200 protein-coding genes, 6 tRNA genes and 1 pseudogene (2 of these 207 cut by a window edge) are annotated in these 230,686 nt (G+C 56.9%); 131 read left to right on the plus strand and 76 right to left on the minus strand.

Annotated elements, in window-relative coordinates:
- On the minus strand, window positions 1-372 hold the 5' end (the start) of the coding sequence (locus tag FDP08_RS01075) for an adenosylcobalamin-dependent ribonucleoside-diphosphate reductase (RefSeq protein WP_137434200.1). It extends 1,767 nt beyond the left edge of the window; only the first 372 of its 2,139 coding nucleotides appear in the window; the start codon lies at window positions 370-372; its stop codon lies off the left edge, out of view.
- A 595-nt stretch (window positions 373-967) separates the two neighbouring features.
- Between FDP08_RS01075 and FDP08_RS01080 the strand changes: the two genes are divergently transcribed.
- Entirely contained in the window at window positions 968-1,777 is an 810-nt protein-coding gene (locus FDP08_RS01080; protein ID WP_137434201.1) for a DUF6160 family protein, read from the plus strand.
- A gap of 59 nt (window positions 1,778-1,836) precedes the next feature.
- Here the strand turns inward: FDP08_RS01080 and FDP08_RS01085 are convergent, their stop codons facing one another.
- The 3 genes from FDP08_RS01085 to FDP08_RS01095 form a co-directional block, all read right to left on the minus strand.
- Complete coding sequence (locus FDP08_RS01085; RefSeq protein ID WP_137434202.1) at window positions 1,837-2,631, minus strand: ABC transporter ATP-binding protein; 795 nt, start codon at window positions 2,629-2,631, stop codon at window positions 1,837-1,839.
- Between the two features lie 10 nt (window positions 2,632-2,641).
- Complete coding sequence (locus FDP08_RS01090; protein WP_137434203.1) at window positions 2,642-3,544, minus strand: ABC transporter permease; 903 nt, start codon at window positions 3,542-3,544, stop codon at window positions 2,642-2,644.
- Between the two features lie 61 nt (window positions 3,545-3,605).
- Entirely contained in the window at window positions 3,606-4,580 is a 975-nt protein-coding gene (locus FDP08_RS01095; RefSeq protein WP_137434204.1) for an ABC transporter substrate-binding protein, read from the minus strand.
- Window positions 4,581-4,887: 307 nt separating this feature from the next.
- On the opposite strand from FDP08_RS01095, the gene FDP08_RS01100 reads away from it, so the two are divergent.
- Together FDP08_RS01100 and FDP08_RS01105 are read left to right on the plus strand one after the other, a co-directional pair.
- Window positions 4,888-6,555, plus strand: a complete 1,668-nt coding sequence (locus FDP08_RS01100) for an AMP-binding protein (RefSeq protein WP_137434205.1) — start codon at window positions 4,888-4,890, stop codon at window positions 6,553-6,555.
- Between the two features lie 67 nt (window positions 6,556-6,622).
- The gene (locus FDP08_RS01105) at window positions 6,623-7,108 is read left to right on the plus strand and encodes a thioesterase domain-containing protein (RefSeq protein ID WP_137434206.1); all 486 of its coding nucleotides are present in this window, start codon (window positions 6,623-6,625) and stop codon (window positions 7,106-7,108) included.
- A 25-nt stretch (window positions 7,109-7,133) separates the two neighbouring features.
- On the opposite strand, the gene FDP08_RS01110 is transcribed toward FDP08_RS01105, so the two are convergent.
- Both FDP08_RS01110 and FDP08_RS01115 read right to left on the minus strand, forming a co-directional pair.
- Entirely contained in the window at window positions 7,134-8,822 is a 1,689-nt protein-coding gene (locus tag FDP08_RS01110; RefSeq protein ID WP_137434207.1) for an ABC transporter permease, read from the minus strand.
- Between the two features lie 104 nt (window positions 8,823-8,926).
- Entirely contained in the window at window positions 8,927-9,940 is a 1,014-nt protein-coding gene (locus FDP08_RS01115; protein ID WP_137434208.1) for a Fe(3+) ABC transporter substrate-binding protein, read from the minus strand.
- A 195-nt stretch (window positions 9,941-10,135) separates the two neighbouring features.
- On the opposite strand from FDP08_RS01115, the gene FDP08_RS01120 reads away from it, so the two are divergent.
- The 3 genes from FDP08_RS01120 to FDP08_RS01130 all read left to right on the plus strand — a co-directional run bounded on the left by FDP08_RS01120 (window position 10,136) and on the right by FDP08_RS01130 (window position 12,517).
- Window positions 10,136-10,408, plus strand: a complete 273-nt coding sequence (locus FDP08_RS01120; protein ID WP_137434209.1) for a PilZ domain-containing protein — start codon at window positions 10,136-10,138, stop codon at window positions 10,406-10,408.
- Window positions 10,409-10,424: 16 nt separating this feature from the next.
- Window positions 10,425-11,030: a hypothetical protein gene (locus FDP08_RS01125; protein ID WP_137434210.1), complete on the plus strand. Its 606-nt coding sequence runs from the start codon at window positions 10,425-10,427 to the stop codon at window positions 11,028-11,030.
- A 179-nt stretch (window positions 11,031-11,209) separates the two neighbouring features.
- Window positions 11,210-12,517: a cyclic di-GMP phosphodiesterase gene (locus FDP08_RS01130; protein WP_137434211.1), complete on the plus strand. Its 1,308-nt coding sequence runs from the start codon at window positions 11,210-11,212 to the stop codon at window positions 12,515-12,517.
- Between the two features lie 21 nt (window positions 12,518-12,538).
- Here FDP08_RS01130 and FDP08_RS01135 read toward each other — a convergent pair whose 3' ends face one another.
- Window positions 12,539-13,660 (minus strand): organic solvent ABC transporter permease, encoded by a 1,122-nt coding sequence (locus FDP08_RS01135; RefSeq protein WP_170978944.1) that lies wholly within the window; start codon window positions 13,658-13,660, stop codon window positions 12,539-12,541.
- A gap of 215 nt (window positions 13,661-13,875) precedes the next feature.
- Here FDP08_RS01135 and FDP08_RS01140 point away from each other — a divergent pair, with 215 nt between their 5' ends.
- Genes FDP08_RS01140 through queF form a run of 3 tightly spaced genes read left to right on the plus strand, consistent with a single transcriptional unit; the run spans window position 13,876 to window position 16,433 of the window.
- Window positions 13,876-14,823 carry an ABC transporter ATP-binding protein gene (locus tag FDP08_RS01140; RefSeq protein ID WP_137434212.1) on the plus strand — a complete coding sequence of 316 codons (948 nt, stop codon included), beginning with the start codon at window positions 13,876-13,878 and terminating at the stop codon, window positions 14,821-14,823.
- Window positions 14,820-15,593, plus strand: coding sequence for an ABC transporter permease (locus tag FDP08_RS01145; RefSeq protein ID WP_137434213.1), 774 nt, complete (start codon window positions 14,820-14,822; stop codon window positions 15,591-15,593). Before FDP08_RS01140 ends, FDP08_RS01145 begins: the two co-directional genes overlap by 4 nt.
- A gap of 21 nt (window positions 15,594-15,614) precedes the next feature.
- A complete protein-coding gene (queF, locus tag FDP08_RS01150; RefSeq protein WP_137434214.1) occupies window positions 15,615-16,433 on the plus strand; it encodes an NADPH-dependent 7-cyano-7-deazaguanine reductase QueF in 819 nt (272 codons plus the stop codon).
- Between the two features lie 12 nt (window positions 16,434-16,445).
- Here the strand turns inward: queF and FDP08_RS01155 are convergent, their stop codons facing one another.
- Window positions 16,446-17,882, minus strand: coding sequence for an adenylate/guanylate cyclase domain-containing protein (locus tag FDP08_RS01155; protein WP_137434215.1), 1,437 nt, complete (start codon window positions 17,880-17,882; stop codon window positions 16,446-16,448).
- 205 nt (window positions 17,883-18,087) lie between these two features.
- Between FDP08_RS01155 and FDP08_RS01160 the strand changes: the two genes are divergently transcribed.
- The 14 genes from FDP08_RS01160 (at window position 18,088) to FDP08_RS01225 (ending at window position 32,258) form a co-directional block, all read left to right on the plus strand.
- Window positions 18,088-18,645, plus strand: coding sequence for a nitroreductase family protein (locus FDP08_RS01160; RefSeq protein WP_137434216.1), 558 nt, complete (start codon window positions 18,088-18,090; stop codon window positions 18,643-18,645).
- A gap of 215 nt (window positions 18,646-18,860) precedes the next feature.
- Window positions 18,861-19,259, plus strand: a complete 399-nt coding sequence (gene flgB / locus FDP08_RS01165) for a flagellar basal body rod protein FlgB (RefSeq protein WP_137434217.1) — start codon at window positions 18,861-18,863, stop codon at window positions 19,257-19,259.
- A gap of 34 nt (window positions 19,260-19,293) precedes the next feature.
- Window positions 19,294-19,743, plus strand: a complete 450-nt coding sequence (flgC, locus tag FDP08_RS01170; protein WP_137434218.1) for a flagellar basal body rod protein FlgC — start codon at window positions 19,294-19,296, stop codon at window positions 19,741-19,743.
- Between the two features lie 18 nt (window positions 19,744-19,761).
- Entirely contained in the window at window positions 19,762-20,436 is a 675-nt protein-coding gene (locus tag FDP08_RS01175) for a flagellar hook assembly protein FlgD (RefSeq protein ID WP_137434219.1), read from the plus strand.
- A gap of 26 nt (window positions 20,437-20,462) precedes the next feature.
- Window positions 20,463-22,367, plus strand: a complete 1,905-nt coding sequence (locus tag FDP08_RS01180) for a flagellar hook protein FlgE (protein WP_137434220.1) — start codon at window positions 20,463-20,465, stop codon at window positions 22,365-22,367.
- Between the two features lie 82 nt (window positions 22,368-22,449).
- On the plus strand, window positions 22,450-23,202 hold the full coding sequence (locus FDP08_RS01185) for a flagellar basal body rod protein FlgF (protein ID WP_137434221.1): 753 nt from the start codon (window positions 22,450-22,452) through the stop codon (window positions 23,200-23,202).
- An 84-nt stretch (window positions 23,203-23,286) separates the two neighbouring features.
- Entirely contained in the window at window positions 23,287-24,075 is a 789-nt protein-coding gene (gene flgG, locus FDP08_RS01190) for a flagellar basal-body rod protein FlgG (protein ID WP_137434222.1), read from the plus strand.
- 28 nt (window positions 24,076-24,103) lie between these two features.
- Complete coding sequence (flgH, locus tag FDP08_RS01195) at window positions 24,104-24,808, plus strand: flagellar basal body L-ring protein FlgH (protein ID WP_137434223.1); 705 nt, start codon at window positions 24,104-24,106, stop codon at window positions 24,806-24,808.
- Window positions 24,805-25,902 (plus strand): flagellar basal body P-ring protein FlgI, encoded by a 1,098-nt coding sequence (locus tag FDP08_RS01200; protein WP_137434224.1) that lies wholly within the window; start codon window positions 24,805-24,807, stop codon window positions 25,900-25,902. Before flgH ends, FDP08_RS01200 begins: the two co-directional genes overlap by 4 nt.
- Window positions 25,903-25,910: 8 nt before the next feature.
- A complete protein-coding gene (gene flgJ / locus FDP08_RS01205) occupies window positions 25,911-26,900 on the plus strand; it encodes a flagellar assembly peptidoglycan hydrolase FlgJ (RefSeq protein ID WP_137434225.1) in 990 nt (329 codons plus the stop codon).
- A gap of 5 nt (window positions 26,901-26,905) precedes the next feature.
- Window positions 26,906-28,969, plus strand: coding sequence for a flagellar hook-associated protein FlgK (gene flgK, locus FDP08_RS01210; RefSeq protein WP_137434226.1), 2,064 nt, complete (start codon window positions 26,906-26,908; stop codon window positions 28,967-28,969).
- Window positions 28,970-28,988: 19 nt separating this feature from the next.
- Complete coding sequence (gene flgL / locus FDP08_RS01215; protein ID WP_137434227.1) at window positions 28,989-30,206, plus strand: flagellar hook-associated protein FlgL; 1,218 nt, start codon at window positions 28,989-28,991, stop codon at window positions 30,204-30,206.
- 83 nt (window positions 30,207-30,289) lie between these two features.
- Window positions 30,290-30,376: transfer RNA gene (locus tag FDP08_RS01220), tRNA-Leu, on the plus strand.
- 295 nt (window positions 30,377-30,671) lie between these two features.
- Complete coding sequence (locus FDP08_RS01225; RefSeq protein WP_228263202.1) at window positions 30,672-32,258, plus strand: arylsulfatase; 1,587 nt, start codon at window positions 30,672-30,674, stop codon at window positions 32,256-32,258.
- A 12-nt stretch (window positions 32,259-32,270) separates the two neighbouring features.
- Here FDP08_RS01225 and FDP08_RS20270 read toward each other — a convergent pair whose 3' ends face one another.
- Window positions 32,271-32,423 carry a hypothetical protein gene (locus FDP08_RS20270; protein ID WP_170978946.1) on the minus strand — a complete coding sequence of 51 codons (153 nt, stop codon included), beginning with the start codon at window positions 32,421-32,423 and terminating at the stop codon, window positions 32,271-32,273.
- A gap of 254 nt (window positions 32,424-32,677) precedes the next feature.
- Between FDP08_RS20270 and queA the strand changes: the two genes are divergently transcribed.
- From queA to secF, 5 genes are all read left to right on the plus strand, one after another.
- Complete coding sequence (queA, locus tag FDP08_RS01230) at window positions 32,678-33,769, plus strand: tRNA preQ1(34) S-adenosylmethionine ribosyltransferase-isomerase QueA (RefSeq protein ID WP_137434229.1); 1,092 nt, start codon at window positions 32,678-32,680, stop codon at window positions 33,767-33,769.
- A gap of 14 nt (window positions 33,770-33,783) precedes the next feature.
- Window positions 33,784-34,902, plus strand: coding sequence for a tRNA guanosine(34) transglycosylase Tgt (gene tgt, locus FDP08_RS01235; protein WP_137437183.1), 1,119 nt, complete (start codon window positions 33,784-33,786; stop codon window positions 34,900-34,902).
- A 59-nt stretch (window positions 34,903-34,961) separates the two neighbouring features.
- The gene (gene yajC / locus FDP08_RS01240) at window positions 34,962-35,324 is read left to right on the plus strand and encodes a preprotein translocase subunit YajC (protein ID WP_137434230.1); all 363 of its coding nucleotides are present in this window, start codon (window positions 34,962-34,964) and stop codon (window positions 35,322-35,324) included.
- A 77-nt stretch (window positions 35,325-35,401) separates the two neighbouring features.
- Window positions 35,402-37,276 carry a protein translocase subunit SecD gene (gene secD / locus FDP08_RS01245; RefSeq protein WP_137434231.1) on the plus strand — a complete coding sequence of 625 codons (1,875 nt, stop codon included), beginning with the start codon at window positions 35,402-35,404 and terminating at the stop codon, window positions 37,274-37,276.
- Complete coding sequence (secF, locus tag FDP08_RS01250; RefSeq protein ID WP_137434232.1) at window positions 37,269-38,225, plus strand: protein translocase subunit SecF; 957 nt, start codon at window positions 37,269-37,271, stop codon at window positions 38,223-38,225. Before secD ends, secF begins: the two co-directional genes overlap by 8 nt.
- A 65-nt stretch (window positions 38,226-38,290) precedes the next feature.
- Here secF and FDP08_RS01255 read toward each other — a convergent pair whose 3' ends face one another.
- Window positions 38,291-39,088: an inositol monophosphatase family protein gene (locus FDP08_RS01255; RefSeq protein WP_137434233.1), complete on the minus strand. Its 798-nt coding sequence runs from the start codon at window positions 39,086-39,088 to the stop codon at window positions 38,291-38,293.
- 199 nt (window positions 39,089-39,287) lie between these two features.
- Between FDP08_RS01255 and trmJ the strand changes: the two genes are divergently transcribed.
- The 13 genes from trmJ (at window position 39,288) to der (ending at window position 52,029) form a co-directional block, all read left to right on the plus strand.
- The gene (gene trmJ, locus FDP08_RS01260; protein WP_137434234.1) at window positions 39,288-40,142 is read left to right on the plus strand and encodes a tRNA (cytosine(32)/uridine(32)-2'-O)-methyltransferase TrmJ; all 855 of its coding nucleotides are present in this window, start codon (window positions 39,288-39,290) and stop codon (window positions 40,140-40,142) included.
- Window positions 40,143-40,146: 4 nt separating this feature from the next.
- A complete protein-coding gene (gene cysE, locus FDP08_RS01265) occupies window positions 40,147-40,920 on the plus strand; it encodes a serine O-acetyltransferase (protein WP_137434235.1) in 774 nt (257 codons plus the stop codon).
- Between the two features lie 77 nt (window positions 40,921-40,997).
- Window positions 40,998-41,495, plus strand: a complete 498-nt coding sequence (gene iscR, locus FDP08_RS01270) for a Fe-S cluster assembly transcriptional regulator IscR (RefSeq protein ID WP_137434236.1) — start codon at window positions 40,998-41,000, stop codon at window positions 41,493-41,495.
- Window positions 41,496-41,515: 20 nt separating this feature from the next.
- Window positions 41,516-42,664: an IscS subfamily cysteine desulfurase gene (locus FDP08_RS01275; protein ID WP_137434237.1), complete on the plus strand. Its 1,149-nt coding sequence runs from the start codon at window positions 41,516-41,518 to the stop codon at window positions 42,662-42,664.
- A gap of 67 nt (window positions 42,665-42,731) precedes the next feature.
- Window positions 42,732-43,160: a nucleoside-diphosphate kinase gene (gene ndk, locus FDP08_RS01280; RefSeq protein ID WP_137434238.1), complete on the plus strand. Its 429-nt coding sequence runs from the start codon at window positions 42,732-42,734 to the stop codon at window positions 43,158-43,160.
- A gap of 61 nt (window positions 43,161-43,221) precedes the next feature.
- Window positions 43,222-44,334: a dual-specificity RNA methyltransferase RlmN gene (gene rlmN, locus FDP08_RS01285; RefSeq protein WP_137434239.1), complete on the plus strand. Its 1,113-nt coding sequence runs from the start codon at window positions 43,222-43,224 to the stop codon at window positions 44,332-44,334.
- Window positions 44,335-44,421: 87 nt separating this feature from the next.
- A complete protein-coding gene (gene pilW / locus FDP08_RS01290; protein WP_137437184.1) occupies window positions 44,422-45,186 on the plus strand; it encodes a type IV pilus biogenesis/stability protein PilW in 765 nt (254 codons plus the stop codon).
- Window positions 45,176-46,219 (plus strand): RodZ domain-containing protein, encoded by a 1,044-nt coding sequence (locus FDP08_RS01295; RefSeq protein ID WP_137434240.1) that lies wholly within the window; start codon window positions 45,176-45,178, stop codon window positions 46,217-46,219. The genes pilW and FDP08_RS01295 overlap by 11 nt, the downstream gene beginning before the upstream one ends.
- Before the next feature lie 3 nt (window positions 46,220-46,222).
- Window positions 46,223-47,341, plus strand: a complete 1,119-nt coding sequence (gene ispG, locus FDP08_RS01300; RefSeq protein WP_137434241.1) for a flavodoxin-dependent (E)-4-hydroxy-3-methylbut-2-enyl-diphosphate synthase — start codon at window positions 46,223-46,225, stop codon at window positions 47,339-47,341.
- Between the two features lie 40 nt (window positions 47,342-47,381).
- Window positions 47,382-48,662, plus strand: coding sequence for a histidine--tRNA ligase (gene hisS, locus FDP08_RS01305; protein WP_137434242.1), 1,281 nt, complete (start codon window positions 47,382-47,384; stop codon window positions 48,660-48,662).
- A 51-nt stretch (window positions 48,663-48,713) separates the two neighbouring features.
- On the plus strand, window positions 48,714-49,370 hold the full coding sequence (locus tag FDP08_RS01310) for a YfgM family protein (RefSeq protein WP_137434243.1): 657 nt from the start codon (window positions 48,714-48,716) through the stop codon (window positions 49,368-49,370).
- Window positions 49,370-50,542: an outer membrane protein assembly factor BamB gene (gene bamB, locus FDP08_RS01315; protein WP_137434244.1), complete on the plus strand. Its 1,173-nt coding sequence runs from the start codon at window positions 49,370-49,372 to the stop codon at window positions 50,540-50,542. The genes FDP08_RS01310 and bamB overlap by 1 nt, the downstream gene beginning before the upstream one ends.
- Window positions 50,543-50,604: 62 nt before the next feature.
- Complete coding sequence (der, locus tag FDP08_RS01320; RefSeq protein WP_137434245.1) at window positions 50,605-52,029, plus strand: ribosome biogenesis GTPase Der; 1,425 nt, start codon at window positions 50,605-50,607, stop codon at window positions 52,027-52,029.
- 24 nt (window positions 52,030-52,053) lie between these two features.
- Here der and pta read toward each other — a convergent pair whose 3' ends face one another.
- From pta to FDP08_RS01335, 3 genes are read right to left on the minus strand one after another with little or no spacing between them, the layout of a single operon-like run.
- Window positions 52,054-54,207 carry a phosphate acetyltransferase gene (gene pta / locus FDP08_RS01325; RefSeq protein ID WP_137434246.1) on the minus strand — a complete coding sequence of 718 codons (2,154 nt, stop codon included), beginning with the start codon at window positions 54,205-54,207 and terminating at the stop codon, window positions 52,054-52,056.
- Window positions 54,208-54,233: 26 nt separating this feature from the next.
- Complete coding sequence (locus FDP08_RS01330; protein WP_137434247.1) at window positions 54,234-55,430, minus strand: acetate/propionate family kinase; 1,197 nt, start codon at window positions 55,428-55,430, stop codon at window positions 54,234-54,236.
- A gap of 27 nt (window positions 55,431-55,457) precedes the next feature.
- The gene (locus FDP08_RS01335; RefSeq protein WP_137434248.1) at window positions 55,458-57,872 is read right to left on the minus strand and encodes a bifunctional diguanylate cyclase/phosphodiesterase; all 2,415 of its coding nucleotides are present in this window, start codon (window positions 57,870-57,872) and stop codon (window positions 55,458-55,460) included.
- Window positions 57,873-58,114: 242 nt separating this feature from the next.
- Between FDP08_RS01335 and ccoM the strand changes: the two genes are divergently transcribed.
- Window positions 58,115-58,276, plus strand: coding sequence for a cytochrome c oxidase subunit CcoM (gene ccoM, locus FDP08_RS20660; RefSeq protein WP_170978947.1), 162 nt, complete (start codon window positions 58,115-58,117; stop codon window positions 58,274-58,276).
- Window positions 58,277-58,293: 17 nt separating this feature from the next.
- Here ccoM and FDP08_RS01340 read toward each other — a convergent pair.
- From FDP08_RS01340 to FDP08_RS01350, 3 genes are all read right to left on the minus strand, one after another.
- Window positions 58,294-58,369 (minus strand) — tRNA-Glu (locus FDP08_RS01340).
- An 86-nt stretch (window positions 58,370-58,455) separates the two neighbouring features.
- Entirely contained in the window at window positions 58,456-59,361 is a 906-nt protein-coding gene (locus FDP08_RS01345) for a TIGR01777 family oxidoreductase (protein WP_137434249.1), read from the minus strand.
- Window positions 59,362-59,386: 25 nt separating this feature from the next.
- Window positions 59,387-59,770: a sirohydrochlorin chelatase gene (locus FDP08_RS01350; protein WP_137434250.1), complete on the minus strand. Its 384-nt coding sequence runs from the start codon at window positions 59,768-59,770 to the stop codon at window positions 59,387-59,389.
- Window positions 59,771-59,867: 97 nt separating this feature from the next.
- On the opposite strand from FDP08_RS01350, the gene FDP08_RS01355 reads away from it, so the two are divergent.
- The 7 genes from FDP08_RS01355 (at window position 59,868) to FDP08_RS01385 (ending at window position 65,882) form a co-directional block, all read left to right on the plus strand.
- Entirely contained in the window at window positions 59,868-60,470 is a 603-nt protein-coding gene (locus FDP08_RS01355) for a DUF924 family protein (RefSeq protein WP_137434251.1), read from the plus strand.
- 356 nt (window positions 60,471-60,826) lie between these two features.
- Window positions 60,827-60,902 (plus strand) — tRNA-Gly (locus tag FDP08_RS01360).
- 254 nt (window positions 60,903-61,156) lie between these two features.
- Window positions 61,157-62,029, plus strand: a complete 873-nt coding sequence (gene purU, locus FDP08_RS01365; protein ID WP_137434252.1) for a formyltetrahydrofolate deformylase — start codon at window positions 61,157-61,159, stop codon at window positions 62,027-62,029.
- Between the two features lie 196 nt (window positions 62,030-62,225).
- Window positions 62,226-63,374 (plus strand): glycine cleavage T C-terminal barrel domain-containing protein, encoded by a 1,149-nt coding sequence (locus FDP08_RS01370; RefSeq protein ID WP_137434253.1) that lies wholly within the window; start codon window positions 62,226-62,228, stop codon window positions 63,372-63,374.
- Between the two features lie 49 nt (window positions 63,375-63,423).
- Complete coding sequence (locus FDP08_RS01375; RefSeq protein WP_137434254.1) at window positions 63,424-64,347, plus strand: methylenetetrahydrofolate reductase; 924 nt, start codon at window positions 63,424-63,426, stop codon at window positions 64,345-64,347.
- Between the two features lie 13 nt (window positions 64,348-64,360).
- Window positions 64,361-65,254 (plus strand): bifunctional methylenetetrahydrofolate dehydrogenase/methenyltetrahydrofolate cyclohydrolase FolD, encoded by an 894-nt coding sequence (folD, locus tag FDP08_RS01380; RefSeq protein ID WP_137434255.1) that lies wholly within the window; start codon window positions 64,361-64,363, stop codon window positions 65,252-65,254.
- Window positions 65,255-65,381: 127 nt separating this feature from the next.
- Complete coding sequence (locus FDP08_RS01385; protein ID WP_137434256.1) at window positions 65,382-65,882, plus strand: Lrp/AsnC family transcriptional regulator; 501 nt, start codon at window positions 65,382-65,384, stop codon at window positions 65,880-65,882.
- Window positions 65,883-65,888: 6 nt separating this feature from the next.
- Here FDP08_RS01385 and FDP08_RS01390 read toward each other — a convergent pair whose 3' ends face one another.
- Window positions 65,889-67,886, minus strand: a complete 1,998-nt coding sequence (locus FDP08_RS01390; protein WP_137434257.1) for a protein-L-isoaspartate(D-aspartate) O-methyltransferase — start codon at window positions 67,884-67,886, stop codon at window positions 65,889-65,891.
- Between the two features lie 90 nt (window positions 67,887-67,976).
- Here FDP08_RS01390 and FDP08_RS01395 point away from each other — a divergent pair, with 90 nt between their 5' ends.
- Genes FDP08_RS01395 through FDP08_RS01405 form a run of 3 tightly spaced genes read left to right on the plus strand, consistent with a single transcriptional unit; the run spans window position 67,977 to window position 71,381 of the window.
- Window positions 67,977-68,786 carry an MOSC domain-containing protein gene (locus tag FDP08_RS01395; protein ID WP_137434258.1) on the plus strand — a complete coding sequence of 270 codons (810 nt, stop codon included), beginning with the start codon at window positions 67,977-67,979 and terminating at the stop codon, window positions 68,784-68,786.
- A gap of 1 nt (window position 68,787) precedes the next feature.
- On the plus strand, window positions 68,788-70,713 hold the full coding sequence (locus FDP08_RS01400; protein ID WP_137434259.1) for an ATP-binding cassette domain-containing protein: 1,926 nt from the start codon (window positions 68,788-68,790) through the stop codon (window positions 70,711-70,713).
- Window positions 70,710-71,381: a DUF6901 family protein gene (locus tag FDP08_RS01405; RefSeq protein ID WP_137434260.1), complete on the plus strand. Its 672-nt coding sequence runs from the start codon at window positions 70,710-70,712 to the stop codon at window positions 71,379-71,381. Before FDP08_RS01400 ends, FDP08_RS01405 begins: the two co-directional genes overlap by 4 nt.
- A gap of 27 nt (window positions 71,382-71,408) precedes the next feature.
- Here FDP08_RS01405 and FDP08_RS01410 read toward each other — a convergent pair whose 3' ends face one another.
- Together FDP08_RS01410 and FDP08_RS01415 are read right to left on the minus strand one after the other, a co-directional pair.
- Window positions 71,409-71,840 (minus strand): universal stress protein, encoded by a 432-nt coding sequence (locus FDP08_RS01410; RefSeq protein ID WP_137434261.1) that lies wholly within the window; start codon window positions 71,838-71,840, stop codon window positions 71,409-71,411.
- A 156-nt stretch (window positions 71,841-71,996) separates the two neighbouring features.
- Window positions 71,997-72,818 carry a hypothetical protein gene (locus tag FDP08_RS01415; RefSeq protein ID WP_137434262.1) on the minus strand — a complete coding sequence of 274 codons (822 nt, stop codon included), beginning with the start codon at window positions 72,816-72,818 and terminating at the stop codon, window positions 71,997-71,999.
- Window positions 72,819-73,278: 460 nt separating this feature from the next.
- Between FDP08_RS01415 and fadB the strand changes: the two genes are divergently transcribed.
- The 3 genes from fadB (at window position 73,279) to topA (ending at window position 79,518) form a co-directional block, all read left to right on the plus strand.
- The gene (gene fadB / locus FDP08_RS01420; RefSeq protein WP_137434263.1) at window positions 73,279-75,426 is read left to right on the plus strand and encodes a fatty acid oxidation complex subunit alpha FadB; all 2,148 of its coding nucleotides are present in this window, start codon (window positions 73,279-73,281) and stop codon (window positions 75,424-75,426) included.
- 33 nt (window positions 75,427-75,459) lie between these two features.
- Window positions 75,460-76,635, plus strand: coding sequence for an acetyl-CoA C-acyltransferase FadA (gene fadA / locus FDP08_RS01425; RefSeq protein ID WP_137434264.1), 1,176 nt, complete (start codon window positions 75,460-75,462; stop codon window positions 76,633-76,635).
- 246 nt (window positions 76,636-76,881) lie between these two features.
- Window positions 76,882-79,518 carry a type I DNA topoisomerase gene (gene topA, locus FDP08_RS01430; protein ID WP_137434265.1) on the plus strand — a complete coding sequence of 879 codons (2,637 nt, stop codon included), beginning with the start codon at window positions 76,882-76,884 and terminating at the stop codon, window positions 79,516-79,518.
- A 63-nt stretch (window positions 79,519-79,581) separates the two neighbouring features.
- Here topA and FDP08_RS01435 read toward each other — a convergent pair whose 3' ends face one another.
- Both FDP08_RS01435 and gltA read right to left on the minus strand, forming a co-directional pair.
- Window positions 79,582-80,457 carry an NAD(P)-dependent oxidoreductase gene (locus FDP08_RS01435; protein ID WP_137434266.1) on the minus strand — a complete coding sequence of 292 codons (876 nt, stop codon included), beginning with the start codon at window positions 80,455-80,457 and terminating at the stop codon, window positions 79,582-79,584.
- Between the two features lie 126 nt (window positions 80,458-80,583).
- Window positions 80,584-81,858, minus strand: coding sequence for a citrate synthase (gene gltA / locus FDP08_RS01440; protein ID WP_137434267.1), 1,275 nt, complete (start codon window positions 81,856-81,858; stop codon window positions 80,584-80,586).
- Between the two features lie 455 nt (window positions 81,859-82,313).
- Between gltA and sdhC the strand changes: the two genes are divergently transcribed.
- The 13 genes from sdhC to rluB all read left to right on the plus strand — a co-directional run bounded on the left by sdhC (window position 82,314) and on the right by rluB (window position 97,475).
- Entirely contained in the window at window positions 82,314-82,688 is a 375-nt protein-coding gene (gene sdhC, locus FDP08_RS01445) for a succinate dehydrogenase, cytochrome b556 subunit (protein WP_036208076.1), read from the plus strand.
- Window positions 82,682-83,026 (plus strand): succinate dehydrogenase, hydrophobic membrane anchor protein, encoded by a 345-nt coding sequence (gene sdhD, locus FDP08_RS01450; protein ID WP_137434268.1) that lies wholly within the window; start codon window positions 82,682-82,684, stop codon window positions 83,024-83,026. The genes sdhC and sdhD overlap by 7 nt, the downstream gene beginning before the upstream one ends.
- Window positions 83,027-83,029: 3 nt before the next feature.
- The gene (gene sdhA, locus FDP08_RS01455; protein WP_137434269.1) at window positions 83,030-84,802 is read left to right on the plus strand and encodes a succinate dehydrogenase flavoprotein subunit; all 1,773 of its coding nucleotides are present in this window, start codon (window positions 83,030-83,032) and stop codon (window positions 84,800-84,802) included.
- Window positions 84,803-84,815: 13 nt separating this feature from the next.
- Window positions 84,816-85,520, plus strand: coding sequence for a succinate dehydrogenase iron-sulfur subunit (locus tag FDP08_RS01460; protein ID WP_137434270.1), 705 nt, complete (start codon window positions 84,816-84,818; stop codon window positions 85,518-85,520).
- A gap of 309 nt (window positions 85,521-85,829) precedes the next feature.
- Window positions 85,830-88,667: a 2-oxoglutarate dehydrogenase E1 component gene (locus FDP08_RS01465; RefSeq protein WP_137434271.1), complete on the plus strand. Its 2,838-nt coding sequence runs from the start codon at window positions 85,830-85,832 to the stop codon at window positions 88,665-88,667.
- Window positions 88,668-88,692: 25 nt separating this feature from the next.
- Entirely contained in the window at window positions 88,693-89,943 is a 1,251-nt protein-coding gene (odhB, locus tag FDP08_RS01470; protein WP_137434272.1) for a 2-oxoglutarate dehydrogenase complex dihydrolipoyllysine-residue succinyltransferase, read from the plus strand.
- A gap of 35 nt (window positions 89,944-89,978) precedes the next feature.
- Window positions 89,979-91,418, plus strand: coding sequence for a dihydrolipoyl dehydrogenase (gene lpdA, locus FDP08_RS01475; protein ID WP_137434273.1), 1,440 nt, complete (start codon window positions 89,979-89,981; stop codon window positions 91,416-91,418).
- A 35-nt stretch (window positions 91,419-91,453) separates the two neighbouring features.
- Window positions 91,454-92,620, plus strand: coding sequence for an ADP-forming succinate--CoA ligase subunit beta (gene sucC / locus FDP08_RS01480; RefSeq protein WP_137434274.1), 1,167 nt, complete (start codon window positions 91,454-91,456; stop codon window positions 92,618-92,620).
- A complete protein-coding gene (gene sucD, locus FDP08_RS01485; RefSeq protein WP_137434275.1) occupies window positions 92,620-93,492 on the plus strand; it encodes a succinate--CoA ligase subunit alpha in 873 nt (290 codons plus the stop codon). Before sucC ends, sucD begins: the two co-directional genes overlap by 1 nt.
- A 182-nt stretch (window positions 93,493-93,674) precedes the next feature.
- On the plus strand, window positions 93,675-94,889 hold the full coding sequence (locus FDP08_RS01490) for a tryptophan--tRNA ligase (RefSeq protein ID WP_170978948.1): 1,215 nt from the start codon (window positions 93,675-93,677) through the stop codon (window positions 94,887-94,889).
- Window positions 94,890-94,918: 29 nt separating this feature from the next.
- Window positions 94,919-95,764 (plus strand): segregation and condensation protein A, encoded by an 846-nt coding sequence (locus FDP08_RS01495; protein ID WP_228263204.1) that lies wholly within the window; start codon window positions 94,919-94,921, stop codon window positions 95,762-95,764.
- A gap of 40 nt (window positions 95,765-95,804) precedes the next feature.
- Entirely contained in the window at window positions 95,805-96,467 is a 663-nt protein-coding gene (gene scpB, locus FDP08_RS01500; protein ID WP_137434276.1) for an SMC-Scp complex subunit ScpB, read from the plus strand.
- Between the two features lie 36 nt (window positions 96,468-96,503).
- Complete coding sequence (rluB, locus tag FDP08_RS01505) at window positions 96,504-97,475, plus strand: 23S rRNA pseudouridine(2605) synthase RluB (protein ID WP_137434277.1); 972 nt, start codon at window positions 96,504-96,506, stop codon at window positions 97,473-97,475.
- Here the strand turns inward: rluB and FDP08_RS01510 are convergent, their stop codons facing one another.
- On the minus strand, window positions 97,476-98,405 hold the full coding sequence (locus tag FDP08_RS01510) for a GGDEF domain-containing protein (protein WP_137434278.1): 930 nt from the start codon (window positions 98,403-98,405) through the stop codon (window positions 97,476-97,478).
- A 274-nt stretch (window positions 98,406-98,679) separates the two neighbouring features.
- On the opposite strand from FDP08_RS01510, the gene FDP08_RS01515 reads away from it, so the two are divergent.
- The 5 genes from FDP08_RS01515 (at window position 98,680) to FDP08_RS01535 (ending at window position 108,969) form a co-directional block, all read left to right on the plus strand.
- Window positions 98,680-99,363: a GntR family transcriptional regulator gene (locus FDP08_RS01515; protein ID WP_137434279.1), complete on the plus strand. Its 684-nt coding sequence runs from the start codon at window positions 98,680-98,682 to the stop codon at window positions 99,361-99,363.
- A gap of 1 nt (window position 99,364) precedes the next feature.
- Window positions 99,365-102,859, plus strand: a complete 3,495-nt coding sequence (gene smc / locus FDP08_RS01520; RefSeq protein ID WP_137434280.1) for a chromosome segregation protein SMC — start codon at window positions 99,365-99,367, stop codon at window positions 102,857-102,859.
- 131 nt (window positions 102,860-102,990) lie between these two features.
- Entirely contained in the window at window positions 102,991-104,043 is a 1,053-nt protein-coding gene (zipA, locus tag FDP08_RS01525; protein WP_137434281.1) for a cell division protein ZipA, read from the plus strand.
- On the plus strand, window positions 104,040-106,073 hold the full coding sequence (gene ligA / locus FDP08_RS01530; RefSeq protein ID WP_137434282.1) for an NAD-dependent DNA ligase LigA: 2,034 nt from the start codon (window positions 104,040-104,042) through the stop codon (window positions 106,071-106,073). Before zipA ends, ligA begins: the two co-directional genes overlap by 4 nt.
- 145 nt (window positions 106,074-106,218) lie before the next feature.
- Entirely contained in the window at window positions 106,219-108,969 is a 2,751-nt protein-coding gene (locus FDP08_RS01535; RefSeq protein WP_137434283.1) for a hypothetical protein, read from the plus strand.
- Between the two features lie 20 nt (window positions 108,970-108,989).
- Here FDP08_RS01535 and FDP08_RS01540 read toward each other — a convergent pair whose 3' ends face one another.
- The 3 genes from FDP08_RS01540 to FDP08_RS01550 form a co-directional block, all read right to left on the minus strand.
- Window positions 108,990-109,622, minus strand: coding sequence for a CBS domain-containing protein (locus FDP08_RS01540; RefSeq protein ID WP_137434284.1), 633 nt, complete (start codon window positions 109,620-109,622; stop codon window positions 108,990-108,992).
- A gap of 60 nt (window positions 109,623-109,682) precedes the next feature.
- Window positions 109,683-111,596: a bifunctional tRNA (5-methylaminomethyl-2-thiouridine)(34)-methyltransferase MnmC2/FAD-dependent 5-carboxymethylaminomethyl-2-thiouridine(34) oxidoreductase MnmC1 gene (mnmC, locus tag FDP08_RS01545; protein ID WP_170978949.1), complete on the minus strand. Its 1,914-nt coding sequence runs from the start codon at window positions 111,594-111,596 to the stop codon at window positions 109,683-109,685.
- Window positions 111,597-111,663: 67 nt separating this feature from the next.
- Window positions 111,664-112,281, minus strand: coding sequence for a peptidylprolyl isomerase (locus FDP08_RS01550; RefSeq protein ID WP_137434286.1), 618 nt, complete (start codon window positions 112,279-112,281; stop codon window positions 111,664-111,666).
- A 217-nt stretch (window positions 112,282-112,498) separates the two neighbouring features.
- Between FDP08_RS01550 and FDP08_RS01555 the strand changes: the two genes are divergently transcribed.
- The gene (locus FDP08_RS01555) at window positions 112,499-113,245 is read left to right on the plus strand and encodes a cyclic di-GMP-binding domain-containing protein, MshE-related (RefSeq protein WP_137434287.1); all 747 of its coding nucleotides are present in this window, start codon (window positions 112,499-112,501) and stop codon (window positions 113,243-113,245) included.
- Window positions 113,246-113,273: 28 nt separating this feature from the next.
- On the opposite strand, the gene FDP08_RS01560 is transcribed toward FDP08_RS01555, so the two are convergent.
- The 3 genes from FDP08_RS01560 to flgA all read right to left on the minus strand — a co-directional run bounded on the left by FDP08_RS01560 (window position 113,274) and on the right by flgA (window position 114,967).
- A complete protein-coding gene (locus FDP08_RS01560; protein WP_137434288.1) occupies window positions 113,274-113,744 on the minus strand; it encodes a flagella synthesis protein FlgN in 471 nt (156 codons plus the stop codon).
- A 7-nt stretch (window positions 113,745-113,751) separates the two neighbouring features.
- Window positions 113,752-114,078, minus strand: coding sequence for a flagellar biosynthesis anti-sigma factor FlgM (gene flgM / locus FDP08_RS01565; RefSeq protein ID WP_137434289.1), 327 nt, complete (start codon window positions 114,076-114,078; stop codon window positions 113,752-113,754).
- Between the two features lie 184 nt (window positions 114,079-114,262).
- A complete protein-coding gene (flgA, locus tag FDP08_RS01570) occupies window positions 114,263-114,967 on the minus strand; it encodes a flagellar basal body P-ring formation chaperone FlgA (RefSeq protein WP_137434290.1) in 705 nt (234 codons plus the stop codon).
- Window positions 114,968-115,164: 197 nt separating this feature from the next.
- Between flgA and FDP08_RS01575 the strand changes: the two genes are divergently transcribed.
- From FDP08_RS01575 to FDP08_RS01585, 3 genes are read left to right on the plus strand one after another with little or no spacing between them, the layout of a single operon-like run.
- Window positions 115,165-116,097, plus strand: a complete 933-nt coding sequence (locus FDP08_RS01575; protein ID WP_137434291.1) for a chemotaxis protein CheV — start codon at window positions 115,165-115,167, stop codon at window positions 116,095-116,097.
- A 39-nt stretch (window positions 116,098-116,136) separates the two neighbouring features.
- Complete coding sequence (locus tag FDP08_RS01580; protein ID WP_137434292.1) at window positions 116,137-116,964, plus strand: CheR family methyltransferase; 828 nt, start codon at window positions 116,137-116,139, stop codon at window positions 116,962-116,964.
- A 9-nt stretch (window positions 116,965-116,973) separates the two neighbouring features.
- On the plus strand, window positions 116,974-118,161 hold the full coding sequence (locus FDP08_RS01585) for an MFS transporter (protein ID WP_137434293.1): 1,188 nt from the start codon (window positions 116,974-116,976) through the stop codon (window positions 118,159-118,161).
- Window positions 118,162-118,211: 50 nt separating this feature from the next.
- Here FDP08_RS01585 and FDP08_RS01590 read toward each other — a convergent pair whose 3' ends face one another.
- Complete coding sequence (locus FDP08_RS01590; protein ID WP_137434294.1) at window positions 118,212-119,618, minus strand: sodium-dependent transporter; 1,407 nt, start codon at window positions 119,616-119,618, stop codon at window positions 118,212-118,214.
- A gap of 64 nt (window positions 119,619-119,682) precedes the next feature.
- Window positions 119,683-120,744: a Glu/Leu/Phe/Val family dehydrogenase gene (locus tag FDP08_RS01595; protein WP_137434295.1), complete on the minus strand. Its 1,062-nt coding sequence runs from the start codon at window positions 120,742-120,744 to the stop codon at window positions 119,683-119,685.
- Between the two features lie 654 nt (window positions 120,745-121,398).
- On the opposite strand from FDP08_RS01595, the gene FDP08_RS01600 reads away from it, so the two are divergent.
- The gene (locus FDP08_RS01600) at window positions 121,399-121,845 is read left to right on the plus strand and encodes a lipocalin family protein (protein ID WP_345789439.1); all 447 of its coding nucleotides are present in this window, start codon (window positions 121,399-121,401) and stop codon (window positions 121,843-121,845) included.
- A 22-nt stretch (window positions 121,846-121,867) separates the two neighbouring features.
- Here FDP08_RS01600 and FDP08_RS01605 read toward each other — a convergent pair whose 3' ends face one another.
- From FDP08_RS01605 to FDP08_RS01615, 3 genes are all read right to left on the minus strand, one after another.
- Entirely contained in the window at window positions 121,868-122,518 is a 651-nt protein-coding gene (locus tag FDP08_RS01605) for a cupin domain-containing protein (RefSeq protein ID WP_137434297.1), read from the minus strand.
- 14 nt (window positions 122,519-122,532) lie between these two features.
- On the minus strand, window positions 122,533-123,063 hold the full coding sequence (locus FDP08_RS01610) for an isochorismatase family protein (protein ID WP_137434298.1): 531 nt from the start codon (window positions 123,061-123,063) through the stop codon (window positions 122,533-122,535).
- Between the two features lie 83 nt (window positions 123,064-123,146).
- Window positions 123,147-126,425, minus strand: a complete 3,279-nt coding sequence (locus tag FDP08_RS01615) for a carboxyl transferase domain-containing protein (protein ID WP_137434299.1) — start codon at window positions 126,423-126,425, stop codon at window positions 123,147-123,149.
- A gap of 283 nt (window positions 126,426-126,708) precedes the next feature.
- Between FDP08_RS01615 and FDP08_RS01620 the strand changes: the two genes are divergently transcribed.
- Window positions 126,709-126,799 (plus strand) — tRNA-Ser (locus FDP08_RS01620).
- Between the two features lie 168 nt (window positions 126,800-126,967).
- Here FDP08_RS01620 and FDP08_RS01625 read toward each other — a convergent pair.
- The 6 genes from FDP08_RS01625 to FDP08_RS01650 form a co-directional block, all read right to left on the minus strand.
- Window positions 126,968-127,984, minus strand: a complete 1,017-nt coding sequence (locus tag FDP08_RS01625) for a sensor domain-containing diguanylate cyclase (RefSeq protein ID WP_137434300.1) — start codon at window positions 127,982-127,984, stop codon at window positions 126,968-126,970.
- Window positions 127,985-128,101: 117 nt separating this feature from the next.
- A complete protein-coding gene (locus FDP08_RS01630; RefSeq protein ID WP_137434301.1) occupies window positions 128,102-129,049 on the minus strand; it encodes an AEC family transporter in 948 nt (315 codons plus the stop codon).
- An 11-nt stretch (window positions 129,050-129,060) separates the two neighbouring features.
- The gene (locus tag FDP08_RS01635) at window positions 129,061-129,336 is read right to left on the minus strand and encodes an acylphosphatase (RefSeq protein ID WP_137434302.1); all 276 of its coding nucleotides are present in this window, start codon (window positions 129,334-129,336) and stop codon (window positions 129,061-129,063) included.
- Between the two features lie 30 nt (window positions 129,337-129,366).
- Window positions 129,367-129,966: a DUF938 domain-containing protein gene (locus FDP08_RS01640; protein WP_137434303.1), complete on the minus strand. Its 600-nt coding sequence runs from the start codon at window positions 129,964-129,966 to the stop codon at window positions 129,367-129,369.
- Window positions 129,967-129,969: 3 nt separating this feature from the next.
- Window positions 129,970-130,308: a branched-chain amino acid transporter permease gene (locus tag FDP08_RS01645; RefSeq protein WP_137434304.1), complete on the minus strand. Its 339-nt coding sequence runs from the start codon at window positions 130,306-130,308 to the stop codon at window positions 129,970-129,972.
- Window positions 130,301-131,005: an AzlC family ABC transporter permease gene (locus tag FDP08_RS01650; protein ID WP_137434305.1), complete on the minus strand. Its 705-nt coding sequence runs from the start codon at window positions 131,003-131,005 to the stop codon at window positions 130,301-130,303. Before FDP08_RS01650 ends, FDP08_RS01645 begins: the two co-directional genes overlap by 8 nt.
- 118 nt (window positions 131,006-131,123) lie before the next feature.
- Here FDP08_RS01650 and FDP08_RS01655 point away from each other — a divergent pair, with 118 nt between their 5' ends.
- From FDP08_RS01655 to pgsA, 4 genes are all read left to right on the plus strand, one after another.
- A complete protein-coding gene (locus FDP08_RS01655) occupies window positions 131,124-131,384 on the plus strand; it encodes a YheU family protein (RefSeq protein ID WP_137434306.1) in 261 nt (86 codons plus the stop codon).
- A 94-nt stretch (window positions 131,385-131,478) separates the two neighbouring features.
- A complete protein-coding gene (uvrY, locus tag FDP08_RS01660; protein WP_137434307.1) occupies window positions 131,479-132,144 on the plus strand; it encodes a UvrY/SirA/GacA family response regulator transcription factor in 666 nt (221 codons plus the stop codon).
- Window positions 132,128-134,005 (plus strand): excinuclease ABC subunit UvrC, encoded by a 1,878-nt coding sequence (uvrC, locus tag FDP08_RS01665; protein ID WP_137434308.1) that lies wholly within the window; start codon window positions 132,128-132,130, stop codon window positions 134,003-134,005. Before uvrY ends, uvrC begins: the two co-directional genes overlap by 17 nt.
- A gap of 7 nt (window positions 134,006-134,012) precedes the next feature.
- Window positions 134,013-134,570 carry a CDP-diacylglycerol--glycerol-3-phosphate 3-phosphatidyltransferase gene (pgsA, locus tag FDP08_RS01670; protein WP_137434309.1) on the plus strand — a complete coding sequence of 186 codons (558 nt, stop codon included), beginning with the start codon at window positions 134,013-134,015 and terminating at the stop codon, window positions 134,568-134,570.
- A 6-nt stretch (window positions 134,571-134,576) separates the two neighbouring features.
- On the opposite strand, the gene FDP08_RS01675 is transcribed toward pgsA, so the two are convergent.
- From FDP08_RS01675 to FDP08_RS01690, 4 genes are read right to left on the minus strand one after another with little or no spacing between them, the layout of a single operon-like run.
- Window positions 134,577-135,179 carry an ABC-type transport auxiliary lipoprotein family protein gene (locus tag FDP08_RS01675; RefSeq protein ID WP_137434310.1) on the minus strand — a complete coding sequence of 201 codons (603 nt, stop codon included), beginning with the start codon at window positions 135,177-135,179 and terminating at the stop codon, window positions 134,577-134,579.
- Entirely contained in the window at window positions 135,176-136,114 is a 939-nt protein-coding gene (locus tag FDP08_RS01680) for an MlaD family protein (protein WP_137434311.1), read from the minus strand. The genes FDP08_RS01675 and FDP08_RS01680 overlap by 4 nt, the downstream gene beginning before the upstream one ends.
- An 18-nt stretch (window positions 136,115-136,132) precedes the next feature.
- Window positions 136,133-136,939: an ABC transporter ATP-binding protein gene (locus tag FDP08_RS01685; RefSeq protein ID WP_137434312.1), complete on the minus strand. Its 807-nt coding sequence runs from the start codon at window positions 136,937-136,939 to the stop codon at window positions 136,133-136,135.
- The gene (locus FDP08_RS01690) at window positions 136,936-138,060 is read right to left on the minus strand and encodes an MlaE family ABC transporter permease (protein ID WP_137434313.1); all 1,125 of its coding nucleotides are present in this window, start codon (window positions 138,058-138,060) and stop codon (window positions 136,936-136,938) included. The genes FDP08_RS01685 and FDP08_RS01690 overlap by 4 nt, the downstream gene beginning before the upstream one ends.
- Before the next feature lie 183 nt (window positions 138,061-138,243).
- On the opposite strand from FDP08_RS01690, the gene FDP08_RS01695 reads away from it, so the two are divergent.
- The 5 genes and pseudogenes from FDP08_RS01695 to FDP08_RS01715 all read left to right on the plus strand — a co-directional run bounded on the left by FDP08_RS01695 (window position 138,244) and on the right by FDP08_RS01715 (window position 144,164).
- A tRNA-Gly gene (locus FDP08_RS01695) sits at window positions 138,244-138,319 on the plus strand.
- A gap of 66 nt (window positions 138,320-138,385) precedes the next feature.
- A tRNA-Cys gene (locus tag FDP08_RS01700) sits at window positions 138,386-138,459 on the plus strand.
- A gap of 91 nt (window positions 138,460-138,550) precedes the next feature.
- Window positions 138,551-138,968: pseudogene (locus FDP08_RS01705) on the plus strand (ATP-binding protein); the annotation flags it as partial.
- Between the two features lie 106 nt (window positions 138,969-139,074).
- Complete coding sequence (locus FDP08_RS01710) at window positions 139,075-142,917, plus strand: DUF3427 domain-containing protein (RefSeq protein WP_137434314.1); 3,843 nt, start codon at window positions 139,075-139,077, stop codon at window positions 142,915-142,917.
- A 149-nt stretch (window positions 142,918-143,066) separates the two neighbouring features.
- Window positions 143,067-144,164 carry a flavin monoamine oxidase family protein gene (locus tag FDP08_RS01715; protein ID WP_137434315.1) on the plus strand — a complete coding sequence of 366 codons (1,098 nt, stop codon included), beginning with the start codon at window positions 143,067-143,069 and terminating at the stop codon, window positions 144,162-144,164.
- A 79-nt stretch (window positions 144,165-144,243) separates the two neighbouring features.
- Here the strand turns inward: FDP08_RS01715 and FDP08_RS01720 are convergent, their stop codons facing one another.
- A complete protein-coding gene (locus tag FDP08_RS01720; RefSeq protein ID WP_137434316.1) occupies window positions 144,244-144,501 on the minus strand; it encodes an HP1242/YdcH family protein in 258 nt (85 codons plus the stop codon).
- Window positions 144,502-144,681: 180 nt separating this feature from the next.
- Here FDP08_RS01720 and FDP08_RS01725 point away from each other — a divergent pair, with 180 nt between their 5' ends.
- Window positions 144,682-144,843, plus strand: a complete 162-nt coding sequence (locus tag FDP08_RS01725) for a hypothetical protein (protein WP_228263205.1) — start codon at window positions 144,682-144,684, stop codon at window positions 144,841-144,843.
- On the opposite strand, the gene FDP08_RS01730 is transcribed toward FDP08_RS01725, so the two are convergent.
- The 3 genes from FDP08_RS01730 to FDP08_RS01735 form a co-directional block, all read right to left on the minus strand.
- Window positions 144,830-145,648 carry an SDR family NAD(P)-dependent oxidoreductase gene (locus FDP08_RS01730; protein WP_137434317.1) on the minus strand — a complete coding sequence of 273 codons (819 nt, stop codon included), beginning with the start codon at window positions 145,646-145,648 and terminating at the stop codon, window positions 144,830-144,832. The two genes, FDP08_RS01725 and FDP08_RS01730, sit on opposite strands and share 14 nt — an antisense overlap.
- Window positions 145,599-145,826 (minus strand): hypothetical protein, encoded by a 228-nt coding sequence (locus tag FDP08_RS20280; protein ID WP_170978950.1) that lies wholly within the window; start codon window positions 145,824-145,826, stop codon window positions 145,599-145,601. Before FDP08_RS20280 ends, FDP08_RS01730 begins: the two co-directional genes overlap by 50 nt.
- Before the next feature lie 97 nt (window positions 145,827-145,923).
- On the minus strand, window positions 145,924-146,484 hold the full coding sequence (locus FDP08_RS01735) for a GGDEF domain-containing protein (protein ID WP_228263333.1): 561 nt from the start codon (window positions 146,482-146,484) through the stop codon (window positions 145,924-145,926).
- On the opposite strand from FDP08_RS01735, the gene FDP08_RS20400 reads away from it, so the two are divergent.
- Complete coding sequence (locus FDP08_RS20400) at window positions 146,428-146,664, plus strand: hypothetical protein (RefSeq protein ID WP_228263373.1); 237 nt, start codon at window positions 146,428-146,430, stop codon at window positions 146,662-146,664. The two genes, FDP08_RS01735 and FDP08_RS20400, sit on opposite strands and share 57 nt — an antisense overlap.
- A 63-nt stretch (window positions 146,665-146,727) precedes the next feature.
- Here FDP08_RS20400 and FDP08_RS01740 read toward each other — a convergent pair whose 3' ends face one another.
- Complete coding sequence (locus FDP08_RS01740) at window positions 146,728-147,705, minus strand: PAS domain-containing protein (protein ID WP_137434319.1); 978 nt, start codon at window positions 147,703-147,705, stop codon at window positions 146,728-146,730.
- A gap of 268 nt (window positions 147,706-147,973) precedes the next feature.
- Here FDP08_RS01740 and FDP08_RS01745 point away from each other — a divergent pair, with 268 nt between their 5' ends.
- From FDP08_RS01745 to fdhF, 5 genes are all read left to right on the plus strand, one after another.
- Window positions 147,974-150,931, plus strand: coding sequence for a CheR family methyltransferase (locus tag FDP08_RS01745; RefSeq protein ID WP_137434320.1), 2,958 nt, complete (start codon window positions 147,974-147,976; stop codon window positions 150,929-150,931).
- Complete coding sequence (locus tag FDP08_RS01750) at window positions 150,928-152,583, plus strand: PAS domain-containing sensor histidine kinase (RefSeq protein ID WP_170978951.1); 1,656 nt, start codon at window positions 150,928-150,930, stop codon at window positions 152,581-152,583. Before FDP08_RS01745 ends, FDP08_RS01750 begins: the two co-directional genes overlap by 4 nt.
- Window positions 152,584-152,593: 10 nt before the next feature.
- A complete protein-coding gene (locus FDP08_RS01755; protein ID WP_170978952.1) occupies window positions 152,594-153,277 on the plus strand; it encodes a response regulator in 684 nt (227 codons plus the stop codon).
- 137 nt (window positions 153,278-153,414) lie between these two features.
- Window positions 153,415-155,130: an NADH-ubiquinone oxidoreductase-F iron-sulfur binding region domain-containing protein gene (locus FDP08_RS01760; RefSeq protein ID WP_137434323.1), complete on the plus strand. Its 1,716-nt coding sequence runs from the start codon at window positions 153,415-153,417 to the stop codon at window positions 155,128-155,130.
- A gap of 12 nt (window positions 155,131-155,142) precedes the next feature.
- A complete protein-coding gene (gene fdhF / locus FDP08_RS01765) occupies window positions 155,143-158,025 on the plus strand; it encodes a formate dehydrogenase subunit alpha (RefSeq protein ID WP_137434324.1) in 2,883 nt (960 codons plus the stop codon).
- Window positions 158,026-158,042: 17 nt separating this feature from the next.
- Here the strand turns inward: fdhF and FDP08_RS01770 are convergent, their stop codons facing one another.
- Window positions 158,043-158,579, minus strand: a complete 537-nt coding sequence (locus tag FDP08_RS01770; protein ID WP_137434325.1) for a CIA30 family protein — start codon at window positions 158,577-158,579, stop codon at window positions 158,043-158,045.
- A 570-nt stretch (window positions 158,580-159,149) separates the two neighbouring features.
- On the opposite strand from FDP08_RS01770, the gene FDP08_RS01780 reads away from it, so the two are divergent.
- From FDP08_RS01780 to FDP08_RS01795, 4 genes are read left to right on the plus strand one after another with little or no spacing between them, the layout of a single operon-like run.
- Window positions 159,150-160,124: a TRAP transporter substrate-binding protein gene (locus FDP08_RS01780; protein WP_170978953.1), complete on the plus strand. Its 975-nt coding sequence runs from the start codon at window positions 159,150-159,152 to the stop codon at window positions 160,122-160,124.
- Between the two features lie 38 nt (window positions 160,125-160,162).
- Window positions 160,163-160,702 (plus strand): TRAP transporter small permease, encoded by a 540-nt coding sequence (locus tag FDP08_RS01785; protein WP_137434327.1) that lies wholly within the window; start codon window positions 160,163-160,165, stop codon window positions 160,700-160,702.
- 4 nt (window positions 160,703-160,706) lie between these two features.
- Window positions 160,707-162,011, plus strand: a complete 1,305-nt coding sequence (locus FDP08_RS01790) for a TRAP transporter large permease (protein WP_137434328.1) — start codon at window positions 160,707-160,709, stop codon at window positions 162,009-162,011.
- A gap of 59 nt (window positions 162,012-162,070) precedes the next feature.
- On the plus strand, window positions 162,071-163,558 hold the full coding sequence (locus FDP08_RS01795; RefSeq protein ID WP_137434329.1) for a M17 family metallopeptidase: 1,488 nt from the start codon (window positions 162,071-162,073) through the stop codon (window positions 163,556-163,558).
- Between the two features lie 26 nt (window positions 163,559-163,584).
- Here FDP08_RS01795 and FDP08_RS01800 read toward each other — a convergent pair whose 3' ends face one another.
- From FDP08_RS01800 to FDP08_RS01830, 7 genes are all read right to left on the minus strand, one after another.
- The gene (locus FDP08_RS01800) at window positions 163,585-164,208 is read right to left on the minus strand and encodes an SCO family protein (RefSeq protein ID WP_137434330.1); all 624 of its coding nucleotides are present in this window, start codon (window positions 164,206-164,208) and stop codon (window positions 163,585-163,587) included.
- Entirely contained in the window at window positions 164,205-165,047 is an 843-nt protein-coding gene (locus FDP08_RS01805) for a cytochrome c oxidase assembly protein (RefSeq protein ID WP_137434331.1), read from the minus strand. Before FDP08_RS01805 ends, FDP08_RS01800 begins: the two co-directional genes overlap by 4 nt.
- Window positions 165,048-165,155: 108 nt before the next feature.
- Window positions 165,156-166,718, minus strand: coding sequence for an FGGY-family carbohydrate kinase (locus tag FDP08_RS01810; protein WP_137434332.1), 1,563 nt, complete (start codon window positions 166,716-166,718; stop codon window positions 165,156-165,158).
- Window positions 166,715-168,322 (minus strand): glycerol-3-phosphate dehydrogenase/oxidase, encoded by a 1,608-nt coding sequence (locus FDP08_RS01815; protein ID WP_137434333.1) that lies wholly within the window; start codon window positions 168,320-168,322, stop codon window positions 166,715-166,717. The genes FDP08_RS01810 and FDP08_RS01815 overlap by 4 nt, the downstream gene beginning before the upstream one ends.
- Before the next feature lie 2 nt (window positions 168,323-168,324).
- The gene (locus FDP08_RS01820) at window positions 168,325-169,917 is read right to left on the minus strand and encodes an FAD-binding oxidoreductase (protein ID WP_137434334.1); all 1,593 of its coding nucleotides are present in this window, start codon (window positions 169,915-169,917) and stop codon (window positions 168,325-168,327) included.
- A 100-nt stretch (window positions 169,918-170,017) separates the two neighbouring features.
- Window positions 170,018-170,689, minus strand: a complete 672-nt coding sequence (locus tag FDP08_RS01825) for a transglutaminase-like cysteine peptidase (protein WP_137434335.1) — start codon at window positions 170,687-170,689, stop codon at window positions 170,018-170,020.
- 7 nt (window positions 170,690-170,696) lie between these two features.
- Window positions 170,697-171,341, minus strand: a complete 645-nt coding sequence (locus FDP08_RS01830; protein ID WP_137434336.1) for a type II secretion system protein N — start codon at window positions 171,339-171,341, stop codon at window positions 170,697-170,699.
- 194 nt (window positions 171,342-171,535) lie between these two features.
- On the opposite strand from FDP08_RS01830, the gene gspE reads away from it, so the two are divergent.
- From gspE to gorA, 11 genes are all read left to right on the plus strand, one after another.
- On the plus strand, window positions 171,536-173,044 hold the full coding sequence (gene gspE / locus FDP08_RS01835; protein ID WP_137434337.1) for a type II secretion system ATPase GspE: 1,509 nt from the start codon (window positions 171,536-171,538) through the stop codon (window positions 173,042-173,044).
- Window positions 173,045-173,048: 4 nt separating this feature from the next.
- Window positions 173,049-174,260: a type II secretion system inner membrane protein GspF gene (gene gspF, locus FDP08_RS01840; protein ID WP_137434338.1), complete on the plus strand. Its 1,212-nt coding sequence runs from the start codon at window positions 173,049-173,051 to the stop codon at window positions 174,258-174,260.
- Between the two features lie 70 nt (window positions 174,261-174,330).
- On the plus strand, window positions 174,331-174,768 hold the full coding sequence (gene gspG / locus FDP08_RS01845) for a type II secretion system major pseudopilin GspG (protein ID WP_228263206.1): 438 nt from the start codon (window positions 174,331-174,333) through the stop codon (window positions 174,766-174,768).
- Window positions 174,765-175,304 (plus strand): type II secretion system minor pseudopilin GspH, encoded by a 540-nt coding sequence (gene gspH / locus FDP08_RS01850; RefSeq protein ID WP_282562643.1) that lies wholly within the window; start codon window positions 174,765-174,767, stop codon window positions 175,302-175,304. Before gspG ends, gspH begins: the two co-directional genes overlap by 4 nt.
- Window positions 175,301-175,675, plus strand: a complete 375-nt coding sequence (gene gspI, locus FDP08_RS01855; RefSeq protein ID WP_137434341.1) for a type II secretion system minor pseudopilin GspI — start codon at window positions 175,301-175,303, stop codon at window positions 175,673-175,675. Before gspH ends, gspI begins: the two co-directional genes overlap by 4 nt.
- Window positions 175,675-176,457, plus strand: coding sequence for a type II secretion system minor pseudopilin GspJ (gene gspJ / locus FDP08_RS01860; protein WP_137434342.1), 783 nt, complete (start codon window positions 175,675-175,677; stop codon window positions 176,455-176,457). Before gspI ends, gspJ begins: the two co-directional genes overlap by 1 nt.
- The gene (gspK, locus tag FDP08_RS01865; protein WP_228263208.1) at window positions 176,457-177,476 is read left to right on the plus strand and encodes a type II secretion system minor pseudopilin GspK; all 1,020 of its coding nucleotides are present in this window, start codon (window positions 176,457-176,459) and stop codon (window positions 177,474-177,476) included. The genes gspJ and gspK overlap by 1 nt, the downstream gene beginning before the upstream one ends.
- A 92-nt stretch (window positions 177,477-177,568) precedes the next feature.
- Window positions 177,569-178,885: a type II secretion system protein GspL gene (gspL, locus tag FDP08_RS01870; protein ID WP_137434343.1), complete on the plus strand. Its 1,317-nt coding sequence runs from the start codon at window positions 177,569-177,571 to the stop codon at window positions 178,883-178,885.
- A 4-nt stretch (window positions 178,886-178,889) separates the two neighbouring features.
- Window positions 178,890-179,420: a type II secretion system protein GspM gene (gspM, locus tag FDP08_RS01875; RefSeq protein WP_137434344.1), complete on the plus strand. Its 531-nt coding sequence runs from the start codon at window positions 178,890-178,892 to the stop codon at window positions 179,418-179,420.
- A gap of 22 nt (window positions 179,421-179,442) precedes the next feature.
- Complete coding sequence (locus FDP08_RS01880; RefSeq protein ID WP_137434345.1) at window positions 179,443-180,108, plus strand: GNAT family N-acetyltransferase; 666 nt, start codon at window positions 179,443-179,445, stop codon at window positions 180,106-180,108.
- Between the two features lie 33 nt (window positions 180,109-180,141).
- Window positions 180,142-181,503, plus strand: coding sequence for a glutathione-disulfide reductase (gene gorA, locus FDP08_RS01885; protein WP_137434346.1), 1,362 nt, complete (start codon window positions 180,142-180,144; stop codon window positions 181,501-181,503).
- 18 nt (window positions 181,504-181,521) lie between these two features.
- On the opposite strand, the gene FDP08_RS01890 is transcribed toward gorA, so the two are convergent.
- From FDP08_RS01890 to FDP08_RS01900, 3 genes are read right to left on the minus strand one after another with little or no spacing between them, the layout of a single operon-like run.
- Entirely contained in the window at window positions 181,522-183,468 is a 1,947-nt protein-coding gene (locus FDP08_RS01890; RefSeq protein WP_137434347.1) for a HAMP domain-containing hybrid sensor histidine kinase/response regulator, read from the minus strand.
- On the minus strand, window positions 183,461-184,438 hold the full coding sequence (locus tag FDP08_RS01895) for an ABC transporter substrate-binding protein (protein ID WP_228263209.1): 978 nt from the start codon (window positions 184,436-184,438) through the stop codon (window positions 183,461-183,463). Before FDP08_RS01895 ends, FDP08_RS01890 begins: the two co-directional genes overlap by 8 nt.
- 32 nt (window positions 184,439-184,470) lie before the next feature.
- Window positions 184,471-186,609, minus strand: coding sequence for a TonB-dependent receptor plug domain-containing protein (locus FDP08_RS01900; RefSeq protein WP_137434348.1), 2,139 nt, complete (start codon window positions 186,607-186,609; stop codon window positions 184,471-184,473).
- A gap of 183 nt (window positions 186,610-186,792) precedes the next feature.
- On the opposite strand from FDP08_RS01900, the gene FDP08_RS01905 reads away from it, so the two are divergent.
- Window positions 186,793-187,443 carry a J domain-containing protein gene (locus FDP08_RS01905; RefSeq protein WP_137434349.1) on the plus strand — a complete coding sequence of 217 codons (651 nt, stop codon included), beginning with the start codon at window positions 186,793-186,795 and terminating at the stop codon, window positions 187,441-187,443.
- Here the strand turns inward: FDP08_RS01905 and FDP08_RS01910 are convergent.
- The 4 genes from FDP08_RS01910 to FDP08_RS01925 form a co-directional block, all read right to left on the minus strand.
- A complete protein-coding gene (locus tag FDP08_RS01910; RefSeq protein ID WP_137434350.1) occupies window positions 187,414-188,418 on the minus strand; it encodes a bile acid:sodium symporter family protein in 1,005 nt (334 codons plus the stop codon). The two genes, FDP08_RS01905 and FDP08_RS01910, sit on opposite strands and share 30 nt — an antisense overlap.
- The gene (locus FDP08_RS01915) at window positions 188,415-189,095 is read right to left on the minus strand and encodes a FadR/GntR family transcriptional regulator (RefSeq protein WP_137434351.1); all 681 of its coding nucleotides are present in this window, start codon (window positions 189,093-189,095) and stop codon (window positions 188,415-188,417) included. The genes FDP08_RS01910 and FDP08_RS01915 overlap by 4 nt, the downstream gene beginning before the upstream one ends.
- Before the next feature lie 79 nt (window positions 189,096-189,174).
- Window positions 189,175-190,656, minus strand: coding sequence for a flavin-containing monooxygenase (locus FDP08_RS01920; RefSeq protein ID WP_137434352.1), 1,482 nt, complete (start codon window positions 190,654-190,656; stop codon window positions 189,175-189,177).
- Window positions 190,657-190,762: 106 nt separating this feature from the next.
- A complete protein-coding gene (locus FDP08_RS01925) occupies window positions 190,763-191,731 on the minus strand; it encodes a beta-ketoacyl-ACP synthase III (protein ID WP_137434353.1) in 969 nt (322 codons plus the stop codon).
- 187 nt (window positions 191,732-191,918) lie between these two features.
- Between FDP08_RS01925 and FDP08_RS01930 the strand changes: the two genes are divergently transcribed.
- From FDP08_RS01930 to FDP08_RS20570, 3 genes are all read left to right on the plus strand, one after another.
- Window positions 191,919-192,701, plus strand: coding sequence for a hypothetical protein (locus FDP08_RS01930; protein ID WP_137434354.1), 783 nt, complete (start codon window positions 191,919-191,921; stop codon window positions 192,699-192,701).
- A 92-nt stretch (window positions 192,702-192,793) separates the two neighbouring features.
- Window positions 192,794-193,048 (plus strand): HP1242/YdcH family protein, encoded by a 255-nt coding sequence (locus FDP08_RS01935; protein ID WP_137434355.1) that lies wholly within the window; start codon window positions 192,794-192,796, stop codon window positions 193,046-193,048.
- Window positions 193,049-193,235: 187 nt separating this feature from the next.
- A complete protein-coding gene (locus tag FDP08_RS20570) occupies window positions 193,236-193,358 on the plus strand; it encodes a hypothetical protein (protein ID WP_257791946.1) in 123 nt (40 codons plus the stop codon).
- Between the two features lie 61 nt (window positions 193,359-193,419).
- On the opposite strand, the gene FDP08_RS01940 is transcribed toward FDP08_RS20570, so the two are convergent.
- The 3 genes from FDP08_RS01940 to FDP08_RS01950 all read right to left on the minus strand — a co-directional run bounded on the left by FDP08_RS01940 (window position 193,420) and on the right by FDP08_RS01950 (window position 197,446).
- The gene (locus tag FDP08_RS01940) at window positions 193,420-194,283 is read right to left on the minus strand and encodes a peptidoglycan-binding domain-containing protein (protein WP_137434356.1); all 864 of its coding nucleotides are present in this window, start codon (window positions 194,281-194,283) and stop codon (window positions 193,420-193,422) included.
- A 106-nt stretch (window positions 194,284-194,389) separates the two neighbouring features.
- Entirely contained in the window at window positions 194,390-196,393 is a 2,004-nt protein-coding gene (locus FDP08_RS01945) for a methyl-accepting chemotaxis protein (RefSeq protein ID WP_228263210.1), read from the minus strand.
- A gap of 87 nt (window positions 196,394-196,480) precedes the next feature.
- Window positions 196,481-197,446, minus strand: a complete 966-nt coding sequence (locus FDP08_RS01950; protein WP_137434357.1) for an ABC transporter substrate-binding protein — start codon at window positions 197,444-197,446, stop codon at window positions 196,481-196,483.
- Window positions 197,447-197,834: 388 nt separating this feature from the next.
- Between FDP08_RS01950 and FDP08_RS01955 the strand changes: the two genes are divergently transcribed.
- On the plus strand, window positions 197,835-199,289 hold the full coding sequence (locus FDP08_RS01955; RefSeq protein ID WP_137434358.1) for a malate:quinone oxidoreductase: 1,455 nt from the start codon (window positions 197,835-197,837) through the stop codon (window positions 199,287-199,289).
- Window positions 199,290-199,313: 24 nt separating this feature from the next.
- Here FDP08_RS01955 and FDP08_RS01960 read toward each other — a convergent pair whose 3' ends face one another.
- Window positions 199,314-201,767 carry a sensor domain-containing protein gene (locus FDP08_RS01960; protein ID WP_206077260.1) on the minus strand — a complete coding sequence of 818 codons (2,454 nt, stop codon included), beginning with the start codon at window positions 201,765-201,767 and terminating at the stop codon, window positions 199,314-199,316.
- Between the two features lie 324 nt (window positions 201,768-202,091).
- On the opposite strand from FDP08_RS01960, the gene FDP08_RS01965 reads away from it, so the two are divergent.
- From FDP08_RS01965 to egtD, 5 genes are all read left to right on the plus strand, one after another.
- Complete coding sequence (locus tag FDP08_RS01965) at window positions 202,092-202,640, plus strand: methanogen output domain 1-containing protein (RefSeq protein WP_137434360.1); 549 nt, start codon at window positions 202,092-202,094, stop codon at window positions 202,638-202,640.
- A gap of 14 nt (window positions 202,641-202,654) precedes the next feature.
- Window positions 202,655-204,796 (plus strand): EAL domain-containing protein, encoded by a 2,142-nt coding sequence (locus tag FDP08_RS01970; RefSeq protein WP_170978954.1) that lies wholly within the window; start codon window positions 202,655-202,657, stop codon window positions 204,794-204,796.
- A gap of 26 nt (window positions 204,797-204,822) precedes the next feature.
- Complete coding sequence (locus FDP08_RS01975; protein WP_137434362.1) at window positions 204,823-206,559, plus strand: isocitrate/isopropylmalate family dehydrogenase; 1,737 nt, start codon at window positions 204,823-204,825, stop codon at window positions 206,557-206,559.
- Between the two features lie 154 nt (window positions 206,560-206,713).
- Window positions 206,714-208,042 (plus strand): ergothioneine biosynthesis protein EgtB, encoded by a 1,329-nt coding sequence (gene egtB / locus FDP08_RS01980; protein WP_137434363.1) that lies wholly within the window; start codon window positions 206,714-206,716, stop codon window positions 208,040-208,042.
- Complete coding sequence (gene egtD, locus FDP08_RS01985) at window positions 208,039-209,013, plus strand: L-histidine N(alpha)-methyltransferase (RefSeq protein WP_137434364.1); 975 nt, start codon at window positions 208,039-208,041, stop codon at window positions 209,011-209,013. The genes egtB and egtD overlap by 4 nt, the downstream gene beginning before the upstream one ends.
- Before the next feature lie 2 nt (window positions 209,014-209,015).
- Here the strand turns inward: egtD and FDP08_RS01990 are convergent, their stop codons facing one another.
- The 4 genes from FDP08_RS01990 to FDP08_RS02005 form a co-directional block, all read right to left on the minus strand.
- Window positions 209,016-209,600, minus strand: a complete 585-nt coding sequence (locus FDP08_RS01990) for a DUF6448 family protein (protein WP_137434365.1) — start codon at window positions 209,598-209,600, stop codon at window positions 209,016-209,018.
- Window positions 209,601-209,804: 204 nt separating this feature from the next.
- Window positions 209,805-210,956 carry a helix-turn-helix domain-containing protein gene (locus FDP08_RS01995; RefSeq protein WP_137434366.1) on the minus strand — a complete coding sequence of 384 codons (1,152 nt, stop codon included), beginning with the start codon at window positions 210,954-210,956 and terminating at the stop codon, window positions 209,805-209,807.
- Window positions 210,947-212,272 carry a sensor histidine kinase gene (locus tag FDP08_RS02000; protein WP_137434367.1) on the minus strand — a complete coding sequence of 442 codons (1,326 nt, stop codon included), beginning with the start codon at window positions 212,270-212,272 and terminating at the stop codon, window positions 210,947-210,949. The genes FDP08_RS01995 and FDP08_RS02000 overlap by 10 nt, the downstream gene beginning before the upstream one ends.
- Window positions 212,262-212,927 (minus strand): response regulator, encoded by a 666-nt coding sequence (locus FDP08_RS02005; RefSeq protein ID WP_137434368.1) that lies wholly within the window; start codon window positions 212,925-212,927, stop codon window positions 212,262-212,264. Before FDP08_RS02005 ends, FDP08_RS02000 begins: the two co-directional genes overlap by 11 nt.
- A gap of 142 nt (window positions 212,928-213,069) precedes the next feature.
- Between FDP08_RS02005 and FDP08_RS02010 the strand changes: the two genes are divergently transcribed.
- The 5 genes from FDP08_RS02010 to FDP08_RS02030 all read left to right on the plus strand — a co-directional run bounded on the left by FDP08_RS02010 (window position 213,070) and on the right by FDP08_RS02030 (window position 218,072).
- Window positions 213,070-213,708 (plus strand): ferric reductase-like transmembrane domain-containing protein, encoded by a 639-nt coding sequence (locus tag FDP08_RS02010; protein ID WP_228263211.1) that lies wholly within the window; start codon window positions 213,070-213,072, stop codon window positions 213,706-213,708.
- A gap of 109 nt (window positions 213,709-213,817) precedes the next feature.
- A complete protein-coding gene (locus tag FDP08_RS02015; protein ID WP_137434369.1) occupies window positions 213,818-214,222 on the plus strand; it encodes a PepSY domain-containing protein in 405 nt (134 codons plus the stop codon).
- A gap of 30 nt (window positions 214,223-214,252) precedes the next feature.
- Window positions 214,253-214,723 carry a DUF2271 domain-containing protein gene (locus tag FDP08_RS02020; protein WP_137434370.1) on the plus strand — a complete coding sequence of 157 codons (471 nt, stop codon included), beginning with the start codon at window positions 214,253-214,255 and terminating at the stop codon, window positions 214,721-214,723.
- Window positions 214,724-214,746: 23 nt separating this feature from the next.
- Window positions 214,747-216,966, plus strand: coding sequence for a PepSY domain-containing protein (locus FDP08_RS02025; RefSeq protein WP_137434371.1), 2,220 nt, complete (start codon window positions 214,747-214,749; stop codon window positions 216,964-216,966).
- A 44-nt stretch (window positions 216,967-217,010) separates the two neighbouring features.
- Window positions 217,011-218,072 carry an NAD(P)H-dependent flavin oxidoreductase gene (locus FDP08_RS02030; RefSeq protein WP_228263212.1) on the plus strand — a complete coding sequence of 354 codons (1,062 nt, stop codon included), beginning with the start codon at window positions 217,011-217,013 and terminating at the stop codon, window positions 218,070-218,072.
- A gap of 56 nt (window positions 218,073-218,128) precedes the next feature.
- Here FDP08_RS02030 and FDP08_RS02035 read toward each other — a convergent pair whose 3' ends face one another.
- Window positions 218,129-220,237, minus strand: coding sequence for a putative bifunctional diguanylate cyclase/phosphodiesterase (locus FDP08_RS02035; protein ID WP_137434373.1), 2,109 nt, complete (start codon window positions 220,235-220,237; stop codon window positions 218,129-218,131).
- Between the two features lie 411 nt (window positions 220,238-220,648).
- Between FDP08_RS02035 and FDP08_RS02040 the strand changes: the two genes are divergently transcribed.
- Window positions 220,649-221,059, plus strand: a complete 411-nt coding sequence (locus tag FDP08_RS02040; protein ID WP_137434374.1) for an ACT domain-containing protein — start codon at window positions 220,649-220,651, stop codon at window positions 221,057-221,059.
- Between the two features lie 124 nt (window positions 221,060-221,183).
- Here FDP08_RS02040 and FDP08_RS02045 read toward each other — a convergent pair whose 3' ends face one another.
- On the minus strand, window positions 221,184-222,176 hold the full coding sequence (locus FDP08_RS02045; protein ID WP_170978955.1) for a DNA replication terminus site-binding protein: 993 nt from the start codon (window positions 222,174-222,176) through the stop codon (window positions 221,184-221,186).
- Window positions 222,177-222,645: 469 nt separating this feature from the next.
- Between FDP08_RS02045 and FDP08_RS02050 the strand changes: the two genes are divergently transcribed.
- Window positions 222,646-224,577 carry an LVIVD repeat-containing protein gene (locus FDP08_RS02050; protein ID WP_170978956.1) on the plus strand — a complete coding sequence of 644 codons (1,932 nt, stop codon included), beginning with the start codon at window positions 222,646-222,648 and terminating at the stop codon, window positions 224,575-224,577.
- Window positions 224,578-224,823: 246 nt separating this feature from the next.
- Window positions 224,824-225,135 carry a hypothetical protein gene (locus tag FDP08_RS02055; protein ID WP_137434377.1) on the plus strand — a complete coding sequence of 104 codons (312 nt, stop codon included), beginning with the start codon at window positions 224,824-224,826 and terminating at the stop codon, window positions 225,133-225,135.
- Window positions 225,136-225,214: 79 nt separating this feature from the next.
- Here the strand turns inward: FDP08_RS02055 and FDP08_RS02060 are convergent, their stop codons facing one another.
- Complete coding sequence (locus FDP08_RS02060; protein ID WP_137434378.1) at window positions 225,215-225,574, minus strand: nuclear transport factor 2 family protein; 360 nt, start codon at window positions 225,572-225,574, stop codon at window positions 225,215-225,217.
- A 277-nt stretch (window positions 225,575-225,851) separates the two neighbouring features.
- On the opposite strand from FDP08_RS02060, the gene FDP08_RS02065 reads away from it, so the two are divergent.
- The 3 genes from FDP08_RS02065 to FDP08_RS02075 are packed head-to-tail and all read left to right on the plus strand — an operon-like array spanning window position 225,852 to window position 228,767.
- Complete coding sequence (locus FDP08_RS02065; RefSeq protein WP_137434379.1) at window positions 225,852-227,324, plus strand: YVTN family beta-propeller repeat protein; 1,473 nt, start codon at window positions 225,852-225,854, stop codon at window positions 227,322-227,324.
- A 52-nt stretch (window positions 227,325-227,376) separates the two neighbouring features.
- Entirely contained in the window at window positions 227,377-227,955 is a 579-nt protein-coding gene (locus FDP08_RS02070; protein ID WP_137434380.1) for an RNA polymerase sigma factor, read from the plus strand.
- The gene (locus FDP08_RS02075) at window positions 227,952-228,767 is read left to right on the plus strand and encodes an anti-sigma factor family protein (RefSeq protein WP_137434381.1); all 816 of its coding nucleotides are present in this window, start codon (window positions 227,952-227,954) and stop codon (window positions 228,765-228,767) included. The genes FDP08_RS02070 and FDP08_RS02075 overlap by 4 nt, the downstream gene beginning before the upstream one ends.
- A 45-nt stretch (window positions 228,768-228,812) precedes the next feature.
- Here FDP08_RS02075 and FDP08_RS02080 read toward each other — a convergent pair whose 3' ends face one another.
- Window positions 228,813-229,940 carry a hypothetical protein gene (locus tag FDP08_RS02080; RefSeq protein WP_137434382.1) on the minus strand — a complete coding sequence of 376 codons (1,128 nt, stop codon included), beginning with the start codon at window positions 229,938-229,940 and terminating at the stop codon, window positions 228,813-228,815.
- A protein-coding gene (locus tag FDP08_RS02085) for an ABC transporter permease (protein WP_137434383.1) crosses the window boundary here: on the minus strand, window positions 229,933-230,686 show its end. 1,751 nt of this gene lie beyond the right edge of the window; only the last 754 of its 2,505 coding nucleotides appear in the window; its start codon lies beyond the right edge, outside the window — the gene reads right to left on this strand; it ends in the stop codon at window positions 229,933-229,935. The genes FDP08_RS02080 and FDP08_RS02085 overlap by 8 nt, the downstream gene beginning before the upstream one ends.

Raw genomic sequence — 230,686 nt, forward strand, 5'->3', positions numbered from 1 at the left:
TTTCAGGGTCAGGCCCGCTTCGTGGTTTTTCTCCAGGATGTCGTTCATGGAATCCTGAACGGAGCCGGACACGGTGCAGTTAATGGTGGAGGTGGCCGGTTTGTGGGCCTCTGCGCCGGCGTTGGAGGTAATGCGGCCAGCCGGGATGGCACCGTGGCGAAGGGCCCAGGCAAAATCCTTCATGTGCTTGGCGCGGTCGGCCTTGTTTTCTACCTGGGCGAGGGCGGTAGCAACACGGGTATAGGTTGCATCGATGTCCTTGTCGACCGGCTCACCGGTCTTGGTTTTGAGTTGGTACTTGCTGTTCCAGATGTCCAGCGAAGCTTCCTGCATTGGAATTTTTGTTATCACTGCCTGTGCTTTAGCGTTCATTACTGCCCTCGAATGTCCGTTATGTCTTTCGGTGGCCGCTGCGAGCCGCAGCCGGCCATACCCCATGTGTGTCGCTAAAATGTGCGCAGCCTGGAAGGCTGTTGTGCTTCAGATCCGTTCAAACACTAGATCTGGTGTTTTTCTTGCCCGCTATCCGCACCGGAAAGGGCGTAATAGCGGGGTTTCAGGAAAGAGGGTCACCCGGTTTTCGTGGTCTCTCCGCTTACGGTTCTCTTGTGAGCGGTACTCGAGAGAAACCCTATATATGGGTGATTATGGATCGAGTATAACAGGATATAGTGTTCTGTGAATAAGAAGACAACTATAGAACGTGGCTGATAGCGTAAGAAAATCAATGAAGGAATGCTTGAAAATCGGGAAAGGCCTGTCAAAACGCGATATTGAAGGGGGTTGCGAGAAACCACTAGATGTTGTGGTTAAAAACTGTGCAGGGAAAACCTGAAAAAAAGTTCATGAAGTCAGTTAAATGTGACCGGTGCACGTACCCGTTTTATACCTGTCGTTAAAGTAGTGATGTGGAGTCGTGTGTGGTAGTGGCCCACAGGAAGGACAACTACTAAAAAGGAACATAATAATGAAAGGCCTGAAACGAACACTGCTAGCGCTGGGCGTCGCAGGGTTGCCTGCTGCCGCAATGGCAGACATAGTCATGCTGGATGACAGCACGATGGGGAATATTACCGGTCAATCCGGTGTGTCCATTGAGCTGGAAACCAAAATCAATATTGACCGCTTCATCTATACCGATGAAGGGTCGCTGACTGTCAGTGATATCAGTATTGGTGGTGCCGAGCGCACTGACTTCTTTGGCTTCAATGGCCTGGGTGGGCCGGATGCAAACGACCTGCTGGATAATATACGCATCGACATTGACGTTCTTGCCGACGGTGATGCCGCGATCAATATCCAGCCCCAATACTTTAATGCTGTCGATTTCCGCATCACCTCCGGTGCGTGGGAGTTGTGGGGCCAGAGTGGCCAGAACACTGCCCTGATGGACAACCTGTTCATTGAAGGTGTTATGGGCCGTGGTTCAATTCATGTAGACACAGACACCGACGTTATGCGGCTGCGTTCGGCGTTCGCCATTGAAGTGATGGACTTCGATGTGCCCTTTGCGGCGATTGGCGTTCGTGGACTCTCTCTGACCGGCGCGGACTACGACAAAACCTTCCCGAGTGTGCTGGACCTGTTTGCCGAGGTGGATCTTTATATCTACCACGGGATGAGTGCAGACGGCGGCTCGTCGCTGGCGATCGATATGCCCAGCTTTGCGGCGGATATCGGGATGCAGGAGGTGATTGTGGGGCAGGCTTCCATCGGCCAGATCTTCATTGATGACCTGGCGATCACTAATACTCAGATGCGGATATACGGCCACTAATGGCCAGTTATCTGCGGGGCAGATGGTATGCCCCGCAGATCCTGTGACAGATTGCGGGATCAGCCCAGCAGTAGGCTGTCGTCAGTAATTTCAAGCCCGCGCTGCTTCTCGAACAGCTCCAGCAGATCTTTCACTTCCAGCCCTTCGCGGTCTTTGCCGGCAATATCGAACACCACCTGGCCCTGATGCAGCATTACCGTGCGGTCGCCGACTTCCAGCGCCTGTTTCATGCTGTGGGTGACCATCAGTGCGGTGAGCTTCTGCTCCTTGATGATCTGGGTGGTCAGTGCCAGCACGAAGGCCGCGGTTTTCGGGTCCAGCGCGGCGGTGTGTTCGTCCAGCAGCAGGATGGCGGAGGGCGTCAGGCTGGCCATCAGCAGGCTTACGGCCTGGCGCTGGCCGCCGGAGAGCAGGCCCATCTTGTCGCCCAGGCGGTTTTCCAGGCCCAGGTTGAGTGAGGCCAGGCTGGTTTTGAACTGGTCCAGGTAGCGGGCTTTGACCGCGGCACTCAACCCGCGCCGTTGGCCACGTTTGATGGCCAGTGACAGGTTTTCCTCGATGGTCAGGCCTTCGCAGGTACCGGCGAGGGGATCCTGAAAGACCCGCGCCACACTGCCCGCCCGTTTATAGGTGGGCAGCTTGGTGACGTCCTGGTTGTCGACGATGATCTTGCCGCTGTCGACCATCACTTCGCCGGCGAGGGCGTTAAGGAATGTGGATTTGCCAGCGCCATTGCTGCCAATAACGGTGACAAATTCACCCTGGTGAACCGTCAGGCTCATGCCGCGCAGGGCGGGGTTTTCAAGGGGCGTTCCCTTGCCGAAGGTCAGTTTCAGATCGGTTGCTGTAATCATGAGTCCCCCTTCAGGCCTTGTTGCGGGTAAACCGCGCGACAACGGACGAGCGAACACCGGGTAGCACAATGGCCAGGGTGACCAGTACCGCGGTAATGAGGTTCAGGTCCTGGGCCTGCAGGCCCAGGAAGTCCGCATTAAGTGCCAGGGCAATGGCCAGCCGGTAAATGATGGCGCCGATCACGCAGGCGATCAGGGCCCGGACAACGCTGGAGGGTGTCAGTACGGCTTCACCACCGATCAGCGAGGCCAGGCCAATCACGATCACCCCCACCCCCATGGTGACGTCTGCCGCGCCCTGGCTCTGGGCGAACAGAGCCCCTGCCAGGCCGACGAGGCCGTTGGACAGGGCCACACCCAGCACGATCATGGCGCCGGTGGCGATACCCTGGGCCCGGGCCATTCTCGGGTTGGCACCGGTGGCGCGCATGGCCAGGCCGGTCTCGGATTTCATGAAGCGCCACAGTAATACCAGGCCCACCAGAACCACCAGGGTAAACAGCAGCACAGGCACCTGGTGGTATTCCAGGTCCAGGTTGTACCAGGGGGTGAGCACCGTTTCTTCGGTCAACAGGGCAATGTTGGGCCGGCCCATAATCCGCAGGTTCACCGAATAGAGCGCAATCATGGTGAGGATAGAGGCCAACAGGTTGAGGATGTTGAGCTTGACGTTGAGTAGTGCCGTCACGGCACCGGCGCCCATGCCGGCAATCACTGCAGCGCCGGTGGCCAGCCAGGGGTTCACGCCCTCGATGATAAGGACTGCAGCAACAGCAGCACCCAGGGGAAAGCTGCCGTCCACCGTCAGGTCCGGGAAATCGAGCACGCGAAAGGAGATGTAGATACCGAAGGCGACCAGGCCGTAGATAAGGCCGGTTTCAATGGCGCCGTAGAACGCAATATTGCTAAGCATGGGGAAGGTTCACCGTAAATGAAAACGGGCAGCCCTTGTGAGGCCGCCCGTGAACAGTGTGTTATTGGTCGCTGTTTACGACTTCTTTCGCGTCGCTGATCAGGTCGTCGGACAGGGTAATGCCCATACGTTCTGCAGCAGCGGGATTCACGAACAGTTCCAGAGTGTCGACCGATTCCACGTCCATGTCGCCGGGGTTGGCGCCTTCAAGGATGCGGGCAACCATGGCGCCGGTCTGGCGGCCGTGGTCGTAGTAGTCGAACCCGAGGGCGGCAACGGCACCGCGGCCAACGGTCGCCGTGTCTGCAGCGAATACCGGGATGCTGGCGCGCTCGCCGACTGAAATCACCGCTTCTACGGCGCTGATCACGGTGTTGTCGGTGGTCAGGTAGATGGCGTCTGCCTTGCCGACCAGGGAGCGGGCGGCACCAAGCACTTCGGAGGTCTTGGTAGCGGCGGCTTTCACCAGTTCCATGCCGCGGGCGGCCAGGCGTTCTTCCAGCAGCTCCACCAGTGCTACGGCGTTGGCTTCACCGGGGTTGTAGACAGTACCGATGCGCTTGGCATCCGGAACCACCCGTTCGAGCAGGTCCAGGTGGCTTTCGATAGGCAGCATGTCGGTTACGCCGGTAATGTTGGCGCCGGGGGCCTTCAGGCTTTTGACCAGTTTCGCGCCTACGGGGTCGGTGACTGCCGAGAACACCACCGGGGTCTTGCGGGCAGCAGCGGCCATGGTCTGCGCGGACGGGGTGGCAATGGCAACGATCACGTCGGGGCCTTCCCCTACAAACTTGCGGGCAATCTGTGAGGCGATCGCGGAGTTGCCCTGGGCGCTTTCGTGCATGATGCGCAGATTGTCGCCGTCTTTGTATCCCTTCTCTTCCAGCTCGTCCCTGACTCCCTGGTACACCGCGTCCAGCGCCGGGTGCTCTACAATCTGGGTGATGGCAACCACACGTTGGTCATCCGCCTGGGCCATAGTAGCCAGTGCCAGCAGGGCCGTACCCAGCAGCGTGCGCAGAATTCTGTTGGCCATAAGCCGGTCTCTCGAGTCAGTTCAAAATGTGTGGCGCGACCTGAGTGTTATCCGAGTGTCGAACGCCCGTTTAATAACGGGGCGGGAGTTTATCACAGGCTATTGGCTTGCGGGGTAAGGGAAGGTACCTTATTGGTCAATTTCAGGGGGATAACCTGAAGTTAGAATAGGTTTGATGGGGAATAGTTTTATTTACATCACGTTTTGACGGGTAATGTTGTGTTGAAATAGGCTACTAAAGTCGAATACGCAAAATCCCTTACAAGAATAACCCGATAATTCGAATAACACACTGCAAGGAAGGTTCATGGACACCACTAACAAACTCCCCCTGGATATGCTCTATCACTGGGAAACCGCCAAGGCGGACACCCTTTACATGACACAGCCAATCGGCGACGGCAAAGTTGTTGAATACACCTGGAAACGCGCCGTGGACGAAGCCCGCCGAATGGCGTCGTACCTCAAATCCCTGAACCTGCCGGAGAAGAGCCGGGTGGGGATTATCTCCAAGAACTGTGCCCAGTGGATTATGTCGGACTGGGCCATCTGGATGGCCGGCCATATTTCCGTACCGCTGTATCCCACGCTGAACGCGGATACCGTGAACTACATTCTCAATCACAGTGAATGTGAGGTTCTGTTCGTCGGCAAGCTGGACGACTGGGACATGATGAAGTCCGGCGTGCCGGAGAGCGTGCGTTGCGTGTCTTACCCGCTGAGCCCGCCCAATGATTTTGAAACCTGGGACGACATTGTAGGCAAGTTCCCGCCGCTGGAAGAAAACACCCGCCGTGATGCTGATGAGCTGGCCACCATTGTGTACACCTCCGGCAGCACGGGGCGCCCGAAGGGTGTCATGCTGAGTTTCGGCAACATGGCCTTTGCTGCCGAAGGCGGCATGGAAGTGCTGAAGGTTGGTTCTGACGAGCGCATGCTTTCCTATCTGCCGCTCGCTCACGTCTTTGAGCGTACCTTTGTGGAACTGGCTTCCCTGTATGCCGGGTTCCAGCTCTACTTCGCCGAGTCTCTCGATACCTTTGTGCAGGACCTGCAGCGAGCACAGCCCACGCTGTTCCTCTCTGTTCCGCGCCTGTGGGTGAAGTTCCAGCATGGGGTGCTGCAGAAGCTGCCCAAAGAGAAGCTGGACAAGCTGCTCAAGGTGCCCCTGCTGAACAGGCTGATCAAGAAGAAGGTGCTCAAGGGCCTTGGCCTGAGCAAGGTCAAGCTGGCCGGCAGTGGTTCCGCGCCGTTGTCCCATGATGTGCTGGACTGGTACCGCAACCTGGGCCTGGAGTTGCTGGAAGGCTACGGCATGTCCGAGAACTTTGCCTATTCCCACATGAACAAGCCGGGCCGTTCGCGCACCGGTTATGTGGGTGAAGCCCTGCCCGGGGTGGAGGTGAAGATCAGCGATGAAGGCGAAATTCTGGTCAAGAGCCCGGCGACCATGATGGGTTATTACAAGGATGAAGAAAAAACCCGCGAAGCGTTTACCGAGGATGGCTTCCTGAAAACCGGTGACAAAGGCGAACTGGACGAGATGGGCCGCCTGAAAATAACCGGACGCATCAAGGAAATCTTCAAGACCAGCAAGGGCAAGTACATCGCCCCGGCGCCGATCGAGAACCGCCTGATGTCCCACGAAGCTATCGAGATGGTGTGTGTCTCCGGTGCCAACCAGACCCAGCCCCACGCGCTGGTGATGCTGGGCGAGGAAATTCGCCCGAAGATGGCTGACGAGGCGTTCCGCCGGGAAATCGAGGAAAGCTTCAAGAAGCTGATCACCGATGTGAACAAGACGGTGGACCCCCACGAGCAGCTGGCGTTTATTACGGTGGTCAGTGACGAGTGGTCCATCGAGAACAGCTTCCTGACTCCGACGTTGAAGCTCAAGCGTAATGTGGTTGAGGATGCCTACGGGGAAAAGGTCGATAGCTGGTACGCCAAGCGCCAACCTGTTATCTGGCAGTAAACCGACGTAAGTCGCATAGGGAAAGCGCTGAAACGGGCATAAAATGAGGTCATATTCAGGAGGGAATATGACTCAGCTAGCCCGGTTTCAGAAACGCATTCACAGCATGATTCCGCTCTCGGAAGCCCTGGGTGTGGAATTGCTTTCCTATGACGGCCGCGCCTTGCTGGTCCGTGCTCCCCTGGAACCCAATCATAATCACCAGGGGACCGGATTTGGCGGCAGCGTCTATTCGGTCGCGGTGATTTCAGCCTGGGGCCTGGTTGAGCTTGTTTTGGCTGACCTGGGATTGGCCGGCAATGTGGTGATACAGGTTGGCGAAATCGAGCACATCGAACCGGTTGACGGTGACTTCTATGCCCTCTGCCGCCTTCCCGGCGGCGAAATTCCCGACCGATTCCGCAAGAGCCTGGCACGACACGGCAAGGGGCGGTTGTCTCTGATTGCGGAAGTCTATTGTGGCGAACCTTCAAGAGAGCCCGTCAGCGAGCCGGTAGCCGTGTTCCAGGGCCGATTTGTAGTTCAGGGCGCCCATTCCAGGGCGGTCATCTAGCAAGGGGTCAGCCTGCTAGGCAGCATCAGCTGATGCTGCGGGTGCCGGAGATGGACTTGCTCATCAGAATAATCGGTACGATACCGGCCAGCACAATAATCAGCGCCGGCAGGGCGCTGTGCGCCAGTTGTTCGTCCGAGGCGAACTGGTACACGTAGGTGGCCAGTGTCTCAAAGTTGAACGGCCGCAGAATCAACGTCGCCGGCAGCTCCTTCATGACATCCACAAACACCACCAGAGCAGCGGTAATCAGGGTGCCCCTGAGCATGGGCAGGTGCACCTTTACCAGGGTTTGCCCGGGGGTGTGCCCCAGCGACCTGGACGCCATGTCCATGCTGGGAGTGATCTTCTGCAGGGCGCTTTCCACACTGCCTGCCGATACCGCCAGGAAACGCACGGTGTAGGCAAACACCAGGGCAAAGGCGGAACCACTGAGCAGCAGCCCGCTGCTGAAGCCAAAAGTGTCCCTCATAACGCTGTCGACCTGGTTATCAAACGCCGCCAGGGGCACGATCACCCCCACCGCAAGTACGGCGCCAGGCATGGCATAACCCAGGCTGGAGAGCCGCATCATGATCTGCATGCCACGGGTATTGTGGAGCCGGCGGCTGTAGGCCAGGGTGACGCCGATAACCAGCGTTGTCAGCGCAGCGGTGCCGGACAGGAACAGGCTGTTCAGGGTATTGCGAATGAAATCCGGGTTCCAGCTTTCATCGAAGTACTCCCAGGCGTACTGGCCAAGGGTGATGGCCGGCAACAGAAAGCCGAAGATGACCGGCAGGGCGCAGACTGCTACGCAGATCAGCTGGCGCGGAAACGACATGGTAAAACGGCGAATGGGGTCACGGTTGTCCCGCGCTGCAAACTGTTGCTGCTTGCGGCGGGAGTATCGTTCAAGGGTGACCAGGATGACCACAAAGGCCAACATGGTAGTGGCAATCTGTGCCGCACCGCCCAGGTTGCCCAGGTTCATCCAGGTGTCGAACAGGCCGGCGGTGAGGGTCTGGACGGCGAAGAAATCAACGGTACCGAAATCGTTCAGTGTTTCCATCAGTACCAGCGACAGGCCGACGGCAACGGCCGGGCGTGCGATGGGCAGTACCACTCTGAAGAAGGTGCTCAGTGCCGAGTGGCCGAGGCTGCGGCTGACAGCAAACAGTGAAGGCGACTGCTCGAGAAATGCCGCCCGTGCCAGCAGGTACACGTAGGGGTACAGCACCAGGCCGATCATCAGCGTGGCGCCTTCCAGGCTGCGTATTTCCGGGAACCAGTAATCGGTGGCGTTACGCCAGCCAAACCATTCCCGCAAGCTGGTCTGAACCGGCCCGGCGTAATCCAGCAGGCTGGTGTATACATAAGCGATAACGTAAGCCGGTACTGCAAAGGGCAGCAGCATGGCCCACTCGAAGAACTTGCGCCCGGGGAACTCGCACATGGTGACCGCCCAGGCGGTGGCAAGGCCGATGGTCAGCGTAATCACGGCAACGCCGGCCATGAGCTGGAGGGTGGTGCTCAGGTAGCGGGGCAGGGTGGTATCCAGCAGGTGGGGCCAGATGTTTTCTTCGGGAAACAGGGCGAGGATAATCACTGACAGAACCGGAAGCACCACGATTGCCGTGGTGAGCGCTGCCGTAATCAGCCAGCGTTTCGAGGTCCGCCTGGCCAGCAGGGGACTGTCTGCTCCGGTCTGCTCAGCGGTAATGGCCTCGGTCATAGGTTCCCTTGGGGTTCATGTCGGGGTTCATGAAAAGCTCAGGGCCGCGATTGTACAAAAAAGCCGGGACCAACGTCCCGGCTTTTTTGGGGTAGAGCGTTTAATCAGTTGTCGTAATCAACGCGATCCACCATCTTCACCGCTGCATTGCGGTGTTCTGCAATTTCCTGCAGGGACAGGTCGTCCGGATTGATGTCGCCCCATTCGGCGACAATGCCAGACGGCTTCACGTCCGGGTTGGCCGGGTATTCGGTGTTGGCCTCGGCATAGATCTTCTGGGCCTTCGGTGTGGACAGGAACTCCATCAGGCGAACGGCGTTGTCGCGGTTGGGGGCACTGTTGGTCAGTGCGATACCGCTGATGTTGATGTGGGTGCCACGGCCGTCAGCGTTGGGGAATACCAGGCGTACCGCCTCTGCCTGTTCACGCTGGTTTTCGTCGTTCAGCATGTTGCCGTAGTAGTAGCTGTTACCGATGGCGATGTCGCACTCGCCGGCGTGGATGGCCTTGATCTGGTCACGGTCACCGCCCTGGGGCTTGCGCGCCAGGTTGTCTTTCAGGCCTGTCAGCCACTCTTCCGCTTTTTCCTCACCGTGGTGGGCGATCATGGATGAGAACAGGGCAATGTTGTAAGGGTGCTTGCCGCTGCGGGTACAGATGCGATCGTTCCACTTGTCGTCGGCCAAGCCTTCGTAGGTTGTGATCTCGCCTTCTTCAACACGCTCTTTGGAGGCGAAGATGAGACGGCCACGGGTGGTCAGTGCAAACCACTTTCCATCCGGGTGACGCAGGTTTTCCGGGATGTTCTGTTCCAGGGTGTCGTTGTCGACGCCCTGTACCAGGTCCCGCTCGACCAGCTCGTTAAGTCGGGAGATGTCCACGGTCATCACCAGGTCAGCCGGGCTGTTACGTCCTTCGCGTTCCAGACGCTCTGCCAGTCCTTTCTTGGCAAATACCACCTTGGTTTCAATGCCGGTTTCTTCTTCAAAGGCGTTCAGAAGAGGTTCAAGCAGATAGGCCTGGCGGTAGGAGTAGATGTTGACCTCTCCGTCGGCGCTGGCCTGAACAGGCAGGGCGCAGGCTGCTGCAATAGCGGTAGCGGCAAGTTTCAGACGCATGTTGTACCTTCCTTAATGGTTCCGGTAAGCGGGGGCTTGCTGAACTGTAGTGAGATTCAGCAATGTTTAAAAACAGCAACCATTCTCATTTCTGTTCAGCCAAGTGTCAATACACCTATGCCATATTCTTTCAAAAATGGTGCTATGCTTCGGAAGACTATAAAAACTATGCAAAAAGTGGTGGGAACACAGACTATGGTTGGGAATGATCGCAGAGTACACAACCGCACAGCGATGAGCGCGAAGGTCCGCGTGACTCATGAAGAACTTGGTGAATTCGTGTTCTCGACCAGAGATATATCCGACGGCGGTGTTTTTGTGGTGGTGGACACCGAGCCGTTCGAGCCATCGATTGGCGACCAGGTTCAGGTGCAGGTACAGGGCCTGCCAGTACCGGCCCCGGTGCTGGATATGGTGGTGGTCCGCAAGACCAATGATGGATTCGGTTTGCAGTTCGCAGACCAGTGATACGGATGTTATCAGTATGAAATACCCCGGATTTTTCCGTTCCCTGAGCCTTTGCGTGGCGGTTGTGCCGCTGCTTCTGAGTGGATGTGCCTCCTATTACAGCCACTATGCTGTGTTCCCGGCCGAAAACTCACAGGGGGAGGCTCGTCAGGTAAAGCTCACCTGGCAGACTGCCGAATATCCTGGCTGGTGGGTCGTCGATAACAAGTCCACGCCTATTACCATTGAAACCCAGTGCAGTGCCCGCAAGTGGCGGCTGGTGGATGACAGCCATGATGAGGCCGGCGGGGCCGATTGCGGTAATGGCATTCGCGCCTGTGGTGTTCAGGGTGAGGATGTCCTGGCCCGTAACGACACGCCGGCAGGGCCGGGTACCCGCTGTATGGCGATCAACCCCGGTGAACCGGATGCACGGATAACGGATATCGACTCGTCCCTGGGGTTGCTGGTGTCCTGTCAGCCGGCCCGCACAGTCCGTGGCAGTGGTGATGACAGTGAGCACATCGACTATATTCGCGCCTCTGCGGTGCCCTATACCATCTATAGCCGCAAGTCTCCGCGGGGAAGGCTCAATGCCCGGCCGCCGGAACTGGATGATGCTGTCTGCGAGGATAACGACTAGTTTTCTGACAATGTGTTTAATTGTGAGGGTTGTCACATTGCTACACTTTGTTTCCCGTTGATAGTTTTCGTTACCCTCTGTCGCGTTCGGGTTACCTTGCACTACAAAAATGTAATGGACTCTTTCACCGGGACCGTCACAATGGTCAGTATCGATTCGTACACGTGCAGAGGTGTCCCGTGGGAGTCCGCCAAAAGAAAGTAGCTGTCCAGGATCTTGAAATCGGCATGTTTGTGTCCGATCTCGATCGCCCGTGGCATCAGACGCCTTTCCCGATCCAGGGCTTCCATATCCGGTCCCAGGATGACATCCGTTCACTGGTTTCGTACTGCAAGTGGGTTGTTGTAGACGTTGAAGAAACCCGTGAAAACATCGAAAAGAATTTTTCCGGCAGTCGCTTCGTCGCGGGCAAGCCCCAGCGTAAGGGAAACAAGCGCGAAGAGGTGCAGTTGCCCCCGCTGAGTATCAAGGAGCCGGTCAGCTACGAAAACGTCACCACCATGAAGAAAGAGCTCAAGGTTTCCAGAAAGGTCATGATGGATGCCGAAGCTTCTCTTCACCGGGTTTTTGAGTCAGTTCAGGCAGGGGCCACACCCGACTTGCGGGAAGTGGCTGCGGTTACGCGAAGAATGGTCGAAAGTGCCGTTCGCAATCCTGATGCACTGCTCTGGCTAAGCCGGACAAGCCACCACGACGATTACACCTATCGGCATTCCCTGAATACCGCCGTCTGGGCGCTGGTCTGCGGCCGTCAGTTGGGCCTCAACGAAGGCCTGCTGAACCACCTGGGCCTCGGCTGCCTGTTATCGCAGATCGGCAAGCTGGACCTTCCGGGCCGCATTCTCCGCAATGAGGGCAAACTGAACGCTGATGATTTCGCGCTTTACCGCAGTTATGTGGAAAAAGGGGTAGCGAAACTGGCGGACACCGGAGTATCTCGGGCTGTTGTCAGTGTTGTGCAGGGGCATCGCGAGCGCCATAACGGCTCCGGCTTCCCGGAAGGTGTCCGGGGCGACAGAATTCCATTGTTGGCCAAGGTTGCCGGACTGGCAGAGTACTTCGAGACTCTGATCGGCCCCCGCGATGCGGGTGAGCCGATGACGCCCGCCCGTGCGGTGAATCTGGTGTACGACATGCGCAACATCGAGTTCCAGGAAGACCTGGCAGAGCAGTTCATTCAGGCCATTGGTATCTATCCTACCGGCAGCCTGGTTGAACTGACGGATGGTCAGCGCGGAATTGTGGTTTCCCATACCCCGGAGCGCCGCTTGTGGCCGAAGGTCATGGTGATGACTGATCGCGCCCACCATCCCCTCAAGTCTGCCCGGATTGTGGACCTGGCGAAGTATAACGAGGGTCGCAACGCCTACGAAGCCCTGTCCATTGCCGAGTGTCTGCCAGACGGCACAGAAGGGCTGCATCCGGAACATTATGACGTGACCGGGGCAGAGTCTCGCTGGAACCTGTCCCGGATTGTCGGCGCCTGAGAAGGGCGCCGGCAGGGTCATTTATTCGATAATGACGCGAAGCTGTTTTTTCACCCAACGATAGGTGTCGTCCGGGCGGAAATTGACCAGTAGTTCTGATTCCCCTCCCGATTCTCCCGCTACAAAATAGTCAACCGAAGCTGATTGCCAGCCGAAGGAATGGACGACCACGTCCTGGCTCCGGGTGCTCACGGATTCAATATCCGCCAGCTCAGGTTTCCCGCCTATTTTCTTTACCTTGACTGTTTTGATAGCGGTATCGGTAGCGGGGAATTCGACTACGTCATCGTCCAGATAGTAGCGGTTGGCGAGCCGGGTGGTGATGGTGTCCAGTTCCCGGGTCAGGTAATTCCTGGCGTCGTCGACGTCGGCATCGTCCAGGCTGCGGACCGCATTCATGATCCGGTCGCGCTTGTTTTCCAGGTCCACCCGATACTCAACGTCTTCATCGCGCTCGTCCGTGTCTTCGGGCCGTTCCGGAGCGGCAGCGATTTCTTCATCGGTTGGTGGGGCTTCGCACAGTTCATTGCCCTCCGGGAAGAAGCAGATGCGGCTGAGCACCTGGTTGGCGGGCGAGGTATCATTGCCGGCTGATTCGAATTCGTCCTGGGGCACGTGGAAGTCTATCGGCTCGTCCAGTTCGGCCAGTGCCACATTCAGCTGGGTGATCACACGCTCGCGAATTTCGATGCCTTCCCCACTGGAGATGTTCAGCTTCCAGTTCAGTGCCAGCAGGAAGCGGGTGAGGTTGATCAACGGTACATCAAGAAGAAGCTGCTGCTCGGTAATGCGGTGGCTCTGAAGCCCCTCGGCGGTGGTTCCGGGGATTTGTAATGCGGTCCGCAGGTCCGGAAAGAATTCCAGGGGTGTGACCACGGGTTGAACGGGTACACCTTCTGCCAGTTCCAGGTTGCCGACTTTCAGGGTCAGGGTTTCGCCAGGGAAATAACGATAGCGGCCCTCGCTGTCAGTGGTGTCACTACGGCTCGCTGTGGAGTAAGACAACCCGGAAATGCCCGCGGGCATGATCTGGCCGGTGCGGGAACCGTCACCACTATCACCTCCGTCATCGTCGAGGCAGCCGGCCAGAAGCAGGACAGAGACCAGAGGCAGTAAAGCGGACTTGAAGTGAGCGGATCTCATGGCAGCGCGTACATTCCTGACGTTTTGGCCTGCGTAGCAGAGCCTTTGTAAATTGTTGTAACCGGCATTATAAGGACGCCGCTTCTGCCATATCGGGAAACCTGTCGCAGTTTGGGGTTTTTATGATTTTGGCCCGGCAGTGCGCTGCCTACTTGAATTTCTCTTTCCGGGCCACAACTTATAGCTACCTGTTTTTTTGTTCTACTGGACTCATTATGACCAACGCACTCGAAATTGAAGGTCTGGTCAAGACCTATGGCGACGGCTTCCAGGCCCTCAAGGGCATTGATATGCATGTGGCCGAAGGTGATTTCTTCGCGCTGCTGGGCCCCAACGGCGCTGGCAAGTCCACCACCCTTGGTATCGTCTGTTCGCTGGTGAACAAGAGTGCAGGCAAGGTCCGTGTGTTCGGCTCCGACATCGACACCCATCTCTCGGACGCCAAGCTGAACCTGGGCGTTGTGCCTCAGGAGTTCAACTTTAACCAGTTCGAGAAGGTGTTCGACATTGTCACCACCCAGGCGGGCTACTACGGCATTCCTCTTAAAAAGGCATCGGTATCCGCGGAAAAGTATCTGCGCCAGCTCGGGTTGTGGGACAAGCGCAACACCCCGGCGATGATGCTGTCGGGTGGTATGAAGCGGCGGCTGATGATTGCCCGGGCACTGGTGCATGAGCCAAAGCTGCTGATCCTCGATGAGCCCACCGCAGGTGTGGATATCGAATTGCGCCGCTCGATGTGGACCTTCCTCGAGGAAATGAACCGCCAGGGCACCACCATTATCCTCACCACACATTACCTGGAAGAGGCGGAAGCCCTGTGCCGCAACATCGCGATTATTGATCACGGCCGGATCCTGCGGAACACCAGCAAGCGGGAACTGTTGCAGCAGCTGAGTTCAGAAACCTTTGTGCTGGATACTGCCGAACCGCTCGAGAAAGCGCCGGACCTTGATGGCTTCTACGGCCATCTGGACGGTGAGGGCGCGCTGGTGGTGGACGTGGAGAAGGGCCAGAGCCTGAACGGCATGTTCATTCAGCTTGAACGGCAGGGTATCCGTGTGGTCAGCATGCGCACCAAGGCCAATCGCCTGGAAGAGTTGTTTATTCGCATGGTGGAGGACAACAACACCAGCACTGCGAAACAGGGAGAAACCGCATGAGAACGGATGCAATGCTGACGGCCTACAAGACCATCGTGACCCGGGAAATTCGCCGGTTTACGCGGATATGGCCGCAAACGCTGCTGCCGCCGGCGGTCACCATGACGCTGTACTTCATTATTTTCGGCAACCTCATCGGCTCCCGAATCGGGGTGATGGGCGGGTTCGATTATATGTCGTTCATCGTTCCGGGGCTGATCATGATGGCGGTGATCACCAGTTCCTATTCCAACGTGGTATCTTCGTTCTTCTCCATGAAGTTCCAGCGCAGCATCGAGGAACTGCTGGTGTCGCCGGTGCCCAACTGGATCATTCTGGCGGGTTATGTCACCGGCGGCATGTCCCGGGGACTGGGCATTGGTCTTATCGTGACGCTGCTGTCGCTGGGCTTTACCGAGCTGTCGATTCATCACCTGCCCATGGTGATCCTCACGGTGTTCCTGACCTCGGCACTGTTTTCACTGGGTGGCTTCATCAACGCCATGCTGGCTACCAAGTTCGATGACATTTCCATTGTGCCGACCTTCGTGCTGACGCCGCTGACGTACCTCGGCGGGGTGTTCTACTCCATCGATATGCTGCCGGGCTTCTGGCAGGGGGTGTCGATGATCAATCCGATTCTGTACATGGTAAATGCCTTCCGCTATGGCATTCTCGGGGTGTCGGATGTCAATCCATACATTGCTCTTGGTATGATTCTGTTGTTTATTGCCATCCTGTCTGCCATTTCCCTGCGTATGCTGGCGCGCGGCAAGGGCATTCGTCACTGATGTCTGGTTCCAGGATTTCTCATGGCCCTTATTGATGCCCCGCTGGGCAAGTCCAGCGATTACCCGGATTCCTACGATCCGCAACTGCTGTTCCCTGTCGCCCGGGATGAAAACCGCCGCCGCATTGGTCTGGAGGATGGTCGCTGGCCCTGGTTCGGTGAAGATCTCTGGCAGGCCTGGGAAATTTCCTGGCTGCGGCCGGGTGGTGTACCCGCGGTGGCATGGGGGGAAATCCGCGTGCCTGCGGCATCGCCGGCCATCATTGAGTCCAAGTCCCTCAAGCTGTACCTGAATTCCCTCAACCAGACGGTGTTTTCCTCCGCCGACCAGGTCAGGGATGTGATTGTGCGCGACTTGTCCAGCGCCAGCGGAGCGTCGGTGGCGGTGGACCTGCACAGCGTTGATGAGGGCGCGAGAGCGATCGGTCGACCGGAAGGTTTCGTTCTGATTGACGATGAGGAACCGGAATCCGTGGGTTACGACTATAACCCGGACAGCCTGACGGCCAGTGGCGATGTGGTTTCTGAAAAACTGTGCTCACATCTGCTGAAGAGCAACTGCCCGGTAACTGGCCAGCCGGACTGGGCCACGGTGATGATCGACTACACCGGCCCGGCAATCGACCGGGCGGGGCTGCTGCAGTACATCGTGAGCTTTCGTCAGAAGCAGGACTTCCACGAGCACTGTGTGGAAACCCTGTTCACGGACCTGATGGCTCGCTGCAAACCGGAACGCCTGTCGGTCTGCGCACGGTATACCCGAAGGGGAGGGCTGGATATCAACCCCTGGCGTAGCACTGAGCCGGAAGACGCAGCAGGGCCGAGGCTGATCCGGCAGTAACGGGCGGGCGCGTCAGGAATCCTCCTCCTGGCGCAGGCGCTCGGCGGCGTCTTCCAGGGCGCAAAGGATAGACTCGCGTTCCCGCTCGGTGATCTTTTCCGAGTCCAGGTACATTGCGAAGCCGCTGTGTTCGTGCTCCAGGAAGCTGCGGTTGGGGCCCATGTCCCGGCGGAAGTCCACCACCTCGTAGATGGATACCGGGCGGCCGAAGCCTTTCACCGTGATCTCGCCCTTGTCCCGGCACATGATGCGGTCCTTGATCAGCGAGAAGGTCTCGTAGGAGATCAGGATCTCACCGGGCTCGGCGAGGGATTCGAGGCGGCTGGCCAGGTTCACTTCCTTGCCGATGATGGTGTAGTCCATACGATTCTCGGCGCCGAAGTTGCCCACTGTGGTATAGCCGGTACTGATGCCCATGCGGATTTCCAGCGGTGTCTTGATGCCCTGGCTGCGCCATTTCTGGCGCATGATTTTCATGTGCTTGCGCATTTCCACGGCCATGGACACACAGGCGAAGGCATCCTCTTTCTGGCCACGGCTGGTGGGGTCGCCGAAGAAGATCATGATGGAGTCGCCGACAAACTTGTCGATCGTGCCACCGTACTTGAGGGCCACCTCGGACATTTCATTGAAGTAGTGGTTGAGCAGTTCGGTCAGTGCTTCCGGTTCCATTTCTTCGGACAGTTCGGTAAAGCCCTTGATGTCGGAAAAGAACACCGCCAGTTTCTTGCGCTGGGTTTCCAGCCGCACATCCCGCTCACCGGTAAAGATGGACTGCCACACCTGGGGTGACAGGTACTTGGACAGTTTGTGGGACAGTGCGATGGACTGTTCCCGTTGATTCTGGATCTGGGTCTTTGCCATCATCAGGGCACGGGCCTGTTGGTGGGAATAGAAGGCAGTAACGCAGATGTAGAGCCCTGTGGCGAATATGGCAATAATGCTGGTAATCATCGGCGACTGGAACGAGGCTGCCGGCCCGACAATGGCCACGCCGATCGCAATACTCGCTGCCATGATGACCGTGCCGAGCAGCCACTGGCGAATACCGCCAATGATCAGGCAACTGAACATCAGCATCAGCACGACGGCTACCGACGGAATGGCAATAAGCCCGATGCAGCCGACGAACCCGCCCCCGATGGCGCAATCCACCAGCAGCATTTTCTGCCGGATACGGGGCGAGTTACGCAGAAAGGTTTTACGGGTAAGCTGATGGGCGATGTGGGGCCAGGTGAGAGCGCCGGCCAGCAGCCACAACATCCACAGGCCAAATACATCCTGCAGGATGCCCGAAACAATGATGCCGGCAGTTGTGGTGTATGCCAGAATCCTGCCGCTGTAATCCGGCATGGGGGGAATGGCAATCGGGTTGTTCTGCGAATCCAGTACAGTGGCCTTGCTGGCGCTGGAACTGGCGTTACGCAGGTCAATCGGGGCGCTCATCATGTCAGAAGCGAATCCGGGAAGTTGCGAAAGCGTTGCTGTTGGCTCATAAAGTGTCTACCGGCTTTTTTTCGTTGTTAGGGTAGATAGTACTTTTTATCGTGGAAAGTACTTAGACTAAAGACTAACAGTAATACATCTGCCCCACAATTCGTAAGGGCTATTGAGGCCTGAATTGACGGCTTTCAGACAACCACAGCGAGACACTATGACTGCAGTAATGGATGCTTTGTTGAACCGGTCTTCGGAGTCGCGCCTGGCTGCGCCGGCACCGGATGCAGAAACCCTGGAAAAAGCCTTCGCCTGCGCCGCGAGGGCGCCGGACCATGCGCTTTTGCGGCCCTGGCGCTATCTGGTTATTGAAGGCGAGGAAGCCCTGACAGCGCTGGGCGAACTGTTTGCATCAACCTGTGATGAGGATGCCCCGGATAAGGTGAGGGATAAGCTTCGCCAGAACCCGTTGAGGGCGCCGATGATTATCGTGGGCATCGTCTCTCACCAGACGCACCCAAAGGTACCGGAAATAGAGCAGACCATGTCAGCCGCCGTTGGTATGGGGTATTTGCTGCTGGCGCTGGAAGCTGCCGGCTATGGTGGCATGTGGCGCACCGGTGGCCTGGCATACAATCCCGATATCGCCAAAGGCCTCGGGCTGGAGGATCATGAAACGATTACCGGCTTTCTATACACCGGCAGCGTTAGCTCAGCCAAACCCCCGGTGCCCAGGCCCGATCCAAAAGAATTTGTGAGCCGCTGGCCGCGCTAGTTGCCAACGGCTTGCCCCTGCCGGCTCCGGTGGGGGAAATCCCTTGCCGCTTTCGCCATACTTCTCTCCACCTCATCGCCACCTCACTGACCCGAACCTCGCCACAGCCCGCGCCCCGCAACAACTCCTGAAAACTGGCATCGTGATTGCTTTTACTCCTGCAAAAGGCACAAACGGCAATGCGAACAACGCCGGGTGCAGGAATCGGAGGCAATATGGCTATTTCCCTGGACAAAGCATTAGGCATTCATCAGCACGCCCTGGAGGGGCGGGTGAAGCGTGCCGAAGTGCTGGCAAACAATCTCGCCAACGCTGACACGCCGGGCTACAAGGCACGGGACATCGACTTTCAGGCGATGATGGAAAAAGCCCAGGAGGGCATGAGCGGGTTCGGTATGACGCGGACTCACGAGTCCCATATGGACACGTCCCCCATGGGCCAGGACAGCGAATTGATGTACCGGGTTCCGAATCAGCCTTCAGTGGATGGCAATACCGTGGATACGCAGCAGGAGCAGACCCGCTTCATGCGCAATGCCATGGATTACCAGGCCAGTTTCCAGTTCCTGAACGGCAAAGTCACAGGCATCAAAAAGGCACTCTCGGGTCAGTGATCCGGGCGCAGTCAAATAACTGAGGAGCAACACCATGTCACTGGGTAGCATTTTCGATATCGCCGGGTCCGGCATGACAGCCCAGTCACTGCGGCTGAACACCACTGCGTCCAACATCGCCAACGCGGAGACTGCCAGTTCCAGTACCGAGCAGACCTATCGTGCCCGCAAGCCCGTGTTCGCGGCCATTCAGCAGTCCATGCTGAATCCGTCCCAACAGGGCCTGGCGTTCGGTAGCGAGGAAGGTCCGGGTGCCGGTGTCCGGGTTGAAGGCATCGTCGAGAGCGACGCCGAACTGCAGATGCGGTTCCAGCCCGATCATCCCGCAGCCAACGAAGAGGGGTATGTGTTTTATCCCAACGTGAATGTGGTTGAAGAGATGGCAGACATGATGTCGTCGTCCCGTAGCTTCCAGATGAATGTGGACATCATGAACAGCGCCAAATCCATGATGCAGCGCATCCTGACCCTGGGTCAGCAGTAACCGAGCGAGGATTGAACCATGAGCGCAATTAACCCGGCAGACGCCTCGGATGTGCTGAGCAAATACAAGCTGGATCAACAGCAGACCAAAAGCGGCAATGAGCTTGGCAAGAACGAGTTCATGGAGCTGATGATTGCCCAACTGAAGAATCAAAATCCGTTGGAGCCCCAGGATAATGGCGAGTTTATCTCGCAGCTGGCGCAGTTCAGTTCCCTGGAGGAGATGCAGAGCCTTTCCGGCAGTGTGGATGATGTGGCAAACCAGTTCCGCTCCACTCAGGCGCTGCAGGCTTCCGCCATGGTGGGCCGTACCGTTCTGGCACCGTCATCCATTGGCATTCTGGGGGCTGACGGAAAGATTTCCGGCAACGTGGAAGTGCCTGCCAGCACCTCTGGCCTGAGAATCTCCATCGAGAACCAGGCCGGCGAGCGGGTACGGCAGATTGATATGGGCTCCCAGCAGGCCGGTGTGACCGGGTTCAGCTGGGACGGTAAGGACGGCAACGGCAACAGTTTGCCTCCTGGCCCCTACAAAGTTGTGGCTGAGGCCTCCTACCCGGACGGGCCCGAGCAGCTTGGCACCATGATGAGCGCCAACGTTGACAGCGTCTCGCTGGGCAAGGGCGGAAACATTACGTTGAATCTCGCGGGCATGGGCTCCATCGCCCTGTCGGACGTTGAACAGATTAACTGATACCGGTGAAACACCAGAGGTGAAATATGGCTTTCAATACAGGTCTTAGCGGCTTAAGGGCGGCATCGGTTGACCTTGATGTCACCGGTAATAACATTGCCAACGCCAGTACCGTAGGCTTCAAGGGTAGCAAGGCCCAGTTTGGTGACTTGTACGCCAGTGGCTTTCTGAGTGCTGGTAGCAACCCTGTCGGTGATGGTGTGCGGGTGCAGGACGTGAAACAGTCCTTCGGCCAGGGCAACATCAGTTTTACCGATAACGGCCTCGATCTGGCTATTAACGGCGACGGTTTTTTTGTGCTCAATAACGGTGGGGAAGTCCGTTATTCCAGAGCCGGCCAGTTTGGCATCGACAAAGACGGCTATGTCACCAATAACCAGAATATGCGGGTTCAGGGCTTTGTGGCGGATGATGACGGCAATCTGTCCGGTATCCGCGGTGACCTTCAGGTGGAAACCGATAACCTGGCGCCGCGCCGGACCACCAACCTGCGTTCGGACCTAAACCTGGACTCGCGCGAGACGGTGCTGGAGCGCAGGGTAGCGGATATGGGGGATTTTTCCGTTGCACCCCCCGCCACCGGCTTTCCTCCTGAAACCTTTCAGATTACCTATGAAGATGGCAGCGTGGTAAGCGTGCCCATCAACGGTGAGACACCTTCCGACCCCAACTTTTCAGCGGCGGATGTGGTGGATGTTCTCAACGGCCAGGAAGGGCTTTCCGCGTCCGCTACCACCACCTACGAAGGCATGTCGGAAGCTAACTTGCAGCAGGCAATCAGTGACGGCAATTTCGCCTTCAACCTTGCTGTGGGGGGCGTAACAGTGCCAGTGGATACAACTGGTGTGTCCGACCCGCAATCTCTGGTCAATGCCATTAACGATGCCCAGGCGCCGACGATTTCCGCATCGCTGACCGGTGGAGCCCTAAGGCTGATTGATAATCGTGGTAACAATCTTACCGCCAGCTATAACAGCACCAACTATAGCCAGGGCCCGGATACAGCCGTTGGCACCGTCAGGCCACAAGCCGACCGCGAAATCACAGACATTGCCTCAACTGGCGTCGCTACCAACCTGACTGATTCGTGGGATGCCCGGACCATCGAGATCACCAACCAGTTCAGCCCACTGGATCAGCGCACCTATAATCACGCAACCTCGACGTCCATTTACGACAGCCTGGGCAATTCCCATGAAATAACCCAGTTCTATGTCAAGCAGCCTTCACCGGGTAATGGCGTGGGGGTCAGTGAGTGGTCTGTGTACTTGCAGATTGATGGCGAGTTCGTGGCCGGTACCGACCAGAATCCCTACCAGGCCCGGTTCGATCAGGACGGTAACCTGGCGTCTGTCAATGGCGATCCCAATGGTGAAATTCTGGTGGACGACTGGATACCGAAGGATGCGGACGGCACACCCAACGGGGCTGACGGCCCTCCCGCGCCGGGAGAAACGGTCACCACTCCGATTCCTGATCCACCCACCACGTCCGCCTTCGTGGTAGACCTTGGCAATACCACCCAGTACGGCAGTGAATTCGGGGTGAATGACCAGCGCCAGAACGGCTTCGCAACGGGCCGCCTCTCGGGCCTGGATGTCTCCGATCAGGGTGTCCTGTTCGCACGCTATACGAACGGGCAATCCCAGTCCCTCGGACAGGTGGCCCTGGCGTCATTCAACAACACCAACGGGCTGTCGCCGGTGGGTGAGACCACCTGGGTGGAAACCTTTGAATCCGGCCAGCCCATCATCGGCGCACCGGACTCCGGAACCCTGGGCTCGATCAAGGCCAGCTCCATTGAGGAGTCCAATGTGGACCTCTCGGCGGAACTGGTGAACCTGATCATCGCCCAGCGTAACTATCAGGCCAACGCCAAGACCATAGAAACCTCCGATGCCGTCACCCAGACAATCATCAACCTCCGCTGACCCTGAAAACTGAACATGGCACAACTCCTGCAGGAACACTGGAAAGACTGAAAACAGTCAAAATTCCGGCAGGAGTTTTCCCATGGACAAAGCCCTCTATATCGGGATGTCTGGCGCCAAGCAGAACATGCTTTCCCAGCAGGCCCACGCCAACAACCTGGCTAACGTCAGTACCACCGGCTTCAAGCGGGATTTTGCCCAGGCCCGCAGCATGCCGGTTTTCGGTGAACACCACCCCACACGAGCCTATGCCATGGCCGAAAGGCCGGGTAGCGACCTGTCTGCAGGTGCTTTGATGGATACCGGCCGCAAGCTGGATGTTGCCGTTGAAGGCGACGGCTGGCTGGCGGTGCAGAACCAGCAGGGCGAGGAAGTGTTTACCCGCTCCGGCAGCATGCAGATTGACGTGAACGGCCTGATGCGCCTCTCCAGTGGTGAGATGGTGATGGGAAATGGCGGACCGGTGGCGCTGCCCCCTTTCGATAACGTGCAGGTTGGTGCAGACGGAACCATTTCCGTGGTGCCCGTTGGCGGGCCGCCAGACCAGTTGGTCGAGGTAGACCGGCTGAAACTTGTGAACCCTCCCCGGGAAGCGCTGGAAAAAGGTGAGGATGGCTTTATCCGCCGCAGGGCCGACCAGGCGCTGGACGGTCCCGAGCCACCGGATGCCAACATGCGGGTGGCTTCCGGATTTCTGGAAAGCTCCAACGTGAATGCCGTCGAAGAGATGATTTCAAACCTGCAGCTGTCCCGTCAGTACGAGATGCAGGTAAAGATAATGACCACCGCGAATGAGAATTCCGAGGCTTCGGCACGACTGTTGCAGAACCTCTGATAAACCTGTTTAACACCGCCCGGGCGGGCACGAAAGCGGCAATAATCAGCCGCCTCATGACAGTCCCGGCAAGGAGTAGATGACATGCATCCAGCACTTTGGGTCAGCAAAACCGGGTTGAGCGCACAGGACACCAACATGTCCACCATCTCCAACAACCTGGCCAACGTGAACACCACTGGTTTCAAACGGGACCGGGCAGTGTTTCAGGATCTGCTGTACCAGATCGACCGGCAACCTGGTGGGATGAATACCCAGAACTCGGAGCTTCCGTCCGGCCTTCAGCTGGGTACCGGTGTGCGCATTGTCGGCACCACCAAGCAATTCTCCCAGGGCAACCTGGAGGTCACAGAACAGCCCCTGGACCTGGCAGTGAACGGCCGTGGCTTCATGCAGATACTGCTGCCGGACGGCCAGATAGCCTACACCCGTGACGGCCAGTTCCAGCTGAATGCCGACGGCGACATCGTTAACCCGGATGGCTACACCCTGGAGCCGAACATCAACGTGCCGGAGAATGCTACCAACGTCACTATCGGTAAGGATGGCACTGTGTCTGCAGTCACTAACGACCAGGCGGCGCCGGTGAACCTGGGCGAGATTACCCTTGTGAATTTCATTAACCCTCAGGGCCTCCAGGCGATCGGCAACAACCTTTACAAGGCTACTAATGCCAGTGGTGATCCCGCTGAGGGGGAGCCGGGTATCGGCGGCCTGGGAACCCTCGAGCAGGGCATGGTTGAGGCGTCCAACGTGGAAGTGGTGGAAGAGCTGGTCAATATGATCACGACCCAGCGCGCCTATGAAATGAACTCGAAAGTGGTCTCCGCAACGGACCAGATGCTGCAGTTCATCACCAACAATATCGGTTAACCGGTAGCAGCGTGCAGGAGGGGCTGAGATGACACCCATTATCGCTCATAGATCAAATGGACATGGCGCCGGAACCCTGGCTGTCGTACTGGCACTGGTCGTCCTTCAGGGCTGCACCGCCATGAGTCGGCCGCGCGCCATGCCGGATGATCCGCAGTATGCCCCGGTGCGTGCCGAAGCGATGATGCAGCGGGACCCGGAATCAGGTGCCATTTACCAGTCGTCCCGGAATTACAGCCTGTACGGCGATACCGTTGCATTGAACGTGGGCGATATTCTTACGGTGACCCTGGAAGAGTCCACCCGTGCCAGCAAGAACGCTGAAAGCAGCATTACCAAGGACAATGAAGTCTCCATGCTGGACCCGCAAATTCTGGGGAAAGGCAACATTGGACTGGCAACAGATTTCAATCTGGAGCGGGATTTTTCGGGTCAGGCGGAAGCAGACCAGAGTAACAGTCTGGATGGCAATATCACCGTAACGGTAACGGAAGTGTTGCCAAACGGTGTTTTGCATATCCGCGGTGAGAAATGGCTGTCGCTGACCAATGGCGATGAATACATCCGCTTGACCGGACTGGTTCGTCCCCAGGATATTTCCCCGGATAACATGGTAGCGTCCAATCGCATTGCAGACGCCCGTATCGCCTACGGCGGCACCGGCGATTTTGACCAGGCCAATCAAATGGGCTGGCTGGCCCGATTCTTTAACAGTGAGTGGTTCCCGCTATGAAAATGCTGAGGTTCGGCATAATGGTGATAGCGCTGTCGGTTATCGCGGCGCCTGTACTGGCGGACCGCCTGAAGGACCTGGCGCGTATCAAGGGTGTGCGTAACAACCAGTTGGTGGGTTACGGCCTGGTGGTGGGTCTTGATGGTACCGGTGACAAAGCACCGTTCACCAACCAGACCTTCCGCAACATGATGAACCAGTTCGGGATCACCCTGCCACAAGGCGTGAACCCCAACCTGGCCAACGTGGCCGCTGTGACAGTTACGGCTACTCTGCCGCCGTTCGCGAAGCAGGGGCAGGAGCTCGATATTACCGTGTCGTCCATCGGCAATGCCGACAGTCTTCGGGGTGGCACGCTGTTGATGGCACCCTTGAAGGGTGCCGATGATCAGGTCTACGCCATGGCCCAGGGCAGCCTGGTCGTGGGTGGATTTGGCGCCCAGGGCTCAGACGGTTCGCGCATCACGGTGAATGTGCCCAGTGTTGGTCGCATACCCAACGGTGCCACCATTGAGCGGGAGGTGATGTCCCCCTTTACCAGGGGCGATACCATCACCTTTAACCTGATGCGCCCTGATTTCACCACCGCTCGCCGGGTGGTGGAGGCCATTAATAGCAAGCTGGGGCCGGATATGGCCTATGCCCACGATGCCACGGCGGTGTCGGTGAAGGCGCCCAGGGATCCGTCCCAGCGGGTAAGCTTCCTTTCCATCCTTGAAAACATTGCCGTCGATCCGGCCCAGGAGGCCGCTAAAGTGGTCATTAACAGCCGCACCGGCACGATCGTGGTGGGGCAGAATGTGAAAGTAAGCCCGGCCGCAGTGACCCACGGCAACCTGACTGTAACGATTAAAGAGAACCCGCAAGCCAATCAGCCCAATCCCTTTACAGACGGCGAAACGGTTATCGAGCCCAACACCCAGATTGCCATTACCGAAGACCCGGCAAGAATGTTCCAGTTTGGCCCTGCCGTCACCCTCAATGAAATTGTTCAGGCGGTGAACCAGGTGGGCGCGGCCCCGGGTGACGTAATGGCAGTGCTGGAAGCGCTTAAACAGGCCGGCGCCCTGCGGGCCGAGCTGATCGTGATATAGGTGGCGTGATGCAGGATTTCAGTCTCCAGAAAGCACAGGTCTACACCGATTTCGGCGGTCTCAACGACTTGAAGACCCAGGCCCGGACCGACAAGAATGCGGCGCTGATGGAAGTGGCAAAGCAGTTCGAAGGTCTGTTCCTGTCGGAAATGGTCAAGTCCATGCGTAAGGCCGGCGATGTGTTTGCCGAGGGCAACTACCTGAACAGCCAGCAGTCAGAATTCTATCGCGAGATGTTCGACAGCCAGTTGAGTCTGACGCTCTCGCAAAAGCAGGGTACCGGCCTTTCTGAAGCCCTGGTCCGCCAGCTCAGCCGCCAGATTCCGGGCATGGATGAGCAGGGTGAGCCCATGGCGGCCCATAAGAAGGCACTGGCGGATTACGATCGCAGTCTGCCGGTACTGTCCCCGCGTTTGCCGGAGCAGGTGGAGAAGGTGAACCAGGTGGCCGAAGCTGCCGCGCCCGTAGCTGAACCGAAGACAAGTGCCGCGATGCCAGACCGGTTCGACTCGCCTGCACAGTTTGTACGGGAACTTCTGCCGGTGGCGGAGAAGGTAGCCGAGCAGAGCGGCATCAACCCCCGCCTGATGATTGCCCAGGCAGCGCTGGAAACCGGCTGGGGCCGGCACATGATTGAAGGCGATGGTGGCGCGCCCAGTTTCAACCTGTTCGGTATCAAGGCGGACACCCGCTGGCAGGGCGACTCGGTAAATATTGCTACCACCGAATTCCGGGAAGGCGTGCCGATGAACGAGCGGGCCGCCTTCCGCTCGTATCCGGACTATGAGTCGAGCTTCCGGGACTATGTGTCGTTCCTTGAATCCAATCCCCGCTACCGGGATGTCCTGGCCGCTGCGGACAACCCTGATGAGTTTGCCGACAGACTGCAGCAGGCCGGTTACGCCACCGATCCGAACTATGGCGCAAAGATTCGTCGCATCATGAACAACGACACCATGACAACGTTGTCCATGGGCTCCCGCGGGGCTGAGGAGTAAGGTTTATGGCAGGGCTCATCAATATTGGCTTGACCGGTATCCTCGGACACCAGACGGCGCTGAACACCACCGGCAACAACATTACCAATGCCAACACGCCGGGCTATAGTCGCCAGGAGGTTCAGTTCGAAACCCAGGCGGCACAGCGTACCGGCGCCGGCTCGGTGGGCACCGGGGTTAATGTTACCGATATTCGCCGGTTGGCGAATGAATTCCTGACCCAGCAGGTCCGTGAAGACACCACGCTGTTCGGAGAACAGAAAACCCTCAATTCCGAGTTGTCACGGCTGGATAATCTGCTGGGTGGCGAGTCCACCGGTCTCAGTAATGCGCTCAACAATTTCTTTGCCAGCCTGCAGAACGCCGCAGAGGACCCGGCCTCGCTGCCTCAGAGGCAACTGGTACTCAGTGAAGCGCAGCAGGTGGTCAACCGTTTTGAAGCCCTCAACCAGGAATTCGTTCAACAGCGGGAGTCGGTCAAGACCCAGATGGAGCAGGGCGTAAAAGACGCCAATACGCTGCTCAAGAGTATTGCGGAACTGAACAATGCCATTTCTGAATCGCCGGGGCTGGCCCAGGGGCGCGAACCCAATGAACTGCTCGACAAGCGGGACGAAAAACTCAGGCAGCTGTCAGAGCTGGTCAACATACGGGTGAGCCAGGCCGAGGGTAGTCAGGTGAATGTTTCCCTGAGCAACGGTCAGACTCTGGTCGTCGGCTCCCAGGCAGCGCAATTGGGCACTCGCGCGGATTCTGAAGATCCGTTGTCGCTGGAATTTACGCTGACGACCGGTGGCCGGACCCTGAACGTAGACAGCCAGATCAACGGTGGCATGCTGGGTGGTTTGCGCCGGTTTGAGTCGGAAGGCCTGCAGCCTGCATTTCAGGAGCTTGGCAGGGTCGCCATAGCGCTGTCAGATACCCTGAACCACCAGCATGAAATCGGTATGGATCTTGAAGGTGATCTGGGCGGACTGTTCTTCAGCGACATCAACTCGGAAGCCGCGCAACGGAGCCGGGTGGTTGCCAATGCCAACAACGCGGCGCCCCAGAACGCACAACTGGCCGTCGAGATTATGGACAGTGCGGCTCTGCCTGCCGGAAGCTGGTCGTTGCAGTTTGGTGGCGATGGCCGCAACTTTGAACTGGTGGACCGGGCGACCGGCAAGGTGGTTAATCAGGGCCGCCTGCCGGACCCGGTGCAGTCTGAAATCTCCATGCCGGGTTTCAATATCCGTGTGGAAGGCGGCACCTTTAATGCGGGCGACAAGTTCCTGATCGAGCCCACACGCAACGCGGCCGCCAATATCGAACTGAAACTCAGCCGCGAAGAGGACCTCGCGTTTGCCAGCCCGGTAAGGGCCGAAGGCGCTTCCGCGAATACTGGGGATGCCACCATCAACCAGGGCAAGATGTTCGATGTGAGGGACCCGTTTACCAACTCGCTGCTCGGCAACTTCCGCCAGGAAGGCCAGCTTGATCCACCACTGGAAATTCGATTCCGTGAGGATGCGATTAGTGGTGAGCTGGTTTACGACGTTTTTGACGCCAATGCGGCTCCGGGTGATCCACCGCTTATTGCCGGCGATGCTACGGGTACTCCACCAGTCAATGTGTTTCAGCCAGGCCAGTCCAACAAACTGTTCACCGAGGATCCACGATCTCCGGACTATTTCGGCTTCCAGTTCGAGATTTCAGGCAACCCGAGGCCTGGCGACGCTTTCAACATCGACTACAACACCAACGGCGTGTCGGATAACCGCAATGCGGAATTTCTGGCGGCTTTGGGAACAAAGAATACCCTCAATAACGGTAGCCAGAGTTTTGCAGAGGGCTACGCCGGCCTGGTTGAGGACATCGGCGTGAAGACCCGCCAGAGCCAGCTCGATAAAGACGCTGGCAAAACCCTGCTGGAACAGTCCAGTAACCAACGTGAATCGGTCTCCGGCGTCAACCTCGATGAGGAAGCCGGCAGACTGATCCAGTACCAGGCCGCCTATAACGCGTCCGCTCAGGTAATGAGCGTGGCCCAGGATTTGTTCAATACCCTGTTGCAGAGTTTTCGGTAACAGCGTGAGGTGATGTGACATGATCAGAATTTCATCACAACAGATATTCTCCGGCGGGATCAGCCGGCTGCAGGATCTGAACAGCAGTCTGAACCAGACCCAGGAGCAGATCTCGACGGGCAAAAGGGTCAACAAGCCATCGGACGACCCCGTTGCTGCCGCCCGTATTCTCAAGCTGGACCAGGAGCTGTCGCGGAATGAAACCTACCAGCGTAATGCCGGCCTGGCGGAGAACCGTCTGCAGCAGGAAGAGAGCACACTGGCAAGCTCGGTGGACATCGTTCAGCGGGTGCGTGAGCTTACGGTGCAGGCGGGTAACGGCTCGCTGTCTGCCAATGATCGCAAGTCGATTTCCTCGGAGATCAAGGAACGTCTGGGACAACTGGCGGAAATCACCAACACAAAGGATGCCTCCGGTGAGTACATATTCAGCGGATTCCAGGGTACAACGGCCGCGTTTGCCAAAGATGCCTCCGGGAGCTGGGTGTATCAGGGCGATGAGGGTCAGCGTGTACTGGAGATAGACGATGGTGTGACGGTGCCCATCAGCGACCATGGCAAGGGCATATACGCCTCCATTCCCAGGGCTACGTTCGGTGAAAGTGACCCCGGCAATGCCCCCGATGCGAGGATCGATGGTGTTCAGGTTGTCGATAACGGCGCATTCTCGACCGTGTCGCCGGACGACATTATCATTACAGTTGATACCGTGGCCGGGGTTAGAACGGTCAGTGCGCAAAACAGCCGTACTGGCGATCCGCTGACTGTTACGCCAGCAACCTATACCAGTGGGGAATCTTTTGAAATTGCAGGGGTTCAGGCCACCATTACCGATGCCGACGATGGTAACGAGTTCACCATCCGTGCAGGGGAAAAACAGTCGGTGTTTGCCACCATCGAAAACCTGATCGATGGCCTGGATAACATCGACAAGGGCTCACCGGCTGGCCAGGCAGCCTACGATGACCTGATTGCCAGCTCACTGCAGAATCTGGACAACGCCCAGGAAAGCATTGTGCAGAAGCAGACCGAACTGGGCGGGCGCCTGAACGCAGTGGAGTCCACCAAGTCGTTCCTGGAGGATTCGTCGGTATACAGCGAGGAGATTCGCTCTGAACTGCAGGATGTGGACTACGCCGAGGCCATCAGCAACCTGAGCTTCCAGAGCTTCGTGTTGCAGGCAGCGCAGCAGTCGTTTGCCCAGGTGTCCAGGCTTTCATTGTTTGACCGTCTGTAAGAAAAGCCTGCCGGAACAAGGAAGTCCGGCACTTGTTATTGCTTTCAGGTTCAACCTCAGTATAATTCCCAGCACTCTCCGATGGCGGCGTGGTGAAATTGGTAGACACGACGGATTCAAAATCCGTTGGGGTAAAACCCGTGGCGGTTCGAGTCCGCCCGCCGCTACCATCTTATCTTATCCTAATCATCCCAAGTTGAACAAAAAGCCCCGCGTGACGGTAGGTTAGGGGTAGACCCACTACTCGATATTGATGTGCCCCCCAGTCTTTAATCCAACCGGAAATTTGGCAAAGTAGACGGCCTAATCTAGGATTATGCTTGTGGTTTGGGAATAGGACGTTCCTGACTGAATAGTAGCCATCACGGCTTGAGGATGTCATTCGGCAGTGTCGGAGAACGGCGGCTGTTTGAAATCAGGAGATTTGTGATGGTTATTCAGTTAGAAAGATCCGCGAGATTGATAATGGGACTTGCCGCAGGTCTGGCGCTTTCGGTAAGTTCGCTGGCTCAGGGAGCTGAGGGAGAGAAACCTAACATACTCGTCATCTGGGGCGACGATATTGGTATATGGAACATCAGCCACAATAACCGTGGCATGATGGGCTACACCACCCCTAGTATCGACCGCATTGCCGACGAAGGTATCGCCTTCACGGACTATTATGGCCAGCAGTCCTGCACGGCTGGCCGTGCCGCTTTTGTTGGTGGTACAAGCCCGGTTCGCACCGGCATGACCAAGGTCGGTTTGCCTGGAGCTCAGGAGGGCTGGCAGGAATCAGATATCACCATTGCGGCGGTTATGAAGTCTCTTGGCTACGCCACCGGTCAGTTCGGTAAAAACCACTTCGGTGATCGGGATGAACACCTGCCCACCAACCATGGTTTCGACGAATTCTTCGGAAACCTTTATCACCTGAATGCGGAAGAAGAGCCGGAGCATCGCGACTACCCGAGCGACTACGTGCTCCCCAGCGGGGAAACCTTCGAAGAAAAGTGGGGGCCACGGGGTGTACTTAAAGCGACCGCTAACGACGACGGCACGCAAGACATTGAAAATACGGGTCCGCTCACCAGAAAACGGATGGAGACCGTTGATGAGGAAACGCTTGAGGCTGCCAAAGACTTCATCAAGCGCCAACACGAAGCCGGCAAGCCCTTTTTCGCCTGGTGGAACGCGACTCGCATGCACTTTCGAACCCACGTCAAAGACGAGCATACTGGCATAAGCGGGGCGAGCGGCAACGAGTACCACGACGGTATGGTTGAACACGACCGGCATGTGGGCGAACTGCTGGATCACCTCGACGAGCTGGGTATCGCCGACAATACAATCGTGTTCTATTCAACCGATAACGGTCCGCATTACAACACCTGGCCAGACGCCGGCACCACACCGTTCCGTAGTGAAAAGAACTCGAACTGGGAGGGTGCATACCGCGTTCCCGCCTTTGTACGTTGGCCAGGAGAGTTCCCTGCCGGCACTACCATTAACGGCCTCGTCGCCCACGAAGACTGGATGGCCACATTTGCCGCTGCTGCGGGCAAGGATGACTTGAAGGAAGACCTGCTTGATGGCTATGAGGCAATCGGCCGGGAGTATAAAAGCCACCTCGACGGATACGATATGACCGAGTATCTGTCCAAGGCAGGCAGCTTCGAAACCATCAATGACGATATCGCGGCCTCCCCACGCAAAGAGTTCTGGTACTTCAACGATGACGGCGAGATGGTCGCCATCCGTCTGGCCGACTGGAAGGCCGTGTTCTATGAGAACCGCGGAGAGGCCTTTGAGGTCTGGCGCGAGCCGTTTACAGAGCTGCGTGTGCCGCTGCTATTCAATCTTCGCCGTGACCCGTTCGAAAAGGCGCAGCATAACTCGAATACCTACAACGACTGGTTCCTGGATCACTCATTTGTTCTCGTGCCGATGCAGGCAGCTGCGGCCAGGTATGCGCAGACATTTATCGACTACCCGCCGAGTCAGAAGCCCGGTTCATTTAATCTTGAGGGGATTGTCGAGAAACTCAAGGAGACAAGTGGGGCGCGATGATTCGTTAGCCCCCTATGGCGCGCCTGGCACCCTTGGGGTCAGGCGCGCCTCTTGCAAATTAACTAAGGAGGCATCTTCGTCATTCTTCATGTGGGTGAAGGTGGTCTTGCAGAAGTCAATGTCACCGGCAATGATGTGGTCAATCTGCAAAGTAGTGGCCATCATGGGACACTCGTATTCATCGTTCCACCCTCGCATCAAAAGAAGTGTGGTAACATTATGCCCAAGGGTTCGACACCATTCGTGAGGATGAGGCACAGGCAAAGCTCCTGGTCAAATTTTCAGCAAGAATAACCGTGTATACCCTCTTGTACATCTGGAATCTTTGATCCCCTAAGTACTTGTTTTTGAACCGCGGTGAGGGTCCTCCCGCCACCACTTACAAGCCGCACAACGCGGTGCCGTGAACAGTCCATCCAATGAACGTCTCCGATTTCCACTTTGATCTGCCGGATGAACTCATCGCCCGGTATCCACTCAGGGAGCGCAGCGCATCACGCCTGCTGAGCCTTGACGGCCTTTCCGGCGCAGTTTTCCATCGACAGTTTTCCGGCCTTCCGGACCTCCTCCAGCCCGGCGATCTGCTGGTGTTCAACAACACCCGGGTGATACCCGCACGGTTGTTCGCAAAAAAGGAAACCGGGGGCCAGGTTGAAGTACTGGTCGAGCGGCTGCTCGGGGGGCATGAGTTACTTGCCCATGTAAAGGCCTCCAAGGCATTGAAGCCGGGACAACGGATCATTCTGGAAGACGGCACTCCCATGCTGATGAAGCAGAGGGACGAAGCGCTTTTCCACCTTGTCTGCGATAGCAGTGAACCGGTGCTGGAACTGCTGGAGCGAATCGGGCACATGCCGTTACCGCCCTATGTAGACCGTCCCGACGAATCCTCGGACCGGGAACGATACCAGACTGTCTATGCGCAAGAGTCCGGCGCCGTGGCGGCCCCGACGGCGGGCCTGCATTTTGATGACCGTATGCTGGCGGAACTGGAGGCCCGGGGTATCGAGCGCGCGTTTGTGACCCTGCACGTGGGTGCCGGTACCTTTCAGCCTGTGCGTGTCGAGCACATCGAAAACCACGTAATGCACAGCGAAGTCGCCCATGTTCCGCAGGAAACCGTTGACGCTGTCAATGCGGCCCGTGCCCGTGGTGGCCGCATCGTCGCTGTCGGGACTACCTCGGTGCGATCGCTGGAGTCCGCCAGCCGGGGCGGTGTGCTGAAGCCGTTCAAGGGTGAAACGGATATTTTTATCTACCCCGGTTATCGCTTCCAGACAGTCGACGCTATGGTGACCAATTTTCATTTGCCGGAGTCAACGCTGATCATGCTGGTCAGCGCTTTCGCAGGTTATGAGAACGTGATGTCCGCCTACCGCGATGCTGTCGCGGAACGTTACCGCTTTTTCAGCTATGGTGACGCCATGTTTATCGCGGGCCAGGCGCCAAGCCTGGGCGCCCTCAAATCCTATGCCGGGGATGCGCATCCCGAATCCGGAGAGCAATCATGACTGACCCGTGTTTTATGTCCTTTGAAAAGCTGGGAGAGGATGGCCGTGCCCGGCGCGGCCGGCTGAGCTTTCCCCGGGGCACCGTGGAAACGCCGGCGTTCATGCCGGTGGGTACCTACGGTACCGTCAAGGGTATGTTGCCCAGGGATATCAAGGATATTGGTGCAGAGATCATCCTCGGCAACACCTTTCACCTGATGTTGCGGCCAGGCACCGAGGTGGTGAAGGCCCATGGCGACCTGCATGACTTTACCCAATGGCACGGCCCGATCCTGACGGACTCCGGCGGCTTCCAGGTGTTCAGCCTCGGGGAGATGCGCAAGATTACCGAAGCAGGCGTAAACTTCCGCTCACCGATCGATGGTTCCCCTGTGGAGCTGTCACCGGAAATCGCCATGCAGGTTCAGCGGGACCTGGGCTCCGACATTGTGATGATTTTTGACGAGTGTACGCCTTACCCCGCGACCGAGAAGCAGGCCAGGGAGTCCATGGAACTGTCCCTGCGTTGGGCCGAACGGAGCAAGCAGGCCCACGCGGGCAACCCGGCGGCACTGTTCGGTATCGTCCAGGGTGGCATGTACGAGTCCCTGCGGGATCGCTCGCTGGAGGGGCTGACCGATATCGGATTTGACGGCTACGCTATTGGCGGGCTCTCGGTAGGGGAGCCCAAGGAGGATATGATCCGCATCCTGGATCATCTGCCACCGAAGATGCCGGAAGACCGCCCCCGCTACCTGATGGGCGTGGGCCGGCCGGAAGACCTTGTGGAAGCGGTTCGCCGTGGTGTGGATATGTTCGACTGCGTGATGCCCACCCGGAACGCCCGTAACGGTTACCTGTTTACCTCTACCGGTATCGTCAAGATCCGCAATGCGCGCCACCGCCATGATACGACACCGCTGGATGACCAGTGCGACTGTTATACCTGTCAGAACTTTTCGAGAAGTTATCTGCATCATCTGGATAAATGTGGGGAAATGCTCGGATCGCAGCTCAATACCATTCACAATCTGCGTTACTACCAGAACGTGATGGCCGGATTGCGTGGCGCAATTGAAGCAGGTACATTGTCGGACTTTATCAGCGACTTCTATGCTCGCCGGGGTGAAACCGTGCCACCAATGGCACAGTGACGGCGGGCATAGCCGGTTCCAAACCGCTACTGAACTTTTCTTAAAAACGGAGATAATCAATGAAATCGATCAAGTTACTTGTTGCTGCACTCTTTGCTGCTATGCCGGCACTGGCCATGGCGCAGGATCCCGGTGCCGGTGGCATGGGTGTGATGGGGCAGGTGATTTTCTTTGCCGGCTTTATCCTGATTTTCTACTTCCTGATCTGGCGCCCGCAGTCCAAGCGTGCGAAAGAGCATAAAGCGTTGATGTCCGGTCTGAACAAGGGTGATGAGGTGGTTACCTCTGGCGGCGTCGCCGGCAAGATCACCAAGGTTACCGACGACTTTATCGTGGTTGAAATTGCCGACAACGTTGAAGTCAAGGTTCAGAAAGTTGCTGTTGCAGCGGCACTTCCGAAAGGAACTCTGAAGGACATCTGAGCCGGCGTTTTACTCAGGTCTGAATTTGCCAAGCTGAAACATCACAGCCGGCCCGTTGGCCGGCTTAAAGGGACCCCATGCTGAACAAGTATCCGCTCTGGAAAAACCTCGTTATCGTCATCGCACTGGTGATCGGTTTCATCTACGCCCTGCCTAATGTTTTCCCCGATGATTACGCCGTACAGATCACCGGTGCGCGCAGTAGCACCGAGGTCAACCAGCGGATTCTGGAAAGGGCCGTTGACGCGCTTGAGGCGAAGGGGATTGCCGTCAAGGAATCCGAGCTTCAGGATCGCGATGCCCTGATCCGACTGAATGATGCCGAATCCCAGCTGCGGGCCAGGCCGGTCGTCCAGGATGCGCTCGGCAGGGACTACCTGGTAGCCCTGAACATGGCGCCGTCTACCCCGGAATGGCTGAAAAGCCTTGGTGCCGGGCCCATGAAGCTGGGTCTCGATCTTCGCGGTGGTGTTCACTTTCTGCTGGAAGTGGATATGGAAACCGCGGTTGAGCAGCGTCTTGAGGCCATCTCCAGCCAGATCAAGCGTGAATTGCGGGAAGAGCGCGTGCGCTATCGTGGCGGTGACCTGGAGGGCGACAATTCCATCGTTCTGACCTTCCGGGATGAAGAGTCCCGCAGCGAGGCCTTCTCACTCATTCGCGACCAGTACAACCAGTTTCTTCTGGACGAAGAGAGTGAGGAAGGCGAATACCGCCTGGTACTCACCATATCGGAAGCCGAGGTCAAGTCGATCCAGGATTACGCCCTGCAACAGAACCTCACCACTATCCGTAACCGGGTGAACGAACTGGGGGTTGCAGAACCTCTGGTGCAGCGCCAGGGTGCTGACCGGATTATCGTGGAGTTGCCTGGTGTCCAGGACACCGCCGCCGCAAAGCGTGTGCTTGGTGCCACCGCAAACCTGGAGTTCCGTCTTGAAGCACGCCAGGACGCACCGGCCGCAACAACCGAAACCTACGAGTTCCGGGACAACCCCAACCGCGAGGCTCGCCTGGAGCGGGATATTATCGCAACCGGCGACAACGTCTCCAACGCGCAGCAGGCGTTCGATGAGAATGGCCAGCCCCAGGTGAATATCACCATGGACTCTGTCGGCGGTGATCTGATGAACCGGGCTACCCGGAACGCCATTGGCCGTCGAATGGCGGTGCTGTTCATCGAATACCGAACGGAAACCGAAGAAGTGGTTGTGGATGGCGAAACCCGCACCGTCGACAATCGGGTTGTGGAAAAGGGCATTATCAGTCTGGCCACTGTTCAGTCCGCGCTGGGAAGCAGTTTCCGGATTACCGGTCTCGATTCCATCCCGGAAGCTTCGGAACTGGCGCTGTTGCTGCGGGCTGGGGCACTAGCGGCTCCGATGTACTTCGTGCAGGAGCGCACCATTGGCCCAAGCCTGGGCCAGAAGAACATTGATGCCGGCATGATGTCCGTGCTGCTCGGCTTTGTCCTGGTGCTCTGCTACATGGTGGTCTACTACCGTGGCTTCGGCATGATTGCCAATGTGGCACTTACGCTCAACCTGATGCTGCTCATTGCCTGCATGTCGATACTCTCCGCAACCCTGACCCTGCCGGGTATCGCCGGTATTGTGCTGACGGTGGGTATGGCTGTTGACGCCAACGTGCTTATCTTTGAACGCATAAAGGAAGAGCTGAAGGCGGGCGCTCCGCCCCAATTGGCCATAAATTCCGGTTATTCCAGGGCCTTTGTATCGATTTTCGATGCCAACATCACCACCTTGCTGGTGGCGGTGATCCTGTTCGCCATGGGTTCCGGCCCGGTGAAAGGGTTCGCGGTGACGCTGTCGATCGGTATTCTCACGTCGATGTTCTCCGGGCTGATGGTCAGTCGTAGCATCGTAAATCTTGTATACGGCGGTCGAAAGGTCGAAAAACTGTCGATCGGAGGGAAACTGGCCAATGTCTGAAGTTGAGAAAAAACCTATCGATTTTATGGGCATACGGAAGGTTGCTTCCGTGGTGTCCATTGCACTTGTCATTGCTGCAGTCGCTCTGCTGGCAATTCGTGGGCTGAATCTGGGGCTCGATTTTACCGGGGGTACCTCTGTAGAGTTTGAGTACCAGCAAGCGCCAGAACTGGATGAGGTTCGTGCAACCCTCTACGAGGCAGGTTACGAGCAGTTCGTGGTACAGAACTTCGGTTCTGATACGTCAGTCCTTGTGAGGATGGCGGAATCGGAAAATGACAAACTGGCGGTAGAGGTTACTGAAGCGCTTTCGGCCGGTGGTGCGGAGCTCCAGCTTGTCAGTTCCGAGTTTGTCGGTTCCCAGGTTGGTGAGCAGTTAAAGGAAGACAGTGGCCTCGGTATGCTGATCGCCCTTGCGGTCGTGCTGATCTACGTTGGTATGCGCTTCCAGTTCAAGTTCGGGATTGCCGCGGTCGTGCCACTTGCTCACGACGTGATCATCGTTCTTGGCGTGTTTTCACTGTTTCAGTGGACCTTTGACCTGAGTGTGCTTGCCGCATTGCTTGCCGTTATCGGTTACTCCCTGAACGATACCATCGTTGTAGCGGACCGTATCCGCGAGAACTTCCGCAAGATGCGGGAGGGGGATTCCGAGCACATTATCAATGAGTCCATCCATCAGACCATAAGCCGGACCCTGAACACCTCCGGTACCACTCTCGTGGTTCTACTGGCCCTCTATTTCCTGGGGGGCGAGGCAATCAACAACTTCGCAGTGGCACTGATCATTGGTGTGGTCGTAGGTACCTATTCTTCTATCTACGTTGCCGCCAACATGTTGGTAGCCCTGGGTGTTGCCCGCGAGGACCTGATCGTGCCTCCGAAGGAAGGGCTCGTCGGGCAGGAAGAGGAAGAAGAGCAACCGCCTGAGTGGCTGAACCGGATGTAAACCGGTCAGCCATAAAAAAAGCCGCAACCCCGTGAGGTGTTGCGGCTTTTTTGTGCCCGGCCGGTTCAGCGTGGCAGGCGGCCCCGGAAGGGGTGAAGGGTTTTCAGTACTTCCCGGAACAGCTTGGGGTTGGCAACGATAAGCTGTTTGGCTTTTTCCGTAGAAGGATTGCCGGAGAAATCGCCGGTCAGGGCGCCGGACTCCAGTGCCAGGGTTACGCCAATGGCAAGATCTGCTGGCTCCGGACGGAATATAACGGCAGCGTCCAGATGGCCGGAAGATACCCTGGCAATGTCCAGCGCAACGCAGCCGGCGGTGCGGAACATGCTGCTGTCGCGGGCCAGTAGTGATGCCATTTCGCCCCACATCAGCGGGTCATCGCCGTGTCGGGTCTGGTCCAGGAGGTTGCTGACCACTGCTGCGCGGTCAGAATGTTTGACCTCGCTGGTGCGCACGCGCCGGCTGTTGAGTGCTGCGCCGTGGCCGCGACTGGCAGAATATTCTTCGCCGGTAACGGGGTTGATCAGCAGCAGGTTCTCGGTGCGGTTGTTTTTCTTTTGCAGCAGTGCCAATGCGAAATCAGGAATGCCGCGCAGAAAGTTCTCACGCCCGAGTACCGGAAATATATGCCAGCTCTTGTCGTTACCGTCGGCATCCGCCTCATTCAGCGGTGCGATCACGTGGTCTTTGTAGGACTTTTCGAGCTGTTCGGAAAAATTGTCGTAAACCGACTGCTCGACCCGCTCCAGTTGCTTGCGGCGGTCTTCGCTGTCGCCATTGGGTTCCTGGCGCTCGAAGTGTGCTTTCAGATAGTCGGACCCCTGACGCGCGACGCGCAGGGCCATTTTAATAGCTGGTTGCATCTGAGTGTTCATTATCCGGGTGTGTGAAGGCCGCATAGCATATCAAAAACTGGCACGGCTTGTATGTTTTTCGACTCCGCAATGGCACTGACGGCGCTGTATCAGGGCTTATCCGGAGAGGCAGGGGAGGGGTGAAATCTGCTATCATGCGCGCCTTTCCGGATTTCTATCGATAGATTGCTAAAGAGATACGAGCGCCATGCACAAGTCAGCGATGCCCCAGGAGGGCACCGACACCTTTGACGACCAGATCAGGATTGTTCTGGTTGAAACCTCTCATTCCGGCAATATCGGAGCGGTTGCGAGGGCCATGAAAAACATGGCGCTGGGTAGTCTCTGGCTGGTCAACCCGACGTCGTTCCCCGATGAAACCTCCTATGCGCGGGCGGCGGGTGCATCGGATGTACTGGATAATGCCCGGGTTGTGACCTCTCTGGACGAGGCTATTGCTGACTGTGTCTGCGTTATGGGCACCAGTGCCCGTGGCCGCAAGGTGCCCTGGCCGGTTATGGCGCCGCCGGATGCCGCCGCCAAGGCTTCAGAGCATTCAGGGGCTGGCCCGGTTGCGTTGATATTCGGCCGCGAGAACCATGGCTTGAGCAATGAGGAGCTGCAGCGCTGCCACTTCCACATACATATTCCGTCGAACCCGGATTACAGTTCCCTGAATCTGTCCATGGCGGTGCAGGTGATGTGTTATGAATTACGCATGCACTACCTCAGAGGGCTTGAAGGTGGCGACGGCAGCCCCTATCTCAAACCCATGGCGGCGCCGGGGGATGCTGGCTGGGATGTGCCGCCGGCTCCGGTAAGGGACGTGGAAGGTTTTTTCGAGCATCTTGAGCAGGTGCTGGTGGATGTTGATTTCCATCGCCGCGAGAAACCCGGGCTGCTGATGACGCGGTTGCGCCGGTTGTTCCAGAGAGCGAAACTGGATCAGACGGAAATCAATATTCTCCGGGGCGTCCTGAGTGCCGTTCAGAAATCCGCCGGTACGGATAAATCCGGATCAAACACGTCAAAGGCTGGCCCGGCAGCCGGTGAACAGGAATAGGGTTATGTTTGAACGTTTAAGGGAAGATGTGAACAGTGTGTTTCATCGCGATCCCGCAGCTCGTAACACCTTTGAGGTTCTGACCAACTACCCCGGACTTCATGCGCTCCTGTGTCACCGGTTTTCGCATTGGCTCTGGAATCTGGGCCTGAAATGGCTGGCGCGTACTTTCTCGACCCTTGCCCGCTGGCTGACGGGTATCGAGATTCACCCCGGTGCGACCATTGGCCGCCGCTTCTTTATCGACCACGGTATGGGCGTTGTGATTGGTGAAACCACCGTTATTGGTGACGATGTGACACTCTACCAGGGGGTAACCCTGGGGGGGACCAGCTGGAACAAGGGGAAGCGCCATCCGACCCTGGGGGACGGCGTTGTGGTCGGCGCCGGTGCCAAGATTCTCGGCCCGTTCGAAGTGGGAGCCGGGGCGAAGATCGGCTCCAACTCTGTGGTCACCAAAGCGGTTCCCGAAGGGGCGACGGTGGTGGGTATTCCCGGCCGTGTCGTGGTCAAGCGCAAGGATGAAGACACTACTCGCCGTAAAGAAATGGAAGAGCGTATGGGGTTCGATGCGTACGGTGTAACTGAGGAGATGCCGGACCCCGTGGCCCGGGCCATGCGCAGCCTGCTGGACCACATGCATGTAGTCGATGACCGTATCGAGAACATGTGCAAGGCCCTCAGAAAGGTCAACAGTGAGTACCAGAACGGCGAAATGCCGCCGTTGCAGGAGGAGGACTTCGACTGTGTGCGGGATGATGAACCGTCACAGCGGTGAATACTTGACTGAAATAGTTGGTCAATTCATACTCGGCTCAATTAAAACCGAATCAATCCCTGACCGGGGCTGAGTTTATGAGACTGACCACCAAAGGCCGCTACGCGGTGACGGCAATGCTGGATCTGGCCCTTCACGGGGATCAGGGGCCGGTCAGTCTGGCTGATATATCTGCCCGGCAGGAGATTTCCCTCTCGTATCTCGAGCAGCTATTTTCCCGCCTTCGCCGTCACAAGCTGGTGAACAGTATCCGTGGGCCCGGCGGGGGCTACCGCCTCAGCCGTGAACCCGACGCCGTCTTTATTGCAGAAGTTGTGGACGCGGTCAGTGAGTCCCTGGATACCACCCGTTGCGGCAACAAGGGTGATTGCCAGAATGGCGAAAAATGTCTGACCCACCACCTGTGGTCTGATCTCAGCGAGCAGATCCATCAGTTCCTGAGCGATATCAGCCTCGGCGACCTGATGAGAAAACGGGAAATCCAGGTGGTTGCCAGTCGGCAAAACAGGCGTCATTCCGAAGGTGATTCACAGACGATTAACACCGAGCGCCTCAAGGATCAGGCGCCGGCCTGAACGATAATCCTGAAACCTCTATGAAAAAACCCGTCTATATGGATTATGCGGCGACCACGCCCGTAGATCCCGTTGTTGCCGAAGAAATGTGCAAATACCTCACATTTGACGGTGTCTTCGGCAACCCTGCCTCCCGCTCCCACGCCTATGGCTGGCAAGCCGAAGCGGCAGTCGAAGGTGCCCGTCGGCAGGTTGCGAACCTTATCCATGCTGACCCGCGGGAGATCGTCTGGACTTCCGGCGCCACGGAATCCGATAACCTGGCCATAAAGGGTGCGGTTGCTGGCCACGATAATCCTCACATCGTGACCTCGGAGATCGAGCACAAGGCGGTACTTGATACCTGCAAATGGCTTGAGCGCCAGGGCGTGAGCGTAACCTGGCTGACACCCGGGAAAGATGGCCGGATTGCCGTTGAGCAGGTAGAAAGCGCACTTCGGGACAATACGGTTCTGGTGAGCCTGATGATGGTGAACAACGAGCTGGGCTGCCAGACAGATATTGCGTCGATTGGCGCTATGCTTCGCGATCGCGGGGTTTTGTTTCATGTCGATGCGGCCCAGGCCGCCGGCAAAACCGAGGTGGATGTCAGCGCTTCCCCGGTAGACCTGCTTTCGCTGTCCGGGCACAAGGTATACGGCCCCAAGGGCATTGGCGCACTGTATGTTCGTCGGTCACCAGACGTGCGCATCGAGTCGCAGATTCACGGTGGCGGGCACGAGCGTGGCATGCGTTCCGGCACGTTGCCAACGCACCAGATTGTGGGCATGGGCAAGGCCTTCGAGCTGGCGAGTGAGCAGCTTGAGCAAGAGAAGGAGAGGCTGGAAGGCCTCCGCGGTCGACTCCTGGACGGGCTGCACGGCCTGGAAGGCGTGGCACTCAATGGCAGTGACGAGCACCGGGTACCGGGTATCGTGAACCTGTCGTTTGCAGGCGTGGATGCAGAGTCACTGATGCTGGGGCTGAGGGATCTGGCGGTTTCATCCGGCTCTGCCTGCGCATCAGCGACCATAGAGCCTTCGTTTGTATTGAAAGGCATTGGTCTGGACGATGAACAGGCTCATCGGGCCCTCCGGTTTTCGTTCGGACGTTTTTCCACAGCCGAGGAAATTGACTTCGCAGCGACGCAAATCGTTGACGTTGTTAGCCGTCTCCGTTCAGTGCGGTAGGCAGTTGCCTCCGGACTGCGTATAATCCCAACCCTGAAATTTTTCTGAACCTGAATGGAGACAGATCATGGCAAACGAGCGCACGCTCTCGATTATCAAGCCCGACGCAGTCGCAAAAAATGTGATCGGCGAGATTTACACACGCTTTGAAAAAGCAGGACTGGCGATCGTTGCTGCAAAAATGATGCATCTGACCCAGGAGCAGGCGGAAGGTTTCTATGCCGAGCATAAAGAGCGTCCGTTTTTTAATGATCTGGTCGCGTTCATGACGTCCGGCCCGGTTGTTGTTCAGGTTCTGGAAGGCGAAAGTGCTATCCTGAAGAATCGTGACCTGATGGGTGCTACCAACCCCAAGGAAGCGGAAGCGGGCACTATCCGCGCCGATTTTGCATCATCCATCGATGCAAACGCCGTTCACGGTTCGGATTCGGCAGCGTCTGCCGAGCGTGAAATTGCATACTTTTTCAATGACAGTGAGATCTGCCCACGGGGTTGATTGAGCTGCCCGGGCCGGGGTTTCTCCCGGCCTGGATTGGTTATCTGATCGAGGTTATGAAATGACAGCTGTTGCTGAGAAAACCAACCTTCTGGGACTGCCGAAGGCCAAAATGGAGGCTTTCTTCGAATCCCTGGGGGAGAAGAGTTTCCGGGCAACACAAGTGTTGCAGTGGATTCATCAGCGCGGTGCTGATGACTTCGATCAAATGACCAATATGAGCAAGGTGCTGCGGGAGAAGCTGAAGGAAGTGGCCGAGATTCGCGGGCCGGAAGTGGTCTACGATGAATCGTCGAAAGACGGTACCCGCAAGTGGGTCATGCGCATGGATAACGGCAACAGTGTCGAAACCGTGCTGATTCCCGATGGCGAGCGCGGCACCCTGTGTGTTTCCTCACAGATTGGCTGCAGCCTGGACTGTACCTTCTGCTCAACAGGAAAGCGTGGCTTTAACCGTAACCTGACTGCCGCAGAAATTATCGGCCAGGTCTGGGTTGCCCGCAAAGCGTTCATGCCCTTTGAGCCAGGCCCCGATCGCCCGATTACCAATGTCGTGATGATGGGAATGGGGGAGCCGCTGCTGAACTTCGATAACGTGGTTGATGCCATGAACCTGATGATGGAGGATCTGGCGTACGGAATCTCCAAGCGGCGGGTCACGGTGAGCACGTCTGGCGTGGTTCCGGCAATAGACAAGCTGGGCGAGGTTACCGATGTTTCACTGGCCATTTCGCTTCATGCCCCTAATGATGAATTGCGTAACCAATTGGTGCCGTTGAATAAAAAGTACCCGATCTCGGAATTGCTGGCAGCCACCCGCCGCTACCTGGCCCGTTTGCCCGACAAACGCAAGGCGACCATTGAGTACACGGTGATCGAAGGGGTCAATGACCAGCCTGAGCATGCAAAAGAGCTGGCTGTTGTGTTGCGTGGTCTGCCGTGCAAGATCAACCTGATTCCCTTCAACCCGTTTCCGGAGAGTGATTTCCGGCGGCCGAGCATGAACGCCACCCGTCGTTTTCAGACGGTTCTTAATGAAGCGGGGTATGTTGCAACCGTCAGAACAACCCGCGGCGATGATATTGATGCCGCTTGCGGACAGCTTGTGGGCAGGGTGGAAGATCGCACGAAAAGAAGCCAGCGTTACATACAGGTGCACCAGGTCAGTCCATGAACCCGGGTGAGATTTTACCCCTGAAAACAAGAGGAATTGCCAACTGTGACATCTGAACCAGTAAACCGGATCCGGGCCGCATTTGCCATGGTGTTGCTGGCAATGTTTGTCACAGGCTGTGTGACCAACACCGATAGCCGCTTCGCCCGTGAAGCCGACCGGGACAAGGCGGTCAGGAACTACGTTCAGCTGGCGACGGCTTATATCGGTCAAGGTAATCTGGATCGGGCCAGGAGTCACCTTGATAGGGCTCTCGAGATTTCACCCGAGAACCCGGGCGCACTGGCAGCCATGGGGCTGGTCTATCAGTCCGAGGGTGAACCGGAACTCGCAGAGCGTTCTTTCAAAAGGGCTCTGGAGAACGATCAGGACTATACACGTGGACGGGTTTACTACGGCGCCTATCTTTATGGGGAGCGTCGGTTTGAAGAGGCTCGTGATCAGTTCCTCGCAGCTTCCAGGGACACGGGTTATGGCGAGAGAGCGTCGGTATTTTTCAATCTGGGCCTGACTGAAGAGCGAATCGGCAACCTTGAGGGCGCGGTTACTGCCTATCGACGGGCTGTTGAATTGTCCCGTGGCGATGCCAGGTCGCTGCTTGCCCTTTCACGCACGCTGGTGGAGTCCGGGAACTATCAGGCGGCTTCTCGCCATTACAGCCGTCTGACGACTCTGATGCAGCGAAACAAGAACCTTCGCCACTCCCCGGAAAGTCTCTACACGGGAATTCGTATTGCTCACCAACTTGGTGACCGGAACCAGGCGTCAAGCCTGGCGCTGCAGTTGAAGAACAATTTCCCGAACTCTGTCGAATACCAACAATACAGGGTGATGATCGCAAATGGACAGTGATGACACACAACAGCCAGTGGTGAGTGAACCCGCAGGGCAGCAACTCAAGCGCGCGCGGGAGCAGAAGGGGCTGAGTGTCTCGGCTGTGGCTGATGCGCAGCATCTGCGCCCGGCGGTCATTCATGCCATCGAGGATGGTGATTACAGGCAGATCGACAGTGAACTGTTCCTGAAGGGCTATGTCAGAACCTATGCGCGCCAGGTCGATCTGGACCCGGATGCGGTGATCGCGACACTCGACAAGGAACTGGAACCGCTACGGCAGGAAAAAGCGCAGGCGGAAGAATTGAATCCGCTGGTGGATATTGAACGCCGCAGGCGTCAGAAACGCCGGATGGCAAAGCTTCTCTTTTTCCTTCTGGTGATTGCCATTGCGGTTTTCGTTGGTCTTCGTTTTCTGGACAATACGGGCATAACAACGCCTGCACCGGCAGAGCCTGACAGCTCCGATGCTGCACCAGAGACTGTCGAGCCTGAGCCCGACAGCACAGAGACCGTCGAGCCTGAGCCCGACAGCAGCGATGCGTCAGATGCCGCTACGGCTGCGGTGGATCCTGAACCGGTCATTGATGAGCCGACGGTAACGGACGAGAGTGTGCCAGCACCCTCTGAGCAACAGAGGGAGCTCACACTGGCTTCCGATAGTGAGCCCGGTGAGGCGGGCAGGCCAGTTGAGGAGCCTGTGACAGTATCGTCCGATAACATTGACGAGAGCCGGGTGGCGGTAGTCACCAGTGCCCCGGAACCTGCATTTGAGGAAAGCGCGCAACCGAACGCCGCAGTTGGAAGCGCCCGTCTGGAAATGACGTTCAGCGATGAATGCTGGGTTCAGGTGACGGATTCCGCGGGCAATCGTCTGGTGGGCTCTCTGCAGCGGAATGGCGACCGGATCGAAGTCTCCGGCAGGGTGCCTATCGAGGTGATTGTTGGCGCTGTTGATGCCATCGAATCCATACGTTTTGATGGTGAGCCGGTGGATATGTCCGGTTTCCGAGTCGTCAATAATCGTGCTGAATTCACGCTGGATATCTGATTTATGATTCACGAATCTCCGATCAAAAGACGTAAATCCCGCCAGATAATGGTGGGCGATGTTCCCGTAGGCGGGGACGCGCCGATCGCTGTTCAGAGCATGACCAACACCAATACCTGCGATGTGGCTGCAACGGTCGGCCAGATCCAGGCACTGCAGGAAGCCGGTGCTGACATCGTGCGGGTATCTGTACCATCCATGGACGCGGCCGAGGCTTTCGGCAAGATCCGCTCTTTGGTATCCGTGCCGCTGGTGGCAGACATCCATTTTGACCACAAGATTGCGCTGCGGGTGGCTGAGCTCGGTGTGGACTGCCTGCGGATCAACCCCGGCAATATTGGTCGGGATGACCGCGTCAGTGCGGTGATCAGCGCTGCTCGTGACCGTAACATTCCGATCCGGATCGGCGTGAATGCCGGTTCACTGGAGAAAGCCCTGCAGCGCAAATATGGCGAGCCGACCCCCGAGGCATTGGTGGAATCGGCGATGCGCCATATCGACATTCTGGACAAGCACGATTTCCAGGATTTCAAGGTTAGCCTCAAGGCCTCCGAAGTATTCATGACCGTGGCGGCGTATCGTCTGATTGCAAAGCAGATTGAGCAGCCCCTGCACCTTGGTATCACGGAAGCAGGTGGTTTCCGTTCCGGTACCGTGAAGTCGTCTATTGGCCTGGGCATGTTGTTGATGGACGGCATTGGCGACACGATCAGGGTGTCCCTGGCGGCCGATCCCGTGCAGGAGATCAAGGTTGGCTTCGATATTCTCAAGAGCCTGCGCCTGCGTAGCCGCGGCATAAATTTCGTTGCCTGCCCGAGCTGTTCGCGGCAGAACTTTGACGTTATCCAGACCATGAACGATCTCGAGGCCCGCCTGGAAGACGTCAACGAGTCGCTGGACGTGGCCATTATCGGCTGTATCGTCAACGGCCCGGGTGAGGCAAAAGTGGCAGATCTTGGCCTCACCGGCGGAAGCCCGAAGAACCTGTTCTACATGTCGGGCAAGCCCAACCAGAAACTTGATAACGCCAACCTGACCGACGACCTGGAGCGACTGATCCGAGAGGAAGTTGCACGTCGCAAGGAAAAAGAAGACGCGATCATTACCCGCTCGACCGACTGAGTGCAGATCGCCAAATCACTGAAACAGATAAGGTAGTAACTTGGCTAAGATCCAGGCAATTCGCGGGATGAACGATATCCTGCCAGAACAGACGCCGGTATGGCAGTTTGTGGAAAGCACAGTCAGGCGGGTACTTGCGCAATACGGCTATCAGGAAATCCGTATGCCGGTCGTGGAACAGACTGACCTGTTCAAGCGGTCTATCGGCGAAGTGACGGACATTGTCGAGAAGGAAATGTACACCTTCGAAGACCGTAACGGCGACAGTCTGACCCTGCGCCCTGAAGGCACCGCAGGCTGCGTTCGCGCTGCTGAGGAGCACGGCCTGCTTTTCAACCAGACCCGGCGCCTGTGGTATACCGGGCCAATGTTTCGTCATGAACGCCCACAAAAAGGTCGTTACCGCCAGTTCCACCAGATCGGTGTGGAATGTTTTGGCATGACCGGCCCGGATATCGACGCGGAACTGTTAGTGCTGACTGCACGGCTCTGGCGCGAACTCGGGCTGGCTGAGCATACCCGCCTGGAGATCAATTCCATTGGCACATCGGCGGCCCGTCGTGAATACCGGGAGGCCCTGGTGGTCTATCTCTCGGGTTATCGGGATCAGCTGGACGAAGACAGTTTACGCCGTCTGGAGTCCAACCCCCTGCGTATTCTTGACAGCAAAAATCCGCAGACCCAGCAGCTTCTGGCGGATGCGCCCAGGCTGGATGACTATCTCGACCAGGAGTCCGTGGAGCATTTCCGGGAGCTTCGCGCACTGCTGGATGCCTCCGGTGTCCGTTACACCGTGAATCCGCGACTGGTGCGTGGGCTGGATTACTATGGCAAAACGGTGTTCGAGTGGATCACCGACAGCCTGGGCGCACAGGGTACTGTGTGTGCCGGCGGCCGCTATGACGGACTGGTTGAGCAACTGGGCGGCAAACCCACCCATGCCGTAGGATTTGCGATGGGGCTTGAGCGCCTGATTCTGCTGCTGGAGACCCTGGACCTTGTTCCGGCCAGTGCTAACGGCAATGTGGATGTGTATGTGACCGCCATGGGTGATGCGGCGGTGGCACCAGCGCTGGCACTTTCGGAATCACTGCGGTCTGCCTTACCGGAAGCGCGAATAATGAGCCATTGTGGCGGCGGCAGCTTCAAGAGCCAGATGAAAAAGGCGGATCGCAGCGGTGCCCGTTATGCCGTTATTCTCGGGGAGAACGAACTGGCCACGGGCACGGTGGCTCTGAAGCCGCTGCGGTCGGATGAACCACAGCAGGACGTTGGCCAGGCTGAACTTGCCGGCGTACTGGAAGAATTGCTGGGCCGCTGATGGCGGGCCGAAAGGCTACAGGCACAATAACCATTTATTACAGGAGTCATCATGGCTGAAATGCGCACTGAGGAAGAAACGGTCCAGGCAATCAAGGACTGGTGGAAGAATAATGGCAGCTCGCTCCTGATTGGTATTGCTGCGGCACTGGCCATCGTATTTGGCTGGCAGGCATGGCAGAACCATCAGATGCAGCAGCGTACCGAGGCTGCCTCCCAGTTCGCGGACCTGATCAACGCGTACAGCGATGAGAGTGATGAAAACCGCGCCGAGACTGTGGCCTACGTGGCTGAGTCGTTGAGGGAAGAGTACAGCGACAGCGCCTTCGCCATCTACGGTATGTTGATGCTGGCGCGGCAACAGATGATGGAACAGGGTGACCCGCAAGCCGCTATTGAGTCGTTGTCCTGGGCACAGGAAAAAGCGGGTGACTCCGGTCCCCTGGCCCTGGTAATCCGTAACCGGCTGGCCCGCGCCCATTTTGCGGCCGAACAGTACGAAGAAGCCCTCGCCAGGATTGAGAATGTGGACGATGCCGGTACCTTCAGTGCGATTTTCACTGAACTGAAAGGCGATATCCTGTTGGCACAGGGTGACCGCGACGGTGCCCGTGATGCCTACCTGGCTGCCAGGGAGCAAAACCAGCAGGGGCGCAGCGGCATTCTTGAACTCAAGCTATCAGACCTTGGCGTAGGGGAGGGAGCCTGATGCCCCTGTTGTTTAAAGGGCAGATGCGTTCGGTTACTCTGATTGGCCTGTTGGTGGTTGCACTACTGGCCGGTTGCAGCACCACGGATACCTTTGAGCAGCCCAAGCCAGTGCCTGACATCTCCGCCACTGTCGAACTGGAAAGTGTGTGGACCATGGGTGTCGGCGAAGGTCACGACGACAAATTCCTTTATCTGGCACCGCTGAATGCTGGCGACATGCTCTACGCATCATCGGCAGAGGGCGAGATCTGGGCGGTTGATCCGGAAAACGGAGCAGTCGCCTGGTATCAGGATCTGGACGAGGATATCACTGCCGGAGTGGGCGGAGACCAGGGCAACCTTTACCTGGTCACCCGTGATGCGCAGCTGAAAGCCCTGTCGCGGCAGGATGGCACCGAGCTGTGGGAGCAGCCGTTGCCCAACGAAGCGCTGGCTTCTCCGCAGTCGAACGGGCGCCTTGTGGTGGTCCAGACCATTGACGGCAAAGTGCTTGCTTTCAATACCAACGGTGGCGAAAAGGCCTGGCAATACGACAGCAATGTGCCGGTACTGTCCATGAGGGCTGCCGCGTCACCACTGGTGGGTGCAGACCTGGTTCTGGCCTCACTGGCCAATGGCAAACTGATGGCGCTTTCTACCGAGTCCGGGCAACCGGTATGGCAGTATGAAGTAGGCCAGCCCCAGGGGCGTACCGAGCTGGAAAGGCTGGTGGATGTTGCCGGTGAGCCACTGATTCTGGAAAGTGCGGCCATGGTGGTGGGTTATCAGGGCAAGCTGGCCCTGGTTGACCTGCAAAGTGGTCAGGAGATATGGAGCCGGAAGGAATCCAGCCTGCAGTCGCCCATGATTGGTAACGGCAATATTTTTGTCGCCGGCGCCGATGGTAATATTACCGCTTATCGTGGCTCTGATCGTCGGGAATTGTGGGTTCAGGACAGGTTATCCTGGCGCCAGCCTACCCAGCCGATCGTTTATGGAGACTATCTGCTGGTCGGAGACTATGAAGGTTACATCCACATGCTGTCACTGGAGGATGGTAGCCTTCAGGGCCAGCTTGAGTTTGACGACGACGGTTTGCGAGTGCCTTTTCAGCGGCTGCAGAACGGGAACCTTCTGGTTTACGGCAATAGCGGTGAAATGTCTGTTCTTAAAATCCGGGAGCGCGACTGAGCGTTCCTTTCCGGCCATATCGCTGTGAAGCGCTGGCCCTGTTTACTGTGTAGCGAAAGATTATGACCCCTGTAATTGCACTTGTCGGGCGTCCCAACGTTGGCAAGTCGACACTGTTTAACCAGATGACGCGTTCCCGGGATGCGCTTGTAGCGGATTTTCCCGGCCTGACCCGCGACCGTAAATACGGTGAGGGCAATTACGAGGGCCAGCGGTTTATTGTCATTGATACCGGTGGTCTCACCGGCGGCGAGGAAGGCCTGGATGCGGAGATGGCCCGCCACTCCATGCAGGCAGTTGAGGAGGCCGACATCGTGCTGTTCCTAGTGGACGGCAAGGCCGGCCTGAACGGTGGTGACGAGCTTATTGCCGATCACCTTCGTAAAACCGGCAAGCAGGCGCACCTGGTGGTCAACAAGACCGACGGTCAGGACCCGGACATTGCTGCCTCTGATTTCCATGGCCTTGGTTTCCAGTCTACCTTTCTGATCGCGGCTTCCCACAATCGTGGCATCCGTTCAATGCTTGAGGAGCTGCTGCCCTCAGAAGAGGAGCGTGAAGCCCAGGACCGGGCAGATAAATACCCCGGGATCCGGATCGGGATTGTCGGTCGTCCGAATGTGGGCAAATCCACGCTGGTCAATCGTATGCTGGGTGAAGACCGGGTTGTGGTGTTCGACATGCCCGGGACCACCAGGGACAGCGTGTACATTCCGTACGAGCGGATGGATCATCAGTACACGCTCATCGATACCGCAGGTGTGCGCCGTCGCAAGAATGTCAGTGAAACGGTGGAGAAGTTTTCCATCATCAAGACGCTGCAGGCCATCGATGATGCCCACGTGGTTATTCTGGTGATCGATGCCCGGGAAGGGCTGGTGGACCAGGACCTGCACCTGATTGGCTTTGTGCTGGATGCGGGCCGCTCGCTGGTGATTGCCGTCAACAAGTGGGATGGCATGGATCCGGAAGACAAGGTGAAGGTGAAAGAGCAGGTTCAGCGTCGCCTGGATTTTCTCGACTATGCCGACAAGCATTATATTTCTGCGCTTCACGGCTCTGGCGTTGGCGTGATGTACGACTCGGTCCACGCCTGCTACGAATCCGCGATGGCCAAGTGGCCAACGAACCGCCTCACTGCGATTCTTCAGGATGCGACCGCACAGCATCAGCCGCCATTGGTGCAGGGACGCCGCATCAAGCTCCGTTATGCTCACCAGGGTGGTTCCAACCCTCCGGTTATTGTTGTGCACGGCAACCAGACAGATGCGTTACCGGGTGCCTACAAGCGCTATCTGGAGAACACCTTCCGCAAGGTCCTGAAGGTAGTCGGCTCGCCCATCCGCTTTGAGTTCCGCTCCGGTGAGAACCCGTTTGCCAACAAGGTGAGTCGGTTGACGCCCCGCCAGAAGGTCAAGCAGGATAATGACATCAAGAAAGGCCGGCCGGTAAAGAAGAAAGCGAGAATGAAGAGCAAGAAACGCTAGGCCTGCCAGGGCAGGGCTGACCCGTCAGATTAACCCAGCATCCTCTACCTGTTTGGCCTGTACCGCGGTGAGAGCAATGGTAAAGACAATGTCTTCCACCAGCGCGCCCCGGGAAAGGTCATTCACCGGTTTTCTCAGGCCCTGAAGCATGGGGCCGATACTCACCACATTGGCGCTACGCTGAACGGCCTTGTAGGTTGTGTTACCGGTGTTCAGATCCGGAAAGATAAACACCGTGGCCTTACCGGCGACCTTGCTGTTCGGCGCCTTGCTTTTGGCAACGCTCTCGATGGCCGCGGCATCGTATTGCAGGGGGCCGTCAATCAGCAGGTCAGGGCGCCTTTCCCGGGCAATCCGGGTGGCTTCGCGCACCTTTTCCACGTCCTTGCCACTGCCGGATTCTCCGGTGCTGTAACTGATCATGGCTACCACCGGCTCAATACCGAAGGCTTCCGCTGAACCGGCACTCTGGATAGCGATATCGGCCAGCTCCTCGGCGTTCGGGTCGGGGTTAATGGCGCAATCCCCATAGACGACAACCTGCTGCGGCAGCAGCATGAAGAACACCGACGAGACCACCTTGGCGTGGTCGTGGGTCTTGATCAGCTGCATGGCCGGGCGCACCGTGTTGGCGGTGGTGTGCACGGCCCCGGATACCAGGCCATCAGCCTTGTCTTCAGCCACCATCATGGTTCCGAGAACCACATTGTCTTCCAGCATTGCTTCGGCCATATCGGGGGCCAGACCCTTGTGCTGTCGAAGCTTTACCATGGGGGCGATGTAGTCTTTGCGGACCTCGGCAGGATCGATGACTTCCATGTCGTCCGGCAGTTCCAGCCCCTGGGACCGAGCGACATTGGCGATATCATTACGGTCGCCCAGCATGATGCAGTGGGCCAGTTCACGCTGGTGGCAGATAATTGCGGCCTGAACCGTACGCGGTTCATTGCCCTCAGGCAGCACGATGCGCTTGGCCGCGGCCCTGGCACGTTCCGACAGCAGGTAACGGAAAGCCGGTGGCGATAACCGGCTCTGGCGTTCGACCTTCAGGTGCTCCCTGAGCCACTCGGCGTCGATCCGGGTTGCAACGGCTTCCATGGCCTTTTCTATCCGGTCCGGGTCATCCACCGGGATCGCAGGGGAGAGGTTGGCCAGCCGGTGAGCGGTTTCATAGGTATTGGTTTCGGCTCTCATGACCGGAAGCCCGGTTTCCAGTGCACGGCGGCAGAGGTCCACCACTCTGTCGTCAGGCATCAGTCCTCCGGTGAGCATTATGCCGGCCAGGGGCACGCCATTGAGTGCAGCTACCGCCGTGGTCACTATGATGTCTTCCCGGTCTCCCGGTGTAACCATGAGTGTTCCCGGTTTCAGGGTATCCACCATATTGCGAATGGTACGGGCACTGACAGTGACCTTCTGGACCCGGCGAGTGTGCATCTCCCCTTCATGGAGCACTTCCGAATCCATTTCACGGACAATGTCTGATACCCGCGACGCCAGGAGTTCCGGCTGCCAGGGAATGACTGCAAGCAGCCGGTAGCGGCCTTCGCTGAAGACCTTGCAGGCCTTGCCGTAATCAACCGTTTCGTCGGAGGCCCGGGAATTCACCCGTGGAGTAAATTCTGACTCGTCAGGTTCCCCGACTTTGTTGAGAACGACGCCGATGACCTCCGGGTCGGAGGGGCTGGAGAACAGCCGGGCGTAAAAATCCAGTTCTTCATCCAGGGTTTTCGGATCGGTCTGCCCAGGGGTGCTTACCAGCACAACTTCGGAACCCAGATTGCGGGCGACTTCCACATTCAACCTGGCGATATAGGCTTCGGAGCGATCTGGTACCAGGCCTTCAATGATGACCACATCAACCGTCCTGGCTACTTTCTGGTACTCGCCAACGATCGTTTCCAGCAATTGGTTGGCCTTGCCGGTGTTGAGAAGGTTCTGCGCCGTCTTCAGACCCATGGGCTCGGGAGGCTCCAGATGGCTACGGGCCCGAACGAATGCGACAGACGTGTCTTCACCGCGATTATGATGGGCCTCGCCCTCGTGGACTGACTGAGAAAACGGCTTATAGAACCCCACGCTGACGCCCACCCGTTCAAGGGCGCGGAGCAGCCCCAGGCAGACGGAGGTCAGCCCGGAATTCAGGGAGGTTGGCGCAATATAGAGGTTCTTTGCCATGGAGGGCTTCCTGCGTTGATCCTTGGTTAGCCAGGGATACCGGGCCTGGCGGAGGCCAGAGCTTCCCTGGCAATTACAAGTTCTTCGTTGGTGGGAATGACCAGAACACGGAAGCGACTGTCTGCGCCCTCGATATGGCCATCGCTGATGCTGCCGTGATGGTTATTCAACTCGTCGTCAATGGTGAATCCGAACAGGCTCAGGTGCGCCAGTGTTTTTTCTCGCACCAGGCTGCTGTTTTCGCCAATGCCACCGGTGAAAACAAGAGCGTCGAGACGGTTCAGGGAGGCCATCATGGCGCCTATATAGCGGGCGAGCCGGAAGCAGAAAACGTCAATGGCTGTCTGTGACGGTTCATGGCCGTGATCGGCCAGCTCGCACAGTGAGCGCATGTCGTTGGTCTGGCCCGACAGCCCCAAAAGGCCGCTGTCGTTATTAAGAAGGCGGTGAACCTCCCGCGAGTCCACACCCTTTTGGGCCAGGAAATCAAACAGGCCCGGGTCCACATCACCACTGCGAGTGCCCATTACAAGACCTTCCAGCGGCGTCAGCCCCATACTGGTATCAACACTGTTACCGTCACGAATGGCGGTAATGCTGCAGCCATTGCCCAGGTGGGCCGAAATAATGGAGGTAGTGGCGGGTGTTTTGCCCAGAATCCGGGCGGCTTCATTCGCCATAAACTGATGGCTGGTGCCGTGGAAGCCGTAACGCCGAACGCCCCAGTCTTTGTATAACTGCAGGGGAACCGCATAGAGATAAGCTTTGCGGGGCAGGGTCTGGTGGAAGGCGGTATCGAATACTGCCACCTGGGGCGTGCTCGGGAAAAGGGCTGTAGTCGCCTCGATTCCCGTCAGGTTAACGGGGTTGTGGAGCGGTGCCAGGCTTGCACAGTCTTTGATGGCGTCCAGCACGTCTTCGTTGATGAGCGCCGCTGCGCGAAAGGTTTCGCCGCCATGGACGACGCGATGCCCGATGGCTGCCGGTGCGGCATCCAGCAGTCCACTGTCCTGCAACACGGCCACCAGAGCGTTCAGCGCGTCCTGGTGGTCGGCACCGGCTGCAAGCTCAATCCGTTCCGCACGGCCTTTCACCGTGGCGAAGCCATCGTCTGTGCCGAGCCGCTCAGCGAGACCGCTGGCTAACTTGTTCAGCTGTTCGTCAAACAGGGCAATTTTGAGCGACGAGCTGCCACAATTGACGACAAGTATCGTTCCTTCCATGATCCATCCGTTTTAATCAGTGGCTTTTCAGCGGACGCGATGGTTGGTTCTGAGCCAATCCCGGAACTCACTTTCCGGCAAGGGCCGGCTGTAGAAGTAGCCCTGGGAGAAGTCGCAGCCCTCCCGCTGGAGGAAGTGGGTCTGTGCCTCCTCCTCGACGCCTTCGGCAATCACCCTCAGGCCAAGGCTGTGGGCCATATTGATGATGGCTTTGACGAGGGCCGCATCGTCCTGCTCTTTCATGACATCCTGGACAAAGGATTTGTCTATTTTCAGGGTATCAAAGGGATAGCTCTTCAGGTAGCTGAGTGCAGAATAGCCGGTACCAAAATCATCCACTGAGAGACGGATGCCGGACTGGTCGAGCTGTCGCAGTATATCGGCGGTTTCGATGGTGTTGTCCAGAATCAGGCGTTCTGTAATCTCCAGTTCCAGCTGCTGGGGCTCCAGCCCGCTGCTGTCCAGAGCATTCATCACGGCATTGATAAAACCCGGATCCCGGAACTGACGGGGAGAAACGTTCACCGATATGCCGATGCTGGTGCCGGTGGACTCTTTCCAGCGCATGGCTGCCAGGCAGGCTTCCTGCAGTACCCACTCCCCGATGGGTGTAATCAGACCGGTTTCTTCTGCCAGGGGGATAAAACGGTCAGGCATGACCATTCCCAGGCCAGGACTGTTCCAGCGCAGAAGTGCCTCGGCCGAGCAGAGTTCGCCGGAATCGGTACGAACGATTGGCTGGTAGTAGAGTTCGAATTCGTTCTGTTCCAGCGCACGACGCATCAGCGATTCCATCTGCAACCGCTCGTGAGACACTTCGGTCATCTCCGGGGCAAAGTGTGCGTAGGCGCTCTTGCCCTTGTGCTTGGCCTGGTACATGGCGGCATCGGCATGCTGAAGCAGGGTGCCGCTGTTATCTGAGTCATTGGGGAAAATGGCGATGCCAATACTGGTGGTAACAAAGACTTCCTGTCCATTGAGCAGGTAGGGAGGGGCGAACGTCTTGAGGATACGCTCAGCCACCTGAGAGGTGGCTTCAGGCCCGGTCAGGCCTGGCAGTATCACCAGGAATTCGTCGCCGCCGAGTCTGGCAACGGTGCTGGTGCCGCGCAGGCAGCTTGAGATACGGCGGGCTGCTTCAATCAGCAGGTTATCGCCGGCGTCGTGCCCGAGGGTGTCGTTGATATGCTTGAAGTTGTCCAGATCAAGGAACATGACGCCGACGAGTGAGCTTTCCCGTCGCGCCTGTGCCAGCGCCAGCTTGAGCCGGTCAAGCGCCAGCATGCGGTTCGGAAGCCCGGTGAGGATGTCGTAGTTCGCCTGCCGCAGGAGCTGTTGTTCGTAGCGTTTACGGATGCTGATATCCTCGCCGAGGATAAGGTACCCGGTTGCCTCTGATTTGGAATTCTTGATGGGAGTGACAATCAGTTGTTCCCAGAATCGTTCACCGTTCTTGCGAACGCTGTTTATCTCACCCTGCCAGACGCCGACACGCTGAACCTGGAGGCGGATCGACTGCCACAGCTGTCGGTTCTCGCGATGGGCGTGGGCCTCCTCGGAAAGCACGCCTGGGTGTTTGCCAATGATGGCTTCGGCATCATAACCGGTAAGCTGAGTAAACTTCTGGTTCGCAAACTCGATGCGCCACTGGCGGTCGCAAATGAGCACTGACGATGGGCTTTGCTCTATGGCCTTGGAGAATTTGCGGATTTCCTCAGCATCCCGCTCCTGACGTTCGAGGTCGTCGTTGAGACGTTCCCGCATCTGGTTAATGGCTTCCGTTACCTGGGCAAGCTCGTCGTTACGGTTCAACGACGTATCCGGTCGGTCCAGTTGCAGTGGCCGGGAGAGATTGTTGAGGGAGAAGTTGCGGGCGTAGTTGGCCATGGTGCTGAGGTGCCGGGTTACAAAATACTGGAATATCCAGATGATCAGTATCGACACAAAGAAGGTTTTGAAAAACTGGGTCGTCAGTACTACGACAACCTTGCGCCGCATGTCGGAATACACCCGCCTGAGATCGGCAGTCACGGTGAGCTGCCCAAGGGTGAACATGTCATCGCCCTGATGGGTCAGGTCAAAGGTATGCGTGGTGGTTTTTGCCTCACGGGGGATCTCACCCATGACCAGTTCAGAGTCCGGTTCGATCTTCAACCGCAGATGGACGATGTCCGGAAGGCTGAGTATGCCTTCAAGCTGGGTTTGCAGCAGTTTCTGGTCCAGCGCCCAGAGGCTTCGGGCAAGACTGGAGGTATAACCGGTTTCAATCACTTTCATCCGCCGGTCAATCTGGGACAGGTCCTTGCGATAGTCGGAATAGATCTGGGCCGCTGAAGAAATCAGCGTGAACAGGGAACTGAAGAGCAGGATGTAAGCAAGCAGCCGGAAGGACAGCGGGGACCCGGTTCTAAATCGTTGCAGGCGAGTCAAAAGTTTTTGCATGTCCTATACTTCGGCCGCCCTCGGGAGGTTTGGTTACGAATGGTCAGGCTATGTTCACAGGACTATAGCAGTAGTTTCTCGCAAATGCCTTGCAAATACTGGAAAAATCGGGAGAAATGTGTCGCGGTTCAGGATTTTGACAACCTTGCCGACGGTGGTGCCATTGACTCAAATCAATATGCTGGCGGGGAGGCGAGCGTAATCTGGGCGTAATTAATCAGGATCGCCCGGAGGATATGGCTATGTATACCGATGCAGTTGTTATTGCAGGCATTGTAACCGTTCTACTGATGGTTGGTTTTTTTGTTGGTGTGGGGATTTTCGTATTCAAGGATTCCAAGCATCAGCTCGGAGACCATGGCAGGCACTCTGACGCACCAACGCAGAAGGGGCACAAGCAGTAACGGGCAAGAGAAGAAATTGGCGTCCCCTAGGGGGTTCGAACCCCTGTTGCCGCCGTGAAAGGGCGGAGTCCTAGGCCACTAGACGAAGGGGACGCATCGCTTCAAAACCTTGCCTCGTCGAGGTGGCGCGTATATTAATTAAGGAGTTGCGGGCTGTCAAACAGTTTTCTGAAAAACCTTCAGTATCTCGTCGCATCTGCAAGGGCGGGGGTGAGATCAGGAAACCTGAACCGGAACCCCTCGGCTTCGAGGCGTTCGGGAATCGCCATTTGCCCTGTCAGTAGCAACCGGGACATTTCACCCAGTACGATTTTCAGTACTGGTGCCGGGGCCGGAAAGATGGCGGGCCGGCCAAGAACGCCGGCGAGGCACCGGGTGAACTGCCGGTTGGTTACAGGGTTAGGGCTGACCACGTTGTAGGCGCCACTGGCAGTGTCGGTCTCCATCATCCATATCAGGGCCGCGACCACATCGTCACGATGTATCCAGGGCATGTATTGCTCACCGTTGCCCAGTCGACCTCCGAGCCCCAGCTTGAATGGCAGCAACATTCGTTGCAGAAAACCACCTCCGGGCCCCGCTACTATGCCTGTGCGGGACAGGCACACCCGCACTCCTGAGGGGTCGAGCCTGAGAGCGGCCTGTTCCCAGTCGCTGCACATACGATGGGTGAATTCATCGTGGGGCGGGGTGTCTTCAGTGACCCGGTGACTGCCCTGATCACCGTAAAACCCGACAGCCGAGCCGGATACCAGAACGGCGGGAAGCGTTTTCCAACTCCTTATGACATCCACAAGCTGGTTGGTAAGGGCAATACGGCTGTCCATGAGTTCCTGCTTGCGTGCTTCGGACCATCGTTTGTCCGCAATGCCTTCCCCGGCAAGGTTGATCACTGCATCGAAACCTTCAGCGCCGCGGAGCTCGTCCAGATCGTTTAACGGCTCCACGCGGCCGCACACCGCCTGGACATTGTGGGCCGGCTGCCGGCTTAGAACGGTGAGGCTGTGCCCGTCAGCAATAAGCTTCTGGCACAATACCTGGCCAATAAAGCCGGTGCCGCCGGTGATCAGAATCCGTTTTTCCATGGCCATCCGCTCCTTTCTCGAATTGTTACGCAGGCTGTTTCTGTTTTTCCAGTTCCTGGGCCACAACATCCCGTATTGCGTGGCCCAACTGCGGGTTTTCCCCGATCGGTGGAGCCAGGGTAATGGTGACATCATGAGTCACCTGGAGCTCCTCTATCATTCCCGGTACGTCTTTTCTCAGGTGACGGCCAGCGGCCAGGAACAGCGGAATGATGGTAAATGCACCAATGCCGTCTTTTTTGCCTTCGGAGATAATGGTTTCCAGCGAGGGCTCTGCCAGTTCCATGTAAGCAATGCGGGAGCCGGCTACCGATTCGAGCGTGGGTGTGGCGAGCTTTTCAAAGGTCTGGCACCAGCGCTGGTCACTGCTTCCGTGCGCAAGAAGGATGATTCTGGGGTCGTTATTCATGGTGTCTCCTGATATGACCAAAAGCCTGGTAGTTATCGTAGAGTGTAGCAGCGCCGGCACCAAAGCCGGCCTGTAACAATGCAACAGGGTAAACCATATGTTCGATTGGAAAGAGATTCTGGATTTCTGGTTTGGTGAACTTGATGAACACGGGCTGCCGGACAGCGAACACCGCACTCGCTGGTTTCGCCCTTCCCGCGCCTTTGATCAGGAGATCCGCCGGCGATTCATCTCCATGGTGCTGTTTGCTTCCGAAGACGGGTTACGGCACTGGAGAAGCGTGCCGGGTGGAGCGTTGGCCGAGATTATTCTGCTGGACCAGTTCACCCGCCAGATCCACCGGGGCGGGGCCCTGGCGTTCGATAATGACAAGCTGGCCATCAAGCTTTGCAAGAGCGCGATGCGTAGTGGGCATGACATGGCGTTGCCGGCGGTGCAGCGGGCATTTCTCTATATGCCGCTGCAGCATTCGGAAAGAGTGGAAGACCAGAAGCTTTCTGTGGATTGCTACGAGCAGCTGGCTTCTGCCACTGGTGGCATTGCTGGCGACTTCATGGAAAGTTTTCTGCAGTCTGCCAGGGATCACCGCGAGATTATCAGCAGGTTCGGCCGGTTTCCTCACCGGAACAAGGCATTGAAGCGTAGCTCCACCCCGGAAGAGGAGGTCTATCTGGAGTCGGGAAAACGTTTCGGCCAATAGCGTCGGATTGAGGTGCGGAAGGCCGAAGTGCCAATTTCATCAATGTTTCAAGGCCGGGGATACGGCAGAATTTACAAAAACCAACAATAATTCCAGCCCGGGTTGTTTTGCCCCGAGTGCATCACTCACGGGCCGTAGCGCGTGAAGCCGACGTGCCGCTGGCAGCCACCACCTACTATTTCCGTGATATCCAGGAACTGATGCCAGAGATGCGGCGCTGCTAGTGAACGTCACACTGGGTATGGGCTGCGATAGCCTGCTCAATGGCAGAGCGGCGAACAGAAAACTGAGAAATCGGTCGACAAAAACAGTTGACGGGGAAGGATGAATCCGTAGAATACGCCTCCGTTGATTAAGCGGGAATAGCTCAGTTGGTAGAGCACAACCTTGCCAAGGTTGGGGTCGCGAGTTCGAATCTCGTTTCCCGCTCCAGTTTCCGGAAACCCGGTCCTCTCAAATGAGAAGACCGGGTTTTTTCGTTATAGCGACCCCACCATTTCTGCTTTTAGCCTGAACAGTCCAAAGGGCCCAGGAAAATAGTCCTGATATCCATGTTTGTAGCCTCCGTTTAGTCCCCGTTTTCGGCAACTTCCTCATATCATTTTCCTGATGACGTATTTTGGCTGAATCCAATGTCATGACCAGAGGCAAAAGTTGGCGAATGGAATTATCAAAGGACCAGGTTTATGGATACCAATAAAAAAACCTATATTCTTACCGGAAGCTCGGGTAGCAAACTGGGTGTACTTGATTTGATAATTGGGTGCTTATATAGGCACGAGTGTTATGCCTATGAGATACACACTTTTGATGACAATGATGTTGAACGGTTCTTCTTCCGTGTAGAGTTTCACTACATCGGTGACGGCGAATTTTCTGAAGAAAGTCTGCGGAGCCAGTTTGCTGACCGGGCCAAAGCCTTTGACGCTGAGTGGGATCTGCGAGATTTATCGATTCCGGACAAGCTGGTTATTCTTGTATCAAAGTATGATCATTGTCTGGAGGATATTTTGCATCGCTACCGCACGGGTGCTTTCAATATCGAGATTCCAGCGATCATATCTAACCACCCGGACCTGAAAGCGCTGGCAGACTGGCACAACATCCCGTACTACCACCTGCCCATTACTGAGGAAACAAAGCTGCAGCAGGAAGCCGAGGTATGGGAGATTATCCAGAGAGTCGACGCCGATTTGGTGGTGCTCGCTCGTTACATGCAGGTGCTGTCCGATGATCTGTGCAGAAAGTTGCACGGACGAGCCATCAACATTCACCATTCGCTGCTACCGGGATTCAAAGGCGCAAAGCCTTACCATCAGGCCTATGAAAAAGGGGTGAAGCTGGTAGGTGCCACCGCGCATTACGTAAGTAAAGACCTGGACGAAGGGCCGATCATCACCCAGTTAGTGGAGCCGGTGGATCATACCTATACGCCGGAGGGCCTGATAGCAAAAGGACGCGATACTGAACGTCTTGCACTGGTAAGGGCGATTAAGCTGCATGTTGAGCGACGCTGCTTCCTCAATGGGAGCAAAACTGTTGTCTTCCCGGGACATTAGTGAGTGCCCTGTCTGCCTTTAGCCTGAACAGTCTAAAGGGCACAGAAAAATAGTCCGGATCTCCGTTTTTCCAGCCTCCGTTTAGGCCCCGTTTTCGGCCAGTTCCTCATATTATTTGCTTGGTGATGTGTTTTTGGTTGCGTCCGATGTCACGACCAGGGACAGGGATGCGATCGCACAATAAGAGGACGAAAAAATGGGTAAGCACGAACAAAAAGAATTTGGCTTTGGAACACAAATCCGAAAATCTCCCTACTTCGAGGCAACCGTGCGCTGGGGCGCCAACGGGTTCTCGGTGTATAACCACATGTATATCCCTCGCGATTTTGGTGATCCCGAGCAGAATTTCTGGAACCTGGTAAACGACGCGATTCTCTGCGATGTTGCGGTCGAACGTCAGGTCGAGATCACTGGCCCCGATGCGGCAAAATTTGCTCAACTGCTTACTCCCCGAGATCTTTCAAAGTGTGCTGTGGGTCAGTGTAAATATGTGCTGATTACAAACGCTGAGGGTGGAATTCTGAACGATCCTATCCTGCTGCGTCTCGAGGAAAATCGCTTCTGGATTTCCTTGGCTGACAGCGACATTTTGCTGTGGGCGCAGGGTGTGGCCATTAATGCTGATCTCGATGTGGAAATCCGCGAACCAGAAGTATCTCCGCTTCAACTGCAAGGTCCGAAGTCCGGAGAGATCATGAAAACGCTATTCGGAGAGAGCATTACTGACCTCCGTTATTTCTGGCTACGCCCCTATGACCTTGACGGAATTCCTCTGATCATTTCCCGGACCGGCTGGTCCAGCGAGTTAGGCTATGAACTCTATCTGCAGGATGCTTCTAAGGGTGAAGAACTGTGGGAGAAGATCATGGCTGCAGGTTCCCCATTTGGTCTCAAGCCAGGTCATACGTCGACAATTCGACGTATTGAAGGCGGAATGCTGTCCTACCACGCCGATATGGACAGCAGTACCAATCCATATGAGCTGGGGCTTGATCGACTGGTTGATCTGGATATGGAAGCAGACTTCATTGGCAAGGCCGCACTCAAACGGATCCGTGAAAAAGGTGTCTCTCGCAAGCACGTTGGTCTGGTGATCGACGGTCCTGCACTGTTGGGTCCCAACACCCGGTTCTGGGCGCTGGAAAAAGACGGTGAGTGCGTGGGCAAGGTTACTTCGGCGGTGTTCTCGCCACGTCTGGAGAAGAATATTGCGCTGGCCATGGTTAGTGCGGAATTTGCAGACCATGGGACGACCTTCGATGTTGATATGCCTAAAGGGAAAACAACAGCCACTGTGGTCGAAAGACCGTTCTTTGACCCTAACAAAAAAATCGCAGTGGCCTGAATTTATAGAAACAGAGCCCGGCTAACTGCCGGCAGACAGGAGAGATTTTATGGCACTGTTTTCCTTTTCTGGTAAACCCGCCGCTGCCAGCAAAGACGATCAGACATCCCGCCTATTGCAGAACTTCCTTGGTGGCTATTCGATTGAGGTCACTCCGCGGACCGCCGAAAAGGTGGCGAGTTTTCGTGACATCCTGCCTGAAGGTACCCGCGTCTATATAGCTCATATAGACGGAACACCGATTGAGGATATGGTCCGCACCGCTCGTCGCCTGGCCGATGAGGGGTTCCCGGTCATGCCACATTTTCCTGCCCGCATAATAAAGAACCATGCTGAGCTGGCTGGCTGGATCGCCCGATATCAGGGCGAGGCAGGTGTGACACAGGCATTGCTTCTGGGTGGCGGCCGCACTACTACGGTTGGTGAATTCGAAGACTCCTTGAAGCTGATCGAGACAGGACTCTTCGATGGCTTCGGGCACCTGCACGTTGCCGGGCATCCTGAGGGTAACCGCGATATCGATCCCGATGGTTCTGACAAGATGGTTATGCAAGCCCTGAACTGGAAGCAGGCTTTTTCCCGGCGGACTGATGCGCGAGTTGCGATCACTACCCAGTTCTGTTTCGAAGCCGTTCCGGTTATCGCCTGGGCCAATCGGCTAGCGGACGAGGGAATTGATCTGCCAATCCATATCGGCGTGGCTGGCCCGGCCAGACTCCAGACCCTGATGAAATACGCTTTGTCTTGTGGCGTAGGTCCCAGCATGAAGGTCTTGCAACGCCGCGCCAAGGACGTCACCAAGCTACTATTGCCCTATGAGCCAACCGAACTGTTGTCTGAGCTGGCTGAGTATAAAGAGCAGCACCCAGCCTTCGGCATTGAGCAGGTGCATTTTTTTCCGCTGGGCGGTATTGAAACAAATGCGAATTGGGTCACCGAAAATGGCGGGGCTGCAGGTCGGCCAGCAAACTGAGAAGGAAACACACATGACTGCCCGGATCATCGACGGAAAAGCGTTCGCGGCTGTACTGCTTGAAAGTGTGGCTGAGCACGTTTCGCACCTCAAGCAGACACAAGGAATAACTCCCGGGCTGGCGGTTGTGCTGGTCGGAGAGGATCCAGCATCCCAGGTCTATGTTCGCTCGAAGGGACAGCGGACCGTCGAGGTTGGCATGCACTCTTACGAATACAGATTGCCCGCAGATACGCTGGAAGCCGAACTTTTGGCACTGATTGAACAGCTCAATCTTGACCCATCGGTTAATGGTATTCTCGTCCAGCTTCCCTTGCCGCAACACCTTGACGAAGCGTTGGTTATCAATGCGATTGATCCGTCAAAGGATGTGGACGGGTTTCATATTTCCAATGCTGGCCTGCTTGCCACTGGGCAGCGGGCTATGGTGCCCTGCACCCCTTTGGGGTGCCTGATGATGCTTCGCGAGTATTGCGGTAACCTGGCAGGGTTACACGCTGTAGTGATCGGGCGTTCGAACATTGTGGGCAAACCCATGGCACAGTTGCTGCTGAACGAGAGTTGCACCGTAACCGTGGCGCATTCGCGTACGAGGAATCTGCCGGATTTCGTAAATGGTGCGGATATCGTCGTCGCCGCTGTAGGGCGGCCTCTATTCGTCAAGGGCGAATGGCTCAAAACGGGTGCCACAGTGATTGACGTGGGAATCAATCGAATTGAACAGGGGGACGGCACCACGCGGCTGGTCGGCGATGTCGATTATGACGCTGCGAAAGATATTGCAGGAGCGATCACACCGGTACCCGGCGGTGTCGGCCCGATGACCATTGCTTGTCTATTGGCCAACACAGTCGCGGCATGTTGTCGTGTGCATTTCCTTCCTGAACCCGCAGGTCTGACAGCCTGATAGACGGAACATCTAATCTGCGGCGTAACTATGACAGCGATGTTTGCTATACCGGCTTAAATATTGAAGATGTTTAACTGCGTGACTAGACTTTCGTCATCAGGATGCTATTTGTAGCGTTTAAGGTATGAAAAAAGTCGCGCTGGATGCTCTGGATGTCCGCATTTTAAGTGCTGTTCAGCAGCACGGGCAAATAAGCAAATATCGGCTTGCTGAATTGGTGAACCGATCGCCTACCCCGTGCTGGCTTCGGCTAACCAAGCTCAAAAAGGCTGGTCTTATAACCGGTTATCGGGGGCTGGTCGCTGTTGATAGAATTATCGACCTGACCAAGGTTTTTCTGACAGTTTCACTGCACGCTCATAAAAAGTCAGATTTTGACCGGTTTGAAAAACGCATTCAGAGTATTGATGAGGTTGTAGAGTGCTGCGCGACTGGCGGAGGTTTCGACTATATACTCAAGGTGACTACAAGCAGCCTGTCGGACTTTCAAACGTTTGTTGAACAGTTACTCGAAGAAGAACTCGGTATAGATCGCTATCTGATTTACGTTGTGACCAAGGAGGTAAAATCGACGTCACTCAGTTTGTCGCAACTCATGGAAATCAAGAGTCGTTCAGAAATCTAGTATCGATCAGAGCCCGAACGGGAAAGTTTCCGGTATGCCTGGCTCCACCTCCGATGCCAGGGCATCAACCGCCCGGGTTTCATCAAACCAGATATATTCGTCGAACTGCCGTGATAAGGATGCGTTGAAATAGTGGCTCGCCATCTCTGTTTCCGGGCGATAGATCACACCGATGGCACGTTCAAGTCTGGGCGGGCGCAATTGCTTGACCAGATCTTTACTGCCATGACGCAACGGCAGGAAAAAGGCGTTCAGTCCCGTGTCGTGACACAAGCGCTCGATACTGTCAGGCACTGACGGTACGATGTTCTTGATTTCCATGGGTGCCCCCCAGTCAGACGCTGCTGCCACCGTGCCCTGATGCGTGCCGAATCCGATCAGATAGGCGCTGTCCCCGAAATGCCGGCGACACAGAGAGCCCACGTTGATCTCGCCGCGCTTGCCCATTTCCGTAGCTTCTGCATTGCCCAGGTGAGAATTATGTGCCCAGACAACGGCTTTGCTGCCAGGGCCATGGAAGTCAAGCAGATGCTCCAGCGTTTCGAACATGTGCTGATCGCGCAGATTCCAGGATTTCACCGAGCCCTCGTACATCGAGCGGTAATACCGTTCTGCATCCTTCACCAGCCGCGCATTGGCGATTGCGTCGAGGAATTTGCGGCCATCGTGAATCGAATACTCCAGCCGCTTCTGCATCAGCATGTGCAGCATGGACACGACGTCCTGTTCACAGCTTTCGTGTTTCGTGGTGAGCGCCATTCGGCCATAGGTTATCGGGTCCCTTTCCCAGGGTGTCAGGCAACCATAACGCCGGCGGGCGATGTCGGCTGTGTCCTCGTCTACCTGTTCCAGGTATCCGATGATGGCATTGATTGATGAGTAAAGACTGTAAAGATCCAGGCCATAGAACCCTGCTGCCTTATCCTCGCTGCCCGCCTGGCGGTTGTGGCCGCGTAGCCATTGCACAAACTCCAGCACCTGCCGGTTTGCCCACATCCAGGTGGGGAAGCGATTGAAAGTGGGCTCTTGTGTTGGCTCGGTGCGGGTTTCACGAACAAAATGATCCACCTGTGCGGCATCAGGCCAGTCCGCCTCCACCGCAACAAACTGGAATCCTTTTTTCTCTATCAGTTCCCGGGTAATACGTGCCCGCATGTCATAGAACTCGGCGGTGCCATGGGTGGCTTCCCCCAATAAAACCAGCCGCGAATGCCCGATTCTTGCCATCAGGCCATCAAGATCAACGGTCGCTATCGAGGGAATGTGGATCGCTTCCTTTCTGATCTGCTCAGAAAGCGGGGTCACTCGGCCAGCTTCGGTGCGGGGAGGCGCAGTCACCGTGCCTTCCCTGTCTCGCCACCCCTCTTTGCCGATCAAGGGAACAAATCGGACACCACCAAGGTCTTCAGTCTCTGTTTCATCATCGCTGACACGGGTAATGCGCAGGAGTTTCTGCTGGTGAAGACTGGAGCCGGCCGGAATGACAAGGCGCCCGCCGATGGTCAGCTGCCTGACAAGGGATTGTGGAACATTTGGCGCTCCGGCAGTTACAACAATGGCATTAAACGGAGCATGCTCGGGCCAGCCCAGGGTTCCATCGCCGCAGAGGACCGTCACGTTGTCATAACCCAGCTTGGCGAGACGTTCCCGGGCCAGTCTGGCGAGCACCTGGTGCCGCTCAACCGTATAAACCTGTTTTACAATTCTGGACAGAACAGCCGCTGCGTAGCCGGACCCGCTCCCGATCTCTAACACCGTATCCTCCGGCTTGAGCTTCATCGCCTCTGTCATCAGGGCAACGATATAGGGCTGGGAAATGGTCTGGCCCTCTTCTATCGGCAAGGGATTGTCGTCATAGGCAAAATCGGCCTGGTGGAGGCCGACAAATGCCTCCCGCGGGACAGTTTCCATGGCTTCCAGCACCCGCTTATCCTTGATGCCCCTTCTTGCCAGTGTCTCGAGGAATATCTGTTTCGCTTTGTGTAGATGGAGTTCCCTGGTCATGTTGCCTTCCCCCCTGCAGCGCTAGCGCACGGTTCTCGGGTATACTCGTTGACCATATTATTGCATTTATCCAGTTTCCGGGAGCCCCCCATGCAAGTGCATTCATTGTATGTCTATCCGGTTAAATCCCTTGCCGGGATTCAGGTTTCTTCGTTTCGTATGGATGATTTTGGTCCTGCCCGTGACCGGCGCTGGATGATTGTTGATGCTGACCGGCAATTCGTCACCCAGCGCAGTAATCCTGAACTTGCCAGGATCGGGACTCGGCTGGAAGAGGGCAGGGTGATGGTCGATATTCCGGGTGAGGGGGAGTTTTCACTGGTTGCCGGAAGCGAGGAATGTCGCGTCAGAGTCTGGCGGGACTGGACCAAAGCGGTATACGGTGGCAATGAGGCTTCCGACGCACTGTCCCGTTATTGTGGCGAAACCTTCCGGTTTGTGTTCATGCCCGATGAAACCTTTCGCCGCGTTGATGCCAGCCGGGTTACCGAGTATCGTCGTGTCAGTTTTGCTGACGGCTTTCCATTGCTGATTATCAACCTTGCCTCCCTGGAAGAGCTGAACTCCCGCCTGCAGACGGCCGTAGAAATGCGTCGCTTCAGGCCCAATATTGTGGTTGAGGGGGCCGCTCCCTGGGAGGAAGACGAATGGAAGGCCCTGTCTGTCAACAATATTGTGTTCAGCCTGGTCAAACCCTGTTCACGCTGTGTCATGACCACTGTCGATCCTGACCGTGGCGTGAAAGCACCGGACTTGCAGCCTCTCAGGGAGCTTGGAACCTACCGGCGAACCGCTGATGGTGTGATTTTCGGAATGAATGCCGTTCATGAATCCGCGGGGGAGATCCGGGTGGGAAGCCCTGTCACTTTCGCAACAACTGTAACCACGGAGAATCAATAACGTGCCACTGTTAACGCTGGATGCTATATCCCTTGCTTTTGGCATGCAGCCATTGCTTGACCAGGCTTCCATGACCATGGAGCCCGGAGAACGCGTGTGCCTTCTCGGGCGAAACGGGGAGGGCAAATCCACCTTGTTGAAAATCGTCACCGGCGAGGTGGTGCCGGACGGGGGTATTGTGAGACTGGAAGACGGCGCCAAGCTGTCGGTGCTGCCCCAGAACCTGCCGGTCAACGATACGCGGACTGCTTATGAAGCCGTATCCGGTGCGTTTCCCGAAACCGGTGATTTGCTGGCGGAATTCCACAAATTGACGCAGAACGCGGATGAGGCAAGTCTGGACCGTATGATGAAGGTTCAGGAGCGCCTGGAGGCCCTCGATGGCTGGCGCCTTGACCAGAAGGTAGGTGCCATTCTTGCCCAGTACGGTATTGACCCGGACCAGACGTTGAATACGCTTTCCGGTGGCTGGCAGCGGCGTGTGCTGCTGGCCCGTGCACTGGTTACAGAGCCCGATGTACTGCTGCTGGACGAGCCTACCAACCACCTGGATGTGCCTGCGATTGCCTGGCTGGAAGAGGCTCTGGCCCAGTTCCGGGGCGCGATACTGTTTGTCAGCCACGACCGGGCTTTTATACGCAGGATGGCAACGAGAATTGTGGAGCTGGATAGGGGGCACCTGGTGAGCTTTGCGGCTACCTATGACCGCTACCTGGATCTCAAGGAAAAAGCGCTGGAAGAGGAAGAGCGTCAGAATGCGTTGTTCGACAAGCGCCTGAAGCAGGAGGAGGCCTGGATACGCCAGGGCATCAAGGCCCGCCGGACCCGCAATATGGGCCGGGTGAGGGCGCTCAAGGCCATGCGTGAGGAGCGTATGCAGCGGCGCGAACGCGGTGGTACCGCCAGTTTCTCAGTGGAAGATGCAGCCCGTTCCGGCAAGCTGGTGGTAGAAGCCACTGAGGCAGGGTTTTCCTACCCGGACGGAACTCCGGTTATCCGGGATATGAATATGACCGTCCTCAGGGGCGACAAGATCGGCCTGGTTGGCGAGAACGGAACCGGCAAAACCACATTGGTCCGCTTGTTGTTGGGAGATCTCAAACCCACTGAAGGCCGTATCCGGTTGGGTACCAATCTTCAGGTAGCCTATTTCGACCAGCTCCGCGGAGAACTGGACCTGGAGCGTAACGCCCTGGATAACCTGTCTGAGGGCCGTGAGTTCATTGAAATCAACGGCCAGAGTAAACATGTTCTGGGTTATTTGCAGGAATTTCTGTTCAGCCCGGAACGCGCACGTTCCCCCGTGCGTGTATTCTCCGGTGGTGAACGGGCAAGGTTGCTGCTGGCCAAACTGTTCAGTAAGCCCGCCAACATTCTGGTGCTGGATGAGCCAACCAACGACCTGGACGTAGAAACCCTGGAACTGCTGGAATCCAGGCTGGTCGAGTTTGCCGGTACTGTGGTGGTGATCAGTCACGACCGGGAGTTTCTCGACAATGTGGCAACCGACACCGTATTTCTGGACGGTTCTGGTAAGGTAGCAGAATTTGTTGGTGGCTATACTGACTGGCGAAGGCAGGGGGGGCGATTTCCCTCGGAAGGCGGGAATCGGAAGGCCTCCAGGCCGCCGATGAACGACAGGCCAACCGCGCCTCCGGAGCCGGTATCGTCGGGAGCCGAAACGACAAGAGCAAAACCCGCAAAGCTCAGCTACAAGCTTAAGCTGGAGTTGGAGCAGTTGCCGGGCCAGATTGAAAAACTGGAGCGTGAGCTGGAAGATCTGCGGCAGAAGATTTCGGACCCGGAGTTCTATTCTGGCCCGACGGATGACGTATCCGCGACACTTGCAGATTTGGGTGACAGGGAAGCTCGCCTGGAAAAAGTAATCGAGCGGTGGATGGAGCTGGAGGAACAGGCGAATCAATGAACGTAACGTATCGATTCAGGTTTGAAGATAATCGGTCCGTGGATTTCAAGGTCACGGACCAACCGGCAGAAGCAAAAGGCAGCTTGCCTGCGTGGACAAAACTGGAACATTGCCAGTGCTCGAACTGTCCCCTGAAAGCGTCGGATTCTCCACAATGTCCTGCAGCTGTGGAGATACTCCCGGTGGTGAACCAGTTTCAGGCTGAAGATGCCTATCAGAAAGTGGATGTCATCGTTACCGACGACCGCAGAACCTATTCCAAGTCAACAACCCTTGAAGAGGCGTTGCGTTCCCTGCTTGGGCTCAAGATGGCCACCAGTGGCTGCCCGGTGTTGTCCGAGCTGAAATCCATGGCCGTACACCATCTGCCGTTTGCCAGTAATGACGAGTTCATTATGCGAAGTGTTTCCCATTACCTGCTGCAGCAGTACCTGGCGAAACGCAATCATCAGGAGCCGGACTGGGATCTGAAAGGGCTGGTGGAGAGAAATCAACGTCTGCAACTGGTCAATCAGGCTCTGTGGCAGCGTATCCATTCTGTCTGCAAGGGTGACAGCAACCTGAAGGCGTTGCTGAACTTTTTCTCAATGGCATCCAGTGTGAGCTTTTCCCTGGAAAGTCAGCTTCGCAAGCTGGAAGCAAAAATGCGGGGAGATGGCGCTGCTTGAAGCGCCATCCCGCAGTGCCGGATGGCTCTACTGAATCCGGACGGCCAGTACGTCGCAGATGGTTCCGTGCAGCACGCCATTGGCCGTCGAGCCCAGAAGCAACTGAAAACCTTTGCGCCCGTGACTTCCCACGATGACCAGGTCTGCATTCTGTTCTTTTGACAGCCGGTGTATTTCGGACTCAGGACGGCCAACGGTCACCACCTGGTTCTCTTTCGACACTTCGTATTGCTCACCATATTTGGCAAGCTGATCTTTCGCCGCTTTGTCCAGCTGATCCTGGAGTTCGGTGAGATCCATGGGGATGTCACCGCCATAAGCGTAGCCCACCGGCTCTACCACGTGCACCAGCATGAGTTGTGCACCAAGGGCCTTGCTGACCTCCACGGCCTTGTTGAGAACCTGCGGGGCCTCTTCGGTCAGATCAATGGCCACCAGAATTTTTTGATAGATTGACATCGCATCGCTCCTTCGCGGATGAAGTCTGAATCGGGGCTTGTCCAGAATTACTGTACCTGAAAAGTGTAAACCAATACTGACAGGTATCAAAAATAGTCGATAGGTTTGATGGTAAAGGTAGGGCCAGGGCGCTGTATTGCCCTGGCTAAAGGATGATCAGGCGGCCGTTTCCTGTAACAGGCCAATGGTTGTTTCCAGGCTCCTGAGAATTCCTTTGGAATAACGGTCTATCACAAACGCGACGTTATTGTCGTTGTAGTTTATGTAGGAGCTACGGATAAATGCCCACTTCGATGTCAGGTCATTCAGAGTGGTTTTCAGCTGCCCCTGAGAGTCACCTTCCGTAACCTGCGAGAGCAGCGTATCGAACAGGCGGGCCTGTTCGTCCAGGGGAATGTCGTTGGAGGAGCCCTGGAACGTCTGGCCCGCTGAGGAGTGTGTGCGCGCGGAATACTTTGCCATCATCTGGGCCATGGTGACCGCGGCAGAACGGGCGGCCTCGATACGGCTGTTAATGTCGGTCTCGGAGCTTTCCTGCGCAACGGCGTACATTTCGGAAGCTACCTGGTTCATCAGCAAAGCCTGGTTCGCCATATCCGAGACCAGACGCAGGTCCGGGTAACCGGTATTGCGCACGTCATTGATATTGCTGCGCATCAGGTCCTTGAACTTGTCGAATTCCACGTTCAGGCTTTCAACCTGCTCCCCGGAGAGTACGCCTGCGGTGCTGTCGGCAACGGAATTCATGGATTCGTTGGCCTCGTTGATGGCGGCCACAATCTCGTTCAGTGTTTCGGTATCGCCGGTGGCGCTGAAACGGTAATAGGCATCCAGTGCCACGTAATTGCTGACGCGGAAGTTGTGAAGATCGGAAAGAAAGCCGTTTCCTTGTTCCTGGGCGCGAACAGTAAAGGAAGCAATCAACAACAGGATAAGAACTGTTACAAGTGAGTGTACCCGCAGGCGAGCGTCTTTCATCGGATGAGTCTCCGTAAGGCTACTTTATTATTGTGGACTAAAGTCGTAATCCGAAGGTAAAGTAACTGAGCCGGCCAATCAAGCAGTTTTGCGGGGCAGGAGAGGGGCAAATGTAAACAAGTTTAAAATTTACGTGATTAACCTCCTGTTTCGTCTGCATACATCGTGATAGCTGTTTGATTAACAACAATTCCATTCGCCTCCAGATGCCGTTCGGCTGTTCGTTCGGGGGCAGGCCAGGTTGATTCTTCCAGAAACAAATTGACAAACGATCCGTTTTTTTTCATCGTGTCACCCCACGATTCAAACGACTGTATGAATTATTGGATCGGTTGATCGGGGTAGTAACAGGAAATAGTGACAGAAATATAGTGACCGAAATCTCGCTGCATCAGCGTCCGCTTTGCGAGCGCTTGTGTGGCTGTTACAGCAGTTCCAAACACAGACTGGAGATCAGTTGATGATTTACGAAGGTAAAGCCATCACGGTTAAAGAGATCGAAGGCGGGATCGCTCAGTTGAACTTTGACTTGCAGGGCGAGTCAGTGAACAAGTTCAACCGTCTGACGATTGAAGAGCTCCGCGCCGCGACTGACAAGCTGGAAGCGAAAAAGGGCCTTAAAGGTCTGGTGGTTACCAGCTCCAAGGACAGCTTTATTGTTGGCGCCGACATTACAGAATTCACCGACCTGTTTGCAGGGCCGGAAGAAGACCTGGTTGCCAACAATCTCAAGGCCAATGAAGCATTCAGTGCCATTGAAGACCTGCCTTTCCCCACGGTTACCGCCATCAACGGTATTGCTCTGGGCGGCGGCTTCGAAATGTGTCTGGCCACCGATTACCGGGTTATGGACAAGAAGGCCAAGGTTGGTCTTCCGGAAGTGAAGCTGGGTATATTCCCGGGCTTCGGCGGTACCGTTCGGCTGTCCCGTTTGGTTGGTGTTGATTACGCGGTTGAATGGATCTGCGGTGGTACCGAGAACCGCGCTGACAAAGCGCTGAAAGTCGGTGCCGTGGATGCCGTGCTGGAAGGTGAAAAGCTGGTCGAAGCCGCTATCGGCATCATCAACCAGTGCAACGATGGCAAGCTGGATTATCAGGCCCGTCGCGAAGAGAAGAAGGGCAAGATCAAACTGAACGCCATGGAAAGCATGATGGCGTTCGAGATCTCCAAGGCGTTTGTTGCCGGCCAGGCTGGCAAGAACTACCCGGCACCGGTCGAGGCCATCAAGGTGATGCAGAAGCACGCCGGCCTGACCCGTGACAAGGCGATCGAGGTGGAGGCCAAGGGCTTTGCCAAGATGGCCAAGACCAATGTCGCCGCCTGCCTGGTTGGCCTCTTCCTGAACGATCAGGAACTGAAGAAAAAGGCCAAGGCCTGGGAAAAAGAAGCCAACGACGTGAAACTGGCCGCTGTACTGGGCGCCGGTATCATGGGTGGCGGTGTTGCATTCCAGTCCGCCCTTAAGGGCACGCCAATCCTGATGAAGGACATCAACCAGGATGGCATCGCTCTTGGCCTCAAAGAAGCCAAGAAGCTGCTGACCAAGCGCATCGACAAGGGCAAGATGAAGCCCGACCAGATGGCAGATGTTCTGAACAACATCACACCGACCCTGAACTATGGCGACTTCAAGAATGTCGACCTGGTGGTGGAAGCGGTTGTTGAGAACGCGAAGGTCAAGGACGCGGTATTGCGCGAAACCGAGGATGCGGTTCGTGAAGACGCCATCCTGACTTCCAACACCTCAACCATTTCCATCAACAAGCTGGCGGCTAACCTGAAGCGTCCGGAAAACTTCTGCGGCATGCACTTCTTCAACCCTGTGCACATGATGCCGCTGGTAGAAGTTATCCGTGGTGAGAAGACGTCCGACCGTGCGATTGCCACCACTGTTGCCTACGCCAAGGCCATGGGCAAGACCCCGATCGTGGTCAACGACTGCCCGGGCTTCCTGGTAAACCGTGTACTGTTCCCGTACTTCGGCGGTTTCGTGAACCTGGTACGTGACGGCGCTGACTTCCAGCACGTTGACAAGGTCATGGAAAAATTCGGCTGGCCGATGGGTCCGGCTTACCTGCTGGACGTTGTTGGCATGGACACCGGCAAGCACGCCGGCGAAGTAATGGCCGAAGGCTTCCCGGACCGGATGAAGCACGAAGGCACCACCGCCATTGACGTGATGTTCGATAACAACCGTTACGGACAGAAGAACGACAAAGGCTTTTACAAGTACGAACTGGACCGCAAGGGCAAGCAGAAGAAGGTTGTCGACGAAGAGACCTACAAGCTGCTTGAGCCGGTTGTTCAGGGTAAGAACGACTTCAGCGACGAGGACATCATCGCCCGCATGATGCTGCCCCTGTGCCTGGAGACCGTTCGCTGCCTGGAAGACGGCATTGTTGAAGACCCGGCAGACGCCGATATGGGCCTGGTCTACGGTATCGGCTTCCCGCCGTTCCGTGGTGGTGCCCTGCGCTATATCGACGACATGGGTGTGGACAAGTTCGTCGAGCTGGCAGACAAGTTTGCAGATCTTGGTGCTTTGTATCACCCGACCGAGAAGCTGCGTGAAATGGCCAAGACTGGCGAAAAGTTCTTTGGCTAACCCTGAACGAGATTTCCGAACGGAGAAAGATCTATGAGCCTTAATCCGAGAGACGTTGTCGTCGTCGATTGCGTGCGGAGTCCGATGGGTCGTGCCAAAAATGGCTGCTTCCGCAATGTACGTGCGGAAAACCTGTCGGCTGCGCTGATTGAAGCACTGTTTGAGCGCAACCCGAAGCTCGACCCGAAAGAAGTTGAAGACGTGATCTGGGGCTGTGTAAACCAGACCAAGGAGCAGGGCTTCAACGTGGCACGTCAGATTTCACTGCTGACGCGCATCCCGCACGAGTCTGCAGCACAGACCGTCAACCGCCTGTGTGGTTCTGCCATGAGCGCAATCCACACTGCGGCCCAGGCCATCCAGACCGGCAATGGCGATGTGTTTGTGATTGGTGGTGTTGAGCACATGGGTCACGTGCCCATGACTGAAGGCTTCGACCACAACCCGGCTGCATCCAAGTACTCCGCCAAAGCCTCCAACATGATGGGCCTGACTGCGGAAATGCTGGCGAAAATGCACGGCATTACCCGTGAGCAGCAGGACGAGTTTGGTGCGCGTTCACACCGCCTGGCCCAGGAAGCGACCGTCGAAGGCCGTTTCAAGAACGAAATCGTGCCTATTGAAGGTCACGACGAGAATGGCTTCAAGGTGCTGATCGAAGCGGACGAAACCATCCGTCCCGAGACCACGGTCGAGTCCCTGGGTCAGCTCAAGCCGGCCTTCGATCCGAAGAACGGCACCGTCACCGCCGGTACGTCTTCACAGCTGACTGACGGTGCCGCTGCCATGGTGCTGATGTCCGCCGAGCGTGCCGAAGCCCTGGGTCTGAAGCCAATGGCGAAGATCCGCAGCATGGCGGTTGCCGGTTGTGATCCCGCAATCATGGGTTACGGCCCGGTTCCGGCGACCAAGAAAGCCCTGAAGCGTGCAGGCCTGAAAGTCGAGGATATCGACTTCTGGGAACTGAACGAAGCGTTTGCTGGTCAGTCACTTCCAGTGCTGAAAGACCTGAAACTGCTGGGCGTGATGGAAGAGAAAGTGAACCTGAACGGCGGTGCGATTGCCCTGGGCCATCCACTGGGCTGTTCCGGTGCACGGATCTCCACAACCCTGCTGAACGTCATGCAGGCCAAAGGCGGTAAGCTTGGTGTTTCCACCATGTGTATCGGCCTTGGTCAGGGCATTGCCACAGTATGGGAGCGTCTCTGATTCGGTAAACCGAATTGGTAGCACGCTCAGGAGGCCCGGCAAATGCCGGGCTTTCCTGTCTTTGACCGTGCAAAAAAGCCGGCTATAAACAGAAGAATGGGTTGTCTTGCTTTTCTTGACCCTGTAAAACAATGCACCTATACCAATGTGGCGGCTATTGACTGTTTTCTAGCCGACTGATTTTACAGCGAGTTTACGGTTTGCTGATTTTTTAACCGATTATCGCCAAGGACACAGATCTCCGATATGGGTAAAAGTCTCGTTATTGTCGAGTCGCCAGCGAAAGCGAAGACCATCAACAAATACCTGGGCCCTGACTTCATTGTGAAGTCGAGCGTCGGGCATATTCGCGATCTGCCCGTCAGTGGCAGCGGCTCAACGTCGGATCCGAAAGAGCGCGCCAGGCAGGCCGCGCTGACCCGCAAGATGAGCCCGGACGAAAAGGCCGCTCACAAGAAGCGAAAGTCCAGGGCGCAGCTGGTTGCACGTATGGGTGTGGACCCTGACCACGACTGGAGCGCCCGCTACGAGATTCTGCCCGGCAAGGAAAAGGTCGTCAGTGAACTGAAGCGTCTGGCGAAATCCGCCGACCACATCTACCTCGCAACGGATCTGGACCGCGAAGGGGAGGCCATTGCCTGGCACCTTCAGCAAACCATCGGTGGCGAGCCTGAGAAGTATCGCCGCGTGGTCTTCAACGAAATCACCAAGCGTGCCATTCAGGAAGCGTTCAAGGACCCCGGCAATCTCGACACCGACCGCGTCAACGCCCAGCAGGCCCGTCGTTTCCTGGACCGGGTTGTGGGATACATGGTGTCGCCATTGCTTTGGGCCAAGATTGCCCGTGGTCTGTCGGCAGGGCGCGTCCAGTCGGTGGCGGTCAGGCTGATCGTCGAGCGCGAGCGGGAAATCCGCAAGTTCGTGCCCGAAGAGTTCTGGCAACTGCACGCAGATCTGATGTCGGAGCAAGCCGAAAAGCCGGTTCGCTTCGAGGTCACCCGATATAACGACAAGGCCTACCGTCCGGTCAACGAGAAAGAGAGTAGCGAACATGTTGAGCGCCTGAAGGCGGGCACGTTCAAGGTCGCCAAGCGCGAAGACAAGCCGACAAAATCGCGGCCGTCTGCTCCGTTTATTACCTCGACCCTGCAACAGGCCGCCAGTAACCGGATGGGATTCAGCGTCAAGAAGACCATGATGCTGGCCCAGCGCCTCTACGAGGCCGGTTTCATTACCTACATGCGTACCGACTCCACCAACCTGAGTCAGGACGCAGTGGCCAGCTGTCGTGAATTTGTCAAAAAGCAGTTCGGTGACAAGTACCTGCCCGAGAACCCCAGGGTGTACGGCAGCAAGGAGGGCGCTCAGGAAGCCCACGAGGCCATTCGCCCGACGGATGTGGGTCGCAGGCCGGCCGATATCAGTGGCCTGGAGAAGGACGCTGAGAAGCTGTATGACCTGATCTGGCGCCAGTTCATTGCCTGTCAGATGGCGGATGCCGAGTTCCTGAGCACGTCTATTCTGGTCGCTAACGGCGATTACGAGCTGCGTATCCGCGGCCGTATTATCAAGTTTGAGGGCTTCCTCAAGGTCGCGCCCCAGTCTGCCAAAAAAGACGAAGACATCGCGCTTCCCGATATCCAGGTCAATGAAACCCTGGACCTGAAAAAGCTTGATCCCAGCCAGCATTTCACCAAGCCGGCACCGCGTTACACCGAAGCCAGTCTGGTCAAAGAGCTGGAGAAGCAGGGCATCGGCCGGCCCTCAACTTACGCCTCAATCATTTCCACCATCCAGGACCGTGGTTACGTTCGACTGCAGAACCGCCGTTTCTATGCCGAAAAGATGGGCGAGATTGTTACCGAACGGCTGTCCGAATCCTTCCCGAATCTGATGGATTTTGACTTCACCGCCAGGATGGAAGACGAGCTGGATGAAATTGCCGGCGGTGAGGTGGACTGGAAAAAGGTCCTGAACGATTTCTACGCCCGGTTCCGCCAGCAACTGGAAACGGCCGAGGGCGGCGAAGACGGTGGTATGCGGGCCAACACGCCGACAGAAACAGACATCCCGTGCCCGACCTGCAGTCGCCCGATGCAGATCCGGGTAGCCAGTACCGGTGTATTCCTGGGTTGTTCCGGTTATTCGCTACCACCGAAGGAGCGTTGCAAGACCACCATCAACCTGGTTTCCGGCGACGAAGTGGTCAGTGCTGATGAAGATGTGGAAGGTGAGGGCGAAAGCCGCCTGTTGCGCAAGAAGCGCCGCTGTCCGAAGTGCGGAACCGCCATGGACAGCTACCTGGTGGATGAAACCCGCAAACTGCATGTGTGCGGTAATAATCCCGATTGCTCCGGTTATGAAGTGGAGAAGGGCACTTTCCGCATAAAAGGTTATGAAGGGCCGACCCTGGAGTGCGACAAGTGCGGTTCCGAAATGCAACTCAAGACCGGCCGTTTCGGTAAGTATTTCGGCTGCACCAATCCGGAGTGCAAGAATACCCGCAAGCTGCTCAAGAGCGGCGAGCCGGCGCCGCCCAAGATGGACCCGGTGCCCATGCCGGAACTGCAGTGCCAGAAGGTGGACGACACCTATGTGCTGCGTGATGGCGCCTCAGGGCTGTTCCTGGCGGCCAGCAAGTTTCCCAAGAACCGGGAAACGCGCCCGCCGCTGGTGATGGAGATCAAGCCTCATCGCAAGGAAATTGATCCCAAGTACGATTTCCTGATGGAAGCGCCGGAGCGTGATCCCGAGGGCAACCCGACGGTGATCCGTTACAGCCGCAAGACCAAGGAGCAGTACGTCATGTCGGAGAAAGAAGGCAAGGCGACGGGCTGGTCGGCGTGGTATGTGAACGGAAAGTGGCAGCCGAAAGAAAAGTGATGGCTTGAAAGAAAAACGGCAGGGTGGTTCCTCACCATCCTGCCGTTTGTTGCAAAGTGAACGTCAGGATTTCTTGCGTAGCCGCTGAATCAGCGATGAAGTATCCCAGCGTTTCCCGCCCATCTGCTGAACATCCCCATAAAACTGATCCACCAGCGCCGCAACCGGCAGCCGGGCTCCATTCTTGCGCGCTTCCTCCAGGCAGATCGCCAGGTCCTTACGCATCCAGTCAACGGCAAACCCATGCTCGAATTCGCCGTCAATCATGGTGCCGGAGCGGTTTTCCATCTGCCATGACTGGGCTGCACCCTTAGAGATAACATCCACGACTTTGCGTACATCGAGCTCTGCCTGCTCTGCAAAGTGAAGCGCCTCGGACAGTCCCTGTACCAGGCCGGCGATGGCAATCTGGTTGACCATCTTGGTCTTCTGGCCACTGCCAACCGGGCCCATCAGGTTCAGGGCCTTGGAATAATGCTCCATCAGTGGCTTCGCTTGCGAGAAGGGATCATTTTCGCCGCCGCACATGATCGTGAGCTTGCCGTTTTCAGCCCCTTGCTGGCCGCCGGAGACAGGTGCATCGATAAATTCAAGATTGCGTGCCCTGGCAAGCTGCGCCAGCTGTTCGGCAATGCCTGCAGAAGCCGTGGTGTGATCCACCAGAATGGCGCCGGGCTTGGCATTGGCGATGATGCCCTCGGGCCCCTCGAAGACTTCCACAAGGTCGTGGTCAGCGCCGACGCAGGTAAATACGAAGTCGGCTTCCATCACGGTGCTGGCGATAGAGTCGCAGGCTTTGCCCGGGTATTTACCGGCCCAGGTAGCGGATTTTTCGGCGCTACGGTTCCAGACCCTTACGTCGATTCCTGCGTTTGCGAGATGGCCGGCCATGGGATAACCCATGATGCCCAGGCCGATAAATGCTGCGGTTACGCTCATACAGTCTGTCTCCGGACTTTGGTTATTATTGGGAAATCAGCCTTAATCATTACAGAATGAGCAGACACAAAAAAGGCCGCTGTGCAGCGGCCTTTTTTGATAGCGGGTTTGATAACCCGGTTTTGCCTATTTTTCCGGATATTTCCGGGCTTCTTCGCCGGTGTACAACTGGCGCGGACGGCCAATGCGATAATCGCCGCTGACCATCTCGTTCCAGTGGGAGAACCAGCCAATGGTGCGGGACAGGGCAAAGATGACGGTGAACATGGACGTCGGGATGCCGATTGCCTTGAGAATCAGGCCGGAATAGAAGTCCACGTTCGGGTAAAGCTTACGCTGGACGAAATATTCGTCTTCCAGTGCAATTTTTTCCAGTCGCTGGGCAATTCGCAGCAATGGGTCGTTCTCCAGGCCCAGTTCGGTCAGCACTTCGTAAGCCGTTTCCGCCATGACTTTGGCGCGCGGGTCGAAGTTCTTGTAAACCCGGTGACCAAAGCCCATCAGGCGGAATGGGTCGTCCTTGTCCTTGGCCTTGGCAATGAACTTCTCGATATTGGCCTCGTCGCCGATTTCCGCGAGCATGTCCAGAACCGCTTCGTTGGCGCCACCGTGAGCCGGGCCCCAAAGGGCAGCAATGCCGGAGGCAATGCACGCGTACGGGTTGGCGCCGGTAGAGCCGGCGAGACGTACCGTGGAGGTGGACGCATTCTGCTCGTGGTCCGCGTGCAGGATGAAAATCTTGTCCATGGCTTTGGCCAGGATTGGGTTCGGCTTGTACTCCTCGCAGGGAACGCCAAACATCATCTGCAGGAAATTCTCGGCGTAGGACAGGTCGTTGCGGGGGTACACGAACGGCTGGCCAATACTGTACTTGTAACACCAGGCCGCAATGGTCGGCATTTTGGCAACCAGGCGGTGTGCAGTAATTTCACGCTGATGGGCATTGGTAACGTCCATCTGGTCGTGATAGAACGCGGAAAGCGCCCCGACTACGCCACACATGATGGCCATTGGATGCGCATCCCGGCGGAAGCCCTGGAAGAAGTTGCGCATCTGGTCATGCAGCATGGTGTGGCTTTTGATCGTTTCGTGGAATTTCCTGTTTTCTTCCGGGGTGGGCAGCTCGCCATTGAGCAGCAGGTAGCAGACTTCGAGGTAGTCCGAATTTTCAGCCAGTTCCTCGATCGGGTAGCCCCGGTGCAGGAGAACACCGTTGGCGCCGTCAATGTAGGTGATCTGTGATTCACAGGCGGCAGTGGACACAAATCCGGGGTCGTAAGTAAAGACGCCTTCCTGGACCAGGCTTCTCACGTCAATGACGTCAGGGCCGACGGTGCCCGAGTAGATCGGTAGCTCGATGGACTTGTCACCCACCGAAAGCGTGGCTTTCCTGTCGGTCATGGTGCTCTCCTATTTATCAGCATTTGGATGCGCTAGAAGGCGCGTATTATCGCAAAACTGGCGGCAAAATATAGGGCGTTGGCTTTTTTTGTCAATGGAGGGGGCAATAAAACCCATTATTTGACACTCACTGTAAATCAGGGAAACCCGGAATACGCCCTTAACGGAGGCTGAATTGAATTTGTCAATCATCTATATAGCGAGTCCGAAGCCCTGATTTAACGGGGTTTACCAAGGTTGTGCGTTTGTAATTGACAGGGGTACTCCTTATAATCCCTATCCCGGAATCGGGGATACACTAGGCCGCAGCGTCAATATCAAAAGAACGCTTGCCGGTTTTTCTCCCTCCTTAGGCAATCGTGTACCGAATTCGTTCAACACGATAATCCTTACATACCAACCATCCGCATCCGGTTCTTCCGGCCCGCGGGTCCAAAAGAGAGTGTGAGAGCGCTGTGAATAGCAAACGACCAGTAAATCTCGATCTCGGCAAGTTCCATTTTCCGCTGCCAGCCATCACGTCCATACTGCATCGCGTCAGTGGCATCATCATTTTTGTGGGTGTTGCTTTCATGCTGTACGGACTTCAGCTTTCCCTGTCCGGGGAAGAGGGCTTCAGCCGCGTTAGTGGATTGCTGGACAGTTTCCTTGCGAAGCTGATTACCTGGGGCATTCTGTCTGCCTTGCTGTACCACCTGGTTGCGGGTATCAAACACCTGCTGATGGATATGGGCATCGGCGAAGAGCTTGAAAGTGGCCGGCTCGCGGCGAAAGCCACAGTCGTGATTTCCGTTATTCTCATCCTTCTGGCAGGAGTCTGGGTATGGTAAGCAGCGTAACGAACCTCGGACGCAGCGGCGTATTCGACTGGATGATCCAGCGCGTGACCGCCTACGTACTTGCTCTGTATACAATTTTTCTGTTCGGTTTCATGTTGACCTCTGACGTCAATTACGAGACGTGGTCCGCACTCTTCGATCAGACCTGGTTCCGCATCTTTACCTTGCTCGCACTGCTGTCAATCGGTGCGCATGCCTGGGTGGGGCTCTGGACAGTAACAACGGATTACATCAAGGCGACTCTGCCCCGGTTCCTGGTTCAGGCACTGTGTGGTTTGACAATGTTCGTGTATGTAGTCTGGGGCATTCAGATTCTTTGGGGGCTTTAATTAATGGCTAATATCAAGACCATGTCTTACGACGCGATTGTTATCGGTGGTGGCGGTGCCGGTATGCGTGCCGCCCTTCAGCTGACCGAATCCGGCGTCAATACTGCGTGTATCACCAAGGTGTTTCCGACACGTTCCCACACAGTGTCTGCCCAGGGCGGTATTACCTGTGCGATAGCCAGTGCCGATCCCAATGATGACTGGCGCTGGCACATGTACGACACCGTCAAGGGCTCTGACTACATTGCCGATCAGGATGCCGTCGAGTACATGTGTTCAGTAGGCCCGCAGGCCGTTTTTGAGCTTGAGCACATGGGGCTGCCGTTCTCCCGTACCGAGCAGGGCCGTATCTATCAGCGTCCGTTCGGCGGCCAGTCCAAGGGTCCGGACAACCCCACTCAGGCGGCGCGCACCTGTGCCGCTGCTGACCGTACCGGGCACGCATTGCTGCACACCCTGTATCAGGCAAACCTGAAAGGTGGCACAACGTTCCTGAACGAGTGGTACGCGGTTGACCTGGTCAAGAACAGCAAAGACGAAGTCGTCGGTGTTGTTGCGATTGAAATCGAAACCGGTGAAGTGGCTTACATCAAAGCCAAGGCAACGGTTCTGGCCACCGGCGGTGCGGGTCGCATCTACGCCTCTACCACCAACGCCCTGATCAATACCGGCGACGGAATCGGCATGGCACTGCGTGCGGGCTTCCCGATGCAGGACATGGAGATGTGGCAGTTCCACCCCACCGGCATTCACGGTGCCGGCACGCTGGTGACCGAAGGTTGCCGGGGTGAGGGTGGTTATCTGATCAACTCCGAGGGTGAGCGTTTTATGGAGCGGTATGCTCCCAACGCGAAAGACCTGGCTGGTCGTGACGTTGTCGCGCGTTCGATGGTCATCGAGATTCTTGAAGGCCGCGGCTGTGGCCCGGAGAAAGATCACGTTCTGCTGAAGCTGGATCATTTGGGTGAAGAAACCCTGAACCTGCGTCTGCCGGGTATCTGTGAGTTGTCACGTACCTTTGCACACGTGGACCCGGTCAAAGAGCCGGTTCCGGTTGTTCCGACCTGTCATTACATGATGGGCGGCATTCCGACCAACGTCGGCGGTCAGGCTCTGAGCCAGGACGAAAACGGGAAAGACAAGCCCATTCCGGGTCTGTTCGCCTGCGGCGAAGCGGCCTGCGTATCCGTACACGGTGCCAACCGTCTGGGTGGCAACTCGCTGCTTGACCTTGTGGTGTTTGGCCGTGCGGCTGGCCTGCATATTGAAGAACAGCTCCGTGGCGGCTTCGAGGTTGACGGCGCCAGCGAGCAGGACATCAAGAATGCCATGGCTCGCCTTGACCGCCTTAACAGTGCGTCCGAAGGTGAAAGTGTTGCCGACGTTCGCAAGGACCTGCAGAGTTGCATGCAGCTGTACTTTGGCGTATTCCGTGACGGTAAGAGCATGGAAGAGGGGCTCAAGAAGCTGGAGACGATCGGTGAGCGTGTTCGTAACACCAAGCTGGCCGATACCAGTAACGCCTTCAACACCGCTCGTATCGAAGCGCTTGAACTCGATAATCTTTTCGAAGTGGCTCAGGCTACCGCCATTTCCGCGTTTGAACGTAAGGAAAGCCGCGGCGCCCACGCCCGTAACGACTTTACCGAGCGTGACGATGAGAACTGGCTCAAGCACTCTATGTATTACCCGGTAGACAAGCGTGTCGGTAAGCGTGATGTGAATTTTGCGCCGAAGACAGTTGACACGTTTGAGCCGAAGGTCCGGACTTACTGAGGGGGACGTCAAAATGTTAGTGAGCCTTTATCGTTATAACCCGGAAACCGACAACGCGCCTTACATGCAGGACGTGGAAGTCGAGGTTCCGGAAGGCAAGGACCTGATGGTCCTTGATGTGCTGAACCTCATTAAAGAGCGCGATCCTTCAATGGCCTACCGTCGTTCCTGCCGTGAGGGTGTTTGTGGCTCTGATGGCATGAACATGAATGGCAAGAACGGTCTTGCCTGCATCACTCCGATGTCGGAAGTGGTCAAGAACAACAAGCTGGTTCTGCGTCCGTTGCCCGGGCTGCCGGTCATTCGGGATCTGGTGGTCGACATGAGTCTTTTCTACAAACAGTATGAAAAGGTCATGCCGTACCTGGTTAACGACAATCCGGCACCTGCCATTGAACGTCTCCAATCTCCGGAAGATCGGGAGAAGCTGGATGGCCTGTACGAGTGTATTCTCTGTGCCTGCTGTTCCACGTCCTGTCCGTCGTTCTGGTGGAATCCGGACAAGTTCATCGGTCCTGCCGGCCTGCTCCAGGCCTACCGCTTCCTGGCGGACAGCCGCGATACGGCTCAGGAAGAACGGCTTGCCAATCTGGATGACCCCTTCAGCGTATTCCGCTGCCGCGGCATCATGAACTGTGTCAGTGTCTGTCCCAAAGGCCTGAACCCCACAAGGGCAATCGGCCATATCCGCAATCTTCTGCTTCAGCGGGCGACGTAAGCAGAATCTGGCACACGCGCTATACTGTGCTGACAAGCACGGCACCCGGGATGGCCCGCAACGAGGCGGGCCCTTCAACCAAAGGCTTATAGTCAAAAGTCTTAGCAGGGTGCACACTACGCAGGCCGTGACGGGAACTTATAAAGTTCCCCAGCGGCTTTGCTGAGTATAATAACCACCGGGGAACGGAAAACATCCTTGTTGGGTGTGGTGGCCACAGTCGATCCCGTAAAAACCCGTATTGACTCAGATTTACCCCTGGCCGACCATAGCCAGCTCCCCGCACCAGCCCAAGGTGAGCTATTCAAAATGCACGAAAGCATAATGGAGCAGTTATGGCAGACTTCCCACCTCCAAGGTGGAAATCTTGCCTATGTTGAGCAGCTTTTCGAAACCTACCTGACAGACCCCAATGCCATTCCAGAAGAGTGGCGCAGCTACTTCGATAAACTTCCCAGTGTGGATGGCTACAAAGGCCGCGATATAGATCACTCATCTATACGTCAACAGTTCGAGCACATTTCCCGTAATCAGCGTTTCCTTGCCTCCAGCGGTGTGCCTGCCAGCGCAACGGCGGATGCGGACAAGAAGCAGATTCGTGTACTCCAGCTGATCAACGCCTTTCGTTTTCGTGGCCATCAGGAAGCCAGGCTTGACCCTCTCGGGGTCTGGAATCGTCCCCAGGTGGAAGACCTCGACCCCTCGTTCCATGAGCTCTCCGAGGCGGATTACGACCTCGAGTTCCAGACCGGCTCTCTGAACTTCGGTTCCGAGACCATGAAGCTCAAAGAAATTGTGGGTGGTCTGCGTGAGACTTACTGTGGAAGTATTGGCGCCGAGTACATGCACGTTGTGGATACGCGGATCAAACGCTGGTTCCAGCAACGGATGGAACCGGTTCGTTCCAGGCCCAACTACGAGGCCGGTACCCGCAAACATCTTCTGGAGCGTCTCACGGCTGCAGAGGGCCTGGAGAAGTATCTGGGTTCCCGCTATCCGGGCGTGAAGCGTTTTGGCCTTGAAGGTGCCGAAACTCTCATCCCCTGCCTTGATGAGCTTATCCAGCGTGCGGGTAGCTATGGTGCCAAGGAAATCGTGCTGGGCATGGCACACCGTGGCCGCCTGAACGTTCTGGTAAACACCCTCGGCAAAAACCCGAAAGAACTGTTTGACGAATTCGAGGGCAAGAAGCTCGCGGATTCCGGCTCCGGTGACGTCAAATACCACCAGGGTTTTTCATCCAACGTGATGACTGAAGGTGGTGAAATCCACCTGGCGCTGGCCTTTAACCCGTCACACCTGGAAATTGTCTCGCCAGTGGTTGTGGGTTCTGTTCGTGCCCGCCAGACCCGTCGTGAAGATCCCAACGGCACCCAGTGTGTACCCATTATCATGCACGGTGACGCAGCCTTTGCAGGGCAGGGCGTGGTCATGGAAACCTTCCAGATGTCCCAGACCAGGGGCTACGGTGTTGGTGGAACCATCCATATCGTCATTAACAACCAGGTCGGTTTCACCACCAGCAAACAGGAAGATGCCCGCTCTACGGAATACTGCACCGATGTGGCCAAGATGGTTCAGGCCCCGATTCTGCACGTGAATGCGGATGATCCTGAAGCGGTCATGTTTGTGACCCAGATGGCCATGGATTATCGTCATGAATTCAAGAATGACGTGGTCATTGACCTGGTCTGCTATCGCCGCCGTGGCCACAACGAGGCGGATGAGCCGGCTGCTACCCAGCCGGTGATGTATGACAAAATTCGCAAGCTGACAACGACTCGTAACCTCTACGCTGAAAAGCTGGTGGCGGACGGAATTATTACCGAGGAAGAGTCCAAGCAGATCGAGCTGGATTACCGTGATGAGCTGGACAAGGGCGACCATGTGGTCAAGGCGCTGGTCAAGGAACCTAACAAGGAGCTGTACGTAGACTGGACCCCCTATCTGGGCCACGAATGGACAGCGAAGTGCAAATCCAGTGTTGCTCTGAAGACGATCCAGAAGCTTGGCAAAAAGCTGACCCACGTGCCCGAGGGCTTCAGCATTCAGCGCCAGGTATCCAAGATCATCACTGATCGCGAGAAGATGACAGCCGGCGCACTGCCCATCAATTGGGGCTATGGCGAGATCATGGCCTACGCCACGCTGATCAATGAAGGGCACCCGGTCCGTATTACCGGGCAGGACGTAGGGCGCGGTACCTTCTCTCACCGTCATGCGGTTCTGCACAACCAGAAGGACGGCTCGACCCATATTGCCCTGGAGCATCTGGCCGAGGATCAGCCCGATTTCGAGATCTATGACTCGCTGCTGTCCGAAGAAGCCGTGATGGCCTTCGAATACGGTTATTCAACGACCGCTCCAAAGGGCCTGGTAGTCTGGGAGGCCCAGTTCGGCGACTTTGCCAACGGTGCTCAGGTGGTGATAGACCAGTTCCTGACCAGTGGCGAGCACAAATGGGGTCGCCTGTGTGGTCTGACCCTGCTGCTGCCTCATGGTTATGAAGGTCAGGGGCCTGAGCACAGCTCAGCTCGCCTTGAACGCTTCCTTCAGCTTTCTGCCGAGCACAATATTCAGGTATGTGTGCCGACAACTCCGTCGCAGGTTTTTCACATGCTGCGCCGTCAGGTCAAGCGTCCGCTGCGCAAGCCGTTGGTCGCCATCACGCCGAAGAGTCTGTTGCGGCATAAAGAGGCAACCTCGGATCTTGACGATCTGACATCCGGCACTTTCAAGACAATTCTGCCGGAGAAAGAGCCTTCAGACCCGAAAAAAGTCAGTCGCCTGATACTGTGCAGCGGCAAGGTCTATTTTGACCTGTTGGAGCGCAAGAAAGCTGACGAGCGGAATGATGTCGCTATCGTTCGTATTGAGCAGCTGTATCCATTCCCGGGGGATGACCTGGATGAGCTCCTGAGCCAGCACACTAAGCTCAAGCATGTAGTCTGGTGTCAGGAAGAGCCCATGAACCAGGGTGCCTGGTACTGCAGTCAGCATCACATGAGAAATGCACTGCATCGCCACAATCCCAAGTTGTATCTTCAGTACGCCGGTCGTGATGCTTCTGCTGCTCCGGCTTGTGGACACATGTCAGTCCACATTGAAGAGCAGAAAAAACTGGTTAACGACGCGTTTGAAATCTGACGAGCTACCGAACTAAGGACCCGAGATGTCAACTGAAATAAAAGCCCCCGTATTCCCAGAGTCGGTCGCAGAAGGCACCGTCGCGACCTGGCACAAACAGCCTGGCGAAGCCTGTTCACGTGACGAGCTGATTGTCGATATTGAAACCGACAAGGTTGTGCTCGAAGTGGTTGCTCCGGCTGACGGCGTTATTGAGGAAATACTAAAGGGCGAAGGCGACACCGTAGAAAGCGGTGAGGTGGTCGGCAAGTTCAAGGAAGGCGCCACTGGCGAATCAAAGCCTGCCGCCAAGGATGAAGGCAAGAAAGAGGAAGGCAAGAAGGAAGAGGCGGCTGAAACATCGTCTGAAACGACTGCCGGATCCTCTGGCGAAGCCATTCTTAGCCCGGCTGCCCGCAAGCTGGCAGAAGAGAACAACATCAAGCCGGAGGCCGTTGAAGGTACCGGAAAAGATGGCCGTGTTACCAAGGAAGACGTTCAGAATCATATAGATGCTGGTAAGTCCTCAGGTACTACGTCAGCTCCTTCGGCCAAGCCTGCTGGTGATATGCCCCAGGTGGACGTGAGCTCCGGTGAGCGCCCTGAAAAGCGTGTGCCGATGACCCGTCTGCGCGCGAGCATTGCCAAGCGCCTGGTCAATGCCCAGCAAACCGCTGCCATGCTCACTACGTTTAATGAAGTGAACATGGGCCCGGTCATGGAGCTGCGCAAGCAGTACAAGGAAAGCTTCGAGAAGCGTCACGGAGTCAAGCTTGGCTTCATGTCGTTCTTCACCAAGGCTGCCACCGAGGCTCTGAAACGTTTCCCTGCCGTGAATGCCTCTATTGACGGTAACGACATGGTCTACCATGGCTACCAGGATATCGGTATTGCCGTTTCAAGCGACCGTGGCCTGGTTGTCCCTGTCTTGCGCGACACTGATGCACTTGGTCTTGCGGGTATCGAAAAGAAGATTGTTGAGTACGGTACCAAGGCCAAAGAAGGCAAGCTTGGCATCGAAGAGATGACCGGTGGCACCTTCACCATTACCAACGGTGGTATTTTTGGATCATTGATTTCCACGCCGATCCTGAATCCGCCACAGACAGCCATTCTGGGCATGCACAAGATCCAGGAGCGGCCGATGGCGGTGAACGGCAAGGTGGAAATTCAGCCGATGATGTATCTGGCTCTTTCCTATGACCACCGCATGATCGATGGCAAGGAAGCGGTACAGTTCCTGGTGGCCATCAAGGAAATGCTTGAGGATCCGGCGCGCATTCTGCTGGACGTCTGAGCCGACACTTAACGAATTGGAAAACGGGATAAAACATGTCTGACAAGTACGACGTAATCGTCATTGGCGCTGGCCCTGGCGGCTATGTTGCCGCCATCAAGGCAGCTCAACTGGGCCTGAAAACCGCGTGCATCGAATCCTGGACTGACAAGGAAGGCAAGAACCGGCTCGGCGGTACTTGCCTGAATGTGGGCTGTATTCCTTCCAAGGCGTTGCTGGAGATTTCCCACAAGTACGAGGAGGCCAGCCACGGTTTTGCGGATCAGGGCATCATTGCAAAAGATGTCAAGATGGACATCGGCAAGATGATGGAGCGCAAGGAAGGCATCGTGAACCAGCTCACCGGTGGCATTGGCGGGCTGTTCAAAGCTAATGGTGTTACACCGATCTATGGTCACGGCAAGTTGATGGCCAACCGCAAGGTTGAGGTGACGGACAAGGATGGTAAGACCAAAACCTATGAGGCTGATAACGTTATTATCGCTACGGGTTCCAAGCCGATCCAGATTCCGCCCGCGCCTTTTGATGGTGAGCACATTGTCGACTCCGAAGGCGCACTGGAATTCACCGAAGTACCCAAGCGTCTTGGTGTTATCGGTGCCGGCATCATCGGCCTGGAGCTTGGTAGCGTATGGGCCCGCCTGGGTGCAGAAGTAACGGTACTCGAAGCTGTGGACACCTTCCTTCCGACCATTGACCAGCAGATTGCCAAGGATGCGCTGAAGCAGTTCCAGAAACAGGGGCTCAACATAGTGCTGGGCGCCCGTATGACCGGTGCGGAAGTGAAGCGCAAACTGGTCAACGTCACCTATGAGGATGCCAAGGGCAAGCAGGAAGCCAAGTTCGACAAGCTGATTGTCGCCGTTGGCCGTCGCCCGTATACGGATAACCTGCTGTCTGAAGACTCTGGTGTCCAGATGGATGAGCGTGGTTTCATTTTCGTGGATGATACGTGTAAAACCGAAGCGCCGGGTGTCTGGGCCGTTGGTGATGTGGTTCGTGGCCCAATGCTGGCCCATAAGGCGTCAGAAGAGGGCGTCATGGTGGCAGAGCGGATCGCCGGCCATAAACCTCAGGTGAACTACGATTGCATCCCCAACGTGGTCTACACCTTTCCGGAAGTTGCCTGGGTCGGCAAGACCGAAGAGCAGCTCAAAGCCGAAGGCGAGGAATACAATGTTGGTACCTTCCCGTTTGCCGCCAATGGCCGCGCCATGGCAGCAAATTCGGCAACCGGTATGGTCAAGATCATCGCTGATGCGAAAACTGACCGGATTCTCGGCTTCCACGTGGTAGGTCCCCAGGCTTCTGAAATCGTTGCCCAGGGCGTTATCGCCATGGAGTTTGGTTCCAGTGCCGAAGATCTGGCCCTGACCTGTTTTGCACATCCGACTCTGTCTGAGTCAGTGCACGAAGCAGCTCTGGGCGTGGCTGGTGGTGCTATTCACATCGCCAACCGCAAGAAAAAGAAGTAACGCAAACCAGGAATTTTTAATTCGGGACATTGACTATGAATTTGCATGAATATCAGGGCAAACAGCTGTTCGCTGAATATGGCCTGCCAGTATCCAAGGGCATTGCCTGCGATACCCCCAAGGAAGCAGTGGCTGCTGCTGACGAAATCGGCGGCGACGCCTGGGTTGTAAAGGCCCAGGTACACGCTGGTGGCCGCGGCAAAGCCGGCGGCGTAAAGCTGGTCAAGAGCAAAGATGAGATCCGTGCCTTCGCCGAAAAATGGCTTGGCGAGAAACTGGTGACCTACCAGACGGACGAAAACGGCCAGCCGGTCAGCAAGATCCTTGTCGAGTCCCTTACCGACATCGACCAGGAGCTTTACCTGGGTGCCGTTGTTGACCGTGGCAGCCGTCGCATCGTGTTCATGGCGTCCACCGAGGGTGGTGTCGAGATCGAGAAAGTGGCTGAAGAAACCCCGGAGAAAATCCTGCGGGCCGAAGTTGATCCACTGGTAGGCGCACAGCCATACCAGGGCCGCGAACTGGCGTTCAAGCTGGGCCTGGAAGGCAAGCAGATTGGCCAGTTCACCAAGATTTTCCTGGGCCTGGCAAAGCTGTTTGAAGACTGCGACCTCGCGCTGCTGGAAATCAACCCGCTGGTTATCACGCCAGCCGGCGACCTGCACTGCCTGGATGCCAAGATCGGTGTTGACGGTAACGCCCTGTATCGCCAGAAGAAGATCCACGATATGCACGATCCCTCCCAGGAAGATTCCCGGGAAGCGGAAGCGGCAAAGTGGGAGCTCAACTACGTAGCGCTGGACGGCAACATTGGTTGCATGGTTAACGGCGCTGGTCTGGCCATGGGTACCATGGACATCATCAAGCTGTCCGGCGGCCAGCCTGCCAACTTCCTGGATGTTGGCGGCGGGGCTACCAAGGAACGCGTTTCCGAAGCGTTCAAGATCATTCTTTCTGACACCAACGTCAAGGCGGTTCTGGTTAACATCTTCGGCGGCATTGTGCGCTGTGACATGATTGCCGAGGGCATTATTGGTGCCGTGAAAGACGTCGGCGTCAAGGTTCCTGTGGTTGTGCGTCTGGAAGGTAACAATGCCGATAAGGGCACAAAAGTACTCGCCGACAGTGGCCTGAACATCATCGCTGCCACCAGTCTGTCCGATGCGGCAGAGCAAGTTGTTAAAGCCGCGGGGGGTAAATAATGAGCATCCTGATCAACAAAGACACCAAAGTTATCTGCCAGGGCTTTACCGGCGCACAGGGTACTTTCCATTCTGAGCAGGCCATTGAGTACGGTACCAAAATGGTAGGCGGCGTCAGCCCCGGAAAGGGCGGCACCGAGCATCTTGGTCTGCCGGTATTCAACACCGTACGTGAAGCGGTCGAGAAGACCGGTGCAGAAGCCACCGTTATTTATGTACCGGCTCCGTTCTGCAAAGACGCCATCATCGAAGCCGCAGACGCTGGCATCGAGCTGATTGTGTGCATTACCGAGGGTATCCCGACCATCGACATGCTCTACGCAAAAGAGTATGTCGATCGCAAAGGCGTTCGCATGATCGGGCCGAACTGCCCGGGTGTGATCACGCCGGGTGAGAGCAAGATCGGTATTATGCCGGGCCATATTCACAAGCCGGGCAAAGTGGGCATTGTGTCCCGTTCAGGTACCCTGACTTACGAAGCGGTCAAGCAGACCACGGACTTCGGCTACGGTCAGTCCAGCTGTGTTGGTATCGGTGGTGACCCGATTCCGGGCTCCAACTTTATCGATATCCTGCAACTGCTGCAGGACGACCCTCAGACAGAGGCCATCGTGATGATCGGCGAGATCGGCGGTACCGCCGAGGAAGAAGCCGCTGCCTTCATCAAGGAAAATGTCACCAAGCCAGTGGTTGCCTACATCGCTGGTGTGACAGCGCCTCCGGGCAAGCGTATGGGCCACGCCGGTGCGATCATCTCCGGTGGTAAGGGTACGGCAGACGAGAAGTTCGCTGCCCTGAACGATGCCGGTGTCAAGACCGTGCGTAGCCTGGCCGAAATTGGCAAGGCCCTGAAAGAAGTGACTGGCTGGTAAAATACCGCCGGTTTAAAGAGAGCCCCCGGGTCTGCCTTGCGGACTGCCGGGGGCTTTTTGTTTTCAGGCGCCAGTGGCAGGTTTTTGAAAGGTACCTTAACGCCGGGGGGCACATAAGACTATAATGCCCGGTCAGCCTGCAATATGATGGCTGTTTCCTATAAACAGAAGGAGTTCATGCTTTGAGTTCTGTCGATTCCCAGCAACGGATTTTGTCCGGCATGCGTCCCACCGGCAAGTTGCACCTTGGCCATTATCACGGTGTTCTGAAGAACTGGGTAAAACTCCAGCATGAATTCGAGTGCTTCTTCTTTGTCGCGGACTGGCACGCACTGACCACAAACTACGACGACCCCAGCGGTATCCAGGAAAGCGTCTGGGATATGGTGATTGACTGGCTGGCGGCGGGTGTTAACCCCGGCTCGTCCACCATGTTCATCCAGTCCAAGGTGCCAGAGCATGCCGAATTGCACCTGCTGCTATCGATGATTACGCCTCTGGGGTGGCTTGAGCGCATCCCCACCTACAAGGATCAGCAGGAAAAGCTGCGGGAGAAAGACCTGGCCACCTATGGCTTCCTGGGTTACCCATTGCTGCAGAGTGCGGACATTCTCATGTACCGGGCAGGGCGGGTGCCGGTAGGCGCGGACCAGGTATCCCACGTGGAGATCACCCGGGAAATTGCCCGTCGCTTCAACCACCTCTATGGTCGTGAACCGGGGTTCGAAGAGCAGGCGGAGGGCGCCATCGTCAAGATGGGCAAGAAGAATGCAAAGCTCTACCGCACTCTGAAGAAACGCTACCAGGAAGAAGGCGATATGGAGGCGCTGGAAACTGCCAGGGCCCTGCTCAAGGAACAGCAGAATATCTCCCTGGGAGATCGTGAGCGGCTGTACGGCTACATTGAAGGAGGCGGCAAGGTGATCCTTCCCGAGCCTCAGCCGTTGTTGACACCGGAATCGAAGATGCCAGGGCTGGATGGCCAGAAAATGTCCAAGTCCTACAACAACTACATTGGTCTGCGAGAGGACCCGGACAGCGTTGCCCAGAAGGTCCGTACCATGCAGACCGACCCGCAGCGTGTGCGTCGGACGGATCCGGGCGAACCGGAAAAGTGCCCGGTGTGGGGACTGCACAAAGTGTATTCCGATTCCGATACCCAGGAATGGGTGCAAACCGGGTGCCGCAGCGCGGGCATTGGCTGCCTGGAATGCAAGAAGCCACTGATTGACTCGATCATCGAGGAACAGCGCCCGCTGCATGAGCGTGCCCGGGAGTATGAGAGTAATCCGGACCTGGTCCACGCCATTATTGAAGAGGGTTGTGAGCATGCCCGGGACGCGGCACGGGATACCCTGGAGGACGTCCGGGCGGCCATGGGGTTGAGCTACCGCTGAGCATCGATGATGACGATTCTGGAGACACCATGACAGACGATACCGCAGGCAAAACAGCGGCTGAGGAGGGGGTGGAGGCACCCGTTCCGGTCGCTGAGCCGGCGCCGCTGGCACGGGTCTCCGGTAAACCGGTGGTTGACCTGCCACGTGACCTGTACATACCACCTGATGCCCTCGCGGTATTCCTGGAAGCGTTTGAAGGGCCGCTGGATCTGTTGTTGTACCTTATCCGGCGCCAGAACATGGATATTCTGGATATCGATGTCAGCGAAATCACCAAGCAGTACATGGATTACATTGGCGCCGTGGAAGCCATGCGGTTTGAGCTGGCTGCAGAATACCTGGTGATGGCGGCCACCCTGGCGGAGATCAAATCCCGGATGCTGCTGCCGCGGCAGGAAACCGAGGACGAAGAGGAGATTGATCCCAGGGCCGAGCTGATCCGCCGCTTGCAGCAGTACGAGCGCTTCAAGCAGGCGGCCGAAGACATTGACCAGATGCCGCGGCTGGAACGGGACAATTTTACGGGCTCGGCGGCATTGCCGAAAATGCCCTCCAGCCAGCCGCATCCGGATGTGGATCTGCGGGAAATTCTGCTGGCACTCCAGGGTGTACTGAAACGGGCGGACCTGTTCACCAGCCACCACGTTGAGAAAGAGCGGCTGTCCACCCGCGAGCGCATGTCGGCGATCCTGTCGGTGTTGCGGGACGACCAGTTCGTGACGTTCGAGAGCCTGTTTACACCGGAAGAGGGGCGACTGGGTGTTGTCGTCAGCTTCCTGGCGACTCTTGAGCTGGTCAAGGAGCAGCTGATCGAGGTGGTGCAGGCCGAAGTTCTCGGCCCGATTCATGTCAGGGCCAGAGCGTCCCGCTGACAGTCTGGCATCGTGCAATCCGATACCTGGTAGTGGAACCATGAACGAAGAAAACCTCAAAAAGATTCAGGCGATTACCGAAGCGGCCCTGCTGGCTGCAGGCAAACCGATGTCGGTAGAGCAGTTGCGGGAACTGTTTGAAGAAGACGAACGCCCGGCCCGCCAGATCATGGAGCATGTGCTGGTGTTGCTGGAGCAATCCTGCCAGGGGCGGGGCTTTGAGCTGAAGAAAGTGGCCAGCGGGTATCGGCTGCAAGTCAGGGAAGAATACGCGCCCTGGGTAGGGCGGTTATTCGAGGAGAAACCCCAGCGTTATTCCCGGGCATTGCTGGAAACGCTGGCTCTGGTGGCCTATCGCCAGCCCATTACCCGGGGTGAAATTGAGGATATCCGTGGCGTAACCGTCAGCAGCAACATCGTTCGCACATTGCTTGAGCGAGAATGGGTGCGGGTGGTCGGGCATCGGGATGTGCCTGGCCGGCCGGCGATGTACGCCACCACCAAACAGTTCCTGGATTATTTCAACCTGGAGGGGCTGGACCAGCTACCTCCGCTTTCCGAAATCCGGGATCTGGAAGAAATAGGTCGGGAGATTGAGAAGAACATACAGGCGGAGATCGAGTTTGAATCTCCCGCCCGCGATACTGGTGACGACGACGGGGAAACATCACCGGAGTCCTCCCCAGGGCAGACACTTCACTGATGCCGCCGGCATCAGCCACTTGTTAAGGAAAGATTCATGGCGGCAGATCGCCCCCGAAAGCCGGAAAAGAAACAGCCGGAAGAAAGCACAGCTTCCGCCCCGGAACGCATTCAGAAGTTGCTGGCCAGAGCCGGTGTGGGGTCACGCCGGGAAGTCGAGGGCTGGATTGAGGCCGGGCGTCTGGTGGTTAATGGACAGCCAGTGGCGCCAGGGCAGAAAGCGTCGGTCAGTGATCGTATTGAACTGGATGGCAAGCGCCTTGATATCACTGCCGGTGCCGAAGTGCTCCGGCGCGTGCTGATCTACAACAAGCCGGAAGGTGAAGTGACCACACGACGGGACCCGGAAGGTCGCCCGACTGTCTTCGACAGCCTCCCCAGGCTTCGTGACCATCGCTGGATTGCGATCGGCCGCCTTGATATCAATACCACCGGACTGGTGCTGTTCACCACCGACGGCGAACTCGCCAACCGGTTGATGCACCCCTCTCGCCAGATTGACCGTGAATACGCGGTGAGGGTGTTTGGTGAGGTAGACGAAGCCATGATCAAGCGGCTTTCAGAGGGTGTCTTGCTGGATGATGGCATGGCGAAATTTTCCGACATCACTGAAGCCGGCGGCAAGGGGATCAACCAATGGTTCCACGTCACCCTGCTGGAGGGACGTAACCGGGAGGTTCGGCGGCTGTGGGAGTCTCAGGGCGTTCGTGTCAGTCGTCTCAAGCGGGTACGCTACGGGCCGATTTTCCTGCCCAGCCGACTGACGGTTGGCAAATGGGAAGAACTGGACCAGAAGGCGGTAGACTCGCTCAGCAAGTCGGTGGATTTGCAGCCGGTTGAGATTCCCGCGAAAACGCCCTCTGAGCAGAAGATTCATGATCGACAGCGCCGGAAGCAGCCAAGTTCCGCACCGCGGAAATCCGGCAATCCCCGTTGGCAGGTTGATAGCTCAGGTCCTGATCAGAAACCGGCCCGCAAGCCACCAACCCGCAAATCGCCGAAGCGATAATCAGTTTCCGATAACGGCGAAAACCCGGGTGCAGTTACGACCGTGGTCTTTCGCCCGGTACAGGGCTTCGTCGGCGCGGGCCAGCCATTGATCCGCGCTTTCATCAGGAAGGCGCTGGGCGACGCCACAACTGGTGGTGACCGACACATCGACATCACCACAGTTCACGGAAATGCTCCTGATATACTCGAGAATCCGGTCGGCAACGGCCCGGGCATGGCATTCGTCTGTATGAGGCAGGAGGATGGCAAACTCCTCGCCGCCGAAGCGATAAACGCTGTCCGAATTCCGCACCGCCTTTTCCAGCTCGGCTGCTGCCAGCTTCAGGATGTGATCTCCCACTACGTGGCCATGTTGATCGTTAACGTCCTTGAAGTGGTCCAGATCACACAGAATCAGTGAATAGTTATCTCCATGGCGGTCGCCAAGGGAGCATGCGCGCGCCAGAACCTCGTCCATGGCCCGTTTGTTGGGTACTCCGGTCAGGGAGTCTGTCAGTGCGGCCTGTTCGATGGCAATGAACTGGCAGGCATTGCGAACCGGGCAGATGGCCGCAGCCAGCATCAGTTCAATCCCTTCCAGTTCCTGCTCGGTAAATTTCTGGCGCCGGCTGAGAGACAAGGTGCCGTAGAAACTACCCTCCAGGTTGAGCCGATAATCGCAACGATGAGGCCCACCCATACCGGTGGCATACACAAATTCGCGGGCGGCTATCTGGTGCCGGTAGTTCATGCAGTCGAAGGGCACCACAGAGCTGAGTTCTTCCGCCAGAATGGCCAGCTGGGTTTCCAGCTTCAGCGTTGTCGAAAGCCTGCGGGTAAGCCGGGTAAGAACGTCCGGGGACTCACTCCACTCCCGGTGAGCCTGCCTGAGCGCGGCCAGCTTCTGGGGTTGGGGGCCAGACTTGTTGATCCTCGGGATATTTTTCACTCTACGCGACCTGTTAAAGATATTTTTTCTACTTTAAGCAAATATTTGGCCAATATGGTAATAAGCCATAAAACCAACGACATGTAAATTAGTTATAAAGTGATTTATAGAAGTTTTGAGGGTGAAAGTGAACAGTGTGTCAACAAACCGGCAGTAGTTTGCCGTGCCAGCCGGATCGTTAAAATGTCGGACAAGGGCCTTGGGCTGGTCTGTGCCTGTGGTAAACTTCTGCGCTTATTCTTTGCTGCCAAGTAGCGAGTGAGCGACGAACTTTATGAGGTTTCAGGCCCCCGAAAGTCTTTCCGAGCAGATAGCCCAGCACATCGGGCAGCGCATTGTGACCGGTGATCTCAGGCCGGGCGAACGGATCCAGGAGCTCAAGGTAGCCGGAGAACTCAACGTCAGCCGCGGCTCCGTTCGCGAAGCCCTGTTGATTCTGCAGCGCCGCCATCTGGTGGAGATTTTCCCCCGCCGGGGCGCGGTGGTTTCCCGATTGACTCCGGAACTGGTGAACAGCCTCTACGATATCTATATCGACCTGCTGTGCATGCTGGGGCGCAAGGTGCTTGAGCGCTGGTCCGGCCAGCAGTTGTCCGGCGTCATGGGGCAGGTACGTGAGCTGCAGGCGGTGATCGATGCGCTGAACTCCTCTGGCGGCGACGCGGCGGAGCAGGTGATAGACGCGGGGTTCGGGGTCATGCATTACGCCTACGGCCTGGTAGAAAACCCGTTCCTGGAAGAGACCCTGGAAAACTTCCGGCCCGCCATCAGCCGTACCTATTTTGTCGCCCTCGAGAACTTCCGGGACGAACTGGAAGAAACCGGTCGCTTTTTCAGGCTGCTTGCTGACGCCGCTGTCCGCGGTGATTCCCCCGGCCTGGAACAGGCAATCTGCGAATTTGGTGAGCATCAGCGCCAACAGGTATTGAGTATTCTCAGGGAAGAGGTGAGCACCTGACATGCGCCTGAAATCCATCAAACTGTCCGGTTTCAAGTCTTTCGTGGACCCTACCACGGTACCCTTTCCCTCCAACATGACCGCGGTGGTGGGCCCCAACGGCTGTGGCAAGTCCAATATCATTGATGCCGTGCGCTGGGTCATGGGTGAAAGCTCTGCCAAGTACCTCCGTGGTGAGTCCATGTCGGACGTCATTTTCAATGGCTCCAGTGCCCGCAAGCCGGTGGGCCAGGCATCTATCGAACTGGTCTTCGATAACAGCGACGGCTCGGCGCCCGGTGAATTCGTTCGCTTCAACGAAATCTCGGTCCGACGCCGGGTCTCACGCGAAGGTCAGTCGGAATACTTCCTCAACGGCTCCAAATGCCGTCGCCGCGACATCACCGATCTGTTTCTGGGCACCGGCCTGGGTCCGCGCAGCTACGCCATCATCGAACAGGGCATGATTTCCCGGCTGATTGAAGCCAAGCCTGAGGAACTGCGGGTGTATATCGAAGAGGCGGCGGGCATCTCCAAGTACAAGGAACGCCGCAAGGAAACCGAGAGCCGCATACGCCGGACCCAGGAGAACCTTGAGCGCCTGACCGATCTACGGGAAGAGCTGGGGCGCCAGTTGCAGCACCTGGAGCGACAGGCCCAGGCGGCTGAAAAGTACAAGGCCTACAAGCAGGAAGAGCGCCAGAAGAAAGCCGAGCTGACTGTGCTGCGCTGGCAGACCCTGGACAAGGACCTGCAAACCTGGCGCTCCCGCATCCGCGATACCGAACTGGAACTGGAAAAACAGCTGTCTGAGCGTGTCGGTCTGGAAACCTCCCTGGAATCCCTGCGGGGAAGCCATCAGGAGCGGAACGAGCACTTCAACAGGGCCCAGGCCCGCTATTACGAAGCCGGTGCCGACATAGCCCGCATCGAACAGAGCCTGGAACACCAGCGTGAACGCAGCCGACAGACGGCCACAGAACTGGACCAGGCCATGGCCAACCAGCGCGAACTGGCCCGTGAGCTCGAGCAGGACCAGGAAAAGCTGTCCGGCATTCAGGCAGACCTGGATATGCTGGAGCCCGAGCAGGAGTCGTTGACGCTGAAATCCGAGGAGTCCGGCGAAAAGCTTCAAAGTGCCGAAGATGCCATGAGTGAATGGCAGCATAACTGGGAGGATTTCAGTGCCCGTTCGGCAGATTCCCGTCGGCAGGCGGAACTGGCGCAGTCCCGTATACGCTCTCTGGAAAACGCGATTGAACAACTACTGACCCGTCAGCAAAGACTCAAAGACGAGCAGGAGCTGCTTGAGAGCCAGCTTGACCGCGCCGAACTGGATGACTTCCTTGAGCAGCAGGAAACCCTGGAATTGCAGCGGGAAGAAGCCTCGGAGCGAATCGAAGCAGTTCAGGATGAGCTCCAGGAGGCGCGCCACCAGCAGCGGGATGCCGAACAGGCAACAACCGACGCCCGCCAACAGGTCCAGAGCCTGAGAGCATCACTGGAATCCCAGCAGGCATTGCTGGAAGAGCAGATGGGCGGCCACGACGATGCCCTGCAGGCGTGGCTGAATGAGCGGGGTCTGAGCAACAGCCCGCGGCTGGCCAGGCAGCTCCGGATCGAGGATGGCTGGGAATTTGCGGTAGAGCAGGTGATCGGCCGGTTCACCCAGGGGCTCAGCGTTCCGGGCCTGGGTTCGGTGCAATCGGAGATGGCCGCTGCCCCCCGTGGCTTGGCGCTGGTAAGCAGTGAATCAGGCAGTGCCGGGCCATCAGAAGGGCTTGCCGGCAAAGTAACCGGCGCCGGTGGTATGGCTTCCGTGCTCGCGCTGGTGGAGACCGCGGAGTCTATGGAGGAAGCCCTTGGTCGCCAAAGCACGCTGGAGACAGGCAAGAGCATTATTACGCGCGAGGGCGCCTGGCTGTCGGCTGACTGGATCCTGATGCCGGATTCCGATGCCGCACAGGTTGGTGTGATTGAGCGTCAGAAAAAGGTCACCGCACTGGCAGAGGAGCTGGAGCAGGCAGAGGCTGCCCTGGAAACCGCAACGGATAACCTGGACCGCTTGCTGGAACGGTCGGAACGAGCGGAAGCTGCCAGAGACGAAGCCCAGGCCCGCCTCGCGGCTGCCGACCGGGAGCTGGCCACGCTGTCATCAAAGATCAGTGGTCTGAAAGCCCGTGCGGAACAGATTGATGCCCGCCTGCAGCGCATCCGCGACGATCTGGCGGATGTGTCCATGAACCTGGAAGAGCAGCAGGAACAGCTGCAGGAAACCCGGGAAGAATGGCAGCAGGCTCTCGCTTCCACGGAAGACTCTGACGAAGAGAAAGAGCGCTTGCTTGAGCGCCGGGACCTGCTGCGCGAAAACCTGGACCGGCTGCGCCAGGAGGCCCGGCATGATCGCGACCATGCCCATCAGTTGCAGCTCCAGTTACAGTCCCTGAACAGCCAGCGAGACGGCCTGCACCAGACCATCGAGCGCACGCAGCTGCAGAAAGAGCGAATCGACGAACGTCTGGACATCCTTCGGGAAAGCCGCGAAAACGCGGAAGAGCCCATTGAAGACCTGCAGATGCAGCTGGAAGGGTTGCTGGATCGTCGTCTCGCTGAAGAGGAAAAACTGGGCGTAGCGCGGGATGCGCTTGAAGAAATCGATCAGGAAGTGCGTGAGAGGGAACAAAGGCGCAGCCGCATAGAACATACCATCCAGGACGTCAGGGCCGATCTGGAAAAGCTGAAGATGGAGTCCCAGGCACTGGAAATCCGCGCCGGCAACCACCTGGAACAGCTTGAAGAACTGGATGTCCGCCTGCAGGAAGTCCTCTCGACATTGCCGGAGGACGCCAGCGAGAAGGGTTGGGCCGATGAGCTGGAAAAGCTTGCCTCACGGATCCAGCGCCTGGGGGCCATTAACCTGGCTGCCATTGAGGAGTACCAGGTACAGAGTGAACGCAAGACCTACCTGGACAGCCAGCACGAAGACCTGATGGAAGCCCTGGAAACACTGGACACGGCTATCCGCAAGATCGACCGGGAAACCCGTCAGCGCTTCAAGGAAACCTTTGATCAGGTGAACGGAGGCCTGCAGGCGCTGTTTCCGAAAGTATTCGGGGGCGGCAATGCCTACCTGGAGCTGACCGGTGAAGATCTGCTGGAAACCGGCGTGGCGATCATGGCCCGGCCGCCGGGCAAGAAAAACAGCACGATCCATCTGCTTTCCGGTGGTGAAAAGGCTCTGACGGCGATTGCGCTGGTGTTTTCGATTTTCCAGCTCAATCCGGCTCCGTTCTGTATGCTGGACGAGGTGGACGCGCCTCTGGACGACGCCAACGTGGGACGTTATGCCAACCTGGTGAAGGAAATGTCCAAACAGGTGCAGTTCATCTACATTACCCACAACAAGATCGCCATGGAAATGGCCGATCAGTTAATGGGTGTTACCATGCATGAGCAGGGTTGTTCACGACTGGTATCGGTTGATGTGGAAGAGGCGACCGCATTGGCGGAAGCCTGACATCATGCCCGTCGGTCAATGTTCGTGCAAAGATGACAAAAACGCCATCTGGCCTGTGTTTGCGTTGTATTCATTACAGGCTTTTCTTAGAGTAGCAACGATATCTGATCTGCAAACAGGACAGCACCAATATGTCTCTTAGGGAATGGTTAATTGCCATCGGTATCCTGGTTATTCTGGGTATTGTGATTGACGGGTTACGCCGCATGCGGCGCGCCCGCAAGGAATCGATTGCCATTTCCTCCGGCATGGGGGCGGATGACCTTGACGACTCCCCGCTCGACAAGGACTTCAATCCCGAGCTCCCCAATGGCGGGGCGCGCACCATTTCCCGCGATACACTGGAAGAACGCGGCTATGTAAAGCCGGAAAAAAGCCGTTTTGCGAAGCCGCAGCCGAAGCCTACCCGCCCTATAGTTTCCAGTACCAGGGACGAGACCCAAGACGAAGCTGCGCCGGAAGAGGCCGCGGAGGATTTTGCCGCCAGTGAGACCGACAGCAGCTCGTTTCAGTCCGATACCGGGTGGGGCGCGGTTGACGATGAACCGGAAATGCCTGCAGCAGACGACGCTATTATCGGAGAACCCAGGGTTGTTGGCAGCGAAAGATCCGATGAGCCTCGGCACCCGAGCAAAGATCAGGGCGAGTCCGTGCCGCCCACGGTGACTACCGAAGTGGAAGAGGATACCGCCCGTCGCGATCAGGCGGTCCGCAGCTCAAGTCAGCCATTGGCCGGCGCAAACCGTCCTGAAGCCCGGGAAGTGGTGGTCATCAACGTACTGGCAAAGAGCGGGCAGAATTTCACTGGAACCCAACTCAAGGCACTGTTTGAGGCCTGCGGTCTTGAGTACGGTGACATGGACATCTATCACCGTCACGAGCAGACCGACACAACCAGTCCTGTCCAGTTCAGCGTTGCCAGCGCCGTGGAGCCGGGCACCTTCAAACCGGAAGACATGCCGGGGCTTTCCACGCCGGGCATCAGCTTCTTCATGAGTATGCCCGGACCAACCAACTCCATGCAGGCTTTCGAGTTCATGCTGGAGACCGCGCAGTGTGTGGTGCGCAACCTGGGTGGCGAACTGAAAGATGAGCGGCGCAGCGTGATGACTCCGCAGACCATCGAGCACTGCCGCCAGCGCATTCGTGAATTTGAACGCAAGCAACGATCCCCCCGAAAATGACCAACGCTACCCCCGACGTGATCAGCCGGGCCGAAGAACTCCGGGAGATCCTCACTGAACACAATTATCAGTATTATGTTCTGGATGATCCCCGGGTGCCGGACGCAGAGTACGATCGCCTGTTTCGCGAACTGCAGGAACTGGAAGCCCAACACCCGGAGCTTGTTACCCCGGACTCACCCACACGTCGCGTGGGCGCCCAGGGGGAAACCACCTTTGACGAGGTGGTGCACCGGATTCCGATGCTGTCCCTCGACAATGCATTCAGCGAAGAGGAACTGAGGGATTTCGACCGCCGGGTCAAAGACCGTCTGAAATCCACCGAAGACATCGAGTATGTGTGCGAGCCAAAGCTGGATGGCCTTGCGGTCAGTCTGCATTACGAATCCGGCATCCTTACCCGCGCTGCCACCCGGGGCGATGGCTACACCGGCGAAGACATTACCGCCAATATCCGTACTATCCCGTCAGTTCCACTGAAGCTCCGTGGCAAGTCGGTGCCCGAGCTTGTGGAAGTGCGCGGAGAGGTCTATATGCCCCTTGCAGGGTTTGAAACCCTGAACAAACGGCTGGCCGACCGCGGCGAGAAAACCTTCGTGAACCCCCGCAATGCTGCGGCAGGCAGCCTGCGTCAGAAAAAGCCCTCGGTGACGGCACGCCGTCCACTGGAAATGTGCGCCTACAGCGTTGCGCTGGAGGATGAGAGCCGTTTACCGCCGACACACTGGGAAGGGCTGCAACAGGTAAAAACCTGGGGGTTCCGCATAAACCCGGAGATGCGCAAGGCCACCGGGGTAGAAGCCTGTCTGAAAGCCTATGACGATCTGATGGGCAAGCGCGCCAGCCTGCCTTATGAGATCGACGGGATTGTTTTCAAGGTAAACAGTCTGGCCCTGCAACAAGAGCTGGGCTTCGTGTCCCGTGCGCCGCGTTGGGCCATTGCCCACAAGTTTCCGGCCCAGGAAGAGCTTACTGTCATAGAAGACGTGGAGTTCCAGGTGGGGCGAACCGGTGCCATTACCCCGGTTGCCCGCCTTAAACCGGTGTTTGTGGGCGGTGTTACGGTCAGCAATGCCACGCTTCACAACATGGATGAGATCCGCCGACTGGATGCCCGCATTGGCGATACCGTATTTGTTCGACGGGCCGGTGACGTGATTCCCCAGGTCGTGAAGGTGGTTCCCGAAAAGCGCCCGGACAACGCCCGGGTTGTCGAGCTGCCGCGATCCTGCCCGGTTTGCCAGTCCGATGTTGTTCAGATAGAGGGTGAGGCTGTGGCCCGCTGTTCCGGCGGACTGTTCTGTCCGGCCCAGCGCAAGGAAGCCATTCGCCACTATGCATCGCGCAAGGCACTGGATATCGAGGGCCTGGGTGACAAGTGGATCGACATTCTGGTGGATCGGGAGCTGGTGAATACTGTTGCCGATCTCTATCTGCTGAAGAAATCCGACCTGACCGGCCTGGACCGGATGGGGGAGAAGTCGGCCGGCAACCTGATCAGCGCCATCAATCGCTCCAGGCATCCGGTGTTGTGGAAGTTTGTTTATGCGCTCGGTATTCGGGAAGTCGGCGAAGCCACCGCGAAGGCTCTCGCCAGTCACTTCGGAACGCTGGAAGCCATCAGTGAGGCTGATGAGGACACCCTGCAGTCCGTTCCCGATGTGGGCCCTATTGTTGCCGGCCATATCCGCAGCTTCTTTGATCAGCCCCACAACCAGGAAACTATTCAGGCGCTCAGAGACGCCGGGGTAGAGTGGCAGAGCGAGGAAATAACCGCCACTGAGAAACCCCTGAAAGGGGAAACCTGGGTGCTGACGGGCAGCCTGTCCGGTATGACCCGGGACGAGGCCAAGGCCAGGCTCGAGTCGCTCGGAGCGAAAGTGGCCGGAAGTGTTTCCAGGAAAACCGCCTGTGTTGTCGCCGGTGAGGCGGCGGGGTCAAAGCTCACCAAGGCGGAGAGTCTGGAAGTGCCGGTGATGGACGAGCAGGCCTTTACCGACTTTCTTGCAACCCATGGCATCGAAGGCTGAAACCACCGTGCCCGCTATGACCAGACCGTGATCAGAATCTGAGAACTCGCGCAGATCCCGCCTCCGGGAAATTGATTACCATGAGATTGTTCTGTAACGGTGTGTAAAGCACCTATAAAAACAATGCTCTGAAACGGACTTTTTCATGCGCGCCGATTCGTTACCCCGCTTTTCCCCCCGGGCAGGCTGTCTGGCCCTGTTATCCCTGTTTGTTGTGGCCGCTGCCGGTTGTAAAACCGAAAGGGATGCGGACGATCCGATCATTCTCGGTGTGCCACCGGTGGATGCCTACCTGGGTGTAGAGTACGCCTATAATTTTGGCGCCTTCGACAGCGATGACATACTCGATTACTCCCTCACCAATGCACCCTCCTGGCTGGCTCTGGAAGATACCAGCAACAAGGCCCGGCAAGGTGTGATCATGCGGGGGGTTCCGGGGCTGACAGGTGGCAATCGCGAACGCGATGACCTTGGCACTACGGAGAACATCACGCTTGTTGCCAACGATGGCCGTGCTTCGGGATCACAGTCGTTTGAAATTGAAGTACAGGAAAACGTTCTCAGCCTCGCGGTGGAAGATTTTACCGAGGGTGAGGCAGCGGAGGTTCCCGAAGAAAGAGACAACCGCTGTGAAGCGCCGGAACTGGGTGAGCTTGGTAGCCATTCCTATGAGGCGAATATCTATGGCGATGATGGCTCTGTCACCGGTACCGAACAGCGCACAAGGGATACCTATCCGGTACTGGTACGTGTTCTGCTGGACCAGCCCTCGGTTACCCGCGTAGCGGTGGCTTTCGAGCTGGACTCCAGCTTCAATCCGCAACGCTGTGATGATGGCTTCGATGCGCCTCACCAGCGCTGTGAAAACGGCGCAGCCAATGATAACGAAGCCATTATCGGCAAGGATATCGTTGGCCTGGGCAGCGGCAGTGAAGGCGCATTGCCCGTACCTTCCTATCTCGAATACCAGCCCGGGGACGACGGCTTTCTGTCCAAGGGTGTCATCACCCTGGAGCCGGGTATCACCGAGTGCTACATAAGGCTGGAAGTGATCGAGGATGCCGAGGCCGAGCCCCTTGAAACCCTCAACATGAGGCTGATTGAAGTGCGTTCCGGACTGGCAGGGCTGGGCAGCTCCAATTCCGGAGTCAGAGAACTGCTGCGCATCAAGGACAACGAACCTTCTGTGCGCCTTGAAACCGTGGCCGGTGGTACCCGCGATGCTATCAATGTCGGCCAGACCCGTGAATATCGGGCGCTGATCAGTGGTGAACGCCTGGGTACCTACAGCGTAAAACTGGGCGAAGACGATGATTCGGAAGCAGTGCTCGGAGAGGATTTCTTTATCGAGGTTCGTAACACTGAGGGCCAATGGGACGACGGGGATATTCTGGCGTTCAGAGAGGGCATTGAAGAAGTCGGCTTCCGTATCAGGGTGCCGGCCACTTACACCAATGGTCAGCTCGAGAACGACCGTGCCATTCTGCTAGGCCTCGACGAGCGCTACCAGGCCGGGCGGGAAAATTTTGCGGCGTCTGCTGATGCTGACAAGTTGCGGGTCAATATCAATGAACTGACCTCGCCGCTTGCCGCCGGCACCGAAAACGGGTTTGTTCCCACCGATACAGCGATCGGGCACAACGGCCGGCTTTTCGTGGCCGGTTATCGCGCCGACGATAGCAACCGGCCGTGGGTTCGGATCTACAGCCAGAAGGGTAATATGACGGAGCAACAGCTATCGGTTGCCTCGGTGTCGGTGGAAGCTCCTCCGGTGATTGGCTTCGCGGAACGCGAGGTGGAAGAAGGCGGCGATAACGTTACCCGCTACGAGTTCGTGGTGTCTTTCGGCAGCGAGCAGACTGCCGCCGGCGACCCCGGTGGCAACGGTGTCGACTTTCATACCCTGCTGTACTTTTTCGATACGGCGCAGGATCCGGACAGCTATGTGCCGGTATGGGAAACGGTTGTTGGAACCTCAGGTAATGATTTCCCGCGGTGGACCGGGATTGATCCGGACACCGGCTTTGTTGTTAATGCCGGTGAGACCAGCGGCCAGTGGCCGGGCGAGTCCGCAGCCGGTGGCGTCGACAGCTTCCTCCAGCGCATTGATACCGAAAAAAATGGCGATTTATTGACACCGAAAGTGGCCTGGACCAGACAGGTTGGTTCGGCTCGCCATGATAAGTCCGTGGTTGGCGGCAGCGCCGAAACCAGCAGCCCGCTACTGCTGGGAAGTTCGGCCGGCGCGGTCATGGGGCAGCTTCAGAAAGGTGGCGAGGATGCATTCTTTTATATCGCCAGCAGCAAGGATAGCGATATCACTGTGAATCAACGTGGCACCACAGGCAATGAAACGCTTGCCGATGGCATCTACGGCATCAATAACGTGTGGCTGGTGGGGAACAGTGATGGCGACTACCGGGTCGACTCGGATGAGGGTGACCGTTCACTGGAGCGCAGTCAGCTTGGCAGCCAGGCCGGGTTCGTCCTGTCCTACACGGTTGTCGGGGATGTCACCCGGGGATTTACGTTCAACGACCAGGATGACGCTTCGAAGGAAGTTCTGAACGCGGTCATAACCTACGAGGAGGACATCCTGGTAGCGGGAAGCACCAACGGTGACTTCGTCGACAGTGCGGGTAATAGCCTTGTTCAGCCGATTATCGCCCGGATCTCCCTCAGTGAAGACAGCAGTGACGGAGAAGAAGACGGCGACGAGACGGACAGCAGTCGCGAGTGGCGGAAGCAGGTGTCCGTTGGCAGCGAAGACGCCGGGATTGTCCACCTTGAAAACTACCGGGACGATGAAATAATAGCGCTCGTCAAAGTATCCGGCGCTACCTCAGACCGCTGGGAAGTGCGACTGTTTACGGGGGAAGGGCGCTCACTGCACTGAGGGGATGTCAGGCTGCCTCCCTACACGCTGCCCTCGTGCCTGCCTGCGCTGGCGTAAAGCCGGAGATAATCAGTACTCGTTACAATGCCGGAAGGCTGGCCGGTTTCATCGATGACCAGCGCAGCATTGAGCTGGTGGGCGAGCATCAGCCTGGCCAGCTGATGTGCATCGGTTTCCGGAGAGGCCGTGAGGAACGCGGGTAACTCGATATTCACAAAACCGGAACCCAGAGCATTGGCGCCGGATTGGTGCAGCCAGACCAGCAGCCATCTCAGATCCACAAGCCCCGCCACGTTGCCCTCGGCGGAAATGACAATGTGATGGATACCGTTTTCTTCCATGGTATCCAGTGCGTCGGCCACAGTGGCGGTAGCGGGCAACGAAAACAGAGCCGGTGTGCAGATCTGGGAAACCGGTAGATACGCTCGCCGTTCTTTGGGCTCCCCGGCTGCGGCAGCACCGTATTCCTCAAGCGCACGATGACGGCCGGACCTGGCTGCCTGCTGAAACTCGGCATCGGTGGTGTCGCTGTGGCTGATATCGATGTTGTGGGATTCCGTCAGTTCTGTGACGTTGCCCACGCGGCGGCCCCGAAATATCTCCGGAAGGCGTGTACCGATCGGGCGGCCGGGCTCACTGACATGAATGGACATAATGCTGTGCTCCGGTAATAACAGGGCCTTTTCAGGTTATCGGCCGGATGTTGGATTCCTTCAGACGCCAATAGTTTCCGATTGCGGTATTTCCCGCTTGTGGCAGCGTTGGGTCGCCACCCGCCGGGCCAGGGAAGCTGGAAGGCACTGTGGCTGGTCGGTGATCCGGTCGGCCAGATACTCCGCCAGCAGTGGCGCGTAGCTAAGCCCTTTGCTGCCCAACCCGGTAAACAGGTCGATGCCTTCAAGGGGGCGGCCCGCCGGGTCTGTGAGGGGGCCGGCCACCGGCTGGTAATCGTGGGTTGTGCAGCGAAATCCCACTTTTCCCTCAAGCAGCGCTGGGTCTGGCTGCTCTGCCGCACTGTTGAGCGCAGCAGGCACCATGGACGTCAGCATCGAGAGATTTTCGCGGTGGCTTTCAGCAGAAAGCCCCGGCGAGTGATCGTGAAGATCGAAGCTTGCGCCTGTCAGCGCTATACCCTTGTAAGCAGGATTGATGTATCCCGGTCCGCAGAGCACAACGGCGGGGTTGTTAAGTGAGGATGCCGGTAAATGGGAAACCTGGCCACGAATGGTCCGGAAGCGGAATTCGTTGCGCAGCGGTATCAATTTCGGGCTGAGGTGTCCGGCACATATCACCACCCGGTCGGCAACCACATCCTGCTCACCGTTTCCTGCGATGTGCCACTTGCCATTGCAGGGAGTCAGCCGGTGTACATCAAAGCCGAAACAGCGATGTATCCGTGGGTGGCTTGCCAGCGAGCGGCACAGCCTGCCTGGCTCCAGCCAGCCACTGTGGGGAAACCAGAGGCCGCCGCTTTGAAGCGGGATGCCGGCTAATCGGGTGGCCTCGGTGGCATCGACGGAGCGGAGTACGGCCGACGGGTAATCGTTGCGTGCAGTGAATCGGGCCTGTCGGTCTGCTTCCACGTCGCTGTAGGCCAGTTGGATAAGGCCGGTCGGATGCCAGCAATCGCTGCCGGATTGAGCGTAATAGCGCTGACTGAACAGCAATGAACTCAGTCCAAGTTTTGCCTGATCGTTGAACTCCACGCCGAGCTTCACGTACAGGGCGCCCTGGTAGTTGCCGGATGCGGCTGTTCCCGCGTCCGATGCCTTGTCTATCAGTGTCACCTCAAGGCCACGCTCGGCGAGGTTGCGAGCCAGCAGGCTACCGGCTACGCCTGCTCCAATGATGGCGATGGAGCGGGAGGATGTGGAGCACTCCCGGGCAGGCACGTCCGGGGCCATGGGAAGTTCTCCGGCGAGCATCTCCGGCCTGCTGCCGAATCCGGGTGTTTCCCATAACGAGAATCCGGCGTTCACCAGCAGCCTGCGTACGTCGCCAGCCGAAGTGGCAGTGGCGATCGTGGTGCCAGGGCGGCTGTGCTTTCTCAGTGCTGTGATCGCCGCTTCGTCCCACATGCGGGGATTTCTGGCCGGGACAAAGCCATCGAGAAACCACGCATCCGCCTGGAAGTCGAGTTCGCGCCAGGCTTCCAGCACATCGCCGAAAAACAGTGTCAGCCGGATGCGCCCGCCGGCGAGTACCAGGCGATGAGCGCCCTGGACCGGTGGGGGATAGTGTTCCAGCAGTTCCGCTGCGTAGTTTTCGAGCTCCGGCCACAAGGAAAGGGCCTGGCTGAGATCGTTGCGGTCAAGAGGGTAACGTTCAGCGGAAATAAAGTGCAGGCAGGCGTTGTCGCCGGGGTTCGATGCTTCCCAGGTCTGCCAGGCGGCCAGAAAATTCAGCCCGGTGCCAAAACCCGTTTCGGCGATAACAAAGGCGCTGCCGGCCGGAACCCTGGAAAACCTGTCAGCCAGCCGATTGTGGCCAATAAAGCCGTGACGGGCTTCTTCAAGACCGTCATCACGGCTGAAATAGACATCGGCAAACCGTGTGGAACAGGGAACACCGTCACGCCACTCGATGTTGGCGGTTTCTATGGAGGGGGGCCTGATATCCATGGTCACTGTCTTGTCACCGTTTTGTCACTCTCTCGCAGCTTTCTCGCTTTCGCGCTTTCTCTCTGCTCTTTCACTATTCTGTAGCACTGTCGGCTTTTCTCTGGGACACGCTGTGAATAACGATGGGTTCGTTTGGCACATCGGCCATGCCACGAGACTGGCCGGTTTGTTTGCCGGCGATGGCATCTACAACGCCCATGCCGCCGGTGACCTTGCCAAACACGGCATAGCCAGGGCCGCGAACACCGGCATCCAGAAAGCTGTTGTCGGTCAGGTTAATGAAGAACTGTGACGTAGCGGAATCCGGCGAGCTGGTGCGGGCCATGGCAATGGTGCCGCGCAGGTTTTTGGCCGTTGGTCTGGCCTCGTTGCGCACCGGATCACCGGTCTCCTTGCGGCTGAGGTTTTCGTCAAAGCCGCCACCCTGGATCATGAAGCCCGGAATAACCCGGTGGAAGATGGTGCCTTCGTAGAACCCGTTCTGGACGTATGTAAGGAAATTCTCAACGGTTGCCGGTGCGATGTCCGGGCGCAGCGTTACTTCAATCACACCCTCGCTGGTTTCAATGATCACCTGCGGCAGTTCATTCTGACGCTCCTGGGCAGACAGTGATGAGGCAATGCCCAGCAACAGGGTTACACAGAGAACGATCTGCATCACATATCGAAACGGTTTAACGGGATTTGTCATTCTATAATGGCTCACGTGTTAGCTCCGGGTTCACTTGCTGCCATACTCTGATGACCGCTGTCTGAGGGCGGATATTAGCAGATATCGGCGGTCAGGTCGGCCAGAAACCATGTGGAGTTTATGAGTATAAAGTAACCTTTTACCACGTCAGCGGCGCTGATGTGTCCAGACCGGGCCGGGTTGTACGGCAATCACAGTGAGTACAGGGAGGCATACCGTGAAAATCCGTCAGGGTTTTGAAGAGAAATCCCGCCTTGGCCGGTTGCTGATCAACCGGGGCTATCTTTCCGAAAGTCAGTTGGAGGAAGGTCTGCGACTCCAGCATGAAACCGGCCAGCGATTGGGTGAAGTGTTCGTCCAGTCCGGCTGGATTACCGAACGTGAGCTGCACCGGGTTCTGAAGCACCAGTCGCGGTACCGCAACGCTGCTGCACTGGTCACCATGGCCGTTCTGCCATTCCAGCCTCTGGTGAGCTTTGCCGCAGGCAATAATGCGGGTGAATCCCGTGATCTTTCTGAAGCCGGCCAGCTTTACGAGCGGTCCGGGTTTGCGCCGATGAATGATAACGAGCTGGCCGGGGTTACGGGGCAGGGGGATCCGTCCTTACTGGACCGGGTTGCCACAGTGTCGGCCATGGCCGGGGTAAGTGATGATCAGGGTAATGCCGGAGAGGTTGAACCTGATGTGATCGAGGGGTTGAAACTGACCGCCAACCTGTTTGTGCCGGTGCTGAATTTTCTGGATTCGGATCTGACTATTACCGGTGTGCACTATCGAGACGATGAACCGCGCTATGAAGTGCTGGCAAGTGGCGGCCTGCGCATGGCCTTTCCGGAGCGGATCGAACAGATCCGCATGGACAATATTCGTGTCAGTGGAACCCAGGGACCGTCCATGGGCAATATCGCCATCGACAACATCCGTTTTCACCCGGATTCACAGATGACCATCTATACCCGCTAATGCCAGCGGGTTGGATGGTCATGCAGGATCAGGCACTTGCAAGAATGGTGCTGTAGGAAACCGCCTTCTGTTCGCCCTGGGCTCCGTAGAGCTTCTGGTGTCCGGTAACACCACGGAATATATCAGTCAGGCGGGAAAGGCGCTTCTGGAGATGGCTGATAACTCTGCCATTGGTCTGGTTCATTTCCTGACAGCTTCGCAGGCGACGGTCAGCGTCCTCCCACAGTTCGAGCAGGTCCGGCAGCCCCGCGCTGCGTATGAACCGCGACGGTTCGCCACTTTCGGGGCGAAAGCCCATGGCAACCAACAAGCGGATTTTGCGTTTTGCACTTTCCCGGATCCGTTCCAGCAACCTGTTCTTATCGCCGGTCAGCGATTCAAGCTGGCGGATGTCAGAGCCGGACAGGCAGGCTTTTTCCTGGTTGAGTACATCCGCCAGTGTTTCCAGTTGGCGGATATCGTCAGCAAGAAGATCTTTCAGTTCATCGATTGCGGCCATGATTTACTCACCCGAAAATGCTTTCATCCATCTCAAGCATTTTCTGGGCCAGTTTCTCGGCATCAATCTTGTAGGAGCCGTCTTCCAGGGCAGAGCGGATCTGTTCGATGCGATCATCGTCCATTTCCGGGTAGTTGCCCAGTTTCTGTTCAAGCTGCTTCAGGTCTTTTGCCTGGCTGCTCAAATTAACATTCTCTCCCCGGGCACCCTGTGCCTGAGCTTTCGCCTGCTCCCCTGTGGAGGGCTGGGCAGGCTGGGCACCGGAGGATTTGTCGGCCGTGGTTTTCTGGGTGTTGACCTGGCCTGGGCCTATTCCATTAAAGTCAACTGACATAACGTTACCTGCTTAGCTGATCAGCCGCAGTGGGCGGCTCCACGAGTTTCATACCTGTCTATCGGCATGCCTTTACATTTCTTTAGCAAATTTTTACACAGTGGACATTACAAGTCAGTCATCTGTCCCGTCTGCGGCAAATGTTTGCCGGCCATGCGGCCACCGAGTGCCGTGGCAGCGGGCCTTACATTGGGATTTCGACGCGGCCCGGTGCCGTCACACGGGCACGGACGGTGCGGGATGAAGACAGGTTTTCCACCAGAACCTGTTCGCCGATGCCACCACTGGCCAGGGCCTTTCCGCGGGAGTTAACCGAGAAGTTTCCGCTGCGGGCGCTGATAATAACATGATCTCCCCGCTCTATTGCCGCGGGGGTCAGCAGCAGATCGGGGGTGAATACGGTGCCAGCGTTAACCCCCCGTCGCATTTCCATCCCGATCAGTTGCTCCTCGCTGGTGATGGCGCCGCGCCGGATCGAGTTCACTACCACCGAGTCGGTGCGTAACGCGCTCTCGGTCAGTCTCTCCCCCCGGCCAAGCGTGCGGGACGCCACCAGAGCATTACCGGTGATAGTGACGGACACCGGCAGGAACATGCGCCAGGGCCGGTCGCCTTCACAGGAAACCAGCAGAGACGGTTGCGTGGTCTTCCAGGGATCGCCGCTGAAAGATACGTCCAGTGGCGTGTCGCAGGTGGCGAGGGAAAGGCGGGCGTCCGGTTTGCCGCTATCGTGGGTCACAGAGAAGCCTTCATCCGCCTGCTTTTCGGCAAATGCCTCCAGGAACTGCCCGGCCGCGGAATAGATTTGCTCCGCTGTGGTATTGGAGGCCATCACGGTCTCTGCATTGGCAGACATTAGCAGAGCGGTAACGAAAATGGTGATGCGCATACGCTGCAGATTGTCCTATGCTGTCAATAATCGGGTAAGGGCTGGAAAATCGGCAAATTCCTAATGATTTCCGATTCCGGCCGTTAAGCCCATTCAGGAGTCAATAAACCGGCACATTAGCCGTGCCGGGTGACGTATAACAGCTACGCAGCAAGATGCGTGCCGGCAGCAAATCGTTGCGAGCAGGAGAACAGACGATGGCAGGGGTATTGGACAGTGTTAATCAGCGTACGCAGCTGGTGGGACAAAACCGCCTGGAACTTCTGCTGTTCCGGCTTCGTGACCGGCAGATGTATGGCATCAACGTGTTCAAGGTCAAGGAAGTTCTTCAGTGCCCGAAACTGTCGTCCCTTCCGAACAGCCGGCCCATGGTGTGTGGTGTCGCACATATCCGGGGCGAGACTATCCCGATCATTGATCTTGCCATGTCGATACGGCTCCCGGGCATTCCCCGGGAAGAGTTGGCAAACTGCTTTGTGATCATTACCGAGTACAACCGCAAGACCCAGGGCTTCCTGGTCGGCGGTGTCGATCGCATCGTGAACATGAACTGGGAAGACATACTTCCGCCGCCCAAGGGAGCCGGTACGGACGGCTACCTTACGGCGGTGACCCGTATTGATGACAGAATTGTCGAGATCATCGATGTGGAGAAAATCCTTTCCGAGGTTTCACCGCTCGAACAGGACGTGGGCGAGGACATTCGCACCAGGAGTGCAGAACGTGCACCGGGCCACCTGCCGGTATTGGTGGTAGATGATTCGTCCGTTGCCAGACGACAGATTGAACGATGCCTGACCGCCATTGGCATGGAAGTCGTTACCAGGAACGATGGCAAGCAGGCTTACGACTACCTTAAGGAAATCACAGCCGACGGGTCCCGTGCGGCAGACCACCTGTCACTGATTATCTCGGATGTCGAAATGCCGGAAATGGATGGGTACACTCTGGTTACCAGGTGCAAGAACGACCCTGCCATCAGGGATGTGTATATCATGCTGCATACTTCGCTCAGTGGCGTCTTCAACAAGGCCATGGTGCAGAAAGTAGGTGCGGACGATTTCATGGCCAAATTCAGTCCCGATGAACTGGCGGAAAGAGTCATGGAGATTATTGACCGAGAGCAGTGACGTTGCTGTCGCTTCCGACTCACCCAATATTGAGATCCAATGAAAGCTGAAATAACGCCACAGGAATACGAGGCCTTCAAAACATTCCTGCAGGATGCGTGTGGCATTTTGCTCGGGGAGAACAAGCAGTACCTGGTCAAAAGCCGCCTGCGCCGAATCATGGAAGAGAACAAGCTGACCACCCTGGGTGAGCTGCTGGAGCGGGTGAAGCGTTCCGGCCGGAGCAGTCTGAAAGAAGTGGTTATCGATGCGATGACCACCAACGAAACCCTGTGGTTCCGTGACAATCACCCGTTCCGTATCCTGCAGGAAAAACTGCTGCCGGAATTCGGTGACCGGAAGGGGGCACAGTCCCTGCGCATCTGGTCTGCGGCCTGTTCGACCGGCCAGGAACCTTATTCCGTGGCCATGATTACCGAAGAGTTCCGGCGCCAGCGGCCGGGTAAGCTACGGGATGTGAAAATCACCGCCACCGATATCTCCAAAAGCGTGCTGGAAGTGGCTCGCCGTGGCGAATACGAGATGATTGCCATTGGCCGCGGCCTGTCGCCCGAACGGCAAAAGCAGTTCTTTACCCCGGCCATGAATGGTAGTTGGCAGATCCGGCCGCAAATCAAAAGCATGGTCGAGTTCCGGGAACTGAACCTGCTTGAGCGCTACATGCTTGGCAAGTTCGATATCGTGATGTGCCGAAACGTGCTGATCTACTTTTCGGCAGAATTGAAAAAAGACATTTTGACCCGTATTCATGCCACCCTCAATCCCGGGGGCTACCTGATACTGGGAGCGTCCGAATCGCTGAACGGGCTGCCTCACCTCTATGAAATGGTGCAGTGCCACCCCGGGATCATCTACCGGAAGAAATAGGTCCGTCCTATGCCCCTCAATGTATGGATACTGGTCGCCGCCCAGGCGCTTGCCATGTGTACAGCGCCTTTCATTGTATTTATCGGAAGTATTCACGGCCGCCTGCTGGCACCCTCACCGGAACTGGCGACTCTGCCGGTGGGGCTGGTGGTTGTGGGCACTGTGCTGGCAATCAAACCTGCTACCTGGTTGATGGAACGTATCGGACGCAAGCCGGTGATGCTGCTGGGCACCCTGGCCGGAACCCTTGCGGGCAGCCTGGGTGCACTGGCAGCCTGGACAGCCAGTTTTCCGTTGCTGTGTGTGGCGGCCGTGGTGGGCGGAACAGGGCTGGCCGTGGTGCATCAGTATCGTTTTGCGGCCATGGAATCGGTGTCCTCCGACATGGCGGGTTCCGCTGCAGCCAGAGTGCTGCTGGGCGGGTTGGTAGCGGCCTGGCTGGGACCTGAAATTGCACTGGCCGGTGGTGGCGGGCAGGCCCAGTACCCCTTCATGGGCGGATGGCTTGCCCTGGGTGCGGTTCAGGTGCTGGCCATGGTCGTACTGACGTTCGGTTATCGTGCCAGCGGAGAACACGTGCGTGGGGCCGCAGTCGGTGGCGGTCGCCCCATGACCGCCATTCTGAAACAGCCCGTCATCTGGGCTGCGATCAGTGCTGCTGCTGTCGGTTACGCGATCATGAGCTTTATCATGACGGCAACTCCCCTGAGTATGACTGAAATAGCCAGTCATCCGCTCGAGGATGCCAAACGGGTTATCCAGCTTCACATCATGGCCATGTACCTGCCATCGCTGGTCAGCGGGTGGTTGATCCGGGTTGTGGGGATTCCACGAATGATGGCGCTGGGGTTACTGGCGTATCTCGGATGTGTGGTGCTGGCCTTCAGCGGGATCACGTTCCATCATTATCTGTCGGCTTTGATCCTGCTCGGTATTGGCTGGAATTTCCTGTTTGTGGGTGGCACCACGTTACTGCCGAAGGGGTATCAGGATGAAGAGCGTTTCCGGGTACAGGGGCTGAATGACCTGATGGTGTTCGGTTCACAGGCAACGGCGGCACTGAGTGCCGGTGCGGTATTGGCGGCGTTCCACTGGACCGGGTTGTTACTGATTGCCGTGCCCTTCCTGGTGCTCCATGGTGTACTGATGGCAATATGGCTGATGGGCCGTCGGGCACCGACCGGGTTGCCAGAATAGCAGGGAAGGGGGCGCCGACGCTCGGTCAGAGCGCCAGCACCCGCTGGCGATCAAACCAGGTTGTAGATGAACACGATGGCCACGGCGATCGGTGTGAAATAACGCAGCACCCGATACCAGACGGTAAAGCCCCCCGGTGACATGGACAGCTCCTCCTCCAGGGCATTGCGAGACAGGAACCAGCCGACAAATACCGCTACCAGCAGTCCGCCAAGCGGCAACAGGATGCTGGCGGTCAGGAAGTCCAGCAGATCGAAGATGGTCTTACCTTCGAACATTGCGAACATGCCCAGTGGTGTCACATCAGACCACAGGTTCAGTGACAGTATCGAGGCGATGCCCAGCAGCCAGCAGGCGATGCCTGCGCCAAGCGTGCTGAGGGTACGGTTCATGCCTTTCTGTTCCTCGAGCCATTCCACCAGCGGTTCCAGCAACGAAATACCGGACGTCCAGGCGGCGAAAATCAGCAACACAAAGAACAGCGTGCCAAACAGGCTGCCCATGGGCATCTGGCCGAACGCCAGCGGCAGGGTCTGGAAGATCAGCCCCGGGCCCGCACCCGGCTCAAGACCGTTGGCGAAGACAATCGGGAAAATTGCCAGTCCGGCCAGCAGAGCCACCATGGTGTCCATCACCGAGACAGCGACAGAGGTTTTGGCGATGGAGATGTTTTTCGGCAGGTAAGAGCCGTAAGCCATCATGATGCCCATGCCCAGGCTGAGTGTGAAAAAGGCATGACCCAGGGCCACGAGGACACCGGAGGTGGTAAGTTTGGAGAAGTCCGGCTGGAACAGGAAGCTTACCGCCTGACCGAAATGGCCGGTAGTCATGGCGTAGCCGACAACGATGAGCAGCAGCACGAACAGTGCCGGCATCAGGATACTCACGGCCCGCTCCAGCCCGGAACGAACCCCGCGAGCAACCACGACCATGACCAGTGCCATGAACAGGGTGTGCCACATCAGCAGCTTCATGGGATCGCCCAGCAGTCCCGTGAAGATCGCACCGATGGATTCGGCACTCTGGCCCGCGAGTTGCCCGGTGGCGGCGGTGCCCACATAGGAGATGGCCCAGCCACCAATCACCGAATAAAACGACAGGATCAGGAACCCGGCCAATACGCCGATGGCGGCCACCCAGCTCCATGCCGGCTTCAGGCCTTCCTGCCTGGTGATGGCCCGCATGCTGTTGACGGGGCTATGGCCACCACGGCGGCCGATCAGGACCTCGGCCATCATGATCGGCACGCCAACGGCGGCGATGCACAGCAGGTAAACAAGAACAAAGGCGCCACCACCGTTCTCACCGGTGATGTAGGGGAACTTCCAGATATTACCAAGGCCTACCGCAGAACCGGTGGCCGCCAGAATAAAGGCAAGGCGCGAAGACCAGAGCCCACGCGCGGCTGCTGCCTTGTCCATGGCACCGCCGGAGGAGGATGAAGAAGCATTACTCATTGTATTCTCCTGGTTACTGTTTTTGTTTTCGGGGGAATGAGAGATAGCAGCGTGACCGCCGCCATCAACGGGATATATGTCTGAATCGTTCCTCTGCCAGCTGGTTGGCGATCTGTCCGGTGGGCAAACCGTCGCGGTGTGACCGCTCGAAAATTTCCTGCAGCGTGTCTCCGATGGTGTCCACGTGCTTCCGGACCGCATCCGGATCCGGGCCGGTGCGCTCGTAGTAGACGTCGATGATGCCACCGGCGTTGATCACGAAATCCGGTGCGTAGAGCACGCCATGTTTCCAAAGCACCTCGTCGTGACGCGGGCTGGCCAGCTGGTTGTTGGCAGCGCCGGCAACGATGGGGGCCTGAAGCTTTGCAATGGATTGGTCATTCAGCACTGCGCCCATGGCACAGGGCGCCACCACATCCACCGGCAGGTACAGGATTTCCTCTGCGGTGGCCGGTGTGGCGCCGAGTTCAGCCACTGCCCGGTCCATCTGATCCTGATGGGTGTCATACACCCACAGTTTTGCGCCGGCTTCAGTGAGATGCCGGGCGAGGCGATAACCCACATTGCCAATGCCCTGGACAGCGACTGTCAGACCTTCAAGGTCACTGCGACCGAGTTTGTGTTTTACTGCTGCCTGTAGGCCTACAAAGGTACCCCAGGCCGTGGCGGGAGACGGGTCACCATTGCTTGGTCGGCCATCGAACCCGGGACGCTCCTTTATTCCCGCGACATTGGAGGTCTGGCGGCCCATGATTTTCAGGTCGGCCACACTGGTGCCGGAGTCTTCCGCTGCAATGTAGAGTCCACCAAGCTGCTCCAGAAAGCGTCCCATGGATTCCAGCAGGGCTTCGGTTTTGTGCTGGCGAGGATCGCCAATGATCACTGATTTGCCACCACCCAGGTTGAGATTGGCGAGAGCGGACTTGTAAGTCATGCCCCGCGACAATCTCAATACATCACGGAGTGCCTCTTCGTCGCTGGCATAGGGGAACATGCGGCAACCGCCAAGGGCAGGGCCGCGGGCTGTGTTGTGGACGGCAATGATGGCGCGCAGGCCCGTTTCAGGGTCGCAGCAGAAAGTGAGGTGTTCGTGCTTGTCGAATTCAGGATGCGTAAATACAGTCATTGTTCAGGTTCCTTCTAACGCGTTTGCATAGGGAGCCACCCTGGTTGCGGATGCCTGCGCTGATGGCGGACACAGCCGAAACTGGATTGGTGACGGGTGACGGACCGGTCAAATGCCAGATTGAGGCTGCGCTAATCGCGCAAAGAGGGCACTTGGCAGCTGGTTCGATCGACTCGATCGTGAAGCAAAAGCAGGACGCGTAAAGAAGGATGTAATCGAGAGTTGCAGGATACGGGCAGGAAAGCCCATCATCAGGGACTGATTTACCGGTGACATACTGAAATCCTCTTCCACCAGGCCGGATCACGGCGTTCGTGGTCGTTTTGTTGTTGTGCCCCGGCGGGTTGGCCGGCAGGCATGATTTCATCGGGTGGGGCCCTTTTGAGGCCCGACGGAAAAAAGACTAGATAGCTTTTCCACCCTCGTCAATGGTTGGAAATCACACATTTTTCAGTGAATTTGAAAAGTTTAACGGTAACAATCAGATAGCTCTACTTTACGTAAACGTAAATTTTCAGGTTGGCCGGAACTGGCGGCAGAATCCGGCTTTTACCTCCTTCAGGAAACCCCTTTATGCCTGTTTCAAAATGCTTGATCATTTCGGCTGTTCTCCTGGTCGCTGGATGCACTGGAGTACCCGATGGAATTGAACCGGTGAGTCATCTGGATGTAGAGCGCTATAAGGGCACCTGGTATGAGATCGCGCGCCTGGATCATTCTTTTGAGGAAGGCTTGTCCAACGTAACGGCTGACTATTCACTTCAGGACGATGGCAGCATCCGCGTGATCAATCGGGGTTATTCGGAGGAGGACGAGCAGTGGGAGGAAGCGGAAGGCCGCGCCGTTTTTGTGGATGAGGAGAACAACGGGCACCTGAAAGTCTCGTTTTTCGGCCCCTTTTACGCATCTTACGTAGTCTTCGAGCTTGATGAGGACTACCGCTACGCCTACATCACCGGGTACGACCGGGATTATCTCTGGTTTCTGTCCAAGACGCCCAGCGTGAGCGACGAGGCCCTGGCGGAATTCAGAACGGTGGCGACAGAAAAAGGCTTCGATCTTGAAGAGCTGATTGTTGTTGATCAGAGCCGCAACCGGTAAACCTTCAGGGCACCGTCAGCAATCAGACGGGAAGGTGGCCGGTTTTCACCCAGATCACCGTTTCTTCGTCGACAAAGGGGTGGTGCTGGCTCATGTGCGGGCTTCGCATCCAGGTACCGGCGGGGTAGCGTCCGTTCTCGTCACAGAACTCGCCCGATAGCACCAGTATCTCCTCGCCACCGAAGTGCCGGTGGGGCTGGAACTTTTCCTTTGCAGGCCATTTCACCAGCGCCACGTGCTCGTGTTCGAACTCATGCAGGGGCATCACCTCGAGGCCACCAATGCCTGGCAACCACTCGGCGGTGTTGGTATCGATGCGCACGGTGGCGGTGTCGCGCTCATCGAACTGATGGAGCTTCACAAACAGAACGCAGCCTTTCTCGCTGAACGGGGCATGGCCGCTGCCGGGTGGGTTGCGCAGGTAAAACCCTTTGCCATAATCACCCGTCTCATCGGAGAACACCCCCTCAAGAACCAGAATTTCTTCACCCAGGGGGTGTTCATGGCGCTTGAAACTGGCGCCTGGCTCATACCGGACAATGCTGGTGGCGTGGCCACGTTCAGCTTCCTCACGCGCCAGGGGTTTACGGAGCACCCCACCGGCCGGGCTGGGAATCCACTCCTGGCTGGCGCTCTGAATGACGATTCTCTGGTTGAAATCCATGTTGAGCATAGGAACTCCGGCCTCTATTTGATCAGCTTCTGAATCTCACGGAAAGCAGGGTGTTCACAATGCTGCATCCACTCGAAGGCGACCATTTCCACGGTAACGATGGTGGCTCCTGCCTGCTGCAGGCGCTCCAGGGCCGCGTCGCGGTCGTTGTCATGACGGGAGCCGGTTGCGTTCTCCACCACCCATACGCCGAAACCGGCGGCCAACAGTGACAGGGCAGTTTGCAGCAGGCAGACGTGAGCCTCGCAACCACCAATGATGACCTGTTTCCGGTCATCGGGGATGGCGTCCACCAAACCGCCACCGCAGGCATCGAAGTGAATCTTGGTTACGGTCTGGTCGGCGAGGCCGGCAATTTCGTCATCGTTGTGTCCCAGTTTTTCCGGAATCTGTTCCGTGGCAATAACGGGCACGTCCATAAGTCTGGCGATACGAGCGAGCCTGGCACTTTCGAACAATACCGAGTCGCCCTGGCTGATCACAGGCATCAGTTTTTTCTGAAGGTCTATCAGCACCAGTGTTGATTGTTCGGCGTTCATCAGCATAACAGTCTCCTTCCCGAGGCAGGCGGGTTATGGTCTTTTTCCAGTATCGCACAAACCCGCAGACGGTTGCTGCGGCAGCTGGCCTACCAGGTATCAATCATCGGCCGGGCAAGGCCGCGCAAAGATTCCGGATCAACAGAGTTGAGGCCCCTGATCAGCCAGTCCCGGGTATCGGCAGGATCAATCACGGCATCGATTTCCAGGAAGCTTGCCATACTGACCCCTTTGCCACGCTCGTAGAGTTGTCCTACGAGTTTGTCGAACAGGGCTTTGCGCTCTTGTTCGTTCTCGACGGCCGCCAACTCCCTGGCAAAGCCCAGACGCACCGCTCCCTCCAGCCCCATGGCCCCGAATTCACTGCTGGGCCAGCCGATGGTAAACATCGGGGCATGGAAACTGCCAGCGGCCATGGCCTGGGCGCCCAGGCCGTAGCCTTTGCGTAACACCACGGTGAAGAAGGGCACGGTCATGCTGGCGGCGGTGACGAACATGCGTGACACATGGCGCACGGTCGCCTGTTTTTCTGCATCAGGGCCTACCATGAAGCCAGGCGTGTCGCACAGGGAGAGCAGGGGCAGGCCGTGGGCATCGCACAGCTGCATGAAATGGGCGGCCTTGTCTGCGGCGACAGCGTCAATGGCACCGCCCAGATGCATGGGGTTGTTGGCGATCAACCCGAAAGCATTGCCGTGGATGCGAACCAGTGCGGTAATCATCCCCGGTGCGAAGTGTTTGCGCAGTTCAATCACTGAACCCCGGTCTGCCAAGGTGTCGATTACTGTGTGGATGTCGTAGACACGCAGGCGGTTTTCCGGAATCAGGTGCCGCAGCTTCCGCTGATCCTTGGCTTCACCCGGGGCAATGTCACCCTGGAAACAGGCCAGGTATTGTTTGGCGATTCGGGTGGCATCTGCCTCGTCCCGGGCGACAATATCAACCACACCGTTGCGGCTTTGGGTCGAGACCGGGCCGACTTCCTCGGGCATGAATCTACCCAGTCCACCGCCTTCAATCATTGCCGGGCCTGCCATGCCGATGGTGGCATTTTCGGTGGCAATAATGACGTCGCAACACCCCAGCAGGGCCGCATTGCCCGCGAAACAGCGGCCGGAGGCAATACCGATCAGCGGCACAGTCCCGCTGAGCCGGGCCATGCGCATAAAAGTGGTGCAATCCAGCCCCGCCACGCCTACCCAGTCCACATCGCCGGGCCGCCCACCTCCGCCTTCTGTGAAAAACACCAGGGGTAGTCGCTGCTTTTCCGCCAGCTCCAGCATGCGGTCGGTTTTCTTGTGGTTCATAACACCCTGGGTGCCGGCGAATACGGTGTAGTCGTAGCTCATGGCCATGCAACGGGCTACTTCAGGGCCGAACTGTTGACCGTTGACCGTGCCGATACCGGCGACCAGTCCGTCCGCCGGGCTGAGGGCCTGCAGTTCCTCAGGGCTGCGGCGGGTGCTCTGAGCGGCAAGGGCCAGGGCACCGTATTCCATGAAACTGCCATCATCCAGCAAGTCCGCCAGGTTCTCGCGGGCGGTTCTCTGGCCGGTTTTACGGCGTTTTGCCACAGCGTGGGGCCGTTTTTCATCAGTAAGCTGGTCGTGGATTGCAAGAACCTGATGCAGGTCCTGACGGATGTGGTCGAGATCCACGGATTCTTCCGTGACAATTTCCGTCGCGGTGACCTCCTCCGGTTCGATAAACAGCAGTGGATGGTCTTCGTAAACAGCATCGCCAGCGGAAGCGGCCAGCGCAACCACGCGCCCGCTTTGCCCGGCCCTGATCACGAACTCCATTTTCATGGCTTCCAGCACGGCAACCTGTTGTCCCTCAACAACGACCTGTCCACTTTCCACGTCGATACTGACCACAATGCCCTGGGCCGGAGATGTTATCGGATCCGAACCCTCCGGCCCGGCGGGCATGGCTGATTGAGCTGCTTCGGCCGGGCCTGTTTCACGGAAGTACAGATCGGGATGAGAACCGGCTTCATCCGGGAGTAGTTCCTTCGCATGGGTGTCGATAAACCTGGTAGTCAGGTTGTTCTGCTGGACCTGATTGTGTTGAAGCAGGTTCTGCAGGAACGGGATATTGCTGGGAACGCCCTCGAGTCGGAATTCGCACAGGGCGCGATAGGCGAGGCGGAGCAGGGTCGTGTAGCTGCCTTCGGAATGGACGATCAGTTTCGCCAACAGGGAGTCATAGGCCGGGCTGGTGCTGTAACCGCTGTAGCCATAACCGTCGACCCTTATGCCCGGGCCGCTGGGTGGTTCGTAGGCTTCTATTCGCCCGCCCGCGGGCCGGGCATTGCCATCACCTGCCATGGTTTCGAGGTTGATCCGCAACTGAATCGCCTGGCCCCTGGGTACCGGTACGCTGGCAAGTCCGGCTTCAGCGAGGGTCATGCCGGCAGCAACGCGGATCTGGAGTTGCACCAGATCCAGCCCGGTAATGGCTTCGGTGATCGTGTGCTCGACCTGCACACGGGGATTCGCTTCCAGGAATACGTACTGGCCGGCTCGTGTGTCCACCAGGAACTCGATGGTACAGAGTCCGCGATAGCCGACTGCGCGGGTCAGCATTTCCGCATCGGCCAACAACTGATCGCGCAGGGCCGTTGCAAGACCGGGAGCCGGCGCCATTTCCATGACTTTCTGATTGCGCCTTTGCAGGGTGCAGTCCCGTTCCCACAGGTGCGTGACGTCCGTGCCGTCACCGATAATCTGAACTTCAATGTGTCGGGCCCCGGGAATCAGCTGCTCGACGTAAAGATCGCCATTACCAAAGGCCGCTGACGCCTCCGACCGGCAGCGGTGGAATGCTGGCTCCAGTTCCTCAGGTGAATGGACCGGCCTCATGCCCCTCCCGCCGCCACCGGCGATTGCCTTGAGCATAACGGCCCCGCCTTCGCCTAGGGATTCCATGAAGGCGCTGGCTGACTCGAGGCTGGTGGGTTCGTTCGTACCATGAATAAGTGGTACCCCGTGCTTCTTTGCCAGCTGGCGGGCGCTTGCCTTGTCGCCAAAGACATCGAGCACCGCCGGAGAAGGCCCGATAAAGAAGATGCCGGCCTTTTCACACAGCCTTGCAAATTCCGCACTCTCACTGAGAAACCCGTAACCCGGGTGGATGGCATCACAGTGATACTCTCTGGCAATGCTGAGCAGTTGCTCCCCGTTCAGGTAGGCTGCTGGTCCGGTTTGGTTGAGGGCCACCGCAACGTCCGCTTTTCGTATGTGCAGTGACTGGGCGTCATCCGTTGCGTAAACCGCCACCGTCGGTATATCCAGTTCAGCCGCAGCTTGTGCAACACGGATGGCAATTTCACCACGATTGGCAATCAGCAGGCGTTGGAAGGGCATGGATCAGGGTATCCTCTGGAAATTATTGTTCGAAGCAACACAATAGCCTAGACCGGTCCTGCCAGGGCTTGAAGTGATCTTTACTTATTGCGGAATATCAACGGTATTGATGGCTTAAGCGATTCATCATCGACGTGGTGGCAGAATGACACTCCCGCTGCCCAAAGGCTTCGACACACGATTTGAAAATTGGAGTTGCCAAACCGGGATAAAACCATTAGAGTTTGCGCCCTCAAATGAGCGACGACGTTGCTGATTTGGAACGGTTTATTTAAAGAGTATTGGAGAGGTGGCCGAGTGGCTGAAGGCGCACGCCTGGAAAGTGTGTAAACGTTAATAGCGTTTCGAGGGTTCGAATCCCTCCCTCTCCGCCAACACAAAACCCCAGCAAAATTTGCTGGGGTTTTTTATTGGCCGATTGGTAGGGTAAGAAGAACCCTCGCGGGTTTGACCGAAGCCTGCGCTGCAGGCTGAGGAACGTCGGAGCAACGCGACGACGGCCCCGAAGGGGTGAGGCACGGAGTGCCGAATAATCCCTCCCTCTATTTCCTCCCAGCAGTGTCCTTTCGCCTGGCCTTCTTCGCCAGATACATCGCCTCATCCGCTCGAGCCAACAACGCTTCTGGATTTTTCATCCCGGGGTCTGACGTCACGACTCCAATACTGGCCCCTCCATAGTCGATGCTGGTGGTGCCGAGGAAAAAGGTTCCTTTGCTCAGATCCTCAAGCCGTGCCCTAATTGCCGTTCGGCTTCCTTCGTAATCACCTGAAAAGGCGCTACCGAACACGACAAACTCATCGCCTCCGATGCGCGCCATGAAATCGCCTTCGCGAAGGCCGGCTTTGATTGTTTTCGACATCTCAATCAAGAACCGGTCACCGGCATCGTGTCCGTAATTGTCGTTAATGGATTTGAAGCCATCCAGATCAATAAAAGCCAGGTGAATGAGGCTGTTGGCACGGTCTGCGTTAGCCAGTGACCGTTTAAGCTCGGCATCCATCGCGCGACGGTTGGGAATACCGGTGAGCGGATCGGAGAGGGCGAACTCCTGGAGTGTTATATGTTCGCGCCTGAGCGTTGCAAGCAACTGATCCCTTTCCAGTTGGCGAGCGATGAGACGGCTGAACATGGCGAGCAACCGCTGTGCGTCCTTTGATACCTGCACTTTCTGTCTGCTGGCGCCGCACAGAGTGCCGTACAGTTCATTGTCGCCAATGTGCACCGGCTCACTGATGTACGTCGTGAGCCCCAGAGCTTTTGCGGCCTCTGAATCTCCCCACAGATGTCTGACATTGTCTGAGTACATCTGGCCTTCATCAAGTGCACGCTTGCAAAGGGTGTCACCCCAGGGAACCGTAAGCCCCTCGGGGATACTCAGCTCTTTGCTGTTGCGGGCAAACACGATTCTCTGGACACCGGTCGCCATATCAATATGTGTCAGAAAAGTGGATTCCAGCCCTGTAACCGTCTCAAGGAGTTCCAGTAGTGACTGGACCAGTGTCTCGAGGTCATCATCTTCAGAGACAGCGACTGCCAGTTTCTTCAAAACGTTATTCATTACTTTTACTCTGTGCCGTTCGAATTCCAGCCTATGGCCTCGATCAGTTCTCTAACCTTATTTCGCATTGTAAATGCTATTTATAAGAGATGCATTGGTAGGTGGGGCCACAGCCAGTCAGGCAACGCCTGCGGTACGCAGTACAAAGACGCCGATAGTCACCGTCACGCTGGCCATAAGAGTAGTCAGCGCGACGATATTAGCGGCCAGGCGATCATTGCCACCCAGCGCTTTGACCATGACAAAGCTGGCTGCCGCTGTGGGGCTGGCAAAGAACAGGAACATCAGCCCGAGCTCCCGACCTTCGAATCCGGCCAGCCAGGCCGCCAGTGTGCACAGCACGGGCAGGGTAATCATTTTCAGGACGCTGGCGCTGATGGCCAGTTTGCGGTCGCTGCGCATGGCGCTCAGGGACAGCGTGCCACCAATGCACATCAACGCCAGCGGCAGGGTGAGGGAGGCGAAATAGTCACCTGTCGTCATCAGCCAGTCCGGCAAGCCCAGGCCGGACCAGGCGAACGGAACGGCAACCACAACTGCAAGTATCAGGGGGTTGCGGAGGATGTCACCCAGGATGCGCCCCCAACTGGCCGCTTGCCCTGGCTGGTAGGTGGTCAGCACAATCACCGACAGAGTGTTGTAGGAAATGATCACCACACCGAGAAGGAGACCGCCGGCAGAGAGGCCGTAGTCGCCGTAGAGGCTGGCGGCCAGGGCCAGGCCGACAATGCCGCAGTTACCCCGGAACGCGCCCTGAACGTAAACGCCCCGATCTGCCGGCGGCACAGCCCGCAGGGACCAGAGCCAGCAGAAGAGGAAGCTGGCCACCGTGGCAATAGCGAAAAACCCCAGCAGGGCAGGGTTGAGTGTTGTATCAAGGTCTGCCCTTACAATGCTGAGAAATATCAGTGTAGGCAGGGTGGCGCGGAAGACCAGCGCGGAAGCGGTATTGATGAAGGTGGCGTCTATCCAGCCAAGGCGCCTGAGGCCCAGGCCGATAAACACCATGGCGAATACCGGCAGGGTGATCTCGAGGGTATGTAGAAAGGTGTCGAGGAGCGCCATCCTGTTGGTGGTTACCGGGTCTCGAAACTGGTGAATTCACCAGTAGCCGGGCTTTCGGTGGCGTCGACCCTGTCTACGTCTGCTGCGGGTGGTCCGTCGTTACACCATTGCCTGAGGGAATCCAGTGCTGGCTGCGGGCCCTCGGCTACCAGTTCCACACGCCCGTCAGGCAGGTTTTTCGCGTAGCCCGTCACGCCGAGTTCGGAGGCTTTTTCAGCTGCCGAGGCGCGGTAAAAAACACCCTGCACCTTGCCGCTGATCAGCATTGACAGTCTCTGATGGCTCATGGCCTGATCCTCCCTTTGTCCCATGACTATTTACAGTTTACGCCACACCAGCAATCGATTGTTGGCCGGCAACGGGTTATCACTTTCCAGCCGGAAACCCGTCCGATCAGCCAGTTTCAGCAGGTCATCCATATCGCGGATGCCCATGTGTGGTGCCTGGGTGCGAAGGTGCCGGTCGAACTGACGATTGCTGTCGCTGGTATGCGTTCCACCGTAGCTGAACGGGCCGTAAAGGCAAAACGGCGCCTCTGTGTCCATTCGCTTTACGAGGCCGGAGAACATCGCCTCGACTTCTTCCCATGCCATGATGTGAGCGGTGTTTGCCGAGTAGGCGCCATCGATGCTGTCTACTGGCCAGCTTCCTGACGCTACATCCAGTTCTACCGGCGGCCGGATGTTGGCTAGGTCAGAATCTCTGATCCAGCCAAGACAGTGCTGGCTCGCACCAGGGCGGTCGCTGGGCTGCCACACCAGATGGGGCAGTGCCGCCGCGAAATGGACCGCATGCTGGCCGGTACCGCTGCCGATTTCCAGTATTGTTCCCGGGCTGGTGAACGTCTCCCTGATGCAATCGAGAATAGGCTGCTTGTTGTTTTCGCAGGCCTGGGAGAAAGGCTTGTCGAGCGCCATAATTTACACCTGTATCAGGTCCAGTTGCAGTATCGCCATATAGGCTATGGTGCCAGAGGCGATGGATAAAAGCGCGTTGCGGCGCCAAAGGTGAACGACGACCACCAGAATGGCGGGTAACAACGCATCCAACCCCGGCAGAGAACTGTTCCATGTGGCGGAGCGCTGAAGAAACACAGTTGCCAGCAGGGCCATGACCGCTGCAGGCAGGTAACGGCCAAGGTGCCTGACAAGTGGGTGTTCAGTGTGCCTCTGGAAGAACAGGAACGGAATCACCCGGGTCAGGAAAGTGGCAACCGCTGCCACCGCGATAAATCCTGCCAGATAACCGGTATCAGCCATGGTCGGCACCCCCCGCACCCGCGCTGTGGCGAAGCTTGCGATACTGAATCAGCAATACCACGCTGACCACCACAATGGCTCCGATCAGTTGATGCGCCTCAGGCAGTACAAGAATCGCGAGTGCTGCAGCAGCAGCCCCGGCGATCACCGGAAAGGCATCCGCAAGCGCTTTGTACTGTTCGATGGTGAGGACGATGAACAGTGCCACCAGCGCGAATTCGATACCGCTGCTGTTGAACGCCACGTTGGCACCCAGAAGCGCCCCGAGGGCACAGCCCACTACCCAGTAGCACTGGTTAAAGAACGTGATGCGAAAATCCACCGCCTGCTCGTGATGCCGGTCCGCCGACCGTGCGCGGCTGGTCAGCAGGGAATAGGTTTCGTCAGTCAGGCCAAAAATCAGGTAGGCCTTGCGCCAGCCGGCGCCATGAAACTGGCCCAGCAGGGACAGCCCGTAGAACAGGTGGCGGGCATTCAGCACAAACATGGCAATGAACACTTCCAGCAACCCGGCCTGGGCTGCCAGCAGGCTGACCGCAAGAATCTGCCCGGCACCTGCGTAGATAAGGATGCCCATGGCCGGGGCCGCCCACCAGGGATAATCCAGCTGGGTGGTAAACAGCACACCAAAGGCCATGCCCAGAGGCAGGTAGCCGAACAGGATAGGCAGTGTCAGGCGGAAAACGGACTGATTCATAGGGCCCCGGACAACGGAAAGCAGGGCATGATAGAGAATCCCGCCGGTGTTGAGAAGTCAGGCCTTCTACATCTGCTTCAAACCCATTACCATCGGGTGTTTGAGGCAGAGCAGATAAATGACCGACGAAACAGGGCAGGAGCCCCAGCCGGATCCCCGGGAAGAGAAATTCGTGGTAGACACGGAACTGCTTTCGGACGACCAGCTTGACGGGCTCGTTGACGAGTACTGCACCCGCTATCACGGGCTCAATGATACCGAGAACCCCATGGCAGAGCGGGAGCGTGTGAAATCTGCGGTCCGGCGCCGGGACCTGGTGGTCTGGTTTGACCCGGTTGAGAACACGGCAAGCCTGGGCGGACCGGGAAAAACCGTGTGACAAGGGCCCGGTATTGGTGGATGCACCTACCGCCGGGCACCCTTAAACGGTACAATTCCACAATTCCCATACTAAGCCGCGTGCGAGGTGAGTTTTGATCAGGGTATTGGTTGTAGACGACCATGAACTGGTCAGGTCCGGTATTAGCCGGATGCTGGCCGACAACCCGGACATTGACGTCATCGGCGAAGCCTCCTCAGGTGAGGAAGCGATTGATTTTGTGCGCAAAGACAGCCCGGACATCGTTTTGATGGATATCCGTATGCCGGGTATTGGCGGGCTGGAGGCGACGCGCCGTATTCTGCGTATTGATGACGCCATTCGTGTCATTGTCGTGACTGCCTGCGCGGATGACCCTTACCCCACACGGGTTATGCAGGCCGGTGCTTCGGCTTATATCACCAAGGGTGCTGACATCAAGGAAATGGTGCGGGCGATTCGCATGGCTCATTCCGGACAGCGCTATATCAGCCCCGAGATTGCCCAGAAGATGGCGCTCAAACAGCTTGGGGGTGGTGATGCACGGGACGAGGATGGCGAGCTAACGCTCTTTGACCGGCTGTCCGAGCGGGAAATGCAGATTGCCCTGATGGTGGTGGACTGCCAGAAAGTGCAGGACATTTCCGACAAGCTTTGTCTCAGCCCCAAAACCGTAAACAGCTACCGCTATCGGATTTTCGAGAAGCTGGAAATTTCCAGTGATGTTGAGTTGGCGCTGATGGCGGTCAGGCTCGGGTTGCTTGATGCCGACAGGGCCTGACTCTCCAGCTGGTACTGCCGAGGCAGAGAATGGAAGGGAGTTCGACACCAAAAGCTTCCTGAAACAACTGACCGAAAGGCCTGGCGTATACCGCATGTACGACGCCAGCGGCAACGTGCTGTATGTGGGCAAGGCCCGCAACCTCAAAAAGCGCGTTACCAGTTACTTTCGCAAGTCCGGCCTGGCCCCGAAAACCGAGGCGCTGGTTTCCCGGATAAACTCAATCGAAGTGACCATCACCAGCAGCGAAACCGAAGCGCTGCTGCTTGAACAGAACCTGATCAAATCCCTGCGGCCGCCCTACAATATCCTGCTGCGGGATGATAAATCCTACCCCTATATCTATCTGTCATCACACGACGATTACCCGTCGCTGACGTTCCGTCGGGGGCGCACGAAAAAGGGTGGCGGCACCTGGTACGGGCCCTTTCCAAGTTCCGGGGCGGTCAAGGAAAGTCTTAACATTCTACAGAAGATATTCCGCATAAGATCCTGTAGTGAAAGCTATTTCAGAAACCGGACGCGCCCCTGCCTGCAATATCAGATCAACCGGTGCACGGCCCCCTGTGTGGAGTTCATTTCGCCGGAGGACTACCGGGAGGACATGCGTCACGCCACCATGTTCCTCGAAGGCAAGAACCCCGCGATCCTGCAGGACCTGATGGCAGCCATGGAAACAGCGTCGAAGAATCTCGAGTTCGAGAAAGCCGCTGCCTACCGGGATCAGATCAACCACCTCCGCCACGTACAGGAACAGCAGAGCGTCGACGGTGAAGGTGGTGATGCGGACGTTGTCGCCATTGCCCAGGATGCCGGGGTGGTCTGTATTGTGGTCATTATCGTGCGCGGTGGCCGGGTGCTGGGCACCAAGGATTATTTCCCCCGATACAGTATCGAGCAGTCGGAAGGCGAGCTGTTGAGCGCGTTCCTGGGGCAGTACTACTTCGGTGGCAGCACGCGGCGTGAAATCCCACCCGATATCCTGGTGCCGGTGGATGTGGAAGGGCAGGAACTGTTGTCACAGGCGCTGACGGAATCCGCCGGTCGCGATACCCGGGTCCGCAAGAATGTGCGGGGCGAACGCCGGCGCTGGCTTGAGCTGGCTATGACCAATGCCCGCCAGACCCTGCTGTCACATCTGGCCAGTAAAGAAACCGTGTACCGCCGCCTGCTGGCCCTGCGGGACCTGCTCGAGCTGGCGGAAACCCCGTCCCGCATGGAATGTTTCGATATCAGCCATAGCCATGGTGAAAACACGGTCGCATCCTGCGTGGTTTTCGACGAGAATGGGCCGCTGAAGAGCGACTACCGACTTTACAATATCGAAGGCGTTACTGCCGGGGATGACTATGGCGCCATGCGCCAGGTACTGACACGGCGATACAAGCGCATGGTGGCAGGCGAGGGCAAGCGCCCGGACCTGGTGTTCATTGACGGTGGTAAGGGCCAGTTGAACATTGCCCGGGAAGTGTTTGATGAGCTTGGTGTTACGGATATTCCCCTGATCGGTGTGGCCAAGGGTGTGACGCGGCGTGCGGGTATGGAGCAGTTGATTGATGCCCTGACCGGAGACCTGTACCGGGTGCCGGCAGACTCCCCGGCACTGCACCTTATCCAGCATATCCGGGACGAGTCACATCGCTTTGCGATTACCGGCCACCGGGCGAGGCGTGACAAGAAGCGCCGACAGTCTACCCTTGAAGGTATCGAGGGGGTCGGGCCCAAGCGGCGCCGTGACCTGATTCGTTACTTCGGTGGTATTCAGGAGCTTCGCAAGGCCAGCGTTGACGAAATGTCCAAGGTTCAGGGAATCAGCAGGAACCTTGCCGAAACCATCTACGCAGTACTGCATGACGAATAGGGACAGCATGAATCTACCCAATATCCTCACTCTTTCCCGCATCCTGATGATCCCGGTTTTCGTGATCATCTATTACCTGCCGGCCTACTGGAGCTACCTTGTCAGCGCCGGTATTTTTGGCCTGGCTGCGGCTACGGACTGGCTGGACGGGTATCTGGCGAGAAAGCTGGACCAGAGCACTCCCTTCGGAGCCTTTCTGGACCCGGTTGCGGACAAGCTGATGGTTGCGGTTGCTTTGACAGTGCTTATTGAATCCCATGCCAGTTTTATCCTTACCATCCCGGCCACGGTGATTATTGGTCGCGAGATCGTGATCTCGGCACTGCGGGAATGGATGGCGGAAATCGGTAGCCGGGGGAGTGTCGCGGTATCCTATATCGGTAAAATCAAAACCACGGCACAGATGGTGGCGATTATCATGTTGCTGGCGTTCCCGCCAGGTGTCGTCTGGAACCACGTGGGAACGGTATTGCTGTATGTGGCGGCCGTGCTGACCCTCTGGTCAATGGTTCTCTACCTCAAGGCCGCCTGGCCAGACCTGTTTCCCGAGAAGCAAGCCGACTGACACAGCTCAGATCTTAGCCACCGTCCAGTTGATTACCTGCCTGGCCAGTTCACTGCTGGCCTGCCCGAAGGCTTCCACCACACTTTCGATAGACTCACCGCCTGCCGCGTGGCTGGTCTCGAATTGTTTGCTTGCAACGGGTTTACGGCTGCGCTCGTCAATCAGCTGCAGATTCAGTTCCAGGTGGATAACCGGTTTGCCATCCTGATACTCCGCCTGGAACCGGGTCAGGTCGCCGGTCAGGGTTAGGTCACTAGGTACGGCGCTGGTATCGGTCACCACCGTTGCCACCCGCCCGTCCCGCCGGAAGGCTTCCAGCAGATAAGCGCCAACAAGCACCGGCGCCCGGTTGCTCCAGCGTGAACCCTGATAGGCACGGATTTCATGGGGCGTCGGTTTGACCAGAATACGGGGGCTGTCAATCGGCGCCACCGCCAGAGGGGTCGATATGCGCAGAGTGCGATCGATGGTTTCAGCGGTGGTCACCGGGGCTTTGGGTGCCGGTAACTGGAAAATCTGATGGGCCGGTTGGTCCGGAAACACGGTGCAGCCGGCCAGCGACATCGTCGCTACGGTGGCAATCAGTAAACGCGTCAATGCGATTGTCACGGGTTAAACTCCTGGATTGGCTCGCGGCCCAGCAACAGGCCAGACGGGTCGTCTTCGAATCGGTAGATCACACTATTGAGGCCTCGCAGGGTGTTGCGTAACTCCCGCATTGCCGGAGCAAGTTCAGCGGCGCCCTGCATACCCTGGTCCAGAGCGCCCTCATTTTTCGCCGTAAGCTCATCCAGTCGGGCGGTGGAAGCCTCCAGAGAATCCATGGCGCTTTGTGCGGTCGTGAATAGCTGGCGGCCTTCGTTATCCAGCAGGGCATTGGCCGTCGAGCCAAAACGGCGAAAGGTTTCCATCGTGGCTTCGGTCTGGCCACTGAGCTGGTCGAAACTGGTCACCAGGTTTCTCAGCGCTTCCCGCTGTTCCAGGAGGCCTGTCGAAATGGTCTCGATGTTTTCCAGGCTGCGCGTGAGGTGGCGGGCGTTCTCCGGCGACACCAACGCATTGGCGTTCGTCATTACCAGGTCAAGCTTGGCAAAGAGTTTTTCGCTGGTGGCCATCAGAGTGCTGAAGGCCGATGGCTCGGCGTGGATGGACGGCGGAGACGTACGGTTACCCTCCAGCGTGCGGCTTTCTGGATTACCACCCTGAAGCTCAATGCTCATGCTGCCAGTGATGTTGGTCAGGGCCAGACCGGCCCGGGTGTCTTCCTTGATAGGGACATCACTGTAGACCCGGATGAGCGCCCGGACATTGCGAGGGTCCTCCGGGTCCAGCCGGAGTTCGTAAACATCGCCTACCTCAATCCCACTGTATTTGACCGGGCTGCCTTCGGATAGCCCGCTCACACCACGATCAAAAATAACCTCGTACCAGGCGTACTCCCGGTCGGTGCTGGCTTTGGCCAACCACAGCGCAAACAGCAATGCGCTGGCCATAAAAAACAGCGTGAATAGCCCGATGAGGACATGATGTGCTCTGGGTTCCATCTCAGCGATTCTCCTGATTCATCCGACTTCTCTGCCGCTTGCTGACCGCGATCGTTGGGCAGCCCGGCCTCGTGGCCCGTGAAAATAGTCGCGGATCCAGGGGTCGTCGGTGTTTTCGACGATGTCCAGAGGACCTTCAACCAGAACCTGTTTGTCTGACAGCACAGCCACCCGGTCACAGGTACTGTATAGCGTATCCAGGTCGTGAGTGACCAGAAACACGCTGAAGCCCAGCGCGTCCCTCAGCGTCACAATCAGCCGGTCAAACGCTGCTGCACCGATGGGGTCAAGCCCTGCTGTGGGTTCATCGAGGAACAGAACTTCCGGGTCCAGTGCGATTGCTCGTGCCAGTGAGGCCCGTTTCACCATACCGCCGGAGAGCTGCGCGGGCACCATGGTGTAGGCGTTGGCAGGCAGGCCCACCAGTGCCAGCTTCATTCTGGCGAGATACTCTGCGTCCTCCCTGGAGAGCCTGGCGTGTTCGATCAGCGGCAGGGCAACATTTTCCTGCAGCGTCAGGGATGTGAAGAGGGCGCCACCCTGGAACAGCACACCAAAACGCCGCTCCACCCGGGACCGCTGGTCCGGGGAGAGCGCCTGCAACTCCTCTCCGAAGACCTCAATGACGCCTGAATCGGGCTGATGGAGGCCAACAATACTGCGTAACAGCACAGACTTGCCGGTGCCCGAGCCGCCAACAACACCGAGTATTTCCCGGCGGCTGAGGTCGAGATTCAGATTCGTGTGGACGTCGTTAGTGCCAAACCGGTTGCATAGCGCCCGGACCCTGATAACCACATCCTGTTGCGAGGCCCGTTGATTCACCAACCCATCTCCATGAAGAAAATTGCCGCTATGGAGTCCAGCAGGATGACCATAAAGATCGACTGTACCACGGCAGAGGTGGTGTGCTCACCGACGGATTCGGCACTGCCACTGGCCTTGAAACCTTCAAGACAGCCGATCACTGCGATAACAAAGGCGAATACAGGCGCTTTACCAAGCCCGACCAGAAAGTGAACGACGGCGACGTCGGTTTCCAGAATGTTGGTGATCTGGGGAATTGAAATGTCCAATACCAATACACAGACCAGTGAACCACCGACGATGCCACTGATCATGCCGACAAAGGTCAGTATCGGCAGGGAGATGGCCATGGCCAGAACCCGGGGGATAACCAGAAGTTCAATCGGGCTGAGCCCGAAGGTTCGCAGCGCGTCGATCTCCTCATTCGCTTTCATGGAGCCGAGCTGTGCCGTGAAGGCGCTGGCAGTTCTGCCTGCCAGCAGAATGGCCGCCAACAGCACGCCAAACTCCCGCAGGAACGAGAATGCCACCAGGTTGACGGTATAGATAGTTGCGCCGAACTCATCAAGAACGGTGGCACCCAGAAACGCGACCACCGCGCCCACCAGAAAGGTAAGCAGGGCGACAATCGGCAGCGCATTGAGCCCGGTCTGGTGGATATGGGCCACCAGTGAGGTCATACGCCAACGCCGGGGTGTGGGCAGGATGGTTGCCATCGTTGCAAGTATCTGCCCGGTGAAACCCATCAGCAGGCGTTGCTGGCCCCAGTATTCCGCAACCTGTTCACCCACCCGTGCAAGGAATGCGATAATCGCAGACCCCTGATGGGGCGGTTCTTCAACTGGCGAGGCAAGGGCCTCGCCTACGAGTCGTAAAAGATCCCGGCGCTCCGGCGGAAGCCCTGAATTATCACCGATGAGCTCCAGTAATCGTTGGGCGCCAAGAAGATCTGCCAGCAACGAGGCGCCGGCCGTATCCAATGCTTCAATGGCAGTCAGGTCCGGGGCGTGGTCCCCCGCTTTCCGTGAGGCGAGGGCGGTGCCAACTTCCTGCCTGAGCCTGGCATAGTTCGGCAGTGTCCAGTCGCCTGTGACGACGAGGCGATCGGCTTGATAGTCTAGCTGGCCGGGTGAGGGCATCCGGGGTTCCTGTGCCTGTGTTCAGGGAAATTTGTGGTGTGTCCCTGATACTAGCTGAAATTCTACCATCGGGCTGCCTCTTACTTGTGTGAATAATAATCAAGAACCTGAAGCAAAACAGAAAGTTGAAAAAAGAGGTTGACGCAAACGGCCGAATCCGTAGAATACGCCCTCGTTGACCAAGCGGGAATAGCTCAGTTGGTAGAGCACAACCTTGCCAAGGTTGGGGTCGCGAGTTCGAATCTCGTTTCCCGCTCCAATCAACACAGTCTCTCAATGCCCACCTGAGAGCATAAAAGTGTCGAATCCCCTTCGAACTTTTACCGGCGCGGTGGCAGAGTGGTTATGCAGCGGACTGCAACTCCGTTAACGCCGGTTCGATTCCGACCCGCGCCTCCATTATTTTTCCATCTACTTATTCCCCCAAGCAATTCTTCACTTGCTTGCGTCTGTCGACGCTTGATTCGACCCTGAGCTGTTTTCCTGAAATCTGATGCATCGACTCCAGGCGCCCCTGCAGAAACACCTGAATCACTACCTTTGACTGTTTTTTAGAAGCTTCGCTTGAAGTGGATGAGCAGCTACGGCCGGGAACCTTCAGCCGGGGCACCGAGCTTGGGCTGATCACCGATCTGAGCTTTGGCGCCCGGGAACAGATGGGCCTCATCAGCCATCTGGCCTATTCCGATCTGCTGCGGGAAGCAGGAAGGCCAACGCTGGTGATCCTGGACGACACCCTGGTGCGCAGTGATAGCGACCGCCTGGAAGACATGAAACGCATCCTGTTCGATGCGGCCAGTCGACATCAGATAGTGCTGTTTACTTGCCATCCAGAGAAATGGCAGGACCTGAGCGTGCCGCCTGTGGCTATTCAGGCATCGAAGGAACAGCGAACTCAGCCCCTGTAGCCGGCTTGGTGAGGTTAACACCTAAAAGTCTGTTGGCCGCGTCTTGTCCGCCTGGTAGCCTGGTCCAGATAGACTTCAGGCTAATTAGTTGCAAGGGAACCATTTAATGAAGGATACGCTGGCCTATTACAACAACAATGCCGATGCGTTTGTGGAATCAACGTTTCTGGTCAGCATGGAAGAGCTTTACCAGGAGTTCCTGCCGCAAGTTCCTAACGGTGGACACATTCTTGATGCGGGCTGTGGCTCTGGCCGGGATGCATTGTTCTTCAAGCAGAAGGGTTACCGTGTTTCTGCGTTTGATGGTTCAGACGCCATCGCCTCTCTAGCCCGCGAAAAGACCGGCTTATCGGTTCAGCATCGCTATTTCTCGGATATATACGAATCCAGTACTTACGATGGTATATGGGCCTGTGCAAGCCTCCTTCACTTGCCACTTGCCGAGGTACCCGAAGCCATTGGCCGATTGTGGCGTGCCCTGAAACCGGATGGCGTTCTCTACATGAGTTTCAAAATTGGGAAGGGGGAACGCAACCACAATGGCCGGCACTTTACCGACGCTGATGAATCGATAACCCAGCAGTGGATTCAGGACCTGACGGGATTGGAAGCCTGTCGGATGTGGCGCACTGATGACCAACGACCCGATAGGAATGAGCAGTGGTTGAACATTCTTTTGACCAAGGTGCCGGTTTCACCGGATAAGTTAACTACGGGCGGTAAAGAACATCATTTTTTGCCGAAATTGTGCCAGGCAATTAAAGCTGCTGATCAGGTAGATATGGCAGTAGCGTTTGTAAAAACCACTGGCTTGAATCTCCTGTTCCCGGATTTGGTGGGCGCGCTGCAGCGGTCCCCTGATCCGGCCCGAATCCGCATTCTCACCAGCGATTATCTGGATATTACCGACACAGAGGCCCTTCGAAAGCTTGTTCTGTTGCATGACCATGGTGCCAAAGTGCGTGTCTATCAGAGCAAGGGGAGTAGCTTTCATCTGAAAGCCTATCTCTTCGCTGGTCATGCCGAGAATCAGCAAATGTGGGGCAGGGCGTTTATCGGCTCCAGCAATATCAGCCGACAAGCGCTTCAGGCCGGGTTGGAATGGAATTATCAGGTGGATTTCCCGCCCGACTCTGGGTACCTCGAGGCTGCCAGCAGGTTCGATGAACTGTTTCAGCACCCAAACGTGGTGCCACTCACTGACAACTGGATCGATGATTACGAGAAAAGGAGGAAGCCACCAGAACAGTCACTGGAACCAGGCAGTGATGAGAAGCAGGAAGTTCCAACACCTAATGAAGTGCAACAGGAAGCGCTAGAGGCGCTGGATCTGACCCGCCAAGAGGGTTACCGAAGAGGTCTGGTCGTGTTGGCAACGGGGCTGGGTAAAACCTGGTTGTCTGCCTTTGATGCCGTGCAAATGGGCGCACGCCGAATTCTGTTTGTCGCCCACCGTGAGGAAATTCTTTATCAAGCGGCTGAGACGTACCTGCGGATCAAGCCGAATAGCCGTGTTGGTTTTTACATGGGTAAGCAGCGCGATCGAACAGTGGACATCCTTTGTGCTTCGGTGCAAACACTCGGCAAAGAAACGCATCTGGACCGATTCGACCCCCGGCATTTTGACTATATCGTGGTCGATGAATTTCACCATGCCGCAGCACCCATCTACCATCGGCTTTTAAGTTACTTTGCGCCCCAATTTCTGCTGGGATTAACGGCAACCCCAGACCGGACAGACCGCTCGGATATTCTGTCGTTGTGTGACGACAACTTGGTTTTCGAATACCCGCTGTTTGACGGTGTTAAGGGCCAATTCCTGGTGCCGTTTCATTACTACGGTATCTACGACGAGACGGTCGACTATGCTGAGATCCCCTGGCGCAACGGAAAGTTCGATCCCAATCTGCTTGCCAATAAGCTGGCTACTTATGGACGCGCCAAACACGTTCTCAAAGTATGGAGTGAAGAGAAGCAAAGCCGGACCTTGGCCTTTTGCGTTTCACGGGTTCATGCTGATTTTATGGCGAGCCAGTTTGTAAAAAAAGGAATCAGGGCGGCAGCCGTTCACGGTGAATCTGAGATGTCTCGTGGCGAAGCCTTGGAGAATTTGGAAAACGGTCAACTCGATGTGATTTTCTCTGTCGACCTGTTCAACGAGGGTGTCGACCTGCCCGCCATTGATACGGTGCTGCTCTTGCGCCCGACGGAATCCAAAATCCTGTTTCTTCAGCAAATTGGCCGGGGTCTACGGAAAAGCGTGCCCACTGGGAAAGACAAGCTCGTGATCCTGGATTTTGTGGGTAACCACCAGAGTTTCCTGCATAAACCTCAGGCCCTCATTGGCCAGGCGATGAATCACCGACAATTAGCCGAGTTTGCCAGGAAAGCTGAAAAGAATCAGTTGGACCTGCCAGACGGATGCTTTATCAATTACGATCTGGAGGTGATCGACTTCCTGAAGGGTCTTGATCATCAGGGCGCTGAAAAAGACTATCAGGTATTGAAAGATACATTGGGTCGTCGTCCAACACTCAGCGAGTACTATCGTTTCGGTGCCAGTATCGCTAAAACTCGCAAGTTGCACGGAAGCTGGTTTGGATTGGTTCGGGACATGGAAGATCTCGCCGAGATTGAGGCAGAACTATTGTCCCGCTACGAAACGTTTCTGCTGGAAGTTGAAACGACGGCCATGAGCAAATCGTTCAAAATGATATTGCTAGACGCGTTCCAGCAGTTAGGCGGATGGCGTAGTCCACCAAAGCTCTCAAAACTGGCCCAAACATCCTGGGAGACACTGAAACGCCGCCCCAGGCTTTATCAAGAAATTGCTACTTCAGTGAAGGACGCGGATGGTTCCTCGGCGCAATGGCAGCAATACTGGAAGAAGAACCCAGTCGATCATTGGACCAATAAGTCGCCAGCTGTTTTTGAGATCGAGAACGATCAATTTAAGCCTGTTATTGGGCTGGAAGGTGAGCAGATACCGCCTTTCGAGGAGATGGTGCAAGAGTTAATTGATTATCGTCTGGCTTCCTACGAAGCACGGCAATCTTCCAAGCAAGAGCAGTCTTCGTCTGAAAATGTAGTCCCGGTCACTCCTTCTGGAGCGGAGTTGCCTTACTTCCCATCCTTGAAGATCGCGTGTGGCCACTTTAGAAGCAGTAACGCTGAAGAACCGGAGTACAGGTCCGTCGGATTGGGTCATGGGCGAATAGAGCCAACTCGCCATTTCATTGCCAGAGCTTCGGGTAACTCCATGAATGGCGGAAAGCAGCCGATCCAAGACGGTGATTATCTGTTGCTTGAGCGGATCAAGCCGAATCAGGCTGGATCGATAACAGACAACACGCTTGCGATTGAACGGATGGATGAGACAGGCGACACGCAATATCTTCTTCGGACGGTTCGTAAATCCCCCGTAGGTGAATATCGGCTCGAAGCTGCTAATCCAGAGTATGAAGACATTATTGTAACTCCAGAGCTTCTAGAACAGTTTCGAACGTTCGCACGCTTTCGTGAAATTATCGATCCATTGGAAATGGCTCTCGGACAGGAAATCCCGCGAGAGGAGATTCCGGAGCTATTCGGAGTGACTTTTAATCCCGGCAATTGGCAAAGCGGTCACGTCTTTCTGAAAGATGCGAATGCGCATGTTTTGCTTGTAACGTTAAACAAGCAGGGCAAAGGGGTCCAGCACCGCTATGTCGATCATTGGATTGATGAGCAAACATTTCATTGGCAGAGTCAGAACTCAACCACGCCTCAAAACAAGCGCGGTCGGGAACTGGTCGAACACAAAAAGCTTGGACTCTCAGTGCACCTATTTGTCCGCGAGAATAAGCTGCGTAATGGCAAAGCTGCGCCCTTCACGTATTTTGGTCCAGTTGAATACCAGAGCCATGAAGGTAGCAATCCAATGAGTGTGATATTCAAGCTCAGGAGTTAGGCGTTCAATTTCAATCGTTACGGTACCGTCCGCGCTGAAGCATTTCATTATCGCGAGAAACAGCCCCAGGCTCAAAGACCGCCTTTGCGTAAACCACGGTTAGAACGGAGAATTGCCAAAGCATCACGACCATCACGGGAAGTTTATTCATGCAAAACGCTCGCATCGCCATTGTTGGCGCCGGTCTGGCGGGTTTATACGCCGCTTATTCTCTTGAGAAGAAGGGCATCAAAGACTATGTCATTCTGGAGGCCAGGGAGATTCTTGGTGGGCGGATTGCTTCTACGATCCACTATGACGGTAGATCGGATTTGTCAGGAGCGGAGGGTTTCGATCTAGGGCCCGCCTGGTTCTGGCCTGCATTCCAGACCGATATGGCACGACTGGTAGACGAACTCGAACTAGAGACTTTCGAGCAATTTGAAACCGGCGATATGCTTCTGGAGCGTTCATCGAATCAGCCGCCTGAGAGAGCACGTGGGTACATCAATTCTCCGCCATCTATGCGAATCGCCGGCGGCATGTATACCCTCATTGATGCGTTATACGGGCGGCTTGATTCAGCGCGGGTTGTGAGAGGACAGGCGGTCCGGCACCTGCGCATATCAGAACCACATGTCGAGTTAGTGAGCGAAAACGCGAGAGGAGAAACCTTTAGCCATTTTGCAGAACATGTGCTGTTGGCCATGCCGCCCCGATTAGTTGAGTCTCAGCTTACGTTTTCGCCCGCCTTGCCGAACGAGCTTGCAAGAAATTGGCAGGAGACAGATACCTGGATGGCCCCTCACGCAAAATACATTGCCGTGTTCGATCGGCCTTTCTGGCGAGATCAAGGGTTATCCGGAGAGGCTCGAAGTGCGCTCGGGCCGATGGTTGAGATCCACGATGCCTCTACTCTGGGAGGGAAGGGGGCCTTATTTGGTTTCCTGGGCGTGCCTGCTGACGTGCGCAGTCGTGTTCCTGAGGAAGAGCTTATTACTGCTTGCCGCACACAGTTCGAGCGACTGTTTGGTTCGCAAGCGGAGAATCCAGAGGCAGAATTTATCAAGGACTGGGCTAAAGAGATTTACATCGCCACCGACAGGGATCAAAGATCCTCTGGCGATCACCCTATGCCTGCCTTGTCGCCGAGCTCAGGTGCATGGGTTAACCGAGTAACCGGAATTGGCAGTGAGTGGTCACGTGAGTTTACGGGGTATCTGGCCGGCGCTATTGATGCGGTAAATCGCGGTTTAGATTCTTTTTAGGAATGTTCGCGGAAAGGGGCAGAGCCCCGGCGCGAGCTGAGCTTCCGCCCGAGCGCAGGGAATAGTTGCCGGGTTATTTCTATTTTTCAGACGAGGATTCGTACTCGCGAATCATGGCAGAAAGCTGGTCTTTCAGATTGAGGCGCTGTTTCTTGAGATCCTCCAGATGCTCGTCAGAGGTGTTCTCTCCATCACCTTCGAAATGGTGAACTGCATGATCCAGCTCATGGTACTCTTCAAACAATTTCGCGAAATGATTGTTGGTGGTTTTCAGGTGATGAATAGCTTCTTTTGAGTCTGGGAATTCATGAATCAGATCGTGTTTTTCCAATGACATAAAGACAATCCTTTTGATTGCGGGGTGTGTTTAAATTTGCGCTGCCAACGGCAAACAATACGGCAAGGTGATGACCAGTGACAAGCCGCGCAGGCGTAGGCATTTTCGCTCATGATTGGCAGACGATCAGCTGCATGCCACCCACCGCCATGAAACGCTTTATGGGCTCTAATAATAAACGTGCTGGGCGGCCAGGCCTGGTATTACCAGCAGATTTTTCGGCTTGCAGATGACGAAGAGGTGGATCCGGACCTGGGCATCCTCAAGGCCGTCGGGGCTTACGTGAAGGATGAACTGAGCCGGGCCCGGCGGGTGAAGAAGGCCCGGCTTATCGCAAGATGATTCTCTGGATCGACCGGGGAATAAACCGGGTGATAAATTCAGCAGCGTAGGTCTGTGGCGTAACCAGATATCGAGGCTTGGGACGTCCCACTTCCGCAGCCCTGTAAATCTTTTTGGCGACGTCCGACGCACTGGCTGTAAAAGGCTTGATGCTGGCGCCTGGCGAGAGCGCTGCTTCCATCGCTTTGTACTTTTCCCGGTGCACGGCGCTTGCCCGGCCAAGCAATGGCTGCAAAGCGGCCAGGGCATGTTCTCTGAACCGTGTCTTCACGGGGCCCGGAAGCACCAGCGAGACACTTTCCAGACTTGTGCTGCCCTGTTCATCAAACCAGAAGCTTTCATGGGCCGTGTTCATCGCGGATTTGGCGGCACAGTAAGCGCCTTTCATTTTCTGGGGCGTGATGGAGAGAACGGAGCTGACCGCGATGACCCGCAAGGGTATGCCGTGTTGTTCGCAGAGCCTCAGGCAGACAGCCGCCAGCTTGATGGGGCCGAACACGTGGGTGCTGAATTGCTTGCTCCACATGGATTCGGACAGGTCGCGAAGCGCCCCAAATTGCCCATAGCCAGAGTTGTTGACCAGAATTACCCGCTCGGCCCCGGCGATTTCGCTGTCCAGCTCGCCCGCAAGGCTCTCAATCTGATCAAAGGACTCAAGATCCAGTGTCATCTCGAGAGCCGCGGAGTCCACACCTGTTGGCTGCCGCGAGAGGGCGATAACCCTGTAGCCTTTTCGGAAGAAGAGGTCGCAGGCCTCACGGCCAATGCCGGCGCTGGTGCCGGTTATCAGGGCCAGTTTTGTCATCGCAATATCCGCTTCCTGATTCTATCCATTGAGAATGTCTTAAAGAGACACAACCGCGCCGTTCGATTCTGCGGATTCGAAAAGCGCCGACATTTTTCGCATCGTGCACTCCCGCCACCACCTTGGTGGCAATTTCGGCGGTACCAATGATTCCCCAGCGAATTTTGCGATTTTCCATAGTCAGTCTCCAATCCAGCTTTCCTGGTCCACGATCCGTTTGAGCTTATACCCTAGAATGGTTGGACTTATCGTCCAGCAATTCGACCGAGGTCAGGTCAGGACTGGGCTGCTTTGAGCCTGTTTTTACCCGTGCTTTTGGCCTCATAAAGTGCTCTGTCGGCAGCCGTTATGAGGGTCTCCAGGCTTGTGCCCGCTCCTGGATAGGATGCAAGCCCGATACTGAGGGTTGTGGCGCTGTGGTCACAAAAGATCGCTTCAACTTTTTCCCGGATTCTTTCCGTTATTTCTATGGCTGAGACGATGTCGGTTTCCGGCAGTCCGAAAATGAACTCATCGCCACCGTATCGCCCCGCAATGTCCATCTCTCTGAGGTTGTCGTTAAAAATCTGAGCGACTTGCCGTAATACATTGTCGCCACTCTGATGGCCTTCAGAGTCATTAACACTCTTGAAGTTGTCAAGGTCCGCCATAATAAGGACAAGAGGCTTACCACTACGCCTGGCCAGTGCCAGCTCTTTTTCCATGACACTCTTAAACGTGCACAGGTTATACAACCCGGTCATGCTATCAATGCGCGAGAATTGCAGCAGCAGGTTCAGTTGTTCACGATCAATTACCACAGGTTGGCTGTGTGTATCCGGTGCTACATTGATCATATAGTCGAGAGCGGCTACCTGAGTGCCGGGGTCTCTGCCAAGCTTTCGCTGGAGATGAGCCCGGTGGTGCTCCAGCTGTTCGTGATGAAGCTGTGCAGCCAGGCGATCGAAACACATACGAGTGAGCTCATGCATCAGCTGTTGCTGGGCATCCTGATCATGGGCGCCATCTGCCCCTGATGCAGACCTGGTCAGGGGCTCTTTGCGCTTTGGGTGATGCGGTAGTTGGTATGCCACCCTTGATCACTCTGTGGCAGCGCTTCGATCGCCCCTGATGTTACCTTCCCGATGGGAATTCAGGTCGTAAATCTGAATCGCGTTATCGCCAATTTCCTGTGCTTCGATACACAACTGACGAGCCGCCTCGACCATCAGGGTTGTATCCCGTTTACAGAAATCGGATGGCATGATCAGTATTCCGGCCGAAAGGCCAAGACGAAAGCTCCCTTTCCCAGCTAGCTGGAATTTGGCGCGAATGATGCCGATGAGTTTGAGTGTGACTTCAATGGCCGAACGCTGTGCGGTCTCCGTCATAAACATGACGGATTCGCCTTTGCTGATCTGATAGAGAGGGCCGCTTGCGGATGTCAATTGCCCGATTATTCTGGTGGCTTCTTCGAGGCAGTCGTTGAGAACGTCTGGATCAGGGTCAGATTCAGAAGCGCATCCCCTGAGAGACAGGTAGGTGAGACTGAATCGCGATGGCTCTGGCTGTTTTTTAGGTAGCTCGGGGTTAAACGGGGGCTCGTGCCGTGTGGATATTTTCACGGGCGATGCAGCCGACCGCACCCTCGGGGTCAGACGAAAATAGTCGGGGATCTCGCGGATAATAAACACCAGCTCTGTCCCATCCGCTTCCATATTACTCATTTCCGCAATCTTTATGCTCACGATGGAGGTGTTCTTGCCACGACGGAGCCTGAAAAGCCCCTCCAACATTGTGGGAATGAAATGGCCGTTCACGTGTGACTCGGCAATTGGCTCAGAGGGCGAGAGGGGCGTTAGCGCGAGAATCCGGTCAATGGGCTCCCCAAGAGCTTTGTCGAAACTGACATCGAGTATGTTTTCCGCTGCTTTATTAATGTAGGAGATGAGGCCCTTCTCATCGGTGATTGCTATACCTTCCTGTGTACGCTCGTAGAGGTTCGATGCAATCTGTGGTGATCTTTGAGAAGATTCACTGTCTGACAGTTGACGGCAATGGTTCATAATCTGGCTCATGTCCTCTCCCAATATTATGAAAGCAGGCGCTTGTTATGCCCGGACATCCTGGACAAGGGCACGAAGTATTTTCCAACCTGCGAAGGAACTATAGGTGTACCCCAGTGTTTGAGAAATGGGGCAGAGCTTTAAAGAAGTATAAGTAAAACCTTTAATTCAGGCCCTGACGAGCCGAAACATAGTCACCTGGCAGAGTGGGTAAACTTGTGTGACTGGATTCGAGCGGAGCGGGTGCCAGTCTTTTTAAGTAAGGAACGATTGAGACGCTATGCATAAGTCAGAGGCCGACACAGGCCCAAAGCCAACCGAGGAACACCTGCCAATTGTCGTGCTTGGCGCCTCCGCCGGCGGTCTGGAGGCATTGAAAGCGTTTTTTTCGGGGGCGCCGGACAAAGCCGGGTGTATCTATCTGGTTATTACCCACCATAAAAGTGAAAAACAAAGCATGTTGCCCGAATTGCTTGCCCGCAGTTCCGGTAAACGGGCAGTGGAAATTGCCGATGGTATGGCGCCGGAACCTGACTGCATTTACACGAACCCTGCGACGGAGTGTTTTATCACGCTGGAGGGGGGGAAATTCAGGCTCCTTAGTGCGCGTGAAGCGTCGACGTATACCCCGCAGCTGGACAAGTATGGCAACTCGCTAATGAAGGTTTACCACCCCATCGATTTTACCTTCCAGCAATTAGCGCAAGAGGTGGGGGGGCGGCTGACCGGTATTGTGTTGTCAGGGTCGGGTAGCGATGGCGCCATCGGGCTAAGGGCGGTAAAGGGCCAGGATGGCATGATCATGGTACAACAACCGGAGTCTGCCGAGTTCTCAGGTATGCCGGACAACGCAATAGCCACGGGTCTGGCTGATTTCATTCTATCGCCGGAAGACATGGGCGCGCAGTTGGCGAGCTACCTCCGCCATCGCAAAACGCTCAGTCTCGGTAAAGGTGGGGAAGAACTGATTTCGGCCGACCAACTCCGCCAAATATGCGAATTGTTACGGGAAAGAGTCGGCCATGATTTTTTGAGCTACAAGCCTAATACGATGAAGCGCCGGGTTGCTAAGCGCATGGCCTTGCACAGACTCCGGAAAGCCTCAGACTACCTGGAATATCTCTACCACAACGAAGATGAGGCTAACCATCTGTTTCGCGACATGCTGATTCGTGTGACAGAGTTTTTTCGGGACCCTGGACTTTGGGATTACTGTCGGAACGACCTGTTTCCTGAAGTTTTGCAACAGCACGATTACAGTGACGGCTTTCGGGTCTGGGTCGCGGGGTGTTCTACGGGAGATGAGGCCTATTCGATTGCGATTTTGCTGAATGAGGTGCTTCGCGAGAACAATCTCACCATGAGGGTTCACATATTCGCCTCAGATCTTGATGCGGAAGCCATTTCAATCGCCCGGCGAGGCGAGTACCCCGCCGGAATTGTCAATGAAGTTCCAGAGCCGTTGTTGAGCCGCTATTTTTCCTACAGCGAAGATCGGTACAAAATTCACAAATCGGTTCGCGAGCAGATTATCTTCGCGCCACACAACGTTATCAAAGATCCGCCATTCACCAACATGGATCTGATTTCCTGTCGCAATCTTCTGATTTATCTGAATCAGGATCTGCAGGCTGACCTGATCTCCCTGTTTCACATGTCGCTCCGAAATAAAGGCACTCTGGTGTTGGGGCCCTCAGAATCGGTCGGAGAAACATCCACGGCTTTTAAGACGGTTAATTCCAAGTGGAAAGTCTTCAGACGCAATCCTGACATATTCTCCGAACGGGTACCGATGCAGTACTTTCACGGCGGGCGGCGCACGGACAGGTCGCTCTATCACGCCCAGGCCACGGCGCAGCCCCGCTTAAGCGATCAGCCGCCCATTGCCGAAAAGGTATTGAAGTTGCTGGCCAAGAAATTTGCGCCGGGTGCGCTTGTCATTAGTGAGCGCGGTGATATTTTCTATCTACATGGTGATGCCGGAAAATTCCTGGAGCCGGCCGAAGGCAAGCCCCGTTACAATATTTTTGAAATGGGCAGAGGTGATTTGCCGAGAGAACTGCCCGCCATGATGCATTCAGCCGCGTCTTCGGAAGGCCGGATTGTTGAAAAAAAGTTCAAGATTGATCCTTCTGGCGATAGTCACGTGCTTGTGGGTGTGGAGAAACTGCAAGCGCCGGAGTCCATGCGCGGGCTCTTTCTGATCTTTTTCCATGACATCGAAACGACGAGCACCAGCCCGACAGTGACAGCGGAAGCTGGAGAGTCGCAGGACGAGGATGAGCCTGCCTCACAGGTTTTTGCACTGGAGAGGGACCTGGAGAAGTCGAGGGCCTCCTACCGGGCGTTGTTGGAACAGGTTGAAGACCAGAACGCAGAGCTCAGATCCGCCGTTGAAGAATTGCAGTCGACGAATGAGGAACTGCAGAGCAGTAATGAAGAGCTGGAAACTTCCAAAGAGGAAACGCAATCGCTGTACGAGGAGTTGAGCACCATCAATTCGGAGTTGGTTGAAAAAGTGAACAGCCTGTCTGATGCCAACAACGATATGGCAAATCTGTTGAATAGCACGGCGATGGCGATTCTCTACCTGGACAACGAGCTTAAACTCAAGCGGTTTACACAGAAGGCCAAGGATATCGTTGCCGTCCGGGAGTCGGACGAGGGGCGCCCCATCGGTGAGCTGGCCATTCACCTTAAAGGTGAACAATTCATTGAAGACGCGCGGTCGGTATTGTCTACACTTAGGGGTATCGAGAAAGAGGTAAGGACAAATCAGGGAGGCTGGTACCTGATGAAATTGCTGCCTTACCGCACCCGGGACAACGTCGTGGATGGTTTGATCTGTACCTTTGTGGACATCAACGAAGTAAAAAGGAGTAAACGCTCGGAGTCTCATTTTCGGGAGCTTCTGTGGCAGCTTCCTCGCCCTTTTTTGTTGGTAGACTCTACGGGTGTAGTTGTACAGATCACGGTAGCTATGGCAAAGGCCCTTCAGCTGGACGGGCAATCGGTTGAAGGCATGCGGTTAACCGATGCTGTCAGGGAGCCGCAATCCTCTGACGGTATAGAGCAGTGTTTGAAGGCTATTTTTGAAGGCAGGCAGAAGACGTTGCAGTTGGCGGTTCAGCCAATCAGAACGAATAGCTCGGCAGAGGCTTCAACCCTGCAGCTGGAAATCAGGAAGCTCCCCGTGGCCTCCTCTGAATCAGAATTAGCATGGGTGGGTCTACTATGAAAGAGTCGCGCAACGATTATGATGCCTTGAGCCGGGATCTCCGTGCGATAGCTGAAACGAAACTTCGGGAACGAAGAGCAAATGGCGAAGAAGAAGAAGAGGAAGAGGAAGAAGATCTCAAGAGCCTGGTCGAAGAACTGAGCATTCATCAGCTTGAACTCGAAGTCCAGAATGAAGAACTGAGGAAAATCCAGCACGACCTGCGGGCGGCTCACGATCGGTACGCAGTACTCTATGACAAGGCCCCTGTGGCATTTCTGACGCTTTCGACAAAGGGCCAGGTTCTCAACTGTAACCGTGCCGCTTCGACTCTGTTCGGGAGGCCGCGAACTCATATCATCGATCACTTCCTGCACGAATTCGTAGCTGCAGAGTGTCAGGATGCTCTTCATCTGCACTGCTATGCTCTGATAAATCATTCGCAGACTCAGGCAACGGCACTCAATTTGAAAACCAGTGGTGATGTGCCCCGGACTGTCCTGCTGGAAAGCGAACTTGACAGCCAGCTTATCCCGGGGGAGCTCAGTTGGTTTGCATCACTGACGGACATTTCGGACCAGAAAAAGCTGGAGGCGGAGCTATCCAGCCTCAACCGTGAGCTTGAGGAACGGGTACAGGAGCGCGCGAGGCAGTATCTGGCCAGTCGTCAGGAGACGCTGGCGGTTTTGAATGCGGCAGCGGATCCCATTATCACAATCGATTCAGAAGGCCTGATCCAATCCCTGAATCGCGCCACCTGCAGGGTTTTCGGCTACGCTGAAGATGAATTGTTGGGCATCAATTTACGTACTCTGCTCACGAATGCTGGCGTCGATGTCTTCAGGCGAGCGTTAGAGGACTGTGCGGAGGAGGAGGTAGGTAAGGCGCCGAAAGTGCGCAGGGAAGCTCTGTGGCGAATGAAAAACGGCACAAAAGTCCCTGTTGAGATGGCCCTGGCACGCATCGATGAGGCCAAGCATTTCACCATCGTTTTGCGGGACCTGCGAGATAAGAAGCGCCTCGAGTTGGAAGTGATGCAGGTGACAGAGAGTGAGCGCAGCCGGATTAGCCGAGAGCTTCACGACAGCCTTGGCCAGGAACTCGCAGCCATGTCCATAGACACCCGGTTGATCGCTGAGGACAAGGCCGGGATTGACGAGGCCACGGCGTCGAAATTCCGGCGATTCAGTGAACAGCTGCAACGATGTATTGTGCAGCTTAGAACGATCATCTTCGATCTTGCTCCGATTGACGTTTCAGATGGTGATCTGGTAGACGCTCTTGAGGCGCTGGTGCGGAGCATTCCGGAACAGGATGACCTCAAGTGCAGCTTCCACCTCTCGCACTCTGAGTCATTGATGGCGTTACCTCGCGAGACCGAAATACAGTTGCTCAGGATTGCTCAGGAGGGAGTACATAATGCCCGCAAACATTCCGGTGCCAAGCAGATCGTGGTAGCGCTTTCCGGAAAAGGTGGTGGTGTCGAACTCCAGATTATCGATGATGGCCGCGGGGTGCCTCGGAAGAAGCGATCCAGCTTCGCGGGCCAGGGGTTTCGGATCATGGAGTACCGTTGTAGCCTGATTGGAGGGGAACTGGAGATCATGAACTACCGCCCGAACGGCACCAAGGTTGTGTGCCGGATTGAGCAGGCTCCAGCCTCCGAAGAATAGGGTGATGACCATGAAAACCACCATAATGATCGTGGACGACCACCCCATAGTCAGGGAAGGACTTGCTAACCTGATTGGCCGGGACGATCGCTATCAGATTGTCGCCGAAGCGGCGGGGGCGACTGAAGCCATGAGGTTTATAGAAAAGAAGCCGCCCGACATGGTTATTGTGGATCTCACGCTCGCGGAGGGCAGTGGCCTGCAACTGATCAAACGAATCCATTCGGAAAAACCGGCCATCAGAATCCTTGTTGCCTCCATGCACGACGATATGATCTACGCTGAGCGCTCATTGAGAGCCGGTGCCAATGGCTACATCAATAAAGAGCAGGCGGCATCAAAGCTCATAAGCGCCATAGAGGAGGTGTTGCGAGGCAATATTTACCTGGATCCAGCCGTGGCATCCCATATTGTCCAGCGCCGGACGCAGAAGCAGTTTCCCGTTGGGGAACGGCCAGAAGACGTGTTGTCGGACCGCGAACTGGAAATTTTTGCATTGCTGGGCAAGGGGCTCTCCTCGAAGGAAATCGCCGGTCAGCTAAGTGTTAGTCCAAAGACCGTGGACTCTCATCGCTTTCACATAAAAAAGAAGCTGGGGGTTTCCAAACATTCGGAACTATTGCAGCGGGCACTGGCATGGAAAACAAATGCCAGCGATCCCCCGGACCAGGATAATGTTCTGATAGGAGAGTAATGGGTGCACCTCAGGGATCTTGTTATCCTGCTTCCCATCCTCTGGCGTCATCCCAGTCTTATATGATTCAATGATTAAAAGCTAGTAAGGTCAGCCAGCAAAGCTGGTTTTGATACCTCGGCGCCTGGTCAAAGACAATGAGTATAGACGATAAGAAGGTCAAACGCCGGCGCTCAGCGCTTCGAGGCCGGCAACTCGAACCAGTTTTGTTGTCGGAGTTGCGGGACCTGATCGGTGACGAACGTATTGATTCGTCGTTGCGTGACCGCGATCGTTTGATCGAGCATCTGCATACAGTGCAGGACGATTACGGTTATCTCTCCATGCCCCACCTTCGCGCCTTGGCCTCCTTCATGAATCTGCCAATGGCCGCCATCTATGAAACGGCTACCTTTTACGCCCATTTCGATGTGGTTCACGACGAGCAAACGCCACCACCGGCAATAACCCTGCGTGTATGTGATTCGCTTTCGTGCCAACTGGCCGGCGCAGAGGCGTTGCATCAAGCGTTATTTGATGGGGCTGATCCCGAAACGGTGAGGGTACTGCGCGCGCCCTGCATGGGGCGCTGCGAAACTGCGCCCGTGGTAGCCGTTGGGCATCATCATGTGCTGAATGCCAACGCCCGGAATGTTGGGGCCGCGGTAGAGCAGCGACAGGTTCAGCCAGAGGAGATCTCCTGGCAACGTCTGTCGGATTATTGTTCGTCCGGTGGTTATCAATTGCTGGCCGATTGCCGTGAAGGGCGGGTGAACATTGAAGCGCTGAAGAAGGAACTCGAGCATGCTGGCCTGCGCGGCCTAGGCGGCGCCGGATTCCCCACCTTCCGCAAATGGCAGGCCGTACGGGCTGAGCCGGGGCCACGCTACGCGGTGATCAACGCCGACGAAGGTGAACCTGGCACTTTCAAGGATCGCTATTACCTGGAACGTGAACCCCACGGATTCCTCGAGGGCGCACTGGTTAGCGCCTGGGTGGTTGAGGCGAGGGCCCTATACATTTACCTGCGGGACGAGTATCCCGGGCTGCGCAGAGTGCTGACCGAAGCCATTGCCGAACTGGAAGCGGCCGAAATCGTCGCGCCGGGTTTTATCATCCTGCGCCGTGGCGCCGGGGCCTACATCTGTGGCGAGGAATCCGCACTGATCGAGTCCCTGGAGGGCAAACCCGGCAAACCTCGTCATCGTCCGCCGTTCGTTGCCCAGAAAGGACTGTTTGGCCAGCCCACCCTGGTGAACAACGTCGAGACCGTTTACTGGATTCCGCGCATCCACGCCCAGGGCGCCGACTGGTTCGCCAGCCAGGGGCGGCATGGTCGTCGCGGCCTCCGAAGCTTCTCGGTCTCCGGTCGGGTCGCGCGACCCGGGGTGCATGTCGCGCCTGCGGGCATCACCCTCAATGAGTTGATCGAGGAATACTGCGGTGGCATGGCCGAAGGGCATCGCCTGCTGGCCTATCTGCCCGGCGGGGCGTCCGGCGGAATACTGCCAGCCAGCAAAGCAGATATCCCGCTGGACTTCGACACTCTGCAAGAACATGGCTGCTTTATCGGCTCCGCCGCGGTGATCGTTCTGTCGGATCAGGACGATTTGGCCGCCGCGGCCTCCAACCTTTTGGGTTTTTTCGCGGATGAGTCCTGCGGGCAGTGCACTCCCTGCCGTGTGGGCACAGAGAAGATGCTCACGTTACTGGAACGCGATACCTGGGATGAGGAGACGCTCCAGCAGCTGGCCAGGGTGATGGCGGATGCTTCCATCTGCGGTCTGGGCCAGGCCGCACCCAATCCGGTACTGAGTCTGCTGCGAGACTTCCGCAGCGAACTCGCCCACAGCAACCTGATCGCCAAAGGTTAGGGGGAGGCAGCCATGAGCGATGCAACCACAAGCTTTACCCTGACACTCGACGACGTTGACGTTCAGGCCTACCCCGGCGAAACCCTGTGGCAGGTCGCCAAGCGCGCCGGTGAGACTATCCCGCACCTGTGCTTCAAAGACGTCCCAGGTTACCGCGCGGATGGCAATTGCCGCGCCTGCATGGTGGAAGTGGAGGGGGAGCGGGTGCTTGCTGCCAGCTGTATTCGCGAGGCAGCGCCCGGCATGGTGGTGCGAAGCGCAGCCTCCACCCGTGCCCAGGATGCCCGCAGAGCGGTGCTGGAATTGTTGCTGGCCGATCAGCCTGAACGAGCGCAAAGCCCGGACCAGTCCAGCCACCTGTGGCATACGGCGGATCAACTGGCCATCGATGCGGGTGCCGTGCGCCAGCGCCTCCCGGCCCTTTCAGAGCGCGACGAGCCCACGGTTCACCATGTTGCCCCGCGATCGGATTCGCTGGCCCATGCCCAGGGCCATGATGCCACTCATTCTGCCATGCACGTGAATCTGGATGCCTGCATCACCTGCGGCTTATGCGAGCGCGCCTGCCGTGAAGTGCAGGGCAACGACGTTATCGGCCTGGCGCACCGTGGTGCTGCGTCCAAGGTGGTGTTCGATTTCGATGACCCTATGGGAGACAGCACCTGCGTTGCCTGCGGCGAGTGTGTGCAGGCCTGCCCAACCGGGGCACTGATGCCCGCGACCCTGATCGATGCCCAGGGCCGCGGAGACTCCGCCACGGCCGATCGCACCGTGGATTCTGTTTGTCCTTATTGCGGGGTGGGCTGCCAACTGACCTATCACGTGAAAGACGAGCCTGCCAACGCCAAAGCAGGGGCAGGCGAGCACCGGGGGCGCATCCTTTTTGTTGAAGGCAGAGATGGGCCCTCGAACCAGGGCCGGCTCTGTGTGAAGGGCCGTTTCGGCTTCGACTATCCGTCGCACCCGGCGCGGCTCAGCCGGCCGCTGATCCGCCGGGAGGGCGTGCCCAAGGGGCTCGACCCCGACTTTGATCCGGCCAATCCGTTAACTCACTTCCGAGAGGCAAGCTGGGAAGAGGCACTGGATCTTGCGGCCAGCGGATTAACCCAACTTAAAACACAACACGGACCGGATGCGCTGGCCGGCTTCGGCAGCGCCAAGTGCTCCAACGAAGAAGCCTGGTTGTTCCAGAAACTGGTGCGTACCGGTTTCGGCTCCAATCACGTTGACCACTGCACGCGGCTTTGTCACGCCAGCTCCGTGGCAGCGCTGATGGAATGCCTGGGCTCTGGCGCCGTCACCGCCTCCTTCATGCAGGCGCTCGAGGCCGATGTGGTGATCCTTACCGGCTGCAATCCGGCGGTGAACCATCCGGTGGCCGCCACCTACTTCAAGCAGGCGGCACGAAACGGCACCAAGCTGATCATCATTGATCCCCGGGGCCAGGCGCTGGATGCCTATGCCTGGCGTAGCCTGCGTTTCTCGCCGGGCGGCGACGTGTCACTGTTTAACGCGATGCTCAATGTGATTATCAGCGAAGGGCTCTATGACCAGGCCTACATTGATGCCCACACCGAGGGCTTCGAGGCACTGGCCGCCAGTGTTGTGGATATGACACCGGAGGTGATGAGCCCGGTCTGCGGCGTTGAACCAGAGGTTATTCGCGAAGTGGCCCGCGCTTACGCGGAGGCCGACAGAGCGATGATTTTCTGGGGCATGGGGATTTCCCAGCACGTGCACGGTACCGACAACGCCCGCTGCCTTATTTCCCTGGCACTGGCATGTGGCCATACCGGCCGGCCCGGCACCGGCCTGCATCCTTTGCGCGGGCAAAACAACGTGCAGGGCGCATCCGACGCTGGCTTGATCCCCATGGTACTGCCGGACTACCAACCGGTAGGAGACGCCCAGCTGCGCGCTGCCTTCGAAGAACTATGGAACACCGAACTGGACCCGGAGCCCGGGCTCACCGTTGTGGAGATTATGGACGCGATCACGGCGGGCACGATCAAGGGCATGTATATCCTCGGCGAGAACCCCGCGATGTCTGACCCGGATCTGACACACGCCCGGGCCGCGCTCGGTTCCCTGGAGCACCTGGTGGTGCAGGACCTGTTCGTCACCGAGACCGCCCAGTTTGCCGACGTTATCCTGCCTGCCGCCGCCTGGTCGGAAAAAACAGGCACCGTCACCAACACCAACCGGCAGGTGCAAATGGGCCGTGCCGCGCTGCCGCCGCCAGGAGAGGCAAAGCCCGACTGGTGGATTATCCAGGAAATTGCACGGCGTTTCGGGCTGGGTTGGAATTATGCCGGCCCCGAGCAAGTGTTTGCCGAGATGAAGCAGGGTATGCATTCACTGGATCATATCTCCTGGTCCCGCCTGGAACGCGAAGGATCGGTGACCTATCCATGTCCGGCCGACGACGCCCCAGGGCAGGACGTTGTCTTCTCGGATGCCTTTCCACGTGCCGGGGGCCGGGCCAGGTTCTCTCCAACCCGGCCGCTGCCGCCGGACGAGCCAGTGGATGAAGCCTATCCCATCGTGTTACTCACCGGTCGATTACTTGAGCACTGGCACACCGGCGCCATGACCCGTCGCAGCCGGGTACTGGATGAGCGGGAGCCCGAAGCTGCGGCCTACCTGGCACCGGCGGAGTTGGCGCGCCTGGGCGTCGAAGCGGGTGATGCTATCGACGTTGTCACCCGGCGCGGCAGCATCACCCTGACGGCGCGGGTGGATCAGACAATGGCCGAAGGCATGGTGTTCGTTCCCTTCGCCTTCGTGGAGGCGGCCGCCAACATTCTCACCAACCCGGCGCTGGACCCGGACGGGAAGATTCCGGAGTTCAAGTACGCAGCATGCCGGTTGAGCCCGGCCTGGCTTCCGAAGTAGACCGTCTCATCCAGAAGTTACTGATAGGGTGTCCAGTCCTGCATGCTGAGCTCAAACTCCCCAGCCTGCCGCCCGGAGACAAACAGGCTCACTGATGCCAGTTGACTGGTTTTCAGTGGCTCTGCCTCTGGCACCGTCCGGCCTCGCCAGGTAGGCACGAAATCACTGAACGGAAGCCGAATGCGGGTCCACTTTCCGGTCTCAGGCGTGAAGCTTTGCTGGTACACAATGCTGCGCCTGTCTGTGCTGTTGCGAAGCCCGATCTTGTAGGTCTTGCCGTCGCCCAGGGCAAGAAGTTCGATGCCGGTGTACTGAGAGGCATCGAAAGGTTCCGGCAGGTCCGCTTTGACGGAGGCAAATCCGCCGCCGTTATCCAGTCGGACAATACCGTGAAAGATGCCAACGCCGTCCTCTGAGCGAACAACGGTGCCGTCAGATTGCCCACCCATCACTCGGTCACCGAGGGGCTGCCAGATGAACTGGCTTGGGTTCGGACTGAACGAAACAAGTGTCGGGGTTTGTTTGGCGTTTCCGGAAATATCACGGCTTTGCATAAGGTTACCTCTGCTAGCGACGGACCGGCGCCATGCCCAGGTGAGGCGCCCTTTGAGGCGGCATAGGCTATGGAGCTGCCAATGCCAGCGAGACCGGCTAGATCGTCTTCAGCCAGCTTGCGACCGCCTGACCGATCTCTACCGGTGAGTCTTCCTGGATGAAATGCAGCCCCTTTACAGTGACTTCCTGCTGGTTCGGCCAACTACGACAGAATTCGCGTTGTGCCCCGATCAGGATGGAGCCCGGGCCGGCATTGATGGAACATATTGCGGTTGAGGATCATTCCTCAGGATAGGCGATTTGCTTGCCGTTTACATCGGCAAATTTTTTCTCATAGGGCATGGTTTCAGACAGCATGAAATGATCTCCTCAGGATCAGGCTTCAGGACGAAGCGGGGAAGGCCGTTTGACAAAAACTTTGACGCTCAGTTGTTTGGCCACTAGTTTGATCAATTAAAGCACAACAATGAAGCGTGATGATGTGCGGCTGATGTCGCGCAGGGTACCGACAACAACAACCATGAATGAGCGGCCCGGATGGGAATATTCCGGCGCCACAGGGAGGGGACATGAAGATAAACACGAAGCACCTGACCGCAATTATGCTCTGCGTAGTAATCGGAAACGCCCAGGCGGAGACGAATTGGGATATGCCAACGCCTTACGGTGATTCCAACTTCCACACCGTCAACATTCGCGAGTTTGCTGAAGACGTGAAAGAAGCCACCAATGGTGAGCTCAATATAACGGTTCACAGCAGTGGTTCCCTTATCAAGCATCCTGAAATCAAGAACTCTGTTCGCCGTGGCCTTGTACCCATCGGTGAGCTGATCATGTCCCGGCTGGCCAATGAGGATCCGCTGTTCGAAGCGGATTCGGTTCCCTATCTGGCCAGCGACTACGATGAAGCCTGGGAACTCTGGCAGGCATCCCGGGATATGCTGGCAGAGCGCCTTGAACGCCAGCGCCTGAAATTGCTGTTTGCCGTGCCCTGGCCGCCGCAAGGCATTTATACGGAGTTCCTGGTGGAAACCGGCGATGAGCTCGAGGGTGTGAAGATGCGCGCCTACAACAAATCTAGCGAACGCCTGGCCGAGCTCTTCGGTGCGGTCCCGACTCAGGTAGAAGTACCGGATATTCCGGTGGCGTTTGGCACCGGTCGGGTCGACGCTATGATCACATCCCCGTCAACCGGCGCCAATACGCGGGCCTGGGATTATCTGAGCCACTTCAACCATGCTCAACTGTGGTTGCCGAAAAACATGGTTATCGTCAACGCCAAGAGTTTCGATGCGCTTCCCGAGTCCGCTCAAAAAGCTATTGAAACGGCCGCCGCTGAAGCCGAGAAGCGGGGATGGGAGGCCAGCAAGGCCGAGACAGATGCCAAGATCAAAATCATGGAAGAAAACGGCATTGTCGTGACCGAGCCCAGCGACGCACTGGTCGAGCGCCTGAAGGAAGTTGGTGAGACAATGGAGCAGGAATGGCTGGAGCGTGCCGGTGACGACGGTAAGGAGCTGCTGGAAGCCTATCGCGCCCGCTAGTTGTCGGATAGTCAGGAAAAACAACCCGGAGCATATCCATGCGCAGGTTTCTGGACTCTCTGTATCGATTCGGCGGCTACCTCTCGGCACTGCAGCTGGCGGCTATCATGGCAATGGTGGTGCTCCAGGTGTCCGGGCGGGTTCTCGACGAAGCCCTGCAGGCCCTGGGAATGAAATCTCTGGGCCTGCAGATACCGGGTCTGGCGGAACTCGCGGGTTTTCTGTTGCTCGGGGCCACCTTCACCGGGCTGGCCTATACATTGATGGTTGGCGGGCATATACGGGTTGACCTGTTGCACAGGGCGCTTCCGGAGAGTATTCAGAAAGCCCTGGACGTTCTGGTGACAGTAACCGCTTCGGCGATCACCGGATTCGCCATCTGGTACAGCATCCTGCTGGCCTATGACAGCTATGACTATGGTGATCTTTCCATTGGCATGGTTCCGGTGCCACTCTGGATACCGCAAGCCGTGATGGTGGTCGGGCTCATCTGGCTTCTGGTTGCCTTGCTCGATGTCTTGGTCGGGCTGATCACTGGTCGCATCCCCCATATCAAAGACCAGGCCCCGATGGAGTAGAACCATGGACATGATCTGGATGAGCCTTGCGCTCCTGGTCGGGCTCCTGATTCTGCTCGCAGCAGGGCTTTGGGTGGCTTTTGCTCTGACGGCAACCGGCCTGGCTGCACTGTATTTCCTCAGCAACATTCCGATAGGCCAGAGCCTGTCGACCTCGTTTTACGGAGCCAGCGCCTCCTGGGAGCTGGCTGCGCTGCCCATGTTTATCTGGATGGGGGAGGTGCTTTTTCGATCCCGGCTCTCGGAGGAGATGTTCAACGGTATTGCCCCTTGGGTGGGTCGCATTCCGGGCCGACTTCTTCATACCAACATTATCGGTTGTGGTATCTTCGCTGCGATATCCGGTTCGTCGGCGGCAACCGCGGCAACCATCGGAAAGATGTCAATTCCAGAGCTCACCGGGCGAGGCTATGATCGCAAGCAGGTTCTGGGCACTCTTGCCGGATCAGCCACCCTTGGCCTGCTGATTCCCCCATCGATAATCCTCATCGTGTACGGCGTTGCCACCGAGCAATCCATTGCCAGGCTGTTCGTGGCGGGCATTCTGCCGGGGTTGCTGTTAATGGTGATGTTCGCGGGCTATGTCGGTATCTGGTCCGGGATGAATCCCTCCGGCGTGCCCGCTGATGAAGAAGAATCCTTGCCGCTGGCGGAGAAGTTTCGCCGCAGCAAGCCGCTGATCCCGGTGGTGTTGCTGATTGTCGGTATCATCGGCTCTATCTATGCGGGATTGGCATCACCAACGGAATCGGCCGCGGTGGGTGTTGCCCTGGCGCACCTGCTGTCCTGGCGGGGCGGTTCCCTGAGCTGGGCGACCTGTATGGAAGCCCTGATGGGCACGGTGAAAACCTCCACCATGATCGCTTTCATTCTCGTGGGCGCCCACTTTCTGACGGTATCCATGGGTTTTACCGGCATTCCACGGGAGCTGGCAACCTGGATCAATACACTGTCACTCTCCCCCTACATGCTGCTCCTGGCACTGACGGCATTTTTCATTCTTCTGGGCTGCTTTCTCGATGGTATTTCCGTTGTGGTGCTGACGACTTCGGTGATCCTGCCGATGGTACAAGCCGCCGGGATTGACCTGATGTGGTTTGGAATCTACCTGGTGATTGTGGTGGAAATGAGCCAGATAACGCCTCCGGTGGGGTTCAACCTGTTTGTGATCCAGGGGCTTACCGGTGACAACATTATCCGGATTGCGCTGGCCGCGTTGCCTTATTTCCTGCTGCTGCTTGCCGGGGTGTTCCTTATCACCATTTTTCCGGAAATTGTCACCTATCTGCCCGGCAAAATGGGGAATTGACCGACCAAACCCTACTATACTCAGGCAAACGTCTGTCAGCCGTGTCAGGAGCATTGATCATGAAGCCAGAATTCCCCGGACTACCCCAGTTGCTGCTGGAAAAAGACCAGTCTGTACCCGCTTCCTGGGATCTTGATCCAGGTGAGGGTGTTCTAATTCTGGTGCCCGAAGACGACCGGGAGGCCATAGACCATACACCCTGGTCTGATTTCCTGGAAAAGCGCCTTTCTGCGTATCCGGAAACCGCCAATCCCGTGTTTTTGTCCACGCCTGATGGCGGGCGAGCCGCCGTTGTGTTCGTACCGGAACGCCTGCAGGCATTCAAAGCCCTGACTCTGTCGCGAAAGGTGATCGGCCCCCTGATTGCTGAACGGCTGGAGGAGGTCAATGTTATTTCCCTGCTGGATGACGATGAATCTTCATGTGCCATGGCCGAAGCCATTGTGGCGGCCGCACACGCAGCCCTTTTCCAACTGCCCAGAATTACGGGAAAACCTCCTGAATCAAACGCCCTGCGGGCAATCCGTTTCTTCGGGGCGTTTGAAGAGGCGGACTTTGAATACGCTGAGGCAACCGCTGAAGGCAATAATCTTGCTCGCTGGTTAACGCATCTTCCGGGAAATTATCTGACGCCCGGCATCTATCGGGAGTTTGCCGAGTCACTCGCCAGACAGGAAGGTTGGGACGCGCAGTTCCATGACTGCGATAAACTGGAAGAGTTGGGCGCTGGTGCCTTTCTCTCAGTCGTCGCGGCCAGCCCGGTCAGGGACGCCGGCATTCTTCACCTGAAATACCGCCCCCCCGGGGTTGAGAGGAGGCCCCTCGCTCTGGTCGGTAAAGGGATCTGTTTCGATACCGGCGGAAGCAACCTGAAAGTGGGCGGAAGCATGCTGGGCATGCATGGGGATATGCAGGGTAGTGCTGTCGCACTTGGCGCCTTTCTCGCCATTACCCGCCTGAAATTCGACCAGCCGGTGGATTGCTGGCTGGCTTTGGCGGAGAACCACATCGGATCCCGGGCGGTCAAATGCAACGATGTGATTACTGCTCTGGATGGCACGACCATTGAGCTGATCAATACCGATGCGGAGGGCCGAATGGTGCTTTCGGATACCCTGGCCCTCGTATGCCGGGAAAAACCCCGTGCCATTATTGATTATGCGACGCTGACTGGTGGCGTGGTGGCGGCTCTGGGCCAGCGAATGGCCGGCGCGATAACGAATCGTCGGGAGTGGGTCGAGCCGATTATCCAGGCCGGTGAGCGTTGTGGAGAACGGGTGTGGCCTTTCCCGTACGAGGATGATTACGATGAGGATCTGAAATCTAAAGTCGCCGATACGTTGCAGTGCAGAACTACCGGTCCAGGCGATCATATCTATGCAGCCCGCCTGCTGGGTCGGTTCGTTGACAAGGATATCGGCTGGGTTCATGTAGACATGGCATCGTCCGGCACACACACCGGCGGGCTGGCTCACATACCCACAGACGTCCAGGGATTCGGGGTACGCTTTGGGGTGGAGTGGCTTCAAAAGGTAGCCAGTGAGTGACGCAGGCGTATGGGGAAACTTGCCGGTCAGGTCTTACCTTCCTCAGCCAGCGCAATCAGGTCTGCCCGGATGTCTTCAACACTCAGTTCAGGCCTGAACAGCAGGCGAGCGTCGCCCTCACGGTCGAATACGTAAACAGCGCCGCTGTGGGAGACGTTGTAGTTGCCTTCTTCGTCCGGATCGTCGTAGCCGAAGGTGGTGCGGTAGCGCTTGCTCAGTTCTCGCAATGCCTTTTCTTCGCCGGTAAGACCGATGGCCCTCTCACTGAAGAAATCCACGTAGCTGCCAATGCGCTCCGGCGTGTCCCGTCGTGGGTCCACGCTGACGAAGACGATCCGGGTGTCGTCCTGCAGTTCGTCGGGCATGTCCTTGACGGCACGGGAGAGCTTCTGGAGCGTTGCGGGGCAGACGTCAGGGCAGGAGGTGAAGCCGAAGAACAGCATGCGGATCTCACCGTCGGTGTCATCGGCGGTGAGGGTATCACCGGAGGTATCTGTCAGCTCGAACGCCAGTTCCGGCATCAGGCCGCTGATGTCCTTGCCATGCCAGGATCCGTCATCGCTGAAACAGCCCGCCAGGATCACCGTTGAGATAACCACGGCAGCGATTGGCAGCATGTTGAGCAAACGTGAACGGAACTGGATAGTCATGAATGGGTTGCCTTCAGTTTTTCGGAATAGGGGGATACTTTGCCATCCTCCCGCATGGCGCGGCGAAGGATGATCAGTATGCCGAGAATGCTCATCATTGCCGGTGGAATCCAGGTGAGCAGCCCGCCCAGAAGCTGATCGGTCTCCGGCGCCATCGGCCAGGCGCGACCGCACACTTCGTAAACGTCGTACACCATGCCTCTGGAGAACACGATGGTGGCGCCAAGCACCATCTGCGGTATCGCCACCAGCGCCAGCAACAGGATGCGTTTACCATAGCCCAGAGCATCGCTGGTAACGGGTGAGCGGGGGTCAAAGATCAGCCACCAGAACAACAGGCCGTCCAGCAGCATGCTCCAGTTCATGATCCAGTAGAGATCGCGGCTGAGCATGGCGTCGAAATGGATCGGTGGCCAGAGCCAGAAGTAAATGAGGCCCACGAACAGGAAGGATGCAATGGCCGGGTGCTGAAGAAAACGGTATACCCATCCTAACGGCACCAGTGCGCGCCGGATACCGGGCTTGATCCGGCTGTAGAGAAAACGCATCACCGGCAGGGGGTTGGACAGCGCAATCAGGAATGGCCCCAGGTGGTGGAGGATCAGGTGCTGGCCCCGGTGAACGAAGAACATGTACTGGGAGTAGTAATCAAACCGGGTCTGCATGACGCCGTAGCAAATCATGACCCCGAACACGAACACCAGTATCCGGCCACTGCCAGGACGGTCTTCCTCGGGCATTCTGAGCAGCCCATAACCATAGAGCCCCAGCACGAGCACAAAGCCCAGTATCGTCACTGGTGAGAAATCGTAAGGTATCAGATAGTCTACGGCGGACATCGGGCGTGCCTTAATGCGCTGGCGCGGTGCCAGGGAATTGTTGTTGGAGCAGGTTCAGAGTTTTACCGGACTGGCGGTTAAATTCAAGCGATTGTTGGGTTACGGGTGTTATTGAGGATACCCGGTGATATCCCGTATTTTCCGATACAGCGGTTGCAGTTGCGGGTACATCTTCAGGTAGACCTCCCGGTAAAGGCGCTCGTACAACAGCCGGGATTCTTCCCGTGGATGAAATACATCGCCCACACGGGTCATGGCCGCAACCGCGGTTGCAAAATCCGGATGCAGGCCCAGGCCGACAGCGGCGTCGATAGCTGCGCCCAGGCCGGAGGTTTCGTAGGTATGGGGCCGTTCTGCCGGCAGCCCGAAGACGTCAGCGGTCAGTTGCATGGCCGCGTCGCTCTGGGAGCCACCCCCGGCCACACGGAGCTTGCGAATGGGAACGCCACTGCGCTTCTCGATGCGCTCCTTGCCTTCCCGCAACGCGTAGGCCAACCCTTCCAGAATGGCACGATAGATGTGGGAGCGGGTGTGGACATCGCCGAAGCCGATGATGGAGCCTTTTGCCTCCGGCCCCGGCTGGCGAACGCCCGGCGACCAGTAAGGTTGTAGCATCAGGCCCATGGAACCCGGTGGCACCGCCCGGACCAGTTCGTCGAATAACACCTCCGGTTCAATGCCTTTCTGTTTTGCCAGTTTCTGTTCCCTCAGGCCGAATTCCCGTTTGAACCAGCTCACCATCCAGAAGCCCCGGTAGATCATCACTTCTGTGGAATAGTGACCGGGCAGGGCGGATGGGTAGGGCGGCATCATCCGTACCGGTTCGACATAGCGTTTACTGGTGGTGTTGATCGTCGCTGTGGTGCCGTAACTCATGCAGCCGACTTCCGGGCTCAGGCCACCCGAGCCAAGGATCTCACAGGCTTTGTCCGAGGCTGCCGCAATCACCGGCAAGGTTTTGGGCAGTCCCAGGTGGGTCGCGGCGTCTGTGGTCAGCTCGCCGATCCGGTCGCCGGGTCTGACCAGTTCCGGCAGCATCTCCGGTTTGACCGGCATGGTCTGCCATTTGAAATCACGCTTGCCGGCCCAGCGGTGGCGTTTGTAGTCAAAGGGGATATAGCCCACCTGGCTGCCCACAGAGTCACGGAACTCGCCGGTCAGGCGGAAATTAAGATACCCGGAAAGCAGCAGGAAATGGCGTGTTCTGGCCCAGATTTCCGGCTGGTTCTGGGCTATCCAGTTGGCCTGGGTTTTCTCGCGGAAACGGTCGACGGTGGGCTCCAGGCGCAGCAGCTTGAACAGCCAGCCCCAGGGGCCTGTCACGGGGCCTTCCACTTTGGCGTGGCGCTGGTCCAGCCAGATGATGGCCGGCCTCAGGGGTTCGCCGTTTTCGTCCAGATTGATGACCGTTCCACGCTGGGTGGTCACCGTAACACCAGCCACCTGGTCGGGATCGGCGGTGGTGTTCTGCCACAGCAGTGCGCATGCCTTGCCCAGGGCCTCCCAGAAGTAGTCCGGGTGCTGTTCCGCCCAGCCAGGCTGCTCGGAAAAGTAGGGCTCGATGTCTTGCTTGCCTTTGCCCACCAGATTTCCACAGGTGTCGAATAACAGCGCTCGAACGCTCTGGGTGCCGTTGTCGATGGCCAGAATCAGGGCTTCTTTGGGGCTCATGTTGCCTCGCGGCCTGTTTCGGGCACTGAGTAACTGGCCCGCCAGATACCAAGATAACGTTCCTGCTCGCGTACCCAGAGGTTGTCGTCCCAGCCCAGGATTGGTTGGCAGACCTTGCGAATTTGCGGTAACAGTTCCTCGCCACCGGATGGCAGAATCAGGCCGAGCCGTGTACGGCGAAGCAGCAAATCATCCAGATGGACGACACCGGTGTTAGCGGCGGCCCAGGTGAGCTCTGCCCACAGGGTGTCCGACGGTGCGATGGTGTCATGAGAGCCGGCATTCAAAATCTCACCCAGTGCCGGTCCATAGAAACCTTTCAGCCGCTCCCAGTTCCGGTGACTGATGCCTTGTGGTCTTTCCAGGTCGGTTGGCGGGGAGAAAACGCGAGCGCCATTGTCCCTGATCGAGAACCCCGGCATCTGGTTTTGCGCCCGCTCAAGCACCTCTCGTGCAATGAGCCGGAAGGTGGTGAGTTTGCCACCTGCAATACTGATTAGCCCATTGTCTGACCAGACAACATGCTCACGGTTTTCTTTCGAGGGTTTTACCCGCTTTCCGTCCGTGTTCTGTTCGCTGACAACCGGTCGCACGCCGGCCCAGGTCGCGATGACGTCCCTTTCGATGATGGCACTGGCGGGAAACAGGGTGTCCGAGATCTGCAACAGATACTCCAGCTCTTCCCGGGTGATGGCCGGCTCTTCGGAAAGGCTGTGTTCATGATCAAGATCGGTGGTGCCCAGAACCGTCGTGCCCTGCCATGGAAACGCGAACACCGGGCGTCGGTCTTGCGGATGAAACAGGGACACTGAACAGGAAACAGGCAGTCTGTTGAAAGGCAGAACCAGGTGGCTGCCCCGCAGTGGCCTTATGCGGGCTTTGCTGTCGTCAGCCTGCTGGAGCTGTCGCGCCCAGGCGCCGGTGGCATTGATAATCAGTGGAGTGCTGACGGTGAACGTCTGTCCTTCCGTTCCTTTGTCGCGCAGCTCAAGGCCGGTTACGGCCGCGCTGTCGCCGTCACGAAGAACCGACTCTGCCTGAAGATAATTCAGGCACAGGGCGCCATCGGCCTCGGCCTCTTCAATCACCCGCTGCACCAACCGGGAATCGTCAGTGACGGCATCGGTAAACCCGCTGGCGGCTAACAGGTTGTCGGTTGCCAATCCGGGTACCCACTGCAGCGTTTCGGCCGGTGACAGTCTTTGTCGTGAAGGCGTGCGTGCGATTTTGTCGTAAACCCGCAACAGAATCTGGAACAGCCGGGGCCCTGGAAACTGTTTGCGGTAATGGGGCATGACAAATCGCAGTGGGTCGATCAGTCCCGGTGCCTCCGCCATCAGCCGGTCCCGTTCCCGCACGGCGTCTTTGGTGAGATTGAACTGGCCACTGCCCAGGTAGCGCAGGCCACCGTGAACCATTTTCGAGGAGCGGCTGGAGGTGCCCCAGGAGAAGTCATTCTGTTCCACCAGCAGCGTACGCAGGCCGCTGCCTGCCGCTTCCCGGGCAACACCGGCACCGGTGATACCGCCGCCAATCACGACTATATCAAACTCAGAATGGCCGTTCTGGAGCTGTTCCAGCTTCTGCGCACGGGTCAGTGACATGATCATTCAACCAGGGTCTTTGGGTTTAACAGGCCTGCCGGATCAAAGGTCCGGCACAGTGAGCCAATGGCCAGCATACCCAGTTCGCCTTTCTCCACCGGCAGGAAAGGGGCGTGGTCCTTGCCGACACCATGTTGATGGCTGATGGTGCCGCGGTTGTTGACGATAACGGCGGATGTACTGTCTTTCAGGGTCTTCCATCGTGCCAGGGTTTCATCGTAGCTGTCGGCAACCCGGAACACATAGGTGGTGTAGATGCTGCAGCCCTGGGTATAGAAATGCGAAAGATGAGTGAAGACATGCACTGACTCTTTCTTTTCATTCAACCGGTTACGAAGGTTTTCTTCAATCCGGTTCAGGAGATTGTCCACGTTATCCCAGTCGGTCGCGGTTTCCAGGGTGTCGACGGCGTAGCCGAGCTGCCAGAGTGCCTCTCGCAGATAGGGCATGGTGAAGCGTTTAGCGGCCCATTTATCGCCCAGTTTCTTGCCGGTGTAGATGCCATCGTATTCACTGCAGATTGCCCGGGTTTCTTTCAGGGCATTGTTACACTGGCGTTTGCTGCCGGTTATGCCGAAGGTCATCATGCATTTGCCGTCTTTTGACCCCCGCAGGGAAAGATAGGACTCGAGCATGCCAATCAGCGCAGGATGGCCCGCCAGGGCGAGCTGGGTCTCGGTTTCGGTGGCATTGCTCAGGCGCAGCATGGAAAGCTGAGTGCGGTTCTGAACCAGCTGGCGACATGCGGTTCGGGCCTTGTCCCAGTCAGGGAAAAACACCACGTGGAAGCTTTCATGGGCGGGCAGGGGCGTGACACGTACTTTCACTTCGGTGATCAGACCGATGCGGCCTTCGGAGCCGAGAATCATCTCGCGGATATCCGGTCCGGCACTGGAAGCGGGAATGGTGGGAATATCCAGCGTACCCTTCAAGGTCTCGATGCGGCCACCGGCGAATAACTGCTCAATGCGGCCATAGCGTAGTGACTGCTGACCACTGGAGCGGCTGGCCACCCAGCCGCCAATGGTGGAAAGCTCGAACGACTGGGGAAAGTGCCCGAGTGTGTATCCCAGTGCCCGCAACTGGGATTCTACCAGCGGACCCGGCGTGCCGGCACCGAAGGTGGCAATCTGGCTTTCCCTGTCCAGGTCGATAAGCCGGTTCATGCGCCCCATATCCACCGTCAGCACCGCGCTTTCACTATTAACGGGATTGATATGACCGGCAACACTGGTTCCGCCACCGTAAGGTATTACTGAAATACCATGCTCCTCGGCATAGCGCAGTAGCGTTTCCACGTCCTGAGACGATTCCGGGTAGGCCACGCCATCCGGAAATACGCCGAAATCGCCGCTGCGCATGGCAAGCCAGTCAGCCAGGCTCTGGCCGCGGGCGTGGCGCACCCGGTCTTCTGCGCTTGTGACCACGTCGGGGTGCTGTGGCAAGCGGCTGGCGGGCACCTGCGCACAGGCTGCTTCAAGGGACGTGTCGCTGAGCGGGGCAGCCTTGCCGATGCGCTCCTGAAGGAACTGGCGTCCCCCATCGGGTAGTTCAAGGTTGAACTGGTCGTCGCCCCAGCCGTTCCAACGTCGCATATTGGCAATCCTTTAACAGTGGTTTGAATATGCACGGAATTGTACCGGCATTTATTGAGGCGGCTATGTCACCTGGCGACAAGTGTTGTGTCTTATGGCGTCACCGGAGGCTGTCGATGAGCCGGCTGTTGAGGTTCTTCCAGTGAGAGAGCCCCTCGGCATTGCCGATACGCTGACTGTTGTCTCCAGAACGATTGAGCCAGAGACCATCGCCATTGAAACTGTATACCGGTTCAAGATCAGTGCGTTGCGATGCACGTTTAATGTCATTTATGAGGTTATCGAGTATCAGCGGATCTGCATCCGGCTCCGGGTACCAGGCCAGCACCATGTGCGCCTGGTTGAGTTCCAGGGCCTTGACGTAAACGATTCGCAGCTGTTCGTCTGGTACACCCATGGACTTCAGGGTCAGGTATTTGGCGATGGAGAAATCCTCACAGTCACCACCGTTGGTGGTTAACAACTCAACCGGAGTGGCCCAGTAGTCTTCCTCGCCCCAGTGCACCATATCGCTCACGAAGCGGGCACGGTTAAAAAAGGAATTGACCAGCCTGAGCTGACGGTCGACGGGCGCGTTTTCAGCCATGTTGTGGAGATTTTGCCAGGTTTCCAGGCGGCCGTGGGCCTCATCACCAAACTCGGACCGCACGTAGTCCATCAAGCGTTCACCGAGCTCAAATGCCGCCACCGTCAGTGTGGTGACCATCAGCAACATGGGAAGCAAAGAGAGCAGAGAGAAACGGCTTCGGGGAGTCAGTGCGGCCGTCTCCATGGTATCCTCAGTTGTTGCTTCTCAGGCGTTCACGAAGCTGCTCCAGCCGCCGGCGAATTTCTTCCCGGCGTTGTTCACTGCCGCCAGACGATGAAGACTGGCTTGTACCTGCAGGCCCGGCCTGCGTCTCTTCCGCATCCGTGATCGTTTGGCTGGATGCCAGGGAGACGCCAGAGCGATCTTCATCTGCCGGAAAATAGAGGTTTTCCAGTTTGCCTCCCCTTTCAATAATGACACGATTGGCGCGCACGGAACGAAGCGTGGCATTGCCGGGCAGCTCGTCGCCTACAAGATAGGCTTCGGTATTGCTCTTGTCGTCTTCGATCAGCGCGCTGCCGGGAAAATCTCCGGATGCCGCAAGCACACCCCTGAGGAACAGCCGCAGGTTGGTTTCCGGCAGGTTTTCGGTGTCCGCATCGGCCTGACTCTCTATCTCGCCGGCTTTGCCGAACAGGTCAAGTGAGGCCAGATTGATGTCCGGTTCCTGCGGCATACCGGCCGTCGCCTTTGTATTTGTTGCAGTAGCCGTGGCTGCGGTTGTATCGGTTTCAGTCTGCCAGAAACGATATCCCTGCCAGGCTGTCACAGTCACCATGGTAATGCCTGCGACGGTGGCGAGTATCAGTGGTAACCTCGAGCTGGTTAAAAGCATGGATTGTCCCGAAAAGCGCTGATGAGAGCCGGCAAATGGCTCACAGGTTATCAGACTGAAAAGTTTTATTGGCAGTATAGTGTATAGAGTTATTCAGCGGTTCCATATCCTATGGTAGCCTTTCTGAATTAATTGAATAAAAAGGGATTCTGGAACTCTCGTCTTCCGGCCCCGGCAACAAAGCGAGGACGATCTTGGACACAGATACAGAACTTCAGCCGCAGGATGCTCCGCTGGGCCGTCTTCCTTTCACGTTTGCCAAGCGCAATGGCGTGATTCTGACCCGTGATGACCATGGCGAACCGGTTATCCTGGTGCGCCCCGGAGCTGGCCATTCTGCGCTTGCAGAAGCCAATCGCATCAGTGGTGGCCGGGCCAGATTTTCCACCATTGAGCCGGCAAGATTTGATGCTGCCCTGAACGCGGCCTACCAGAACGATTCCGCCGAAGCCATGCAAATGGTTGAAGGCATCGGCGACGATATGGACCTGGCGTCCCTGGCTGACTCGGTACCGGAAACCGAAGACCTGCTGGAGCAGGAAGACGACGCCCCCATTATCCGGCTGATCAACGCAATCCTGACGGAGGCGGTCAAGTCCAGCGCCTCGGATGTGCATATCGAAACCTATGAAACCCGCCTGGTGGTGCGTTTCCGGGTCGACGGTGTGCTGCGGGAAGTGGTACAGCCCAAGCGGGCCCTGGCACCGTTACTGGTGTCCCGTATCAAGGTTATGGCGAAACTGGATATTGCCGAAAAGCGCGTTCCCCAGGACGGTCGCATTGCCCTTCGTGTCGCTGGTCGGGAAGTGGATATCCGGGTCTCCACCATGCCGTCCTCCAGCGGCGAACGGGTGGTTCTGCGCCTGCTCGACAAGCAGGCGGGCGCTATACGCCTGGAATCCCTGGGCATGGCGGGCAACGATCTGAAGGTTCTGCGCAGGCTGATCTACCGGCCTTACGGCATCCTGCTGGTCACCGGTCCCACCGGCTCCGGTAAGTCCACAACCCTTTACGCATCACTGCAGGAGATCAACGACCGCAGCCGTAACATCCTGACCGTTGAGGACCCCATTGAGTACAACCTTCCGGGTATCGGGCAGACCCAGGTCAATACCAAGGTGGATATGACTTTCGCCCGGGGCTTGAGGGCGATTCTGCGCCAGGATCCGGACGTGGTGATGATTGGTGAGATCCGGGACCTTGAAACCGCCGAAATTGCGGTTCAGGCCAGCCTGACCGGCCACCTGGTATTGTCCACCCTGCACACCAACACCGCCGTGGGTGCCATCACCCGTCTCATGGATATGGGTATCGAGCCATTCCTGATATCTTCCAGTCTGGTGGGTATCGTTGCCCAGCGTCTGGTGCGAGTGCTCTGCAAGGACTGCCGGGAGCCCTACGAACCCAGTGAAGAGCACTGTGAGTTTTTGCAGCAGGACCCGGCCCGCCCGCCCACTATATATCGCTCCAAAGGCTGCGAGCACTGCAACCAATTGGGCTACCGCGGCCGTATAGGTATTTATGAGGTGGTTGAGGTGAACGAAGATATCAGCACCCTGATCCACAAGCGGGCAGGGGAGCTGGACCTGGAGCGCGAGGCCCGGCTCCACGGCCCGAGTATCCACGCCGATGGCGTTCAGAAAATCCTGGATGGGGTGACCACGGTTGAAGAGGTCCTTCGTGTGACCCACCGGAGCAAGTAGATTCATGCCAGCCTTCGAATACAAAGCTCTTGATAGCCGTGGCAAACAGAAACAGGGTGTCGTTGAGGCGGATGCACCTCGGGCGGTACGCCAGCAGCTGCGCGAAAGGGGGCTGACACCGCTGGCGGTTGAGCCGGCCACCGAAAAGCAGACCCGCAGCAATCCACTGAGCAGCCGGGGAGGCCTGGCAACGGCCGATCTTGCACTTGTCACCCGGCAGCTGGCAACACTGATACAATCGGGTATTCCCATTGAGCAGGCCTTGTCGGCGGCGTCCCAGCAGTCATCCAGCCCGCGGATTCGCAGCATGTTGATCGCCATCCGCGCGAAAGTCATGGAAGGGTACAGCCTGGCCGATAGTCTGGGGGAGTTTCCACGGGCCTTCCCGCGGCTGTATCGCTCCACAGTGGCTGCCGGTGAGCACGCAGGGCACCTTGACCTGGTTCTTAATCGCCTTGCGGATTACACCGAGGCCCGTCAGGAGTCACGGCAGAAGATCCAGCTTGCAGCGATCTACCCGATGATTCTCAGTGTTGTTGCCATCTCCATTGTGGTTTTCCTGCTGACCTACGTGGTGCCGGACATCATTGAAGTGTTTGTGAAGCAGGGGCAGGAATTGCCGGCACTGACGTCGGCTATGCTGGCGGTGTCGGATTTTTTGGGAGATTTCGGTGTCTATCTCCTGATACTGATTGTCGCCGCCATCGCTGCGTTCCGGTGGTCCTTGCGCAAGCCGGCGTTCCGGATGAGGTTTCATAAAGGTCTGCTGAATATGCCATTACTGGCAGGCATGGTTCGTGGCGTAAATACCGCCCGTTATGCCAGTACTCTCAGTATTCTGACCACCAGCGGTGTTCCCCTGGTGGATGCGATGCGAATTGCAGGCGAGGTATTATCCAATGATTACCTGCGCAAGGAACTGAGGGACGCGGCCAGGAAGGTGAGCGAGGGCGGTTCCCTGCATCGCTCACTGGATCAGACTGGCTATTTCCCGCCGATGATGCTGCACATGATTGCCAGCGGGGAGGCCAGTGGCGAACTGGACAGCATGCTGGAGCGGACAGCCACCATGCAGGAGAAGACCCTGCAATCAAAGATCGCGGCCATCGTGGGCCTGTTCGAGCCCATGATGTTGCTGTTAATGGGGGTGGTGGTCCTCATTATTGTGCTGGCCATCATGCTCCCGATTCTCAACATGAGTAATCTGGTTGGCTAGCCCGTAGTCCAGGTGTTGCCTGCCGACCCATTTTCAAACCCAGAGACATGGAACAATGAAGAGCAAGACAATGAAATTCCAGACTGCACAACGGGGTTTTACCCTCATCGAAATCATGGTGGTAATGGTCATCCTGGGCCTGCTGGTAGCCATCGTGGCGCCGAACATCATGGGGCGAAGCGACCAGGCCAGGGTTACGGTCGCCGAAACACAAATGAGCAATATTGCCAACGCCCTTGACCTCTACCGCCTCGACAACAGCAACTACCCCTCCACACAGCAGGGCCTTGAAGCACTGGTTTCCAAGCCCAGTGGCAATCCAGAACCGCGGAACTGGAACCCCGAGGGCTACCTGAACAGTGTTCCCGAAGACCCCTGGGGTAACGAATACCAATACATCAGCCCCGGCACTGAAGGCCCTTATGACCTCTTTTCCTATGGTTCGGATGGCCGCGAAGGTGGCGAGGGCGATGACGCCGATATCAGTGTCTGGAACGTCAGGGACTGATTGTGCGATCCGGGGCGCGACACTCAGGCTTTACGCTGATCGAGATTCTCGTTGTCCTGGTCGTGATAGGTTTGCTGGCGTCACTGGCGGTTATGACCATGGGCGGCAGCTCCCGGGATCGGGAAATGGAGAACGAAATACGGGAGTTGTATCTTCTGATGCAGACCGCCTCTGAGCAGGCAGTGCTCAACAATACCGAGCTGGGCCTGATTCTGGACGAGGAAGGTTATCGCTTTGTCGCCTGGGAAGACCTGAGCGGAGAGTGGAAAGTCCCGGGGGAACCAATGTTCCGGCTGCGGGGGTTTCCGGAGTGGATAACGGTCACGGAGTATATCGAAAACGACACGCCCAGACTTGCCTCCGAAGAAGACCGCCTGCGGCCTGACGTTGTGTTTTTCTCCAGTGGCGAGACAACGCCGTTTGAACTGGAATTCACCCTCGGCAGGGACGATTCCAGGATGCATACCATCGCTTCGGATGGATTTTCCCCGATGGAGTGGCGTCACCCGGGTAGTGAAGGAAACAACGACGCATGAATACCCAGCGCGGCTTCACACTGATCGAGGTTCTGGTTGCGCTGCTGGTGTTTGGCCTGATTGCAACGGCTGCCGCTGAAGTGGGCAGCCAGTATATTTCCAGCTACGAGCGCATACGGGACAAGACCCTGGCAGGGTGGGTTGCCGATAACCGCATCAATGAACTCCGGCTGCAGGAAAACCTTCCGGAGATCTCTGAAAACACAGACGACATGGACTACGGCCCCTTCCGCTGGCAGGTCAGAACGGCGGTACTCGGCACTGAAGATCCGTCCATATTACGGGTAGAGGTCACCGTTGCACGTTTCCGCGGGAATGAATCCGATCCCCCGCCGGTGCACACTCTGTCTGCCTTTATTGGTGACAGCTGATGTCCGTTTCGGCGCTTGAAAAACTGCGGTCAGGGCGGCCCGTTGTCCGCAACGGCTTCACGCTGATGGAAATGCTGATTGCGGTCACGATTACCGCGGTGATTGGCCTTGGGGTCTGGCAGGTACTGGGCAACGTGGTCCTGTCCAGGGACCGGGTCAATGAAGTCGCCGATCAGTTCGATTCCGTTCAGCGCACCATGCTGCTACTCGAGCGGGATATCACACAGATCGTCAATCGGCCCGGCCGGGACATATACGGCGACTACAATCCGGCACTGACCAGTCGTGAAGATGATTTTGCGCTGATGCTGACCCGCCAGGGTTGGCGCAATCCGCTTGGTACCCGCCGCAGCACGTTACAGCGGGTTGCCTGGGAATACACCGGTGACGAATTGCGTCGCCGCTACTGGGTTTCGGTTGACCAGGGTCAGGAAGATAACAGCCAGGATCTGATGCTGCTGGCGGATGTGACTGATTTTACGGTTCGCTTCCTGGACGACCAGCGTAACTGGCGCGACGACTGGCCTGACGAGACCAGCATGGCAAACATGACTCCCGGCAGTCGCCCGGATATCCCGTTGCCGCTCGGTATTGAAATTACCCTGACGCATGAGCGCTTCGGGAAACTGGTGCGGACATTTACCCTGCCAGATTTCGACAACGGCCAGGCCCAGGGCATTATTAATGCGGCCAATGAATCGCAAGCTGATCAGGACGACACAGATACCGAGCAGCAGGGTGACGATACCGGGCAGGACAACACTGCGACAGGGGGGCAATGATGCCTGAGACCAATGCCCTGATGCTTCGCGCACCTGCCAGTCGCCAGGGTGGAGTGGCACTGATCATGGTGCTGCTGGCCATGGCCCTGGTGGTCATGCTGGCCAGCGGTATGACGCAGCAGCAAAGTGTCCGGGTGTTTCGCGCCAGCCACTATCTTGCCCAGCAGCAGGGCCATAGTGTTGCCCTTGGGGCAGAGGCCTTTGCGCGGCAGATCCTTGTGCGGGATTTTGAGGAGGACAAGGAAGACAATGCCATGGTGGATAGTCTCGACGAGTTCTGGGCCCAGAATGCCGCGATACTTCCCATCGATGACAATGGCGTCGCTGAAGTACAGATTGATGACCTGGGCGGGCGGATCAATCTCAATGACCTGGTACGCGGTAACGGGCAGGTTGATCCCCTGGTGCGCGACCGCATAAACCGTCTGCTCCAGGTACTGGAGATCACCACGGTCAATGTCGATGCGCTCATTGACTGGATAGATCCGGATGACCAGACCGTCAGCGCCTACGGCGCGGAGGATGGGCAGTACCTGATGCAGGAGCCTGCTTACCGGGCCGGAAACCAGCCTTTCGTCACGGTTTCGGAGTTGAGGCTGATTGATGGTATGACTGAAGAGGCCTATCAGGCGTTAAGGCCTCATGTAACAGCCTTGCCGGTTGCGGGTCTGGGCATTAACGTCAATACCGCTTCCGCCGCCGTGTTGCGCTCCCTGCACGAAGAGCTGACACAGGTCCAGGCAGGCGCTATTCTTGAGAAACGCCAGGAAGAGCGCTTCGAGACGGTCCAGGATTTCCTGGCCCAGCCGGAATTCGCCGGCCTGGGGCTCAAATCCACGGGCCTCGGACTGCAAACACGTTTTTTTGAAGTGGTGTCCCGGATTACCTACGATGACCGGGTTGCCAATCTGGTCAGCACGGTTTACCGCAGTCCCGAGGGCGAAATGCAGACAGTGCACCGTGATACCGGCCAGAAAAACCGGATAACGAAAGAGCCGTTCAGCATCTCCGAAGAGTAGCTGGAGAGTGGCTGGAGTGCAGCTGAGGCCCCTGGAGTACCATCAGTACCGACAATAAACGCCCGCAAAGGTCGAAAAGGAAACTGCTCAGAATGTCATATCGCCTTTATGTCAGGCCCCGGCCACCCTATGCGGCCCCTGACACCACTCGTGACGTCACACCGGGAGCCCAGCTGTTCAACTGGGTTCTGCTTGATGCCAGCGGCGATGCCCAGGCTCGCGGAACAGCGGACCCGAAAGAAGAGATTGAACAGACGCTGGCCCAGAACGACCTTGAGAACGTTCTGCTGGTTGGATTGATCCCGGGTGAAGAGGCGCTTTTCTGTGTGGCGGATATTCCGGCCAAGCAGACCAGGTTTGTATACCAGGCATTGCCTTATGCGGTTGAGGAACAGATTGCCCAGGATATCGAGAATGTTCATCTTGCCCTGGGCAACCGCACCGAAAAGGGCTTCCGGGTGGCGGCGGTCGATCACCACCGGATGGCCGAGTGGGCTGCTATGTTCAGCGGATGGGAGCACCTGAAGCTTGAAGCGATCTACCCCGATGCCGGCCTGCTTCCCATTACCGACGGTGGCTGGTCGATCTGTCTGGATGGTGAAACGGCCATGTTGGCGAGTGATCGGGGCGAGTGGCTCAGCGTTCAGGCGCGTAACCTTGCGATGTTTGCCCAGACCCTTGCACGGCCACCTTCTGATGAGGTTGTACCTGAGGTGCCAGTGACGGTGTACGGCACTCAACACGAGTTTGAACACCAGCAGGCTGACCTGGCTGAGCTCAAATCCTCCGGGCGACTGACGGTGAAAGAGCAGGCCCTGGAGCTGATGCCGCTGGAACTGCTGGCCCATGCCCATCATCACCATCTTTGCCAGCCGATCAATCTCTGCCAGGGTGAATACGGCATTCGTTCTCGTAAATCCAGCGCCCTGGCCCCCTGGAAGCCACTGTTCGCCGTTGCCAGTGTCTGGTTTGTCATCCAGATCGGTGTCGAGGTAGGCATGGGGGTTTACCACCAGCAGAAAGCTGACCAGCTCCAGCAAGAGGCCATGGCGATTTATCGCCAGGCGTTTCCGAATGATTCAAGAACGGATGCGCGTAATGTGCGCAGGGTGGTTGAGGGCCAGTTGCGCCAGATGCAATCGGATGGCCCCGACGCCGGGTTTATTACCCTGATGAAATACACCGGCGAGCAGTACTCAAAAATCCCCGATGCGGGCTCGGTCGTGTTCAACTCGGTCAATTACAGCCGCAATCGTGGAGAGCTGGCAGTGGATGTGCGGGCAGACAGCTACAACAAGTTGAGTACCCTGAGAAACGGCCTGACAAGCCAGGGGCTGAGGGCGGAAATCGGCTCAGTGGTAAACGAATCTGACGGCGCCCGCGGTCGTTTGACGGTCTCAGGAGGATAACGTCATGTTGAACAGAATCGGGGAGCAACCAGCCGTCGGTAAACTGATTGCCCAGTATGATCAGTTGCCGCGCAGGGACCAGCAGGCGTTAACCGTTTTGGCGATTGCGGTTTTGCTGGGCATTCTTTATTTTGCCATCTGGACACCTGCGGTAAGTTTCCATGATGACGCCATCAGCGAGCGGGAACGTTCCGCCGAGCTTCTGGCCTGGCTGGAAGCCAATCGCGATTCCCTTCAGAGGCTGTCCGGCGTCAGTAGTGGCCAGGGAAATGCCGCGGTTAACACCCCGGAAGACGGCCGTGCGTTGATGTCGCTGGTTACCCGCAGTGCCGGAGAGGCAGGGCTGTCGCTGCAGCGCTTCGAGCCTAGCGGTGACAACGCGATTCGGGTCTGGCTTGAAGGTGCCCCCTTTACCGAGGTGGCAAGCTGGCTTGAGCAACTGAATACCGGGCATGGTGTCCAGATAGATCAGGCCTCCATGGATCGACAGAACGCCCCGGGCATGGTATCCGTACGCCTTACGTTAACAATCTGAGACGAACGCTGGAGAACACAGGATGATTGACGGCACAGACAACAAGAACAGCGCGGAGGCGGCTATTGTCCGTCTCGATGCAAGTGCCCGTAACGAAGCCATATCGATATTGGTCAGCGCCTATCGGGATGAACCTACGTTCCAGTACCTGTTTGATCACCGCCGGCCCGGTTATGAGCAGCGGGTAAGGGCCACGGTGCGGGAACTGATCGATCTCTACTTCGAGCTGGACCAGGACGCCATTGGCGTGATGGTGGATGATACGCTGATGGCGGTTGCGTTTATTGGTGAGCCTGAACTCAGGCTGAACCTGGCCGAGCAGATCAGTTGGCGCATCCGCATGGTACTTACCGCCGGCTTTGCCTGCACCCGCCGTTATCTCGACTACCACCAGAAAATCAAGGAAATGCTGCCGCAACCCCTCGCGCACCAGTTGCCGCTGATGGGGGTCAATCCCAAATACCAGAATAAGGGGTATGGGCGGATGTTACTGTCCGCTGTGGAAAAACTCTGCGCAGAAAACCCTAGCGGTAGTGGTCTTGTTCTTGATACTGGCAACAGCCGGTATCTGCCGTTTTACGAATCGGAAGGCTTTCGCAGCCTTGGCACCATTCGACTGGGTGATTTTGAAGACCACATACTGTTTCGTGAGGTCCACGCCGGAGAGGCCGTAAGGGCCCCCGGATAAGCAAACAGTCTTTTTTGCATTACAGGAGACGCTGTGTCTGACAAGCAGGATTTCGATCTTATTATTATTGGCGCCGGTTCCGGCGGTGTTCGACTGGCCCGGATGTCTGCTGCCAAGGGTGCACGTGTAGCTGTAGTTGAATCACGTTACCTTGGCGGAACCTGCGTCAATGTAGGCTGCGTTCCCAAAAAACTGTTCGTCTATGGGTCCCATGCCGGCGAGGATATCGAGGATGCGGCCGGGTATGGCTGGAATGTGCCTGGTGACCAGGTCACTTTTGACTGGACCCGGCTGGTGGCCAACAAGAATGCCGAAATCGAGCGGCTCAATGGCATATACGGCCGCATGCTGGAGAACGCAGGGGTTACGGTTATTGAAGGGACTGCCTCACTCGCGGATGCCAATACCGTTGTTGTTGGTGATCAGACCTTCACCAGCAAACACATTACCATTGCGACCGGCAGCTGGCCTGTGGTGCCTGAGGTGCCGGGCAAGGAATGCGTCCTTACCTCAAACGAGATGTTTTACCTGCCGCAACTGCCAAAACAGGCTGTGGTCTGGGGTGGCGGTTACATTGCCGTGGAGTTTGCCGGTATTCTTGCCGGTCTAGGGGTGGAAACAACTCTGCTGTATCGGGGGGAGCTCTTCCTGCGGGGGTTTGACGACGATGTCCGGGACTTTACGGCGTCGGAGATGCGCAAGAAAGGTATCAACCTCCGTTTTGGCGTCAATATCGAATCCATTGAGACTGACAACGCTCACTATGCCGTCGACCTGACCGATGGCTCTCGCCTGAATACCGGGCTGGTCATGGCAGCGACGGGCCGCCGGGCGCTGGTGGACGGCCTTGGCCTGGAAGAACTGGGGGTTCAGCTAAGCGCCTCCGGGCACGTGGTGGTGGATGACCATTTCCAGACCGCGGTTCCTTCCATTACGGCGTTGGGTGATGTGATTGGCACGCCCCAGCTGACACCGGTGGCCCTGGCCCAGGGCATGGTGCTCTCGCGGCGCCTGTTCGGGGATGGCAAGGGAGAAATGGATTACAGCAGCATCCCCACAGCCGTATTCTGCCAGCCCAATATCGGCACGGTTGGCCTGACCGAAGCAGAGGCTCGGGAGGCCGGCCATAAATTGCGCATTTACCGCTCCGAATTCAAACCCATGAAGCACACCCTCAGCGGGCGGGACGAGCGATCGCTGATGAAACTGGTGGTGGATGATGAATCGGACCGCGTGCTTGGTGCGCATATGGTAGGGCCGGATGCCGGCGAGATTACCCAGGGAATCGCTGTTGCCATCAAGGCAGGGGCCACCAAGGCACAATTTGACAGCACCATAGGTATCCATCCGACCTCTGCAGAAGAGTTCGTCACCATGCGTGATCCCGTGGCGTAACCGCGTTTAGGCCGCTGTTTACATCCGTATCCAGCGGCTGAGCACCTGTCTCAGGTTTTCTTTTCTGACCGGCTTTGAGAGGTAATCGTTCATTCCCGCTTCGCGGCAGGTCGATTCGGTGCCCGGCAGTGCGTCAGCGGTGAGCGCAATGATCGGGGTACCACCCTGGCCGTTACTCTTTTCCCACTCCCGGATGCAGCGGGTGGTTTCGTACCCGTCCATCACCGGCATCTGGCAGTCCATCAGAATCACGTCATAGCCGGAGTGGTTGGTCTGTACCAGCTCCAGAGCCTCCTCACCATTGATCGCGGCATCGGCTTCAAATCCCAGGCGCCTGAGCAGGGCAGTAGCAACCCGCTGATTGACCATATTGTCTTCCACTACCAGCGCCCGGGCCTTGCCTTTCCCGGTTATCAGCGGGCCCGGATCTCTGGGGAGGGCTGAGGCTGGCGGGGTTGCCAGCTCAAACGGCAATTCGAAACGGAACGAGGAGCCCTTGCCAAGGTCGGTTTCCACCTCTACGTGGCCGCCCATCAGCTCCACCAGCCGTTGCACCAGGGAGAGTCCCATGCCGGTTCCACCGTAACGCCTGGAATGACCGGTTTCCAGCTGCTCGAAGGAGTTGAAAATATCGTGAATCCGTTCAACGGGAATGCCGCAACCGGAATCGGTTACGGTGCATTTCAGGACAACGCAGTTTTCCTCCAGCGAGAACCAGTCGGCCTGAACGTTGATGAAGCCGTCGCCAGTAAATTTGATGGCATTATCAATCAACCCGGCGACGATCTGTCGCAGTCTGGAGGCATCGCCAAGCACCAGGGGATGGTCTGGCCATTCCCCCACGAACTTGGTGGATAGTGTCAGGCCCTGCTGTTCGGCAATGTGACGATAGCTTGCCGTACAGTTGGTGATCAGCTGTTGCAGGTCAAATTCACGGCTGTCCAGTTCCAGCGTTCCACGGTCGATGTGGGAGTAATCCAGAATATCGTTGATAACGGTCAGCAGGTCCTCGGTGGACTGGCGTGCGGTTTTCAGATAATCAATCTGGCGAGGGCTCAGTGGTTCCTCGGTGACCAGTTCAATCATGCCCAGCACGCCGTTGAGAGGGGTGCGCAGTTCATGGCTCATGGTTGCCAGGAACTCTGATTTCGACCGGTTGGCCAGTTCTGCCCGCTCCCTGGCTTTCTCTGTCGAGGCAAGTGTCTCGTCCCTCGATTGCTTCAGTGTTCTCAGATGGGTGGCCAGCGAGTTCAGGCTTTCTTCCAGTTCGCGAATTTCACGGGTAGTGCCGGTGCGGCTGACCGGAACTTCTTCATACTCCCGGTTGGTCAGTTTCGTCACCCGCCTGGAGAGACCGCGAATGGGAAAAATGATGCTGTTGAGGGAGTGGTTTACGATCAGCAACGTAAACAGCAGCAGTGAAAAGCCAACGGCAAGCGATGTCCAGAGGATGTCCTGACGACGTGCAGCCAGTTGTTCCTTGTTAACACCAACCTGAACGGTGCCCACCCTCAGGGCGCCGGCGCCGAACCCATAATCCGGTTCAAACCACTCTGTCTCGCGGTCTCCACCCAGATCTACTGGCTGCTGCAGAATTTCCGATTCGAACACATCGAAGGTTTCGTCCGGCGTTGTTTTTAGCGGCTGTTCGGTAGACACAAAACCGACCTCGTCACCCATCAGGTTGGACACCCTGATCCATTGTGCCCGGCTGCGGCGCAGCGATTGCGAGAGAATCTGCTCAAGGGCTGCGGTGTTGCCGGATACCACCGCGTACTCAACAGCAGGAGCAAGGCTGTCAGCCAGCATCTGGCTGCTATCGGCCAGATCCTTGCGGGCATCATCGAGCCGTGCCGAGGTGAAAAACACCATAAGTACAACGAACATGACGATCGCCGGCGCGGCCCCCAACAGCAGAAGCTTTCTGGAAAGCGGGGCCTGCTGCACGTCTGGTTGCTTATTCATCAGCAGCCTCCTCGGGCCCGGCAAGCTGCTCCATTACCGATGTAATAATGTCCTGCCTGTCAGGCAACGGAATATTCAGGGATCTCGCCACTTGCAGGTTCAGATCGATACTGAAGTTTTCCGGATAAGCTGGCGCAGGAAACTGGCCGCTGGCCCGGTAATCTTCGATGTAGTCCGCTGCCAGTTCAGCAATCCGGGTCAGGGGTGTGTAGGTGGACGCCAGTGATCCCGCCTTTACATAAGCCTGACTCGGGCCAATGACAATCCGGTTGCGCCGGTAAGCTGTGAGCAGGATGTGCTTGATGGTTCTCGGGTTGTAGATGCTGCTGTCAGGCGCAGCGAGAATGAAATCCCCGTAGCTCAGCGCCCGGATCAGAGTTGGTATCAGCTTGTCATCGGAAGTGACAACAAATATTTTGCCCTCCATTCCATAGTCGGGAAGCTGTTCCGTTACCGGCTCATATATTTCAACCGTATCAGGGCGTGCCAACATCGCCACCCGGGTGGCTTGCGGCAGAATGACCCCGCCGGCTATGGCCTGCCGCAGAAGGGGAGGGTTGTAAAGAATGCCAGAGATGGAACCACCGGAGCGATCGGCATAGCCGTCGATGAATGTCTCATCCACGAGCAGTGCCAGGATAGGTACGCGTTTGTCCTCCTGACGAACGCGGGTAAAGGCCTCGGCGCCAAGGGCAATAACGGGCGTTGTCGTATCCTGGGAGGTTTGCCCCCGGCTGAAAGCCCGGATAACCGTTGAACTTCCCAGTGCGTCTTCAAGCAGGGATAGCATGCGGCGGTTCAGGGCATTATTCGCGGACCCGGCAAGGTAGACCAGTGCACCGGTGTCGGATTGAGCGACTGCAGGATGAGGTGGCGTGACAACCAGAAAAAGGGCAAGGATAACCAGATACCATCTGGTTACAGGCGACGCTGTTCTTGCCGGGTTGTTCGGGTTATCTGGTGCTTTCATACCATCCGGGGTCTGATGACGTCCGTGTTGTTTCAGAATCTTACGCCCGCTTCAACGAAGAACTGATTGTGATCTTTGATAATGTTGTCCGGGCTGAGAGTCGGGTCCGTGTTCAGATAGTGTTGCATGGTTAACGCCAGTTCGTAACTGTAGCCGGTGTGAAAAACCTGCCGGGCCAGCCGGAAATCGGCCCGTTCGAACTGGGAACGGCGGAATTCGTCGGCAAAATAGAAAGCGGCCGAGGAGGTCAGGTCAAACGGCAAGTCCTGAATCCACGCGAAGCTTCCCGAGTGCCGGACAGATAGCCGCCCCAGCAGATCGATGGCGTATTGTTTGTCCCCGGCATCACGGTCATTTTCCCCGGTGTAGCGTCCGTCCTGATCCAGGTAAGCATAGGTCACGCGGAGTTTGGTGCCCGGGAAATCCAGGGATGCTTCTACTTCGAAACCCTTCTGATCCAGTGCGACATTGTTATCAATGGTCCAGTCCTCTTCATTAATAATGCCACTGATCATGTCCCTGAGTTGATCGTTAAAGTACCGGACCTCCAGAGAAACAATAGATGAGTCGAGGTAGTACTGGCCGAAATAGCTTATTTCCCGTGATGTTATGCGCTCTTCTTCAAGTGTCTTGCCAAGCGTGGATGTAGCGGGATTTACCAGGTCTTCCACAAGGAACCTCTGGCCTTCCGCGGCCTCGAAGGGCGGCCGGACGTTTCTGACGCGATAGGACCAGTCCGGATTCTGCTCGAAGGCATCCGGTGTCCGGACAGCCCTGGAGTAGACGAAACGCAGGGTATGATTGTTCGAGAGGATAAAGTTTGCAGCAAGTCGCGGGGAGAAATACACCTCATCCGTTGTGGTTGTTTTCTCCCAGTTGCCACCGGAATTCAACGTTAGCCAGCGAAAAGGTGAGTATTCGAGGTTGCCGAATACCCGCGACTGGTAGTTATTGCCGCGGCCGTTAAAAAATGTCTCGGACCGATAGGTATCCTTGCGGTAGCCCAGACCGGAGACAAGTTTCAGGTCCGGACTGAACAGAATGGTATCCTGAATCTCGAACTCCAGGCGGGACTCTTCAGTATCCTCATTCAGGTTGGCCTTGAAGGGATCGGTATCGCCCGGTTCACATGCCCTGAGCTCGGGGGTTGGTGTATTCGGATCACGAATGTCGATGAACTGGTCCTGGGGAATGCAGATGGTCCACCTTTGCCTGCGATCGTAATTCTGGAACGACGCCTGAACATGGTAGAAGTGGCGTTCCGAGGTGGTAACGTTCAGCCGTGTCTGGAGGTAATAGTCGTCAACCAGGATATCAGGGTCCCGGTCCGCACCCAGCTTGCCGGTTTTGCGCGCGTCTTCCTCGTCCACGCCATCGACAATGCCGGCTCTGAAATCGAGATCATAGTCGTTGCTGAAAACAAGATTGCTGTCGTAATTGAACGTGTTCATATCGTACCCGTCATGAAACGGGTAGACCTTGTTGTCGTCTACCTGCTCATCGAAGCCATCTGACCTTCGCTTTTCATAGGCCAGACGCCACTTGTAGTCGTCAATGGCGTCGCCCACAGAGCCGAATGCCCGACGGTAGCCCCGCGAACCCGAGATGGCGCGCAGTTTAACGCCAGCGGTGCCCTCGGGCGCATGGGTAATGATGTTGATGGTGCCCAGGAATGCGTTGATGCCATAGGCTGCGCTGTTGGGGCCGCGGCTGATCTCAATCCGCTCAATCAGTTCCAGCGGCACCGGCATGGAATTCCAGTCCATGTCCGACAGGCTGGGGGTATAGGCGGTGCGACCGTCAATCTGAACCTGCAGCCGGCGCTGCTCATAGTGTACGGTTCCGTGGTAACTTGTAACCGGCTGGTTACTGCCTACCGAATTTACTGTCATGCCTGGTACCAGGCGGAAAACCTCGACCAGGTTCATGATGCCGAGATCCCGGATCATGTCTCCGGTAATGATGGTGGTTGTGCCAGGAACCCGGGACTTCGGTTGTCTGAGCCGGGTAGTGGTCAGAACTTCGGGAATAGCCGAGCCCGCTTCAAAGGCTTCAGGGGCGTCACTGAGGGCCGTCAGGTCATAGGTTTCGGGAATATCGTCCTCTGCTTCCGCCGTTGTAGCGGTGGCAATGACGCCAGCCAACAGGATGGGAATCAGGCGAAGACACATCCGGGAACGCCCGGGAAGCTCCGGATTTTTAAAGGGATAGTTCGTAACGGACATGGGTGTCGTTTTATACTTTGCCGAGTGTTGGACTTTTTTTTATTAACTGCTCTACCTTTATCCTAAGTGACGAGATTACATTTGTCTCTCAAAAATGTAATGATTTTACACTGAATGAGTTGTAACTCTATGAATTGTTGGGAAATATTGGGCATAGAGCCCACCCGTGACCGGGCCCGGATTGATGCCGCCTACGAGCGGCAGGAGAAGTTTGCTTCTGAGGAGGAGCTGGAACGCTTGCGTCAGGCCTATCGTGAAGCCACTGGCGGCGAGTCTGTCGTGTCCGGGGTCGAACCGGAAAAAAGGGAAGAGGCAAACCAGGCTTCGGAGCAGGCCGAACCGGCCGAGCTGGATGCGTCTGAACAGCAGATTGTGCGGGAAGTGGTGATTCAGATCCGCGCCCTGCTCAATGATTCCCGCCGCAGCAGTGACCCGCAAATCTGGAAGGCCATTCTTGGTGAGCCGCCAGCGGATCAGCCCCGGATCAGGAAAGAAATAGGCCGCGCCCTGGAACAGCAGGTACGGCCGATGGCCGAGAATGGCACGTTCCCGGCGCCTGTGGTGGAGTTTCTGGCAGGTTGGTTTGACTGGTACAGCCTCCGCGATACGCCTGAACTCCAGGCAGAAGATGAAACTTTTTCCGATAGATCCGGTGCAGACCAGGGGCCCCAGGAAGAGTTGCCGCCCCAGATGGTCAACTTCTGGCCAGCGGTCATCGGCTGGATTGTAGGCCTGGCAATCCTGGCGACCTTATTCAGTGGAATGGGCGGAGGTGGCTGACGCCGCCTCGATCTTGCTGCGGTATTTTTGTGCCAGCATGGCACCGACGATGACCTGAATCTGGTTGTAGCACATAATCGGCAGCACAATCATGCCGAACCCGGGATGCCCGGAGAACAACACCTTCGCCATGGGCAGGCCTGACGCCAGGCTTTTCTTGGAACCACAGAACACCACCGCGGCTTCATCTTCCAGGCTGAACCCGAGCCTGCGAACCACAAACATCGCCATCACCATAAAGAACCCGAGCAGTGCAAAGCACAGTGCTATCGCCAGCAGGATGGCGTTCAGCGGCAGGTTTTGCCAGAGGCCGCTGGCAACCGAGTGCGAGAAGGCGGAATAGACGATCAGCCAGATCACACACTGGTCATAGCGGGAAGTGAGGGTCTCGTGGCGTGCCAGGAAGCCGCCCAGCCACGGTCGCAGTCCATGGCCGACTGCGAATGGCAGTAGCAGCTGAATCACGATGTCGCGGAGCGCTTCGGCCACCGAGAAATTGCTATCACCGGACGTGCTCACGAGTAATAGCAGCAGGAACGGCGTCAGCATCATACCGAATACATTGGACGCAGCAGCGCTGCAGATTGCGGCAGGAACGTTGCCTCTTGCCATTGCGGTGTAGGCGATGGAAGAAGACACCGCGGATGGTAAGACCCCCAGATAGAGAAAGCCCAGACCCAGGTCCGGCGGCATCCAGCTCGGTGCAAAGCGGCTGATCTCATTAATGGGCAGCACCACCAGCGGAAAGAATACGAAGGTAAACGCGGTAATAATGATGTGCAGTCGCCAATGGGTGGCGCCAGCGACAATCTGCTCGCGGGACAGTGCCGCACCGTGCAGGAAGAACAGCAGCGCAACCGCCACGGTGCCGGCGGTTGCCAGAGCGTCGGCGGCATCGCCACGAACGGGCAGGAAAGTGGCCAGAACAATGGCGCCAAGCAGCAGGCTGGTGAAGGTGTCGAGGCGGAATTTCATGGCAGCCGGCTTCCCAGGGCGTCCAGGCTTGGTTGCAGCAGAGCCCTGGCCAGTGCTTCTGCCTTTGTCTCATCCTGCCGCCGGATAGCCGCCAGTAACAACTCATGATCTTCCTGAGAAGGCTCGGGGAGTTCGGAGTCCAGTTCTGTCTGCTCGATGGTCAGCGCGACCGCATGGGCAAAATAATCGTACAGCTCGGTGAGGGCAGGGTTGTGGGACGCGGCTACCAATGCTGTGTGAAAGGCCTGATCATGGCGGATACGGTCCTCGATCATGTCACCGGCCTTTGCCCGGTTATCCAGGGCAAGGGTCATCCTCTCCATATCCTTCGAATCACGACGCTTCGCTGCCAGCTTCGCCGCTTCCGTTTCCAGCATGATGCGCACTTCCAGCTTGTCTCTCAATTCAGAGCGGCCGATTCGTCGCAGGGTTTCTCCGGCATCTTTTGTAGCCCGAACGTAGGTACCGTCGCCCTGGCGGGTTTCCAGCATGCCCACATGAACCAGTACCCGGACCGCTTCCCGAACCGTGTTACGGCTGACACCCAGCGATTCCGACAGGTCTGCTTCCACGGGGAGGCGGGCACCTATGGCCCAGTGACCGTCTTCGATGGCGTGGCGAAGGCTCTCGATGGCCGTTTCGACCAGAGAGCCTCTGGTAATTCTTGCGAGTTTCATGTTTAAGATCCTGACAGCTGATGATCCAATCATCCTATGAATATCCTGGCGCTGTCAAATGCTGGGCCGCAGCAGGCTGTTATTGCGAGGGTTGGAGAAACTCGTAGTCGTCAGGGTCTACCTGCTGGGTGGCCTTGCGGTAGGTGAACGTAAAACCGGGCCAGTTGACGGTATTTTTGCCGTTCTTGTCCAGGTACCAGGACTGACACCCGGACTCCCAGACGCTGTGTTGAAGCTTCTGCTGGATAGTGGCGGAAAAATCCCGGAGCCGGTCCGGTTTCACATCCATGGCGACGCCCGGCTGCGCCTGTAGTGTGTCAATACAGCTGAGCACGTAGCGAACCTGGGACTCCAGCATATAGACAATGCTGTTGTGGGCGAGGTTGGTATTGGGGCCGTAGAGCATGAACAGGTTGGGAAAGCCTGAAACGGTGATGCCTTTGTAGGCTTCCGTGCTATTGGCCCAGGCCTGATTCAGTGACACGCCACTACGCCCGGTGATTTCCATGGGCGACAGGAATTCAGAGGCGGCGAAGCCGGTGCCGGCAATAATGGCGTCTGCTTTATGTAAGGCGCCGTCGGAGGTCACAATGCCGTCTTCCACGACTTGTTCGATGCCGGTGGTGACAAGGTTTACGTGGGGTTGATCCACAGCCGGATACCAGTCGTTGGAGATCAGGATCCGCTTGCAGCCTATCTTGTAATCCGGGATCAGATGCCTGAGCTTGTGCGGGTCGCGAACCTCGCTTCTGGCAAAGCGCTTCGCTTGCCAGGCGAATATCTCAAGCAGGCTGTTGAAGCGGGTAAAGGCCAGGGCGCGGCTTTCGTTCTTCCAGTAAATCAGGTACCGGTAAAAGCGGTCCCAGGCCGGAATCTTACGGAACAGCGTCTGCTCCCATCGGTAAAAGGGCCGGTCCGGTTTTGGCAGTACCCAGGCGGCGGAGCGCTGGAACAGGCTGAGGGATTGCACCTTCGGCACAATTTCCGGCACAAACTGGATAGCACTTGCGCCGGTGCCGACCACCGCAACCTTCTTTCCGTTCAGGTCATAACTGTGATCCCAGCGCGCGGAGTGGAACATCTTGCCGGTAAAGCTTTCGAGGCCCGGAATCTCTGGCCAGGCGGGCTGGTTCAACTGGCCAGTGGCGGTTACCACAATATCGGCGGTATGCGAGTCGCCATCCGTGGTTGTGACCGTCCAGGTGTTGGTGCTTTCGTCAAACACGGCTGTGGCGACTTCCTTGTTGAAACGGATGTGTTCAGCCAGACCGTATTTGTCCACGCAGTGCTGCATGTAGCCGAGAATTTCCGGCTGCAATCCGAACTTCCTGGACCAGTCGTGCTTGGGTTCGAAGGAGAACGAGTAGAAGTGGGACTGCACATCGCAGGCGGCGCCGGGGTAGGTGTTGTCCCGCCATGTGCCGCCAATACCGGATGCCTTCTCCAGCATGGTAAATGCGTTGATGCCCGCCATTTTGAGCTGAATGGCCATACACAGGCCGCCAAAGCCTGTGCCGATAATGACCACGGAGGGTGTCTTGCCACTGGCGCTGTCAGCCATGAAAGCTTCCCTTTAGCAGGTTTCAGGGTTCCTGACAGAGTATACGGGTGGTTGTCCCTCGGGTAGTTGGCTTTACCCTCCAATGGGAGTAGTCAGAATGATCATTTTAGAAACGGATCAGCGCTGAGCCCCAGGTGAAGCCGCCGCCAAAGGCTTCCAGCAGGAGCACTTCGTTTCTCTTGATACGCCCGTCGCGAACGGCGGCGTCCAGCGCCAGGGGAATAGAGGCGGCAGAGGTGTTGCCGTGCTTGTGGACAGTGACCACCACCTGGTCCATGGACATGTTCAGCTTGCGGGCCGTGGCGGAAATAATCCTCAGGTTGGCCTGGTGGGGCACCAGCCAGTCAATGTCTGACTTCTTCATCTGGTTGGCTTCCAGGGTTTCATCCACAATCCTGCCAAGGGTGTTCACGGCAATCTTGAAGACCTCATTGCCCTTCATGTGCACATGGCCCTTGCCAGCGCGAACCTGGTCGAAGCCATCGCCAATGCCGAAGGGAACATGAAGCAGGTCTTCGTATTTGCCATCGGCATGAATGTGTGTGGACAGGATGCCGGTTTCTTCGCTGGCCTCCAGCACCACCGCGCCGGCGCCGTCGCCGAAGAGCACGCAGGTGCCGCGGTCTTCCCAGTCCAGAATGCGGGAAAACAGTTCCGCACCCACCACCAGGACGCGCTTGCTGCTACCGGTTTTGACGAACTTGTCGGCGATCGACAGGGCATACACGAAGCCACTGCACACCGCCTGGATATCAAAGGCCGGGCAACCATGGATATCAAGCCGGGCCTGGAGGATGCACGCTGAGCTCGGGAAAATCTTGTCGGGTGTGGACGTGGCGAAGATGATCAGATCAATGTCGTCGGGCTTCAGGCCAGCGGCTTCAATCGCCAGTCGGGAGGCTTTTTCGGCCAGATCAACGGTGGTTTCGCCTTCCACGGCGATGTGCCGCTGCTCGATTCCGGTACGCTCACGAATCCATTGGTCGCTGGTGTCGACAATCTTTTCCATGTCTTCGTTCGTCATGACATTTTCGGGCAGGTAGGAGCCCGTGCCGACAATTCGCGCGTACGTCATGTGCCATAGTCCTCGGGTAAACAGGTCAATGTCCAGATTCTTTCAATCATCCTATACCTTATTGATCGCTCCCAGCTATTAGCGGTTTGTCAAAGGCGAGAGCAGTGGGCTGAATGCAACGTTGGTAGTCAGGCCATAATCAGCTATACCTGTATAAAGGAATCCCTGTTGTGAAGGAGAGCTGCTGGTGACAGACCTTCCCCTCGGCATGAAGTACTACCTGTTAATTCTCACCTCTAGCCTGATTGAAGACCTCAACGACTATGGCGTCAAATGGGTTGCTAACGAGCCCGGTGTCGCCGGCCGTGATGTAGAAAAGGCATTTTTCAGCGCCCGCGCTATTGAAGCACGGCTTCCGGACGAACCCGGGCAGGCCGATCCCCGGCTCTGGCCAGAGCTGATGAAGTCCATTCACACGATTCGAAGGGTGCTGGATGTGGTCGAAAAGACCACGTTTGACGAAGTCATTGCCGAAGCCATGGAAACGACCTCCAGCATTGCCCGCGCCGACATAAAACAGGTATTCGAACAGAAACGAGCGGCAGGCGAGGTCGATTTCCGCTTGCACGGCTTGCTGAATACCCGCCCAACGGCCGATGAACCGGACCCGGCGGTGAAGGAAGCCTTCATGCTGAAGCGGGCACGGCGCTACCAGAGCTTTATGGAGTTTGATGGCGCAAGCCTGAACGATGAGGAAACCGTAATACTGGGCGATGCCAAGGCCCTTGCGCGTCACATCATGGATGGAGACCGCGACAACCGGCGCATTGACGCCTTGCTGGTCATGGGCGCCGTGCTGATTGAGACCGCCAGTGTAAGGCTGAAAACAAACATTCCCGGCCTGATTCGTGATAGCTTTGATCGCATGGCCACCAAGGCCGCCATGGCGCTGGGGGCGATCGTCTACCGCGATAAATACAGGGATTTCAAGCAGTCCCTGGGCCTGGAGCCACTGGATTCGGATTTGTAGATTTCCTGAAAATCAGCTGTTCGGCTGTTCACAAATCCCGAGCAGGAATGGCATTCTGACTAACCACTCTGCGACAAGAAGGAGACGAGGTAATGGGCATTTCCAACCACGAGCTTCACAACGAATTCCCGCAATTCAGGGAACTGATCGACGAGTTAAAAGAGAACGACCTGACGTTCAAGGAACATTTTCGGCATTACGCAGAGCTGGACCAGGAAATCGAGGGGCTCGAGCGCCGCGATGCACCGATAGGTGATGACAAACTGCACCGCATGAAACAGAAACGCCTGCAATTGAAAGATGACCTCTACAAAACGCTCGTGAACAAGTCCAACGGCGCAGGATAGGTATAAGTCATTAGGCTTCCGGGCCCCTGAATGAGGCTGAATAGTGGTTTCCAAGTATGGGGCCGGGAAGGCATTATCCATAACATAGGTAACTAACAAAGACCGGTTACGGTTTACCCCTTTTGTTCGTACCTATGAGTGGATGATTGAAATGAGCAGAGCAGCATCACTATACAAAGGATGGAGAATGAAGCGTAACTTCCTCCACCTTGTCCTGACCATGGAGCCACGCCTTCTCAAGGACGTTGGCTACCCGCCCGAAGTTGTTGAGCAGCGTCTGAGAACGCCGTTCTGGAAGTTCTCGGCATAACGTCCCGGCATGGCTGAGAGCGACTCAGTCAGGCTGAATTCAAGGGATGAGAGGGTTGAGGTCAGATCAACCAGCCAAACAGAAAATCGAACACGGAACTGAAAAAGCCGCCGCTGCTTTGAGCGGGCGGTTCAGACACGTCCGACGTTTCTGAAACCTCCGGATTTCCCGCCGCCGTTGGTTCGTCTGGCAGCTGGAAATCGGCCTCAGGCGATTCCTCAACGGTTGAGACTTCAACTAGTGTCTCTTTCTCAGGCTCAGTTTTTGTCTCAGGCTCTGCCACCGTCAGTTCAGGTTCAGGTTCAGGAATGGATTCCGCCACAGGCTCGGTGGTCTGGGCTGCCAGCTCAGGCTCAGCGGTGGGTTCCCTGGCTGGAACCACTTCGGGTTCGGCCGGCGCGGACGCCACAGGTTCTGGTTCCGGCTTCTCCTGAACGACTACTTCCGGCTCTGGCTGTACTTCGGGCTCTGGGTCAGGTTGTGCTACCCGTTCGGGCTCAGGTTCGGGCTCAGGTTTAGGTTCCGGCTCGGGTGCAGCAGCCATCCGGCGGCTGGCACTGCCCGAACCGAAACGCTCTTCGCTCAAGCCTATCGCAGCCATGGCGGCCTGGCGATCGGGAGCGGCATTATCGCTGATGGTGCTGTTGTCTTCCGGGGCGACCCCCAGCGCGGATAACGTTTGCGGGTCGAGATTGCCAGTAGCCTGCAACTCGTCGTTACCGGACTGATAGTGCCGGATGGCAGAGCGCAGGGTGTTATCCATCCACCCGTCGGCCTTGCCGATCTCATGGCCCGCACCATACAGGGCGTTTTCGGCGGCATAAATGGTCTGAGCGGGGCCGGCCTGAGCAGAAACTGCATACAATGAAGCCAACACTGCAGCTGCGGTAATACCGGGTGCCCGGGTAAAGCGTGATTGGCTCATGGGTGGATCTCTCCCTGATACTCTACGTAACTTTTTGTTGAGTATTGAAAGTATCAGTAATTCGACATGTCGCCCATGACGCAGTTAACACCCGTGAAAATGAACGTTAATTTGATGTCTTGAAGCGGCGCACCACGCTACCCAGATCTTCCGCCATATCCGCCAGTGATTTGCTGGACTGGTTCACATGGGAGATGTCATCAGTCAGTTTATCAATGGCACTGCTGCTGGCTTCAACGTTCTGGGTCATCTCGGCGGCCGTTGCCCGCTGCTGCTCAGTGGCGCTTGCGACTTGTGTTGTCATGTCCACAATCCGGTTCACCGCAGCCAGGATGTCCGTCAGCGCTTCGCCTGACTTGCCTGCTTCCTCGCTGGCCTCACCGGCCATCTGCTTGGCCCTGCTCATATCTACCACTGCGCCAGCCGCGCCACTCTGCAGATTGGACACGATTCGTTCGATATCCACCGTCGAGTCCTGAACCCGCTTGGCGAGATTACGCACTTCGTCCGCAACAACCGAGAAACCCCGGCCTGCCTCACCGGCACGAGCGGCCTCGATGGCGGCATTCAGGGCCAGGAGGTTGGTTTGTTCGGCAATCGCCTGGATCACTTCCAGGACGTTGCCGATTTCACCCGATTCCTGTTCAAGGCGCTGAATACGTTTTGAACCTTCCTCAATCTGCTCCCCAAGCCTGTTTACCGATTTGACCGCCGTTAAAACCGTCGATTGTCCGGTACCTGCCAGCTCAGCAGCCTGACGTGCGGACTCATCGGTATCACTTGTATTGGAGGCAATCTCGTCCGACGTAGAGACCATTTCCTGCATGGCTGCTGACACCTGGGTGACCTGGTCTCTCTGTTGCTCTGCATTTGCGGTGGTACTGTCGGTAATGCCGGACAGCGATTCGGATTCGGTGCTGAGTTTCCGCGATGACACAACAATCTTCGAAATGATGTCTTCCAGAGTTTCCAGGAACGAATTCACGGCAGCAATAAAGTCGCCGATCTCATCCGGACGCCCTTTGGTCAGGCGGGTAGAGACATCGCCGTTGTTATTACCGATGTTCTCCAGGTAGCCCAGGATTTCTGCTCGCGCACGCTTCACGCTGGCCCCCATCATTCGGCTCATTAGCAGAGCAACCACCAGGCCCAGAACAACGGAAATTATAAAGGCGGCAAGTATCAGTGTCAGTGCGGTTTCGGTTTCCGCTTCTGCCTCGTCCGCCACTGTTTCCAGTGAAGTGAACACTTTTTGCTCAAGATCCCGCGCCAGCCCTGTAATCTGCGGCCCCAGTACGTCAAGCTTGTCCTCTTTCGTGCGGATCATCGTTTTCTGTTGTATCAACAACCTGTCGACCGATGCCTGGTAGTTCTCGAGCGCCTCAATGGCCGTATCAAAATACTGCCTGACGTAATCCGGCACCGTATCCATATCCAGAAACTCCAGGGCATCCGAGACATCCTCCATGGCATAACCGAGGGCCGTTTCCGAGGACTCGTTACCGTCTGCAAAGAAACGCTGTGCCGCCATCCGCATCAGGAGCGTGTCGTGAATCAACTGCTCCAGAACCACTCGCAAGCGGCTGTCAGGCTCGCGGTTGGTAACCCCGTCAATGGCTCTGCGTAATGCTTCCGATGCATCGGGCCCGTATTGGTCGAGTTCATTGGCAATGATGGATTTTACTTGCTGTTTGGCGGGTACCAGTTCGTTCTTGAAGACACCCACAAATTGCAGCGTTGTCTGCTCAATCTCTCCGACAAGCTGTGTCCGCTCTGCATTATCAATAGCCTTCCTGGCATCCGAAAGTTCTTTCAGAAAATCCGATTCAAGCTGCTCGAAACGGGACAGAATGTCGTCGTTACCGGTGTCGTAGTAATCAAACACCCTCAATCGCATGTTGTAGAGATTGATCAGGACACCTGTGGCAATAGACGTTTCCGGGGCCAGGTCCCTGGCAACGGTACCCATGCGCTCGTCCAGCATCTGAAATTCCCTGACACTGTAGAAAATGACGAGGGCAAACAGCAGAAGAATGAATACAGGGGCAATCAGGAGTTTCCCGCTTACACCAAGACGACGCTCAATTCCTTGAAATGTGTTTACAGCCACTGGTCTGCCTCTTTTACCATACGCGATATCTTGCTTAACGACTGGCTGCAGATAATCTCGAGCCAATCGCTTCGATTTTATTCAACTCTATTCAACAAAGTTCGCCTGGCTGGCGATCATGGGTGAGAGTTTCAGGTTCCAGTGCTTCATGCCGCTATCGCTGTAAACATAGTGGCCGCTCAAGGACTTCATCTTCGGAATGCGGTTCGGCTTGACCCCCTTCAGTATCAGTGATGCGAGGCGTGATGCGGTAAGGCCTTCCTGATGGGCGGAGATGGTGAAGCCACCAATGGCTTGCTGCTCTCCGATGAAAATATCCCAGAACGAGAAGATGGGCACCTGGCTACGTGTAAATGCCTCACCGATCAGGTCTTTCGGCTCGATATAGTTTTCCTCCGAGTCCCGGATGGTGTGGTGCGTACCGACCACAATGGCGTCGTACTGTTCGTGGGCACTGAAAACCGACTGCAACCAGGTGTCTTTGTCGTTGGTGAGGACAATGTCCAGTTGCGAGCCATACACCTCGGCGCTTCGCTTTTCGCCAAAGTATTCATTGATCGCATTACGCATGGTGGGTGAATCATCCATCAACACGAGGAAGCGTTCATCCACCCTGAGTACCTTCTGCAAGTGGCGAATGCTCTCAGCGAAGAACGGACGTTCCAGTATGCCTGCGACCAGCTCATGTTCCAGGGTAGGGTGTTGGGCAGGCCCGCCATTTACCCCGAGGAATACAACAGGAATCTGCTTCTCGACCAGGTGGCTCGCCATCAGTGAGAATGCATTGTCATCGCCAAGGATGGCAACGTCGGGCTGAAGCTGTGAAATCGATTGCTGGATACTGGCTACTTTCTGTGGCCATTCAGATTTGGGTAAACGTTTGGTGTCCAGTTCAAAGATATGGATGTCATGGTCATCGCCAAGTACTGACTGGACGGCATCGACGTAATCCGCATCCCATTTGTATCCAAGGTGGTAGCTTTGAATGACGACGACGGTTTTCGCAACACACAGGGGGCTTGCCAGCAACAGGGCCAGTAGGAAAAAGCGCATGGAAGTACCTTATTGTTCTCTGAACGACGGATTTGCACCCGTTCTTTCTTGTTGGTGATGCGTCGTTTTTATAGTTATCAGAGCCTCCCAAACAGAAACTGTGCCAGTTTCTCAGCACACTGTTTTTTCAGGTTTTTTGCGACAGTTCGGTGATAAATTAGTGATGAAACAGGCATGGCTGTCTGGTTCTCGGGACAATTATCTGAATTTCGGGATAAAAGTGTCGGCTTATAAGGACATCTACGTCCTGAATTACGGACATCCATCAAGGAACCTGGCGCGTAGGGGCCGGTAGTGGAAGTCATGATGTGAAGCCACGGTACCGCTACTGTAAAAAAGCGAAATCATCAGATACCCTGAAAATCATCAACACTGGCGAGAAGACTTTATGAACGTAGTCATCATTGGTGCGGGGATTATGGGAACCACTTTTGCCACCTTGGCAAAAGAATTGGCACCCGATCTTGATATCACCATTCTGGAGCGGCTGGACGGTCCCGGCGCGGGAAACTCTTCTGCATTCTGGAACGCCGGAACGGGCCATGAGGCCAACTGTGAGCTTAACTATACCCCGGTGGATGAAGAGGTCATTTCAGTTGAAAAAGCCTTGAAGATCCATGCGCAGTTCAACGTTGCCAAGCAGTTCTGGGCGCATTTGATCGAAAAGGGCGCCATCAAGGACCCCAAGACTTTTATTAATCAAACCAAGCACTGCACCATCGTTTCCGAATCCGCCATTGAAGAACTGAAATTGCGATTCAAGGAAATGTCGGCTCATCATTTTTTTGAGCACATGCGTTACTCGGAAGACTTTGATGAAATAAAAAGCTGGATTCCCTACACCATGGAAGAGCGTCCTCGCCATGAAAAGATGGCGGCTACCGTCATTGAGACAGGCACAGACGTTAACTTTGGTGCGTTAACGGCGCAAATGGCGGCGCATGCAGTGAATGATCTGGGTGTAAGAATTGAATATGGCACTCATGTCAAGCGCGTTCACAAGAGCCCGACCGGCCGCTGGGTTATCGAGGCTGTTAATAAAGGTGGCCCCATTCAGCACAGGGCAGATGTGCTGTTTGTAGGGGCCGGTGGGGGCGCATTTCCACTCCTTAAAAGGAGCCACCTGCCGTTTCGTAGCCGGTTTACCGGATTTCCTGTTGGCGGGCGGTTCTTGCGGGCATCGATCAGCGAAGAACAGGCGAAACATTACCGGGCCAAAACTTATGGTAAAGCCAAAGTTGGCGCGCCCCCCATGTCTGTTCCGCACCTCGACCTGCGCGTGGTGGATGGTAAGCACTATTTACTTTTCGGCCCTTTCGCGTCATTCAAACCGGTTCTCGAGAGAGGCCGTGGATTTTTCGATTACCTTACCTCAATCCGTCTGCATGATGTCCCCGGCTTGCTTAACGTTGCCCTGGAGCATTTCCCGCTGGTCAAATATCTGATTTCGGAGAGCTTCAAAGGCGAGAAGAGCATGTTCGAAGAGTTGGACAGCTTTGCGCCTGGCTTGAGTAAAAAGTTTGACTGGAAACCGATTGAAGCGGGCCAGCGCGTGCAAATCATCAAAGACGGGGATCTGCAGATGGGCACCGAAATCCTTGTGTCCACAGACAAAACCTACGGGACACTCCTGGGGGCGTCGCCCGGGGCATCGGTTTCACCCGAGGTTATGTTGCGCTGTCTCGAGCAATTGATACCGTCCGTATTTTCCAAAGAAGAAGCCAGGCAAAAGAGGAACGAGATTTTCCCGGAGGACGATCTGGATACCTTGATCAATCAACCTGATCGTTACCGGGAGATTCGCGATGCAGTCAACAAACAGTTGGGCATAGCCCGGCCCTGACCGTTTCCCGGGGCCGGGGGGCTTTCACGAGTATGGCTTCTGGTCGATCAATAATTGACGCCAACTGGCTTCTGGTACCGCGTGGCTGTAAAGAAAACCCTGACCTTTTTTGCATCCAAGATGCTGCAAGGTTGCTATACTTTTTGTTAATTCAATACCTTCAGCAACGACATCGGCATCAATCGCCGCGGCGATGAAGATAATTGCCTTGACGATGGCCTGGGCGTAGGCGCCATCGTCCAGTCGGGAGACAAAGCTCTTGTCAATTTTGATTTCGTCGAAGAAGTAGTCGTTTAAATGCGCCAGTGACGAGTAACCTGTTCCAAAGTCGTCAAGGGACAGGCGGACCCCCATTGCGCTGAGGGCTTCCAGATCCTTCTTCAAATCACGACCATGGTGCTCGAAAACGCTTTCGGTGATCTCCAGGGTCAGCTCCCCCGGGGCGACATTGTACTCGGTTAGTGCCTGGCGAACCTTGTCGGGAACAGAACCGAGTTGAAACTGGATCAACGATACATTGATCGAAACCGGGCAGACTGCAAGCCCCGTATCTCGCCAGGCCTTGAGATCCCTGCACGCCTGGCGTAGCACCCAGTCCCCCAGAGGTCCGATGAGCTGACTTTGTTCAGCCAGCGGGATGAACAGGCCCGGAGGGATAAAGCCTGCCTGCGGATGATTCCAGCGCAGCAGGGCTTCCGCTGAGATAATGCGGCCGGTCGCCAGATCAACCTGGGGCTGATAGTAAAGCTCAAGTTGATCGGCTTCAAGGGCATGCCGTAGCTTGGTTGTCAGGTCCACGGTTTCGCGGGTTTTCTGCTCGAGGGCTTTTGTGTATTGGGTCCAGGGCAGCGGCGAATTATGCTGGCTTCGATGCATCGCCAATGCGGCGTCTGTCATCAGCTTTCGGGCATCGCCTCTGCTGCTACGGATTCGAGCATAGCCGAACGATGCCTCAACGTGGAAAGCAAAGCCTCTGATTTCGAAAGGCACGTCGAAGACAGCCGCCATGCACCTTTGTAATTGACGCTTCGTGCGCTGGTGCTCAAGTAGCGTAAGCACGGTGAATTCATCCCCACCCGTGCGCGCCACCAGACCACTGTGACCAACCTCCGCTGTCAAACGACGGGCAGCCTCCCGCAGTACCTCATCTCCGACGTCATAGCCCCGGGTATTATTTATTTCCCTGAGCGCCTTTATGTCCACCACTACCACAGGGCTCGCCGGATGAAGGTCCATTGCTTTCAAGAGCTCGTCCAGGCGCTGGGCAAAGCCTTCCGGGGTCAGAAGGCCGGTCAGCCGGTCCTCGTAAGCGGCTCGCTCGACTTCCTTCTCGGCGCGCTTCAGTTCAGTGATCTCCTGTGAGGCGGCGATCCACTCGATGAGATGATTATTGTCATCGAACACGGGCGTGACGCAATCCAGAAACCACCTCGGAGACGAACTTTGACCGGATAACTCATAGACCACTTCAAACGGTGTCACGCTCCTGAGGGCTTCGCTCCATTTGTCCTGGAACGCCAATGCAGCCTCTGGCGTCAGAGCGCCGCGGATTGCTGCCAGATCGGGCAGACCGCTCAATGACGACAGTCCAGCGAGCTCTAACCATTTCTCGGGCACGTCCTTGAGTTCACCTTTCGCATTCATAAGCCAGATGTACCCGGATTGCGTTCTGATCAGGCTTTCGTAGCGGCGCTTTTGCCGGGCCAGTGACTCGAGTGCCAGGAGCTCTCTGGTCACATCGAGCTGAATACCGATTATGTGAGAGAGGGTGCCATCATTGGTACGGATAGCTCTGAGCTTGATCCTGTTTTCGAAGGGCTCTCCGTTTCGGCGAAAGTTGGTTACCACAGCCGTGCAGTCTGTACCGCGGGCCAGGGCATTGCGAATAATCCGAAGACCGGGCTGATCGTGAAGATCTCCCTGAAGGAAGCGGCAGTTGCGACCCAATAATTCCGCTTTTGAATAGCCTGTCATACGCTCGAACGCGGCGTTGGCATAGACGAGAGGGGCGTCTTCAAGGCTGGGATCAGCGATGGTCACGCCGCATTCGATTTCTGCAAAAGCAGCTGCAAGAAAAGGCGTTTGCCTCAGGAACATCAGTTCATTGGCGGCTTCTGTTGCCAGGGAGTGCAAGAGCGCCACCGCGCGCTCGCAATCAGTGAGGTGCTCGCCTGCAAACGCAATCACAGTTGTTAATGATTGTTGGTGGGGGAGACTCAGGGGTTCGACTGCAATGAAGGCGGCCGCGGCCAGAGCCGTGTCGGGTGGCGGCACTTCCGTCCGGGGAATCCCGTCAGCCAGTGTTGCCTGAACGCTGTCGAGCGTCAGCAGCAGCTGGGCGGCTTCGGGGTTGCCGATATAATGGTCCGGAGATTTTCCGTCTTTGACAATGACTGCCGCGCAAACCACCGAGCAGGCCATCGCTAACGCTTCGGTAAGGTCCGTGAACAACTCGTCGTTGTCGGGCGTCCCTGCCATAAATCTCTCCTGAAAACCGCTGTTACACGATTGAATTGGCAATGCTACGGAGGAAATTGTTGCTGTGTTCCTGTCAGTAACCACTACTTCTAGCAAGATAGTACCTGAAAGCAAAACTTTTAACCGGAGTTTGAGCGGCTGTGCTGCCAGGCCGCGCATCACCTAACCGGATTGTAACAACCCGGCAATCAACTACCCCCCGGTACTGGTTGTATAATGATCAGCGGCTATTGAGGCGTTACCGGGTCAGGGACATTCTTTGTCGCTCATCTTTTCAAGCAATGCTTGCCCCCTCCGGCGTTGCCAAGCAAGCAGGAAACTGTCATGGCAACCGTTGATACCGATTCCAGAAGAATCCCCCTGGCCCAGCTGGACATCCCACTGGAAAGAGATCTTTTTCTTCGTAATTTGATACGTGAACTGTCCGGTGTGCTGGAAGACGTCGTGGGGCTTAGAGAGGCCGCGGGTTTTATCAGTATCGTTGGCCAGAATATGGGGAATCAGATGGACCTTGATTATAAAGAGGCCCTGGGTGTTTCCAGGCTAACCCGTTCCCAGGTTGCCGACGTGCTCGTGGACCTGAAACGCAGAATCAAGGGCGACTTCTACATTGTCGAACAGAATGACGATCGCATTGTGCTTGGTAATCGGGCCTGTCCTTTTGCCGAGAAGGTGGTCGGGCGCCCTTCCATGTGTATGATGACCAGTAATGTGTTTGGCATCATCGCCTCTCAAAGTCTTGGTTACGCCAAAGTCACGCTGGAAGAGACAATAGCCCGGGGCGATCAGGGGTGTCGGGTCGTCGTTCATCTTAAATCCAACGCAGAGTCTGAAGCTGCGTCAGGCCAGGAATACTTTGAGTCTTTAACTTGATGGCTGATTCGGACATGAATCATAAATCGCTGGAAAACCTGCTTCCCGAGCCGCTCCTTCTGCTTTCCGCCCAGGGTCGGGTTGTTGATATGAACCATGCGGCCCGGAAGGCATTCACTGCTCTGGAAAATGGACACCAATTGCATGAACTGGCTAACGATCCGGCCAGGCTGGACTCCTCGATAAGGCTATGGGTTCGGAGTGGGGATTTTATTCGCGGCCTGGTCACAATCAGTAGCTCCATCGGCGAACGTTACATTACCTATGGAGCCAGGCTTCGGGCAGATAGGGGCTCTCCTGCTCAGGTTATCGTGCGCTGTTATGTCGAGAGTAAGGCCAACCAGCGTTTTGTCGAGATTACCCGACGCGTAAATGCCCTGAATCGGGAAATCGCTTGTCGCAAGAGAGTAGAGAGCCAACTGTTTGCTGAAAAGGAACTGGCACAGGTCACACTGCATTCCATCGGCGATGCCGTGATCACTACTGACAAAGAAGGTCGGATCAACTATCTGAATCCCGTTGCAGAAGCCCTTACTGGCTGGTCCGAAGCCGAAGCCCGGGGGCTTCTGATGCCGGAGGTTTTCCGTATTATCAATGAGCAGACTCGCGAGCCGGTAGAGAATCCGGTAGTGCGGGTATTAGCCAGTGGACAAACTGTAGGATTGGCAAGTCAAACGGTGTTGCTGCATCGGGATGGTACAGAGTTTGCCATTGAGGATTCGGCTGCGCCCATTCGGGACAGGAATGGCCGGCTTATCGGGACTGTCATGGTTTTCCATGATGTCACCCATGCCCGCAGGCTCGCGGCAGAGGTGTCATACCAGGCAAGCCACGACAATCTTACAGGGTTGCTCAACCGGCATGCCTTTGAGCAACGGCTGCGGAGCCTGCTGGAGGAACCGGTGGGACTGGATGGCTCCCACAGCCTTATGTTTCTCGATCTCGACCAGTTCAAGGTGATCAACGATACCTGTGGACACATGGCGGGTGATGCCTTGTTGCGCGTTCTTGGGCCCGTTTTTAAGAAACACCTTAGACAGTCTGACCTGCTGGCACGCCTGGGGGGTGACGAATTCGGCGTATTGCTTCAGGATTGTCCCGCGCCCGTTGCCAAGCGGATTGCCAGAGCTCTCAAAGCAGAGCTCGAAGACCTAAATTTTACCTGGGAAGGCAAGCCCTTCCGCGTCGGCCTGAGCATTGGCCAGGTTAACTTCAGCGACAATAGCTGGTCGCTGGCCGACCTGCTCAGCGCCGCCGACAACGCCTGCTATCTGGCCAAGGAAAATGGCCGCAACCGGATCCATCTCTACAGCATGGACGACCAGGCTCTTGCTCGCAGGTTTCGGCAAACGCAATGGGTGGGACGTATCAGTGAGGCGTTTGAGGAAAACAGGTTCCGCCTGCATTGCCAGGCCATCGTGCCAACCTCCGTGTCTTCGGCGCAGCCTGAAGAGGGAGCGCATTTCGAACTGTTGCTCCGTCTCCACGATAAAGACGGGAAACTGGTACTGCCCATGGCTTTTATCCCGGCCGCGGAACGATTTAGCCTGATGGTCAGAATTGATCGATGGGTGCTCCAGACGGCCTTCGCCAAGCTTGCAAAGGCCGGACCCGGAAACGTTGCGACCTGCAGCATTAACCTGTCCGGGGCATCCCTCGGGGATGAGGGCTTCCTGCCGTTTATAAACGAATGTTTTGCGCGCTTTGATGTTTCCCCGCGAATTATCTGCTTTGAGATTACCGAAACGGAGGCCATTGCGAATCTGACCAAGGCACGTTTTATTATCCAGAGCCTGAAGACACTCGGATGCCGTTTTTCCCTCGACGATTTCGGGAGCGGGATGTCGTCCTTCGGCTACCTGAAAAACCTGCCGGTGGACTACCTTAAAATCGATGGCACGTTTATCAGGAACCTCGTAAGCGATCCTATTGACCATGCCATGGTGACGGCCATCAACAATATTGGCCATGTGATGGGGTTGAAGACGATTGCCGAATTCGTCGAGAGCGCCAGTGTCTTGCGGGTGCTGAATGAACTTGGTGTGAATTACGTGCAGGGCTACTATATTGCAAGGCCCGAGCCTCTTGAAACCTACCTTGCAAAATTGAAGTCACCAGCGAGTCAGGGCCTTGGGATAGCAAAGACAGGGCTCTGATCCACCCAACCCGCAGGGAGAAATCTATGGACCGCCGAATCAATGTGACGTCGCCACTGGTCATCCTCCACGGCGACGAAATGGCCCAGGTTGCTTTCGAGCAGATTCTCGAAAAATTCGTTACTGCGCGCCTGGACATCCGGCTCGAGGAAATCGACCTGTCCGCGGAACACCGCCTACTGACCAATGGTCAGGCAGTGACTGACGCCATCGATGCTCTTCAGCGCCATGGGGTAGGGGTGAAGAACGCCGGCATGACCGTTAACCGCCAGCAACTGGAGGAGCTTCTCCGCAAGCATCCTGATGTGGACTCCGACAACCTTCACCCACTGGCCACCAAATCCCCGAACGGCGCCATCCGCAAAGGCATCAGTGGCAATATCACCCGTGAGGACATCCAGTTCCGCAATCTCAACATCCGCCGCCCGGACTGGATCGGTCGTGACATCGAAGTAGACACCATGGAATGCGGCGGCATCAAGGACAGCTTCAACCAGTTGTCCCAGGCTACCGGCGTGGTAAAACTGATGTTCGTGGGCCGTAGTGGCGACCCGGTGGAATTGCACCGCCGTGAAGTCCGCAAGGGAGACCCCTGGCTACTGGCCACCAACGACGTTGAGGACGTAAAAGCCTGGGCTCACCGTTTCTTCCAGCGCGCCATCGACGAGAAACGGGATGTCTACCTCGGCCTGAAAGACACCGTTATTCCCGGCTACGACGGTGCCATGCGCACGGTGATTGAAGACATCTATACAAGTGACTACCGCAAACAGATCAAGGAGCTTGGGCTCAACTACTACTACGAGCTGATTGATGCCCAGGCCGCGCGCATTGTCTCAAACCCGCCAGAGCGAGCCCTGTGGGGCGTACCCGACAATACCACCGGGCGTAAGCTGTTCAAACTGGTCAACCACCTGCGGGAGTTCGGCATTCCCAGTCGGGGTGCCCACGTGTCCATTTCCCGCATGAGCGCCGGTGGCGGCGATCAGTACGGCAGCTTCAACATGCCGGCGCAGGAAGACGGCATCCTCAAGGTAATTGTTGACGGCGACGAGAAACACGCCCGCCGTGTCATGAAAGGTGACCCCATTCTACTCATGTCCAACGATCGTGAAGCCATCAAGGACTGGGTGTCCCAGGTGTTTCGCGATGCCTCCCGCAAGGACAAAGAGGTCTATTTCGGTCTCAAGCGCGAGTACATGGAATACGACGAAGTCTTCAGCGACGTCATTACCGAAGTGCGGCGGGAACTGGCCCGGGATCACACGCCTCCGCCGTCGTTCATGATCATGCGTCCGTCCAGCCAGCTCAAGAAGATGATTACTGATCCCCCGAGAAACGCCCTTTATCCCTCCCAGAACCTGGACGGCGACATCTTCTCGGACATCTCGGCTGCACTCGGCGGCAGCCTGGCCACCGCCAGCTCCATCATCGAGAGCAAGGACGGCACCATGCTCTTTGAGGCGCCCCATGGCACCGCCCATGACCTCTACCTGAAATACCTGGAGAGCGATGGCCGTGACGCACACTTTAACCCTTCTGCCCTGATTTTCGCGCTGGCTAACGCCCTGGAAACCCTGGGCGAGCGCGAGGGCAATGCGCCCCTGAGTGAATACGCCATCAACCTCAAGGCGGCACTGACCGACACCGTCGACAGAGGCATTGTCACCGCCGATCTCAAGGGCAAGACCGTCGATCCGGATTCGGAGCAGGTGGTGGATATGGCAGGCTTTCTGGACGCTGTAGAAGCCGCGCTCCAGTAATATTCCGCTTGACCAATCCTGTCAGGCGGCCTTAACTTGAGGCAACGGTACTGCCGGCAGCCGCCAGTTTACGGGGCGCCGCCGGGCAGGATTCTGGCACCGGTGGTTGGCCATTGATGGCCACGGGCAAAACCTATAAGCAGGGAACGCCGCCATGTCACACGCGGAACAGCTTTACCCGACTCTCGTTGTGGAAGCCAATTCGCCGGAAGACTGGCTGGATGCCTTCAGGGAGGTCCGGCTCGCCAGCGAACAGTTGTGCAGTCCGCTGGAGACGGAAGATTACGTCATCCAGAGCATGGACGACGTCAGTCCGCCAAAATGGCACCTTGCCCACGTTACCTGGTTCTTCGAGGCCTTCCTGCTAAAGCCGTTCCTTAAGGGTTATGTACCCCTGAACGAGGCTTATGACCACCTGTTCAATTCCTATTACGAAACCCACAGCAACCCCTTTCCCCGGCCCCGGCGAGGCCTGCTGTCCCGACCGACGGTAGCCAATGTCTATCGTTACCGTCGTTATGTGGATGACGCTATGGGATTGCTACTGAATAACCCGCCTGCGGAGCATAGCCAGGCCATTGCAGAACGGGTCTGTCTGGGCATTCACCATGAACAGCAGCACCAGGAACTGCTGGCGATGGATATCAAGCACATACTGGCCCAGAACCCGCTGCAGCCGGTCTACAGTAAACGTTTGCAGGCCCCGCCCGGTGGGCAGCCGATGCCCATGGGCTGGCGGGCCTACGAAGGTGGTCTGGTTACCATCGGCCTGAAAGAGGATGGGGTCGAGTTTGCGTTTGACAACGAACGGCCGGCCCATCGCCAGTACCTTGAACCCTTCGAACTGGCTACGCGTCCGGTGACCAACCAGGACTATATACGTTTCATGGAGCAGGGCGGTTACCAGGATCCGGCATTGTGGCTCTCGGACGGCTGGCACCTGATCCGGGAGAACGGCTGGACAGCGCCCCTGTATTGGGCCAGGGATGGCGAACAGTGGTACCAGTTCACCCTGACCGGTTGGCGCAAAGTAGACCCCCTTGCGCCGGTATGCCATGTCAGTTTTTACGAGGCTGATGCCTTTGCACGTTGGGCGGGGGCTCGCTTGCCGACCGAAGCGGAATGGGAGCAGGCCGCAACCCACACCCGGAACCGGACCGGCAATTTTGCTGAGAGCGGTTATTTGCAACCCGTTGCCGCGGAGGCTGGCAGTGCGAGCAACCCGAATGACGCGCCGTTGCAGATGTTTGGCGATGTCTGGGAATGGACGGGCAGCGCCTACCGGCCCTATCCGGGGTTCAGGACTCTGGCCGGCAGTCTCGGTGAGTACAACGGCAAATTCATGTCCGGGCAGATGGTACTCAGGGGAGGGTGCTGTGCCACACCGGCCAGCCATATCCGCCCCACGTATCGAAATTTCTATCCCCCATCGGCCCGCTGGGCCTTTTCAGGATTCAGACTTGCCAGGGAGGCCACCCGATGAACGCGGCAGAGATTCATTTTCACAATCAGCTGACTGAAGACCATTGCCCCACCATGGCGGAAGAAGTGCTCGCGGGATTCACCTCGAAACCGAAGTACTGTTCCCCAAAATACTTTTACGATCAGAAAGGTTCAGTGCTTTTCGAGAAAATATGTGAACTTCCTGAGTATTATCCCACCCGCACCGAGGAAGCTATTCTGACCCGTGCCATGCCCGAGATCGCAGCCCTGGCCGGCGAGAATGCAACCCTGGTGGAATTCGGCTGTGGTGCCAGTCGAAAAGTACGGCTGCTACTGGAATCCATGTCGGTGCAACGTTATCTGGGTATCGATATATCACGGGAGTTCCTGCTCGAAAGCACCCGACGTCTGGCGGCAGACTATCCCTGGCTGGAAGTCCACGCCGCCTGTGCCGACTTTACCCGGGGCTTAGCCCTGCCAGAGGCGATCGATCCCCAGCGATTGGTGGGTTTCTTCCCCGGATCGAGCATCGGCAATTTTACGCCGGACGCCGCAGAGGGCTTTCTTGACAGCCTGCATCGATTGCTGCCACCGGGCAGTGGATTGTTAATCGGCGTTGACCTGGTGAAGGACCATCAGACACTGGAAGCTGCCTACAATGATGCAGACGGCATTACCGCAGAGTTCAACCTGAACCTGCTTGACCGTTTCCAGCGGGAACTGGGGATCGCCTTCCGTCGGGAATTGTTCCGTCACCGAGCTTTTTTCAACGCAGAAAAATCCCGCATCGAGATGCACCTGGAAAGCCGGATTGCTCAGGTTCTGCAACTGAATGGGCACACCATCCGTTTCCGCGAGGGTGAATCGATCCACACGGAGAACTCCTACAAATATTCTGTGCCGGGCTTTCAGAGGCTAGCCGCCCGGGCCGGTTTCGCGAGCCGCAAGGTGTGGATGGACGAGCATGGCCTGTTCAGCGTGCATTACCTTACAGCCTCCCCGGGCGAGTAAACTCAGTGCCCTGCGCTTGCTCCCGCTGCACCGTGCACGCCTTCGACGTAGTGGATGTAGCTGACGTAGTCAGTGACGAACTCACGACCCTCCTCTACGCTTTGGTCGGCGCGCGCCCGAGCGTTTCGTGCCTCTTCATAACGCTCGCGAATACCATCTTCGATCTTGCGGGTGATGTTTGCGACCAGGCGATCAATCTGTCCGTTCTCCAGCGCCGCATCCGCCGCCATCAGCCCCGGGTCGATCTGCCCGGAAGGCTTGATGCCGGTGAACGGCGCACCCTCCGAGGCACGATGAACCTTCACGAGCGTGGCGAACAGATGCCGGTCGGCGATGTTCCGCGCGGTTTCGTTCTGGCCCCTGACTTTGCGCACGTCAGCGAACACACGCCTGATTTCTGCCTCGTCCTCGGCGGGGACCCATTTCAGCAGAGGCGTAACGTCACCCGCCTCCAGCGCTGTGCGGGCCTCGGTAATCACCGGGCCATCCAGAGCATCGCAATGGGCATGGGCGCTGCCAGCAAATACCAGGCTGAAGATGCCGACCGCAGCTGCGGAAAAGACGGTTCTACGTAGTTTGGTTTTCATGGACATTCTCCTCGTAGTGCGTTGATTCTCGCGATCACCGAATTAGGTACCGCTTGGAAACCAGCCTAGGGAGAAACTCTCGGAAAAGCGTTCGCGTGCGTGAACTCGGCCCTCCGTCATGACCTCGAAAAAAATCACGTAAAATCAGTTGACTGGAGGTTCGAACTTCCCGAAAACCGAAACTCGAACCGATTGGCGTGGCGTTCAGGGCTGAGGCTCGTCACCAATGTTCCCGTGGAGGGCACGATGGCGATATTCACTGGGAGTGAGCCCGGTATCGTTCTTGAAGGCGGTGTTGAATACAGACTTCGAGTTGAAGCCCGAATCGTACATGACTTGCAGGATATTAGACGTGTTGGCCGGATCGGCCAGTCGTGCTTTCGCCTCCTCCAGGCGATGGCTGCTGACGAACTCGAAAAAATTGCACCCAAAGCCCTGGTTGATCACCCGCGAGACTTCTCTTGGGGGCGCATCGACTTTTCGCGCGAGCTGCTCCAGGGTCAGGTTAGAGTAAAGGTGCGGCTTTTTCTCGCGCATCTGCCACTCCAACCGGTCCTTCAGTGCTTGATCAAACTGTGGTGCCGTCTCCTCCGCCAACAACGCAGCCTGGTCGGCTGCAAGTCCAGAGAAGATGACCGGTTGGCGAAGGGAATTCACCATCAAGAAGTTGATGAATACGAATCCGGTCACGGCGCCGGCACCGGCGACCCACTCCGTTCCCGGCGCGTTTCTGAAGACGTGTGCGGTGAGGCAGTAGAGCATACTCACCGTCCAGGCCACCGCGTAGCCGATCAGGAGCATCCGCAGCCACGCCAGTTGCTTGTTCTCGATGCTGGAAAATATCTGCCGAAGGCCGATGCCGAAGCGGGTGATTGCGCGAATCGTGGCGTACAGGTAACCGAGAAAGACAGCGTGGATCGCCACTGCGAGGAGGGGGGAGGTCAGCACGCCCGGATGGTCACGCTCCAGCAGAATCCGCACTTTGGTCCCGGTTGGCTGCAGATAATACTCGACCAGAAAAATGGCGCCGACAACCCAGAACAGCAGGGTATGCACGAGGTGCTCCTTGCGCAACCGGAAGTCCTGATACATCAGCGACTGCGCATACAGATAGAGTGTCCCCGCTTGCAGAAGCCCGATGAGCGTCCCGAGGTAGGCGAAGTTCGGGTGTTCGAGCGCGAGCCCGCTGCTGTAGAGGAAGATTTCACCAAGCCCGGCGGCAAAGAAAACCAGCGTAGCGACCAGGAGACGATTGCTGACGAGCCCGACGTTGGAGGGAAGCAGCAGAAAAATGGCCAGACTCAGGGACTGAATGATGCTCGTCAGTAACACCAGGTCGGTAAGTGTCAGATACATGCCACATTCAACTCCGCCTCAAAGCCGTCCTGCCGTCCTGTTGCCGGCGACCGCAAATGCATTGTCATACCTGCACCCGTGGCAATCGCATCGGCAATTGCCAGGCCCAGGCCGGAACCCGTCGCATGTGTTTTTGAACGTGCAAACCGGTTGCGTAACAGGGCGAGCTGGTCCGGGGGAATGAGGTTACCGCCATTGCGCACCCTTAACGTTCCGTCCGCTGCCATGCTGACCTCAACGGGCTGTTCCCGGGAGCCATGCTTGATCGCATTCTCAATCAGGTTACGAACCAGGATGGCGAAGGCATCGGGATCAAGGAAGGAGGTCACTTCGCTCTCGGGCAGGGTCAGCGTAATGCGCCCCGGGGCCTGGCTTTCAAAATCACTGACAATCATTGCCAGTATGGGCACGAGATCGTGCCGACTTTGCGATATGGCGCCGCCTCCTTCGGCTTTCGCCAGTTCGAGCAGTTTTCCGGACAGGACCGACAGGCTGCGCAGAGATTCCTCAATGTCGGCAATATCAGCTTTCAGTTGGTCACTTTGAATCCGGGTTTTCAGCCGCTGTATTTTGGCGAGTGCTGTTGCCAGGGGTGTCCTTAATTCATGGGCACTGTTCGCGGTAAAACTCCGTTCTGTCTCCAGAGCGCGGTGCAATCGTTCCAGCAGCCGATTGACGGCCAGGGCAATAGGCTCAAATTCCCGTGGTAACTGATCGCCGGCAACGGGTGAGAGATCTCCGGCGCCACGAGATTCTATGGACTGCTGGAAATCGACGACCTTGCGCAGGGAAAGCCGGACGATCCACCAGATACCCAGCAGGCTGACCGGGATCAGGAAGGTTAAAGGCATCAGCAATGCCAGGCCTGCTTCCAGCGCGGCTTCCCGGCGGTGAGCCAGAGGTTCGGCTACCTCGAGATAGATAGTCTCGCTGACGGCCGAGGCCCCATATATCCGGTGTGTCGACGTGTTCGAGAAGCCTTCCTGTGGCAATGGTCCGAAAACCCGGGGATCAGCGTCGTGAGACTGGAGCAGGAGGTTGCCTTGCCGGTCTCTGACCAGGTAAGTGAGGTATTCGTCATGGTCTTTCAGGGCAGGGGCCCGTTGATTCCTGGCTCCGTTTTCCCGGTTCAGGATGTCGGTGACGGCCAGTGGCAGTATGCGTTGGGCTGTTTCTTCAAGGGCGCTGTCAAACACCTCGTTCATTTCGTGCTGTGCCACGAGTCCGGAAGCGGTAACACCTAATAGCCAGAGCAGTGTAACTCCGAGCGTGAGTCCGATGCCCAGGCTTTTTTGTAGGCTGGTTTTATTGGTCATGTGTTTCCAGACGGTAGCCCATACCTCGGACGGTTGCGATCGCGTCCCGCCCCAGTTTTTTACGCAAACGGCTGACATAAACCTCAATGGTGTTGCTTTCGATTTCAGCCCCGAAGGCGTAAAGACGATCTTCCAGTTGCGATCGCGATAATAGCATTCCGGGTCGGTGGATGAAGCCCTCGAACAGGGCCCACTCCCGAGCAGTAAGTTCCACTGGCTGGCCGTTGCGACTGATGCGGTGATCACCAAGATCGACCTCCAGATCACCCACGCGAATCAGCGGGTTCGGGTTGCCTCGGTAACGACGGGCTACCGCGGCCACACGGGCCGACAGCTCGGAAAGATCAAAGGGTTTTACCAGATAGTCGTCGGCGCCGGCGTTCAGTCCTTCAATCCGGTCAGACACCTGGTCCCTGGCGGTGAGGATGATCACGGGTGTCGAATAACCGGCCGTCCTCAGTTTCCTCAAAAAACCGAAGCCATGGCCGTCCGGCAGGATCAAATCAAGCAAAATCAGGTCGTAGGCCGTTGTCTGAATACTCGCTTCGGCAAAGGCCAGGGTCTGCACCCAGTCCACTGCGTGGCCGTCATCAGCAATCTGATCCCGCACCGCTTCGCCAAGCCCCTCGGTATCCTCAACCAACAGTACCCGCATAGTTCACCTCTGATCCAGCCCTGGGAGAAAGATACTACAGCCGGAACCTGACAGCTGCCTGAATGGCTGACCTTCAGGTGGCTGTCAGGTTCGGGAGATAGCCTTATCTCAATTATTTCAGCTGCCTTTCGGAGGAGAAGTCATGATCCGGATCATTTTACCTTTTATTATCCTGGTTTCCGGCCTCTGGGCCTGGAATCTGGCGGCAGGCCCAGAGGCCGGTTCCCCCTGGGGCGTTTATAACCAGAGCCTGTTACTCAGCGGGTGGTTGGCCATCGCCTTGATGTCGCTGGCCATGATGCTGGCGCTGCGACCCGCCTGGCTGGAACGACCGCTGGGCGGGCTGGACAAAATCTATCACACCCATAAATGGGCCGGCATTCTCGCCGTGGTATTCGCCGCTGCCCACTGGCTGATTGAAACGGGTGACGACGTAATCGAGTCGATTTTCGGCGAAGCCGGTGAGCATGAGCCGCATTATTCCGGGTTTATAGACACCATGCGCGATGCTGCCGAAGACATTGGCGAGTTCGCCATTTATCTGTTGTTCGCCATGTTGCTGATTACCCTGTGGCGCAAGTTCCCCTACAAATACTGGCGCTACCTGCATCGGGTTATGCCCGCGCTTTACCTGTTGCTTGCCTTCCATGCAGCCTGGCTCGCTCCGTTGCAATGGTGGCGGCAGCCCATTGGTATGCTGCTGGCCGTCCTCCTTCTGGGCGGTAGCATCGTCAGCGGGCTTTCGCTGGCAGGGGCACATTCCTCTGTCGCGATTCCATAAGGAAGCGTTTCAGTTTCGCTGATCTTTGCGGAGCAAGGCCGGGCGCGTTCAGGCCAGTGTCAGGTAAACCTCATAGAGTGTTGATCGTGGATTCAACAGGAGACATCCCATGAAAACCAAACCCGTGATTTTAAGCCTCACTTTCTTGCTACTGAGCGCACCACTGCTGGCCGACGATGACTGTGATGACCCGGTGGCCAATTGGCAGCCGCGGGAGAACCTGCGCCAGAAACTGGAAGCTGATGGATGGACGGTTTATCGCATCAAGGTGGATGACGGTTGTTATGAAGTAAAGGGCCTGGCTCCCCAGGGATTCCGTGCAGAGGCGTCTTTTGCACCTGCCTCCCTGAATCTGATGGAACTGGAGCGGGAAGAAGACGATGACGATGATGATGATGAAGATGACGATGGCAGATACCGCAACCAGACGCGCGATGCTGCGCAGGGCAATGGCCAGGGGCCGGTTCCAGGCAACGGCATTGTCAAGGGTCGCCCCAGCGTAACCGTGGAGTAACCCGTCGATTCTTTTTACCGGAGAGACTGTATGAAAAAGATTCTATTTGCTCTTGGCCTGGCGATAGCACTTGCTGTGCCCACTGTTGCGCAGGCTCGTGAAGTGACGTTCACAACCGAATTACTCGACTACGGTGGCGATGGTGCCTACCTGGCGCTTTACCTCACGGATGCTGCCGGCAAATACCAGGGCACTCTATGGGTTGCAGGTAAAAAAACCAAGTACTACAAGCACCTGAGCGGTTGGGCCCGTGGCAGTAGGCTGAACCCGGCCGAGTACGATGGCCTGACCGGTGCCAGCATAACCAGTGGGCGCACCCTGAAAATCACTCTGGACCTGGAAGACGCCCTGGTCGACACCGGCTACGAAATTCGGGTCGACACCTCCGTTGAAGATATGCGGGATAACCGGGCGGATATCGCCCTGCCACTGACCAGCGAAGGCGCCGGGAAAGCGGTAGCCGGGCGTGGTTATGTTCGCTCATTCCGTTACGATTTTTGATCGGCTGGCAAGGAGCTTAGGCGATGGTGCGACAATTGCACGGGTTACCCGGCCTGGTGGCGGCAGTGTTCCTGATCACGACAGCAATCACCGCGGCGGTTCTGGCCCTGGCGCCCGCCATGGACAGGGCAGCAGCAGTGATCCCGCCTGCTGGCGAGGTGAATGTGGCGGAGCTGGCAGGACGGGTTGTGGCCCATTACCCGGGAACCGAACAAATTGAGCGTGGCTCTTCCGGCGGAGTGATCGTTTATTACAGCCGCGACGGCCAGCCCGGAGCTGACCTGGTCAATCCCTTGACCGGTGAGGGCATTGCGCCCTACGAGCCATCCGCTTTTTTCACCTGGATCAAGGATCTGCATCGCGCGTTTCTGCTGGATGACACCGGCCGGGCGATGGCCGGGATGATGGCCGCCTTGATGGTGCTTCTGTGCATCACCGGAATTCTTATGCTGGCCCGTCGGACAGGTGGTTGGGCGGCCTTGTTACGGCCGTTCGCAGGTTCCGGGAACAAACGTGTTCATTCGGAACTGGCACGGTTTGCCGTTCTCGGGTTGCTGCTGTCGGCATTGACCGGGAGCTATATGTCGGCGCAGCGCTTTGGGTTGCTGCCCGAAACTTTCGAAACCGGGCCGGCTTTCCCTGCTGAAGTTTCCGGCGGACAACCGGCTCCAGTGGCCAATCTGAGCGCCCTCTCGGAGGTTGATCTCAGCGAATTGCGGGAACTGGTGTTTCCCTATCCGGATGACCCCCGGGATGTCTATTCCCTGACAACCAGCAGTGGCTCCGGATTTGTTGATCAGGCGACCGGTGAACTGCTGAAGTACCAGCCTCGCTCTGAAAGTAGCGTGTTCCAGCAGTGGGTGGTCAGTTTGCATACCGGAGAGGGCCTGTGGTGGCTGGGCCTGATTCTTGGAGCTGCGGCGCTGACTGTGCCGGTGCTCTCGGTGACCGGGATAGGCATCTGGTGGCGCCGCCGGTCTTCCGAGCATCTTCCGGACAATGTCACTGTCTCTCAGGCGGATACCATTATCCTCGTGGGTTCTGAAGGTAATGCCACCTGGGGCTTTGCCCGGGAACTCCACGCCAGCCTGAACAAGGCCGGTTTCAGGGTGCATTGCAGCGAGATGAACGCATTGACTGGTCATTATCCTCAGGCCTCCATGCTGTTTGTACTGACCTCCACCTATGGTGATGGCGACGCGCCGACGTCTGCTCGGCGGTTTATGGCCAGGCTCGGTGACTTCAGGGCCAGGGAAACTCTGAAATACGCGGTGCTGGGGTTTGGCGACAGCCAGTTTCCGAACTTCTGTCAGTTTGCATTGGACGTGGATGCGGCGCTCGCCAGAAAAGGGCTGACTCGTCTGCATGGCATTGAGCTGATCAATCGGTGTTCTGCTTCGCAATTCAGTCAGTGGGGAGACACGATTGGTGAGCTAATTGGGGCTCCGCTTTCGCTGACCTACGATCCGTTGCCGCCGCCCCCGGTAAAGCTGGAGCTGGTAGAACGGGCGGATTACGGGCTCGCAGTGCAGGCGCCTACCAGCATCCTGCGTTTCAAGGCAGCAGAGCAGGGCGGTCGGAGGCTGAAGTTTCTCCCCCGAGCTCCCCAAACGTTGCCGTCATTCGAGGCGGGCGACCTGCTCGGCGTGATGCCGCCACATGGACAAGCTGCACGATTCTACTCCCTGGCATCTTCTGTGACGGACGGTGTCCTGGAAATATGTGTCCGCAAACAACCCGGTGGTCTTTGCTCCGGATATTTGCACCAGCTCAGGCCGGGGGATCATATTGATGGCTTTGTCCGCCCTAATCCGGGCTTCCGGCCAGCCACTGGTAATACCCCGGTTATCCTGATCGGAGCCGGTGCAGGGATTGGCCCGCTGACCGGATTTATCCGGAAAAATACCGGACGTCATCCTATGTATCTTTACTGGGGTGGACGCAGCTCGCAGTCGGATTTTCTCTACCAGCCCGAATTGGGGCGCTACCTTGAAGACCAGCGTCTGACAGGGCTGAACACGGCGTTCTCGCGATCTGACGAATGTGCCTATGTTCAAGACAAGCTCAGGCAAGATCAGGTCGCTGTACGCCAGATGGTTGAGAAGGGGGCACAGATTCTGGTCTGTGGCGGCAGGGGCATGGCAGTTGCGGTAAAACAGGTCATTGAAGACATTCTCGAGCCACTGCGCACTGATGTGGAGACGCTTCGAGCAGAGGGGCGGTATCTGGAGGATGTTTACTGAGTATGCAAACATACCCCGGTCCCGCCGAAACAAGGAAATCTCTAGTGGCTATTCGATTGACAGAAATCTTGCGTATAGACCATCCCATTATTCAGGCTCCCATGGCAGGGGTTTCAACACCCAGACTGGCAGCTGCGGTGTCGAACTCAGGCGCCCTGGGCTCTATAAGCGTCGGCGCAAGTAATCCTCAGGCGGCCAGGGCCATGATTGCTGACACCAGGGCGCTTACGGATAGGTCCTTTAACGTGAATGTTTTCTGCCACCGTCCCGCCATCTCTGATATTCAACGGGAAAGGCAGTGGCTTGGATATCTTGCCCCGTTTTTTGAAGAGTTTGATGCAGAGCCACCTTCCTCCCTGAGAGAGATCTACCAGACGTTTTCCAGTGATTCTGAAATGCTGAAGACACTGGTGGACGAACGCCCGGCCGTTGTCAGTTTCCATTTCGGGTTGCCGCCGCAGGGGCACATAGAAGCTTTGAAGAAGGCGGGTGTCTTTCTGATCGCAACCGCAACAACAGTGGAGGAGGGCGCACGAATCAAGGCAGCCGGTATCGACGCCATCGTTGCCCAGGGACTGGAAGCCGGTGGCCACAGGGGAATGTTCAACCCGGAACTTGGGGACCCCGGGATTCTGACGCTGGAGTTGGTGCAGGCGTTGAAGGCCCGGGTGGATCTGCCGGTTATTGCCGCTGGTGGCATTATGGATGGCAGGGATATCAGTAAAGCCCTGGCTCTTGGTGCGGAGGCAGCTCAACTGGGTACTGCTTTTGTATTGTGCCCGGAGTCATCAGCCAACGAAGGCTATCGAGACAGATTAAAAACGGTAGAACCTGGAGACACCCAGATCACCGCAGCCATCTCCGGAAGACCTGCCAGAGGTATTATTAACCGCATGCATCGGGAGATAGGCGCTTCAACCGCCCCAAGGCTTCCGGACTATCCGATTGCCTACGATGCTGCTAAAGCACTGCACGGCGTTGCAAGCGCAAAGGGTAGCGATGATTTTGCAGCTCATTGGGCCGGACAGGGGGCGAGCCGAGCAAGGGAAATGGCGGCAGCGGATCTGATTGAAGTGTTGGTGAGTGAGATGCACGGGAACGCTTGAGAGTACCGGGGGAATCGGTCGTCCAGGAAGCCCCTCCTGAGCTGAATCTCTTCAATTCAAGAGGGCGCTTTCTGGCAGCGTTTTCGTAGCAATGCCTCGAATTCCTCCTGGCGTAGGGGGCGCGAGAACTTAAATCCCTGGGCGTAGTCGCAGCCGACACGGGAGAGGAATTGCAATTGCTCGTCCGTTTCAACGCCTACTGCAACCACCCGGACGTTTATAACGTGGGCCATAGCGATGATGCCCTCCAGTATGGGGTCGACCTCGCCCCCCTGACCAGCGTCCTTGATCAGCTCTCTGTCCAGCTTGACGCTGTCCAACTTGAATTCGTGAAGAGCCAACAGGGAAGATGGTTCAATACCAAAACCGTCGATCGCCAGTTTTAGCGGCGAACCCGGTAAACCCAGGCTCTTGACCGGATTGAACCCAGAGGCTCGAAGATTGTTGAAAGAGGCCGGGGTGAGTTCCATCATGATCCCGCTTTCATCGCCGCTAGTTTGTGTCAGCCGCTCTCGCCATTGGTCCACAAGGCTTCTTGTCACAAAGGAGGCGGGTGATTCGTTGACGCTGATCGAAAGCTCTTGCTCATTCAGCTCGCGCCACCGCAACTGGCAGATCGCTGCCTGTTCCAGTACATAGGCAGTGATGCTGTCCGTCAGGCCGCTTTGTTCCGTCACGCCGAGAAAGGCGTCCGGAGTCAACAGGCCTTTGCGCGGATGATTCCATCGGAGCAAGGCTTCTGCCCCGTATATGGCGCCGGTGCGGATGTCGATGATGGGCTGGTAGTAGACCTCCAGCTGGTTATCCCGGAGAGCATCATACAGTTCCCGGCTTAACCGGATATCTTCTGATTCGCTCTTCGCCATCGAAGGCTCGTAAACCAGAACCTGGTGGCCTCCCTGTTCTTTGGCGCCGTACATGGCCTGGTCGGCATTGTGCATCAGTTGGTCGATATCCTTGCCGTCGTCGGGGAAAACGGTCAAGCCGATGCTGCCGGAAATGTGTATCCGGTGGGAGTCCACCTCAAACGCCTGTTCCAGACTTCTCAGAAAGGCCTTCGCCGCTTCCTCCGCACCCTTCCTGTCGGTTTCCTTTAGGATCAGGGTGAATTCGTCTCCACCGAGGCGGGCCACGGTGTCCATGGCCCGCACTACAGTACTCATGCGTTCGGCCACTTGCGTCAGAAGTCGGTCACCGGCCTTGTGGCCGAGCTGGTCGTTAGCCTGCTTAAAGCGGTCGAGGTCGATGAATAGCAGGGCAAAGGAACTGCCCATTCGTTCAGCCTCCAGCAGGGTCTGCTCAAGCCGATCCAGGAACAGCCGCCGATTGGGGAGGCCGGTGAGCAAATCAAAATTGGCACTTCGCCAGACCTGGTATTCAGCCTGTTTACGCTCAGTAATGTCCCGTGAGGTTTTGACGACAGCTTCAACCTCGTTCTGGTCGTTACTGACCGGGACCAATTGGCAATCGAGATATACCTCGCGACCAGACGGATAACAGTGATGATATTCCCTGAGCTGAGTCTGACCGGTAGAAACGGCTTTGGTGATCGCGTCGTGCAACCCTGTGGCCAGGTCCAGAGCCAACTCCCGTGGGGTTTTACCAATAACCTCCCGGTGCGGCATATTGACCAGATCGGCCATCGCGGTATTGATAAACAGGTACTTGCCAGCGGGGTCGAATATCGCGGCGGGGTCCGGAGAGGCTTTCAGCAGAGTTTCGATCAGGCGTGTTTCCTGTTCTTTGAGGGCTGAGAAGCTGGACACGGAATTGGCAATCAAATGGTCGATGGACTGGTTGAACCGCACCAATTCATCGATGTCCTTTGGGGTGAGGCTCTGCTGTTCATCACTCCAGACCTCGGTAACCCTGGCCCGCAGGGCGCGGAATTCCTGAACCATCTGAAACATCGAAAGACCTTGTTCGACACGATCCATGGCATGGGCTGACGAAGCGGGAGCTTTGCCTAGCGCCTTGCGGGCCGACTCGTCCCTGGTCTGGGGGGAATCGAGGTCTCGGTGTATGTACTCCAGCATCGAGCGAGCATGGTCCCTGAGAGCGGGGCTGTCTTCGCCCTTCAATTGCGGGGCGATTTTCAGAGCGGCTTCTTCCCAGTCTTCGAGCAGTTGCTCCATTCTCGTGTGGATGAATTGGACCAGCTTCATAGCGAGGGGCCTCCTCCGTGATATGGCGGCGCGTACCGAAATGGTTCACAAGCCGTCAACATCCGTGGCCCGTGTAGCCCGTTAAACGTGGTTTCAGAGCCTATGTCAGGGGTACATGTCGACTATAGTTAGGGTGATTAACCCGGGCAAGCTTACGAACGTGAACAACAGGCAACTTTAACATAACCCTGTAGCGTGAAAAGCAGACCTGCGACTGGGCCCGCGAGGCGGTCTCCCGGCACGATCAACCCGCACGCACATATTCGCGCCACCGCCCGGACAGCTCAAACGCGCTGAATTTTGTCTACAATGAATGGACCTACAAGCGAGGAGGCTCTTAAACACCTAAACGAACTCAGAAAGTGGTACATTTTCGACATGCCCACGACATTTGGCCAAAGGATCTGCAAGATGAAGCGACCAAAGTTTCTACAGGATTTGATCAAGCAGCTCTCACCAAAACTGGACTCGACGACCTATGTCTATTGCACAGTTCCTCGGGCAAAGTATGGCGAGCTGGAAAAGCTGAAACCTATTGTCAGCATTGCCGAACTGGAAGGTCTTACCCTGGTTATTCCTCTGGAGCAGGCCAAAGCCGAAGGCCTGGACTACTACAGAGTCTTCCGACGCATTACGCTCGAAGGCCACTCCAGCCTTGAAGCCCTGGGGCTCACATCCGTGGTAACAAGCCTGCTTGCAGAGCGGGGTATTACCACTAATGTCATAGCAGGGTTTTATCACGATCACATGTTCGTGCCCAGCGATCGGATTGATGAGGCCCTGGAGGCACTGAAGGAACTCGCCAGCAATCCCAGTGGCTAAATACACAAAGTGCCGAACAAACCAAAAATAAATTCCAGATTAGAGCCGGTCATCTGATCGCAGCTCCAGCCAATGCGATCGAATACACCTGATGATTACACCACGTCGTCCACACGATGATCTCCTATGTGGAAGAAAGCACCGGATATATCGGCAGCAACCAGGAAATGGGCTCATCCGAGGTTTTCCGATCAGCCCGTCTGGTGCGTTTCTTCGCGTTAATCGCGTCGTACACGCCTAGCGTCCCCACTTTTACCGGCGTGGTTGGATTGAGCACAATCAGTGGGGTGTGCGCTTCGCGCAGGGAAACCGGTTGATCGAACTTCTTTTCCTTTTCCCATTTTTCGCGGCGGGCATCCCGCTCGGCCTGGGACAGGCGCCAGCGAATGTTAACCATGGGTCGGACCACCAGTGTCCGTCGCTGGCGAAGTTCGGTGTCAGAAGGCAGTGAACGCACCCGGTTCAGCTCCCTGGAAATGTTCCATTGCCACTGAGTGGGATCCATTCCCTCCGGAGCCGGATCGTTCATGATTTTGTGGATGCGTTCGATAGCCTCGGATACGGTCACCCTTTTGATCTCTGTTTTCACTCCCCAGGTGAAACTGAGGCTTTGAATCACCGGCTTTGGGGGTAGGGCAGTGTAATGACGCACGAGCTGGAGGGTCACCAGCATGTGGTGATGATTGTGCAAAAGTTCGAACCGATCGTTTCGGGTACCCAGCCTGGGAATGAGTTCCTTGATCTGGTCTTTCAGGACGTTGGCCTGTGCGATCTGGCGATCGATCATCTCGGCGTTTGTGTCGCTGCAACGAACCACAATGGTACCGGGCGTCCGGGCAACAACTTTGGTGGAATGCTCGCCATCGCCATACCAGTCGGTCAGGGCGAACATGGCCCGGTCGAAGGCTTCGGTTCCGGTGAGCAGCTCCGGTTCTATGCGTTCCGGCAGGTCCGTTGTTTCACCTTTTTTCGGACGGGGAACGACAGCGACCTTTGCCAGGACAATGTCACACTGCCGCAAATTGAACTGAAGATCCGCCACGACGGTCTCCAACGCCTCAATCCGTTCGTTGATTTGGTCGATCGCTTCAAGTTGTGCTGAGCTGTACTGGGACATAATCGGCATCAGGTTTATTTCAATGCTCCATAATATACCAACATGCACTTACGGTTCTACAAGAGGCACAGCCTGATACTCCGCGTCATTCCTGCGACCTCGGCTTGCTTTGAAACTGGATAGTGGGAGGAGGGCAGGTTAACCCCGGAGGGAAAATGTCAAAACCCATCATCAGCAGGCGGTCATTTGACCGCCTGCAACCAAACAGACTCAACATTGGGATACATGCTTTTCGGGGTCAGGGTCATCCCGCTGAGCCGATAGATACAATAAAGTGTCAGAATGCTTTACGTATTACTCACTCCACCGAACCGCTGGTTAGCGTAACTCACTAAAATTATGCCGATACTGTTGGATGGCATGCATGTGGCTTGTTTTTCGTTGGTCTAAAAAGACCACACAACTCATGTCCGAGGGAATTATGTAGTCGTCGCGACAACAACAAAAAATGAGCAAAGGGAAGGGCACTATGAAGCAATTAAAAGCATTCAGGCTTGGTTTGGTAGTCTTTTCAAGTTTTATGGCATTTTCGGTTCTAGCGGCACCGCCCCCGTTGGTTACCGACGACCCCCACGACGAATCCCATGACGAATCTCCAAATCTACTGAGCATTTCTGACGGCTTCGTTCGGTCCGATCCGAGCGCCCCCCTCATGGAACGTGATGCAGCGGTAGCCGGCATCATCAGTGATGCGCCGTTCGCCAAAGTTATCAAAAACCTGGCTGAGGCCGGCCGCGGCGAACGACTTGCCACAAATGCCACAACCGATGTTTGGGCATTGGGCAACTATGCGTACACCGGCACTTTCAATGATCCTTGTGGCGGCGACCCGAACGCAGGCATCTGGATCTGGGACGTTCACAACAAAAACAAGCCGGAATTTGTCGATATCATCCAGTCACCGGTCGGTAGTCGCACCAACGACGTACGGGTGGCGTCATTAAGTTCGGGCGATATCCTGGTACATTCAAACGAATCTTGCGCCGGAGGCCCTGGCGGATATGAGGTCTTTAACGTTGACGACCCATCAAATCCGGTCCACCTGGCGTCAGTTCGAATTGACGACCCAAATCCTCTAACTCCATTTATCTTTGGGTCCATCGCCGACGTTGGTGTGCACAATCTTTGGCTCTTCAGCCAGGGTGCACAGGACTACGTGGGCGTAACGACCGAGACTTTGTACGGCAACTTCCACATATACGAGATCACTGATCCAGCCAACCCGGTGCTGGTATCTTTCTGGGGTGCTGAAGAGTTATTCGACCAGGGTGTAGTTGCCAGCGGAGATATTGGTCGAAACGTGGATGCCGCCCTCTGGCTTCTTGACGGATTTGGTGCTTCTGCAAACCGATTCCTGCACGACGTCACCATCACCGCCGACGGCACCAGAGCTTACCTTGCCAATTGGGATGCGGGCCTGGTTCTCCTGGACATCAGCGATCCGGCTAATCCTCAGGTCGTTTCAGTAGCCCTGGATCCAGCCAATGGCTCACTCGATGGCGAGGTCAACAGCCACTCAGTCTGGCCCAGTGAGGACGGCACGATCGTGGTCGAAGGTGAAGAGGACTTCAGCGCCTGGGAGGCCACGGTTGCCCCTGGCAATGTGACGTTCGGCAACGGCAACCCCATTCCGGGTGTGATGGCGGCAACCTCGACGGGCGATGCATTTGAAGCAAGCCAGACAGGCAACGGCGGGTTCATAACGGCCTCCAGCGTGGAAGTTACAAGTGGGCCGCTGACCGGCTCGGTCTTCGGGGCCAATGAATTCAGCGGAAACAACGTCCCGCTTGGTGAAGGTTCGTACGCAGGTAACTTCGTCTGGATAGGACAGGCTTGTAACGGCGATCCGATTCTCAATCCGCTCGGAGCCGGTGATATTGCTGTCGTTCGCCGCGGTGCCTGCTCGTTTGCGGAGAAGTCCGTGAACGCGTCAAACGAAGGAGCTGGCGCAATCGTCGTGACCAACAACAATACAATCTCTACACCTTGGAGCGGAATTCGTATCTGGAACTATTCCGACCCGGCCAATCCCGAACTGGCCTCGATTTTCGACACCGAGTGTTCGGCTTCGACCGCGCCTGGAGGCAATTGCGACGCCCGAGGAACCTATTCGAGCCATAATGTCCTGGTTGAGACCAGTGGGAATAAGGTAAAAGCGTATATTTCCTGGTATTCCGATGGTGTCGTGGTAGTGGATGTCACCAATCCGTATGCTCCTGTTGAAGTTGCTCGATACCATCGCGCCGGTGCCGAGTTCGAAGCTGAAAACGGCGGCATCCAGGATATCTGGGGAATTTACAAGGTTCCGAATGAGCCATGGATTTATGCGTCTGACCGTAACGGTGGTCTTTATATTCTTAAAGAGTACGGTTCAGGTTCAGCGAAGAAGGGTAAGAATTAACCGAAGCGGCGACTTTGGTGACTGGAGGCGGTGCTCGGCACCGCCTCGTCAAAAAGGAAGTCATAACAACTGATAGGGGTCGCAATCATGAAAAAAATATATGCCGGCGCCATTGGCGCTTTTGCAATCTGTGCAGCCTTCACTGCCGTGGCAGAGACTGAGAAAGTCGACAGCACTCTCTATTGGGTACAAGTTGACCCTGGGCGAGCTGTAGAAATGCCAAATGGTACGAAAGGCAGAACGGTTATGAGAAACCATGTAACCGTGGTTCAGGCAGATGGCGACGTGTCTAGCCAGTGGTGCACTGGACACCAGGGCGTCGATGGGTCAGGGCAAGCTGGAGGCGCCGGTTATTGCACGAGTATCGCGGACAACGGCGACATGCTGTACGTTTCCTATCTGCTGGGTTCAGAAGAGGAGCCAGCGACCTGGACAGTAATGGGCGGTACTGGTGCCTATGAAGGCGCCACTGGTAGTGGAACGTCGACCATTACGTCCCGTCGCGGCGATGGGCGCGCCTGGACCAGCCAAGCGCAGGGAAGCATCACAACCAAATAGTTGGTTTTGGATGGGCGGGGGCTCTCGAGCACCCGCTCACCGATGGATCGCGGCATCTCTGGACCGGTAAACGCGGAACTCAGAACGCGCGTCTCCACTGCTCCGTATCGATAAACCAGCGCTCTTCGTAAATCTTGTCGTCCCGGAAACGGAACAGCACCGACAGTTGGGAGCCACCGATCTTCGACGATTTCCATTCGACGATCGAGACCACCTCGCCGTCGCCTTCCAGGTGCCGAAGCTCCGTAATCTCGAAGCCCGGCGGGAGCATCCCGCCCAGACCGTCCAGGGCCGACCGAAACGCCTGCCGACCTTCCAGAGCATCGTCTTGTCCCGGCATCACCAAGACCATGTCCTCGACATAGTCTTCCACCAGGCCATCGAAATCCCCGGCGCCAATGGCGTCCCAACCTCGTTGTACAATTGGCGTTAGTGTCATTGTCTTCCCCTCCATCTGATGTTTTCGGACGCACGGTTGCGACTCACACGCGAGTGAATCAGAAGTCTCATCAAAGGGGCTTCTGTATTGACATTATAGTCTTTCCGATAAATCGCAAATGGGGGAATAAATTGCGTACCAGTGACGCCTTGGTAGAGGACTGTAAACATTTTTCTGACCCCGTGAAGCTTGCGCGGCCGATACGCTACGAAGTCACAGCAACGGCCGCCAGTAGCTGAATGCTTCGCGGTTCAACATGTGAATCAGGACTCTAACAATGGTAAACCAACGTATTTCGCCGATGTTAAAACTGGTGCTTTCAATCGGTCTTTTCTCCGGCGCCAGTGGTGTCACAGCAGCGCCGGGAGAAGAGAGTATTGCCCGGGGAGAAGAGGTCTACAGCCAGCAATGCGCCGCCTGCCATCAGGCCGGAGGTGAGGGCATTCCCGGGTCGTTCCCGCCTCAGAAGGAGCTCGCTGCAAACATTTTCAATGCCAGTGGCGGTATCGGTGGGCGAGACTATCTGGCCCATGTGCTGCAATACGGCCTGACCGGCCCGATTAACGTCGATGGAACAGCGTACAACGGCAATATGCCCGCCTGGGGCGGTTCGCTCAGCGACCAGCAAATCGCGGATGTCCTGAATTACGTGTTAACGGCGTTTGGCAATCGGGAGCGAATATCCCCCGATTTCCAACCCTATACCGCCGACGAGGTGAGCGCGCTCTCTGGCAAGGATCTCTCCGGGAAAGACGTCCACCAGTTGCGTCAGGCTGTCATGGCAACTGATGAGCAGAGTTCAGGCTCGGCCGCCTCTCAGGATGCGTCAGCTACTGGTACGGCGGCCAAAGTGTCATTAGAGCAGGCCGTTCCTGAACCGATCTATGCTGCAGTTCAGAATTCCGGTGTTGTTGAACGTTTCCCTTCAAAGTCCACCTGGCCGGGTGTGGAGGGCGCTCACTACACGGCGTTGAGCCCGGACGGTAAACAGCTGATGGTGTCCGGGTTCAAGACCGGCAATGTCTACATCATGAACACGGATAACGGCGAGATTCAGGCGAGCTTTCCAATCGGCAAGGTGGTGCAGGGCGTCAAAGTGTCCCCCGATGGACGTTATGGCCTTGCCGTGGCAACCACGCTGGGAGAAATTGCCGTCATCGATATGGAAACCCAGTCATTGGTCAAAAAGGTCAATGTGGGTGACACGCCCCACAACATCATTTTTAACGAGGATAGCAGCCTCGCGTACGTTACCTTACAGGGCGAGGGCGCATTAGCCGTGGTGGATATGACAACGCTCGACAAACAGCGCGACATACCCACGCCGGGGCTGGATAGCCCTCACAATATTGATATTTCCGAGGATGGCCGTCGGTTATGGATTCGTGATTTCGTTGGCCACGTGGGTGTGTTGGACCTGGACAGTGAGAAGGTTCTCAAGGTATTCAAGGTCGGCGCAGGCCACGGAGGCATCGACGTGATTCCGAACAGTCGGTATGTGGCCACGGGAGCCATCTCTGCTTCCCGGGTGACGGTGATTGATGCTGACAGCCTCACTGTCGTGGCCAACCCGGAAGTCGGCACCGGGCCCCATGGCGTGCGCGCAAGCGCCGACGGCCGTTACCTTTATGCGTCCGTGACGGCAGACAATCTGATCACTGTTATTGATGTGGAGTCCCTGCAGGTGGTACGCCAGGAACCTGTCGACGGCAAATTCCCGTTCTGGGTTGCTGTTCCCGGCAACCCCTGAAGGTACAGCCCCATATAGGCACTCATACAGGCACTCTATATAGGCACTATGGATGCGCAAAGCCCGGAGTAAACAGCAGTTCGATGCCCTGACTCGCCCCTGGCGTGACAGGATGTTCGCTGTCGCGCTGCGCCAGGCCCAGTCGCGGGAGGTAGCCGAGGACTGGACCCAGGAGGCCTTGCTTCGGGCGTGGCGTGACTTCGCGCAGCTTACGGATCAGGTGGCGGTGTATGCTTGGTTGCTGAAGATCCTGAATCGGGTGGTGGCTGATGACGTGCGGCGTAACGCACGGCGCGACCAACTGGCGCCGATGCTCACCACCGGCGACGCATTTTTGCAGCAGCAGGCCTGTACGTCCGCCGGACCGTTCGAGCAGGCCGTGCAAACGCAAAGCAATGACCAGTTCATGAAGGCGGTGCAGGCGCTACCGGATAATTTTCGCCAGGTTGTCTTGTTACGGGATATTGAAGGACTGAATTATCAGGAAGTGGGAGAGGTTCTGGACATTGCACAGGGTACGGTTATGAGCCGGTTATCGAGAGGGCGGCGGCTTTTAGCCAGCCTGCTCATCAGGACGGAATCCGCCGATGGATTGGCTGCAACCTCTATACACGGCGGTAAACCCACATGAACGATGTCGAAAAATCAGAAGCCGGGCGCTTTTCTCAACTCCACCTCGAACTTCAGGACTGGCTCGCAGGCTACGTGGATGGCGAGCTGGATGACCATCACACGGCCTTGGTGGAGGCGCACCTGGCCGGCTGTGAAGCCTGTCGTGGGGACGTTGCCCGTCAGCAGATCATGAGTCGGCGCTGCCAGGAGGTGCCGACAACCCGCATGCCGTTTGAGCTGCATAAGCGCCTGGATAATGCGCTTGCAGACGCACCGGATTACTCCGCCCCGGCCCCGAGAACAACCACCAGGTTCAATCTCAGGCAATGGCTGACCGGCTTGTACCGTCCAGCGGTGGTCGGTGCCGGAGGATGGGTAGTGGCACTGGTGCTCGCCGGGGTGCTGTTGTTGCCCGACGTGGGCCTCAGGAGTCACGACCATATCCGGATGGTGAGTGATGCGTTGGCAGACTATCAAAAGGTGGCTCTCACGGACCTGCCTGCGCTGGCAAATACCGCTGACATTTCAGCTCCAGCCAAGTTGGCAGGTGGTCGTCTACTTGCGACCTGGCACACCACCGTGGGTGGTGAGCCCGCTCAGGCCTTTGCCATGCGCCGGGGCAACAGTCTGGTGATTCAGTACCGCATTTCGGAACATGTGCTGTTCAGAAACCCTGACGTGCGGCAGGCCATGGCCACAATGGGCGGCTACCGTACTCACGAAAACCAGCTCGAAGTGTTGGCCGTGCCGATGAAGGAAGCCGGTTTACTGATTGTCGGGCCAGCGAATGCGATGCCGGCCACCAGTGACTTGGAGTTCGAATCTATTTAGACAGTAGACGACCACAACGAATCGGTCGTCTACGCTTTGCCCCCATCAAAAAAACCACTGGGCTTCCAGCAATCCCAGGTTGTTGAGCGCCCCGTATTCACTGTTGTCATTGCCGCCAAACAGCTGCACGCCAGCTGTCAGATACACCTCTAGGGACACCGGCAGTGTCCAGGTTGAGCGGGGATAGACCACCCAGCTGTGGTCGTCGGCGTTGCGGATGGCGACCACTCGGTACTGCCAAAACGGATTGATGTCCTGCCAAACCAGGAGGCCGGTGTAGTGACGGTCCGCGTATTGGGGCTCCCCGGCCGCCAGGCGGCTGAAAGACAGTCCCGGATCTGGCGCGGGCCGGCCGTTGTAGAAGTATTCCAGGGCAAGATTGACGCCGTTGCGGAACGACCAGTTGAGGTCCGCCACCGCTTGCCAGTAGCTGGCTTCCTCGTCGGGCTCGCTCCACACCGCTTCCATGCGCCAGCCGGTGCCGGCCAGTGAACCGCTGCCGCCGACACCAGCCTTGGTGACATCGGCGAAGGTTCCCGCCATCACACTGGCATCCACACCGGCCACGAAGCGCTTGACCCGGGCCGCGGTGCTGGCCTCGTCGTCCTCATGCTGCGGGGCATGCACGGCACTGATCCGGCCCAGGGCGCCCCAGGGCGTATCCCAGAGCAGGGCATCGACGCCGATGCGCTCATCCGGTTCCAGTTGCAGGGGGCTCACCGGGTTGAGGATATCCATGGGGTTCCAGATCAGCGCCGTGGACCAGTTCACCTGCTGCCGTCCGAAACGCCAATCCCCCAGCGGTGAGCGCCACTGCACCGTGCCCCGGTACAATTGGTGGCGGGCCACAAGATCGCCGGATTCGGTCAGCTCGCCCTGCAGGTCCCAGTATCGCGGATCCGGGGCGTCCTTGAGCAGCGCGAACTCGGGGCTGTCGAGGAAGCTGCCGGTGACCAGTTCCACATCGTAGGCCGCCTCCAGGGTCCAGTCGCCCTGGCGATAGTGCGGTTCCAGGCGCAGACGGGTGAGGTTCGACACATACGGATCGTCGTCCACCAGAGAACGCGAACCCACAGTGAGGTTCTTGAGCGAGCCGGAATGACTGAAGTCGGCCCCGGCGGGCGGCGCCAGCATCAGACTCACCGCGATTGCAGCGCATGTACGCTTAACCATGGCGAATCGCCTCCACCGGATCCAGTCTTGATGCCCGTCGCGCCGGGTACAGGGCCACCAGCACGGAGCAGATGAAAAGCAGCAGACCAGGCAGCCAGACGTGGTCGAAGATGAGCACCGGGTAAATCACGTCCGTTACTCCGGGAACGGCTTCAAAGGAGCGAGCGACGGCCGAGAGATCAATCCCCGTGTGGTTATACCAGACCACGATCAGCGTTCCGACTACACTGCCGGCGGCCATGCCCAGTAGCGCCAGAAACAGCGCCTCAAAGAGGATGGTCAGCACCACCTGGGAGCCGCGTGTGCCTAAAGCCAGCATCACGCCCAGCTCGCGGGTGCGCTCCATCACCGACATCACCATGGTGTTCATCACACCAATCGCAACCACCACGAACACCACCGACAGGATCAGGTAAAAGTCGATCCGGGTCATGTCGATCATTTGCATCACCACCGGCAACAGGGTTTCCCAGTCCTGGGCCACCAGATCGCCGGACAGGGTGCGGTTAAGGTCCCGGGCCAGAAGCGTGCTTTGGCTGCGGTCCTGCAATCGCAGGGCGATACGCGAGGCCTGGTCAGGCTGGAAACCGAGCAGGGTCCGGGCCCTGGTGAGACTGGTGAAGACGTACTCACTGTCGAACAGGTCGCTCCCGGTGCGGTAAATTCCGGCGATCGGGTAAGCACTGGAGGCGAGGTCACCACTGGCCTGCTGGACGGTGACGACCAGCTTGTCGCCCAGGCGGGCG

Origin of the sequence: Marinobacter panjinensis (genome assembly GCF_005298175.1) — a bacterium.
In the GTDB taxonomy this organism is placed as follows: Bacteria; Pseudomonadota; Gammaproteobacteria; order Pseudomonadales; family Oleiphilaceae; genus Marinobacter; species Marinobacter panjinensis.

Coding starts and splice junctions, on each gene's coding strand:
- FDP08_RS01090 (WP_137434203.1), bottom strand. CDS start 3,544: ATGCTTAGCAATATTGCGTTCTACGGCGCCATTGAAACCGGCCTTATC.
- FDP08_RS01395 (WP_137434258.1), top strand. CDS start 67,977: ATGCAAGTGCATTCATTGTATGTCTATCCGGTTAAATCCCTTGCCGGG.
- FDP08_RS01095 (WP_137434204.1), bottom strand. CDS start 4,580: ATGGCCAACAGAATTCTGCGCACGCTGCTGGGTACGGCCCTGCTGGCA.
- FDP08_RS01255 (WP_137434233.1), bottom strand. CDS start 39,088: ATGCAACCAGCTATTAAAATGGCCCTGCGCGTCGCGCGTCAGGGGTCC.
- FDP08_RS01105 (WP_137434206.1), top strand. CDS start 6,623: ATGACTCAGCTAGCCCGGTTTCAGAAACGCATTCACAGCATGATTCCG.
- zipA (WP_137434281.1), top strand. CDS start 102,991: ATGTCTCTTAGGGAATGGTTAATTGCCATCGGTATCCTGGTTATTCTG.
- FDP08_RS01640 (WP_137434303.1), bottom strand. CDS start 129,966: ATGGCGCTCGACAAGCCTTTCTCCCAGGCCTGCGAAAACAACAAGCAG.
- FDP08_RS01720 (WP_137434316.1), bottom strand. CDS start 144,501: ATGTCATTGGAAAAACACGATCTGATTCATGAATTCCCAGACTCAAAA.
- FDP08_RS02060 (WP_137434378.1), bottom strand. CDS start 225,574: ATGACACTAACGCCAATTGTACAACGAGGTTGGGACGCCATTGGCGCC.
- FDP08_RS01960 (WP_206077260.1), bottom strand. CDS start 201,767: ATGGCAGGGACGCCCGACAACGACGAGTTGTTCACGGACCTTACCGAA.
- FDP08_RS01920 (WP_137434352.1), bottom strand. CDS start 190,656: ATGGCTGACAGCGCCAGTGGCAAGACACCCTCCGTGGTCATTATCGGC.
- flgA (WP_137434290.1), bottom strand. CDS start 114,967: ATGCGCATCACCATTTTCGTTACCGCTCTGCTAATGTCTGCCAATGCA.
- tgt (WP_137437183.1), top strand. CDS start 33,784: ATGTCCTTTGAAAAGCTGGGAGAGGATGGCCGTGCCCGGCGCGGCCGG.
- flgM (WP_137434289.1), bottom strand. CDS start 114,078: ATGTCAGTTGACTTTAATGGAATAGGCCCAGGCCAGGTCAACACCCAG.
- FDP08_RS01610 (WP_137434298.1), bottom strand. CDS start 123,063: ATGCTGATGAACGCCGAACAATCAACACTGGTGCTGATAGACCTTCAG.
- FDP08_RS01760 (WP_137434323.1), top strand. CDS start 153,415: ATGAGTATAGACGATAAGAAGGTCAAACGCCGGCGCTCAGCGCTTCGA.
- queA (WP_137434229.1), top strand. CDS start 32,678: ATGAACGTCTCCGATTTCCACTTTGATCTGCCGGATGAACTCATCGCC.
- FDP08_RS01495 (WP_228263204.1), top strand. CDS start 94,919: ATGACAGACGATACCGCAGGCAAAACAGCGGCTGAGGAGGGGGTGGAG.
- FDP08_RS01465 (WP_137434271.1), top strand. CDS start 85,830: ATGCACGAAAGCATAATGGAGCAGTTATGGCAGACTTCCCACCTCCAA.
- gltA (WP_137434267.1), bottom strand. CDS start 81,858: ATGACCGACAGGAAAGCCACGCTTTCGGTGGGTGACAAGTCCATCGAG.
- FDP08_RS01225 (WP_228263202.1), top strand. CDS start 30,672: ATGGGACTTGCCGCAGGTCTGGCGCTTTCGGTAAGTTCGCTGGCTCAG.
- FDP08_RS01115 (WP_137434208.1), bottom strand. CDS start 9,940: ATGCGTCTGAAACTTGCCGCTACCGCTATTGCAGCAGCCTGCGCCCTG.
- FDP08_RS01950 (WP_137434357.1), bottom strand. CDS start 197,446: ATGCGCTTTTTCCTACTGGCCCTGTTGCTGGCAAGCCCCCTGTGTGTT.
- FDP08_RS01375 (WP_137434254.1), top strand. CDS start 63,424: ATGGCACTGTTTTCCTTTTCTGGTAAACCCGCCGCTGCCAGCAAAGAC.
- FDP08_RS01175 (WP_137434219.1), top strand. CDS start 19,762: ATGAGCGCAATTAACCCGGCAGACGCCTCGGATGTGCTGAGCAAATAC.
- FDP08_RS01780 (WP_170978953.1), top strand. CDS start 159,150: ATGAAGATAAACACGAAGCACCTGACCGCAATTATGCTCTGCGTAGTA.
- FDP08_RS01890 (WP_137434347.1), bottom strand. CDS start 183,468: ATGAATAAGCAACCAGACGTGCAGCAGGCCCCGCTTTCCAGAAAGCTT.
- fadB (WP_137434263.1), top strand. CDS start 73,279: ATGATTTACGAAGGTAAAGCCATCACGGTTAAAGAGATCGAAGGCGGG.
- FDP08_RS01160 (WP_137434216.1), top strand. CDS start 18,088: ATGACTGCAGTAATGGATGCTTTGTTGAACCGGTCTTCGGAGTCGCGC.
- FDP08_RS01630 (WP_137434301.1), bottom strand. CDS start 129,049: ATGGCGCTCCTCGACACCTTTCTACATACCCTCGAGATCACCCTGCCG.
- FDP08_RS01385 (WP_137434256.1), top strand. CDS start 65,382: ATGAAAAAAGTCGCGCTGGATGCTCTGGATGTCCGCATTTTAAGTGCT.
- FDP08_RS01605 (WP_137434297.1), bottom strand. CDS start 122,518: ATGCTCAACATGGATTTCAACCAGAGAATCGTCATTCAGAGCGCCAGC.
- FDP08_RS02035 (WP_137434373.1), bottom strand. CDS start 220,237: ATGAAGCTGGTCCAATTCATCCACACGAGAATGGAGCAACTGCTCGAA.
- FDP08_RS02055 (WP_137434377.1), top strand. CDS start 224,824: ATGAGAAACCATGTAACCGTGGTTCAGGCAGATGGCGACGTGTCTAGC.
- trmJ (WP_137434234.1), top strand. CDS start 39,288: ATGCACAAGTCAGCGATGCCCCAGGAGGGCACCGACACCTTTGACGAC.
- flgC (WP_137434218.1), top strand. CDS start 19,294: ATGTCACTGGGTAGCATTTTCGATATCGCCGGGTCCGGCATGACAGCC.
- rlmN (WP_137434239.1), top strand. CDS start 43,222: ATGACAGCTGTTGCTGAGAAAACCAACCTTCTGGGACTGCCGAAGGCC.
- FDP08_RS02050 (WP_170978956.1), top strand. CDS start 222,646: ATGAAGCAATTAAAAGCATTCAGGCTTGGTTTGGTAGTCTTTTCAAGT.
- ispG (WP_137434241.1), top strand. CDS start 46,223: ATGATTCACGAATCTCCGATCAAAAGACGTAAATCCCGCCAGATAATG.
- iscR (WP_137434236.1), top strand. CDS start 40,998: ATGAGACTGACCACCAAAGGCCGCTACGCGGTGACGGCAATGCTGGAT.
- FDP08_RS01310 (WP_137434243.1), top strand. CDS start 48,714: ATGGCTGAAATGCGCACTGAGGAAGAAACGGTCCAGGCAATCAAGGAC.
- FDP08_RS01740 (WP_137434319.1), bottom strand. CDS start 147,705: ATGAGCCAGATTATGAACCATTGCCGTCAACTGTCAGACAGTGAATCT.
- FDP08_RS01535 (WP_137434283.1), top strand. CDS start 106,219: ATGCGCGCCGATTCGTTACCCCGCTTTTCCCCCCGGGCAGGCTGTCTG.
- FDP08_RS01540 (WP_137434284.1), bottom strand. CDS start 109,622: ATGTCCATTCATGTCAGTGAGCCCGGCCGCCCGATCGGTACACGCCTT.
- FDP08_RS01125 (WP_137434210.1), top strand. CDS start 10,425: ATGAAATACCCCGGATTTTTCCGTTCCCTGAGCCTTTGCGTGGCGGTT.
- ccoM (WP_170978947.1), top strand. CDS start 58,115: ATGTATACCGATGCAGTTGTTATTGCAGGCATTGTAACCGTTCTACTG.
- der (WP_137434245.1), top strand. CDS start 50,605: ATGACCCCTGTAATTGCACTTGTCGGGCGTCCCAACGTTGGCAAGTCG.
- FDP08_RS01715 (WP_137434315.1), top strand. CDS start 143,067: ATGCAAAACGCTCGCATCGCCATTGTTGGCGCCGGTCTGGCGGGTTTA.
- FDP08_RS01805 (WP_137434331.1), bottom strand. CDS start 165,047: ATGTCCGCCGTAGACTATCTGATACCTTACGATTTCTCACCAGTGACG.
- FDP08_RS01785 (WP_137434327.1), top strand. CDS start 160,163: ATGCGCAGGTTTCTGGACTCTCTGTATCGATTCGGCGGCTACCTCTCG.
- FDP08_RS01370 (WP_137434253.1), top strand. CDS start 62,226: ATGGGTAAGCACGAACAAAAAGAATTTGGCTTTGGAACACAAATCCGA.
- FDP08_RS01185 (WP_137434221.1), top strand. CDS start 22,450: ATGGACAAAGCCCTCTATATCGGGATGTCTGGCGCCAAGCAGAACATG.
- gspM (WP_137434344.1), top strand. CDS start 178,890: ATGTTGAACAGAATCGGGGAGCAACCAGCCGTCGGTAAACTGATTGCC.
- uvrC (WP_137434308.1), top strand. CDS start 132,128: ATGCCGACAGGGCCTGACTCTCCAGCTGGTACTGCCGAGGCAGAGAAT.
- FDP08_RS02045 (WP_170978955.1), bottom strand. CDS start 222,176: ATGTCCCAGTACAGCTCAGCACAACTTGAAGCGATCGACCAAATCAAC.
- folD (WP_137434255.1), top strand. CDS start 64,361: ATGACTGCCCGGATCATCGACGGAAAAGCGTTCGCGGCTGTACTGCTT.
- FDP08_RS01085 (WP_137434202.1), bottom strand. CDS start 2,631: ATGATTACAGCAACCGATCTGAAACTGACCTTCGGCAAGGGAACGCCC.
- FDP08_RS02005 (WP_137434368.1), bottom strand. CDS start 212,927: ATGCGGGTACTGTTGGTTGAGGATACCGAGGGGCTTGGCGAAGCGGTG.
- FDP08_RS01355 (WP_137434251.1), top strand. CDS start 59,868: ATGTTCGATTGGAAAGAGATTCTGGATTTCTGGTTTGGTGAACTTGAT.
- FDP08_RS01560 (WP_137434288.1), bottom strand. CDS start 113,744: ATGGCCGCAATCGATGAACTGAAAGATCTTCTTGCTGACGATATCCGC.
- FDP08_RS01810 (WP_137434332.1), bottom strand. CDS start 166,718: ATGAGCCCCAAAGAAGCCCTGATTCTGGCCATCGACAACGGCACCCAG.
- FDP08_RS02020 (WP_137434370.1), top strand. CDS start 214,253: ATGAAAAAGATTCTATTTGCTCTTGGCCTGGCGATAGCACTTGCTGTG.
- sucC (WP_137434274.1), top strand. CDS start 91,454: ATGAATTTGCATGAATATCAGGGCAAACAGCTGTTCGCTGAATATGGC.
- FDP08_RS01880 (WP_137434345.1), top strand. CDS start 179,443: ATGATTGACGGCACAGACAACAAGAACAGCGCGGAGGCGGCTATTGTC.
- FDP08_RS01690 (WP_137434313.1), bottom strand. CDS start 138,060: ATGCCCTCACCCGGCCAGCTAGACTATCAAGCCGATCGCCTCGTCGTC.
- FDP08_RS20570 (WP_257791946.1), top strand. CDS start 193,236: ATGAAGCGTAACTTCCTCCACCTTGTCCTGACCATGGAGCCACGCCTT.
- egtD (WP_137434364.1), top strand. CDS start 208,039: ATGAACGCGGCAGAGATTCATTTTCACAATCAGCTGACTGAAGACCAT.
- egtB (WP_137434363.1), top strand. CDS start 206,714: ATGTCACACGCGGAACAGCTTTACCCGACTCTCGTTGTGGAAGCCAAT.
- FDP08_RS01650 (WP_137434305.1), bottom strand. CDS start 131,005: ATGAATCAGTCCGTTTTCCGCCTGACACTGCCTATCCTGTTCGGCTAC.
- FDP08_RS01965 (WP_137434360.1), top strand. CDS start 202,092: ATGGCAACCGTTGATACCGATTCCAGAAGAATCCCCCTGGCCCAGCTG.
- FDP08_RS01975 (WP_137434362.1), top strand. CDS start 204,823: ATGGACCGCCGAATCAATGTGACGTCGCCACTGGTCATCCTCCACGGC.
- scpB (WP_137434276.1), top strand. CDS start 95,805: ATGAACGAAGAAAACCTCAAAAAGATTCAGGCGATTACCGAAGCGGCC.
- fadA (WP_137434264.1), top strand. CDS start 75,460: ATGAGCCTTAATCCGAGAGACGTTGTCGTCGTCGATTGCGTGCGGAGT.
- FDP08_RS01515 (WP_137434279.1), top strand. CDS start 98,680: ATGAGGTTTCAGGCCCCCGAAAGTCTTTCCGAGCAGATAGCCCAGCAC.
- FDP08_RS01770 (WP_137434325.1), bottom strand. CDS start 158,579: ATGCAAAGCCGTGATATTTCCGGAAACGCCAAACAAACCCCGACACTT.
- queF (WP_137434214.1), top strand. CDS start 15,615: ATGGCCCTTATTGATGCCCCGCTGGGCAAGTCCAGCGATTACCCGGAT.
- FDP08_RS01350 (WP_137434250.1), bottom strand. CDS start 59,770: ATGAATAACGACCCCAGAATCATCCTTCTTGCGCACGGAAGCAGTGAC.
- FDP08_RS01585 (WP_137434293.1), top strand. CDS start 116,974: ATGCCCCTCAATGTATGGATACTGGTCGCCGCCCAGGCGCTTGCCATG.
- gspG (WP_228263206.1), top strand. CDS start 174,331: ATGAAATTCCAGACTGCACAACGGGGTTTTACCCTCATCGAAATCATG.
- FDP08_RS01120 (WP_137434209.1), top strand. CDS start 10,136: ATGGTTGGGAATGATCGCAGAGTACACAACCGCACAGCGATGAGCGCG.
- flgH (WP_137434223.1), top strand. CDS start 24,104: ATGACACCCATTATCGCTCATAGATCAAATGGACATGGCGCCGGAACC.
- FDP08_RS01275 (WP_137434237.1), top strand. CDS start 41,516: ATGAAAAAACCCGTCTATATGGATTATGCGGCGACCACGCCCGTAGAT.
- FDP08_RS20280 (WP_170978950.1), bottom strand. CDS start 145,826: ATGGAAAATCGCAAAATTCGCTGGGGAATCATTGGTACCGCCGAAATT.
- FDP08_RS01435 (WP_137434266.1), bottom strand. CDS start 80,457: ATGAGCGTAACCGCAGCATTTATCGGCCTGGGCATCATGGGTTATCCC.
- FDP08_RS01580 (WP_137434292.1), top strand. CDS start 116,137: ATGAAAGCTGAAATAACGCCACAGGAATACGAGGCCTTCAAAACATTC.
- gspL (WP_137434343.1), top strand. CDS start 177,569: ATGTCATATCGCCTTTATGTCAGGCCCCGGCCACCCTATGCGGCCCCT.
- FDP08_RS02040 (WP_137434374.1), top strand. CDS start 220,649: ATGAAGCGACCAAAGTTTCTACAGGATTTGATCAAGCAGCTCTCACCA.
- FDP08_RS01970 (WP_170978954.1), top strand. CDS start 202,655: ATGAATCATAAATCGCTGGAAAACCTGCTTCCCGAGCCGCTCCTTCTG.
- FDP08_RS02025 (WP_137434371.1), top strand. CDS start 214,747: ATGGTGCGACAATTGCACGGGTTACCCGGCCTGGTGGCGGCAGTGTTC.
- cysE (WP_137434235.1), top strand. CDS start 40,147: ATGTTTGAACGTTTAAGGGAAGATGTGAACAGTGTGTTTCATCGCGAT.
- rluB (WP_137434277.1), top strand. CDS start 96,504: ATGGCGGCAGATCGCCCCCGAAAGCCGGAAAAGAAACAGCCGGAAGAA.
- FDP08_RS01830 (WP_137434336.1), bottom strand. CDS start 171,341: ATGCTTTTAACCAGCTCGAGGTTACCACTGATACTCGCCACCGTCGCA.
- FDP08_RS01800 (WP_137434330.1), bottom strand. CDS start 164,208: ATGACTATCCAGTTCCGTTCACGTTTGCTCAACATGCTGCCAATCGCT.
- FDP08_RS01590 (WP_137434294.1), bottom strand. CDS start 119,618: ATGAGTAATGCTTCTTCATCCTCCTCCGGCGGTGCCATGGACAAGGCA.
- FDP08_RS02080 (WP_137434382.1), bottom strand. CDS start 229,940: ATGGTTAAGCGTACATGCGCTGCAATCGCGGTGAGTCTGATGCTGGCG.
- pilW (WP_137437184.1), top strand. CDS start 44,422: ATGGTGTTGCTGGCAATGTTTGTCACAGGCTGTGTGACCAACACCGAT.
- sdhA (WP_137434269.1), top strand. CDS start 83,030: ATGGCTAATATCAAGACCATGTCTTACGACGCGATTGTTATCGGTGGT.
- FDP08_RS01790 (WP_137434328.1), top strand. CDS start 160,707: ATGGACATGATCTGGATGAGCCTTGCGCTCCTGGTCGGGCTCCTGATT.
- FDP08_RS01410 (WP_137434261.1), bottom strand. CDS start 71,840: ATGTCAATCTATCAAAAAATTCTGGTGGCCATTGATCTGACCGAAGAG.
- FDP08_RS01895 (WP_228263209.1), bottom strand. CDS start 184,438: ATGAAAGCACCAGATAACCCGAACAACCCGGCAAGAACAGCGTCGCCT.
- FDP08_RS01135 (WP_170978944.1), bottom strand. CDS start 13,660: ATGAGATCCGCTCACTTCAAGTCCGCTTTACTGCCTCTGGTCTCTGTC.
- gspJ (WP_137434342.1), top strand. CDS start 175,675: ATGTCCGTTTCGGCGCTTGAAAAACTGCGGTCAGGGCGGCCCGTTGTC.
- secF (WP_137434232.1), top strand. CDS start 37,269: ATGTCTGAAGTTGAGAAAAAACCTATCGATTTTATGGGCATACGGAAG.
- FDP08_RS01995 (WP_137434366.1), bottom strand. CDS start 210,956: ATGTATCTGACACTTACCGACCTGGTGTTACTGACGAGCATCATTCAG.
- FDP08_RS01615 (WP_137434299.1), bottom strand. CDS start 126,425: ATGCCCTTCCAACGCCTGCTGATTGCCAATCGTGGTGAAATTGCCATC.
- FDP08_RS01415 (WP_137434262.1), bottom strand. CDS start 72,818: ATGAAAGACGCTCGCCTGCGGGTACACTCACTTGTAACAGTTCTTATC.
- smc (WP_137434280.1), top strand. CDS start 99,365: ATGCGCCTGAAATCCATCAAACTGTCCGGTTTCAAGTCTTTCGTGGAC.
- FDP08_RS01795 (WP_137434329.1), top strand. CDS start 162,071: ATGAAGCCAGAATTCCCCGGACTACCCCAGTTGCTGCTGGAAAAAGAC.
- pta (WP_137434246.1), bottom strand. CDS start 54,207: ATGGCAAAGAACCTCTATATTGCGCCAACCTCCCTGAATTCCGGGCTG.
- odhB (WP_137434272.1), top strand. CDS start 88,693: ATGTCAACTGAAATAAAAGCCCCCGTATTCCCAGAGTCGGTCGCAGAA.
- FDP08_RS01145 (WP_137434213.1), top strand. CDS start 14,820: ATGAGAACGGATGCAATGCTGACGGCCTACAAGACCATCGTGACCCGG.
- FDP08_RS01710 (WP_137434314.1), top strand. CDS start 139,075: ATGAAGGATACGCTGGCCTATTACAACAACAATGCCGATGCGTTTGTG.
- FDP08_RS01100 (WP_137434205.1), top strand. CDS start 4,888: ATGGACACCACTAACAAACTCCCCCTGGATATGCTCTATCACTGGGAA.
- FDP08_RS01910 (WP_137434350.1), bottom strand. CDS start 188,418: ATGAAATTCCGCCTCGACACCTTCACCAGCCTGCTGCTTGGCGCCATT.
- sdhD (WP_137434268.1), top strand. CDS start 82,682: ATGGTAAGCAGCGTAACGAACCTCGGACGCAGCGGCGTATTCGACTGG.
- FDP08_RS01295 (WP_137434240.1), top strand. CDS start 45,176: ATGGACAGTGATGACACACAACAGCCAGTGGTGAGTGAACCCGCAGGG.
- ndk (WP_137434238.1), top strand. CDS start 42,732: ATGGCAAACGAGCGCACGCTCTCGATTATCAAGCCCGACGCAGTCGCA.
- FDP08_RS01200 (WP_137434224.1), top strand. CDS start 24,805: ATGAAAATGCTGAGGTTCGGCATAATGGTGATAGCGCTGTCGGTTATC.
- FDP08_RS02075 (WP_137434381.1), top strand. CDS start 227,952: ATGAACGATGTCGAAAAATCAGAAGCCGGGCGCTTTTCTCAACTCCAC.
- FDP08_RS01955 (WP_137434358.1), top strand. CDS start 197,835: ATGAACGTAGTCATCATTGGTGCGGGGATTATGGGAACCACTTTTGCC.
- FDP08_RS01345 (WP_137434249.1), bottom strand. CDS start 59,361: ATGGAAAAACGGATTCTGATCACCGGCGGCACCGGCTTTATTGGCCAG.
- gspK (WP_228263208.1), top strand. CDS start 176,457: ATGCCTGAGACCAATGCCCTGATGCTTCGCGCACCTGCCAGTCGCCAG.
- FDP08_RS02000 (WP_137434367.1), bottom strand. CDS start 212,272: ATGACCAATAAAACCAGCCTACAAAAAAGCCTGGGCATCGGACTCACG.
- flgK (WP_137434226.1), top strand. CDS start 26,906: ATGGCAGGGCTCATCAATATTGGCTTGACCGGTATCCTCGGACACCAG.
- FDP08_RS02070 (WP_137434380.1), top strand. CDS start 227,377: ATGCGCAAAGCCCGGAGTAAACAGCAGTTCGATGCCCTGACTCGCCCC.
- FDP08_RS01635 (WP_137434302.1), bottom strand. CDS start 129,336: ATGAGCCATCAGAGACTGTCAATGCTGATCAGCGGCAAGGTGCAGGGT.
- FDP08_RS01575 (WP_137434291.1), top strand. CDS start 115,165: ATGGCAGGGGTATTGGACAGTGTTAATCAGCGTACGCAGCTGGTGGGA.
- FDP08_RS01655 (WP_137434306.1), top strand. CDS start 131,124: ATGACCGACGAAACAGGGCAGGAGCCCCAGCCGGATCCCCGGGAAGAG.
- FDP08_RS01180 (WP_137434220.1), top strand. CDS start 20,463: ATGGCTTTCAATACAGGTCTTAGCGGCTTAAGGGCGGCATCGGTTGAC.
- purU (WP_137434252.1), top strand. CDS start 61,157: ATGGATACCAATAAAAAAACCTATATTCTTACCGGAAGCTCGGGTAGC.
- FDP08_RS01940 (WP_137434356.1), bottom strand. CDS start 194,283: ATGAGCCAATCACGCTTTACCCGGGCACCCGGTATTACCGCAGCTGCA.
- FDP08_RS02065 (WP_137434379.1), top strand. CDS start 225,852: ATGGTAAACCAACGTATTTCGCCGATGTTAAAACTGGTGCTTTCAATC.
- FDP08_RS01815 (WP_137434333.1), bottom strand. CDS start 168,322: ATGTCACTGACCCGTGCGCAGAAGCTGGAACAGCTCCAGAACGGCCAT.
- gspF (WP_137434338.1), top strand. CDS start 173,049: ATGCCAGCCTTCGAATACAAAGCTCTTGATAGCCGTGGCAAACAGAAA.
- FDP08_RS01330 (WP_137434247.1), bottom strand. CDS start 55,430: ATGGAAGGAACGATACTTGTCGTCAATTGTGGCAGCTCGTCGCTCAAA.
- gspI (WP_137434341.1), top strand. CDS start 175,301: ATGAATACCCAGCGCGGCTTCACACTGATCGAGGTTCTGGTTGCGCTG.
- flgB (WP_137434217.1), top strand. CDS start 18,861: ATGGCTATTTCCCTGGACAAAGCATTAGGCATTCATCAGCACGCCCTG.
- FDP08_RS01820 (WP_137434334.1), bottom strand. CDS start 169,917: ATGCGACGTTGGAACGGCTGGGGCGACGACCAGTTCAACCTTGAACTA.
- FDP08_RS01745 (WP_137434320.1), top strand. CDS start 147,974: ATGCATAAGTCAGAGGCCGACACAGGCCCAAAGCCAACCGAGGAACAC.
- secD (WP_137434231.1), top strand. CDS start 35,402: ATGCTGAACAAGTATCCGCTCTGGAAAAACCTCGTTATCGTCATCGCA.
- flgG (WP_137434222.1), top strand. CDS start 23,287: ATGCATCCAGCACTTTGGGTCAGCAAAACCGGGTTGAGCGCACAGGAC.
- FDP08_RS02015 (WP_137434369.1), top strand. CDS start 213,818: ATGAAAACCAAACCCGTGATTTTAAGCCTCACTTTCTTGCTACTGAGC.
- flgJ (WP_137434225.1), top strand. CDS start 25,911: ATGCAGGATTTCAGTCTCCAGAAAGCACAGGTCTACACCGATTTCGGC.
- flgL (WP_137434227.1), top strand. CDS start 28,989: ATGATCAGAATTTCATCACAACAGATATTCTCCGGCGGGATCAGCCGG.
- bamB (WP_137434244.1), top strand. CDS start 49,370: ATGCCCCTGTTGTTTAAAGGGCAGATGCGTTCGGTTACTCTGATTGGC.
- FDP08_RS01680 (WP_137434311.1), bottom strand. CDS start 136,114: ATGGAACCCAGAGCACATCATGTCCTCATCGGGCTATTCACGCTGTTT.
- FDP08_RS01405 (WP_137434260.1), top strand. CDS start 70,710: ATGAACGTAACGTATCGATTCAGGTTTGAAGATAATCGGTCCGTGGAT.
- topA (WP_137434265.1), top strand. CDS start 76,882: ATGGGTAAAAGTCTCGTTATTGTCGAGTCGCCAGCGAAAGCGAAGACC.
- FDP08_RS01900 (WP_137434348.1), bottom strand. CDS start 186,609: ATGTGTCTTCGCCTGATTCCCATCCTGTTGGCTGGCGTCATTGCCACC.
- lpdA (WP_137434273.1), top strand. CDS start 89,979: ATGTCTGACAAGTACGACGTAATCGTCATTGGCGCTGGCCCTGGCGGC.
- FDP08_RS01735 (WP_228263333.1), bottom strand. CDS start 146,484: ATGATCAATGTAGCACCGGATACACACAGCCAACCTGTGGTAATTGAT.
- pgsA (WP_137434309.1), top strand. CDS start 134,013: ATGAATCTACCCAATATCCTCACTCTTTCCCGCATCCTGATGATCCCG.
- FDP08_RS01110 (WP_137434207.1), bottom strand. CDS start 8,822: ATGACCGAGGCCATTACCGCTGAGCAGACCGGAGCAGACAGTCCCCTG.
- FDP08_RS01730 (WP_137434317.1), bottom strand. CDS start 145,648: ATGACAAAACTGGCCCTGATAACCGGCACCAGCGCCGGCATTGGCCGT.
- FDP08_RS01935 (WP_137434355.1), top strand. CDS start 192,794: ATGGGCATTTCCAACCACGAGCTTCACAACGAATTCCCGCAATTCAGG.
- FDP08_RS01925 (WP_137434353.1), bottom strand. CDS start 191,731: ATGACGTACGCGCGAATTGTCGGCACGGGCTCCTACCTGCCCGAAAAT.
- FDP08_RS02010 (WP_228263211.1), top strand. CDS start 213,070: ATGATCCGGATCATTTTACCTTTTATTATCCTGGTTTCCGGCCTCTGG.
- sucD (WP_137434275.1), top strand. CDS start 92,620: ATGAGCATCCTGATCAACAAAGACACCAAAGTTATCTGCCAGGGCTTT.
- FDP08_RS01460 (WP_137434270.1), top strand. CDS start 84,816: ATGTTAGTGAGCCTTTATCGTTATAACCCGGAAACCGACAACGCGCCT.
- FDP08_RS01595 (WP_137434295.1), bottom strand. CDS start 120,744: ATGACTGTATTTACGCATCCTGAATTCGACAAGCACGAACACCTCACT.
- yajC (WP_137434230.1), top strand. CDS start 34,962: ATGAAATCGATCAAGTTACTTGTTGCTGCACTCTTTGCTGCTATGCCG.
- FDP08_RS01550 (WP_137434286.1), bottom strand. CDS start 112,281: ATGACAAATCCCGTTAAACCGTTTCGATATGTGATGCAGATCGTTCTC.
- FDP08_RS01750 (WP_170978951.1), top strand. CDS start 150,928: ATGAAAGAGTCGCGCAACGATTATGATGCCTTGAGCCGGGATCTCCGT.
- fdhF (WP_137434324.1), top strand. CDS start 155,143: ATGAGCGATGCAACCACAAGCTTTACCCTGACACTCGACGACGTTGAC.
- FDP08_RS01390 (WP_137434257.1), bottom strand. CDS start 67,886: ATGACCAGGGAACTCCATCTACACAAAGCGAAACAGATATTCCTCGAG.
- FDP08_RS01905 (WP_137434349.1), top strand. CDS start 186,793: ATGAATTGTTGGGAAATATTGGGCATAGAGCCCACCCGTGACCGGGCC.
- FDP08_RS01990 (WP_137434365.1), bottom strand. CDS start 209,600: ATGAAAACCAAACTACGTAGAACCGTCTTTTCCGCAGCTGCGGTCGGC.
- FDP08_RS01140 (WP_137434212.1), top strand. CDS start 13,876: ATGACCAACGCACTCGAAATTGAAGGTCTGGTCAAGACCTATGGCGAC.
- FDP08_RS20270 (WP_170978946.1), bottom strand. CDS start 32,423: ATGATGGCCACTACTTTGCAGATTGACCACATCATTGCCGGTGACATT.
- ligA (WP_137434282.1), top strand. CDS start 104,040: ATGACCAACGCTACCCCCGACGTGATCAGCCGGGCCGAAGAACTCCGG.
- FDP08_RS01915 (WP_137434351.1), bottom strand. CDS start 189,095: ATGAAACTCGCAAGAATTACCAGAGGCTCTCTGGTCGAAACGGCCATC.
- FDP08_RS01825 (WP_137434335.1), bottom strand. CDS start 170,689: ATGGAGACGGCCGCACTGACTCCCCGAAGCCGTTTCTCTCTGCTCTCT.
- FDP08_RS01155 (WP_137434215.1), bottom strand. CDS start 17,882: ATGATGAGCGCCCCGATTGACCTGCGTAACGCCAGTTCCAGCGCCAGC.
- FDP08_RS01645 (WP_137434304.1), bottom strand. CDS start 130,308: ATGGCTGATACCGGTTATCTGGCAGGATTTATCGCGGTGGCAGCGGTT.
- FDP08_RS01335 (WP_137434248.1), bottom strand. CDS start 57,872: ATGCAAAAACTTTTGACTCGCCTGCAACGATTTAGAACCGGGTCCCCG.
- FDP08_RS01080 (WP_137434201.1), top strand. CDS start 968: ATGAAAGGCCTGAAACGAACACTGCTAGCGCTGGGCGTCGCAGGGTTG.
- FDP08_RS01755 (WP_170978952.1), top strand. CDS start 152,594: ATGAAAACCACCATAATGATCGTGGACGACCACCCCATAGTCAGGGAA.
- FDP08_RS01625 (WP_137434300.1), bottom strand. CDS start 127,984: ATGAATAACGTTTTGAAGAAACTGGCAGTCGCTGTCTCTGAAGATGAT.